The sequence below is a fragment of the Acinetobacter schindleri genome (assembly GCF_010918895.1).
In the GTDB taxonomy this organism is placed as follows: Bacteria; Pseudomonadota; Gammaproteobacteria; order Pseudomonadales; family Moraxellaceae; genus Acinetobacter; species Acinetobacter schindleri.
The window spans coordinates 2,710,437-2,941,122 of the sequence record NZ_CP044483.1; the positions used below are offsets into that span (position 1 = coordinate 2,710,437).

Consider the following 230,686-nt stretch of genomic DNA (forward strand, 5'->3'; position numbering starts at 1 on the left):
CAATCAAGTCCCTACATCTTTCAATATTTTTTAATACTCATAAAAAAGCAGACCCAAGTTGCCCAAGGTCTGCCCTTTTGTAAACTTATCAATAAAACAAAGTTATTTCACAAGTTTACGAAGATCCTGGCTGAGATCTAAATATTTATCTGCTTCAAACGCTGCATTCTTGCTGATCAGCTTTTTCAGGTGACGCATTTCTTTTGCCGCATTTACCGTAATACCGCCGACAATAACGCCATCAGTCACACCAAACATCACGAATGATGATTCAGCGCGAAGCTCTGGATTGATTTCACCGCGAACTTGCCATTCAGCAGCAGCCATGTCACCCACGAACTGGTAGTTGATGTCCAACTGATCTGTCCAGAACCATGCTGGATTTGGAGTCGGATGCTCAACGCCCATCACATGGCGCGCAAAGATGCCTGCTTGAAGGTTGGCATTTTCCCAGGTTTCTACACGACGGTGGTTACCGCAGTTACGAAGTTGAGTTGCCACATCACCCGCTGCATAAATGTCTGCATTTGAAGTCTGGCAGTTTTCATTCACTTTAATCGCGAAATCAACATCCAGGCCAGCTTCTACAGCCAATTGTGCATTTGGCACGATACCAATACCATAAACTACAGCATCAGCACGAAGCTCTTCACCACCCTCAAGGGTAATCACCACTTCTTCACCATCCAGTTTGCAATCTGCAATTTTGGTTTCCAGACGAACGTCGATCCCTGCCAAACGTTGTTGTTCAAGCAGGAATTCGCTCAGGATACGAGGTGAACAACGGCCCATCACCATAGGACCCATTTCGATCACAGTTACCTGACACTCTTTGAAACGTGCTGAAGAAGCCAGTTCCAGACCGATCACGCCACCACCAATCAGGACAATACGACGGCCTGATTGCAATACTGGAACCAGTGCTTGTGAATCTTCTAGGTTACGTAGCGTATAAACATGTTTACCCAGCGCATCGAAGTTCGGCAGACGACGAGCTGCGCCGCCTGTAGCAAGCAACAGTTTGTCATAAGCAACAACGTCACCATTTTGAAGTTCAACCGTTTTCGCTTCAGCGTTGATTTTTTTCACGCCATTGCCACGAATGGTTTCTACACCAAGTTCCGCCAGTTTTTCTTCTGACAGGATTTCAATCTTGGTCTCTTCAGGTTTTAGAATCACGTCTTTAGACAGTGGTGGACGCTCATAAGGAAGATGCGTTTCATCACCGATCAGAATGATTTTACCTTCGTATTTGTTGCCACGAAGTTCTAAAATCGCGCTTGCACCTGCCTGGCCAGCACCTACAATTACGATGGTTTCGATGTTGCTCATGTCTTTAACCTTTTAACTCTGCAGATACGATGCCGAAGCCCGCAATCCATTCACTGATTTCTTCATAACAGTGCGTTGTCATTTCGTACTCGCCCATTTCGCTTAAAGCAGCAAATGCCGCCATCCACGAACGAACTTCCTGACCACCACGGCCACCATCACGGCGGATTTCAGCTTCAGTCATGGCTTCTAGTGCAGCGAAATCAGCATTTTTGAATTTTTCAAGCAATGCGATATCCCATTCAGCATTCAGAGGAACTGCAACAGAGGTGTCGCCCGTTGCCAGTTTTTGTCCCACTGCAATGATTTTTGACTGACGCGCGTTACGTGCTTCAGGTGTCGGGTTACGACCAGCAATCAGGAACTCTTCCACTTCTGGTGGTACAGAACCCATTTGCGGAGTCGGTGGATCATGTGACAGGCCACCTGTCCCCAGAACTAGTACACGCTCATTTTCAAGGTTCAGAGATTTGATGAACTGACCTACAGCACGGCCTAAAGCGATGGTACGCTTCGTGGTTGGCATTGGTGCTGCAGCGCCATTAATGAAAATTGGAATCGTTGGATAACGATCAAGTTTGCCGTCGCACAGGAAGTGCAATGGCTGAGTCACGCCATGGTCGGCTTGCATGCGGTAAGAATACGCAACGTCCACACCTTCATCGAGTACACGACGCACTAAGCCCAGTGCTTTGTCTTCTGGTACATCAATGTGTGCATTGTCTTTACCATAGTCCCAGTCCCCTGCAGCCGTCGCGCGAATGCCCACGCAGAAGCTCGGCATCAGGTCATAGAAGAAACCATTGAAATGGTCAGGACCAAAGGTAATGATCAGGGTTGGGTCGTAAGCTTTTACTTCAGCAGACAGTTTTTCAAACGCTTCACGAACAGCCTGTTCTTTGCGTTTTTCCTGCGGTGAAGCAAATTCCATTAAAGGACTGTGCGATGCACAAATAAGTTTAACGGCCATGAGAGACTCCTTAAAAGGAAGGCAGCCTTAGAACAGGCTGCCGAAAAGTCCATTTCAGACTAGATTTTTATTCGTCAAAGAAACCGGCACGTGGCTGACGTAGACCACGAATACCCAGACCGCATTCTGCATTGATCAGAACACCAGTCAAAGGACGGTTATTTTGACGAGATGCCAAGAGCACATATGAACCAGTCATATCTTCCGGCTCAGGTAAGAAATTCAGTGGCATTCCACGTGCGATTTTCTCAGGATCACGTGCATCGAGCAGGCCAAGATTTTCCTGACCCAAAGATGCAGCACCTTTGATGTTCACATTCATACCTGATGGCGCAACGGCATTGACTCGGACTTTAGGCGCTAGTTCGTAAGCCAGTTCTTTCATAATGCCTACACCGGCATGTTTCGATGCTGTGTAAACTGGACCGCCACCTGCAGAATAAAGTGCAGAATTTGACAGTGTAAAAATGATCGAACCTTCAGATTTCACGAGCTCATCAAGTGCAGCTTTCGCGCCTAAGATCAGAGATTTGGTATTAATCCCCATAATCTCATCAAAGGCTTTTTCCAGCTGCTCACCTGAAGTATTGACGATATCTGCATAGTGATCCCAGATACCGGCATTACCCACGAAACAGTCGAGTTTACCGTAACGTTCTACAGTTGCTTTAACAGCGCGGACGTTGTCTTCATAGCTGGCCACATCACCTGCGATTGCCAGCACGCGGTCACCAAAATGTGCATTCAGTGCATCGACTTTAGACTGTGAACGTTGAAGAACGGCCACTTGTGCACCCTCTTCCAGGAAACGTTCTACCAGTGCCCAACCGAGACCTGAACCACCACCAGTGATCAGTGCAACTTCGCCTTGTAGCCAACCCATGATTACTCTCCTGCCATCTCTACGTATAACGCACCATCTTCAAGTACAACTGGGAATGTTTGAATTGGGTCAGTTGCTGGTAAGCAAAGTGCCTGACCTGTTTTCAAACAGAAGCGAGCTGCGTGAAGTGGACATTCCACTGTACCGTCGTCTTCAAGGTAGCCTTCAGACATAGAAGCATTACCGTGTGAACAGCGGTCGTTCATTGCGAAGAATTCGCCACCGTTGTTGAATACTGCAAGCGCTTCGATACCGTTTACGCCGCAATCCACTTTTAACGCTTCGCCTTCGTCTAATTCGTCAACTTGGCAAACAAAAATCTTATTCATTAGAAGAACACACTCAGGTTATGTGAGTTATAGGTAACTTGGTCAAGCGTGATCTTACGGTTGAAGATCTGGAAGCCCAGGCCGCCTTCAACTTTGCGGATCTTGTCATGACGTTTACCACAGTAAATCGTAACGTCTTTCTCTTTCTGAGTACGGTACAGTAGGTATGTCACGTACACATCGTATTCGCCTTCAACTTCAGTTGGCTCAACAATCACGTTGCTCACCATGTGAGTGGTACGTGATGGAGGCTCTTCAGCCCAAGCCATACCAGTTTCTAGACGTGCAACACGACGTTCCAGAAGATCTTTCGTATCGTTGAATACCCAGGTAGTAGGTGGTTCAACTGAACGACGACGGTCACGCGTTTGAGCGTTTGGTGTCGTACGTAGCGTGTAAGAAATATCTTCAGCTAGCGTGTCTAACCATTCGCGGAATTTCCAGTCATCAAGAAGCTTGGCTTCTTGATACAGGAACTGACTAATTTGGTGATGAAGTTCTAAACTGATTTGACTCATTTCATAAGCTCCTTCTCATATTCGTCAGCCGCAGCTTCAACGTCTTCCCATTTTTCATGAATCAATAAATCTGCCCAACGGCGGTACATACCACGTGCTGCAGTTTCAGAGAAAATATAGTTAGTGATACCCGGGATACCATCTTCACGTACTTTCTCGTTGCCTTTACCCATTTCCATAATAAGTTTGTTTTGACGCGCTTTGTAACCACGTAAAACTTTTTGGATTTCGATCCAGTTTTCAGAGTCATCTTGCTCCAGGAAGCCTGCAGGACCGAAGGCACGAGTTGCAGAACGTTCAAATGCTGCTTGTACATCTTCTGGTGCGTCCGCATCACAGATACAGAATGCCCAAACTTCAGTTTTGTTTGGACCACGTGGGTGCCATACACGAAGAGTCGCAGTACCGTTCAACCAAGACAATGTAGGGAACATGGTGTTGTGACCCGCTAAACGAAGCGCACGAGTTTCACCTAGGCGTTCTTTCACTTCTTCGTAAGTTTCACGGAAGTAGTTCGCTACTTCACCGTCAACCCATACGTTTGCATCTGGTTTCTCTGTGAAGAAGAAGCCTGAACCGTGACCACGTGAACCGTATTGGATCGCGTCTTTCGCAGTTTCCCAAACTGGACGAGCAGTTTGTGCAGCACCTAATTTCTTAGAAGATTCGTCGTCTGGTTTTGCACCAAGTACCTGAATTGCAGATGCGTGAGAGAACAACGCGTGGTATTGGTCAGATGCGAACTGTTCGGCTGCAAATTTCCAGTTACACTCGATTTCCCATTTGTGTACACCACCCACGATCACAGTACCGCCTTCACGACGATCGACAACACCGTCCAGGTACCAAGCGATATCGCCCATGTATTCTTCTAGATCTGGCGTAGTTTCATCCCAGCATCCGAAGATCAGGCCTTTGTATGATTTAACGCGGTTAACTTCTACCAGACCCCATTGCTCTTTACATGCACCATGTGGGTAAGCACGATCTTCAAGCGGAATGTCTTTTAGAGAACCGTCAATACCGTATGACCAGCCGTGGTACGGGCAAGTGAATGCACGTGTATTACCACAGTCAGCAAAGCTCACACGCATAGAACGGTGACGGCACTGGTTTAAGAATGCTTTGATTGAGCCGTCTTTTTGACGTGCCACGATGATTGGATCTTCACCCATATAGGTATTGAAGAAGTCACCGGCCTTAGGAATCTGGCTTTCATGGCAAAGGAACAACCATGTACGACCGAAGACACGTTCAAGTTCTAATTCGTAAATGTCAGGATCTGTATAGATAGATGGCGTGATACGTCCATTTTGTGCATCGACTAAAGCGTCGATTTCGCGCACATCAATTTTTCCACTCATGAAAAGCTCTCCTGTGACCAGATATGGCACAAAGTAATAGACTCAACTTTTCAACGATGATGGATTTTAGGGCGGTTTTGGGGAAATATTTTTTTTGTTTCAATTAATAGTTTTAAGCAATTATTCTAGGCGTGTATTTTTATATTAAAACACTAATCAATCCCTCCAAAGCATTTACTTTCTAAATGACAAAATAATCTTCACGACATAGTTGTTTATAGATTATACTCTTCTGAAATTATAGTAAGACATTTTTTGGATTACTCGACGGGCTGATGATATGGAATTACGACACCTCCGCTACTTCATTACTGTGGCTGAAGAACTCAACTTCAGTAAGGCAGCACTCAAACTTTACACGGCTCAGCCATCACTTAGTCAGCAAATCAAAGATTTGGAAGAAGATGTCGGTGTCAAACTGCTACACCGTACCAAGCGTAAAGTCGAACTGACCGAAGAAGGTGCTGTATTCCTAGAACAGGCCCGCCTGACGCTGGCACAAGCTGATAAGGCGATTGCCATGGCCCGTCAGGTCTCACAGGCCAAGCAGCAGATGCTGCGCATCGGTTTCGTCCCTGTCGCAGAGATGAAAATCTTCCCGTATATCTTGCCGAATCTGCGCGTGCAAAACCCTGATTTAAAAATTGAATTGCTCAGTCTGAACAATAATGAGCAAATGCGATTATTGAAGAAAGGTGAACTGGATCTAACTTTCACCCGTCACAATTTCCATAGTGATGAAATTGAAAGCCAGTTTGTGATTCGTGAGCCATTGATCTTCATTTTGCCGAAGGATCATCCTTTAGCGAAATACGACCGTATTCCAGTTAAATTACTGAATGGTATAGATTTTATTATTCCATCTGCAGAACAGTCACTCACCCTGCACAATACGATTATGGAATTTGCCAAGACCAATGGCATTGAGCTTAATATTGTGCAAAAGGCGGATAATATCCTGTTCAATATCAACTCGATTGGAATGGGTTTGGGCTGTGCCATTCTGCCAGGCTATATCGCGCCATTGACCATGAACAATACGGTGATTCGTCCCTTAGACGTTGAACTGCCTTATCTGGATCTGTATGTCAGCTACCGTAAAGATGGCAATTCGGTTGCAGTGAAGAAATTCCTTGAATTACTGACACGTGTATTCTATCTCGATATTAATCGCGATCAGTAAAAATAAGCCTTTAGCTTAATCCCGACGCGCTTACTGACAAGCTCAGAGGCGCGTTTTTTATTCCCCCAATTCAAATGTGTATTTTTTAATCAAACAGAAACATCTGTATTTAACGTTTTAATCTATATTTCAGCCAACTGCTGTATTAAAAAAATCTATCAAAATTTCCAAATTGATTATTTAATACTCAAACCACCCCCTGCTTTTACAACTTAAGTCTAATGCGATTTTAAGGGTAAGAAAAAAGGATTTAGACGCCAAAGATATTGTGCAAATTATGTTTAAATCTAAATCAGTGGTTAATGAGAATCACCCTCATTGAATGCATTTAATTTTATCTTTTTAAGTATAAAAAAAGATGGCTTCAGCCATCCTTTTTCACCGAGCTACGACTTATTTTACGCCGTGAACAGCCAGGTAGTTTTTAATGACAGTATTGAACTCATCTGCTTTTTCAACTTGAGACCAGTGGCCACATTGGCTGAAAATATGTGCATCAGCATTTGGCACGATGTTCAGGATGTCCCAAGTACGAGAAACTGGAATCACCACGTCTTGAGTACCGTGAATCAAAAGTACAGGAACAGTGATGTCTTTCATCTTTTCGAAGTCTAACGGGAATTCGAAACGGTCACGGTCACGTGCCCCTACAACATCCATCAAACGGTTTGATGCATAGTCATTTGCAGCAGAAGCAAAACGTACTTTCACCAATTCATCAGTAATCAGGTCTTTGTTCACAACGAACATAGAAAGTGTCTTTTTGATACCTTCTTCGGTCAATACTGGATTTGCATGTGCTTTCAGTGCAGCAGTCTGTTTTGCACCGCCGGTACCCATAGATACAATACCTAAAACACGCTCTGGATAATCCAGTGCCAATTGGAATGCCAACCAGCCACCTAAAGAGTTACCTACCAACCAGGTTTTTTCAATGCCAAGAGCATCTAGAGTACGGATCGCGTGATCAACCCAGGCACGGATACCATAAGCAGTGTTAGGTGCAACAACAGTTTGACCATAACCAATCGTGTCAATTGCGATACAACGTGCTTGCTCACCAATTGCAGGCAGGTTCAACCACCAGTTTGCAGCAGCAGATACGCCAGTACCAGAACCATGAAGGAATAGAATTGGTGTACCTTCACCAATTTCGTGGTAGTGAGTCAACTCACCTTCTGCAGTTTCAATCCATTTGTCTTCTAAGCCAAAGAATGGATCTGTTTTATAATCAGGGATTTGAACAGTGCTCATGTTGATTCCTCGTACAGTCTTTAGCTTGCGTGTCCATCTATTCAGAGGTCGACGGCAAGTTGACTCTTTAAAAAATGAATTTTTACAGCTTTATATTAACCGCTTAGCACAGCTCAACTGATACAAAATTACGATTGCATACTATAAAAAATATATAATTTAAGATATTGTTTTATATAATTATTTTAAAAATAATTCTTTATGAATACTCAGGCTTTAAATTTCAAATGACATAAAAAAGAGCGGTATTAGTATACCGCTCTTTTAAATTCTCAATTTTAGAATTTATAGGTATAAGTTGTTGCAATACGATGTTCCTGCAAATCAAAGCCACCTGCAATATTGTCATAGTTGGTATCGATGAACATGTATTGGAAACCTAAGCCTTTTAATTTACCTTCAGGAACAACATAATTAACAATTACATTGTTTTCATCTTCCTTACCACGCTTATTGCCAGCACCATTGTCTACGTCCCATCCTTTAAAATGACGTAAAGTTGCAGTTAAACCTTTCGCACCCAGCTCTGAGAAGTCATAGGTATAACCAAGACTCCATGATTTTTCGTCTTTACGAATAAAACTTGCTACAGACCAGTTGTCTAAATATGGTTGTGGAACCCATCCGCCCAGAGTCGGGAACATAGTGGCTCTCGTACCATGATCACCAAACATTTGCTGATAGCCCAACTGAACTGTATGAGCACCCTGATTTACTTTTAGGCCTGCAGAAACCGCCTGGCTATCGATATTGCCATAAAGTTTGTCACCAGATTCACTGTTATCAAAGTAGCGAACGTGTCCATCGAGCTTAGTCTTTTCACCGACAGTTGTTTTATAATCTGTAGCTACATAATGCTGTTTATAGATATTGGTCACATCGGCATACCAATAGCTACCAGTAAATTTAGGTGTGAATTGATGGTCGATTCCTACGATATACATACCATCATCAGTGGATAGACCTGCAGCTTCAGCTTTAGCAAAATCATTTTGCGGGAACAGCGTTAAATTTTGATATTGATTATCATAACGCGCATTAATACCATCAATATAAGCCAAGGTCAGTTTAGTGTCTTTGATATCTTTAGATTCTAACCATGCGCCACTATAGGTCGTTAGCAATTGACGAGATGGATCAAAGAACACCACTGGTGACATGGGTTGTAAGTCACCTACTTTCAATTCAGTTTGACCAACTTTTGCTTTTAAGGTTACGCCCAACTTGGCATTATCACGTTCAGTCTTCTGATCTTTGTTGCTATATGGCATGTGAATATCATTCACATTATCAGGAGATTTCAAACCTACGGCATATTGTGCTAATACATCGGCACCTACCTGAACCCCACCACCGATATCGTGATAACCAGACTTAGCATCTAGTGTTACCGCTTGCGTCCAGTTACCATAGTTTTTTTGAGATTCATTATCATAATTACGTTCTAAATAAAAATTCTTAAATTTTAATTGAACGTTACTGTCGTCAATAAAATCAGCTTGAGCAGCTGTTGTTCCTAAAGTCGCTGTTGCAGCAATGATTGCTATCCATAAATTATGACGACGCATTTTCTTTGTCCTTAACCAACATAAGAAGTAATGGCTGCATCATGCTGAACAACGTATTTATTTAAAATCCGACCACAGTATTAACTTTTTAATCCCAATTATTTTTCTGGATTTATTTGAATATATTTATCATTTCTTTAATATTTTTAAAATCTTAGATATTTTTTATTATTTTACTAAACAATGAAAATAACTCTTTGTTCTATATTTCAAATTCAATATTAAAAAATATATAAACTCTTTAAAATCTATTTTTTAATCGTTTTTACGTTTAAGGCTTTTTATAATATTTAAAAACTATAAGTTATATTTATAAAAAATATGATAGCTATTTAATTCAGGGGATTTATTTCGCAGTTCAAATATTTATGCATGACAGCATACATAAGTTATTTCTAAATTTATTTTTAATTGTGTTACTTAAATATTTTTAAATTTAAAAATAAAAAAGCGCCCTTTCGGACGCTTTTTTAAAACTTGCGTTTTAACAATTAAGCTTGAAGCTCACGTGCTTTCGCCATTGTTAATGCCAAGTCTTCGATCATGTCTTCTTGACCACCAACCGTACCACGGCGACCAAGTTCCATCAGGATTTCACGCGCAGAAACGCCATATTTCGCTTCAGCACGTTTCGCGAACAATAAGAATGAAGAGTAAACACCCGCATAACCTAAAGTTGCCGCATCACGGTCTGCACGAATTGGGTTGTGCATCATTGGAATCACCAGGTCTTCAGCAACGTCTTGTACTTTGAACAAGTCAACGCCAGTGTCCATACCCATACGGTTAGCCACAGCGATGAACAATTCAAGTGGCGTATTACCCGCACCAGCACCAAGACCCGCAGATGCCAAGTCAACACGTACCGCACCTGCTTGAACAGCAGCAACCGTATTCGATACACCCATACCTAAGTTGTGGTGACCGTGGAAACCTAGCTCGATACTTGGGTCCAAGTGTTGACGTAAGTGACCTACGCGGTCGATCACATCTTGAGGAAGCATGTAACCCGCAGAGTCAGTCACATAGATACAGTTTGCACCGTAAGACACCATCTTGTTTGCTTCTTCAAGCAATTTTTCAGGAGATGCCATGTGAGCAAGCATCAGGAAGCCCACGGTGTCCATTTCTAATTTACGAGCAGCAGTAATGTGCTGTTCAGAACAGTCAGCTTCTGTACAGTGAGTTGCAACACGAATGGTAGAAACACCAATTTCATGTGCCATTTTTAAATGGTCAACCGTACCGATACCAGGTAGAAGTAATGCAGAAACTTTTGCATTTTTCATACGTGGCACAACAGCAGAAAGGTATTCTTCGTCAGTTGCAGCAGCGAAACCGTAGTTTACTGATGAACCACCAAGACCGTCACCGTGAGTCACTTCAATTAAAGGTACGCCTGCATCATCAAGTGCTGTTGAAATGGCAATCATTTGCTCAACGGTGGTTTGATGGCGCTGCGGGTGCATACCATCACGCAAAGTCATATCATGAACAATAATCTTAGACATGTGGTTGCTCCTTAAGCTTCTTCTTTGTTGAATACGTGTTCAGCGAACATTTCTGCAGTACGTGCAGCTGCTGCTGTCATGATGTCCAGGTTACCTGCATATTTAGGTAAGAAGTCACCAAGACCTTCTACTTCTAGGAAGATAGAAACACGGTTACCGTCAAAAATAGGACCGTTTACTAATTTGTAACCTGGTACATATTTTTGAACCTCTTTAATCATTGCGTGTACTGATTCAGTGATCGCAGCTTGATCTGGTTCACCTTCAACTAAGCAGTGAACAGTGTCACGCATCATCAGTGGTGGCTCAGCCGGGTTAATAATAATGATCGCTTTACCTTGTTTCGCACCACCAACTTTCTCAATTGCGCCTGCAGTTGTACGCGTAAATTCATCAATGTTTTTACGTGTACCAGGACCCACAGATTTAGTCGATACAGTTGCAATGATTTCACCGTATTCAACAGGTTGAACGCGAGATACTGCAGCAACCATTGGAATTGTTGCCTGACCACCACAAGTCACCATGTTGACGTTTGGCACTTCGCCAGCCGCAAGCAATGCTTCAAGGTTTACTGGTGGTACGCAGAATGGACCAATCGCAGCAGGCGTCAAGTCAATCATGAGCACACCAAGTTCATTTAACTTGCGGCTGTTTTCAGCGTGAACGTAAGCAGACGTTGCATCGAATGCAATTTTGATGTCATCTTCAAGAACGTGAGGAAGAAGACCATCAACACCTTCAGCAGTAGTTTTTAAACCCATTTTCGCAGCACGCGCAAGACCTTCAGAAGTTGGGTCAATACCCACCATCCATACTGGTTCTAACCATTCGCTGCGTTGTAATTTGTAAAGCAAATCAGTACCGATGTTACCTGGACCGATCATTGCACATTTAATCTTTTTCATGAATGTACTCTCAATATTCGATTATTCAGCAGCAAAAGCAGCTGTTACTGAACCAAAGCCTTCAATCTCAACGACAAATTCGTCGCCTGCATTTGCGACAACCATTGGACCAAGCGCACCCGTTAAAATGATGTCACCTGCAAGCAATGGGCGGCCACGACGTACCATTTCGTCAGCCAACCAAACTGCGGCATTCAACGGGTTTGCAAGACATGCTTTACCTACGCCTTGAGACACCACTTCACCTGCGCGAGTCATGGTCATTTTGCAATTTACAAGGTCAAGGTTGTCGAGTTTCACAGGACGTGAACCCAATACAAAAGCCGCTGAAGATGCGTTATCTGCAACAGTGTCGATTAAACTGATTTTCCAGTTTTCGATACGGCTATCGACCACTTCGACTGCAGGAAGTGCATAGTCTGTCGCACTGATAATGTCTGCATAAGTATGTTTTTCTTTGGTTAAATCTTCTTTGATCACCAATGCGATTTCTGCTTCAACTTTAGGTTGAATCAAAAGGCCTGCAGGAATCGCTTCACCATCGCCATAGGCCATGTCGGCAAACAACATACCGAAGTCAGGCTGATCCACACCTAGTTGTGCTTGAACCACTTTAGAGGTCAGACCAATTTTACGACCGACCAGACGGCGGCCTTCAGACAATGCACGTGCTGTATTCACTTCCTGAACGGCATAGGCGATATCCACGTCAGCACTCTCGCCACCCAGTTGTGGGCGAATCGGTGTGATCGCAGTTTTTGATAATTCAGCGCTACGGAGTGCTTGAGCAACTGATTCAACGACAGCAGAATTCGACATCAATGTTTCCTTAAACTGCAAAAATGAGGTTTATGCTGGAATCCAGAACCGAGCCAGACCAAGAGCAAAAAACGTTCTGCAATTTGGAAAGTGGCGGATTCTGAAAAGAGCATAAAAATAAACAGTCTAAGAATCGGAAAATTAATGAATGAATGCCAATAGTTATTTTATTTTTCGCTATAGCTAATAGCTATAAATATTTCTTATGTTAATTCATATAAAACAATAATTTGATTATTTTTAATAGAAAAATCCCGAGTAAAATTCTCAACAATTTTGGTCGTTCAAATTGATCAAGTTTGCAGCTTTAGACTAAAAGATTAGACTAAATGCGCGAATTTAATTCAATGACAGACATTTAAACTGTATAAATTGTCTGTCATTTGATAAAACCCAGCATACTGAATTAAATCGCTTCCTTCCATTGGACTTTAGCCAATAAAAACTCATGTAAGCTGCTGACATCATTCACAATCGATAGCGGATTAAACTTTGCTAAAGTCTCTGACGTATGCACACCATAACTGACGCCCACACTTGGCATGACAATATTCAGCGCCATTTCCAGGTCATAAGAGGTATCCCCCACCATAATCGCTTCATGGGCATGTACACCAGTTTCTGCCAGAATTTCCTCTAACATTAATGGGTGAGGCTTAGAACGGGTTTCACTGGCAGCACGAGTCGCATGAAAGAGTTCCAGACTATTGGTCTGCTTTAATACACGATCCAACCCTTTACGGCTTTTACCTGTAGCGACAGCCAGTTTAATCCCTTGATCTTTTAATGCGTATAGCATCTCAGATACACCTTCAAACCAGGCATCCTCAACCGAGTTCGCGACATAATGTTCTGAATAAGCCTGCAAAATATCCGCATGCAATTCTGGCACAGCTGGGAATAATCGTTGCGCGACTTCCGGCAGACCTAAACCGATAATGCTTTTGGCATCAGCATCGGTCAGCGGTTGATTAAATTGCTGCGCGGCAAACTGTAGGCTAGCCACAATTTGACCAACTGAATCAAACAAAGTGCCATCCCAATCAAAAATGACCAGTTTTACAGGTGAGTTCATAAAGATTTCCTAGATTTGATTCAGAGAAAAGGCATTATCACCTCTCCCTAGCCCTCTCCTACAAGGAGAGGGGATTTTTCATTATCAAACCAATGCCTTCACTAAAGAACAAATACAGTCGAATAATGAATCAACTTTTGATTAAATATTGCTATTTAATTAGTACCGTTCCCTCTCCTTTTTAAAGGAGAGGGTTAGGGAGAGGATTAATTAAAAAGATAAAAATTACTCATCATCTTCCGCAGGCGTTACAACCTTATCTGCCTTCTGTGCTCTTAACTGTGCCACCAGACTCTGCATATCTTCTGGCAATGGCGCTTCAATGGTCGGATAACCCGGAATCTCCAGACGCATGGCATGCAAACATAAACGGCGTGGTTTTGGCCCACGATACTCCGTCTCATGACCATACTTTTCATCACCCACCAGCGGATGACCAATGCTTAAACCATGTACACGAATTTGATGGGTACGACCTGACAATGGCGATGCATAGACCAGTGTGGCATGCATAAAGCGTTCTGCTACATTCCACTGGGTTTTCGAATCCTTACCTTCTTTAGAAACACGGACACGACGTTCACCATTAGACAGCTCATAACGGTGTAAAGGTGCATCAATAAGTTGCTTATCCAGACTTACTTGCCCTTTCACGACTGCCGCATAAGTTTTTTTAATTTTATGTTCACGTAATAAATCTTGCAGGGTTTTAAGCACACTACGTTTTTTCGAGATCATCACCAGACCTGAAGTATCACGGTCAATACGATGAATCAGCTCCAAGTATTTTTTACCTGTTGCAGCACGCAGACCTTCGATCAGGCCATAGGCCACACCGCTACCGCCATGTACTGCAATCCCGGAAGGTTTATTGACAACTATCAAACCTTCATCTTCATAGATTACACGTGCCAACAGACCTTGAGCGACCTTGTCAGAAACCGGTGCAGCAGATTCATCTTTTTGTTCATAACGTATCGGTGCCACACGGATTTGGTCACCAATGGCCAGTTTAGTTTCTGCCTTAATTCGTTTTTTATTAACGCGAACCTGGCCTTCACGAATCAAACGATAGATGCGGCTTTTTGGTACACCTTTCAGACGGCTAAACAGGAAATTATCGATTCGCTGTCCATCTTGGTGCTCATCCACCTCAAACCACGTGACGTTTTGCCATTGTTGCGTAGAATTCATACAGTTACTATGACCTAAAAATTGATTGAAATTGATTAATAAATGACCACTTAGGCTATGCTTTACACAAGAAACATAAGCTTAGCCCATAGGCAGATGATTCAAGGTTTGATATAGTCAGCGCACGGAAACCATCGTTTGTGAGTAAAAGTTGGTGCATGACAGATTTATTTCTGTACATGATCATTCAATTAAACCCTCACATAATACGGGAAGGTCCCAAAAGAATTATGCCGACGCCGAAGGCTTATTATATCGGCAAAAAAGCAAACTGTTGCGTTTAATTGTACCTCAGGTACATAAATCAGTTTGTCTGAAAAAATATGTCGCCAACCTAGTTGGCTTTTAAACGTAAACTGATACACATCAGATTAGTCGCACCCTGAAGACGACTTCAGGCTACAGCGTTTGATGCATTGGATCTGCACAGTTTGTAAAGGTACGACGATAATTCCGTATCAAGACACTCTATCTATAAAGAAGGGATGATCTTCGAGCAATGTGACAGTGAAAGTTACTCACATCCAATGCACCGCTCGTCCGCCAGTGAAGCGTTCAGGTGACTTTAATCGTTTAAAGATTGAAGCCGTATTGCCATCATCAATACGTGAATCAAAACCAAAGCTGATCTATATCAAAATAGACGCTGGGAATAAAAGACTCAAACCACAATGAAATTCATTGCAGATTTGAGCCATTGATCCGTGATGTGTGATGTTCGCTACGTGTATAGCGATTTTTTGCTGTGTATCACTATAAGGTGTTACACCCATGAAACGTATGTTGATTAATGCAACACATGCCGAAGAGATTCGCGTTGCACTTGTCACTGGTCAGCGTCTTTACGATTTCGATTTAGAGAATCGTACCCGTGAACAAAAGAAATCTAATATCTATAAAGGTCACGTGACTCGCGTAGAACCTTCTTTAGAAGCTGTATTTGTTGAATACGGTGCGGGTCGTCAAGGTTTCTTGTCGATGCGTGAAATTGCCAATACTTACTACAAAGCAGATCCTCGCCAAACTTCGAATATCCGCGAACTGATTACTGAAGGCACTGAGCTTCTGGTTCAGGTGGAAAAAGAAGAACGTGGCAATAAAGGTGCTGCCCTTTCTACTTTCATTTCTCTTGCTGGCCGTTATCTGGTATTGATGCCGAACAATCCGAAAGGTGGTGGTATCAGCCGTCAGATTTCAGGTTCAGTCCGTGAAGAGCTGAAAGAGATGCTGGCCTCTTTAAATGTACCGCGTGGTATGAGCGTGATTGTACGTACTGCGGGGATCGGCCGCTCTCAAGAAGAATTGCAACTTGATCTTCAGCACTTGCTTGACCTTTGGGCGCAAATCCAAAGCACTGCAAGCTCTGGTCCATCACCAATGCTGGTTCATCAGGAAGCAGGCGTAGTAACTCGTGCGATCCGTGATTATTTACGTGACGACGTGGCAGAAATCCTGATTGACTCTGAACAAGCCTATAATGAAGCCTATAACTTCGTAAAAGCGGTCATGCCACGTCAGTTAGACAAGCTCAAAACCTATACTTTAAATGAGCCATTATTTGCGCACTTCGGTATCGAAAGCCAGATCCAAACGGCTTATGAGCGCGAAGTTAAACTTCCTTCAGGTGGCTCAATCGTGATTGACCAGACTGAAGCATTGGTGTCAATCGACATCAACTCGGCAAAATCGACTCGTGGTCAGGACGTTGAAGATACCGCGTTAAATACCAACCTTGAAGCTGCTGAAGAAATTGCACGCCAGTTACGTTTACGTGATATTGGTGGCTTAGTCGTGATCGACTTTATCGATATGACCAAAGACCGCAACCAGCGCATGGTTGAAGCGAAACTGCGTGAAGCAACTCAAAGCGACCGCGCACGTATCCAGTTCGGTCAATTGTCACGTTTTGGCCTGATGGAAATGAGCCGTCAACGCTTACGTCCTTCGCTTGAAGAAGCCACTGGTTATGTATGCCCACGCTGTCATGGCACAGGTATGGTACGTGACCTGCGTTCTTTATCACTTTCAATCATGCGTAAAGTGGAAGAAATTGCTCTGCGTGAACGTCATGGTGAAGTTCAGGTTGAAGTACCGGTTGAAATCGCTGCATTCTTATTGAATGAAAAGCGTCACAGCCTGGTTTACCTGGAACAGACTTCAAGTACACGTGTGACTGTATTGCCGCACCCGCACCTGGAAACGCCGCATTACGAGATTTCTTATAATCCTGAAGGTTTTGCACCGACGAGCTATGAACGTACTGAAGCAACACGTTCAAGTGAAAAAGAACTGGGTTATGAGTCTTCTGAGTGGCATTTAGAAGAAGAACAAAATGCGCATGCAGCTGCACCAGCGCCTGTACAGCAACAAAACAATGGCAGAAACAATAAACGCCGTAATAATCAACAGCAAAACCAGCAAAATCAGAACCAGAATGCACAGCAAGCGCCGGTTGCCCAACAGGCCCCTGCTCAGGTTGCTGCACCTGCTGCCAGCCCATGTGCATGGTTAGAAAACCTGTTTGTACAAAAACAGGCAGCCACTGTGGATCAATCTCGCACTGCCAATAATGCAGCTGCTGCGATTGAACAGCTGGTAAATAATGGCGCAGTCAGCCGTGGTCAGTTCGGCCAAGTTACATCACCTGTTGCACAGCAGGCGCCGCAGCATGTCCCACAACCAGCTGCTACACCAACCAGCAATGCTTACCTTGCACCATCGACTGTGGCACACAAGCCAGAGCGTGATCAGGCTGAAAAGGCTGAACGTGAAGAAAAATCACAACGCAGCCATAAAAAACAGCGCAACAACAAGCACAAAGAGCAACGCGAGCCACAACAACATGACAATGCACCACAACAAGTGCATGAAGAAGTGGTTCAGTTGTCTCGCCAGGAACAGCGTCAAGAACAGCGTGAGCAAAAGCGTAAGAACCCGCGTCATCAGCAAGAGCACAACCAAGATGCTCAAGCTGAACAGCAAAATGCTGTACCACGTCGTGACCGTCGCAACCAGCAACGTCCAGAACGCCCAAATCGTCACCGCGATCAAAGCGTACTGAATGAGCAACCGGCTGCTCCTCAAGCACCTGTTCAAGTTGAAGCTCCAGCAGCTAATGAACGTCAAGTACGCGTAGAGCTGATTGATGCACCGCGTCAGGACGTTACACCAACGGCTATGATGGTGAATGTCGATCAAGGCCAAAGTGAAATCGTAGCGCTGAACGGTACAGCACCTGTAGTGGCTACTCCGGCTGAAGAAACTGCACCTGAAAAGGCACCAGCCATAGCAACGATGGCAGCAGAACTGGAAGAGAAAACTGAAGCGGTTGATCTGACTGAAGCCCCTGCTCCAGCAGCAGCGCTTGAACAAGTAACGCCGAAAGCTGAAAAGTCTCGTGCCAGCAATGACCCACGTCAACGTCGTCGTGACCGTCGTGCGGCACAAGGTCAGCAGGCTCAGGCCGCTCAGCTTCGTCCTTCACAAGTACCGACACTTGGTCAGTACACCGTAGGCAGCCTGATCCGTCATGTGTACGGTGAAGACTGTTCAGTACTGATTGAGCAGTTCGGCCTGATGGCGACCTTCAACCGTGCACTGGACAAGTTCACGCACCAATACAATGAAACTGTTGTTGTAGCAGTGACTGCCGAGAAAAAACCGGTGACGCGTGATGTGGAAGTGAACAAGGCTCAGCCTGAACCAGAACCCGCTCCAGTACTGGATCTGACTCCACCAAAACCTGTGTCAGAAAAGCGTGTAGCTAACGATCCTCGCGAGCGTCGTCGTCTGGCAAAACTTGCTGCGGAACAGGCACTTGTACAAGCAAAACAGGCAGCTCAACCGGAAGAAAAACCGACTGAACCCGCTGCTGAAGCTCAGGCTGTGGCAGCACAACAAGCTGAGACGATTGAAGTTCTAAGAACTGACGAGCCTGTTAAACCTTTAGTTGCTGATCAACCTGAGACTGCAGTAACAGCAGCTCAAACTGAGCCAGAAGCTACAGAACAGCCTGAAAATGCACCTGTTACAGCTAAAGCACCAGTTGCTGCCGCTGAAGAAGAAGCATCAGCAGCTGAAACAAAAGCAAAAACAGTGGAAACAGAAGCGGAAAAAGCAGAGAAATCTCCTGCCCGTCCGCGTCGCCCACGTGGCCGTCCACCGAAGAAAGCCAATACTGCAACTGAGTCATAATTCGCCCAATTGCAGTAACTAAAAAAAACCTAGTCATTTCGGTGACTAGGTTTTTTTTGCTAGATTTTGTCAAATTAGGTTGATTACTCTTTAAATCAACCATTAAAACTACAACGGACAGTTATTGCATATTCAGTGCACGTATCGGATACGTAAAAGAAATAGGATTCCCATGAGCCAAACCACACAACATGATCTGATTGGTATTGCTGATGTCGCAGCCAAAATCCCCGCTTTCCTGAAAAAAGTGCCGAACTTGGTCAATGGACTTAGGCAGGCTTATTTACGTACTCCAAATACTGCTGCAGGTTTGGGTCTCGCTTTTGAAAAAGCGGTACAGCGCAACCCTGAAGGTATTGCCCTGCGTTTTGAAGACCAGAGCTTTAGTTATACAGAACTGAATGGCTGGGCCAACCAGATTGCACATTACTACCTGTCGCTAGGTGCGAAAAAAGGCGATGTCGTTGCCCTGATGGTCGAGAACCGCCCGGAAATGGTCGCCAGCGTGATTGGTCTGGCCAAGCTTGGCGTGACCATTGCCCTGCTGAATACTTCACAGGTCGGTAAAGTGCTGGCACATAGCATTAATCTGGTCAAACCGATTGCAGTCATCGTGGGTGATGAATGTCACGCCGCGGTTGCCGAGATCCGTGATGAACTGAATATCGCGGCGGACCGTTTCCACTGGTTTGCCGATCAGCCTACCCAGCAAAATTCTGGTCAGGCACCTGAAGGTTTTATCAATCTTGCTGAAGTCATTGATACTTTCCCGAAATTCAATCCATCAACAACACATAGTGTGCAAGGTAAAGATGGTCTGTTCTACATCTATACTTCCGGCACTACTGGTCTGCCGAAAGCCGTAATCTTTACCAATAGCCGCTGGACCCTTGCTTATGGCACCTATGGTCATGTGCTTAACTTGGGTACAGAGGATGTGATGTACTGCACCCTGCCACTGTATCATGCGACCGGCATGGTGGTATGCTGGTGTGGTGTGATTGCCGGTGCGGGGACGTTTGCAATTCGCCGTAAATTCTCGACCTCTTCATTCTGGAAAGATGTACAAAAATTTGATGCGTCTGCAATCGGGTATGTCGGGGAACTTTGCCGTTACCTGATGGATGCACCTTCTTCAGAGCTGGAAAAAGGTCACCGCGTCAAGAAAATGATCGGTAACGGTATGCGTCCAAATATCTGGGATAAGTTCAAAAACCGTTTCGGTATTGAAGAAGTACTTGAACTATATGCATCCAGTGAAGGCAATGTCGGTTTCAGCAATGTGTTCAATTTCGACAATACTGTCGGATTCTCCCCAACTCCGTATGCGATTGTTGAATTCGATAAAGACAAAAACGAGCCGGTACGTGATGTCAAAGGTCACTGTAAACGCGTCAAAAAAGGCACAACAGGTCTGTTGATTGGTAAAATTACCCGTCGTTCGCCATTTGATGGCTATACCGATCCGGAAAAGAATAAGTCTGTCATTATGAAAGATGTGTTCTGCAAAGGTGATGCCTATTTCAATACCGGCGACCTGGTCCGCGACATCGGTTTCCGTCATGCGCAGTTTGTCGACCGTTTGGGGGATACTTTCCGCTGGAAAGGTGAAAATGTATCGACGACCGAAGTGGAAAACATGCTGACCGAGTATGACAAGATTGTAGAGGCAGTAGTGTATGGGGTGGAAATTCCAAACACCAATGGTCGTGCCGGTATGGCAGCCATTACGCTGAAACCGGAAGCTGAACTGAACGATATCGATCTGAAAGAGATGTTGAGCTGTTTCAAGAAATGTCTGCCTGCTTATTCGGTTCCGGTATTCCTGCGTATACAGCAACAGGTCGAAACCACTGGTACTTTTAAATACCAGAAAAATAAGTTGAAAGAGCAAGCATTTGATCCAAGCAAGACTGATGAGCGTTTACTGGTGTGCTTACCGGGAGCGGATGCTTATTGCGATGTAACGCCAGAAGTTTTTACCAACATCCAGGCCTATCAATATCGCTTCTAAGTGCTGAAGTTGCCTATTTTTTGTGTATATAAATTCAATTTGTTGCATTTATAATCAAACATGGGCAACTTTGTTATTTTTTACTTGCGCTGATTTCATATCTTGCTACAATACGCTCCATCAAATGATATGGGTCGTTAGCTCAGTTGGTAGAGCAGCGGACTTTTAATCCGTTGGTCCCGCGTTCGAGTCGCGGACGACCCACCATTTATTTGACAGCCTAAGATGGGTCGTTAGCTCAGTTGGTAGAGCAGCGGACTTTTAATCCGTTGGTCCCGCGTTCGAGTCGCGGACGACCCACCATCTTATCCTTCGGGATAGCGCAATTACCAAATCTTGCGTCGTAAAAATGATCTTCATCATTTCTACTCCTCAGGGTCGTTAGCTCAGTTGGTAGAGCAGCGGACTTTTAATCCGTTGGTCCCGCGTTCGAGTCGCGGACGACCCACCATTTTTCTTCCATTCTGCGAAGATCATAATACCTGTATATTCCAATCAAGATCATCAACCGATCACGGCTTTGATTTGTCTTTTCTGAATTCTTGCTCTCTTAATTTTAAAATATGCCGGGATTATTTTAGATATATTTGTGCGTTATTAGTCCAGTTGCTAGAGCAAGAGCTTCTTAAGCTATGGGGCGTGGTTTCAAGTCCTACACAACCACCAAGCTACAGTTTTCTTTTAATCGTCTTATAATTTTTATCTATATCTGGGCTATGTCAACGCATCAGGATTTTTGTGAGTTTTCTTAGTCTCCCCTCGCCTTATTGTGGCGAAGGCAATTGATTATCAACATCTTTTACCAGTTCATAGGCTATACGTGGCAGCACGTAGTGCTGATCCATCAGCTCTTGACGATTCTCTTTCTGGGTTTTTTCAATATTCATCACCAGCTTGGTATTGTCTTTGACAGTATAATACAAAACCAGGCCCTCTTTACGGTAGACCACCAGCTCCTTACGGGTGGGATTCAATTCCCAACGGTCTTTACGATAGGTTGAATAAGGTGTCGCCATCTGGTTTTGGAAGGTAAATACCTGACCATGTTGCAAGATACTGCGATATACCAGACCATTCGGGGCAAGGGTGAGAATAAACATTGCCTTGCCATTTTTGCAGGGAGAAAAACCATCATTACAACTGACTTCCGTGTAATAGCGTCCCACGAAGTCAACCGCATAATCTGGAATAGGCTGCCCATTAAAGCCATCTTCCTCTCTGAAAGTGGCATGACCAGCAATATCAGTCAGTTTCTTCGCTTGAGTACTTTCATCTAGCGCCTGATTAGCGAGAGAAACAGCTACCCCCTCTTTATGGTGCAACTCAAGTTCAGTATCACTGATCGGTTTACCCGAATGACGCTCACAACCCACCAGCCCGAGTGTACTCAGTAATATCACACCGAGCTGATACTCCAGTCTCTTGAAAGCTTTAAACACCTTAAATTTCATTTAATTCAACCAGATTATGAACAGCCAAGCATTTTTATAAAATCAAAGGCAGGAGATTATTATTAAATTCAGGAACCTTCGCTTTCATGTTAAAGATTCCGAGAAAAATACTTAATCCCAATTTACATAAATTTACGAATAAATTGTATTTAGACACTTTAAAAATAACAACTTAGCTCCATATTTTAAAAGGAACGTCGTTGTTCTTTTATCTTAATTATTAAGGAGACCTGAATGGCCAATGTTGGTTTATATCGCTCTAACCGCTCGAACATGATTGCAGGTGTGATGGGTGGTATTGCTGAACGTTTTGGTTGGAATGCAAATTTACTGCGTCTGATTTTCGTGGTGATCTCTATAATGAGTGCCGCTTTCCCAGGTATCCTGGTTTATCTTGTACTTTGGCTGATCATGCCAAAAAAGCAAGCTATGGTTGAACATACCTCGCATCAGTCTACGGGCTATCAACGACCAATTCGTGATGTAAATAAAGATCCGCTGTAAGTTTCCTTTTTATAGAGTAAATAGTAATTCTCTTTTGCGCTGTGGCATTTCCCCTAATGTCCACAGCTTTTTTTTGCCTGCTTCAGGCGATTTAATAAATTGTTAAATTATTTCTCTAGCCTTTGCCAACCGGCTGATTTCTCTATAACTTAGTTAAAAACTCCTTGAAATGGATTCAGGATGACACAGGCTGAATGGATTGTACTGTGCTTATGTGCTGTAGCAGCACTGCTGCATGGCTTGAGTGGGTTTGGCTTCCCGATGATGAGTACTGCGGTACTATCCAGCCAATATCCATTGAGTCTGGCAGTGACCTTAGTCATTTTCCCCTGCCTGCTCCTGAATCTGTTGATGCTAAATGCTGATCCCCAGCACAGTCTGCTACAGAGCATTCGCTATTATCTCAAACATTATTGGCCATTAATTTTAAGCAGCCTGATTGGCAGTTTGTTCGGAGTCAAACTGCTGCTATGGCTGAATGAAGGCTATCTCAAACTGCTGCTAGGAACAGTAATTATATTTTATGTACTAGATCAGCTTCGCTCCAAACCTTTTCAGAGCAACCCGCATATTCTGAGTATGGTGTGTTTTGGTTTATTGGCTGGTGTGATTGGTGGAGCGACTAATGCCATGGCTCCTTTCCTGATGATGTACCTGCTTAGCAGCCAGCTCAGCAAGACCGATATCGTCATTATCAGTAACCTGAATTTTATTGTCAGCAAAGTGATCCAGTTACTTTTATTGTTCCCAATCCTGATCCAGATTAATCCACAACAACAATCCATTTTGATCGGTATTACCATTTTTGCTTTGATTGGCGTCTGGATTGGCGGAAAAATCCGTCATCGCCTGTCACAGCGGCATTTTAAACTTTTAGTCTTAGGCTTGCTGATGGTTTTAGGCATACAGGCTCTATGGCAGAGTACTGCATTATTACAACATTCAAATCATCTTTTTTTAAATTAGTATAATTTGTAATCAAACCTCTTTATGATTAGAAAGATTCTTCATAAAAATTAGCTGTATAACAACAAGGAGTGTGCGTATGACAAGTCAAAACCTTGCCACCCCCACCAACGTTATGCCCAAAGGCGTAATGAAAGGATGGATCCTGATTATCATCGCGGCCATTGTAGCCTTTATCCTGTATCAGGTTTTACCTTATGACCAGAATGCTAGCAAAGGTCTGGCTCTGCTGGCTTTTATTGGTATTTTATGGCTGACAGAAGCAATTCATATCACTATTACTGCCCTGCTGATTCCCATACTGGCAGTACTGTTAGCCATGCCGATGGCCGACGGCGATGCGCTGGTACCCATTACCACACAAGCTGCTTTAACCACCTTTGCCGATCCGGTTATTTTCCTGTTCTTTGGTGGTTTTGCACTGGCAACGGCGCTGCATATCCAAAAGCTGGACAAGAAAATTGCCATGTGGATTATTTCCTTATCAGGTGGACATTTAGGTATTTCAGTATTGGCCATTTTTGCCGTGACTGCCGCCCTGTCCATGTGGATTTCCAATACCGCTACCGCAGCCATGATGTTACCGCTGGCGCTGGGTTTACTTTCGCATCTGGATGTAGAGAAAGAACGTAAAACCTTCGTATTTATTCTGCTCGGGATTGCCTACTCCGCCAGTATTGGTGGTCTAGGTACAATTGTAGGTTCGCCACCGAATGCCATTGCTGCCAAAGCGCTGGGTTATGACTTTGCAGACTGGATGAAAATCGGTTTGCCGATGATGTTCATTATCTTGCCTGCGATGCTGATCAGTCTGTATCTGGTGCTGCGTCCCAAGCTGAATCACAAAGTGCAGTTTGTCACTGAAGATATTCCCTGGACCCGCAGCCGTATTGCCGCAATGGTGCTATTTATCTGTACTGCCCTGGCCTGGATTTTCAGTAAAAAGCTGACCGAGAATTTTGGTATCAGCCAGCCAGATACCTGGATTGCGATTCTGGCCGCATGTATGGTGGCAATTTTAGGTACCGCAACCTGGAAGCAGATTGCAGAGAACACCGACTGGGGCGTGCTCTATCTGTTTGGCGGCGGCCTGACCTTGAGTGCCATTTTAAAAGATTCAGGCAGCTCTCTGGTCTTAGGGCAAACTCTGGCAAATACCTTTGGTGATACTTCACCTTTAGTGATTATCTTTGTGGTAGCAACCTTCATCATTTTCCTGACCGAATTTACCAGTAATACCGCATCCGCTGCACTACTGGTGCCGGTCTTTGCCGCCATTGCCGATCAGATGGGAATGCCTAAAGAAATTCTGGTGATTGTGATTGGAATTGGTGCATCCTGTGCTTTCATGCTGCCTGTAGCAACACCGCCGAATGCGATTGTCTTTGGTACCGGTTATATTCAGCAGTCGGAAATGATGAAAGTTGGCTTTGTCCTCAACATCATGTGTATTTTCCTGGTATCGCTATTTATTTATTGGTTCTTTCTCTAAACATGAATGCATTAAAAAAGCACGCTACGGCGTGCTTTTTCATTTTCGAAGATAAATCTACATCCGTCCAGATCAGGCACTCAGCTTGAAATGATTTAACTCCTGATATAAAGCAGCAATCATGTCAGCACGGCTAATGATACCGACCAGCTGACCTTCGTCCAGTACCGGAATATAATTAAAGGAACGCTCAACGAAATACGGCACCAGGTCCTGAATCGGCTGGCCTGGCTGTACAGTCACCACCTTCCGGCTCATGATATGCCCGACTTCGGATTCCCAGCCACTGCGAATATCGGTGGCACGCTCAAACCATTCCACCAGCTGATACATCGCCAAAGTTCCAACCAGTTTCTTTTCCGCATTCACTACCGGTAGGCTCATCAGATTCATCTGTCGGAATTTCGCCAAGGCATGCCGGATATCATCACTTTCCTGCAAGCTGGCAACGTCTTTACTCATGATATCCTGACACAGGAATGGGCTGTCAGCACGTTCACTGGCCTTGCTCTGTGCTTCCAGAATAATTTTTTGCAGGTCATATTCACTGATATCCAGCAACTGGGTCTGTTGATCAAGTACAGCCTGAATATCCTGTGGCTGAATCGTCACTTTCTGGGTCGGGGTTGGATCTTTAGAACGGGTATTAATCTGCAGCTGTTGCGGATAAGCCTTACCCAACATCCGGTTAAATACTATCGCTACCACCATTAACAGTACCGAGTTCAGCAAGACCGGATAGAACACAAAAGCATAGCCCAGCTCATGAATGGCATTGCCGCCCAGTACCGCTGTAATCGCCACCGCCCCACTCGGTGGATGCAGAGAATCGGTGCTTAGCATCAATATAATCGCAATTGCTACGGCCAGACTAAATGCCAGGGTCAGGCTGGGAAACAGCAAAGTACAGCTCACCCCCACGATCGCGGCAATAGTATTTCCGACCACCATATTCCACGGCTGTGCCAGCGGACTGGCAGGTACGGCAAACAGTAATACCGACGAAGCACCCATCGGCGCGATATACCAGGCCTGAAAATCACCCAGTGCCCACAGGCTGATTAAAGACGACAGTGCCAGACCGATCAATGCACCTAAACCACACAGGATACGGTCTTTGACAGGAAGAATTTTAAAATTTGGCTTAAGGCTTTGCAGCCATTCTGAGGAACTATGCAACACGGTTGGCCTGAATTATTGTTTTGGGGAGTGCAGGCATTATAAAACCCTTGGCTTTAAAGATGTATTTATTTTATATCTTTTACTCATTGGTTTTTCTGCTTATGCTGAGGGTGCTCTATCTAAAAAATTATAATCAGGGCCGCGCCTAAGCGGTGTATTTCTTCTCTCAAACAAGAATAAAAACGATGCATTTTCTAATCCAGCCTTTACAGCAAACCAAAACCGGAATTGCAGTACAACTGTTGCTGGCACCCGTACTCGGTTTAGCCTCACTCTATGGCCCTTTGATGTTAATGCTGCTGATCTTGCACTTGTTATTCCTGGCTATGACTTCGAGCTCACTTCTACTCTCGATGGTGACTTTCATGCTGATCATGTACATTTTCGGACTGCTGTTCTATCTCTGTCTGATCTATATTCCTTTATGTATCAGTCTATTTGTATTACACCATCTACAGCAGTTTCATATCTTCAGTATTGTGCTGGTGGGTATTCTGGCAACGCTGATTCTGGCTTATTTCCTAAGTTCCAATGATCTGCTCAGTACTCTATTCATGATTTCCTGTTTTAGCCTGCCCTCTATCAGATTTTTTATCTTTCTCAGTCTGCGTGCGCATGGACAGGCAGTTGCATCAGGCGAATAAAAAGCGGCGCAGGCAATTCATGGATAACCTTTGCCACGCCTTCGCAAAATCCTTATAATCAAGCACAATTTTTCTCTAATTTTAAGTGGATGACCATGAGTCGCGCCATATCGCATATTGATACCTTCCAAGGCTTAATTCTTGCCTTACAAAACTACTGGGCGGAGCAAGGCTGCGTCGTGTTACAGCCTTACGACATGGAAATGGGTGCAGGAACCTTCCACACTGCAACTTTCCTTCGTGCGCTTGGGCCTGAAACTTGGAACGCCGCTTATGTTCAGCCATCACGCCGTCCCAAAGATGGTCGTTATGGTGAAAACCCAAACCGTTTGCAACACTACTACCAGTTCCAGGTGGTATTAAAGCCAAACCCGGACAATATCCAGCAGCTTTATCTGGATTCTTTAAAAGCCATCGGTATTGATCCTTTAGTTCACGACATCCGTTTTGTGGAAGATAACTGGGAATCTCCAACACTGGGTGCTTGGGGCTTAGGTTGGGAAGTTTGGCTGAACGGTATGGAAGTGACTCAGTTCACGTACTTCCAGCAAGTGGGTGGTGTTGAATGCTACCCGGTAACAGGCGAAATTACTTACGGTTTGGAACGTCTGGCAATGTACTTGCAAGGTGTTGATTCTGTTTACGATCTGGTTTGGACCAAAGGCCAGTTCGGTACTGTGACCTATGGCGATGTGTTCCATCAAAATGAAGTAGAACAATCGACTTATAACTTTGAATATGCACCAGTCGATAAGATGTTTGAACTGTTCGACTTCTATGAAGCTGAAGCAACGCGTTTAATCGAAGCGAAACTTCCACTTCCTGCCTATGAGCAAGTGGTAAAAGCATCGCATAGCTTTAACCTGCTTGATGCACGTGGCGCAATTTCTGTGACTGAACGTCAGCGTTATATCTTACGTGTACGTACATTGGCACGTTCGATTGCAACCAGCTATGTAGCAGCACGTGCTGAACTTGGTTTCCCAATGGCAGAGCCTGAGCTTCGTGATGAAGTTTTAGCGCAGTTAAAAGCACAAGTTGAAGCGGAAGCAAAAGTTGAATCTAAGGAGAGCAAATAATGTCTAAACATACAGTATTGTTCGAATTAGGCTGTGAAGAACTTCCACCAAAAAGCCTCAAAAAATTACGTGATGCCCTGCAAGCAGAAACCGTAAAAGGCTTAAAAGATGCGGGTCTTGCATTCGATTCAATCGAAGCCTATGCAGCACCACGTCGTTTAGCTTTGAAAATCGTTAACGTTGATGGCGCGCAAGCGGACACACAAAAACGTTTTGACGGCCCTGCGAAACAAGCGGCGTTTGATGCTGAAGGAAAACCAACTAAAGCTTTGGAAGGCTTTATGCGTGGTCAAGGCATTACTGTTGATCAAGTATCAACTTTCCAGGCCAGTAAAGTTGAAAAAGTGTGCTACTTAAAAGATGTCAAAGGTCAAAGCCTTGATGTGCTTTTACCGCAAATTTTACAAAATGCTTTAGACAACCTACCAATCGCAAAACGCATGCGTTCAGCGGCAAGCCGTACCGAATTCGTGCGTCCTGTAAAATGGGTGGTGTTGTTAAAAGACAACGATGTGGTTGATGCAACCATTCAAGATCACAAAGCAGGTAATGTGACCTATGGTCACCGTTTCCATGCACCTGAAGCGATTACTTTAACGCATGCTGATGAATACCTAGCGAAGTTAAAAACAGCTTACGTTGTGGCGTCTTTTGAAGAGCGTCAAGCCATCATTGATGGTCAAGTGAAAGCATTGGCTGATGAAGTAAATGCAATTGCGATTGTGCCTGCGGATCTTCGTGATGAAGTGACTGCACTGGTTGAATGGCCGGTTGCATTACGTGCCAGCTTCGAAGAACGCTTCCTTGCGGTTCCTCAAGAAGCCCTGATCACTACGATGCAGGACAACCAGAAGTATTTCTGTCTGGTGAATGCTGAAAACAAATTACAGCCTTACTTCATTACCGTTTCAAATATTGAGTCTAAAGATCCGACCCAAATTATTGAAGGTAACGAGAAAGTGGTTCGTCCACGTTTATCAGATGCTGAATTCTTCTTCCTACAAGACCAAAAACAACCGCTTGCTTCTCGTAAAGAGAAATTGGCAAACATGGTCTTCCAGGCAGAACTCGGTACGCTGTGGAACAAGTCTGAACGTATTGCAAAATTGGCTGTTGCTTTAGCGCCTATTACAGGTGCAAACCCTGCGGATGCTGAAAAAGCTGCCCTTCTTGCAAAATGTGACTTAACTTCTGAACTTGTCGGTGAATTCCCAGAACTTCAAGGTATTGCGGGGACTTACTACGCACGTCTTGAAGGCGAAAATGATGAAGTTGCCAAGTCTTTAGGTGAGCAGTATTTACCTAAATTCGCGGGTGACGTTTTACCGAAAACCAAAACGGGTACAACGATTGCCCTTGCAGACCGTTTAGATACGCTCACTGGTATTTTCGGTATTGGTCAGGCGCCTACAGGTTCTAAAGACCCGTTTGCGCTACGTCGTTCTGCGATTGGTATTCTGCGTCTGGTGACTGAAAACGAGCTTGATGTATCAATCGAAGATCTGATCAAACTTGCTTTAGCTGCGTATGGCGATGTATTGAAAGATCACGATAAGACACTAAATGATGCGGTTGCATTCTTAGAAGGTCGTTACCGTGCCAAATACGAAGACCAAGGCGTTGCGGTTGATGTGATTCAAGCGGTTCAAGCCTTGTCTCCAAAATCTCCGCTTGATTTTGACAAGCGTGTCAATGCAGTGAATCACTTCCGTGCCTTGCCTGAAGCTGCTGCACTTGCTGCTGCGAACAAACGTGTTGCAAACATTCTTGCAAAAGAAGCTGCACCTGAAGGTCAAGTTGTTGAAGCAAACCTGGTTGAAGATGCTGAAAAAGCATTATTCGCTGAACTTGCGAAAATCACGCCAGTGGTTGAGCCGTTATTTGCTGCTAAAGACTACACTGCTGCGTTGTCTGCACTTGCTGCTCTTCGTGCGCCAGTCGATGCATTCTTTGACGGTGTGATGGTGATGGCCGATGATGCTGAGCTGAAAGCAAACCGTTTACGTATGCTTGCTCAGCTTCGTGAATTGTTCACGAAAGTAGCTGATATTTCGGTGCTTCAACACTAAGTTCTGATTTAATAAAAAACCCGCTTTAGAGCGGGTTTTCTTCTTCCATCTTAAAACGAATTGAACCTGGTAATTTAGAAGCGTGATAACCTGTTCTTCTAGAAGCCACATGAATGACATTACTTACATTTTTTTCATTAGATAATGTAGAGATTTCAATCTGATTAGCTTCAGCTTGCATTCGTATATAGCCTCGCATCATTTTTTCTCTAAACGTATAGTAGCCTTTACCATATTCAAACTTGGTTAAAAGAATTTTCCCACAATTCTCTGTAGTTAAGTTCTTAATTCTACTAGAAAATTGACTGTAATTTAATTTAATAAAATCTATTTTATTCAAATCAAATCTAACTTGCTCACAGATAACATCGTACATTTTGTACATTTCTTTAAGATAATCACCTTGCCAATCTACTACTGCTGTAGCCCACATTACTTCTTCATAATCTTTATTTCTTTGCTTTAAAGCCATCTCATAAGGTTTTGAGAATTCAGCAACTGTATCTTTAATAGCTACATTAATAGCATTATAGAAATCGTCCCATTCAACCTCTGTAGCAACTTCTTCTTTTTCCCACAAAACCCATAACAGTTTTTCTAAGATTAAATGCACATAATATGGAAAACCATCTGAGACCGCTGCGATACGGATATAAATATCACGGCATATATCAATATCAAATTTATTTAAAACATTTTGAATAATTTCAAAACGGCCTTCCCAACTTAATCGTGGCAATTCAATAGTCTCTAATTGCCTAATCGCCGACTGATGAGCCCCCAGAATGTCATGTATAGTCGCCCCTACCCCCGTAAATATAATTTTTATATCAACCTCTTTGTCACCCAATTGTTTAATTAAATCAGCTAATAGAGTGATTTCATTTTTATCAGTCATTCTATCGACTTCATCAACTACAATAATTGGTCTTTCAGAATGTATTTCAGCTACTTCCTTTAAAACTTCAACACAATCACCTAAACTTTTTAATTTATTACTAAAGTCTTCTAAAGTTTCTTCATTCTTTATTAAATACGATATCCATTTAAACTTGAGTCCATACTCTTCCGAACGTTTCTTACTTTGTCCAATTCTCCGATCAAAAGCTTGCAATGCAATATTTGAAACTAAGTTTTTTATACTAGTATCAGGTGCACATGAAACATCAATAAATTCACGATCGGAACTTTGATACTGGTTTGCTGCTGTTTTCGCTAAAGAAGTTTTACCTACTCCTCTTTCACCAAAAATAAAAATATTTCTTCCTTTCGACATTAAAGCTCTTTCAATTTGAGTAAGCTCTTTCTGGCGGCCATATAAATATTCAATACTAGAAATTGGAGAAGAAGGTGATAAAGCCCTATTTAAATGCTTCCCAAATTCATATTTGTCTTTATAGTTTTTTATCGCCATACCAACCTATTTTTTTATCAAAAAATCCAATATTTATTCACTCTAAAACATTCCAAACCATAATTAAATGTTTAACTAAATAAATAATTTTAATTGTTATACAGCTTTAAGATGTATAGGCATATTCATGTATATTTCATATACTCAACTTAACAACACTCAACAAGAAAGAATCATATGAAATTTAAAGCTCTTATTTTGACTGGTCTTGCGGGTATTGCTCTTTCAGCGTGTACATCTCAACCGACTGTTCCTCAACTCCAACTGGGCGTATTACAGGAAGTACAGAATCTTGAGGTTTATCCTGAAACGACGAACAACAGCGCAAAACTGACCAAATTCATGGACAAATGCGTGATTGAATTTAGAGGTCAGCTTGAAAGCAGCCGCGTAATTGAACAATGGTCTTTTAAAGGTTTGACTCTGATTGATGCTGGTTCAGCAACTTTCCAGAGCGACAACACCAGCACTGCACAGAAATTTGACCTGCACAGCGAAACCGCTCAAAAGAACTTCCTGGCACTACGCAACCACTTTGCCAAAGAAGCAATCGAACAGTGTAACTAAGTACCCCGCCCTGTATTTACATCAAATATGGGGCAGCTTTTCTTTCAAATAATCTTCCTATCAAATTTATTCTCTACTTATTCTTGAGATCAGCCAGCTTTACTCCCTTTTTTCTCGGATCATTTAAGTGAATCGCACAGAATATTCATTGTTTTTACATTGCCGTCCATTACACTGAAAACAGAATCAAGACCGTTATCCCAATCTGCGAGGTCGATCCCTTATGACCCTGAAAAAAACGACGATGAAAAAAACCAAGATCCTCAGCACCGCATTATTAATGTGTGCGCCTATTTTTATCCAGACTGTTCAAGCCAGTGAAACGCAGCAAGATGCAAAACCGATTGTTCCTTATGGTGATAATCCCAATCTGCTGCATGTATTTGCTTATAAAACCCAACAAGGTGTAATCAATACCGCTGAAAAAGTGGGTGCTGCAGCAGAAAAAGGCATTGCCAAGATCAAGCCGGGTGTGGATCGTGCCTGGGACAATACCAAATCCACCGCAGCCACCACCATTGAAAAAGTAGACCAAGGCGCAACGCAAGTGGCTCAGCAAACCGGTCAGAAAATCCAGCAGACCAAAGATATCTGGCGCGGTAATCAGCAACAGCAAGTCCCGATTGAGCAGCAGCCTTTAAGCCAATCTTCAACAGCAACGCAAAGCATTACACCGCAGTCACCATCCAGTTCAGGTGGTGCAACCAGTTATGCAGTGGATGATCTCTAAAAAATAGGATATTAAAAAAAGCCCTTTATGGGCTTTTTTTGAGCATGAAGATATTCAAAACTTTCTTTATACTTAGTTAAAATAATGAGAAAAATAAAAATGAAAAAGGTGCTCCTCAGCTTTATAGTCGGTATTCTATTTGGTGTTTCAATCCTGTATATCGTTTTACTGGTTTCTGGTAAAAGGGTTACTTCTCCTACCGAAGTCCATAATGAATTATCCCCTGTCCCAAGCCTTTCTACTTCAAATCGGTATACTCATAAATCTGAAGGTAAAAAAATTCAGCACATTGGATATCTGGAGGAAGATGAATTTAAATCTACTGAAGGTAATGAGGCAAATCTCTATCAATTACCAGGTATGTGCAAGTTAACGATTGGTCTCTATGGTGAAACTATTTATAGCTATCGCACTGCTTATTTTCACAAAAATCACTTAATTTACATATTTGAAACCGACTATCGAACTTCTTATAGTCAATTCCCTGATAAGAATACACCTGAGTCCAAACGTATTTATCAGGAAATAGTCTTCAATCCAAATTCCCAACTTGTACAAGACGAATTTTCTAAATTATGGTCTAAATACATTAGCCCAGAAAACAAAAACAAATGCTGATCAAATTCGATCAGCATTTTTTTTGTTATGGACAAGTTTTAATTCACCTGGCGAATCGGCTGGCCTGCCTGAAAGGCTTTAACATTTTCCACCATCTGATCCACGATGCGCTGGCGGGCATCGACACTGCCCCAGGCATTATGCGGTGTAACGATCAAATTCGGAATGTCTGGATCGAGCAGAATATTGCCCTCTTTCGGCGGCTCTACTGTCAGTACATCGGTGGCAGCACCTGCGATTTTGCCTTCACGTAATGCCTGTGCCAGAGCCGCTTCATCAACAATACCGCCACGCGCACAGTTAATCAGGAAAGCACTTGATTTCATAGCTTCCAGCTCGGCACGGCTGATCAGGTTACGGGTATCTTCAGTTAGTGGGCAATGCAAACTCAGGAAATCAACCTGTGGCAATAACTCCGCGAATGGTACACGTGAGGCATCCCCCGGACGGTTGGGTAATGATCCGATCATCACATTCATACCAAACGCTTCTGCCAATTTGGCGACAGCTTTACCCAGTTCGCCATAACCCACAATGCCGAGAGTCTTACCAGACAGTTCTACAATCGGTGCATCCAGCAAACAGAATTGCGTCGCCTTTTGCCATTCGCCTTGTTGTAATTTTTGCTGATAAGGCAGGAAAGACGTCGCCAGATTCAGCATTAACATGAGAGTATGTTGGGCGACAGCGGAAGTGCCATAGGCTTGGCAGTTACACACGACAATATTGCGTGCTTTGGCTGCGGCCAGGTCGACATTATTGGTGCCAGTCGCAGAGATTAAAATCAGTTTCAGTTGAGGGCATTGCTGAATGGTTTCGGCATTTACTATGACTTTATTGGTGATGATGACATCGACATCTTGCACGCGTGGCAAAAGTTCAGCCACAGAAGTAGCAGGATATAATGTTAACTCGTCAAATACGCCATGCAGCGCCTGAAAGTCGAGATCCTGTTGATCTAGAGAAGCATAATCCAAATATACGGCTTTCACGGCCTGACCCTCAATCCTGTTAGACAATTTATCCTGTCATTTAAAACAAGTCATACAGGGTTTTCAACCGTTTTTTAGACTTTATCCTGCCTTGTTTAATCGAGTGGTTTATCCAGATGGTTACGCACAGAATGACGAATTTTATAAACAATATAAACGGTCAGAATCATCAAAAATACGATAGTTGCACTCAGGAAAATAATGGTCGGGTGTACGCTGTCTTTGGCGAATGCCAGATTGGGCAAGCCCAAAGTTAGCATTAAAAATATGGTGGCGAACTGTGTAGATTGCATAAGATGTACCCCCTTCTCACGAAAACGATCGCGTGCGGTGATGAAAAATCCATACCGCATAACTACATCTTATGCCAGCAAAACAATAAGTCAAGCCATTGTTTTTAAGTGATATTTCAAGTTAATTTGCTTCACTGCGTGTCACAAAGTGCGTATTTTTGTCACTGTCATCAACAAACGCCGCTGCACCGTATTCATCAGTTTTGAGACTTAATTCCTTATAACTGAACATATAGAAATCTGTATAACGTTTCATCAGAATTGGGTGCATTCCGACCGAAAGCGGTTCCTGTTCCTTGACCAGCTTCATCATATGACGGTCATTCATGACGACGAGATAACGTTCGTCATTCAAGCTGATGGTCAACAGGCCATTGCCGCGCGCATAAATTGGAATCAGGAATTTATGGTTCAGCGCAATCGCCTGATCGGCATAGCTTTCAATCTTGTTACTGATGACATTGAACACTAGACCATGCCCATAGATATCCAGCAGGATCTGACGGTTTTCCTGCGGCAGATTGACCTGAATGCCGAGTTTCATCAGATCATGCTGATCCACCTGTTTATTGCTGAGTAACTCACGCAAAATAGTCTGCTTCTGATTGGCATCAAAAAACTGTGAATCGAGTTGCAGGTCATTATTTTTCAGGATACGGCCCAAGGCCATCCGATGCCGTGGCAACAGGTTTTCAATCACCTTACGGTAATAGAACTTGCTGTTCTTTTTGACCCGGCGCATCTTCTGATAAAAATAGCTGGCATCAAATTCATGCAGCAGGAAGTCATTCACCAGTTCGGAGCTTGCCAACACGGCAATCGCATCATGATTGGTAAAGGCCAGATGCAATACGTGATGTGGTGGCAGGACTTCTCTGAGCTTATGATAATGCGCACGGTCCTGTGCATAGTGCGGATCATAAATAATAATGTATTCACGATCCTCACTGACATCTGCCTTCGTAATGCGCATCTCGCCATTCAGTTCCGGCTGATAGAACATGTTATAACGGGCGTCTTTCACATCTTCCGGATCAATCGAGTATTGCGGCACCATGGCTACGGCGCGCTGTACATCCAGAGCATTAGAATATTTAATTGCCGCATAGCCGCCCATTGAACCGCCATAGGCAATACGCTGCTCAAATGGTGCAATCAGTTCAGCAATCGCGTCCAGCATGGCTTGCATAGACGCTTGTGGAAACCAGGATTTATCCTTGGGCATAATCCCGAGCACATTGAATTCAAACTTTTGCAGCGACTTCTCTGCATTGATGGTGGTTCCCTTGGCACGGGTAATCAGATCCCCAAAGGAGAAGATCAGTTCTGAAGATGAACCCGGCATAAAGATTGCGCGAATGTGCTCATCTTCAAAGACGATTTGTTTTTCCATAACTTTCCCATGCCTGTAAAACGAACGCTTCCATTACAAATTCAATGGCGCAAAACGATGCAAAAATGAATATGCTATTTTATAGCGAAGACCAAGATTAAAAAGCGCAAAATATGACACAATCATTACATCCTGCTGCACAACAAGGTTTTAGTAGCGCTGCTGAGCGCTATCAGCAGGTGCGCCCAAGTTATCCTGAAGCATTAGTGCCCTGGTTACAACAGCAGCTTGGCTTACCCCATCATGCGCAATTACTTGATTTGGGTAGCGGTACCGGTAAGTTCCTGCCCCAGCTGAAATTACTCAGTTCGCATATTCTGGCGGTTGATCCTGTCGCGGAGATGTTAACGCAACTCAAGCAGGTTCATCCAGACATTCCGACCTTGCAGGCGATGAGTGACGCCCTGCCGCTGGAAAATGCCTCGATAGATGCTGTATTTTGCGCACAGTCTTTTCACTGGTTCGCCAATTTCGACAGCCTTAAGGAAATTCATCGGATTCTGAAAGATCAGGGCTATCTGGTCCTGATCTGGAACCAACGTGATGTTAATGTGGACTGGGTCAAAGCTCTGGCAGAATTTATTCTCCCCATGGAAGGCGATACGCCACGCTACCATAGTAGTCAGTGGCGCAATGTATTTCAGGATCAGCAGCTGTTTCGCCCGGTAGCAGAAACGACTTTGCAACAGCTTCATTCTGGAACTGTGGAACAGGTGGTGTCCAAACGTTTGCTCTCGACCAGCTTTATCGCTGCCCAGTCTGATGATGCACAGCAGCAACTCAAATCTCAGTTTGAACAGATCATACGAGAACATACTGGCAAGCAGCCTGATGAACAGATTGACTTCCCCTATATTACCCATGTCTATATCTTTCAAAAAATTCTAACGCCTTGATAAAACTTTAACAGGACAAAACAATGCCAAATATTCAGAATCTCAGCCGAATCACCTTGCTTACATCCACCCTGTTGCTGGTGGCGTGTAATCAGAAAGATGCGCCGAAACAGGAAGCGACTCAGCAAAATGAAGCAGCTGAAGAAGTGATGAAGGAACTGAAAACACAACCGGTGAAAGATTTTCCGCAAACAGCGGATGATCAACATGATATTGCCGTACTGGATGACTTTGAGCAGCGCCTGCAATCCTTAAATGAGGATATCGAAGCTGAAACTGAACGCATGCGTAAAGAAGGCAATCTGACTGAAGAATTTATGCAGCAACGTCAGCGTGACCATATCCAGTCTGCACTGACTTTATTAAAAAGTCTGGAACTGAAAACTGAACAGGGTCGTTATATTCAGGGACTGATTTATCAATACTGGGAACAACAGCAAAAACTGCTGGGCACAACCTCTTCAGATAAAGCGATCCAGCATGATGCCAAGGAAAGTGTAAAAGGTTTGGGACAGTATCTGCATGCTCAGGAACAGCTGGAACACTGGCGTAACCAGTATGCAAAAACTCAGGCTAAAGTCCAGTAAGACTGATCTGCTTTCTGTTAAGGACGTTCATGATATTGCGCTAAGGTATCGTGAATGTCCTCCCACTCAGCTTTAGAACCGACATAGAAATGGCAAGTCGGTTTCTGCTCAATCGGTGTATCCAGACTGCCAATACGCAGACGATAAACATCCGGCAGATCTGCTTTCACGCTATAAATCGGAGAACCACATTCGCTACAGAAATTTCGGCTCACGCCAGTCGTGGTAGTGAATGACTTGAGTAATTTCTGTCCTTGCAGCAGATGAAAATCTGCTTTAGCAATCGGACTATTGGTAGCAAAGGCAGTACCGGTAGCTTTACGGCAACGGCGGCAGTGACATTGAATAATATCACCCAGCGATCCACGAACTTCATACTGGATTCCACCGCAGAGACAGCTACCGGCATAATGATCTTGAGTCGACATATCAGCAAACCTCCTTGTGAATAATTTTCGCCCAATATAGCCTAAAAAATTACTGACTGTGAATGTCTAAAATATCTTCGCTTCAAGCAGAATCAGACAGATAAGCCGCGACACCTTCACCCGCTGCACGACCGGTTGCCATACAGGCAGTCAACAGATAACCACCGGTGGGCGCATCCCAGTCCAGCATTTCTCCACATAGGAATACATAAGGATTGGATTTAAGTTGCAAATGTTCCGTCAGCACATCACGTTTTACACCACCTGCGCAGCTAATCGCCTCTTCAATTGGACGGAATCCCTGAAGAGGAACCATCAACTGTTTAATTTGCTGTGCCAGATGTTCAGCATCCTGCCAGATATTTTTAGGCACCAGCTCTCGCACCAGTGCAGCTTTAGCGCCTTCCAGTCCTGCCTTGCGCCAGACATTGCTTAAAGACTGCTTCTTGCTGGATTGCAGTTTATGCGCCAGTTGTGCTGCGTTTTGATCGGGAAACAGGTCCAGATACAGTTGCATGGGCTGCCCACGTTTGACCTGTTCACGCAAACCACGTCCCTGTTTATAGATCAAGCCACTTTCAAGACCATAATGACTGATGACGATATCACCCATAGTCTTGTCACTGCCTTCCACCCAAGCTGCAACCCGTTTCAGTGGCTGACCAAAGATGGGCTGTATAAACCTAGACCATGGATACTCCACTCCGACATTACTGGCCTGAAAAGGCTCAATTTCTTCTGTCTTTAGCCATGCTTGCCATTGACCATCACTGCCAAGCTTTGACCAGGATACCGCGCCACAGGCGAGGATAATCGCATCAAAGAGTTCTGTTCGTAGCTCATCAGTTTTCAGATCCAATAGTTCCAATTGATTCTGTTTTAACTGGGTCACCTGATGGCGGTAATGAAACTGTACCCCCTGCTCGGCCAGACGTTTTAACCAGGCACGTAACAGCGGAGCGGCCTTCATTTCGGTTGGAAACACCCGTCCAGAAGAACCAATATAGGGTTCAATGCCCAAACCTTGCATCCACTCTTGGATCCAGACAGCATCCCAACGTTTTACCCACGGCGCCAGCCATTCAGCCTGATCATAACGCTGGATAAACTGTTCTACCGGTTCAGCATGCGAGATATTCAGGCCGGTCTTGCCTGCCATCAGAAATTTGCGCGCAGCTGAAGGCTTCTGCTCATAGACATGTACGTCATAATGCTGCTGGCTCAGCACTTCTGCTGCCATCAGCCCTGCCGGGCCAGCACCAACAATCGCAATGTGTTTATTCATGGCTTATTCCACAGGCGCAACATTTTGCCCCTGCAGAGGCTGGAAATCATCAAAGCGGGTGGTATAACCCTCAGGTTTCGTAATAATTAGCTGCTGACACAGTTCACCACGTTCCAGATACTTGATCTCAAAATGGGTACGGGCCGAATCGGATGCAATGATCTGCTTATCATAAGGCAGGTTCCATAGCTCTTTCATCTGCTGTTCAGCTTCATCAATATATTCCGGAATATTACTTGCCAACGTAATCGAACCACCTGTTTTCAGCCGTGATAGCAAAAATTCAAAGAACGGCATATTGGCCCAACGCTGTGCCGGGTTATGTGGTTCCGGGTTTGGATACAGAATAAAGAACTGCTCTACCTGGCCAGGATACAGTGCATGTACCACCCATGGCAGGGCATCAGCATGTACGGTTTTTAAATTTGGCTGGCCTTCCAATTCATGCTGCTTTTGCATGGCCAGAAATTTTTCACGGGTCCGTTCAATTGCAATCAGTTTGTGCTCTGGATGTGTCCGGGTAAATAACAAGGCATGCTTGCCCTTGCCTGCACCAATTTCGACACAAATCGGTTCAGGGCTGATGCTTTGAAAATCACGAGGGGCATGCATACGCTGCGCTTGAAATTGACGAATTGGCATAATCAGATCAAACTAATGAAAACCGCATAAGTCTAACAAGTGCGGCTATGTTTGCCTAATTGAATCCAATTTTTTGTGGAGTATTGTCCATGCCAACGACCCTGAAATGCCCACGTTGTGGTGCACTGACTACGTGGGAAGGCAATGCGTTTCGTCCCTTTTGTTCCGAACGCTGCAAGATGATTGATTTGGGTGCCTGGGCCAATGAAGACTATAAGCTGCCGACTCAAGATGCTCCGCAAGCTGATGGAGGCCGTGAAGAAGACCAGTTTTAAATGAGACTGACCAGAGGAAAGGAATTCGGATTGAATTCCTTTTTCATTTGGTGCTAGACTAGCCTAAAAACACTATATTCTTGATTAATAAAATAAAATTTAAATAACTATTCCAATAAAATAACAAAAAAAGAGGACATGCCGATGTTTATCCTCCTGCTTAAAATTTTTATGCTGTTCTTGCTCTTGCTATGCTGCGCCAGTATTGGCCTTGGACTCTGGAAACAGGACTATATCTTTATCTTGATTGGTATCCTGCTGGTTCTGGCCATCGTGATATTAAGACTGCAAATCCAGCAACTGCAACATGATCCTTTCGCTTGAAGTAAAAACCAAAATATTTGCACAGTCTGTTAGAAACTCTAGCTAAAAGAAGAATTATTTATAAGTTTTATTAAACTAAGGTCAGTATTTATCTTGAATTTATTTTTGGTCAAATGTTAAACTACGTAGACATTCTATATAGTTGATAATAAAATATTTTTTACTTTAAACAAGTAAGGAAACATAAAAAATTATAAAGAATGTCAATGACTTATATTTTGGGGATTTATAAATGTTAGTAATTATACTCAAGACTGTCATGTTCTTGTTTGTTCTACTATGCTGTCTCAGTATTGGCACGGGTATCATGCGCCATGATTATTTTTTTATTAGCATTGGTATACTCATTGCACTGGCTTTTTGGATTATTAGACTTCAGGTACATAAATTACAAAATGACCCTTTCGCTTAATATGTAATCTGTATAACCCATTAACCCACTCAAATAAAAAAGGAATCTAGAATCGATTCCTTTTTCATTTTTTAGATAGCTACTACGTGTACATTAAGCGCTTAACCTGCTTTACCTGCGACAAAAGGATTATGCTGCTTTTCAAAACCAATCGTGCTCATTGGACCATGCCCTGAGATAAACTGAGTTTCCTCAGGCAGGCTAAAGCATTCACGTTGAATTGAATCAAGTAATTGCTGATGATTGCCACGTGGGAAGTCAGTACGACCAATCGAACCCTTAAACAGCACATCCCCCGTCCACAGCAAACCATGATTGCGGTTATAAAACATGACATGACCTGGAGTATGACCCGGTGCAAAACGGACTTCAAACTCTTCGTCCCCCAGTTTCAGTATTTCACCGCCCTCCAGCCATTCAGTCACTTCTACCTTTTCCGGAATCGGGAAGCCATAACGGGCAGATACTTCCTGAATCATCTCCAACCAGAACGCATCATCCTTATGTGGACCAATCACCGGCACATTCCAGGCTTTTTTCAACGCACCCACCGCTCCAGCATGGTCTAAATGACCATGGGTCAGCCATAATGCTTTGACCGTCAGGCCGAGCGCTTCGACTTCTGCTCTCAGTTTTTCCGGCTCACCTCCGGCATCAATCAAAACTGCTTCTTTGCTGTCTGTATCCCATAAAATGGAACAGTTTTGCTGAAAGGCAGTTACAGGAACAATTTTGACTTGGAGCATAGGCTTTAAAACCTCAAAAAATTAGTGAGCGAGAGTATGAGTCAATGCATCAAGATTAGCCTGTAGCAATGAATTGAGCAATTGCAAATGATCTTCGCGGCTATTCAATGCCGGAATATAGCTATAGCGTTCACCACCATTAGCCTTGAAGGTATCCGCATTTTCCATTGCCAGTTCTTCTAGGGTTTCCAGGCAATCCGCCGAGAAAGCCGGACTCATGACCTGAATTGATTTCACCCCCTGCTTGCCCCACTCTTCAATCAAGGCATCGGTATAAGGCTTAACCCATTCCTGCTTACCAAAACGTGACTGGAAGCTAATCGCATACTGATCTTCAGATAACCCTAAAGCTTTAGCCACCAGTTTCCCGGTGATACGGCAACGGTCAGCATAGGGATCACCTTTATCGGCATAAGGCTGTGGAATACCATGAAACGACATTAACAGCTTTTCTGGCTTGCCATGAATCGCCTGATAGTCACGCACACTCTGTGCCAATGCCTGAATAAACAGCGGATGCTGATAATAATCACGAATCAGTGATAAACCCGGAAGATTACGCTGAGTCAATACCCATCTCGCGACTGCATCGTACAGCGGCGCAGTGGAAGTGGCTGAATACTGCGGGAACAAGGGCAACAGGATCACGTGATCCTGAGGTTGTGCGCTGATCTGGCTAAGAACAGTCTGAATGTTCGGATTGCCATAGGTCATGGCGGGCACCACATTCAGCTCGAATTGCGGATAACGCTGAGTCAATTCTGCTCTGACTGCTTCAACCTGTTGCAGCAGGATTTCACGCATGGGTGAATCTTTAGCCCATACTTGTGCATAAGCCTGCGCAACCCGTTTAGGACGGAAAGGTAGAATAAACAGGCGCAAAATGATCTGCCAGACCGGTTTGGGGATTTCAATGACACGCTGATCGGACAGGAACTGCTGCAGAAAAGTTCGTACTGCGGGAACGGTAGGAGCATCAGGGGTACCGAGATTTGCCAGGATAATGGTGACTTTCGGTTTAGCAAACATTCAGATCATCCGTCTTGAGGGGTCAACCCCTGTACTTTAACAGTTTTCAATAAATTTATAATATGGATTAATATACTGACTTATATTGAAAAACCCGATCCTTATCCAGTAAATTACTTTCTATCAATTTCTGGGCTTTAGCCGTGATCTGCCATAGTAAACGCTGACGGTCATCACGGCCAGTCGGTACAATCCAGTCATTTTGTCGCATCTGCATTTTCAGGCTATGCAAGGCACGAATGTTCATCTGTGCACGTGCCACGGCATGAGCACGTGGCATTTCTATACGTGCATCTTCCAGACCGGTTTCATTTAAATATTCATTCAGGCGCTTAGAGAAGAATTCTTCTGGCGTTGGATTGACAAAGGTAGATCCAAGAATTGCCAGAAGCTCAGCCCAGGTCAGTTTTTTCTGAATTTTGAGCTCTTTAAAGTTACCGTCCTGATAGGCATGCATGCGGTATTCAAAAGAAAAAATTTCATGCATGGACACTTTAGGCAAGCTCAGAAATGGATCAGGCTCACGCTTGCCTGCTTCGGCTTCCATTTGGGCAATACGCGCCTTGAGCTGATCAATTTCATCATGCAGGGCTTGGGCATTTTGGGGACGTACCCAGCCAGTCACCGGATAGCGTTCTAGCATCTGGGGCATGTTCAGGCGAACTGCCATTTCCAGATCACGCAGGCTACGATAGGTAAAGACCTGATCGACTTCATTTTGTAGCAGTTTTCGGAAGTCATTAAATTTTTCACGCAATTCCGCTTTGGCATCATGCAGGGACGGCTCACGAGAGGCAGGGTCATCATGCATAAATACAATAATTGGTTTCTGCTTGGTTACTGCATAGATATATTCAAGGTGCATATAGCCAACGCCAGAAACGGACTGTTCACCATACTGGCTTCCCAGCAGGATTACCACATAGTCACAGTCATCAATTTGACGGCGAGCAAAGGCAGTACTGAGTGGATTACGCTGTTCCAGCCCCCAGGAGAAGAAGCCCATACCCACCAGCGTTTGCGACAAGATGATACGCTCTGGCTGCATTTCCGAACCAGATGTGGATATAAAAACCTGATAACGTTTATCCAGCATTCCAAACCCTCTCCAACTACCGCGAATATGCACAGTTCACCTCGATTTCCATGAGCTGTTGCATATGCGTGCCCCACTTAAAAATATCAAATTTTAAAATAATGTAATTCACTGACTTAAAACTCAGCTTATATATTACTTACAGACCATTGAATATCGTCCAGAATCAGGTGCTGTATAATCGGTTGAACTTGTTCAGCATTTTGACCACTGACAAAAATTTCGATTCTTACACTTTCTTTACGTTCGCCTTCAAATAATAACTCATTTTTGATCAAAATACGGGCGGTTTGTCTTGCAACTGCCAATCCAGAGTCAATCAATGTCATTTTATGACCAAAAATATACTGAATTGACGATTTTAGGAAGGGGTAATGTGTACATCCAAGTACTAAATAGTCTGCACCCTGATCTACAACTGGTTGTAAAATCTTGGTTAATGTCGCTAGACACGCGGGACTCATCTGCTCGCCAGCCTCGACAAAAGGCACCAGATCCAGACAGGTAACTGGAATCACATTTACCCCTGCGGGCTCGGCAAAACGGGTCATGACATCTTTAATCAGCTGACCGCGAAAGGTTGCTGGTGTGGCAAGCACGGCCACAGTTTTGGAATGGGTCGCCAAAACTGCCGGCTTTAAAGCCGGTACCAGACCGATAATTGGAAAACGCTCGCCATAATGCGTACGCAAATAATCCAGACTAAAAGCTGAAGCAGTATTACATGCCACGACAGCAGTCTTGCAGCCCTTGCGATATAACCATTCAATTGCCTGCGCGGTGAGCTCACGAATGTCCTGATCCTCACGCGGACCATAAGGCACATTGGCAGTATCGGCATAATAGACGAAACGTTCATTCGGTAAATGGCGTGCAATTTCTAGTGCAACAGAGAGGCCTCCGATTCCTGAATCAAAAATCCCAATGGGTGCATCTGCAGTAACATCAATAATGGGATCGAGTGTGGACGAAATCGGATAAATGGCGCTCATACAGGGGCTGTTTGCTCAAATGGACAGACATGGCACAAAGCTTAAACCTCAGGTGCCTAAATGCAAGTCTAAATCACCACTTTTCAAGTTTAATACCGTGTCGCCTTCAGAATTTTCGATAAGCTCACCCATTTCTACCAGATGTAAAAAGGCAGCTCGCTGAATCAATGCATTAATACCAAAACGCACATGCACATAAGGGCGCTGTTCATCACCAAAAGTACGCATGAAAATTGGATGTTCTTTATCTACGATGATTACATCCTGCGTCGTTGTCGTCAGCTGAATATAGCTTTTTCCATCAATTTCTACCTGATCAGCCTGCCCTACAAATAAGGGCTCATCTTCGACTTCAATTTCGATCTGCTCAACCGGGGTTTTGAGATAGAATTTGCCATCTTCCTTCCATAGCACTGTTGAGAACAGGTCAATCATGGCTTGGCGTTTAATCAATTGACCTTCGTGCCACCATTCTCCATTGGCTAAAACCTTCAAATCCATTGTGCCACAATGCTTTGGCTGCCACTGATCTAAAGGGGGTATTGACCTTTTGTGACTGTCCTGTGCATCTTTTATGTATTGTGCAATATTTGTTAAATTTTTATCATCACTCATGGCTGTTTTTTTCGTCGGATGATTCGTTTCTGCTGACTTATCCATAGTAGAAGACCTTAATGACGGAAAAATAATATGTTTCAGCCAATTGGCTTAAACTGGGTTTAAAACTATACTAGCCCACAAGATGAAAGACACTAATCTTTTTGTGTCCAGGAATTATAAATACTCATGGCAGCACCCGATCATCCGATTATGGTTGCCACCGAATGTAATATGAGGAGTCCCACATGGAGCACATCGAACGTGAATCGATGGAGTTTGACGTAGTTATCGTAGGCGCAGGCCCTGCGGGTCTTTCTGCTGCGATCAAAATCCGTCAGCTTGCAATTGAAAACAACCTGAATGATCTGTCCGTTTGTGTCGTGGAAAAAGGCTCCGAAGTCGGTGCTCATATTCTTTCTGGTGCTGTACTTGAACCACGTGCCATGAACGAGCTGTTCCCGAACTGGAAAGAAGAAGGCGCACCTTTAAATGTACCAGTGACTGAAGACAAAACCTTCTTCCTGCTCTCTGATGAAAAATCACAAGAAGCTCCGCACTGGATGGTGCCTAAAACCATGCATAACGATGGCAACTATGTCATCTCACTGGGCAATGTGGTGCGCTGGTTAGGCCAAAAAGCAGAAGAACTGGAAGTCTCGATCTTCCCGGGCTTTGCTGCCTCTGAAATCCTTTACCATGAAGATGGTTCAGTCAAAGGTATCCAGACGGGTGACATGGGCATTGGTAAAGATGGCGAACCAACGCATAACTTCACTCCAGGTTACGAGCTGCACGCGAAATACACGATTTTTGCTGAAGGCTGCCGTGGCCACTTAGGTAAACGCCTGATCCAGAAATTCAACCTGGATAAAGATGCAGATCCACAACACTACGGGATCGGCATTAAAGAACTATGGGAAATTGATCCTGCCAAGCACAAACCGGGTCTGGTCATGCATGGTGCTGGCTGGCCACTCAATGAAACCGGTTCTTCAGGTGGCTGGTGGCTCTACCATGCTGAAAATAACCAGGTGACCCTGGGCATGATCGTGGATCTTTCTTATGAAAACCCGCATATGTATCCGTTCATGGAAATGCAGCGCTGGAAAACCCATCCTCTGATCAAACAGTATCTGGAAGGCGGTAAACGTATTTCTTATGGTGCGCGTGCCGTAACCAAAGGCGGTTTTAACTCTCTGCCGAAATTCACTTTCCCAGGTGGTTCTTTAATCGGTGATGATGCCGGCTTCCTGAACTTTGCCAAGATCAAAGGCTCACATACTGCGATGAAGTCAGGCATGCTCTGTGGTGAAGCGGTATTTGAAGCAATCAAGGCCGGTGTAGAGAAAGGCGGTGACCTGGCAGTTGCACGTGTAACTGAAGGCGAAGATTTCTTCGTAAAAGAGTTGACTGCTTATACAGACAAGTTCAACAACAGCTGGTTGAAAGAAGAGCTGTATAGCGCGCGTAACTTTGGCCCTGCAATGCATAAGTTTGGTCAATGGATGGGGGGTGCATTCAACTTTATCGACCAGAACGTGTTTAAAGTACCATTTACCCTGCATGACCTGGTGCCAGACTTTAAGACATTGAAAACTGTTGATGCGGTGAACTTCAAGCCGAACTATCCTAAACCAGATGGCAAGCTGACCTTTGACCGCCTGTCTTCGGTATTTGTATCGAACACGGTCCATGAAGAAAACCAGCCTGCGCATTTGAAACTGACCGATGCTTCAATTCCAGTGAACGTGAACCTGCCAAAATGGGATGAACCAGCTCAGCGCTACTGCCCGGCGGGTGTATATGAAATCATGGAAAATGATGACGGTTCTAAACGCTTCCAGATCAATGCAGCCAACTGTGTACACTGCAAGACCTGTGACATCAAAGATCCTTCTCAGAACATCACCTGGGTAACACCGGAAGGTGCTGGTGGTCCAAACTATCCAAATATGTAATCTCTCATGAGATATAAATAAACCCGCTTTCGAGCGGGTTTATTTATATAAGTTTTATAATATCCCTTTTAAAGCACTTAAGTATTTTTAGAAAATTCAATTTTATTTTTCTTTATTGGTTGCTTTTAAATACCAGATTGTTTCACCCCAATCACTTTCTAATTTTAGAAAAATATCTCCTTTTATAAAATACTGTGATTCAGACTGATTCGCGGGACTCCACCTTTTAAATAGAATTCACCTCGCTGTTGATATATCGCTGGACCTTCCCAAGCACAGAGTTTCTAATCTTTTGGAACAGTATATTCAAGATATTCACCATTACTATTCCAGCTCACCCTAATGCAAATATATCTCTCCATTCCTTACGACTTTTTAACTTATCAAAATCAGACTTTCTCATCCAAGAGATACCATTATCCAAACTTCCAGGCGCTGGATTCGACTTTCAATTTTTAACATGTTATACATTTAAACACTCATTATTATTTTTTTACTCATCATTGATATAGCCAACTGCGCACGCTGTAAGACCTGTGACATTTAAGATCCTTCACAGAATATTATGTGCGTTATACTTGATCTTGCTGATGGCCGAACTATCTAATATTTAATTTATTGAATAAAGAATTCTCATATACAGATTTTTTATTAACTTTCAAAACTAATTATTCTGAGTTTTTTCAAATTCATTATTTTCATAAGCTATTTGTTCGTGGATAGGCCCTAATTTTTTATCGACTCTTTTACCTTTCCAACTTCGTTTTGATTCATATACCGTTCGTTGTCTAAAGTAACTAAATGGCTCTGCATTATAGATGAAACCATATTTCGAATCGTGTACATAGCTTGAATAAAAATCTACTGCTTCTTGTGAAACATTTTTTTCCCAACTCTGTAATTCCCAATCATCTATATCGACTAAAAACTCATAAGCTTTAGCAAATGGATAAATAATTCTAAATACGTGTTTTATACCTGTTAAATTAGATTGATCAAATGTGGTGAAATTTTTAGCTGCTTTAACTCTTTCAACTTCAGTGGCCATATCAGCAGGACCGGTTGGTAAAGAAAATCCGGCTTCTTCTCGAGCATTTTGACTCACTGAAAGATAAGCTAGATCTTCTTTTGATTTACCTGCTGCTAAATATTGTTGCCGTTGACGATGTAAAGTTCCATAGGCACCATAATGAAGTTTCATATAATTTGTAATGTCTTTTTTTACATTACCTGTCGAGGCTCCTACTGCTTTTTGAACGGCCTCGAAAAGTTGCTGGGTTTTTTCTTCGATCTTAAACTCTTCATTAAAGATTTTAATGTCATTATTTTCTAATTCGCTATAACCAAATACTTTCACACCTGATACCGCTGCACTTTCAAGCATATGCTTTAAAGGTATACGAGCAAAATTATTACTAATTGTTTGTGAACTTGGCTCATAGCCACCACCAACATCGGAATGCATCCCAGGATAGACTATTTCTTTCCATGTTCTTGGGTTAGCCAATTTTTCATCTATATGGATAGAATCAACTGGGAAAGCGAAGCGTAATTCATTACCTGCCACTAGATGTAAGCAATTTTTTACTCTCGGATCGACCACCATGTCTCGTCCTTTAAAACTAAGTTTATTTGACATATTGGTCGCAGGCAATCCAAAAGAAGCAACCGTATCAAATATACCTAAAAACTGTATTTCCATTGGTGCAAGTTCTGCTTGACCTGAGATTTGATACTTTAGGCTCAAGTCCTCAGTTTCAGTCTTCCAAATCATTTCATTAGAAAATACCCGTGCCAGTGCAGCCCCGCGTGAGAAACCAAAGATCGATAAATTAACTTTTTTGATTAGACGATGTTCGTTGAGCTTTGCCTCCATTTTAACTATCGCTTCATTTTTTCGCGCTTCAACCTGAGGCTTTAAGGTCGCCTCGGTTTGAGCTATTTTTTGTTTGAGGATGTTTTCAAGGCTAATACTGATTTGAGACTCACCATATTTTAACCGTCTTGTACCTCCAATCCCTGTTACCCCCCCTGTAAGCTCATGGTCTTGCACTGTGGCTATTCTTTTTTCGACTTTGTTTAGCTCACCATTAAACGGAGTTCCAACTCCAGAAACATAAATAGGATGATTTAACTTCACTGGCGACTTTGTACGCTCAATTTCGAATAAACTATAAGATTGTGCATTTCGCCATAACTTTGCTGGGTTGGCGAGTTTTCCTTTATCTTGGTCTGCTTCTAAATTGTTTCCTGTCCCATCAAAAAAAACAGAAATATTAACTACATCAGCGCAATCTTGCTTGGATTGTGGATGCAGATTACTGACATCTTGATTGCTATTTTTTATTTTTTGTAATTGAGAAACCATATTCTTACCTTTTTATTTTTTTATCATTCTCATTTAATTCATCAATTAATTTCGATCTCACCTCTAATCCTTTTTTTGTAGCATCAGGCATATTCCGCCCTTCAGTCAATGTAATTTCAACCGTATCATCTGGATAAAGGTGCACTGCTAAATAGCTTTTACCTTTTAAGTCCTCCTTGGTTAAGTGTGGGACATTTTTTGCAATATGCTCTTTATAGCTATTTCCTTCCCCCCATTTGATGTATTGTGGACCTGTAATAACTGCAGATCGTTTGGTAGCTGCCCCAAATCCTCCTCCAACTTCCTCGCCATTCACTCGTACAATATAAGGTCTATATCTTGGGTCATAACCGAACGATGTTGTCGTAAGTACATAAGTTTTACTTGAGCCTGAACTACATCCCACCACACCTAAAGCCAAGCTTACTGGTAGCATCACAATTTTTTTAAATATATTCATAACATCCCCTATAATTTTTAATTTACTTAAAGAATATTCCTAACTTCACGTTGCTTTGATGATTAATTAATTGTGTTAGCATAAAGTTCATGTTTTATGATTTATTCGTTTTCTTCAACTGAACTCTCTAAGTCTTCCATCGCCTGATCCATTGTGATCATCTTATTCTTCACTTTTAATAGCACACTTTGAAGAAGGTCATCTTGTTCGAAATTATTTTTATATATCAAAGTTAGACAAATAAAATTTAAAATATCCCGAGTACCTTCCAAACCATATTCACGTGCTAATGCTATTTTTTTCACAACATATGGGTAAAGCTCCCATTCCTTAAATTCCTCAACCAAGAAAGGATTATTCAGATTTAGATAATAAATCAAATGATCAGGAAAGGTTGCTTCTACCATCATGTCTTCTTGTACTGGCGTAAATGTAAACGGATTTTGCCAATCATAAAATTTCAGAGATTCATGACCATTACCGCCGATGATTTTATGTAATTTGTCTTTTCGATCCCAATACCACCAACTGTGAATAGGCTCTAATAAAACTTTCTTCTGCTGGTCTGATAACACTTGTTGCTTAACATAAAGAGTCTGGTCTGAAATTTGACCGACTAAAGTACCAAGAATAGCTGGATCCCAAAATGCTAAATACATCTCTAATCCACCTTCAAACTGGACATTTAGAAATTGCCTCAAATGTGAATATAAACTATCAAAATCTAAAGGACTTATTATTAAGGTTAATCGAGGAGTCCCAACTACGCGTTTAGAGATATATTGCCACTCGATATTATGATTGTGCCCGAGTTGAACCAAATGAGGTGATATTTCTGCAGCTTTATTACCAGCAGCTTCTGTTAATAAATTGCGATAATGTAAATGTGAATTCTTTTTTAAAAACCAACTGTCTTGTGCTGCATCAGCCAAAGCATAAATAAAATAAGTCTTATGTTCCCCAGATGGATATTCTTCAAAAAAATAATGTAAATCAGGATGTAATAAACTTATCATCTATGAACCATCCCCTTTATTGACAAATGCCCCACGTTGACTTGCTCTTCGTGCCAGACATTCCCAACACACACTTTGTGGGAAGAATGGTAAGTTCATATTTACTTTCGTGCCAGGTACAAACTGATGCTGCCCTGCCTTCACTTCAAACTTGCCACCAGTGGTTGGCAAAATTCCTGAACTACTGATTTCAATCTGAGAACCGCCCGCGGTTAAAATGATTTTCTTGGCAGCGGTCATTTCGATCAGATCTTCAGTAGAGATAATTTTGATACCTTTACGCGCAATAGCATCTATTTCATCTCCTTGTGCCTGAATCTCGACTTTGCCTTTACCTGCATATAAGCGTGCTCCGTCTTGCGCTGCGAACAGGCTTAGTTTCTGGCTGGCATGGGCAATCAAAGATTGTTGTGTACTCAGGTTAATACTCTCTCCTGCACTTTGACTAATCTGCCCATCAGCAGATAGATGAATGTCCTGCTGGGTACTCAGCGCAATCGATTGTGGTGCCGTTAGGATCATGATTGCCTGTTTAAAGGCAGCAGCTTTTTTCTGATCCTGTTGTTCAATCTGCTCAATCAGGCTTTTTAACTTCTCAAAAATTTCCACTGGATCAGTTTGCTGATTTTTAGCCACATCACTGAGCACCTGACTCATCTGTAGAGCCGATTGAAGCTGGCTTTTCGCTGGTTCAGCTTCCATATGTGAACCCCTTGCAACCTGCTGTTTGTGGGTCGAAATCAGTAGACCTTCACCTGCCCGTATTGCCCCCCACTGGTCTGTTCTCAGCTCAAATCCCTCTCCACGCCTCTCACTTTCAGCCTGTTCTTTCGGATGGCTCAAATCACCTAGGTTAAGTTGACTCGCAGCATGGCTGCTATGCAACTGTGCACTGATCTGCCCGGTGGTATCATCAAAACGTAACTGGTTAAAACCTTCTCCTTGCACTTCTTGAGAGCGAATACCACTAAGTTTTTGGGTCTCTGGTAAGCGTCCTTTCTTGTCAAATTTTGTTGGTGAACGCTGACCTTCATGAATCCGGCCCACCACAAAAGGCCGGTCAATATTGCCATCAAAAAAGTCGATCACAACAATTTCACCAATACGTGGCAAGAAGCGCACACCATAACCTTCCCCTGCCCAAGGCGTGAGAACATCTACCCAGGCCGAGTCAGTATCACTGTCATTCGTTCCGGCTCCATTATCATGGGTATGATCGTCCGGACGGGTGAATAAAAACCGGATTTTGATGCGTCCCCATTCATCCACATAAATGTCTTCACTTTCTGGCCCTACTACTTTTGCCCGTTGCGGACAGGCTGGTGGTCGATGCAATAAAGGCTGATATTCAGGAACCAAAGGAATATTGCGACGTTGTAAGACTAAATGATTGGTCTGGCGCTCATCAGCATCTTTAACTTCTGTCAGCTGCCACTGGCTTTGCTGGATTAAAGCATTCACCTGTGCATTCAGGTCTTTGGGTAGATTATTCTGGTTATAGAATTGCTTGGAAAGAATCAGAAATTCTTTATCGGCTACCCGATGCTGGTCAATTTCTGGATGCTGATCTAGGCTGAACCAGTAACCGACTTGCGCATCACGTACAGTGGATGTTGCTAAAAACTGCTTGGCCTGCGCATCATAAAAATGTTGCAGGTTCTGGTTAACTTTCTCAATTTGCGCATTTGATGCTGACGTAGCCTGGTCTTCATGCTTGAGGTCAGTAACCCATGCCGGACTGATATGCCACGCCTGTTCCAGTCCCAGACTGGCATTATCCTGAACTTGACTATGCTGATGCCTGCTTTGTACTGAACCTGTACCTTCCTCCTGATTCAAGCGATCAGCATGCCAGCGCTGGATATGTACAGCAGTCGGCTGTAATTTTCGCTCTGCAATAAAGCTGGTCATGCTATCTGTCTGTTCGGTAGCACTAGAACGGTGGAAACGGATTACCTGGCGGCTTAGAGCCTGATATTGGCTATTATCATCAATCAATCTGAGTTTCTGTGCTGTAATCGGTGCAGAGGAATGTAGGAGCAATAGCTCAGATTCATCAATCAGCCAGTTAATACCTTCACTGCGCCATAAACGGGTTAAAAATTCATAGTCAGTTTCATTCGACTGCATACTAAAAGGACGCACATCATAAGTCTGCTGCAAACCGGATAAATCCAGATTGAGTGCAGCCGCAAATAATAGGCTTTTACTCTGCCATTCCTCAAATAATATTCTGGTAATATCGCGAACACTTTTGTCCATAAACACACGGCTATTCCGGCGTTTATGCCAAAGTGAAGTGGCATCTTCCAAAGTAAGCTTATAAAGCGTTAATGCACCATCACTTTGCCCCTGAGTTGCCCGGGTAATAATGCCTGAACTGCGAAAAAGCTGCCCCTGGTCTGTTACCTGATCTACCGCGACCTGTGTACCTATGAAGCTTTTGAGAGGAATCAGAGCATTGCTAGATAAACAAATAAGTTCAATCTTCAGCCCTTGATTGAGCACATGCTGTCCATCAATACGCTGCAGAAAGATTTCCGAATTAAGCTGTTGATTAGAAAACTGAATATGTAAAGCGCGTTTCTGTGCGCTTAATCCCAATTGTTCGAGTATTTGAGCAATAGAATTTCTGATCATTTTTATTTTTATGCTTATTTTTTCGGCATTATAATAAATTTAATTGATTAAGCCTAGCCAGTTTGGTCTGATGGATTTGCTTCAATTGTTCTCTGACCAGAGAAAATATGTTTGCTTGCTAAACAGATGGGCTTCTTTAAACTTTATCTTTCTAGAATCAGGTTGTTATTATGAAATAGGCTTCACGCCCGGAAAGTGTTGATTAATCGAAGCAGGGCAAATGATTCACTTCATCTGCCCAACACGTTATTACCCTTTCTTTACCAGATAATGAAACTCTTTATTGCCATTTTCATCCAGGCGTTCTTCCTGTAACAGTAATTCATGCCCCAAGTGCATACAGAATTTTGGAATATCCCATGAAGTCGAATTATCCGTTGCAAACACCTCAACCACATCACCTGACTTGGACTTACGAATCGCCTGATGCAGCATCATCACAGGTTCTGGACAGCGTAAACCGCGGGTATTTAGTTGCAGGCTAGGAGTAATTTCAACTTCAGACATCGGCAGGCTCAGGAGGGAAAGATCAGGTTATTTTAACATAAACATGTGTCTATACCCATGACTGGCTTTATTGCCATTTTCGTTTTAAGTAGTTGACTGCGACAGTCACGGTCGTCTTAAATAATTGCAATAGACAACTGTATTTTCTGCGGTATGATAAAATTACATTTTTTTAGATATTAAGAGTTTTTAGGAAAGATCATGCACGAGGAATCAGGCCCGTCGTGGGGTATGCGCGGCTTACGCAAATGGCTGGGAACCGCTCCCGAAACTCGCGACGAACTGCTAAAACTAGTACAAGATTCACGTCGATTTCTAGAACCCGATACTGTAGCGATGCTAGAAGGCGTACTCGACCTTCCAGCGACCAAAATTCGTGAAGTGATGACACCACGCACTTCCATGATCAGCTTACAGGAAGACGATCAACTTCTTGATATTCTGCATGTTTTGGTAGAATCAGCGCATTCACGCTTTCCCGTATTTTCATCAGATCAGCCTGATAATGTGGTGGGTATTTTGCTTGCCAAAGACTTGCTGCCTTTCCTGACCGAACCGACTTCTAAGGTGGATATCCGTGCCTTAATGCGCCAGCCACTATTCGTACCTGAAAGTGCACGTTCAGATCAGGTTTTGCGTATGCTGAAAAATACCCAGACCCATATTGCAGTCGTGATTGATGAATATGGCTCAACCTCTGGTCTGGTGACATTAGAAGATATTCTGGAAGAGATTGTTGGTGAGATTGAAGATGAACATGATATTGCTGATGAAGAAGCATTGTATATTGTTCCCGACAATGATCCGACCACAGCCAATACCTGGATTGTGCAAGCACTGACTCCAATTGAGCATTTTAACAATATGCTCGATGCCGACTTCTCTGATGATGAAGTAGAAACCATGGGTGGCCTGTTATTGCAGGAAATCGGATTGGTGAGCGATTTAGAAGGTCAGGTGATTGAGCTTGGAAATTGGATCTTTACCATTCTGGAAGCGGATGCCCGTTCTATTCACTCGATTCGGGCTGTGCGCCAATGAGGGCACATTTCGACAAGTTGTTGAAGCTGTCTGAAAGTTCTGAGCAACTTCCACTGATTTATCCACTGCTGCTGTCTTTATTTTCCGGTGCCATCTTCAGTTTTGCACTGGCGCCGTACCACTATTGGTGGTTGGCCATCCTGTCTCCGGCGCTGCTTTATGCTTGTCTGCGTAAACGCAGTGCCAAACAGGCTTTTGGTATTGGCTGGGCTTATGGCATTGGTTTATGGTTTGTTGGTGCATTCTGGTTGTATACCTCGATCCATGAATATGGTGATACCAGCTCATTCCTTAGTGTCGTGATGATTCTGATCATGGCCTTGGTCATGGGTCTATTTACCGCAGTACAGACCTTTATCTACCGTCGCTTCTTTCCGGAAACCCCTCTGACCTTTGCGCCATTGTGGGTACTGTTTGAATGGGCGAAGACTTGGGTCTTTACAGGTTTCCCATGGCTATTTGCCGGCTATGCCTTTACCGAACGTTTGCTGGATGGCTATGCGCCACTCTTCGGTGTGTTTGGCGTATCCTTCGTGGTGATCATACTGGCTTGTGCTTTGGTTGAGATTCTTAATCGTCGTGTGTTCTGGGCAATCCCATCCCTGCTGCTTTTGCTGGGTGCCTGGGGAGCTTCGCAACTGACTTTTGTGGAACAGAAAGAAGGCACTAAGCCACTCAGCGTGTCCCTGATTCAGGGTAATATTCCACAAGATTTGAAATGGTTGACTGAATATCAGGTTAAAACCCTGCTGATCTATGCCAATCTGACCAAGACCGAATGGGGTCGTGATTTGATCGTGTGGCCAGAATCTTCGATTCCGATGTTTCAGGCCGATATTCCTGATTTCCTAGATGCGATGAAAGCACAGGCAGAGAAATCCGGAAGCTCCTGGGTTACTGGTATTCCTTATTGGGATCTGAAAGAATCCCAAGCCGAAGGCACACCTAAGTATTACAACAGCATCATGGCCATCGGTGATGAAGCCAGTGGGCTATATAAAAAACAGCGCTTGGTGCCATTTGGTGAATACATCCCACTTTCCGGCGCGCTCAGCTGGGTACTTCCCGCTTTGCAAAATGATCCATCTATGAGCGGTTTTTCTCGTGGGGCAAATGATCAGCAACCGCTAAATATCAAAAATCAGCATCTGGGCTCTGCGATTTGCTATGAAGTCGCTTATCCGAATCTGACCCGTCGCAATGCCAGTCAAAGCGACTTTCTGGTAACGGTATCTAATGATGCCTGGTTTACTGGAACTGCTGGACCGCAGCAACACCTGCAAATGGTGCAAATGCGGGCCAAGGAAAATGGTCGCTGGTTTATCCGTGCGACCAATACCGGTGTAACCGCCTTTATTGATCATAATGGTCATATCGTGAAACGTGCGCCTATGGATCAAGAAGCGGTATTACGCGGTGAGTTGCCAGCAATGCAGGGTGAAACGCTGTATACGAAACTGAGTGACTGGCCTGTACTGATTCTCTCAACCCTGCTGTTATTACTTGGATGGCGTTTCCGCCCACGTAAAGTGGATGTCAGCTTTAAGTCGAGAAGATAATTTCTTAAGTTCCCTCTCCTGAGCTAATTTTAAAGCACTGCTTTTTAAATTAGCGCAAGTGAGGGTTAGGGAGAGGTAAATTTTTACCCTCTTCTCAATCCTCTCCCAGAGGGAGAGGAAGTTTTATGCAATATTTTAAAAATAAAAACCGAGGCTTATGCCCCGGTTTTTTTATTGGAAAGATAATTAAATCTGTACAGCAAGATAGGACATCATACTGGCCAATGATAGCATCGGCAGAAAACGGTAGAGCTGAACCACGCCACGCTCAAAGGATGAAATTTCTTCCTGTTTCACCTCCATGACGCTGGCTTTTAATGCCGACCAGAAGCACAAAGCTAACAAGCTGCTCATCAGACTCAGTGCAAAGAAACCTACCATGATCTGGCTGCTACCTTCCGTGCTTTGCCACAAATGCAAAACTGCTTGGCTCACCGGAAGAATGCTTAGAACCAAAAAGACAGATTTCAGCATTGTCCAATGAAACTGATTTATTTCATCTCTTATAATTAATGCTTTCATACCTATCTCCTTTGGCCGAATTTGTGCCATAGAAATCATTATGAGCTTTTTTATAGAAATGAAAAGTCTATATTTATTCATATTTTACGATAATTGTAATCGATAAACATGGGAATAATTCTTATTATGACTATCAAATAGAATGGATTATAAAATTAATTTTAAATTCATATACTTAGATTATATTTATGTGTTAAGAGTTATTATCACTTCACTTAGTATTGAGATACCCAATTAAATGAAGTGATATATTCCATAAATAAAAAATTTATAATGATTCTCAATTAAGGCTGATAATAAATATCCGCATCTGTGCCTTCACCGCCAGACTGGCCATCAGCACCAAATGAATAAAGGTCAAATGAACGTCCATCCGTACCAGGAATGACATATTGCAATTCATTATCCCAACTGTCTTTCGGATAACCGCCTTTGACATAGCCACCCGGTAACCAGTTTTTTGCAGATGCAGGTTTGTTGACTAAAGCATCTAAACCACCTTCCTGCATACTTGGATACTTACCATTATCCAGCTTGTACTGGTCCAGAGACCCGGCCACGCTTTGCAGTTTGATCACTGTAGTATCAACTTTTGCCTTCTCACCACGGCCCATCACGTTAGGTACGATCAGTGCAGCCAATACGCCCAGGATCACAATCACGACCATTACTTCGATCAGGGTAAAACCCGAAGCATGTTTGATACGCGTCATACCTGAGCCTGTTTTTAAAGAATCTGGCTGTTCATTCATCATCTCAGTCCTTTTCACTCCATGTCTCTCATTGCTTAATTTTGAAAATCTGTTTGGGCTTATAATTGGAATTCTACCCACACTTTATTTAAATCATATTATTCATATTCACAATTGGCAGCATCACCGCAATTACGATTACTAACACAATACTTGCCATCAGCACCAGCATAAGAGGTTCCAGCAAAGCCAGTAACGTCGAAATCAGTGTAGTCACTTCACGGTCCTGCATGGTCGATGCCCGGTCCAGCATCCGGTCCAGTTCACCGGAAGCTTCACCACTTCGAATCATTTGTACCATCATCGGTGGGAAATAACCACTACGCTCCAGCTGGGTCGCCAAGTTACCGCCTTCAGTCACCTTTTCTGCTGCCAGATTAACGGCATCACGAATGACCCAGTTATTGCTGACCGCCGCACCAATCTTTAAGGCATCGACCAGCGGTACCCCAGAACGGGTCAAAATGGACAGGGTACTGGCAAAGCGTGCCGCATTAATCCCACGTGATAGTTTGCCAAATAGCGGTAATTTCAAGGTCAGGCGGTCAAAAGCATAATGTCCTGCGGTGGTGCGTAGAAAACGCACCAGCAGGAAAATAGCAACGGCACTACCAGCCAACATGAAAGGCCAAGCCATCCGGACAAAGTCACTGGCTTTCATCAACGCGACCGTGATCCATGGCAAAGCATCTTTGCTCTGGTCAAAGGTTTTGACAATGTCTGGAACGACATAGGTCATCAGTCCCATCACAATGGCAAAGGACATCAGCAGCAGAATGATCGGGTAAATCATTGCACCCTGAATTTTTTTCTGCATGGCAAAGCGGTTTTCGGTATAGTCCGCCAGCTGGTCCATAATCAGGTCCAGATGTCCGGAACGTTCACCGGCAGCAATGGTTGCAATATACAGTTCCGGAAAGCGGCCGGATTGCTGCAAGCCCTGTGCCAGACTATGCCCTTCCAGCACCTTGGAACGCACCGACATCAGCAGGTTCTGTACATGCACCTTTTCGCTTTGTTTACCGACGGCGCGAATGGCTTCTTCCAGCGGAATACCGGCGGCAACCAGAACAGAGAGTTGCCGGGTCATCAGTGCCAGGTCATAAGCTGTAAGGCTTTTTTCAAACCAGCGCGGCCGGTAATGCTTGTCCTTTTGCTCGACTGGATCAACAGACACCGGAATCAAGGCTTTGTCCCGAAGTTGCTGACGGATCTGACGTGCAGAGTCCCCTTCCAGTACGCCTTTTTGCTGCTTACCCGAAGCATCAAGCGCGATAAATTGATATGCTGGCATTGTAATGCTCTAATTTTCCAAAAATTTGCCCCAACGCAGTTGCGCCAGACCATCAAAATCATTCATATTCTTAGATATAAAATATCTGCTCACTCTAACACAACTGCCTTTTTAGCACGACGAAAATTCATCAGGATGCCTCACTTGCCCATCTCAGATCACCCAGCCTCAACTCCTTCAGTTTATCGTGTTCGTGTTGCTGTTCCTGTTCATCTGTTTGACTGTTTTGATTACAGTTTAAGTGCGGCACAATATCAGCAGGCTGAGGTTGGTGCGCGCGTGGCGGTGTCTTTCGGGCGGCAGAATCTGGTTGGGGTCATTATGGAAAAGCTGCCGCCAGACACTCCGCTAGATTCCAGTTTTAAACTTAAAGAGATTACTGAATTACTGGATGACCGGGCACTCATTGATGACAAGGTACTGAATCTGCTGAACTGGTCAGCGCAGTATTACCAGTTCCCGATTGGTGAAGTGGTGCAAAGTGCCTTGCCAACCTTATTACGTCAGGGTAAGCCCTATAACCTGCTGGCCCGGAACTGGAAACTGTTAGATGACCAGGCAGAAGCCAAGGTGCGCCGTTCCGAGCGTCAGCAGGAAGCCTATAAAATTTTAAAATTGCATCCAGTCGGTACCACTGAAACTGTACTGAACCTGGCAGGGATCGAAACAGCTACCCTAAAAGCTTTAGAGAAAAAAAGAATTTGTGAATGTGTGCTGGAAGCACAGGATTTCAGCCCGCAGCCTGTTCAACTGGCACAAATGCCGCTTACAGCCAATCCGGAACAGCAGCATGCCATTCAGCAGGTGCTGAAATTTAAAAATAAATATCAGGCTTTCTTACTGGATGGTCTGACCGGCAGCGGCAAGACTGAAGTTTATTTGCAGATCATGGAAAAGGTGCTGAAACAGGGAAAACAGGTTTTAGTGCTGGTACCGGAAATTGGCCTGACGCCACAAACCATTAACCGGTTCCAGTCACGTTTCCATTGTCATATTGCCTTGTTACATTCTGGTTTAAATGACTCGAAACGTCTGCAAGCCTGGCAAGCTGCAGAAACCGGTAAAGCCTCGATTGTGCTGGGTACCCGTTCTGCCATTTATACCCCGATGCCTAATCTGGGGCTGATCATCCTGGATGAGGAACATGATCTGTCCTTTAAACAGCAGGAAGGCTTCCGTTATCATGCCCGAGATGTTGCGCTTTATCGCGGGCATTTGCAGCAATGTCCGGTGCTTCTGGGCTCTGCCACACCCAGCATCGATACGTATGCACTGGTTGCCAATGGCAAAATGCAGGTACTGGAACTTAACCAGCGTGCTGGTACAGCCTTAATGCCAAAGATTCATATTTTAGATTTAAAGGTGGCACAGAAACAGCATGGCATCAGCCTGCATCTGATTCAGGAAATACGCAAACGTCTGGAAAAAAAGGAACAGGTACTGGTGTTCCTGAACCGCCGTGGTTATGCACCCGTTTTGATTTGTGACAGCTGTGGCTGGCAGGCACAGTGTCCAAACTGTGATGCCAATTTCACTGTACACCGTCAGCCATATCAACATTTGCATTGTCACCATTGTGGCACCCTGCACCGTATGCCGGATCATTGTTCAAGCTGCAATCATACTGAACTCAAAACACTCGGCATGGGAACCGGCAAGGTCGAAGAGCAATTGAATGAACTCTTTCCCGATCATGAAGTCATTCGGGTAGATCGTGACTCTACCAGTCGGGTCGGTAGCTGGCAGAAAATCTATGACAAGATTCAGAAAAGCGAACCGGCGATTTTGCTCGGTACGCAAATGCTGGCCAAAGGTCACCATTTCCCCTATGTCACACTGGTCGCTATTTTAGATATTGATTCTGGTCTGCTCAGTGTGGACTTCCGTGCCACCGAACGCACTGCCCAACTGATTGTACAGGTGGCTGGTCGTGCCGGTCGTGGCGAGCATAAAGGTGATGTCTATCTACAGACCTTACGTCCTGATCATGCTTTGCTAAATACCTTGGTGACAGATAATTACCGGGCTTTTGCCAAACAGACCTTAGAGCAGCGTCAGATTGCCCGCATGCCACCCTATCGCTATGCAGTGATGATCCGTTGCGAATCACGTGATCAGGCATTAAATACAGAGTTCTTACAGAAACATGCTGCCTTCTTAAGGCAGTATCAGGACCTGCAACTCGAGATCTGGGGACCTATTCCCGCACCAATGGAACGCAAGGCGGGCCGTTACCAATCACATATGGTACTACTGTCTGCAGACCGTCCACGTTTGCACTATTATATCAGGGCATGGTGGCAAGCCATGCTGCAAGACAAGCCTTCCTCAATGAAGTTAAGCCTGGATGTCGATCCACAAGAGCTGAGCTAATCCTGCAAGCTGCAATACGGAAATAAGATTTAAGGTTAAACATGTCGATACTGTTGCAAATTATATTAATTCTGGTGGCAGCATTGCTGATTGTACCAATCACCCGCTATTTGAAACTGCCAGCAGTGCTGGGTTATTTATTGACAGGCCTTGTGCTCGGTTCTGAAACACTGAATCTCATTACTGATCCCCAACTTCGTTCGATGCTAATGCAAATCAGTATCCTGTCTCTGCTGTTCTGGGTAGGTTTACAACTACGGCCACAACGCTTCATCCAGATGCCTCATTCTGCCTGGATCTCAACTGCTGCACTGGTCTTGGGGTCAGGCGCCATTCTGAGCTTATGTTCTGCCATTTTTTTACAGCAAAGTCTCATCACCAGTGTCGTCATTGGGCTGGCTGGCAGCCTGTCTGCGATGACACTGAGTATTCAACATCTGATGCGACAGGAGCAGTTTGCGACTTCCCATGGTCAGCTCAGTTATATCAGTTTATTAATTCAAGCCCTGCTGCTGATTCCACTAATTGCCATTATTCCACTATTTTCCGGAGTAAGTTCGACTGAACATGGCGTGGCTTATTTTGCTGCCATTATGGCAACCTTTACCGGACTGTTCCTGTGTAACCGCTATTTGATGCAACCCCTGTATCGCTGGATTGCCAGAAGCAGCAGCCATGACCTGCATGCTTTGGTGGCAATTTTTGTAATCCTCGGCTTGTTGGTACTGATGCAGACACTGGGACTAACACTATATTTAGGGGCCTTATTTGCGGGAATTCTGCTGGCAGATTCCGATTTCAGACCACACGTCGAAAATGCCACTCAGCCTTTTCATGGCATATTGATCGGTTTGTGTTTTATCAGTATTGGCCTAGCGATTCAGCTAAGTGATGTCTTGCAGATGCTTGGACTGATTATTGGTGGCGCCGTGCTGATCATATTGAGTAAATTTGTGCTCAGCCTGGCAATTGCCCGTTATTATCAAAATAGCTGGCGTACCAGCACCTTGACCGCAGTTAGCCTGGCCCAAGGCGGTGAGTTTGCTTTTGTGTTACTCACTATTGCAGTTACCCATACCATCTTAGATATCAGCTTGTTATCGCCACTTCTGTGTATGCTGGCGCTATCCATGTTAATGACACCAGTGCTCTACTGGTTGCTCGATCAACAAATCTTACCGCGATTAAATCGCTCACATCATCTGGTCGCAGACTTTGATACCCAGGTAGAGCCTTTAGCCACTACACCGATTTTACTGATTGGTTTTGGTCGCTTTGGGCAAATCGTAGCGCGTGTACTTCATCAGCAAGATCTTAGCTTTAGTGTGATGGACAATACGGTTGAAGCAAGTGGCCTACTCAAAGATCAAGCTATTCCCTTCTTTCAGGCAGATGCAACTGAAACCACGGCTCTACAACTGGCAGATATTGCTTCCAAAGATCAGGTGATTGTCGCGATTGATGATATTGAGGATTCTTTGCTGGTCGTACGTCATTTGTGCTGGAATTACCCGGATCTAAAATTGTGGGTACGCGCGCGTGATCGCCATCATGCACATTTGCTGCATGAACTGGGTGTGGAAAATGTTTTCCGTGAAACTTATCTTTCTGCTTTAGCGCTGACACAGTCATTACTGGCAGCAACCCATCAATCTGTAGAACTCGCTGAGCAGACAATTCTACAGTTCCGTCAGTATGATGAAACTGTATTAAAAGCAGAACAGCAGGCTGAATCTGCTCCTGAGTCATTACATGCTCAACAGCACAGCAGCATGGCGGAGTTAAGCTACCTGTTCGAACAGGATCAACATCGTAAAAGTGTAATAAATCCAATACAGAAGCAACAGAATGTCAACGGCACAGGAATTGATACCATAACAGATGATCTGTCATAACTTGTGTTTTACAATAGTGTCACCATTAAAGCAGGGTTATGGAGAATTTTATGTCTGATTTACGCCAACGCTTTTTTATTGAGGATAGCCCTGTTCGTGGTGAAGTAGTGCATCTTCAAGAAGCTTTACAAACAATTTTAGCGCAGCGCGACTATGCTCCTGCCGTACAAATCCTTTTGGGCGAAATGCTCAGTGCGACTGCCCTATTGGCAAGTACGTTAAAAATCAAGGGGCGCATCAGTCTGCAGATTCAGGCTTCTGGCACATTTAAATGGGCGATGGCGGAATGTAACCATCTTGGTGAAGTGCGTGCGTTGGCTGATTATGAAGAAGATCCCCGTTTTCAGGTGGCAGAAGACAGCAGTACCGTTCTAAAAGCCCTGATCAGTCCTGTACTGTTTATCAATATTGAGCCTGAAGTCGGTGAGCGCTACCAAGGTATCGTACCACTGGATAAACATAATCTGGCGGGCTGTCTGATGCAGTACTATGATCTGTCTGCACAGATTCCAACCCGTATTGTGCTGGCAAGTGACCAGAAGCGTTCAGGTGGTCTGCTGATCCAGCTTCTACCACGTAATAGTGAAGAAGAACAACGCTATGTGGATGAAGATTTGTGGCCACGAGTGACCATGTTGACTGAAACCTTGAAAGCAGAAGAACTGGTTAGCCTGGATACCAATGAAATCCTCTATCGTTTATATAACGAAGAACAAGTTCGTTTGCCTGAAGCAGAACAGCTGAAATTCGGTTGTACCTGTTCTAAAGAACGCTGTGCCATTGCCTTGCAACAGATCGGGGTTGAATCTGTTCGTGAAACTTTAGAATTCCAGAATCCAATTGAAATGGATTGTCAGTTCTGTAACAGCCAATACACCTTTACTGCTGAAGAAGCTTTAGGTCTATTCGGTGAGCACCTCAGTTAATTACAGGTATCTTTGTTAATAAAAGCATTCAATAAGAGTGCTTTTATTTTTATAAATCCAGAGTTTTCTTTTCTATGAAGAATAAATATTTTTAATTTCAAACTTAGCATATTATTCAGCTCTACACGACAATACGGAAATACCAATACTTCGTCATACCGTATCCTTGATGAATATAAACTCAATCTCCTATTGATTAATCCTGACTTCCAAAGCTGTCTGAGCTAATTATTTAACCAGCTTTCAGTCTCTTTCCTTTTTAATCTGCTGATTCAATAAATACTCACTACGTCCCACATTCCTCAATTAATGTGATTGTTCATTAATTCAGGTTTTAATTTTTCTTGGAGATATTTGATTATTTACTGGTAATTAGTAGATTTTTCACGCTATATTAATTCCATAATATTTTTATGCCTTTAAGATTTTAGAAGCATTTTTAATACTTGGGGAATGTGTGATGATGAAATTTAAACTGTTCTGTTCCATGATTGTTGCAGCAGCAAGCACAATTAGCCTGTCAGTATCTGCCAACAATGATCCACTGCTTGGACAATGGAAAACCATTGATGACCGTACCGGTTATTCTCTGGCAGATGTCATCATCAGCAAGGATGCTAAAGATCGCTATATGGCTAAAATTGTAAATGTACGTGAGGTTCCGGGGGCGGTTCCACAACAAAACTGTACTCAATGTACCGGCTCTCTCAAGGATCAGCCTCTGGTTGGACTGACCATGCTTAAGGGTCTGAGCAGTCATCCAGAAAAGACCAATGAATTTATTAATGGCACCCTGCTCGACCCCATCTCGGGAAAACTATATCAGGCACGTGCACGTCTGAAAAATAATGGTCGACATCTGGCAATTCATAGCCGGACTGAAGGATCTCCAGTCGGGCGTAATATGACTTGGATCAAAAATTGAAAATTGCGTTGTCCAAGTTATGCGATATGACTTGGACAAGCTTCAAACATTTTCGATAAAACATGATTCTTCGTTCATTTAACCCATATTAAAACAACTTTCATCACAAAATAATAAATTGATTTATAAAGTTATTATTTATAAATTAGAGCAATAAATCTATTTTTAAAACACGATAATTTCCTAGGATGGATATGAAACAATTAGTACGCGCTTTATGTATGGGGATTTCTTTAGCAACCGTATCAGTATGCAGTTTAGCCAATGTAGATCCATTGATTGGAATATGGAAGACTGTAGATGACCAAAGTGGCTATTCACGTGCAGATGTCGAAATCCGCAAAAAACCTGATGGCACCTATGAAGGGATTATTGTCGAAACCCGGAGTCTACCAGGTGCCGAAAAACAAGTTATTTGTCATAACTGCCCTGGCAAGCTCAAAGGTAAACCGTTCATTGGCTTACCTTTTATTTGGAATTTTAAACAAAATCCAAATAAGCCAAATGAATACATCGATGGTCAAGTCTTGGATCCAATTGGGGGCAAGATCTATAAAGGTAAAGCACGTTTGAACGCTAATGGTAAACGCTTAACTCTGCGTGGTTATGTAGGCGTTTCCGTAATTGGACGCAGCGTAACTTGGATAAAACACTAATTTAGTTAGTATTTTTAAAAGCCTCCACTCGGAGGCTTTTTTATTGTCATGATTTGAAACAATAAGGTACAAATCTTCACTGTTGTAGTGCACTAAAACTCAGAATAATGGATCGAACACGGTTATTTTTTATCCATTTACTATGTTCAGATCATATACCTATATGCTCCAACGATTGCCTGACTCTTTATTAAAAGCGGGTTACGGCACAGGGATGTCCAAAAATAAAAACAAGCAATATGGTAATGCATCTGAAACTATTTTCGACCAATGTTCGGCAAAGCAGTTGCTATGGCGTGGCAGATATCAGCCACTTTTAGCTCATCACTTGCCTAACTTAAATTTAAACAGGTTTTGTACCTCCAGCAGTTTTTGCACGACTGCCACGCATATATTGAATCATGGGAAATCTGATCTCAGGCATTATCTCCAATCCTATCTATTACTACATGCCCCCGATCTGATTCACAGCAATGACTTTAGTCTGGATATTTAAGGAGCAGGCCATGACCACCATTCAATATAAAGAAAATTTTTCTCAGGGTTTTATCCCCTCAGAAATCATGGATGACCATCAATTTGATCTCAGCCATTTTGCAGAAGCATGCGGGCAAAGCCCGGAATGGGTAATGCAGCTGATGGAACATGGCATTTTACCTAACCGTAGTCGTAACACTTCCTATCATTTCATTGGTGAAGATGTTACCCGAGCACAACGGGCATACCGCTTACAACGTGATTTTGATGCATCTTTTAGTGCTGTCGCCATGATGCTGGATCTGATTGATGAAGTTCAACAGCTACGTCGTGAAGTGAAGCATCTGCACTTCAAATAACCTCCCCCTCCCTGGTCTATCTCGGCTGAAACTGAGATGGTTCGGGGATTCTTACATTATTTTTTTGAGTTTATAACTGATTATGAAAACCAGAGATTGCAATAAAAAATTAAAGTACATGTTCCCCGAATATCGCGACCTTATTACCCAGCTCCGGGATGAAAATCCGTATTTCGCTCGTATTTTTGAGGAACATGATGAACTGGATCGACAGATTGCACAGCTGGCATTAGACCCGGTAACTCTTGTCAATACAGACATCGAAGCAATCAAGCGAAAAAAATTAAAGCTAAAAGATGAGATTTACAGACTACTCAAGAATTCAGAGGCAGATCCTTTGACCTGATTCAGGATAGTTAAGACTAAAAGCAGGCAGCTCATGTTATAAGAATCCAAAAGTGATTTTAAGCATAAGCAGGAGAATTATTAGTATCCTACTTCCTGCCTCTATAAAAATGCCAGAAACCTAAGGTAGTCTAAATAATTTAGTGGATGATATTTTGTTCATAAGCGAAATAATCAATTCGGTATTGTTTAGATCACATCTCCGCTGACAGCAAATTCAATTAACTTTAATTTGCTGCCAGCGCTCTGGTCAAAATAAAATCTAAAAAGATCAAGACATAATCCTCCAGCAACATCATCGTAAGCGATGTAATTCAAATATTGACTGGATCTAACGGATTTTTCTCACTTAAATCAGCCGGTATTTTTTAATCTTATAAACTTCAAATGTAAAAAAGCCTGCATAAAGCAGGCTTTTTTCAGACTTTAAAAGTCATCTCACAATTAAGCTTGTTCAATGTCTTTCATTGTCAATTTGATACGGCCACGGTTGTCAACATCAGCAACCTGTACTTTCACTTCCTGACCTTCTTTCAATACGTCTGCAACGTTGGCAATACGTTCGTTAGAGATTTGAGAAATGTGTAGCAGACCATCAGTACCTGGCAGGATATTAACGAACGCACCGAATTCAACGATACGAATCACTTTACCTGTATAAATCGTACCTGGTTCAACTTCAGCAGTCAGCGCCTGGATTTTTGCAATCGCAGCTTGTGCAGCAGCTTTAGTTTCACCAAATACGCGTACTGTACCATTGTCTTCAATATCAATCGCAGCTTTGGTTTCTTCAGTGATTTGACGAATAGTCGCACCACCTTTACCAATGACATCACGGATTTTGTCAGGATTAATGGTAATTACCTGGAAAGTCGGTGCGTGCATAGAAATTTCTGGACGAGCACGTGAAATCACCTGGTTCATTGCATTCAGGATGTGCATACGACCTGCATACGCCTGGTTCAAAGCAACTTCCATGATTTCTTCAGTGATACCTTCGATTTTGATATCCATCTGAAGTGCAGTAATACCGTTTGCAGAACCAGCTACTTTAAAGTCCATATCACCAAGGTGATCTTCGTCACCCAGGATGTCAGAAAGAACTGCGAAACGTTCGCCTTCTTTCACAAGACCCATCGCGATACCAGCCACTGGTGCTTTAATTGGTACACCTGCATCCATAAGTGACAGAGAAGCACCACATACAGAAGCCATTGAAGATGAACCGTTCGATTCAGTGATATCAGATACGATGCGGATTACATACGGGAAGCGATCAGCTGCTGGAAGAACAGCTTGCACACCACGACGTGCCAAACGACCATGACCAATTTCACGACGTTTAGGACCAGATTCACGACCAGTTTCACCTACAGAGTATGCAGGGAAGTTGTAGTGAAGCATGAAGTTGTCAGTTTTAGTACCTGACAATGTATCAACCATCAAGGCATCACGTGTGTTACCTAAAGTTGTTGTTACCAACGCCTGAGTTTCACCACGTGTAAACAATGCTGAACCATGTGCACGGTCTAACACGCCAACTTGTACGTCAAGTGCACGCACTGTTTTTGTGTCACGACCGTCGATACGTGGCTTACCAGATAGGATGTTGTCACGTACTGTGCGGTATTTCAGATCTTCAAACAATTCGTTCAAGTCATCTGCAATACCGGTTTCGTCATTTTCAGGAACGAATTGAGCAACTGCTTCTGCTTGAATTGCATCAAGTGCCGCATAACGGTCTTGCTTAACTGCAATGGTATATGCTTCAGAGATTTTCGCTTCAAACGCTTCTTTCAGTTTTGCCTGAAGATCTTCGTTTTTAGTTGGAGCAACCCAAGTTGATTCTTTCGCGCCAGCTGCAGCAGCAAATTCTTTAATTGCTTGAATCGCGATTTGCATTTCGTCATGACCGAACAATACAGCGCCCAGCATCTGGTCTTCTGAAAGTTCTTTCGCTTCAGATTCAACCATCAATACCGCAGATTCTGTACCTGCAACCACCAGGTCAAGGTCAGACTGAGCCATTTGCTCATAGTTCGGGTTAAGAACATATTCACCGTTGATCAAACCAACACGTGCGCCACCGATTGGACCACGGAATGGTGTACCCGCAATCGCAAGTGCAGCAGAAGTACCTAACATCGCAGCGATGTCAGCTTCCATGGTCTTGTCAGAAGAGATTACAGTCGCAGTCACCTGGATTTCGTTGTAATAACCTTCTGGGAACAATGGACGGATTGGACGGTCAATCAGACGTGAAATTAAAGTTTCAGCTTCAGATGCACGGCCTTCACGCTTACCATAACCACCTGGGATACGGCCCGCAGCATATTGCTTTTCTTGGTAGTTTACGGTTAACGGGAAGAAGTCTTGACCCGCTTTAGCAGTCGGTTGAGCAACAACAGCGACCAGTACGGTTACGCCGCCCATAGTAATCACAACAGTATTGGCCTGGCGTGCAACACGACCAGTTTCAAGAACCACCTGGTGCTGACCAAACTGGAATTCTTTACGAACAATATTAAACATCGACATGTTTTATTTTTTCCTAGTTCTTGTGAACAATTATTCTAGTGGAGACCCCTAAGGTTTGGCATTCACGTCCTTTTGAACGAGTAAATGACAAAGCTTAGAAGCCGACCTCACCAGAAAGAAACACTAATTTTAAACACAAAGAAGGAGCGAAACATTCGCCCCTTCCTAGGCCTGACTAAAAAGCCAAGCTGACTTTAGTTTTCAGCTGTAAAGCACAATGCATGCAATAAACCCGAAAATAAAGCTTAAATCGAATTAACGACGTAAACCTAAAGCACCGATCAAAGCAACATAACGACCGTGGTCTTTACCATTTAGGTAGTCAAGAAGCTTACGACGTTGGTTAACCATACGGATTAGACCGCGACGGCTATGGTGGTCGTGTTTATGCTCTTTGAAGTGACCTTGTAAGTCATTGATTTGAGCAGTTAAAAGAGCTACTTGAACTTCTGGTGAACCAGTGTCGTTTTCAGCGCGAGCGAATTTAGCGATGATCTCTGCGCGATCTGCGTTTGTTAAAGCCATTCGATTTCTCCGAGATGCTTATATATCTTGATAAAAATCAAAGTAATGAGAATTCAGAACATTGACTGCCGTGCATCACTACAGCAAGTTGCATATTTTAAGGGAAATTACGTTAGATTGCAAAAATAGATCATGCGACGATAGATAGATTTAAAGAAATCCACTCAGTTCACTGGAATCAGATTGTTTATCTGCAAGATAAAGCTTGTCGAATTGGTTTAGAGATTGAACTAAAGATTATGAAAAACGCCTTATTATTTCAGTCAAATATAAAACAGCTGATCTTTCGCCTCATTGGCTAAATATACAGGTAATTTTATTTAACTATAAAAAAAAGCCCGAGAGGACTCGGGCTTCTTGTGCGCTGTAGTTTCTTCTTCTTCATTATTTTTTATTGTTTATTGTTTTTATTACGCTGCATCGCGCTTTATAGTTATTATTGTTAATAAAAACTTTCCATATTCTTACTGCAACATCCCTGTGTAGTAGATTCTGCCACAAAGCCGGGCTACTCATAGACGCATTTTTCGTATCTATATGTAAGTATTTTCTTACATTAATTAACCTAAATTGTGATTAATATTACACAAATCTCATTTTTAACCCATCTTGTTCATCTTATACAGATGATTTAGATAAATTAAATAATTTATAAAATTATGCTACCTTTCCATAAACTCAAGATATAAAAAAGCCTTGTAGTCTCTCCCAAAACTACAAGGCTTAGCGGCTGTAAGTTTCCTCTTTTTTCACCTACATCAATGTAAGTTCGCTGTCTCACGACTTTCTTATAATAATTATGCGATTATACTCAACTTTCCTTGTTGAGTTCTTTGTAGGGCCCATCTTCTCAAAAAGGGCAGTGAAGCTCTATCCGCAAATCTCCCGAATCGCTGTAAGCATATGCTTACATTAATCAGTTTCACTATCACCTGAAAAGTTATGACACTGTTCAATGATTTTTCTGCTTAAGCCACTACGACGAGTAGTTTTCAGGCTTAACGATTGTATAAATGCTTCGCGGTCTACCAATAATGTGACGGCTTTTTTTGCACGTGTAATCGCTGTGTAAATCAATTCCTTACTTAACAGGTTACTGGCTTTATGGTCCAGTACGACTGCAGTGTGCCTAAACTCTGAACCTTGGGATTTGTGAATGGTTAGAGCAAAGGCAGTTTCAATACTTTTGGGCAAGCGCGTTGCTAAAACCCATTTTTCCAGACTCGGAAAATAGACTTCAAACTGGCGCTGTCCAAGATGCTCCCGCAGGAAACAGATCCCAATATCCCCATTCGATAGTCCCAGCTGGTAATCGTTATAGGTCATCATCACCGGACGACCGATATACCAGTCGCCCTGCTTGATCTGCCCGGTTGCAGTGAGCAGGCGCTGTTCAATCTGCTGATTAAGTCGGGTCAGACCCAAAACCCCATGGCGGATTGCCGTCAGGATACGGTAATCATCAAAATGACGGATAATCTGCTCTACAAACCTATTAAAATCTTGACTGCCTCCCCCTGTTTTGAGAGCCTGTACATAGCCCTGATAACCATACATCAGCTGGTCATAATAAGGTTGAGCATCATTGAGCAATACATTTTCCGGCAGGTATTGCAGCTGTAGATGGTCAATTTCAATCTGCTCCAGATCAATGGTCTGCAGCTCGGATGCAGTTACCACTTGCTGTTCAAATTCGGTTAACAGATCCTGATCAGGATGTGCTTTCTGAATAAAATGTGCCAATGCACCAATCCGTGCACCTTCACTAAACCGTCGAGTTTTCATCAGATTGATCCGGTTATTGGCCAGGGCCGGAACCTGCTGCAAATCAGCCAATACGGTGCCAACATCGACAGAAGCCAGCTGATTCGCATCGCCCAGTAGAATCAAACGCGCCCCATCTGGCACCGCTGCCAGCAGCATCTGTGCCAGGCTCAGATCAAGCATAGAGGCTTCATCGACCACAATCACCTCATAAGGTAGTGGCTGTCGGGCGTGGAATCTTGGCTGTGCAGTTATTCCCAGACCCAAGAGTCGGTGTAAGGTCACAGGTTGTAACTGTTTTAAGGTTTCCAAGTCAAACTGGGCCAGTGCCGGACTGCTCAAGGCATTCTGCAACGCTTCCTTCATACGCTGTGCCGCTTTGCCGGTTGGTGCTGCCATGGCAATCCGGATATCCGGCAAACTTTCATTCAGCACCGCAATAATATGTGCCAGCGTATAGGTTTTCCCGGTTCCCGGGCCACCCGTAATGATACTTAAACCTTGACTGGCCACCATTTCCAGCGCTTTCTGCTGTTGCGGATCAGCAAGCAGGCTGCGATGATAGCCATTCAACTGAACAGCTTTTAACTGCTGGGATTTGATGCGAACCACATGCGCAGCGATTGCTTGTTCCATTTTCCAGTAACGGTACAGGTACAACTGCTGGTCTTGAAAAATAAAGGGTGCAATCGCATGCTGATCAGACTCACCACGGCGCACTAGATTGTGCAGCAAGGCGACTTGATCCTCTGCAGCGTCAATACAGCTGTTACCATTTTGCATAGCTTCCAGTACGGCATGCATGAGCAGCTTGGCCTCATCGCCAAAGTTAGCTGAACTGAATGGCGGCTGACATATATGCTCGATCCAGGGCATCAATGGCGAAGCCAGCTGTGATATGTGATTTTGCTCATTTTCCACACAGTTATCCTCAAACTTATCCACAGGATAATTTTCTGTTTCTATTGTATATATTTCTTAGTTTCGCCATTTTATGCTGACTTATTCACCGCATAATAGCCCAGAATATGATCCAATTTTTGGATAAATTCAACTTCAGGCTGCCAGTGATATAGCCCCTGTCCGGCCTGCCCATTCATGCCACGCAGATACAAATAGGTCGCTCCACCCAGATGCTGCCGGATGTCATAACCCTGCAAATTAGCGCTTAAATAGCGGTGCATGGCGACCAGATACAGGGCAGCCTGCAACCAGTAACTGGAATGCGTCATGCTGTCATGAATTGCTTCCGGCAGATAATCCTGCTGATTGGCACCGAGATAGTTACTCTTATAATCAGCGATGTGATAGCGCTGACCATCAAAATATACCAGGTCAATTGCCCCGGTCAGGTAACGTGCCGATTTGGCCTCATTAAAGTCCGGCATGATCAGGCCATAATCCGCAAACAGCTGCTGAATCTGGCGAATCTGTAACGGGGCATCATTCAAAGCCAGATAAAACGGGAATTCCGACAAAAAGCTGTGCTGATCCAGCTGGCTTAAACGAAACTCGCTCTGAATCGGTGTGTTCAGGATTTCCCCGACCCAATCATGCATTAGATTCAGCAGAATATCTTCGGATAATTCTTCAAAGAATAGATCCGCTGACTGCTGCATTAGTCCAGTCACATCAAGATTTTCATGCGTGCTTGCTTTAGGCAGCTGCCCCATTTCCTGCTCAAACTGCTGAATAAAGGCATCATCATCCAGTTCCAGAAAATAACGCTCAAACTGCGTCATAAACTGTAGAAAATGAGTGACATCTAAAGATGGCTGCTGGAAAAAGCTGTGCCATGTATGGCGATAGGCAACACTTTGGTCATGCAAGCGGATACCGGTCAACAGTTTGTAGTTGACGCTGGCCATAACATGCAAAATAGCCTCAGCTAGCGCTCCTGCTTTTAAGCTGGCATTACTGGCTACCCGTTTAAACAGAGTATTCAGGTTAATCGTGGCCTGCAGATAATACTGCTGGAAGGCCTGCTGCAGTAGCTCTAGAATCTGAAAATCCTGCTGGAACCGGTCTTTCAATTCCATCCAGATATGTGGCGCGGTATTCTTGAAACGACGGCGGATTTCCAGATTCCAGTAACTGCTATCCTGAAAATCCAGATGCTCGAAAATACTGTGCAAGAAAGTTCCGGCCACAGTACCTTTAGGAAAATTCAGCTTGATCCAGTCCAATGGCTGTTGCAGCACTTCTGCTTCTGTCTGCAGATGGATTTCATCGGCAGCACTTTCTGGGTGTTCATATAAACTAACCAGATCATCTTGCAGTACGGTTACATGCAGCTGATGTCTCGATAAAGCGGTGAAGCTGGTTTTGGTCCGTGGATAGAACTGCTGTTCCGGTAAAGGATGAGCAACTAATTCCAGTGCTGTTTTCATCCGTTCTACCGCAATACGCGGTGGCGCTGCTGTTAAGGTATTTTCCATACAGCTGAGCGGGTGCTGGAAGACCTGCTCACCCTGCCCACGCCAGTAGGCCAGACACGAATCTGATTGACCACTCTGATCCTGCAGCATGGCGTAAACCCGATGGCTGGCACGCGTTAGCGCCACATACCAGAGACGGTGATTCTCTGCAGCATTCCGTGCTGCATTCTGCAGCTGTGCCTGTTCATGCAGATCCTCACGATTTACCGCAATCACTCGTGACTGATTCAGAATATCGTCCTGCTCATGACCGGCCAGCGAGAAGTTAAGGTTACCTTTGTTGACGTCAAACGGCGCATCAGCGCCCATCAGGAATACGATTTTGAATTCAAGACCTTTGGAGGCATGGATTGTCAGCAACTGTACGCCACGATCGCCAGAGAGCTTGCGCTCTTTTTCGCTGTCCTTGCCAGAAGGAGACTGTAGCTGGCGCAGATACCAGTGATACAGTTTCTGTGCACCCTGATAATATTCGCTTTGCTGCGACAGGATTTCGGTCAGATGACGCAGATTGACCACAACCCGCTCATTATCAATGCTCTGGCTCGATACCAGATTAGTCCAGACATCAAACAGGTTCAGGGCATAGTTCCAAGCACTCAGGAAGCCCTTGTCGAACCACATTTCCCGGATCACCTCAAAATCGGCAATAAAAGTACTTAGGCCAACTGGCTGCTGTTGCAGCTCCAGCAGCTTTTTCAGGTCAAAGCCGAGCAGACGGGTCACTAAAGCACGACGAACCTTGGCCTCATTAAACGGGTCCATGATCGCGGTCAGCACCGCGGCGACATCCTGTGCCACGTTGCTGGCAAAGACACTCTGTTTTGATTCCTTATAACAGGCAATCCCCATGCGTTGCAGACGCTGCTTGACCTGTTCCAGCGCATAATGTCCAAAGGACAGTACAGCAATATCATCCTCAGTTAGAGGAGCAGAACTGTCCTGCTGCTGGAAATATAGTTGTTGCTGTGCAGCTTGGTTCAGTAATTCGCGGATTTTCCAGGCCACCTGATCGGCTTCATGCTCCTGCTCACCCAGCTGCATCCAGCGTAATGGATAAGGATTAGCTTGTGCGGAATCAATCAGGTCCGGATGGGGACGACTACCGGCTTGAATCAAACTATAATTAACGCTTTCACCAAAATCCATCTGCCGCTGAAACAGGGCATCAACCACTTCCACCAAAGCTTTGACCGAGCGGTGGTTCTGGGTCAGGGTATATTCATAGCCCTGCTTTAAATGGACATCAGCATGTGCCTTGTTATAGGTCAGCATGTCGCCGCCACGGAAACCATAAATTGCCTGTTTTGGATCACCGACCATGATCATACAGCCGAGCTGTACCCGCGCAGCATCCCGCCAGATTCGTGCCAGCAGATCGTCCTGATTCTGGTTAGTGTCCTGAAATTCATCTACCAGAATTAAGGGATAACGAGACTGCACAAACTGGGCAAAACGGCGCCCCTGCTCACCTTGCAAGGCTTCAGTCAGGGTACGGATCTGTTGCGAGAAGGTAGTCTCTCCCTGCTTCTGTAAAGTCTGCGGCAGACGATGCTGCACGCTGCGAATCAGGTGATATTCCAGATAAGCCGTGAGCTGTTTGAATTTCTCATCCAGTGCCTGTTTCACATTGCACAGTGCTTCGATGGCACAAATCAGCGGATGGCTGAGGAAATACTGCTGCTCTTCTTCGCTACAGCTTTTAGTAAAACGCTGCTTGCCTGGCTGAAAATCAGTTTTATTACGCAGCAGATAACATAACTTCAGCACCAGCTTGCACAGCTCAGGATCAAAGAAGCACATACCCTTCTGTTCACTCAGCTGTACCGTCCAATCAGAAAAATTGCTGCAGATTTCCGACAGTTTTGCATGAAAGTTTTTATGAAAATGTTTTGGGGTTTCGGTGCAGTAAGTCTGCATCTTGAGCAGCTCTGCCGGACTGATATTGACCAGCTGCTCAATACAGGCATCCAGTTCACCCAAATCCCATTCTACCTGGCGGACTGACTGGAAGTGATTGGCGCTAAAATTGAGTGCATCACGTACCAGTCCCACATAGTGCTCAGGGGATTTGAGCTGGTTCTGTAAATACATCTGGTTAATGACATACTGCGGCTGCTGCTGGATCCATTCCCGTAGTACATCATGAATCAGCTGCTGAATATACAGGTCCTGATCTTCAGTCAGTTCAGCACGTTCAATCCGACCACTTTCAAAGGCAAATTCACGCAGCAGCTTCTGGCTAAAACTGTCCAGCGTGCCGACAAACAGTTCATCCAGTTGGTTTAGTACCAATCCCAGACGACGGCGAGCGTAGTCCATACGACTGCCATAATCTTGCAGCACTTTCTGCAACAACGGATCGGATTCCTGCCCGATCTGCTGGGCCATTTCTACCGAATTAAGATGCTGATAGCGCTGGATATAACGCAAAGTTTCTTCCACACGTGCGCGTACCCGGCTTTTCAGTTCAGCTGTTGCCTTACGGGTAAATGTGGTCGCAATGACCTGATGTGGATAGTATTTATCCAGAAAAATCCGTACCATCAGGCTGGACAGGGTATAGGTTTTGCCGGTTCCTGCAGAAGCCTCGATCCAGTGCAGACCAGTAAAGGCCATGTCCTGAATTGGATTGGTTGAAATTTTATGCTGCTGTTGAGGGGCCATGGTCATTTATTTTACCCACTCTAAATGTTGTTGAATCGGAGCATACAAGTCATAGGCAAATTTTAGCAGACTATGCTGCAACGCCTGCTCTGGATCCTGATCCTGCAAAATGAATTGCCAGTCCTGATGCAGTACACAGGACTCATCCGAACTCAACGGGCGGGTACTTTCATAAGTGTTGTTCCAGGCCGCCAAAAGCTTATCCAGATCACCAATAATCATTTGACCCTGCTCATTGATTTCCCATTGCCAGTCTTTTTTCAGAATGAGCTCAGCCGGTAACACTACCGGTTGCTGCTGACCTGCTTCCCAGGCCTTAAACCAGTGAGCCAAATATTCTTTAGCCTGAGAAGATGTCACCTTGCAGAATTTTACGGTCTTGTTACTGAACAGCACAATTCGTTCCAGCTCTGCGCTATAACTATCATCATTTAAATAGGCCAGCCAAAGCAGATATTCCAGCCAGACATGCGCGCGACGGCGCTCCGAGGCTGAAGCGGACTGCATGCTCAGCCAGTACGATGCATTTGGCTGCTGCGGCACAGTAATCTGCAACATCAGATCAGATGAATAACGATAGTTTTGCTGCGTGGTACGAGTAATCTGTTTATCCAGTTGCTGTAAGCGCTGCTGCAGCAATTCCTGTTCCTGCTGGGTACTCAGCCAGGTTGCTTCCTGGGTTTTTCCGACTGGCAGACGATCCAGCATCAACCGGGTATCTATTTCCTGTTCCTGCTGCTGCAGAAAATCCCGTACCTGATATTGCTGCAATTTATCCAGCAATAATGGTTCCTGTGCCGCGGGCAAGTCTTTATATTTCACGCTAGAAATGCCAACACTTTTCAGGAACAGACGTGCCGGGAAGATCATGTCCCGAATCCATTCATCGCCATGCAGAATCCGAATCTGTTCTTGCTGTACTGGCGGACAATGGGTATTAATCCAGCTGCGACGCTGCCCTTCAGCCTTACAAAGAAAAGAAGCTACATTATGCCACTGATCCTGAAAACGTGGGGTACGCAATGTACTAAAACCAACTGGATCAAAAGGCTGTAGAGGATGCACATGATAAAGCTGCTGGATATGCGCCGCGACTGGCAAGCCATTCATCTCGGTCATCACATCGACATCTGCATCTGGATGCTCGGACTGGCAGATCAGGGCAATATGCTGGATCAATTCCTGTAATGACGTGGATGGATCACGCACTTCGCCATCATTCACATCAAAGCCGTTGTAGAATAACCACAGATTTTCCTGTGCTAACAGCAAGGCATCCAGAAATGCGCCCTGATCATCATCCAGACGGGAGCGATCACCGAGCTGCGGCTTGAGAATGCTCATCAAGTCAAACGGTAGCTGCTGATTTCGGCTCGGGAATTTGCCCGTATCCAGATTCAGCATCACCACCAGCTTATAAGGCAGCGGGCGAATCTGGCCAATCTGGCTAAAAGTAATTTGTCCGGTCGGTTCGGCCTGATCCAGCTGCATGTCCAGACTATTCTGTATTTCTTCCAAGACATAAGGCAATGGTAAGCTCAATGCCACCAGTTCCTGATTCGCATTTGGATCATCCTGATCATGATAATCGGCCAGCGTCAGCATACGCATCTGCTTTTCAATGATTTCTGCTACGGTTTTTAGCGACTCAACCCCATTGCTGCGGAATTCATTCACATCCCGATTTAGATATTCCAGCCAGGTTTTTACCGGTGTACGCTGTCCCTGCTCATGCGCATTCAGCCAGCTGCGACGTTCATTGAAATCCTCATAAATCTGGATCAGGATAACAATCAGCGGAAAATCACTGCTGAGCACTTTGGCATAACTGAGGGTATCTTCAAACAGCTGATGTTCTGGCACCGCCATGCCCAGTACCAAGCGATCCAGAGCAAAGCGGAAGCTAAAGCGGTAATCTTCATCACCTTCATATAAATGCTGCTGTAAATGCTGCTGATCTAAGCCACGCTTAAAGCCGGCATCACTGAGCAGCTGGATGATGCGTTCCACTTGTGCATAGTCCAATGCATAGTACTGCTGAGTCGCACTTAAACTCAGCCAGTCGGCAAAATCTTCAATGCTAAAACGGCGATGCATCAACTGTATGCGGCCCAGCACGGCACGCCAGGCATTGCTGACATCCAGACGGGATACCCCGGATATCTGGATCGGCAGATAAATATTGTTTTTGCGCAGACGGGACTGGCTGCCTTCTCGTTCACGTGGTGGTGGTGCAAAGACACTACGAATCGCCGGTTCCAGTTCTTTCAGGTTTGGACTCAATACCAGGATGTCACTGGGCTGACGCGGTACTTCTTCCGTGCCTTGAGCCAGCCAGTGAATGATCTGTTCGCGCAGTACTTCCAGTTGGCGTAATGAAGAATGACAGACATGGATCTGTACCGAGCTATCCTCCGGCTTCAAGGGATAAGTATGCCGCTCCGGTTCTACCAGATACAGAATATCCGACTGGATTTTTGCCAGCAGATGGTCCTGATAGTCATCCACAAAGGCATCCGCCCAATGTCCTTCCTCACCCGAAGACAGTTTGGATAATAGAGAAAAGTGATCCCGTGCCTGCTTACCAAAACGGGTCAGTAAAGGATGACGTGATTCACGGTCTTCAGCATTAAAGTTCAGCTGGAACTTTTTCCAGAATGCAGCAATTTCCTCATCACTCGGCTTGCCTCCACGCGACTGTTCGTATTTGCGGATAAAGCGTTCCTGTACACCCAGGTCATAGCGCGCCTTCCAGCTCGGATCGACACTATCCGCCCAGTATTCCTGTGACGGGTTAAAATGGAAAATATAAATCTCGATGTACTGACCCAGACGGCGCAAGAAATCCAGCTGAGCTGGTGGCAATTCCAGCATGCTAAATACCACCACCTGAGATGGCAGCTGCTTTAAAGCCTGCGCTCGGGTTTCCGGATTTTCAATGCGTTCCCAGTACAGCTTTTCAATTTCCAGGATTTTGGCATAGTCATCCTGAAATACGTTCTGCCACAGCCAGCGCTGCCAGGCTTCCAGTTCCCGTGCCTGAATTTTGACGAAATCTGCTACCGGAATTTCCTGACCATTTTCATCTTTGGGGATATATAGCATCTGCTCTATTTCTAAAGGCAGATTCTGTCCCCAGTTGTTCAGCCAGTTGGTCGGGCAACTACATTGTTGCGGCGGACAATTGCGTGCGCAATAGCCGCGATAATTCATATAGTGGCTAAACAGGCGCGATACCTGTTCACAGACCCAGTACAGCATGCTTTGTTTTTTGAGCAGGCGCTCATTCGGCTGTTCCAGACGGTCAGCGCTGTCATAAATCCGCTTTACAATCGAATACAGCGGATGCTGGGATTTGAGTGGAATTTCATCTGCCAAAATGGTCTTGCGCAGCGCCTGAAAGGCTCGCCATTTAATGATGATACGTGGAATATTGGCTTCACGGACTTGCTCCAGCTCTTTCTGGCTGTTTAGCACCCATTGATAAGAAGTCCATTGAAAAGCACGAATTCGGTGGTGAAATTGTGTATTGGCACTGATGCCCTTTTTCTCGGCAATTTTCTGGGTGAGCCAAGCTTCAACTGCGGGCGAAGGCACAATGAAATGCTGCGGCTCAAGCACCTGAAAAGCAGTTCTTTTCTGCTGACTCGTAACCAGCAGCATGCTATCCAAAAGCACATCAATTTTCTGACTTTGAATAACATGAATAGCCATGAATTCCCCAAATTAAAAGAAAGCAGCACTACAAAACAATAAAGATTATTTACTATACACCCTGTTCTGTCTATGTCACTTTTAATCTACACTTAAGTAGAAAAATTTCTTTTAAAAAAGCATCTTATGGATACTTTTTTAGAAAAACAACAACAGGAAGCTTTAGGTAATCGCCCATGAAATTAGACAAATTTCCCGATCAAATTGATCCAAGTTTAAATCTAGAACAGATCCGTGAAGAATGCCTGGAGCTGATTAAGAAGCGTGCCTATATGTCTGCAGGTGCAGCCGTGATTCCGGTACCGTTTCTTGATGTCTTGATTGACGTCGGCATCCTGTCACAGCTGATTCCTGAAATCAATGCCCGATTCGGCTTGGCACCAGAGCAGGTCAGCGTATTTGATCCAAAAACCAAACAGGTTCAATGGGATGAATTACGTAAACGCGGCGTACAATTTTCTGGTTTTGTAGTGGCACGTACGGCGGTAAAAAAATCCATCAATAATGTTGCCGCAAAATATATCACCAAGCAAGTGACCAAATTTATCCCGCTCGGTGGTCAGTTAATTGCTGCAAGTTTAGGCTACTTCGTAATGAAAAAAGTTGCCGAGGCACATGTGGAAGACTCTTATAAACTAGCCAAAAATATCCAGCAAAAACAGCAAGCTAAAACAGTATAATTTTGATTTAGAATCATCTTATTTAAACGCAGCTTGGTCGTATTAACTTACGCCAAGCTGTTTCAGTATAGTCTTCAAGATTTGTAAACGCGCGCTATCTTTATCATCGGTAGCAATCACATGCCATGGCGCCTGATCGGTGCTGGTATGCTCAAACATATCTGCCGCTGCCTGCAAATAATCCTCCCAGCGTTCACGGTTACGCCAGTCTTCATCAGTGATCTTGAAACGCTTATGCGGCGTCTGTTCACGCGCCTTAAAACGTTCAGCCTGTTCGTCCTTGGAAATCGCTAGCCAGAACTTGATAATCACGGTTTGCGCCTTAATCAGGTCATTTTCAAACCGGTTAATTTCTGAATAAGATGCCTGCCATTGCGCAGGACTAATCAGTTCTTCAATCCGTTCTACCAGTACCCGTCCATACCAGGACCGGTCAAAAATCGTAATCTTGTCTTCCGGCTGTAACCTGGTCCAGAAACGCCACAGATAAGGACGGCGCAATTCATATTTTTCCGGTGCACCAATGGTATGAATTTCATATTCGCGTGGATCAAGCTTTTTTACCAGCCGCTTGATTGCTCCCCCCTTACCGGCTGCATCCATCCCCTCGAATACGATCACCACATTACGTTGATCCATACGCATTGCGCTAGCCACCTTGCGGGTCAGTTTCTTGAGTTCGTCCTTATAGGTATTCTGATCCACCGGCTCCCGCGAAGGCTGCAGCAATGCTTCAGGAATAGACGCCGGGGACCATGTCTTACTTCCTTTAGCAGGATGATCCGGACAGTGTTTCAAGGCCGCAAGAATAGTCTGGGCAAACTGCTGGTCACGCAGGGTTTCATCTTCACCATCAATGATGATCCAGTCCTCGGTAAAACGCTGACGCAAACGCTGGATCGCGTCATATTGCTTACGACTGCGCCAATCCAGACCGTGTAAACGATGCCAATGCATCTCACTTGGATCAATATCATCTAAACGCTTTTGCAAAGACTTCCAGGGCAGATCAAACCAGATCTTGATCACATCAACATGGTTATTTTTCAGATCCTGCTCAAAGGCACGCATCTGTTCAACATAATGATCAAACATGCTTTCATCTATAGGATTCGCTACATGCATGGCGGTACTTAGCAAATCTGTATACCAGTTACCAAACAACACCATGATCTGTCCTTCAGCCGGGATAAAGCGTGCATAAGGCTGCCAGAAAGTCTGTCTTTCATTCAGGGGCCGTGGCTGGTCTGCTTTTACCCGCAAATAACGCGGGTCAACCCATTCCCGTAATTGCTTAACCGCTTCACCTTTGCCGGCCAGCTCAATTCCATTGACCAGTACGACTAAACTTTTAGCATTCTTCTGTCCGCGTGTATCTTTCAGGGCATATTGCGCATCGATAAGCTGTAACGATAATTCATTTTCTTCAATCAATTGAAATTGTTGCTGTTCTGTAGACATAACCTGTTCTGTTTTTCTTGTTCCTGAATACAGTATAGACAGGCTTCTTGCCTGGTGAATAGCGATCGCTACGATTTTTAAACGATCTTTTTTGTCGAACTTTTCAACAAATTGACTTCAAATCCTGTGCAACCGGTCAATTTGTCATAGCGCGCCATCCTAACTCGTTCTAAGATTCCCACATCCATAACCATATTTGAACTTCCCATGTCCAAACTTGCGGTTTTAGACGATCTTCTGGAACGTTATTATCAGCTGAACTATCACAAGCAACCGGAACTGCAACAACGTCTGCAAGATGTCCAGCTCTGGCAAAAAGAGCGTATGCAACGCACTCATGCCAAGCAGTTTGCAGAAAAGCAAAATGTGCTGATGTCAGAATATTTCCTGAACCGTCTTTATGGTGGACCGGACTTCGATGCGCTGGCAGAACAGATTGCCCGCTTGACGCGCTATGCGCATAAGGCGGAAAAGCTGATCCCGGATAATGCGATCAAGACCGGCACTCACGGAGTAGAGCTGGCCATTCTTGCGGTACAGCTTGATGAGCAGGTGGCACAACAGTTATTGGAAGATTATCATCCAGCCGAATCACTGACTGATGAAATTATGCGTCTAACCTATTTAAAGCTGGATCAAGGCCAGGATCGCCTTAGACAGCTAGCCATGCTGGATCAGCTCGGTACTCATCTGGATAAATATATGCGGTCGTTCATTGTGCAGGCAGCATTTAAAATGTGTAAAGGTGCCGCAGAAAAATACCGTTTTGAAGTCATGTATGAGTTTATGCAGGATGGATTCCTAGCGATGAAACCACTTAAGTCCGCAGAAAAGTTTGTACGTGAATTTACGGCAACTGAGCGTAATATCATTGATCGCGTGCATGCTGGTGATCCTCAGCCTTTCCGTTAATTCCCGACAGCTTAAAAAATCTGAAAATATCACCTCAGGATAAGGCTGGCATCTGCTTGCCTTATTCTCTTAACCCAATTAACCAGCTATTTTTAAATCGTAGTGATTTCATCGATACAAAAAAAATCAGGTCTCAATAAATAGACAAAATAATGGTTCCAAAGCCCTAATCGTATCAATCAATCCGTTATAGTCTCTAATAAAGTTATAAAAATTATGCAAAATTTATAGAAATTAATCTGTTTATGGTCAACGCACTTGATCGGCTTACGTGTTATCTAAGCCTCCGTATATCTTGATTCTTTATAGATGTACCCATGTCAATGAATTTTAGGAAAAATGTAATGGGGTACAAACAGTTATCTATTCGCGGCACTGTACAAATAAACCTGAGACCTTCAATAAGCAGTTATAAAATTGATGCTCAAGATATACAGATTGAAAGCCATAAGTCTTTGGATGTTTACGGTCAGGCGATGCTTGTTCATGATCTGAAATGCAAGTTAAAGATCGGCTATTTCCATATTGTGATTACTACAGATAAACAACGGATTATCTCTGTTGAACGTGGGGATTATGCACTCGGAGATGGTCTTTATTATGAGCTGGATCAACTGTCCATTCGCTATGGTAAAAACCAGTTCATCCATAAACTGGACGAATCTTAAAAATTCTGGATACAAAATGAAAAACCCCGGCATCCTGCCAGGGTTTTTCGTATTGGTTCGCTTGGTATAACTCCTGTCGTACCTTACTTTCCTTGTATTTATCTATTTTTATTCTTAGAGGGAACATCCTGTTCCTGATGAACTTATCATATGAAATTTCTACCACTATAAAATAGTCGCTAAAAACCTGAATCAATGTAAGCAAAAACCTACAAAGAATTGAGTAGGTTTTGACTCGCCATTTAATTAAGCTATGGTGCACCGCATCAGCAGGAAGATATAAAAATTCAGAACGTATATCATGACTTTTTATCATCAATTAAGATCGATTTTTCGGCTGAGATTTCAGCTAAAGACGCATTTTTCTGTATATTATTCATAACAATTGCATGATGATTGCTGTATAACATCTTAGAATCTGTCATTATGCAGTCCATGCACGCATGCAAGATTAACCCCATTGATCTGTTAGGAGTGACTCCAATGTCCAATGAAAATACTACGCCTACCCCTACAGCTGAGTCGGCACAACAAACAGACAAAGTGAGCCCATTCTTAACTGCACCGTTACCACAAGGTGCGCCACAAGGTCAGCAACAGTCTCTAGAACAACGTCTGACTGATACACCTGTCACAGGTAGCATACCGAAATATAACCTGCCACGTGGGGCGAATACCGGTAATGTCGGTCCAACCACTCACTTCGGCTATCAGACTGTCAGCAGTGAAGAAAAAGCACAAAAAGTCGCGGAAGTATTCCATTCTGTCGCCAGCAAATACGACATCATGAATGATCTGATGTCTTTTGGTATTCACCGTCTATGGAAACGTTTTGCCATTAACATGTCAGGCGTGCGCCGTGGTCAGCATGTGCTGGATATCGCCGGTGGTACGGGTGACCTGGCCAAAGTATTCAGCCGTGAAGTTGGTCCAACCGGTCATGTAGTATTATCTGACATCAACGAATCCATGCTAAATGTGGGTCGTGATCGCTTGATTGATGCGGGCTGTACCAATGTTGATTTCGTACTTGCCAATGCCGAAACTTTAGAGCCATTTGCAGATAACAGTTTTGACCTGTTAACCATTTCATTTGGTCTACGTAACGTCACTGATAAAGATGCTGCACTTGCTTCGATGTACCGTGTGCTTAAGCCAGGTGGCCGTCTGCTTGTTTTAGAATTTTCTAAACCAGTCTTTGAGCCATTCTCGAAACTGTATGATCTGTATTCATTCACAGCATTGCCAATCATGGGTAAAATCATTGCCAATGATTCTGAAAGCTATAAATATCTGGCAGAATCGATTCGTATGCACCCAGATCAGCGCACCCTAAAAGGCATGATGGAAAATGCCGGCTTCCAGAACTGTGACTACCATAACCTGACGGGTGGTATCGTTGCTGTTCACCGTGGTTTTAAACTTTAAGGTTCCCATTCATGTGGTCAATTCTGGCACTTGGTGTCGTTGAACGTGTGATTCACCATTTCATTGATCTGGATGCGATTACCCGCATCCAGTTAAATGCATTGGCTGGCAAAATGCTACGTGTAGTAATTGCCTCACCACAGCTTTCTGTAGATGTATTCTTTGATGATGGCAAGGTTCGCCTGGAGCCAACAGCCACTGGGCATACTGAAGCTGCTTCGATCTTTGAACAGCGGCCTTATGAAGCCAACAGCTCACAGAGTTCTGAAGCCACTGCGACTTTACAAGTCGATAATGTCATTGACCTGCTAAAACTGCTGCTTTCAGATGAAATAGGCAATATTCCGCTGCAAGGTGACTATAAATTATTGCAGGAAATCCAGCGCATTATGCAACAGGCTGAACCTGATCTGGCGGCTCATTTAAGCCCATGGATTGGACCAACCCTTGCGCATGAAATTGGCAAATTGCAACTGGCACCCAAACATCTCAAGCGCAGTCTGCAAAGCGGTCTGTTCTTTATGGAAGATACGCTTAAAGAAGACAGCGGTCTATTTGCTGCACGCTGGCAAATGGATGATTTACAGCAAGATACGCGTATACTCAATCAAAATATTGATCGTGTAGAAGCTAAGATTGGTCAGCTTCAGACACAGATTGAAAACCAACAAGATTCAACTCAAAACTAGGTACACCACTTTATGATTCCGCATGTTTCACGTTTGCTCGAACTCTGGCGCATTGCCGCGCATTATCGACTCGATACGTTGTTTCCTGCGGAAGAACTCCCAGAAAAAAGCCGTCATATCCTGTCCCTGATTCGTATGCATCCGGCTGCATGGTCCAGCCGAGAGCGTAAAAATCCTCTCAAGCTCAAAGAGGCTTTAGAGGAAATGGGGCCACTGGCGATTAAACTGGGCCAATTGCTATCTACGCGTCGTGACCTGATTCCACCTGAAATACTGCAACAACTGGTCTTGCTACAGGATCGCGTCAAGCCATTTGACAATGACGTAGCTAAAATGCGTATTCAGGAATCGCTGAAAGCCGATGTAAACACCCTGTTCGCCCGTTTTGATGCTCAGCCACTTGCTGCTGCATCAATTGCACAGGTGCATACTGCTGCTCTGCATGATGGCCGTGAAGTGGTAGTGAAAGTGACCCGCCCGAATATCCGTAATCAGATTTTGCAGGATTTCGAAATCCTGAGCTGGCTGGGCGATTTTCTGGAAAAACGTCTGGAAGCAGCGCGTGCCTTACATTTGACTGAAATTATTCAGGATTATCGTCAGATCATTCTGAATGAGCTGGACCTGACGCTGGAAGCGGATAATACCCGCCGGATGCGTCATTATTTCACCGGCTCCAGCATGATGTATGTGCCTGAAGTCTACATGGACAGCAAAGATGTACTGGTCGCAGAACGGATTACCGGTGTACCGATTTCGGATATTGCCACCTTTGATGAACTGGGTATGGATCGTGCTGACCTGGCACGCAAAGGCCTCACCATCTTCTTTACCCAAGTATTCCGGGACAACTTCTTCCATGCCGACATGCATCCAGGCAATGTCTTTGTAGAAACCATTAATCCGTCCAATCCGCGCTTTATCGCACTGGACTGTGCGATTATGGGCGAGCTATCCAAACATGATCAGATGACTGTGGCGCGCATGCTGCTGGCGGTCATGAACAGCGACTTCATGCAGCTGATCCAGATTGTGCATCAGGCTGGCTGGATTCCACCGGGTACCGATCAGGATGCCCTGGCCCGCGAAATGCGCCGTACTGTGGGTCCAATGGTTTCAAAACCAATGCATGAGCTGGACTTTGCTGGCATTCTGATTCAGGTCATGGACATTGCCCGTCGCTTTCATCTGGAAATTCCACCGCAACTGATGTTGTTATTGAAAACCTTGGTCCATGTGGAAGGCCTAGGCACTGACCTATATCCGGAACTGGATATCTGGAGTCTGGCCAAACCGATCCTGACTGACTGGATCAAGGCACAGATGAATCCGCAGAAAAATCTAAAAGAATTGGGACAGAAAATCCCTGATTTGCTTTTAGGGGCGCAGGATTTACCAACTTTAATGATTGACAGCCTGAACGGTTTAAAAAACCAGTCAGCTTGGCATGCCAAACAATTGAATGAATTACAAAGCATGCGTTTGCAAATGGAACATCAACAAAAACGTAGCTGGATGTTCGGCAGTTTAATGGCGATTCTGCTTGCGATTGCGATTATTTCACCTTGGTTTGTGTCTATCCTTTTGATTATATTGGCAAGTATTTTAGCCGTATGGCGGATAATTAAATAATTAATTGTATTTGAATAAGTCCATTTTTAAATGGGCTTATTTTTTGCTTTATCAATATATAAATTATTTAATAGTTATTTTGTAAAAGATATTTAATAACTGTAGATTTAATTAATTATTTTATTTATTTTTTAAGCTATTATTAGATAGATAACGCATAACTCATAAACAAAGGTTTGGGAATTAGGGAATAACTATGAATAATCGTGTGTTTAAATTAACAACGTTAGCAATAGCAACTTCATTATTGGCAGCTTGTGGTGGAGGTGGTGGTGGCTCATCGAAGCCCGGTTTTAACTCCAAAGAAATTTCTGGTGTTGCTGTAGACTTTTATTTGGCGGGAGCAGATGTAGATTTCACTAATTCTAACTGTGAAGCGGCTTACCCAGATTTAAAAACAGATGAGAACGGTAAATTTACTTTTAACACTACACCAAATTGCCAGGAAACCGGTTTCATTATTACAGGTGGGATTGATACTGTTACCAAACTTCCATTTGCTGGTCAATTAAAAGTTAAAGAAATTAATTATCAAGCAGCATCAACAACCGAAATTGTTGCAAGTCCTCTAACTACTTTGCAAGCAGAACTTCCAGCAGCAGATTTTGAACAAGTTCTCACCAACTTAGGCTTTAGCGTGAATGAAGACGTAACCACATTTGATCCGGTTACTGATGGTTCTAATGAACAATTAGCAGCAGTATTTGTGTTACAACAAATTTTAACTCAGCTTGAAGATTCTGGTTTAACCATTACTGAGGCAGTTCAAGCAGTGCAAGCAGCTGCAGAGGATACGCAGCTTCTTACTAATGCAGGATTAAATCCAGTTGCTGTAACAGTTATATTTAATACAGCTGCAGACTTTACATCTAACAATGAAGTCAAAGAAGCATTACAGATGAATCAAGAAAAAGTAGAAGCCTTGGCAATTACTATTAATACAGCAGTGAATTCAGCAGGGAATTCCAATCTAGAAGAGTATTTAAATAACTCTCCTGCTATTATCGAAGATATCCAAGATAATATTGCATCAGCTAGTTATAATGATTTGAGCTTTGCTGGTTATAGTATTCAAGAAATTACTAATTCTCAATCTGGTTCCCCTCTTTCAATCGATAAGAATTCTATCGACTCTTTAGCTAAAGTGAAATTTACTTTAAATAATCGAGTAACAGCTACAGACTCGATTAAATTAGGTTTCAAGGCAAATGCTGCAATTGGTCAAAATGGTCAGCTTGAAACTTTAACGGCTTACATTAGCGATGTAAAAGTTTCTTTTAATAATAGTACTACTATTAGTAATATTACTATTCCAGCAGGCGCGATCATTGAAATTGAAACTACTTTGGCAAATTCACCTAAGGGTACATTTGAAGTTGCGCGAGATACTGAATTTACAGGTGATTCAATTTCTCTGGCAGAGATTGTTAATAGCTTCCAAATTTTACGTCAACCATATAATGACTATAAGAATTTGATTGTTACAAGTAACCAAATTAATGCTGATATAACAGTATTTGTAGCTCCTACCCTGTATCCAGTATCTGCAGCTTTAGGATTAAATCTAGCCCCATTTGGCATTGAAAACAAACCTGAAACTGTCTTTAGTGGTATTAGCACTACAGGTTATTTTGTAACTCAATAATCAGAAATTAAAAAGCCAGTGATTGATCACTGGCTTTTCTCTCATTTCTTATTCGGTAAATAAAGTTGAAAAATCAATCATTACTTTTTATTTTTGCAGTATTTACTATTTCTTATACTTATGCTGCACCCGATGATTTATTTTTACAAGCTACTCCTGCTAAAAATAAACTGACGACGAATGCCAGCTTAGATATAGTCAATGACACTGTGGACTTTTTGGACTTAAGAGAAAGTGAAGGTGTAAAAGGTGATTCAGGAGACTATCTTGGGGGACATATCAGTGCACAGTATCAACTTCATTCTGAGTGGGCTATAAATGCTGATTACTGGCGTCGAGAAATTGAGTTCGGAAAAGATACCAATAAGTTAAATTCTGGAGCTTTGGGCCTTACTTACTTTCCAGCAAGTCTATCTACAGATCGCTCTAATCTTGCTTTTAAATTGTCTTTTTGGGGCAACCAGGCGGATGAAGTCGCAAAAACCTCTCCAACTAATATAAATGGTCGTACAATTAATGAGGTAATGGTTTCTAATCCTCGTGATACCCAACTTCAGCTTGATACTATTTATACACATAAAATTGACTTCATGAATCAAGTGAATATATTTGGTTCTTTAGGTTATAGCAAAGTTAAAGTTGATGAACTGGATTTAATGGTTCACTTGACCGGGAATAACCGGGACTGTAAAGCCAATATTAATATTGACTCGAATAATCAGTTAACTGCTACACCTATTGGTCGATGTCTTATCGATGGTCTCATTGTACGGGATATTGATATTGGAAATTATGCTGACCAATTTGATCTCGATGTTAAAAAAGACCTCAACTACGACAGTTACTATGCTTCTCTAGGTGGCTCATGGAATTGGCGCTATCGCCAATTCGAAAGCCAGCTCGCTTATCAATACCAACGTTTATGGCGCAAGGATATTGATGACCGAATCAGCAAGTTTGGAAACTCACCGATCAAGGACAACCATACTTTTGGTGCCAAGTTTAGTTATGATTTTACTCCAAAGCTGACAGGCTATCTGCAAGGTCAACTGTTCCAAAACAACCTCGTTGGTTATGTACCTTTTCTTTATAATGGTGTCACAGCATCTCGTTTAGATAAACGCTATGGACTGGCATCTATCGGGATCCAATACCACGGTTTCTAGTTCCAAAAAGCCTGATTTATTCAGGCTTTTTTTATTTGCTGAATGTCATATGACTCTAAAGTCACCTTAGGGCATATCTTGCCATTGGGCTCAAAGGCATATCGCTTAAAATAAGCCCTCACTGGTCGAATATGGGTTAAACCTCTATGCAGATTTTACAAAAACATGCCCCTGCCCTGAAAATCCGTGCCGGGCATCTGGCACGTGATCTCATTCTGAAAGAAGGTTTACAACCCGAACAGGTGGATATTGTTCCTGGGGCTGCAGGGGGCCCGAAAGGTATTGGTATTCAGGGGTTGGATCAGGCAATTTTTGGTGATTTTTTCCCACGCGCTCCTCAGCGTAGAATCCTGGTGGGTTCTTCTATTGGCAGCTGGCGTTTTGCCAGTATTGCTGCTCATGGTGCTAAACAGGGAACCGAACGCCTAGCTGAACTGTATACCAACCTTTATTTCCATAAGAAAATGACACGTTTGGAAGTGAGCGAAGTCTGCCGCGGTATGTTATTCGACCTGGTCCAAGGCAAAGAGACTGAGTTAGTTAATCATCCAGATTATCATCTGACCGTGTTGTCGATTAAAGCCCAACACATTTTCCAGAGTGACAAGGCCTTACCTTTACTGGCTTCTGTAACCGGAATTATCGGGACGACCGCACTTGCACGCAAGCATAGCCGGCATTTTATGCAACGGGTCATCAGCCAACCGAATATTGGTGAACAGTTTAAAATCGCTGAAGATGGATTTACCACGCATTATCATGCCCTGACTGAACAGAGTGTCCTGTCCTGGCTAATGGCTTCAGCATCTATTCCGGGGGTGATGGCGGCAGTAAATAATATTCCGGATGCACCGCAAGGTTATTATCGTGATGGTGGTTTAATTGACTATCACATTGACCTGCCCTTCCAGAGCAAAGGCATTGTACTGTATCCGCATTTTACTGACAGCATTACGCCAGGCTGGTTTGACAAGTTATTTAAACGCACCTCAAATCCGGAAAATCAGGCACGAACTTTGCTCATATCTCCATCGCCAGAATATTTGCAAAGTTTACCTTTAGGCCGTTTGCCAGACCGTAAAGATTTTACGCTAAAAGGCTTGGATCAAACCCAGCGGATTCAGCTCTGGAAGCAATGTATTGCTGAAAGTCAGCGTCTGGGCGATGAATTTCTGGAGCTGGTCGAGAAACAAAATTTCGCCGACCTGATGCAAGCCTTGTAATTGGGCGCAGCTGCCCGATTATTTGTATAATTGCCTTAATTTTTTGAGCTGTTGAGATTTATGCAGAAGTTTTTAGTGGTCCTGCAATATGCCTGTATTGCCTTTGGTCTTTATCTGATCTATAGCGTTGGCATGTCGCTATATACCCAGCAATTTGAGCTGATGGAACTGGTGGCCGATATTGGTACGATTCTGATCTGTATCGACTTGGGGGTGTTTTTATATACCAGTAAAGGTAAGTCTGGAATTAGCATGGAAGAATATGCAAAACGACTGGAACAGCCACCGTCGAAACTGGTTTATGTGACACGAAAACTGGGGCATCTGGGTATTTTGCTGATCATCACCAGCTGGATTGTTCCGATGATCAATTCATAAAAATCAGACATAAAAAAAACCTCCCATTTGGGAGATTTTTTATTAGTAATTAAAGATTACTTCGAACCTTTAATCCCGGCTTGCAATAACAATGCCCCTAAACCACCAATTTTATTTTCCTGTGGCTTAGCCGCTTGAGGTTTCTTGCCATGCGGGCGGTCACCTTGCGGACGCGCATGCTGTGGACGTTTGCCTTGTGGCTTGCGCTCACCACGTTGCTCATTGTCACGACGTGGTTGACGTGGCGCTTTCACTGGGGCTGTCGAACCTTCAGGACGCATCGACAGATTGACACGGTTACGTTCAACATCGACGTTCAGTACACGAACTTGTACGATTTGACCTGGTTTCACCACTTTATGCGGATCAGCCACAAATTCATTCGCTAGTTCAGAAATATGTACCAAACCGTCCTGATGTACACCAACATCCACGAAAGCACCGAAGTTAGTCACATTGGTAACTACACCTTCCAGCTGCATGCCTTCAGTCAATTGAGCCACTTCAGTAATATCATCACGGAATTTTGCGGTACGGAATTCTGGACGCGGGTCACGGCCTGGTTTTTCCAGTTCAGCCAAAACGTCCTGAACGGTTGGCAGTCCGAATTTGTCATCGACAAACTCTTCAGCATTGACCTGGCGAATGATTTCAGTATTACCAATGATGTCTTTTACAGTCGTTGCTTTCGCTTCAACAATTTTAGATACCAGTGGATAAGACTCTGGGTGAACTGCAGACGCATCTAGTGGCTCTGAACCTTGCTGGATACGCAAGAAACCCGCTGCCTGTTCAAAAGTGCGTTCGCCTAGGCGTGGCACTTTTTTCAGGTCCTGACGGTTGTCAAAACGGCCATTTTCTTTACGGAAGTCCACGATTTGCTGCGCGATTGATTTGTTCAGACCTGCGATATAACCTAGGATCGCAGCAGATGCAGTATTTACATCCACACCGACCGAGTTCACACAGTCTTCAACTACGGCTTCAAGGGTTTTTGCCAGACCGGTCTGGTTCACATCATGCTGGTACTGACCTACACCAATGGACTTAGGATCGATTTTCACCAGTTCTGCTAATGGATCTTGCAGACGGCGTGCAATTGATACTGCACCACGGATCGATACATCCAGTTCAGGCAATTCCTGAGAAGCCAATTCAGAAGCAGAATAAACAGAAGCACCCGCTTCTGAAACAGAAACACGAGTCAATTTCAGGTCGCTATTTGCAGCCATCATTTCAGCAACCAATGCTTCAGTTTCACGGCTTGCCGTACCATTACCGATTGCAATCAGGTCAACATTGAATTCGCGGCAAAGACGTGCCAATTCAGTCTGTGAACCTTCTTTATCATCTTTCGGTGCAAATGGGTAAATGGTGCTATGTGCCAATACATCACCTGATTCATTCACCACTGCCAGTTTTACGCCAGTACGGATACCAGGATCTACGCCCAGTGTCGTACGTGCGCCTGCAGGCGCAGAAAGCAGTAAATGACGCAGGTTTTCAGCAAAGACCTGCATTGCTTCAGCTTCAGCAGCCAGACGTTTTTCAGTCAATAATGAATGTTCGATCGTTGGACGAACTTTACCTAACCAGAACAGTTTCGCAGTCTGTTTTAGGAAATCCTGACGAGACTGGGGCTGAATGGCATCCAGATTATATTCTGTTTCAATACGTGCCAATGGAGCATCGTCTTCGCCATCCACTTTCAGGCCCAGGACATTTTCCTGACGGCCACGCAGCATTGCCAACAAACGATGCGAAGGAACTTTGTTCAGGTTTTCAGAGAAATCGAAGTAATCACGGAATTTCTTGCCAACTTCTTTTTTCTCATCAGAAGCAACCAAACTTTTTAAAATGGCAGTTTTTGCAAATGTCGCTTTCAGCTCAGTGGTCAGCGCAATGTTCTGTGCCCAGTCATCGATCAGGATGTGCTGGATCGCATCCAACTGGCTTTCTTGATCTGGATAATCTTCATGGCTAAAGCCCGCAAGTGCTTCGGCAGGATCAACCGCTTCAGCAAAGATTTTCTCTGTAATCGGACCAAGACCAGCTTCTTTGGCTTTGAATGATTTACTGGTACGTTTTGGACGGTACGGCGCGTAAATTTCTTCTAATGCATTTTTGGTTTCTGCCGCATTTACACGCGCCAATAAATCATCAGATAATTTATCTTGTTCTTTGAGTGATTCAATCACCTTTTCACGGCGCTCATACAAATCACGCAAGTATGATAAACGCGTATCGAGCTGGCGTAGTTGCGTATCGTCTAAGCCCTGCGTTACTTCTTTACGGTAACGTGCAATAAATGGAACACTGGCACCTTCATCAATAAGTTTGATGGCAGCTTCTACTTGAGTTGGACGTACGGCAAGTTCTTTTGCCAACTGCTGAACTAAGTCAGTCATCGTGTTTGATCCCACAAGGATAAGTACTAAATGGCATGATTATAAAGACCAGGCCTATAAAATCCACAATTGTTTTTACTAATTTATCTTTATGAATTATGACAGTGTTGTTCAATATTTGAAGAATGACGTTTAGATCCAGGCGATACCTGCCTCATATTTGCGAAACTTTTATCATTTGCCTGTATATATTTGGTATCCATCCCTTGATTTTAACTGCAATTTTTGTTGCTTTAGAGCATAGTCAATCGCTATAAATGAATCGTATACTCAAGACATCTATTAGTTTTTGTTTAAGACGACAATAAAGAATAAAGGAGCACCTTATGAGTTTAGTTGTACCCGCTGAAAAAACCGATGCAGTACATACCGAAACCGATCGGGTAGAACGCATTCTGGTTGTCGATGACGATGTCCGTTTACGTACCTTGCTGCAACGCTTTTTAGAAGATAAGGGTTTTGTGGTCAAGACTGCGCATGATGCTACTCAAATGGACCGACTGCTACAGCGAGAACTGTTTTCTCTGATCGTGCTCGACTTTATGCTCCCTGTTGAGGATGGTCTGAGTATCTGTCGTCGTTTACGCCAGTCCAATATCGATACACCAATCATCATGCTGACAGCACGTGGTAGCGACTCGGACCGTATCGCAGGACTTGAAGCCGGTGCGGATGACTATCTACCTAAACCATTTAATCCAAATGAGTTATTAGCACGTATCCGTGCCATATTACGTCGTCAGGTGCGTGAAGTACCAGGTGCGCCAAGCCAGCAAATGGAAGTGGTCAGCTTTGGCCCATGGTCACTTGATCTTTCTACCCGTACCTTAACGCGTGAAGGTCAGGTGGTAACCCTCACGACAGGTGAATTTGCTGTATTAAAAGCCTTAGTACAGCATCCACGTGAACCGTTAACACGTGACAAGCTGATGAATCTGGCACGTGGCCGTGAATGGGGTGCGATGGAACGTTCAATTGACGTTCAGGTATCACGCTTACGTCGTCTGGTAGAGGAAAATCCGGCTCGTGCGCGTTATATCCAGACCGTATGGGGCGTGGGTTATGTCTTTGTTCCAGATGGTGCTGAGTAATTTTTTCGTATCAGAAAAATAAGATAAATTGTCTGTATATATCTTTCTGATTTTGAATTAAGTGACAAATTCATTCGCAACTGTTTGAGGCAGGAGGTATCCATCTCTAATGTTTCTGCGACACCTTGATGACGTAATGCATTTTGACGAGTTTTGCGAATGAAAAATGGTTTTGCCTACTTTTGCCAAAACAAAAGTAGGTCGAACCGAAGGTTTCAAGCCTCATCTAAATTCCAAATGGTTTAACTTGGATGTGATATGCATTACTTCGTAAGAGGATGAGGTGATTTTTGAGTAAACCTCTCCCTGAGGAGCATGCTCCGCAGGTCTCCTATAAGGAGAGGGAACTTTCTTTATAGTAATTAAAAAATTATTTATGAAAGAATTCTAATCATTTGCTGAAGTCATAACACAGGATTGTGCAGTGAAACTCGATCCCATCGACCCACAAGAATTTACTGATTTTGTCCATTACTCGGAAAAGAAACGTACCCGTATGGAACGTTTTCTCGATAAAATCAAGCCACGTTCAGCTGCGATGCGAACCGCGGTACTTGTGGTTTTTGTAGTTCTGTTCAGTCTGGTGATGTCGATCTGGTTTTTCTGGCGAACTCTCTATTTGCCGGAAATTCAGCAACATGCCCGCTATCTCGCTGTTGAACTGGAAATCCTGAATAATCCTAGCCTGCGCCTGTATCACCATGATCAGGAAGTAGATATCGATGATTATTTAAAAAGCCGTATCGGGATTGAGTACATTACCGACCCTGCACAGTATCCCAATATTCGTGAAAAAGTGATTGCCGAATTTTTTACCAGTAAAATTGAGGAAAAGCTGGCAAAAGAATTACGTATTGACCGGGCAACTGTATATTTCCAGTTTAAGCCGAGTCCACAGATCTGGATTCAAACGCCTGAAATGAATGGTCATTGGGTTCGTGAACCTTTAAAAACCTATGCTAACTATAGCCCTGAACTAATTTTTGGCTGGTTGCTGGGTACGCCATTGATTGCAGGCATTATTATTCTGACTTTGGTCCGTCAGCTGAATCGTCCACTACGTCGCTTACAGGAAGCTGCGAATAACTATAGTGCAACTGGTTCTGCACCCTATCTGGATACCAATCATGGGCCACTTGAAATCCGTCAAGTAAACAATGCCTTTAACCATATGATCTACACGCTAGAACAGACCGAGCGTGAACGCCGGATTATGCTCGCTGGTATTTCACATGATTTGCGCACGCCTCTGACCCGTATCCGCCTGAGTGCCGAGATGATGCCAGACGAAGATTTCCTCAAAGAAGGTCTGATTTATGATGTCGAAGACATGGATGCAATTTTAAATCAGTTTATTTCCTTTATGCGCGATGGTTCCGATGAAGAGCCACAGGAAACCAATGTCAATACCCTACTACAAGAACTGGTTACCCAGTTTAAGCCGCTTGATATCCGCTTTACGCCTCAGGAATTACCGCTGATCCAAGCCCGCAGTATGTCGCTTAAGCGATTGATTGGTAACTTGATTAATAACTCAAAACGCTATGGTGCCGAACCAGTCGAACTCTCTGCCCAGATTGAACAGGATCGACTGTTGATCAAAGTGGCCGATCATGGTGAAGGCATTCCAGAGGATCAAATTGAAGATCTCATGCAACCTTTTGTACGAGGTAATTCGGCTCGTACTGTTCAGGGTAGTGGCTTGGGACTCGCCATTGTAAAACGGATTGTTGATATTCACTCTGGTGAACTATACATTCATAATCGACCTGAAGGTGGATTGGAAGCCATCATTTCACTACCAATTCATCAAGCGGAACCAGAACAGACTGCGACCCCGACCACGCTCGACAAAATCCGACAAAGTATTACTGGTCACTTTTAAGAATAGATTAATATTTATACATTTGATTTTTAGGATTTAATTTCTTATTTATATAAATAATATATTATTCAATATGTTAAAAATCATCATTTATTTTTATACCACTATTTGGCTAAAAAATTAGACCTTAGCCTAACACCTATGCAAAATACTTTTTTTGATCGGTACAATCCGTATCAGTATTCAGGAATTTAAGAGAGTTCAAATGTCTTTAGACCGTATCCGTTTAGCATCCCTACACAATAAGGTAATGAGTGCAGAACAGGCAGCTCAGTTCATCGAAGATGGCATGACTGTAGGTATGAGTGGCTTCACTCGTGCAGGTGAAGCAAAAGCGGTTCCACTGGCTCTGGTACAGCAGGCAAAAGCGAACCCATTAAAGATCACCCTCATCACTGGGGCTTCTCTAGGAAATGACTTGGACAAGCAATTAACAGAAGCTGGTGTATTGGCACGTCGTTTACCATTCCAGGTGGACAACACCCTGCGTAAAGCAATCAACAAGGGTGAAGTGATGTTCATCGATCAGCATTTGTCTGAAACTGTTGAACAGATGCGTAACCAGCAGCTGAAAAAACCAGATGTAGCAGTGATTGAAGCGGTTGCGATTACTGAAGACGGCGGCATTATTCCTACAACTTCAGTTGGTAATTCTGCAAGCTTTGCAATTTTTGCAGAAAAAGTGATTGTAGAAATCAATACAAACTTAAGCCCAGCTTTTGAAGGCTTACACGACATCTATATCCCGACCTATCGTCCAACACGTCAAGCGATTCCATTGACTAAAGTAGATGAGCGTATCGGTACACATGCAATCAACATCGATCCGGCGAAAATTGTCGGTATCGTAATTAATAGTGAATACCACGATTCTCCATCTACAGTAACAGCTCCGGATGATGAGACTCAATCTATCGCAAATCACCTGATTGCTTTCTTCGAAAAAGAAGTAGCAGCAGAACGTTTACCGAAAAACTTAGGCCCACTTCAGGCCGGTATCGGTTCAATTGCAAATGCCGTATTGACTGGTCTGAAAGAGTCTAATTTTGAAGACCTGATCATGTACTCAGAAGTACTGCAAGACTGTACTTTCGAATTGATTGATGCGGGTAAAATGAAATTTGCTTCAGGCTCATCAATTACTCTTTCTGCAAAATACGGCGAGAAAGTATTTAACAATCTTGAGCAATACAAAGATAAACTTGTATTACGTCCGCAAGAAATTTCTAACCATCCTGAATTGGTACGTCGTTTAGGTATCATCGGTATTAACACTGCACTTGAGTTTGATATCTACGGTAACGTGAACTCTACTCACGTATGTGGTAGCAAAATGATGAACGGTATCGGCGGTTCAGGTGACTTCGCGCGTAATGCGCACATTGCGATCTTCGTAACCAAGTCAATTGCCAAAGGCGGTGACATCTCATCTGTTGTTCCAATGGCATCTCATGTTGACCATACTGGCCATGACGTAGATGTGCTTGTAACTGAACAGGGTCTGGCAGATCTTCGTGGTTTAGCGCCACGTGAGCGTGCTCGTGCTATCATCGACAACTGTGTACACCCAATGTACAAAGATGCATTAAATGACTACTTTGATCGTGCATGTGTACGTGGTGGTCAGACACCTCACCTTCTAAATGAAGCGTTGAGCTGGCATGCAAACTTTGAAGAAACTGGTTCGATGTTAGCCTCTGTAAAAGAAGCTAAATCTGCATAATTGAGTTGATAAAAAAACGCCCTTCGGGGCGTTTTTTTATCGGCAAAACTTAATTAAACTTGATTTGATCACCAAGGGTTTTTCCGACTTCTGAGAGACCGTGAATACTTAAAGAACATTCAATCACACCAATCGATATTACATCCTGATTGATCTGTAAGGTTAACTGCCCTTTTTCATTAAACTGAAATACACTATTAAATAATCTCAAACTCTCCTGATTACTCTGTGCAGCTACTGGGAAACCCTGCGGCGTCATTCTTTGCAATGTATCAGCCCGATATAAATCTGTTTTTGTTTGAAATGAACGATCCTGTCCTGACACCAGCGCAAGTAAATCATCATCCAAATGTTCAAGACCAGATGAATCAAAAAAACTTGCAATCGCTGGAAGCTGTATCCCTGCCATTAACATAGCGCATGTATAGCTACAGACCCTATTCATAGCACTGCCTCCTAAATTTCAGCAATATCAAAATAACATGCTAATTTATAATAAGATCAACCACTTATCATTATTTTCTGAAATATCCCCAACAGATCTATGCTATTCATTGAACTATTTCACAAAAAACATGAATATTCAGACGAATAACCAAAGACAAGTTAATTAATAAAGAATGTCTAAAATTTAAAATTCTTTAATCTTCTCCCTAGTTCTTTCGACCTATTCAACCTTTAAATTCTGGCTATATGCCCTCATACTTCTCCTAATAGAAATATTTAGGAAATTTCATGCGCGTAGATATCTGGTCGGATGTGGTCTGCCCTTTTTGTTATATCGGTAAAAAACGTTTAGAAGCTGCTGCAGAACAGGCAGGTGTAGAACTTGAAGTTCACTGGCATAGTTTCCAACTTGATCCTGAAGCACCCGTACGTCAGGAAATTTCTAATTCTGAACGACTTGCGCAGAAATATGGCCGTACTGTGGCAGAAGTCGAAGAAATGCAACGTAATATTGCCGAGATGGCCAAGGCAGAAGGTATTGAGTTTAACTGGGAAGGTGCCAACTCAGGCAATACCTTTAATGCTCACCGTATTATCCATCTTGCCCAGAGCAAAGGTTTAGGTAACGAAGCTGAGGAAGCTTTCTTCTATAGTTATATGACCCAAGGTCTAGCCATTGGAGAGCGTGAAACCTTAGAAGACGTAGCAGCCCGTATAGGCCTGAATCCTGTTGAAGTCGATGACGTGCTGAATTCAGAAGAATATGCCGATTTCGTTAAATTCGATCAGGAAATTGCACGCGACCAGTTGAAAGTTACAGGTGTTCCGTTCTTTGTATTTGACCAGCGTATTGCCTTGGCGGGTGCCCAACCCAAGGAAGTATTTGTACAGGTTCTAGAAAAAGCGCTAGAGCCACCGCAGGCTGCTGCAGACCAATGTACTGATGATCAATGTGATCTGCCTAAATCTGAATAAGATAAGACACATAAAAAAATCCCCATTTCAAATGGGGATTTTTTTATTCTGTATTTATTCGACCAGAAAACTGATTTTAAGATTGACCCGATATTCAGTAATTTTATTGTCTTTGATGACAACTTTTTGTTCATTAATCCAGGCACCCTGAACATTCTTGACGGTTTCGGTGACCTTAGCAATGCCAGTCTGAATCGCATCCTCAAAGCTCTTATTGCTACTCGAATTAACTTCAACAACTTTTGCAATCGCCATGATGTAACTCTCTTTTTATGGTGAGTGAAGCGTCATCATAGTGGATTTAAATCCTGAGCAAACGTTCCTTAAACATCGGACAGCAAATCCTTACATGTGTTTTACAATACCGTGTTCACCTCAGTCTAATCAGCATGGCATCACCTTTTAAATCTTTCATATAAAAATCTTTATTCTTATTTAAATTATTATTTTTTAAATAAGCCTTATAAAGAATGAGTTTTCTTGAAATTAGAGTAAAAGTTCTAATTTATTGTTTTTTATAAATAAAATTTTATTATTTTTTATAAAATTGCCGAATCAATCATTTTTTAATACTGCCGCTTTGGTATCATTTTCACACAAATAAGGTTCTATTTTCTCCCAGTTCAATATATTGAACATCAGCTTATAAAGGTCATATTATGAACGCAATTAAATTTGTTCTGGCTGCAACGGTAATGGCACTTTCAGTAACTGCAACTGCGCAAATTGTCTACACACCTGACTTTCCAGCAAAAAAAGCGGCTGCAGTTGAAACTGTTGCGGCGGATACTGCTGAAACTGTAAAAGAAGCTTAATTTTCTAGCTTCTTTCTTAAAAAAAACAGGCTGAAATATTCAGCCTGTTTTTTATTTTTGCAGTACGACATCACAGAAAACGATTAAATTTATATTCAAGCTTATTTCAATTACCTAAATATTTTGATCCATGATTCATCCAGGTGATCTTCGACACCATTCCAAATTTTACCGCGCTTTATTTCTAGAAAATAATTGATAAAAAATAACATTTTTATATTTTTCCTCCATATAATCAAAAAATGATCATTTTTTATATGTGACAAGTTTTGCCATGAATGAATTGCAAGCTTTAGTGCAAGGTCAAATTTCGCCACAGGCGATTCCGATTGATCATCTGTTGCAGTTAGCCGAACGTTATACTGACCCTAACTCAACTGAATATAAACTGATTGAACTGGCTGCCAATATCATTCTGGCCAAAAGCCTGGATAAAGCACTTAAATATTTATAATAGATGACGATGATGAATGCTCTTGAAAAAGTACGCCTGATTAAAGAACTGCATGAATTAGGACATGATCTGGATCATCGTAGTCTCAGCTTATATGAAGTAGTCCGCTCTAAAAAACGTGTGCAAGAAATTTTCCAGCAGTGCAATGAGCCTGTTTTCAAGAAACAGCTGCTGGCATTCAAAACCCGTCTTCAACCTGAACTTTCTGCACAGGAATTTGCTCGAGAAACCCATTATTACCATAGCTTCCGTGGTTTTTTTCTCAATGCAGATCATCTAAAGGAAGCCCTGTATGCTCACCCGCTTTCAGGTTGGGCTTTCTTGCATGATCCTAAACGTGGCTGGCAAATCTGGCTGATCCCAGCACCTCAACGTACTGCATTGATCAGTGAATGGAACCTTGATATAGAGCAGAGCTTTAGCTGGCTGTTACACCAGCAACAGCTTTCTTCATGTTTGAAAAGTGATCATGAATTACAAGCTACTGCAACCCCATTGTCTTTAGAGATGGTTGAAGAAAAGCTTCCTGAATCGTCTATAAATACTTATATCTCCAAACATGAGATTTGGGCGAATCCTCAAGTTTTGCCCGTTCAACAAAAAGCTTCAAATGTGCTTCAGACAATCGTACCTCTAGCAGAATTAGATTTAAGTCATTCAGAGCCAGACGAACCACAAGTAGAGAATAAGGAAAGCGTCGCAGTACCCGATATTCCAGCGACTCTAGAATTTCAGGATTTATTATTTCAGGTTTCTGATGTTAGCTTGGTCGAAATAGGTAATCATCATCTTTTTGAATTAAGTCTGGCTTCTGATTCATCCCTGCAACATCTCAAAATGGCTTGGCATCATCAGGAACATATAGACTGGAACTCTCAACCAGTTTACCTCGCTGAGCAGATAGATAGCACGGGGCGCTTTAGCCACTATTGTATGCTATTAGGCACAAGTGAATGGCAGCAAGCCATACAGTTAATGCAGTTCTGGAGACAACAACAGAATTATCATATTGCTGCTATTAAAACGATTAGCGCTGTTGAATTAGGTACTAAATTCTTGCAGCTTGATTCGCTCTATCAAACTTATTCAGAACAGGCCCGATTGATCTGGCAACAAAAGGATTATTTCCCATTTATTCCTCTGCATCAGATTACCACCAAAAAATTTATTCTATTTGATGAGCAGCCAGCCAACTTTCATACTCCCCTTCTGTTACTACAGGAACGTCAAAAATTGCGTGTGATTCATGGGGAACAACGTCTCAAGCTGTCTTCCACGGAACAGATGTACCCGTGCTTGATTCTGAAACGTGATCAGCAAATTAACTGGCAGCTGATCCACCAGATTCTGCTGGAGATTAAAGAGCCTGTGGCGGTAGCAGAACTTTATGCAAGCATCCTGGATAAAGCTTTGGAAAAATTGATGTAATTTTGTAGTTCTGGTTGCTTTTATTAGGTGCAATTCTGCAAACTTATTCTTGAAATATAAAGAAAAAGAGCAAGAATAGCCCTATGAAAAAAAGCCGGATTTTGCCCGCATCTTTCTTACTGATCAGTTTAACAAGTGTTAGCCCGATACTTTGGGCCGGGCTTGATCAATCTTCTGATACAAGTCAAACAGCCGAGGCTGATGAGCAGGAAGCAGAGCCTTCCAAAAGCTTTAGTTTCCTTGACTATATTCCGCGATTCATAGATAGCACACCTACCTTTTTACCGGAGCAGTCGAGTGAACCCATCGTTCCCAGTACCCATGAGACTGAGGAAAATACCTGGGTAGATCGAAAACAAAAAGGGATTCGTCACTGGACTAACCGTACTGCAAATAAAATTGACAACTGGTTTGGTGACCCTGATGAAAATGAACCTGCACGTGCGACCCTGAGAGTGATCGTGGATAATAGCTGGAACAAATATGATGAATATGAAGTCAAACCCCGTATTCGCGGCAGAATCAAGCTTCCCACATTAGAACGTAAACTCAGTGTAGTCTTTGGTGATGACAGCCTCGATAATGAACTGAATGGCAATGTCGCAATTACCAATGAGAATCCAGGCAATGCGCCTGACAGACGGCTGGACCGTAGCCGGACACGAGAAAATAACAGCTCTCTCGCATTGCGCTGGTCGGAACTTTCTAAAAAACTTCCTTTTGAAACTGATCTGGATCTGGGGATACGTTCTGGCGATGATATCTATGTCCGTGTAAAAGCAAGTCGAGATTGGGCACTACATAATGACTTCTCATTTCATGCCGAACAGATCTATCGTTACGGGATTGATAGTGAAAACTATCTGCGAACCAACCTGGAATTAACCCATGCGCGCCCTAATCAACCTTTTCTCTCCAACCAGTTCAGCCTAATCTATGCAGATGAACAGGATGATGATTTACGCTGGAATAATTACAGCTTTCGACAGCACCAGTTCTTTAATGCTCATCGCTTCAGTTACGGCCTCTATACTGGAGGTTATATGAATGACAACGATCTACGCCTGAATACTTGGGGACCCTATGCCTCTTGGCGTCAGCCTTTTCTTCGTGAATGGTTCTTTGTGCAGACTGATGTCAATTATTTAAATGACCATCGTGAGGATCGGAGTCATTACCTAGGTGCCGCAGTCCGTCTGGAGGCCATCTTCTAAAATCAATAGTGCTATATATGCAAAAAGCCCATAAAAGATGGGCTTTTAAAACCAGTAAAGCTTTCATTCATTAAATCTTCCCAAACACAATACGGTCCTTACACATGATACGTTCAGTTTGCCAAGATAACTGACCCAAGCTGGCTTGATTAAAGACTATATGATTACTCCGCTGTACACACTCAACCTATAAATCATTAATTTTCATATATTTATAGTAAATTATACGATCCGTACGCACCACTTTTTAGTACTAGTTCGCCATCGTGAGCTGGCTCATGGAGATCAGTAAGGTAGTTAACAGACTTATGACGATACTGATTTTATGATTTATATCTCCATTAACTTAATAATCACTACTATTGATTATTTAATACAATATTATGTTTTTATTTGATGATAGATGCTTCAGATCAAACCTCCTTTATCATCAAAAAATTCCAGTAAATAATCATAAAAAACCCTTCTAGTAGAAGGGTTTTTCAAGTTTAAAATTTAAGCTAATAACAGACTGTTAATACGCTTTACATATTCAGCCGGATTCTCTGGTAAACCACCTTCTGCAATCACCGCCTGATCAAAGATAACATTGGCCAGGTCATCAAACTGGGTAGTGCCTTCCAGTTTTTTCACTAATGGATGTTCAGGGTTGATCTCTAAAATCGGTTTCATATCCGGTACAGGCTGGCCCGCATCTTTCAGCATACGGATCAATTGTGGTGATAACTCCCCTTCTCCTGTCACCAGACAGGCTGGTGAATCTACCAGACGAGTTGTTACACGCACTTCCTTGGTTTTATCCTTCAAGGAATCCGTCAGTTTATCGACTACAGGCTTAAACTGCTCAGCAGCTGCTTCAAGCGCTTTCTTCTCTTCAGCATCTTGCAGATCACCGAGATCTACTGCACCCTTAGATACATTCTGCAACGGCGTACCATCAAACTCATGCACAAAGTTCATTGCCCATTCATCTACGCGCTCAGACATGAGGAGAACTTCAATGCCTTTTTTCTTGAACAGTTCCAGCTGAGGAGAATTTTTCGCTGCATTCAGACTGTCAGCCGTTACATAATAAATAGCCTTTTGACCTTCCTTCATGCGAGCTTTATAGTCTGCCAATGAAGTACTGATTTCATCATTGGTTGAGGTCGCATAACGCATTAATTTCAGGATACGCTCACGGTTAATAAAATCTTCACCCAAACCTTCTTTCAGCACAGCACCAAATTCACGGTAGAAAGTTTTGAAGTTTTCCTGATCTTTTTCATCTTCGGACTTGGCCAGATTATCCAGCATGGTCAGGATACGACGGGTATTGCCTTCACGAATCGTTTTGACGTCACGGCTTTCCTGTAGTAATTCGCGGCTTACATTTAATGGTAAATCTGCACTATCCACCACACCTTGTACAAAGCGCAGATAGTTTGGAATCAGGTTATCCGCGTCATCCATAATGAAGACACGTTTCACATACAGCTTGATCCCTGCTTTGGCATCACGGGTGAAAATATCCTGTGGAGCCTTGCTTGGTACATAAAGCAGTTGGGTGTATTCCGTGCTACCTTCAACACGGTTATGCGCCCAAGCCAATGGTGCAGCAAAGTCATGAGTCAGGTTCTTATAAAACTCGACATACTGTTCTTCAGTAATCTCAGATTTATTCCGAGTCCATAAAGCACTGGCAGAGTTGATCGCTTCCCACTCGTCCGTCTTCACATATTGACCACCTTTTGGTGTTTCACCCTCTGCAGCTTCTTCTTCCTGCCAGACTTCTTTCTGCATCTGGATTGGCAGGCTGATATGGTCAGAATATTTATTAATAATCTGCTTCACTTTATAGCTTTGCAGATAATCCAGAGCATCTTCACGCAAATGCAGGATAATGTCCGTACCACGGCCATCTTTAGTAATCTGTTCAACTTCGAAATCACCTGTACCACCACTGATCCAGCGTACGCCTTCAGACTTGTCCGCACCTGCACGACGGGACTCTACAGTGATCTTGTCAGCGACAATAAAGCCTGAATAGAAACCGACACCAAACTGACCGATCAACTGGGCATCGGCTTTTTGATCCCCGGTCAGTTTTGACATAAAGTCTTTGGTACCTGATTTGGCAATTGTCCCCAGGTTATCAATAGCTTCTTGCTGGCTTAAGCCAATGCCATTATCAGAAATAGTAATCGTTTTATTGTTTTGATCGAGGCTGACACGAACGCGAAGGTCAGGATCATTTTCATAATATTCAGGATGGTTGATCCCTTCAAAACGTAATTTGTCACACGCATCTGAAGCATTAGAAATTAATTCACGCAGGAAAATTTCAGGATTTGAATAAAGCGAATGGGTCACGAGGTGCAGTAACTGCGCTACCTCAGCCTGGAAACTGTGTTTTTGTACGCTTAAATCGCTCATGAATCACTCCTATTATTTTAGATACAGATGTTAACTGTTGCCTATATGAATGGAGTGAGTTCAATAATTTTCAATAGCCTTAAAATAATTTTTTCGCAAAAAATATTTTTATGGCTTTCATTTTTATCAGTTTAATTGATGGGATGGATAAGACTTAATAAGGTCCCATCTTATAGATACGATCAAAATGCAGATCCAGCTGCTGCTGACGCATATTATAGACCTGACTCAAGCAGGATACAGATTCCTGACAGCGGTCACGAAATTGTAGCCATTTCACCTGATCGCGTTGAATCACCGAACGTGTTCCCATCGGCACCATACGGCGCAAGATGTTATAGCTGGTACTCATTTTGACATCAGCGTCATTCAGCAAACGATGTTCACAAATTGTTTTCTCAGTCGCGGTTGTCGCTTTCTGACAATTAAAACTGGCAGCATAACTCTGTGAAATAAACAGCGTGCTGAAGATCAAAAGACTCTTCGACAAAAAACTCATGCTTTGATCTTCCTTATTATTAAGCCGTATTCAATTAATATTTACTTTATTCGTTTTAATATATTTGAGTATTGCCAATCTGCTCAATTTCAATACGTTATAAATCGTTGTTATTTTGAAAAAAAGCCCCATTCAGGATGAGGCTTTTGGAAAAAATGAACCAAAAAATTGGAGCTTAGAATTTATAGCTATAACCGATGGTGTACACCATTGGATCGATATCTAAATTGAAGCTTTCTAGACCTTCAATTTGAACTTCTGGGCTGATTTGTGCATAACGTGCATCAAAGAATACGCCCCAGTTTTTGGCATCTGCAGGCTGGAAGTTAAAACCAATCTGGCCGGCAAAACCAAAATCTTCTTTTACTTTAATATCCGCATCAGCTAAGGCATTTTTACCACGCTCATCCCAAGCCACAAATGCGGTAGCACCGACACCAATGTACGGTGTAAAACCGGTATTGTTTTTAAAATGGTATTTTGCCGTCAGCGTTGGTGGTAAATGTTTAATACGTACCACATCTGTACCCGCTAACTGAACATCATGGTTAATTGGTGCAGCTAAAAGCAGTTCTGTCGAAATATTGTCATTAAAGAAATATTCAACTGACGGGGTAAATGCATATTCATGATCTGCCTCAACTGTTGCGCCGCCGAGATTATAATCGCCTGTAGGTGCTACAACCGAACCGCCCAGCTTGACTTGCCATTGGCCTGCCATCGCAGAAGCAGAAAGACCCATTAATGCAACGAGTGTAATTTGCTTTAACATTTTAATACCCCACTGGAAGATTATTTATTCAAAAATTAAACATTAATTAATAATAAACACGTTAGAAATTAATAAGCAATACTTATCCGATATAATAATTTTATATTATTTTCAAACTATTGATTATTAAATTAATTTATTTTAACCAACCACACAACTTGGTTTTAAATACCAACCTGCTTTATCAAGATTAAATAATAATATTCAGATTAAAATACTCAGGTTTATTTTAAACGCTCTATAATATATATTTTAAATACATCTATTATTAAATTATCAGAATGATTATAAGATTTATTATAAATACATCTATGATTCAAAAAAAATCCCGGGATTTTATTCCCGGGATATTTCAGGTTAAAGCACCATGGCGGCAATCCAGCCAAAAATCATCAGCGGGATATTAAAGTGAATAAAGGTTGGAACCACACTGTCCTTCATATGGTCATGCTGACCATCCATATTCAGACCGGATGTTGGACCTAGAGTTGAATCTGATGCTGGAGAACCGGCATCGCCCAAAGCAGCCGCAGTCCCGATGATCGCAATCGTTGCTGCAGGACTAAAACCAAATTGAATACAGAGCGGTACATAAATAATCGCCAGAATCGGAATGGTAGAGAATGATGAACCGATACCCAGAGTAATCAGCAGACCAATCAACAACATTAAAAAGGCGGCAAGTGCCTGGCTATTACCAATCCAGTCAACCGACGCTTCAACCAGCGCAGGAACCTGTCCTGTTGCCTCAATCACGGCAGCAAAACCTTGCGCGGCAATCATGATAAAGCCAACCAGGGCCATCATACGCATACCGGTGATGATCACATCATCTGCTTCTTTCCATTTAAAAATTCCGGCACAACTCAAGATTGCGACACCGACCAGACCGGCAAGAATCATGGAATCTGAATAGAGCTGTACCACAAGAGTTGCAATCACCGCGATCGCTGCCATCCAGATGGTCAGTTTGGCAATTTGCGGTTTCGCTGATTTTTGTTCTACACCCAGTTCAGCAGAGATACTTTGCTGCTGTTCCACATGGATATCTTTATAGAGACGCGGCTTACGGTAGCTGATAAACATGGCCACCAGCAAACCCACGAACATACCTGAGACCGGAATCGCCATCGCAGCGGGAATCTGGTCATAAGTAATCTCAAAGCCATAAGGTTTACCAAAGGTATTGATGTTATGGCCCAGAATATCATTCAGGAAGATGGCACCAAAACCGACTGGAACCAGCATATATGTTCCCACCAGACCAAAGGTCAGCAGACAGGCCACCAAACGGCGATCCAGCTTCAGATGGTTAAATACCAGCAATAATGGTGGAATCAGAACCGGAATAAAGGCAATGTGTACCGGAATCACGTTTTGTGAGAAAACGGCAGCCAATGCCACTGTACAGAAGATCAGATATTTAACCTTGTTCTGTGCCTTTTCTGATGCCTCACCTTTTAAGGTGGTAATCATTTTATAGGCCAGCAAGTCAGGCAAACCGGAACGTGCCAAGGCCAAAGCAAAAGCACCCAGGATGCCATAAGCCAAGGCAATTTTAGCGCCGCCGCCCAGACCATTGTTAAATGCATCTAAAGTTCCCTGGAGGCCAAGACCTGCCAGCAAACCACCCGTAACAGCACCAATGACCAGGGCAAAAACCACAGGTACACGTGCCAATGAGAGTCCAAACATGACTCCAATAGCAGCAAGAATTGCGAACATAATGAATTGGGAATGAGAGAAAGGGAGGTATTTTATCAGAAAATGCGAATAAAAATTCCCCTACATTTTTATCAATCCAAATCCATTTTTGTGACTGGATTAAGCATGCTGCTGAGTAAACTCACGGATAGACTCTGCAATAAGTTTTGGCTGGCTTAAGATTGCCCAATGATTGGCATCTAGCTCTACCCTGGAAAAGGTTTGCACCCATTTTGGCATTTCATCAACTAGTTGCGGACTGACGAAATTATCCCGCTTTAGCACAATGGCCTGTACCGGACAGATGGCATAGCGTTCACGAGGTTTAAGCAACCGTGGAATAAAATTGGCCCGATACAGCCCAACGCCATATTTTCCATCTTTGACAATATTCTGGTTCAATGGCAGTCCTTCTTTGCCTTCCAGTTCCCGAATAATTTTGCCCCAGCGCTCGGGATTGAAAAAATTCCATGCAGTTGGTGCCAGCCAAGGCAATTGAAACATGGCGATATACCAGGACTTGCTTAATTGTTTAAAAAATTTTGATCGGTTTTGCTTGAACTGATTCCGCATCCAGAAGGCGGCATGATCCAGACAGGGACCTGAAATCGTGGTAAAGGAAAGAATACGGCCTTCGAATCTTGGGTCAGTTACCGATTCCCAAGACTGAATCGAACCCCAGTCATGGGCGACCAAATGAAAAGATTGTCCTGGAAGAACGGCATTCACCACTTCCTCCAGATCCATACTCAGACGCTCCAGACGATAATCACGGATATATTTGGGAATGGATGAATCCCCTGCGCCACGTACATCATAAGTAACGATAAAATAATCCGGCAGATAGACAATTACATTTTTCCAGACCTCCTGATGATCCGGATAGCCATGCACCAAAACCAAAGCAGGCTTGCTGATATCACCAAAAGTTCTTACTGCAAGACGCTGCTGATCACTGGTTGCCACCCATTGAGTTTGTGTTTCCATCTGGTCTTCCTTTATTGTTATTGACCGTTTATTTTATAACTCGGCATGATTTATCAATGCCATCACAATTTTGTTGTTCTAGTATGCATAGCTATACAAGAAAAAAGAATGTCAGTATGAGCCTATTACGTAAAATTCAAAGTCTGCCTTTGGTCACTAAATTTATCTTAAACCGCTATGCACCCTATCGTGGAGCGGGTATCGAAATTGATGAACTGGATTATGCCAATTATCATATTCGCGTGAAAATGCCACTGACTCGTAAAAACCAGAATATTGTCGGCGTACATTTTGGGGGTAGCCTGTATTCCATGGTCGATCCCTTCTACATGCTGCTCCTGATGCATCATCTGGGACCAAAATATATTGTCTGGGATAAAGAAGCGACCATCCAGTTCCTCTCTCCAGGCCGCGGAACCGTGTATGCAGACATACGCATTGATGCTGAAGAAGTGAAAACTATTATGAATTTGGCGGCTGATCATGCTCCTGTCTATCGTAACTATCAGGTCGATATTTATGATGATTCAGGTGTGCGTATTGCAGAGGTAAAAAAGACCATATATATCCGTCGTAAAAAACCTAAGGCTCTCTTTAAAAATAAATAGAAATTGGATCAACAAAATAAAAGCGCCTGTAAAGGCGCTTTTATATATTAATACCAGATAGGGCTGTGATTAACGTCGTTGCTCAATCGCCGCGCCTGCACCACCGCCGATCGCACCACCGATTGCTGCACCAGCGTTACCACCAAAAATACTCTTACCAACGGCTGAGCCCACAGCGCCGCCTACACCACTGTAGGTTGCATTGCGGTTAGAGCCGCCTTGAGTCTTACTTCCGACAGCGGCACCGGCACCACCGCCAATAGCAGAACCCCAGCCACCGCCGACACTATTACCCACACCACCACCGACTGCGCCACCGAGTGCTGCAGCACCTACACGTTGATCACGGGCAGACATATTTTCACAACCTGCTAACATAAAGGTTGAAACTGTCACCGCAGCCACTACGCCAATTAACTTTTTCATGATCCAGCTCCCTGTTCGATTCCTCTGTCTTATGAGTTAAGAGTAACCGGAATTTAAGGAGCGATTTATAACAAGATGTTAAATCTTGAAACTCCCCTACGCTATTTTGTAAATAGCACATGAAATTGGATCTTTTAATTTTATTCCGCAGTATCTACCATGAGCAAATCACGAGAGGTTGCACCATCTTCAGTTATCACGGTATGCGTTACCTCGGTTTTATCCGTACCAGTATGTTGCTGCAATTGTAGAGTACGTTTTACAGGTTCAGCCTGATCTTTTTTAAACTCGATCCCTTCAGCATCAATAGTTCTGGTTTGCTGGAGGATTTCACCGTCCTGCTTCAATGTCGTATTGAATTCAATTTTAGAGGTGGGAACAATCACACCCCCCTTTTGAATCACTGGAATTGACAGTTTTTTATCCGAGAACTGCCCCAGAGTGTCATCAAATACCACTTCTTTAGCAACAATATCCTTGCCTTTATTGGTGATTTCCAGAATCGTGGCTTCAACATGACGTACAGGTTGTTGTCCTTCTACCCGACGCAGCACTTCAGTTTTTAGTACAGGAACCACAGCTTTATCTTCAACCATAATGGTATTGGGCATGGGCGCTGCAAATGAAACAGTTGAGACTACGAATAATGTGGTAACCGCTAATTTTTTACTTATAGAACGCATTTTTCCCTCTCAATAAAAAATAAGCACCGAGCTTAACAAGCGGCGCTTGTACTACAGATCATCGGTATGGATTAGGATTAATAAGTAGCAATGATCAGTGCCTAAATAGATGTAAAGCTTGTTTTACTTTATTGAGTAACAGCTTCTGATGTTGCAACGTCATCTGTTTCTAATGGTGCCGCATCCAAAGGTTGAGCTTCTTCATTTGCAGCTGCTTGATCTACAACTTCAGTTTCATTCGCGGCTGTAGTATCGCCAGGTGCTGTATTTTCTGCTTGATCTTTAGAACACGCTGTCAAACCGAGTGCTAACAGTAGTACAACTGAGATTACTAAATTTTTCATCTTATTGTTCCCATTTTAAGTTTATGTTTTCCTCAGAAATACTGGCATATTTTAGGGTCTGATTTCAAATCATTGGTAAGCGTCCGCTGAACACACCTTCTGAATTCATCCTATAAGCCTTAATTTAGTCCCCACTTAGAAACAAGTGGGGACTTAAATTTATGACTACAAATCATCAGACATCCATCGCATCTCTTGCGAAAAAACGAAGAACATACAGTGCTGAATTTAAACAGCAGATCGTTCAGGCTTGTAAAGCACCGGACGTTTCAATTGCTTCAGTCGCTTTGCAACATGGATTGAATACAAATCTTGTATCCAAATGGATTCGCTTAATTGATGCTAAGCCAGGGAGTGATCGCTCACCACTACCGAATAAACCTGCATTTATTGCCTTATCTTGCTCTGCACCATTAGATCCTACTCCTACTGACATGTTAAAAGTTCAAATTACTTTACCCCACTCAAAAGCAGAAATTGGCTTGAAATGGCAAGTATCAGAAATACCTGCCTTGGCAGAATTACTCAAGGTGCTGGCAACATGATCCGTATCGATGAAATCTGGCTTTCTACCCAACCTCTGGATATGCGAGCAGGGATGGATACTGTCATGGCTCAGGTGGTGAGAGCCTTTGGCTACATTAAACCGCATTGTGCTTACCTGTTCTGTAATAAACGTGGCCATCGCATGAAAGTGCTGGTACATGATGGACTGGGCATCTGGCTGTGTGCCCGGCGTTTGGAACAGGGAAAATTCCACTGGGCTAAAGTTCACCAGGGTGAAAGCGTAGCTCTCAACCCGGAACAGTTACAGGCATTAATCCAGGGTTTGCCTTGGCAGCGCATTGGACGACAGCAGGTGGTCACGATGCTCTAAACCAAGCTCGGCTATTCTGCCATCCTCCAAACGTTCTATTTCATTCTTCTCATGACCTCAGGCATACTGCGGTCATGAATACGCTGCCAGATTTAAGCCAACTGACCCATGAACAACTGCTGGAATTCACCCGGCAGTTGGCGATGCAGCATCAACAACTCGCAGAAGATAAACAACAATTAGATGCTCAAGTTCAACATCTGGAAGTATCAAATCAACAATTAGATGCCAAAGTTCAACATCTTGAAGTCACCAATCAGCAATTAGATTCTAAAGTTCAGCATCTTTCTATTCTCAATCAAAAATACGAGCATGAACTGGCGCTGTTTAAACAGCATAAATTCGGCAGTAAAAACGAACATCTCACCGCAAAACAAATCCATCTGTGGGATGAGGCGGTCGAAGAAGATATCGCAGCCGTTGATCTGGAATTAGAACGATTAAATGCAGATAAAACCGATGCAGCGACAGAGAAAGCCACAGTCAACAAACCTAAACGTCGACCACTGCCAGATCATCTACACACCATCCGTATTGAGCATGAACCTGCATCAACCCAATGTGCTTGTGGCTGCCAACTTCGTCGTATCGGCGAAGATGTCAGTGAAAAACTGCATTTCAGACCGGCACAGTTCTATAAGGAACAGCATGTGCGTGGCAAATGGGTCTGTGATCAGTGTGACACCCTGACTCAGCAAGCGATGCCCGCCTATGTGATTGATAAAGGCATTGCTTCACCTGAACTGCTCAGCCATGTTTTGGTATCGAAATATGCCGATCATTTGCCGCTGTACCGTCAACGTCTGATCTATCAGCGGGCGGGAATCGAACTTTCTAGATCAACTTTATCTGACTGGATAGGTCGCTGCGGTGTAGAACTGGAACCTCTGGCCAATGCCTTAAAAGAGGTGGTACTACAACAGCAGGTGCTGCATGCAGATGAAACACCGGTCACCATCATGCGGATGGGTGAGAATGATAAAAAACCGAAGAAAGGTTATGTCTGGGCCTATGCCACTACACAGTACAATCCAGTTCAGGCGGTGATCTATGACTTTCAGGATAGTCGTTCAGGTCAGCATGCTGAAGCGTTCCTGAAAGACTGGCAGGGCCATCTGGTCTGTGATGATTACAGCGGTTATAAAGCACGCTTTAAATCAGGTCAGGTCATTGAGGTGGGCTGCATGGCCCATGCACGTCGTAAATTCCATGAACTGCATGTAACTGGGAAAAGTCAGGTCGCTGAACAGGCCTTAGTGCTGATTCAGAAACTGTATGCGATAGAAGCAGAACTCAGGAAAAAGACCGATGGTACAGCGGAAGACCGCCGCGAATACCGACAACAGCATAGTCAACCAGTGATGCAACAACTATATGAATGGCTCAACCAACATCATCTGACAGTGCCATCGAGTTCTCCTACCGCCAAGGCGATCAATTACACTCTGAAGCGTTGGCCAGCCTTAAGCCGCTATCTGGATGATGGCAATCTACCGATTTGCAATAACTGGGTGGAAAACCAGATGCGCCCCTGGGCGTTGGGACGTAAGAACTGGTTATTTGCAGGTTCGCTGCGCAGCGGTCAGCGAGCAGCCAATATTATGACATTAATCCAGTCAGCAAAGCTGAATGGGCTGGATCCCTATGCCTATTTAAGTGATGTGCTGAAAAGGTTGCCGACACATAAAGTGACTCAGATTGAAGAATTGCTACCACACCGCTGGAAACCTGAACCGAATTAAAAAATAGGCATGGGGTTCAGCGGACGCTTACAATCATTGTTTAAAGTCGCTGACTTGACAACATCCAGCAATAAAAAAAGCCACCCGAAGGTGGCTTTTTCTGATTTAAAGTGTCTGATTACAGACCGTTAAACTCATCATTAAATGCTTGGCTAAGCGCTTGGTCTACATCAGAGAAGTCATTGTGCAGTTCAAATTCTGCAGCTTCTGCTTCTTGACGACGACGCTCCAAGTGGTAAGCCAGACCTGTACCCGCTGGGATCAGACGACCTACAACTACGTTTTCTTTCAGACCGCGTAGATCATCTTCTTTACCTGTTACAGCCGCTTCAGTTAACACACGAGTTGTTTCCTGGAACGATGCAGCAGAGATGAACGAGTCAGTAGAAAGTGACGCTTTGGTAATACCCATCAATTGACGTTCAAACTTCGCAGGGAACTTGTTCTGAGCAAGCAATGCTTGGTTCTCTTGAGCAACGCGGATGTAATCCACCTGTTCGCCTTTAATGAAGCTAGAATCACCACCATCAGTGATTTCAACTTTACGCAACATTTGACGTACGATCACTTCGATGTGCTTATCGTTGATTTTTACACCTTGCAGACGGTAAACGTCCTGAACTTCGTTCACGATGTAATTGGTCAACGCCACTTCACCTTTCAGACGTAAGATGTCATGCGGGTTCTGTGGACCATCAGAAATCGTTTCACCACGGTTCACATGTTCGCCTTCGAACACGTTAATGGTACGCCATTTCGGAATCAGTTCTTCGTAGATCTCTGAACCATCATCCGGCGTAATTACCAGACGGTTCTTACCTTTGGTCTCTTTACCGAAGCTTACGATACCAGACACTTCTGCAAGGATCGCATGTTCTTTCGGCTTACGTGCTTCGAACAAGTCCGCTACACGCGGCAGACCACCGGTAATATCACGCGTACGTGAAGATTCTTGTGGTACACGACCAATTACATCACCGACACCAATTGTTTCGCCATCACGGACAGAAAGAATTGTGTTTTGTGGCAAGAAGTAGAACTGTTCGCCGCCATCTACTGTGTCAAGCACAACAGCAGGACGTAAATCTTTACCAGAAGCAGGACGCGCTGTAACAGGCAAGATCTCAACAGTCGTCATACCAGTTGCATCATCAGTTTTCGATGTTGCAGTTACACCATCAGCAATCTGGCTGAAGCGAACTTTACCAGCTACTTCTGTTACCAGTGGATGTGTATGCGGATCCCAAGTCGCTACGATACCGCCCGCTTCTACAGCTTCGCCATCTTTCAGCAAGATAGATGCACCATAAGGGATCTTGTAACGTTCGCGCTCACGACCTAGATCATCTGCAATACCGATTTCACCTGAACGTGAAGTTGATACCAAGTGACCTTTCGCGTGTTGTACAGTTTTCACATTGTGGAAACGTACAGTACCTTTGTTACGAACTTGTACGCTGTTAGCAGCAGAAGTCCGGCTCGCAGCACCACCCACGTGGAACGTACGCATGGTTAACTGTGTACCTGGCTCACCAATTGATTGAGCAGCCATTACACCCACAGATTCACCAGGGTTCACTTGATGACCACGTGCCAAGTCACGACCGTAACATTTCGCACATACACCGAAAGTAGAGGCACAGTTTACAACTGAACGTACTTTGATTTCGTCAATACCCGCGTTTTCAATAAACGTAGCCAGTTTCTCGTCAATTAACGTGTTACGAGGAAGAAGAACTTCGTCTGTACCCACTTTCTTAACGTCTTCAGCAACGACACGACCCAGTACTCGAGTACCCAGGTTCTCGATCACGTCACCGCCTTGAATGAACGGCGTCATCACAAGACCATCATAAGTACCACAATCTGGCTCAGTAATGACCAAGTCTTGCGCAACGTCTACCAGACGACGAGTCAGGTAACCAGAGTTCGCTGTTTTCAGTGCTGTATCGGCCAAACCTTTACGCGCACCGTGTGTTGAAATGAAGTACTGAAGTACTGTCAGACCTTCACGGAAGTTCGCTTTAATTGGCGTTTCAATGATCGAGCCATCCGGCTTCGCCATCAGACCACGCATACCTGCCAACTGACGAATCTGAGCTGCGGAACCACGGGCACCAGAGTCAGACATCATGTAAATACTGTTGAATGATTTCTGTTTCTCATCTTCACCCTGTTTGTTCTTAACAGTCGTGTAAGACAAGTTGTCCATCATCGCTTTAGCAACCTGGTCATTGGTACGCGCCCAAATATCGACCACTTTGTTATAACGTTCGCCGGCAGTTACGAAGCCTTGTTCGAACTGTTGTTCGATTTCACGAACTTCAGCTTCCGCTTTACCAATAATTGCTTGTTTTTGCGGTGGAATCAGCATGTCTTCCATACCGACAGATACACCTGAACGCGTCGCTTGACGGAAGCCCAAGTACATCAATTGGTCAGCGAAGATAACAGTATCTTTCAGACCCAATTTACGGTAGCAAGAGTTAATTAACTTCGAGATATTTTTCTTAGTCATCTCAACGTTAATTTGCTGGAAATCCATACCTTCAGGTACAACTTCCCAAAGTAGGCAGCGACCAGGCGTCGTATCTACAATAATGGTTTGCTGTTCACGGTTACCATCTTCGTCGATCACAGTCTGGTGTACACGTGCTTTAACGCGAGCGTGTAGATCAACCTGACCTGTTGCCAGTGCACGGTTTACTTCGTGAGTATCCGCGAACACCATGCCTTCACCTTTGGCATTGATTGCATCACGCGTGATGTAATACAAGCCCAAGACCACGTCCTGAGACGGTACGATGATTGGCTCACCGTTCGCTGGAGACAGAATGTTGTTCGTCGACATCATTAACGCACGAGCTTCAAGCTGAGCTTCAAGTGTTAATGGTACGTGTACCGCCATTTGGTCACCATCGAAGTCGGCGTTAAACGCAGCACATACGAGTGGGTGTAGACGGATCGCTTTACCTTCGATCAGGATCGGTTCAAATGCTTGAAGACCCAAACGGTGAAGGGTTGGCGCACGGTTCAACATCACTGGATGTTGACGAATCACGTGAGCAAGAACGTCCCAAACTTCCGGGGTTTCGCGCTCAACCATTTTCTTCGCAGCTTTAATGGTGGTTGCTTGACCAGAGGCCTGTAGTTTCGCGAAAATGAATGGCTTGAACAGTTCAAGTGCCATTTTCTTCGGAAGACCACATTGGTGCAAACGCAGGTTTGGACCAACAGTAATTACCGAACGACCAGAGTAGTCAACACGCTTACCAAGTAAGTTTTGACGGAAACGACCTTGCTTACCTTTGATCATGTCTGCCAAAGATTTAAGCGGACGCTTGTTCGAACCGGTAATTGCACGACCACGACGACCGTTATCCAGCAATGCATCTACAGACTCTTGTAACATACGTTTTTCGTTACGTACGATGATGTCTGGCGCTGCAAGGTCAAGAAGACGCTTCAAACGGTTGTTACGGTTGATCACACGACGATAAAGATCGTTCAGGTCAGAAGTCGCGAAACGACCACCTTCAAGTGGTACAAGCGGACGGAGGTCTGGTGGAAGAACTGGAAGTACAGTTAACACCATCCATTCTGGCTTGTTGTTCGAATCGTTGAATGCTTCCATCAACTTCAAACGCTTAGACGCTTTTTTCAGCTTGGTTTCTGAAGTTGTAACAGGAATTTCTTCACGAAGACGTGCAATTTCAGCTTCAAGATCGATGTCTTTCAACAAGTCTTGAACCGCTTCAGCACCCATTTTCGCTGTGAATTCATCACCGTGTTCTTCTAAGGCATTGAAGTATTCTTCATCATTTAGAAGTTGGTATTTCTCAAATGGAGTCATACCCGGATCGGTAACTACATAAGATTCGAAATACAATACACGTTCAATATCACGTAGCGTCATGTCTAATAATAGACCGATACGGCTAGGCAATGATTTCAAGAACCAGATGTGTGCAACTGGAGATGCCAGCTCGATGTGACCCATACGTTCACGACGAACTTTCGCAGTTGTTACTTCAACGCCACATTTTTCACAAATGACGCCTTTGTATTTCATACGCTTGTATTTACCACACAAGCATTCGTAATCTTTCACTGGACCAAAGATTTTGGCACAGAACAAACCATCACGTTCAGGCTTGAACGTACGATAGTTAATGGTTTCTGGCTTTTTAACTTCACCGTGAGACCATGACTTAATCATTTCTGGTGACGCAAGACCAATACGGATGCGGTCAAACTCTACTGGAGCATGACCGTCTGAATCCGTCTTTTTGCGCATGATATCGAGCAAGTCTTTCAATTTTTTTCTCCGTGTGTTGTGGAGATTTTCACTCAACAACTGGGTCACAAATATTGTTTTTTAACTGAATTTTAATCCCCCTCAGTCCCCCTTTGTTAAGGGGGAAGCCCTCTTTATCAAAGAGGGGTTTGGGGAGATTAAATGGAACTAATTAGTCACCATTTTTCAGTTCAATGTTGATACCTAAAGAACGGATCTCTTTGGTCAATACGTTGAACGATTCAGGCATGCCCGGGTCCATATAATGGTTGCCATCTACAATGTTCTTGTAGATACGGGTACGGCCTTCAACGTCATCCGATTTCACAGTCAGCATTTCTTGTAGCGTATATGCTGCACCGTAAGCTTCTAGTGCCCAGACTTCCATCTCACCGAAACGCTGACCACCGAATTGTGCTTTACCACCCAACGGCTGTTGCGTAACTAGAGAGTAAGAACCAGTTGAACGCGCATGCATCTTGTCATCAACCAAGTGGTTCAGTTTCAGCATGTACATGTAACCGACAGTTACCGGACGATCGAAACGCTCACCAGTACGACCATCATATAATACGGTCTGACCAGTACTAGACAGGCCTGCAAGTTGTAACAACTCTTTGATCTGACCTTCTTCAGCACCATCGAATACAGGAGTAGCCAAAGGTACACCAGCACGCAAGTTGCCAGAAAGTTTCAAGATTTCTTCATCAGTCAAGCTATCAAGATCTTCTTGTTCGCCACCAACTTTGTTGTAAATCTTGTCCAGGAAATCACGAAGCTCAAGTACAGTACGTTGCTCTTTCATCATCTTGTCGATTTGATCGCCAAGACCTTTCGCCGCCATACCCAAGTGAGTTTCGAGAATCTGACCCACGTTCATACGCGATGGTACGCCAAGCGGGTTCAATACGATATCAACAGGTACACCGTTGGCATCATGTGGCATGTCTTCTACCGGCAAGATGTTTGATACAACACCTTTGTTACCGTGACGACCCGCCATCTTATCACCCGGTTGGATGCGACGTTTTACAGCAAGATAAACTTTAACTACTTTCAATACGCCAGTCGTCAGTTCATCGCCTGTAGAAAGTTTGCGTTTTTTCTCAGCAAATTTCTCGTCAATTTCGAAGCTCTTCTCTTTCAAGAACACTTGAATTTGAGTTAAACGTTCAGCAATTGCTTCATCAACTGGTTGAATTTCAAGAAGATCAACAAGCTCTAAACCAGACAACACGTCTTCAGACAGTTTGTCGCCACGTTTAGTTGTACCGCCACCATTCGACTCTTGGCCGTTAAGTAGACGGATTACACGTTCACGTGCAGCTTCTTCAAAGATTTTGAATTCTTCTTTCAAGTCTTTACGGTAAGCATCAAGTTGAGCTTTTTCAATTGCTTGAGCACGTTCGTCTTTTTCAAGACCGTCACGTGTAAACACTTGAACGTCAATCACAGTACCTTTTGTACCTGATGGAACGCGTAAAGATGAGTCTTTTACGTCAGCCGCTTTTTCACCGAAGATTGCACGTAGCAATTTTTCTTCTGGAGTAAGCTGTGTTTCACCTTTAGGGGTTACTTTACCTACCAGGATGTCCCCAGCAGTTACTTCAGCACCGATGTAAACAATACCTGACTCGTCCAGTTTAGACAGAGCAGCTTCACCTACGTTCGGAATATCAGCAGTGATTTCTTCCGCACCCAGTTTGGTATCACGTGCAACACATGACAATTCCTGGATATGAATAGACGTTAAACGGTCTTCCTGAAGTACACGCTCAGATAACAAGATCGAGTCTTCGTAGTTGTAACCATTCCAGGTCATAAACGCAACGCGCATGTTTTGACCCAATGCCAGCTCACCGCCATCTGTTGATGGACCATCAGCCAGTACATCACCACGACCTACTTTATCGCCCAGGTTCACAAGAACTTTCTGGTTGATACAAGTGTTCTGGTTCGAACGGGTGTATTTGATCAGGTTGTAGATATCTACACCTGCTTCACCTGCGATCATTTCGTCTTCGTTGACACGAATCACGACACGAGAAGCGTCTACATATTCGATACGACCACCACGCTGAGCGATCACACATACACCTGAGTCATGTGCTACGTTCGCTTCCATACCGGTACCAACAAGCGGCTTGTCAGCAATCAACGTCGGAACTGCCTGACGTTGCATGTTCGAACCCATTAATGCACGGTTGGCATCATCGTGTTCTAGGAATGGAATCAGTGATGCTGCTACAGATACGACCTGCTGAGCAGATACATCCATATGCGTTACTTTTTCAGGAGGAATACGTACGAAGTCACCTTGATGACGAACAGATACAAACTCTTCTGTTAAGTTACCGTCTTTATCCATTGCAGAATCGGCCTGTGCAATCACAGTGCCTACTTCTTCAATCGCAGACAGGTATTCAACTTCATCTGTTACACGACCATCAACAACCTTACGGTATGGAGTTTCTAAGAAACCGAAATTGTTACATTTCGCATAAACAGAAAGCGAGTTCATCAAACCAATGTTTGGACCTTCAGGCGTTTCAATTGGACATACACGACCGTAGTGAGTTTGGTGTACGTCACGTACCTCAAAGCCCGCACGTTCACGTGTCAAACCACCAGGACCAAGCGCCGATACCTTACGTTTGTGCGTAATCTCAGACAATGGGTTGTTTTGGTCCATGAACTGAGATAATTGGCTTGAACCAAAGAATTCTTTGATTGCAGCAGCCACTGGTTTCGCATTGATCAAATCTTGCGGAGATAAGTTATCTGTTTCAGCCTGTGATAGACGTTCTTTAACCGCACGTTCTACACGAACCAGACCCACACGGAATTGGTTTTCAGTCATTTCACCTACTGAACGCACGCGACGGTTACCCAAGTGGTCGATATCGTCGACTTCACCTTTACCGTTACGGATTTCAACCAATGTTTTGAGTACATCAGTGATATCTTCGTTCGACAAAATTCCTTCAACTTCACGAGACTTCTGATCCGTACCCACTTCGTAAGGACGACCCAAACGACGGTTAAACTTCATACGACCGACTGGAGAAAGGTCATAACGTTCTGAAGAGAAGAACAAGTTGTTGAATAAGTTTTCAGCAGCTTCTTTTGTTGGTGGTTCGCCCGGACGCATCACTTTGTAGATTTCTACCAATGCTTCTTCACGATTGCTCGTTGTATCTGCACGTAGAGAATCTGCAACAAATGAACCGCGGTCGATATCATTGGTGAACAGAATATTGAACTGCTTCACGCCGCCTTCTGCAATTTTCACCATGATTTCATGGCTTAATACAGTATTGGCTGCAATCACATCACCATCTTTTAATGGGATGTCTTCAGCAGTGATACGCTCATACAGGTACTCATCTGGCACTGCAAGTTTTTCAAGACCTGAAGCTTCCATTTGACGTACATGACGCGCATTGATACGTTTACCTTGCTCAACAATTGCCTTGCCATCCTTGTCCAGGATGTCAAATTGTGCCATTTCGCCACGCAGACGTTCAGGCACCAGGTCAATCTGGTAGCTACCCATGTCAAGATACACAGGTACTTTCTCGTAGAACATGTCGAGAATGTTTTCGTTGCTATAACCCAAGGCACGAAGCACCACAGTCGCAAGCAATTTACGACGACGGTCAATACGTACATAGACCAGGTCTTTGGCATCGAATTCAAAGTCTAACCATGAACCACGGTAAGGAATAATACGCGCTGAATAAAGGACTTTACCACTTGAGTGAGTCTTGCCTTTATCGTGGTCAAAGAATACGCCTGGTGAACGGTGTAATTGTGACACGATCACACGCTCGGTACCGTTAATTACAAAGGTACCGTTATCCGTCATCAATGGCATTTCGCCCATATAGACTTCTTGTTCACGTACATCTTTAATTGACTTCGTTTCACGATCTTTCAGGATCAAACGAATTTTTACACGCATTGGTGCTGCATAAGTTGAGCCACGAAGAATACATTCGCGTACATCAAACTCAGGCTTACCAAGACTATACTCAACAAATTCTAAAGCAGCATTGCCAGAATAACTTTCAATAGGAAAAACTGAACGAAATGCGGCTTGGAGACCGATATCTTCGCGGTTTTTTGGTGATTTGCCATCTTGTAAGAATGTTCTGTACGAGTCGACTTGAATCGCGAGCAAGTACGGAGCATCCATGACGCTAGGCAATTTACCAAAATTCTTACGGATCCGTTTCTTTTCGGTATATGAGTATGCCATCTGGAGTCCTCGGAAAGTGTAAACCAAGCCCGCCTGCAGAACGGGCTCAGAAGGAATTACGCTGGCCGATATGGCCACCACTCTTTACAAATGCTGCAATTTTTAGTGGTATTAAAACGCTTATCAATATTTTTTAATGAAAAATATTGGTAAACGTTTGTTCATTATGTTTATTTTCAATTTGTATGAATTTCTATCATGCAAACAAAAATCGAGCCGATTATTGTAACGCAAAAAGGCTGATGACCCAAGAGCCATCAGCCAATTTTTGGAGCCGATTATAAAAAAACCGGCTCCCTTAAGAAATTACTTAAGAGTAACTGTAGCACCAGCTTCTTCAAGTTTCTTCTTAAGCTCTTCGCCTTCTTCTTTAGAAACGCCTTCTTTAAGAACTGCAGGAGCGCCTTCAACCATGTCTTTAGCTTCTTTCAAGCCAAGGCCAGTCGCTTCACGAACTGCTTTAATTACAGCAACTTTGTTCGCGCCGAAAGAAGTCAATTCAACATTGAATTCAGTTTGTTCTTCAGCAGCAGCAGCAGCTGGACCAGCAGCAACAGCTACAGCAGCAGCAGATACATTGAATTTCTCTTCGAAAGCAGAGATAAGTTCAACAAGTTCAAGAACAGTTTTTTCAGCAACTGCGTTTAGGATTTCTTCGTTTGTTAAAGCCATGAGATTAACTCCAAATGGGTATTGAATGATGTGTGTTTAAGTTTGAGCTTAAGCAGCTTCTGACTCGTTTTTCTCTTGAAGCGCTGTAAGTAAGCGGCCCAATTTCGAAATAGGAGCTTGAAGAACGTTTGCAAGCATAGTAAGCGCTTTCTCTTGGTTCGGAAGATTCGCGATTACGCTAACTTCTGCACCTTGATAAAGTTTGCCATCAAATGCAGCAGCTTTAAGTTCAAATGCTTTATTAGTTTTAGCGAATTCTTCGAACAAACGTGCAGCAGCACCCATGTCGTCTTCAGAATTCGAGAAAGCTAAGATTGTTGGGCCAACAAGGTTGTCGTTCAAGATATTGAATTGAGTATCTTGAAGAGCACGTTTAGCCAAAGTGTTACGAACGATACGTGTAGTAACACCAAGTTTACGCGCTTCAACACGTAGAGTAGTTAACTGCTCTACAGTCAAACCTTGGTAGTCAGCAACAACAGCAGCAAATGCAGTAGAAGCAACTTCAGCTACTTCAGCTACGATCTGTTTTTTGCCTTCGATAAGAAGAGCCATTGTAAAACCTCCTAACGGTGATTTATGTACTTACGCGAAGTACACTCCCAATTCGCAAGACCATCACTGGACTCACACGCGGAGGATGAACAAATCACACCACCGCGTCTACGCAGGCTGGGCTATTAAGAGAGAAGCATAAAACTCCCCTCGCCCGCGGTCTTTGACGCTGATAAATTTTCATTTATCAATTCAAAGTTTGCCTAAGTTTGCAAAATACGACGGAGCGTTTCTTGCGTAAGTTTTAAAGCAGCGCTTTAAAACTTACTCAGGGCTTTAAAATTCTGTAATAAGTCGAGACTTATTTAGAAACGTTTGCTACATCAACGATCAAACCAGGACCCATAGTAGAGCTCAAAGTGATCTTTTGGATGTAAATACCTTTAGAAGTAGCAGGTTTTGCTTTCTTAAGGTCAGCTACAAGAGCTTCAACGTTTTGACGAACAGCTTCAGCAGAGAAACCTACTTGACCGATCGCAGCGTGGATGATACCCGCTTTATCTACACGGTAACGTGCTTGACCAGCTTTTGCATTTTTAACTGCAGTAGCAACGTCAGGAGTTACAGTACCCACTTTAGGGTTTGGCATTAAGCCACGTGGACCAAGAATCGTACCAAGTTTACCTACAACGCGCATTGCATCTGGAGCAGCAATAACTACGTCGAAATCAAGGTTACCCGCTTGGATGCTTTCAGCAAGATCGTCGAAACCAACAACGTCTGCGCCTTCAGCTTTAGCAGCTTCAGCAGCAGCGCCTTGAGCGAATACAGCTACACGTACAGTTTTACCAGTACCTGCAGGAAGAGTAGTCGCGCCACGAACAACCTGATCAGATTTACGAGGGTCAACACCTAGATTAACAGCGATATCCAAAGATTCTTTGAATTTCGCAGCTGGAAGGTTAGTAAGAACTTCTACAGCTTCTTCTAAAGTGTAAACTTTTTGCGCTTCAATAGCAGCAGCAATGGCTTTTTGACGTTTAGTTAACTTTGCCATGTCTTATAGCTCCACTTCCAAGCCCATAGAACGTGCAGAACCAGCGATGGTACGAACACGTGCGTCTAAATCAGCACCAGTAAGATCTGGTTCTTTAGTAGTCGCAATTTCTTCTAGCTGAGCACGAGTCAACTTACCAACTTTAGTTTTGTTAGGTACAGCTGAACCTTTTTGGATACCAGCAGCTTTCTTAAGAAGAATCGCAGCAGGTGGAGTTTTCATGATGAAAGTGAACGACTTGTCGTTGTACACAGTGATCACGACTGGGATTGGCAGACCAGCTTCAAGCTTTTGAGTAGCAGCGTTGAATTCTTTACAGAATGCCATGATGTTAACACCACGTTGACCCAGTGCAGGACCAATAGGTGGAGATGGATTCGCTTTACCAGCTGGAACTTGCAGCTTGATATAGCCGTCAATCTTCTTAGCCATTTCAAATTACCTCTGGGTGCAAACGCCGCTAGGCTCCCCAATGATTCTACGTAACGATAACCGTTACAACAACAATGCCCGATCCTTTAACAAATCGGGCGTTTTCAACCAATACCGATTAGATTGTTTTTTCGACTTGGCGAAATTCCAATTCAACCTGAGTTGGTCGGTTAAATACGTTGATTGTCAGCGTTAAGCGTGACTTTTCGTACTGAACCTCTTCCACCACACCTTTAAAGTCTGTGAATGGACCGTCAATTACGAGTAATTCTTCGCCTGGTTCAAACATCGTCTTAGGACGAGGTGCTTCACCAGTATTACGTACACGCGCAAGAATCGCATCAGCTTCTTTTTGCGTAATTGGTGCCGGCTTTTCTGCCGTACCCCCAATGAAACCTAATACTTTTGGACATTCTTTAACAATGTGCCAGGTTTCATCGTTCATTTCCATTTCGACCAATACATAGCCTGGGAAGAACTTACGCTCTGATTTACGTTTCTTGCCATCCTTCATTTCCACTACTTCTTCAGTAGGGACCAGGACTTCACCAAAGCTATCGGCAACAGCGCTACGCTGGATTCGATCATTAAGCGAACGCATCACTTGTTTTTCATAACCAGAATAGGCATGAATAATGTACCAACGTTTCATAGCTCTCTTACCCGATAATAAACTTCATTAACCAGCCTAATACGTAATCAAAACACCATAAAACAACAGCTGCAATGACAACAACAACAAGAACATGCCATGAGGTGGTCATGGTCTCTTGTTTAGTAGGCCAGGTCACTCGACGGAGCTCAATTCGTGCGTCTTTCAGCAGTCGAACAAAGCCTTTGCCTTGATGGGTGGCGTATAATAAACCTAAAGCGCCCACGATACAAGCCAAAATCACCCCAACACGAACCCAAATATCATTCGCTGGTGCCCAGTACGCTGGCAAATATTGATTTACCATCATTGCACCCACCAATAAAATCAAGGCGATAACCCATAGAACAATGTCCAATGGAGAACCGGTTTTTACATCTACAGCAGGATTATTTCTTTGGGGAATTGCCGCGCCGCTTATTGCGTCACGTGATTTATCATTCGACATTTTTGTACTCGTCGTAGGTTTCGCGACTTATTATATGACCAGATTTGCCGACATCAAGCGTCTTTCAAGAAAAAATGATGGCAGGTCAGGAGGGACTCGAACCCCCAACATTCGGTTTTGGAGACCGACGCTCTACCAATTGAACTACTGACCTTCAAAAAGACAGACTGGAGCCGGGGCTCCAGTCAATATCTTATACTATATTATGCAGTAACGCGAGATACTACACCAGCACCAACTGTACGACCACCTTCACGGATCGCGAAGCGCAAGCCTGCATCCATTGCGATTGGGTGGATCAGCTCTACTGACATCTCAACGTTGTCACCAGGCATAACCATTTCAACGCCTTCTTTAAGCGCGATCGCACCAGTTACGTCAGTTGTACGGAAGTAGAACTGTGGACGGTAACCGTTAAGGAATGGAGTATGACGACCACCTTCTTCTTTAGAAAGTACGTATACTTCTGCGTCGAATTTAGTGTGCGGCTTGATTGTACCTGGTTTAGCAAGTACTTGACCACGTTGAACGTCTTCACGCTTAGTACCACGAAGAAGAACACCACAGTTCTCGCCCGCACGACCTTCGTCAAGAAGTTTACGGAACATTTCAACGCCAGTTACAGTTGTTGTTTGTGTATCACGGATACCAACGATTTCAACTGACTCACCAACTTTAACAATACCAGTCTCAACACGGCCAGTTACTACTGTACCACGACCTGAGATTGAGAATACGTCTTCGATTGGCATCAAGAATGCTTGGTCGATTGCACGTTCTGGTTCTGGGATGTAAGAGTCAAGCGCTTCAACAAGAGCTTCAACTGCAGCTTCACCATATTGACCAGCGTCGCCGTTAAGCGCAAGAAGAGCTGAACCACGGATAACTGGAGTGTCATCACCTGGGAAGTCATAAGTAGAAAGAAGTTCACGAACTTCCATTTCAACTAGCTCAAGAAGCTCTTCGTCGTCTACAAGGTCGCATTTGTTCAAGAATACAACGATGTAAGGTACACCTACCTGACGAGAAAGCAGGATGTGTTCACGAGTTTGTGGCATTGGACCATCAGTCGCAGCACATACAAGGATCGCGCCGTCCATCTGAGCAGCACCAGTAATCATGTTTTTAACATAATCGGCGTGGCCCGGGCAGTCTACGTGAGCGTAGTGACGAGTTGGAGAATCGTATTCTACGTGAGAAGTGTTAATGGTAATACCACGTGCTTTTTCTTCTGGTGCAGAGTCAATTGCAGCGTAGTCTTTCGCTTCACCACCGAATTTCTTCGCACATACAGTTGCAATCGCAGCTGTTAAAGTTGTTTTACCATGGTCAACGTGACCAATTGTGCCCACGTTAACGTGTGGCTTATTACGTTCAAACTTAGCCTTAGCCATGTTCATCTTCCTCGTTTACGTCGAACACAATTCTGAGTAAAACTCAGCTCCGACATATCGCCTAAAAAAATCAAACGCCCAATACTTGAAAAGCAGACTAAATAGCCTGCTTTTGGAATCTTTTGCAACAATGTTGCGATAAACTGTAATCTGGAGCTCTTATCGAGATTTGAACTCGAGACCTCTCCCTTACCAAGGGAGTGCTCTACCACTGAGCTATAAGAGCAAATATTAGTACTTCAATGGAGCGGGAGACGAGGGTCGAACTCGCGACATGTAGCTTGGAAGGCTACCGCTCTACCAACTGAGCTACTCCCGCACGATGTTGGTACAAACCACTTATTGAAGTCTTAAAATTGGTGGTGAGGGAAGGATTCGAACCTTCGAAACTTTCGTAGCGGAGTTACAGTCCGCCCCCTTTGACCGCTCGGGAACCTCACCATTTTTTACACTTACATCAGTGCTGTTCTTTACTCTACACTAGAAACTCTCTAAGATGGTGCCGGCACACGGATTCGAACTGTGGACCTACTGATTACAAGTCAGTTGCTCTACCAACTGAGCTATGCCGGCGTTTCTTAGTGTTTCGTACGTTTCGTATCGGAACGGTGTGCAGTTTAGCAAAACTCAGAAACCATGCAAGTGTTTTTTTCAAAAAAAACGTCAAAAACTCATAAAATCAAACCATTTGATGATAATTCAACCGCTTTGATCACTGCGCGAGCTTTTATTTGGGTTTCATTCCACTCAGATTCAGGATTTGAGTCAGCAACCAGCCCTGCTCCGGCCTGAACATAGACCTTATTTTCACGAATGACACAGGTACGAATCGCAATCGACATGTCCATTTCGCCGTGCCAGCCTAAATAACCAACAGCACCACCGAAAATTCCACGTTTTACCGGCTCAACTTCGTCAATAATTTCCATGGCACGAATTTTTGGTGCACCAGAAAGCGTGCCTGCCGGGAATGTTGCTTTAAAAACATCCAATGCATCTACATCATCACGCACTTCACCTTGTACATTCGAGACAATGTGCATGACATGCGAATAACGTTCGATCACCATTTGATCAGTCACTTGCACTTTACCGATTTTTGACACCCGACCAACATCATTTCGGCCCAGATCAATCAGCATTAAATGCTCGGCAATCTCTTTTTCATCAGAAAGCAGATCTTTTTCTAATGCCAGATCTTCTTCTTTGGTCTTGCCACGCGGACGAGTCCCTGCCAGGGGACGCACAGTAGCAATCCCATTTTCCAAACGAGATAAAATCTCAGGTGAAGAACCGACAATATGGAAAGGTGTTTTGTTTTCTAAGGTCTGCCCTTGCACCAAGAACAGGTAGGGTGATGGGTTAAGGTGGCGTAACGCACGATAGACCTGTAGAGGCTCTCCATCAAAATCAGAGACCATACGGTGACCGGGTACTACCTGCATGACATCACCAGCACGGATGTACTCTTTCACTTTTTCAATAGAAGCAAGGAAGTTATCATGCCCGGTTAATGACTCAAAATGCGGTGGAGTATGTTTTTCTGCTTTCAGACTGATTGGTGTTGCCAGAATATTTTCCAATTCATTTAATTTTTCATGTGCTTTTTCATATGCATTAGCATCATTCGTATCGGCATGCACAATCAAAAACAAGGTATCTTTGAGGTTATCAAATACGATCACTGTTTTAGACAGCATCATCCAGATATCTGGCAAACCTACTGGATCGGCTTCAGGGACATTATTCAGCTTTGGCTCGATATAACGTACCGAGTCATAGCCAAAGTAACCGACCAGACCACCAGTAAAACTTGGTAAAGCAGGTAAGTCTGCTTGAGTCGGCACTTTAAACTGCGCCTGAAAGTCGCGAATGTATTGGAAGGGGTCTGAACAGTGCTGCTTTGCAATCGAGCCATCGGCATGTTGTACCGTCAGTTCACCTGCGTTACAGGAGAACACGGTAGATTCACCCAAACCGATGATTGAATAACGCGCCCAGTTCTCCCCCCCCTCAACCGATTCAAACAGATAAGCCTGTTGATGCTGTTTAAGGCGAGCAAAAATAGAAAGGGGCGTATCAGTATCGGCCAAGCGCTGACGGTAAACGGGAATCAGGTTATAGCCTTGCGCAGCAAGTTGCTGGAATTGTGCTTGAGTGGTCATTCGGTTTTTCTCTTTAAATTAGGGTTACTCAGTGTGTAAATAGAATTGGACTGAGCGACGCCATCGAAAAACCTTAGAACTATTCATTTTAATTCCCTAATACCCTAATTAAGCCAGCAGTTCACGTAGATCATCCACAATCTCCTGAGGATGGCTGTCTGCTATATTCTCACCATGATTATAGCCATAGCTGACTACAATACAATCTATACCGGCACGGCGTGCAGCTTCGACATCATTCACCGAGTCGCCAATCATCAGCACCTGCTCTTTGCTGACAGCATAATGCTCGACACAATGCAGCAATTGACGCGGATCCGGCTTACGCTCGGTAAAACGGTCACCACCAATAGTGTCATCAAAATACTTCGCCATATCCAAAATATCTAAAATACTGCGTGCAGGCTGTTCGGGCTTATTGGTCACACAAATGAGCTTTTTACCTTGTGCTTTACCCCATTGTAGAAATTCAATAATGCCCGGAAATGGTACGGTATCGACACATGGATCAGCATTGTAGACTTCCAGGAAAGTATTTAGTAATTCCTGATGCTGTGCTGGATCCAAACTTCCAGTCAGGTGCAGTAGTACGCTTTCACAAAACTTCGAACTACCTTTGCCAATCCAGACTCGTACCTGTTCTTCAGTCACAAAAGGCAGTTGCAGCACATTTAAGCTCATATTCATGGCACGATACAGGTCAGAAGCCGAATCCACCAAGGTGCCATCCAGATCAAATAAAATCAGCTCACGTTTATCCAGTTGTGCTATAGACATTTCCACTCTCTTTATCTTTATTCATCACGCAGCCACAAAAAAGGCATGCGATTGCATGCCTTGATTGTAACCAATACTTGGCTTATTTAAAGAATAGCCAAGCCATAATTGCTAAAATCACAATAACAATTAAAGAAATCAAACCGACTGAAGCATTTTTTTGCTGTTCCTTCGCTTCTTCTACACGAGAAATCGGTTGCTCAACAGGAATTGGTGTTGGTTCAGGTTTAACCGCAGATAAATCTATACCTTCAGGAATTGGCGCCGGTTTTGGAATACCGACATTGGTTGGCATACCATCACGAGTCAACTGGACTTCAGCATCACGTTCTTTTAGCTCTGGCATACCCTGATCATTCATCTGATGGGCAGCAGTCTTCTCAGCAGCCTCTTCAATAATACGTTCAGCTGTCTGTTCTAGTTCAGGTTCGACGATGACTTCTTGTGCTGGCTCAAGCACAGAAAATTTCAGGCTAGCAAACTGTACGATATCACCCTGTTTCAGCAATGCTTCTGAATCAATGCGCATATCATTGACAAAAGTACCATTTGAAGAACCCAGGTCTTGTACCCACAGTGCATCTTCCTTCAGCAAAAAGGCAGCATGCTTACGCGAGATTTCTGCAGCCTGCAACACAATATCTGCTGCCTGATGACGACCCACCAGCATGTCACGGTCAATGCTAATTTCCTGTCCTGTCAGATCGCCAGTAATGGCTTGAATTTTCCAAGTCATAACATCCACTTCTCTTTTATTCTGTTACGTTGATCATAACATGCTGTTTGCAACCACCGCACCTCTAGCTTTTCGGACGCAACGTCGTGGTTGTCACTGTATTTCGGGTTTTTTCTACATTTTGTACTGGTTGCACAGATTGCTGTTGCACTACAGGTTCAATTGCAACTGGCGTAGTGACTACTGCCACCGGCTGTGAGGCTACAGGTGCAGTTGGTACAGTTTGGTAATTCGACCCTAGGGGTGTTTTAGAAACAGGGAGACGTTGTTGATATACATCATCCAGGTTTTCTGGCAGTTTGGCAAAATTACCATCCGAATCTAGTGCCAATTGCAAGCTATACAGCTGACTATAGCGCTGCTGGGAAATTTTACGTACTTCATTTTTATCCCCCACAATCGTTGGGTGAATAAAAATCAGCAGGTTACGCTTCTGATTGGATTTACCTTCCGAGCGGAATAAACGCCCTAAACCAGGGATTGCACCCAAACCCGGTACCGCCTGACGACCGTAGCTGGTGTTATCTGAAATCAGACCACCGAGCACAATGGTTTGACCATGTTCAGCCAGAATTGAAGTTTTGATCGCACGTTTACTAGTGACCAGATCTGATGCCTGCCCCTTATCACGTGCAACTGCAGAAACCTCCTGCTCGACTTCCAGACGTACGGTTCCATTTTCACCAATATGCGGAATGACTTTTAATGTCACACCCACATCTTTACGCTCAATGGTGGTATAGGGATTGGCAACACCTGCCGCACCCGTAGAAACTGAACCTGTTACAAATGGAACGTTTTCACCCACTACGATATAGGCTTCTTCATTGTCCATGGTCACAATCGATGGCGTAGACAATAGATTCGACTTCGTGGTTTCTTTGAGTGCCTGAATCAGTGCACCATAGAGCTTTCGAGAACCATCACTGCCTTCACGATAATCACCTATCACGAGTGAGGTCCCTGTACCAATTGCACTGCCTGCCCCTGCCGCACCACCGGTCAGATAGCCGGCAGCAATATTTTTCAGGCTGGCACCAAAGTTATCAAAGTTAATCAGACCAATACCGCTACTCAGATCACCAAGTGCCCATTGCACACCCAGCTGGTCAGCATCCGTACCTTCCACTTCCATAATCGCAGCTTCAATTAACACCTGCTGACGACGCGTATCCAGCTGATTAATCGCTGACTCGATTTCGCGCATCAGTTGTGGATCAGCCTTCACTACCAATGAATTCTGGGTCGCATCAGCAATAATACTGACACCATTGGCATTAAAACTGGTAATTCCTTGCTGGTTATTTCCTAATCCTGAATTTAACTGAATCCCGGAAGTGGAAGCTTCCTGAGACATATTGGATGCAGAGCTGTTATTGCCCAATGTATTCAGCGAAGTTCCTGCGGAGCTGTTCTCTGAAGAAGAGCTCGAACGCCCCTGAGCCTGCCCAGAAACCAGTCCTTGTAAAATTTCAGCCAGGTTTTTGGCACTGGCATATTTCAGGCGAAAGACTTTTAGCCCCCCTAAACGATCCGCTGCAGGCACATCCAGCGTTTCAATAATCTGGCGAATACGCTTACGGGTTGCAGTATCGCCTTTGATGATAATCCGATTGGTCCGCTGATCTGCCATGACCCGCACACGTGAGCCTTTGAGATCCTTGGCAGAACCTGTAGCTGTCATGGACTCAATCAGGCCAATCATTTCCTCAGCCTGACTCGACTGTAAGGTAATGGCTTCCAGATCATTCTGACCGGTACCATCCAAGTTACGCACAATCGTTTCCAGCTGGTAAATATTGCTAGCGCGATCGGAAACAATCAGGGCATTGGTTCCCGGTACAGCTGCCAGATGGGCGAACTGCGGCATTAGTGGGCGTAGTGCTGGAATCAGGTCATTCGGATTGGTATTTTCCAGCCAGATTACCCGTGTCACAATCTGGTCACCAGTCGCACGGTTACGGGCATCATACGGAATACCGGAGTTCTTGACGTTATTGTCTGGCACCAGTTTGATGGTATTCCCGGATGGGATCGCCACGACACCATTAACATTCAAAACCCCAAGAAACAGATCATAGACTTCAGCCCGGTTTAATGCCCGGTTTGAAATGACTGTGACATTGCCGCGTACCCTTGGATCAACGGCAAAATTTTTCCCCGTAATATCGGCTACTTCATTAATAAAAGCAGCCAGGTCTGCATCACGCAGATTGATTTTCCAGGTCTGCGCATAAGTTGCGGTACTGACCATAGCCACCAGAGGTGCGGCAACACAAAGCGCCCATGCTGATCGATTATTATTAAATAAAGCCATAAACCTAAATGCTTCCCAACCCTATATGTGATGACACATCACTTTAAATCCTGTTGAATGGTCATCACCTGATCACCACGTTTAATTTCAAGTTTTACCTGGCCCTGCTGTCGTGCCTGTTCCAGTAACTGCACTTCAGATTGTCCTGCAGTGACGGTTTGACCATTCAGGGATACAATCCGGTCGCCGGGTCTGAGACCGAGACGGTTACGCAGCACTGCCGGAGTTCGCGAAGTGACTTCATAACCCCCTTCACCTGCAGAAACTCCCATATTTTCCAGATACTGTTCGCGGTTTTCATTCATCTGCTGAATCGCGCGACCAATCTCATTCTGCGGTGAAGCAGGCTCATTTGTTGGCTGATTCGCTGATCCACCCCAATTTGAGGATGACGATGAACGCCCACTTTTCTGCTCATTACTCTGCCAAGGCTGATTTAAGCCATTTTCCAAGCCCTTAAAGAAAACTTCCTTACTCGCACCATTTTGCTGACGAATAATCACCCGATCCCAGTACACTTCAGCCAGCTCATAGCCGCTATTACCCAAGCTCTCGCCAACACGATAGCGATCGACCTGATCATTCAGCTTCAATACTGCTGAAGACAAATAGCTTGGACTGGCAACCATCACCCCTTGTAACAGAATATTGGAGACTTCCGCACTTGCCGCACTTTTTCCAGTTTCCTGAAATAAGGCGAAAGAGCTGATATTCGGAATCCGTGACTGCTGTGAGCCCAACTCTACACGTTCTACTTGCAGGGCTTGAGGCGGTGCAACGACCAGCCAGAATAGGGCTGCCAGTTTCCAGCACAGATACAGAATCAGTAAAACTAAAAGTGCGGGTGCTGCTTTATTAAACGTCTGTAGATCCAGCTGTTTAAATTTATCTATATTGATGGCCATCAGTTTAGGCCTCCCATCAACGGCTGACGGGTGCTGATGACATAAGTGTCCAGTCCAGCTTTACCTTCATAGGAAGGAACATTCAGTAACATACGCTGTGTCAGTTGCACATTCAGCATCAGATCGGGATCAAGTTCAATATTCAGCATTTTCTGATCACGACTATCGCGAACATCCAGCAATAATTTACCTGACTCATCTGCCAGCTTCCCGGCAAGAACAGGAACACTCATCCGCTCTTGACGCTGTGCAAAGGTATAGATCAATTCTCCCCCGGTCCAATTCAACTGACCACTCACATCACTAAAGCCATTTTGTTTCTTATATTTAAAATCGAGCTGCTTAAATTGAATTGCATTGGTTGGCCATTGCCAGTCTGCCAGATTTTTCAAGGTTTCTGGTGCGACCTGTCCTTCCAGATTCCTGGCGACTAACGTTTTGGTCAGACCGTAAGCCATTACACCGGCAAGTTTAGTATTGCCGCTATGTACTTCCACATTTGCCCCGAGACGCAATAATAGCAAATCCAATGGACGGACCTGCCAGTTGAGGCTGCCACGCAATTGACCTTTCTTCCAGTCAGCACTCCCCTGCCAGATATTGCCACTGACGTTATGCAGTACCTGATTATTTTTATAAAATTTTGAAATCAGCCAGGCAGCCGGCACCTGCAAAACCACAAAAATAAAAAAGGCGACTATGGCAAGAATTAACCATTTGAAAGTTTTCGGTTTACTGCTCATCCCACCCCAACCAATCCATCAATTTCAGTTCCTGGTTATGATTCTTTTCTTAATATAAGTACATTATGCATACTTTTTTCACCACGCCAATTGATGGGCATAAAAAAACCAAGCAATGATGCTTGGTTAAAGATATATAGATCATTTCCATGACTGACCTATGACAACATTCACAGTCAAATCTTTAGATCAGAAAATCTTCCAGCTTGGCACCTTGTTCCAGTTCTGCAACCAGCCAGCGTGGCTGTTTACCACGACCTGTCCAGGTTTCTTCCGGATTTGCTTTACTGCGGTAACGTGGTTCTACAGTCTTGCGAGATGATTTCTTGCGCTTAGAGGCACCGAACTCGAGCAACTGTTCAATGCTCATACCTACTTTTTCTGCAATGCTTAATACCTGATTATAAGCATCTTCGATTTCCTGGTCTTTTTTAGACGCAATTAATGCTTCAGCTTCAGCTTGTAAACGCTTTAACTCTTCAACTGATAAATTCGTAATGTCTGGCATCACTCTCTCCATAAAAATAATATTATTCGTTTTATAAATAACTTTTTCATAATATTTAGATTAAATAAAATATTCAATAAAAAAATTTGAACGGATAACAACAAATAATAAAATTAATTACAAAATTAAATAATTTTCTCGTATTTTAAACTGTATGTTCAACCGTATTTTCTAAATTTCTTATTATTTGCTGTACATCTTCAGGAATTGGCATTTTTTGCATGCTATTTTTATTTATACAAACTAGAACCGCTTCAGAAATTGCCACTATACTTTGCTGCTGCTCACTCCATAATAAATAACTCATACGAAATGAGGTAGTGCCTATATCTTCAATACGCACACCGATTTTAAGTTGATCCGGATAAACCACCGGCTTTAAATAGCGACATTGATTCGTAGCCACAACAGTTAATAATGGACCAACCAGTATATTTAATCGATCCAGATAAGCCAGTCGGGCACTTTCAATATAACGATAATACACCGCATTATTAACATGACCAAAGGCATCCATATCACCCCAAGCCACGCGTTGCTCAAAAATCACTGGATACTGCGCAAGTGATTCCATATATTATCCCCTATATTCTTGTATCAATAAAATTGGCATTTGATTCAAACACCTGATTCAGTTGTTGTTGTAACTCATCCTGCCCCTGCAAGGCAGATTTAATGCGCAGATAACTCATACGCACATCATCTGGATAGAGTGCAAGCAGTTGCTGGGCTTCCTCTACTCGACCCGCAGCTTGCAGTACATGCCATTTGGCAAATGTTAAGACCGGCACTGCTGTATATTTTTCTTCCCACAATGAAATTTGCTGGTTAATAATTTCATAATCAGGATTTTGTCGAAGTAATTGTTGCTGAAACCATAAATAAAATACGTCCTGATTAAATTGCTGTTCCAATAAATGCACTGCTAGCGCTTCATGCTCGGCGCTCATTTCAGGCATTTTAAATAACAATTTCAGCCACAGTAGTTTGACCGTATAGTCACGTTTAAATATTTCTTCGCTTAAGTCGATATAGCGCTGTTGCAAGTATTTTAAATCTTCCTGATCCGCCTGTTCAAAAGCCAGTAATAATTGTTCTAGCCAAAGTGTTTTAGTATTTTGCTCTAAATGACCATATTGAGTTGATCTTAAATACAGCCAGGGAAACTTTAAGGCAAATTGCCCCCATAATTTGGTTAATCTCTGCTCATAAGCTGATTTAACTTTAAACAGCCACGGGGATAATTCATGCTGATTTAAGAATTCAAGATGGGTTAATGCCTGCTGACCATCCTGTTGCGATAAGTACACTTCAATACGCTGTAATTCAGCCAGTTCAAATGCCATTGGATTGGACTGATTTAAAGATTTCAAAGCCTCATCAAAATCCTGCTGTCCCCAAGACAAACGTGCATGAATAATATCTTTTAATAATCCAGACTGGGCAAAAGACTGCTGAATAAAATCACGTTGATCCTGTGAGGCATTGAGCAGCCACACCACTGCCAGTTGTTCATAAGGATGTAAATGATGAAAACTGAAAACGCGCTGTTTTTTGCGCTGCTCGCGATTCAGATAACGCGTAACCGCATACCACAGCATATGCATGACAAAGCTGATCGTAACCAGTAGCGCTGCCAGTATCCATACACTGGTCTGTACCTGCCAGTTACGCCAGTACAGATAGACATACCCTGGTCCGTGACCGTAACTGAGTAGACTTAAAGCCGCAATACCGAGCAGACTGACAAATAAATAGGCAAGCAGAATCTGTTTCATAAGCGCTCAGCTCATTAAGGTACGGGCATTCAGAGGAGGAACCGGTGTCAGCGGTATGGTGCGGATCTGTTCCAGCTGTTTAACCCATTGCTGGCTTTTGGCATCCGGTAATTGTTTGAGGACTTCAGCCACGGCACCAAGCGATTGTTGGAAAGGAATTTGTTGACTTTGCTGTAGCGCATTTTGTGCCATCAATAGACGTAATTGCGCCTCTTTCAACACTAGCCCTCGCTGCATTAACACCGTACTTGGCTGCTGCACAGCTTCAATTTGAATCAGATTGCGCCAGAAGGAACCAGACTCTGCCGGGGTGGCACTGTGCTGGGCTTTTAACTCCTTGGCAATTTCAGTATCCATTTGATTCAGTAAATCCCGGATTTTATTCTGCTGTACCAGACGACTATTGATGAACTGTTGCAGCATTACCTGATCTTTACTGAGTACACGCTCCAAACCGTCTAGCAAAGCTGGTGCAAGCGTATAATTCGGCAAATCCAGTTGCAGTTGACTGAGTTTTTCCAATGCTGTGCTGTATTGCTGCTGCTGCAAAGCGAACTCAATCAGGCTGAGTTGCTGACGAACCAGTTCGGCATCATGCGATTCAGGTGCAGTAGCTACCTGTGAGTTGGATACAGCTGGTGCATCCTGGCGCTGTTCAGTTACCTGGCGTTTAAGTGCAACCACCTTGTCATTCAAACTGGCATTTTGCTGCTGCAATAGAGTAAAGCTGGAGCTGAGTTCTGTATGGGCCTGGCGCAAACTGAACAGGTCATAACTGATTTTGACCATCCAGGCGAATGCCACAATGAACAGCACGATTAAAATTTTCTTCATGAGTTCCCCAGTACTCGCTTCATCTCCCGTACGATCACATCGCTGCTCAGGCTCTCAAGTTGTACATACTCAAATGCTGCAGCATGATGTTGACGGTATTCCCCTAAAATAGCAGCCAAACGTGGGCCTAAAACCAAATAAATTCCCTTGCTGATCAGGGAGATGTCCTGCTGCATTAGCTGCACCCAGTTTAACCAGCTGGCTTCACTACTCATCAGAACCATATAATGGCGATTGTCCTGCAATCGAGGCAAAAGCGCAGCTATGGTCTGTTGTGACTGAACCGGACACTGACGTTGATATAGTACAAAATTTAGTACCTCAACACCCTGCTGACGCAAATGGTCCATCATAAATAATCGACCGCCCTCACCTCGCCAAAAGGCTACAACAGCATCTTTTTCAAGACCATCCAGGATCGGTAATTGTAGCATTCCTTCAGAGGTTTCAACCTCAGGCACATGACTTTGAATGCCATATTGTAGCAATGCCTGTTCAGTGCTTCGCCCTACAGCAATCCACTGTATATGGGCCAATGTAGCCAGTTCAATGCCTGCCTGCGCCAGATATTGCATGCCAATCTGCACCGCAGTCGGACTCACCACCACAATGACTTGAGCACGATTCAACTGCTGATACAAGCTATCCAATTCTGCTGAATAAGGCTGTGCAACCAGTTCCAGTAAAGGTAGCTCTACCACAGGAATTTGTGCTGCCTGTAACTGCTGTGTGAGTCGGACAGCACGATCCTGAGGGCGAGTATTAATAAACAGCATGAATCTTATGAATATAGTGCTTTAAGCAAATCGCCTGCACCTTGGGCCAGTAAATTCTGTGCCAGAGCCACACCGAGCTGCTCCGCCTGATTTACATCACCCTGTAATTCTGATTTTAATAAAGTGGCACCATCCACGCTACCCACACGGCCTTCGATGGCAATTTTACCATTCTGTAAAGTTGCATAACCTGCAATCGGCACCTGACAACCACCTTCCAGATAGGCATTAAATGCGCGTTCAGCACGGACACAGGCATCAGTCTCCGCATGTAAGAGTGGCAGGATTAGATCAAGTACGGCCTGATCACGATCACGACATTCAAGACCAAGCGCACCCTGGCCCACAGCTGGCAAACTGACTGCAGGCTTAAGCGTATGACGAATACGATCTATCAGTCCTAGACGTTTTAAACCGGCACTGGCAAGAATAATAGCATCGTAATTGCCCGCATCGAGTTTCGACAGACGTGTGCCGACATTACCTCGCAGATCAATGATCTCAAGGTCCGGACGTGCCTTTAAAATCTGGCTCTTACGACGCAGACTGGATGTGCCTACTTTAGCGCCCTGTGGCAACTCGTCAAAGCTTGTATAGCTATTAGATACAAAAGCATCCAATGGATCTTCACGTTCGCAGATCACTGCAAGACTTAAACCTTCAGGCAGTGCCATGGGTACATCTTTCATGGAATGCACGGCCAAGTCTGCACGACCATCCAGTAATGCAGCCTCAAGTTCTTTAACAAACAGGCCCTTGCCACCAATTTTTGCCAATGGGGTATCAAGAATTTTATCACCCTGTGTCACAAACGTGACCAACTCGACCTGAAGATCGGCATGCAGTTCCTGCAGACGTGCACGGATATGCTCCGCTTGCCATAGTGCAAGAGGACTTTGTCGAGTTGCAATTTTTAGGGTCTTCATAAATTTCAAATACAGTGAATGAGAACAATAGTCTAAACTTAACCTGATCACTTTAAAATGCAAGTGAATTTATGCAAGTTTCAACTGCAACCCGATCCCATACGCTTCAGAGCTTATGAATGCGTTCACGTAAAAATGGTAAATGGCGCCGACTTACTGCAAGTCTTTCATCCAGCTCACGGCAACGTACCTGATACTGCCCTGAACTGACCACTTCCAGTCCATCCAGATAGTTTACAGACACCAGCGCATTGCGGTGGATCCTGATAAAATTCTGGCCAAATTCCTGTTCCAAGTCCTTTAATGTTTCATCGATCAGGACACTGCCATTTTTATGCCGTACCGTGACATATTTCTGATCAGCCAGGAAATAGTAAATATTTTCCACAGGGACAAGCTCCACCCCGCGATAAGTCTTTGCCGCAATCTGATGGCGGCTGATATTGAGTTCTTCCATATTTTCTTTTTGTTTTAGTTGGCTCATCTGAGCTTGGGTAAGTTTGGTTAAATGCTCGAATACCTGTGCTAACTCCTGTTGCATCACTGGTTTGAGCAAGTAGCCTTCTGCATTCGACTTGAATGCATCAAGCGCATGGTTGTCATAGGCCGTACAAAAAACAATTGCCGGCATTGGGTCAAGCTGGCGCAGATGTTGTGCGCAACGCAGACCGTCCATTTCGGGCATTTGAATATCTAATAGAATGACATCGGGCTCGTGCTGATGGGCCAGATCAAGGGCTTGCTGACCATGGGTTGCGGTTGCAACCACAGTATGGCCGAGCTGGCTGACCAGGCGTGCCAAACGCTCTATGGCAAGAGGCTCATCATCACAGATCAGGATGTCCATTTATCCTCCTTCAGTTAACGGCATGTCATTGTTGTTAAGTTAACTGCATTTTATTGTTATTTATACTGATATTGCACAACCGTCGTAAAAATTCCCTTGCCGGCATAGGTTCTAAAGGTCACTGTCGGGCCATAATAGGCCTTCAAACGCTGTCGAACATTTTCAATTGCAATACCATTTCCCCGCTTTAATGCTGCATGATCCTGTGAATATGGGTTTGTTATAATAATATTAATTTGATTTTGCAGGATTTCAATCAATACGCTTATCGTACTCTTTGTTAGAATTTTTTCAACTCCATGGAAAATACTATTTTCTAATAGGGGTTGTAAAGTCAGTAATGGAATTTGGACGTATGAGTATAAGTCTTTGTTTTCTAATTTCCATTCAACCTGCAAACGATCACCGAGTCGGATTTGCTCAATCTCCAGATAACGTTGGCACAAATCAATTTCTTCTTGCAAGCTGACCAGCTTTAATTCCTGAAAGCTGGCACGAAACAGTCGGGACAGATTAAGCAGCATATGTTCCGCTTTATCAGGATCAATGCTGATCAGGCTGATAGCACTATTTAAACTATTAAATAAAAAATGTGGTTGAATCCGGGCCTGCATGGCCTGAATCCGTGAATTTAACTCGCTATGGCGTTGACGTGTCCATTGCTCCCTTAAGTAAAGATAACGAAAACAGAAAGTTCCGAGCAAAATTCCAAAACTCAGGTGCATTCCGACCTGCTTAAAAGCAATTTCAGATGTAAGATCATGCAGATGAAAATTTATCCCAAAATGTATCAGAATGTTTAAACTAACTGTCGTTACCAGCACGATAGCCTGTAATAACAAGAATCCGGTAATCAATGCAGATTTGATCCCCATACGATCAAAATACTGGTGAAACAGTTCTACACAAGCCGCAAATGATAGCAACACCCAGTTAATATAGAGGATGTATTGCAGCAAGTGCATAAAATTGAGCGCTTGCCAAGACTGGGCTTCTGCCAGACTCAGTACCAAAGCCAAAACATTACCGCCAACAAACAGTTCCAGCAGATAACGCCAATTGCCAATCTGGCCAAAAAAATAAGAAGATTGTTGCTGCCCCATCGGATCTGTAACAGATTGAGCAGATGGGACTTCGGCAACAGCCGTTGAATTTGCTATACTCTTTTTCGTTCTACTGCTTTTAATCTTATTGAGCCGACATGACCACATCTTCTAATTCCTCAAATCCATCACAAGCCCAGACTTCGGGTATGTGGGGCGGTCGTTTCTCTGAAGCGACTGATGCTTTTGTTGCTGAATTTACAGCATCTGTACAATTTGACCAACGTTTTTATAAACAAGATATTGCGGGTTCAATTGCGCATGCAACCATGCTTGCAAAAGTGGGCGTGCTGACTGAACAAGAACGTGATGATATCATTGAAGGCCTGACTGCGATTAAGGCGGATATTGAAGCAGGTAATTTCGAATGGCGCATTGACCTTGAAGATGTGCATATGAACATTGAGTCACGTCTGACTCAGCGTATCGGCATTACAGGTAAAAAATTACATACTGGCCGTAGCCGTAATGACCAGGTGGCAACAGACATCCGCCTTTATGTCCGTGATGAAATTGATGCCATCCTAAAATTATTAGAGAAATTACAAAAAGGCATTTTGAGCTTGGCGGCGAAAAATACCAATACCATCATGCCAGGTTTTACTCACCTGCAAACGGCACAGCCTGTGACTTTTGGTCACCACTTGATGGCTTGGTTTGAAATGCTGGTCCGAGACTCTGAGCGTCTGATTGACTGCCGTAAACGCGTTAACCGTATGCCATTGGGTTCTGCTGCTTTAGCAGGCACCACTTATCCAATCGACCGTACTTATACAGCTGAACTGCTAGGTTTTGAAGCAGTAGCTGAAAACTCATTAGATGCTGTTTCTGATCGTGACTTCGGCATCGAATTCAATGCAGCAGCATCTTTAATCATGATGCACCTGTCTCGCATGTCTGAAGAAATGATTCTGTGGACATCTGCACAGTTCAAGTTTGTGAATATTCCGGACCGCTTCTGTACTGGTTCATCGATCATGCCACAGAAGAAAAACCCAGACGTGCCTGAGCTGATCCGTGGTAAGACTGGCCGTGTGTATGGCGACTTGATGAGCTTGTTGACTCTAATGAAAGGTCAGCCATTAGCCTACAATAAAGACAATCAGGAAGACAAAGAACCATTATTTGATGCGATCGATACCGTTCGTGGTTCATTGATGGCATTTGCAGATATGATTCCTGCACTGGTTCCAAATATCGAAATCATGCGTGAGGCAGCGCTTCGTGGTTTCTCGACTGCAACTGACCTTGCAGATTACCTGGTGAAAAATGGCGTTGCTTTCCGTGATGCACATGAGATTGTGGGTAAAGCCGTTGCACTTGGTGTTCAGGAAGGTAAAGACTTGTCTGAACTCACCCTTGAACAGCTACAGCAATTCTCTGACCTGATCCAGGCAGATGTATTTGAAAAAGCGTTAACTTTAGAAGCATCTGTAAATGCGCGTAACCACATTGGTGGTACTGCACCTGTACAAGTCGCAGCAGCAATCGAACGCGCTTATGCACGTCTGGAAAAACTTTACGCTTAATTGCGCTATCTTAAATTCGGAGTATTGATATGTCTCGACAAGTATTTTGCCGTAAGTATCAAAAAGAAATGGAAGGCTTAGACTTTGCACCATTCCCAGGTGCAAAGGGTCAGGAACTGTTTGATACTGTATCTAAACAGGCTTGGCAGGAATGGCTGAAGCATCAAACTACGCTGATCAATGAAAAGCGTTTAAACGTGTTTGAAGCGGATGCGAAAAAGTTCCTTGAAGAACAACGTGAGAAGTTTTTCAATAATGATGAATCATTGGAAAAAGCTGAAGGGCTAAAGCCTGAGGCGTGATCAAGCGGAGCACTGCTCTGCCACGCCGCAAGACAAGCAGCTATGCTGCGCGTAGGCTTTAATCTAAAAGAATCCCCAACTTGGGGATTCTTTTTTATGCACTGCTCTAAAAATTACTCAAGACAAGCGAAGCGCGTAGTTTCAAATGTCAAGAAGGAGTCTAAGAAGACTCCTTCTTTATATACTATACCGCCACGTTGCAAGACAAACAGCTATGCTGCGCGTAAGCTTCAATCTAAAAAAATCTCCATCATTAGACAGACTTTTTATACGACGCTCAACATGCTGAAAGACAGGAACCGTCCCTCAAGTGAAATCCGAAAAAGGTTTTCTTAAAGCATTTTTTTAATTTTCTCACCCACCTTTCTCTTGATTGCAGAAATGTACCGTAAATAAGCAAATAAAATCCCTAGAATTCCCTTCATCTAGTTATCTATTTTCTAATCAATAGATCATATCCTTCCTCTTTTCCTAAACTTCTCAGAACAACAGCTTGCATCAGTTTTAAGATCAATTTTTTTCAATATTATTTATTTTAGAGATTAAATTTATTGTAAATATGAAGTTTTACTAATCAATTAAGTTTAAAAATGCTGAATTTACTTATCCGATTTAAAGAATTTAATTATGAGTCTTATTAGATTTAAACCCTTCATTCATTCCAAAATAATAGATTGTAAACGGCAGATACATGCCACTATAGAAATGCAACATTACACTACAAGAATGTACATGAATTAAAAAATGGATTTCCTATAATAGCAATTAAGAGGATGGCAACATCTTTGTATAATAGCGATAAATATCCCCGATTTTATCCCAGTTCTTCCCCCAAAGGCTGGGTATTTTTTTGCCTACAAATTACTATACCCCATAAAAAAAGCCCCAGTGACTGGGGCTTGATTCAATATTCGATTAAGGCTGTTTCAGGTAGGGCCAAGCCGCTTTCAGGTAGATAAACATCGACCATAAGGTGAGCACAACTGCAGTATAGAGCAATGCATAAGCCAGCATATCTAGCGGCTGCCAGTTAAGCAGAAATACGGTAATTGCGATCATCTGGAAGGCGGTCTTGTATTTGCCGACTGTAGACACCGCCACACTGGTTCGCGCACCCAGTTCAGCCATCCATTCACGTAAAGCTGATACCGTAATTTCCCGCGAGATAATCACAATTGCAGCAAAGGCCATGGAGATCGAAGGCTGCCATTGCACCAGTACAATCAGTGCAGCTGCAACCATCAGCTTGTCTGCCACCGGATCCAGGAATCGACCAAAAGCCGAAGTCTGATTCAATGTTCTCGCCAGATAGCCATCAAACCAGTCCGTTACCGCCGCAACCACAAAAATTGCAGTCAACAGCATATGACGCGTCATATCCGGATTGCTTTCATCAATCCCCATCGCCGGCGGCCAATAGGCCACCAATAGAAAGACTGGAATCAGGACAATACGTGCCAAGGTCAAGATGTTTGGAATATTCAGGATACGACCTGTAGTCATAGACACCGCCAATTGTTCCCCTCATGTACGATGAAAATGCACACTTTTATTGAGGTTTGATCCATCGTTAATAGGCTTCACTTTATACGAATTGGCCAGCAGTGTCACTAGGCAAACACTGTCACTGTCTGTCTGGCAATCGCAATCAGGCGATTTTCAGCATCCCACAGATAGGCATGTTCTGTCGCGTAGCCATCTGCTGCATGATCAGTAAATACTTTATATTTAAACCAATCATTCAACTGATGTTGTACTGGATGCACATAGGTCACCGTCCAGTTGAGGCTGCTGGCTGGTGCAATCTGCTTAAACATCGGCAATACACCGGGTGGCCAGATATCAAAAATTGCCATCAGGTCAGCAACTTCAAATTTGCGGTTTGCATGTCTTTCCGGATCAAAACGGCACCATCCGCCAAAATCAGGATGATCACTCCCCGTGCATGGCAAATTCACTTCAGCCCAACGAACCTCAAACTGCTGGTAACATTCCGGCATACCTACGTTTGGAGGAATGCTAAACAGGCTTTCTGGAGCTGGATAATCCGGAGCAGATGCCTCCTGATGTACTTGAATAGTCGAGTCACGTGCTACACCAAAACTGGCTAACAAGATACTCTGCACTGCATCATCCTGCCACAGGCGAACTTCAACCGTAGTGACGGATTTACCCTCACGCAGAATTTCTGCAGTTAACCTGACTGGCCGTTGCTGGACCGGCCCCACAAAAGTTACGCTGGTGCTTAAAAGATGTTTCGCCGGGTCATTAATGCTCAGCACCGCTTTTTGCATCATCATCGCCGCAGCCAGACCACCATACAGGGTCCGTCCTTGTAACCATCCTGCTGGAAGATCAACCCATTCCTCAACAGCAATCGCTGCATACACCTGTTCCAGTGTCATTGTGCATCCCTGTGGTTCATTTTAGTTCTGATATCATTCAATAAATTTAAATTGATGTGAATGCTCAATGACTTCTCCGTCACTGAGCACTTTGGCAAATGATTTAATTTGGATTTTTATTCATGCAGTACTTTATAAATAGTACGAGCCATGACTTCACCTAAGCCTGGTACTAACATCAAGTCTTTCTCTGAAGCCTTCAACACACCTTGAATGCCACCAAAATGGGTCAGCAGGTCACGACGGCGTTTTGGACCCAGACCGGGAATCACTTCCAGAACTGAAGAGCCTCGTTTCTTGTCGCGTTTGGCACGGTGTTTGGTGATTGCAAAGCGGTGTGCTTCATCCCGTACCTGTTGAATCAGATGCAGGGCTTTATGATCTTCGGGAAGTTGAATCTTGGTGCCATCAGTAAAATGTAAAGTTTCTAAGCCTGGTTTACGTCCCTCACCTTTGGATACACCCACCATAAAAGCGTCCAGACCAAGATCCTGCATGACTTCCATTGCCATATGCAGCTGTCCCTTACCCCCATCAATCAGTAACAGGTCGGGCAACATGTGCTTTTTATAACGTCGGGTCAACGCCTGACGCATTGCAGCATAGTCATCGCCTTCGGTAATGTCGTTAATCGAGAACTGGCGATAATCCCGCTTACGCGCACCGCCACTATCAAACACCACACAGGATGCGACCGTTTCCTCCCCCATGGTATGTGAGATATCAAAACACTCAATCCGATCCACAGGATGTCCCACCACCTGCTCAAGCTGATGGAAACGCTCATTCAGTTCAAAGTGATTCGCCAGTTTCGATTTAATCCCTTGCAGCACATTCATTTGTGCCAGTTCCAGCCATTCGGCACGGGTTTCGCGGACCTTGGACTTGATCTGGATTTTTTTATCAAAATGCTGGGCCAATGCCTGTTCCAGCTCGTTACGATCAGTCACTTCTACATTGACGATCAGTTCTGCTGGAATTTCATCCGCAACCTGGAAATAGAAGTTGGCAATAAAATCACTCAACATCTGACTGAGATCATCGCTCTGGATATCCGGGAAATAGCTTTTACCTCCCAGCATTTTACCATTACGCACATGCATGATCTGTACGCAGGTCACGCCGGCCTGATGGGCAATCGCCAGAATATCGGCTTCACCTTTGACCTTGTAGATCGCTTGATTAGCTTGAACATCACGTAACAGAGCCATACGGTCCCGATAAAATACAGCCTTTTCAAATTCGAGCTGTTCGGCAGCAGCTTCCATTTTGGCAATCAGCTGCTGATTCAGTTCCTTGGTATCGCCTTGCAAGAAGCGAATCGAGTTGTTGACATCTTCCTGATAGTCTTCAGGTGAAATCAGTCCGACACAGGGGCCTGAGCAACGCTTGATCTGGTATTGCAGGCAGGGGCGCTTACGCTGTGCAAAATAGCTGTTTTCACACTGGCGCACATTAAACAGTTTCTGTAAAACGATCAGGGTATCCTTAGCATTGTAAGCACTTGGATAAGGTCCAAAAAACTTGCCCGGTTGATGTTTGCCCTTGCCTCGACCTGCTGCAATCCGTGGATAAGGTTTATCACTAGACACAAAGATATAGACATAGGATTTATCATCGCGCAGCATGATGTTATACGGTGGACGATGCAGCTTGATCAGGTTTTGCTCTAACAGTAATGCTTCTGTTTCAGAACGCACCACCAAAGTCTGAATATCATAAATCCGCGCCACCAATGCTTGGGTTTTCGGATGTTCAAGGGTCTTGACGAAATAACTGGATACGCGGTTTTTCAGGTTTTTTGCCTTGCCCACATACAGCAATTCGCCATCCTTACCATACATCCGGTATACCCCCGGAAGTGTGGTCATATTCGCCAGGATTTTTTCAATATGGGGACGCGCGTTCTCGTTCACCTGCAACCTATTTTTCACATGCAATATGCAGATAATGTGATGCTCATTGCCTGATTTTCAAGCGCGGTGACAAAATTACCATCAAGCCTGCCCACAAGCGAAGTTTATAAGTATGCAATCCCGGTTAATTTATAGGCTCACCGTTATACTGTGATTGCTAAAAGCTATAAATTTCAACTGATATCTTTGTTATGCTCGACGGGTTCGTTTTTGAGATTCCCCAAGATGACCACGCAGCATTCCGGTTTCCATATCGTCCAGCCTGGCACCTCCACGCATAGTGCTTCGGAACGTGACCGCCTGATTGGTAAGCCACGCTTTCACTTTGAACCCAAGGCGGTCATGGATCTGCTCCGGGAACGGATTATTGGGCAGGATGCTGCGCTGAATGAAATCGAAAAGATGCTACATGTGGTCAAGGCTGATTTTTCCAGCCCGGATCGTCCCCTGTCCGTGACCTTGATGCTTGGCCCAACCGGAGTAGGTAAAACCGAGACTGTGCGCCTGATTGCCGAGGCTATCTATGGACGTCCAGATGCGTTTTGCCGTATCGACATGAATACGCTGGCGCAAGAACATTATGCCGCAGCGCTAACAGGTGCGCCTCCGGGGTATGTCGGCTCAAAAGAAGGTCATAGCCTGTTCAATGAAACTGCGATTGCAGGTAGTCATACCCGTCCGGGCATTATGCTATTTGATGAATTAGAAAAGGCTTCAACCGAAGTCATTCGAGGTTTAATGAACGTGCTGGATACAGGTCGTTTAACCCTCACAGCAGGTACCAAAACCATCGATTTTCGTAACTGTATGATCTTTATGACCAGTAATGTTGGCGCTCAAGCTGCCCAGCAATATTTGGAAAAGCTCAGTTATTTACCGCAGCAGGTTCAGAATCTGTGCCTGAAAAAAGTACCGACACAGCGCATTATTGAAAAGGTCATGCAGCGTAAGTTTGATCCTGAATTTTTGAACAGGATTGATCGTACCCTGCATTATCAGGCTGTACAGAATGATGCTCTGCCACGACTGGTTGAGATTGAGCTGGAAAAACTCAATCAGCGATTACAGCATCAGAAGCGAACTGTGATCCTAACCGATACAGCCAAGGCCTATTTCTATCAAGGGCATGATATTCGTTACGGCGCACGTCATCTGGGTCGCAAGATGCGTACTGAACTAGAACCAGTTTTAGCGGTATATTTTTTAGATCAGCCTGAACAGTCTACGCTGAAGCTAGATTGCATTGAAGGTAATTTGGTGATTCAGACCGAATAGTTCGAACACAGAATGAGCGCTTAAGATGCCTGCTGGTTCTGTACCGCATTAATAAATGCCATCTGGTCTTTGGGTGAGATCAGCACAAATTTATTGGTTCCATCTTCACGATAATCCACGCGTAAACGCTTCAGGGACAAAGCGGGCGCAACAGATGAATAGTCAGTTGGAGTGACCGCCTGAATAGCAGCTACGGGAATCTGCCAGCTAAACCACATACTTTTGACGATCAATTGATCTGCAGTAAGCTGATATCGGGTATTCAGCACAGGCCACCAGATCATTACAATGGTCAGTATATAAACTGCGGTATGCAATGGATATTGCTGCATGGTGCCTTTGGCTGACATTACCAGCAGTAACTGCACCAATAGTCCGGTCATACACACCAGAAAGGCCACCAGCCACCAGTCTTTTTTGGAACGAAATACCTGCATGTGTGCTCCCCCATTCTTAAAGCTATTGTAAATCTAAAAATAGGATCTACCAGCAAAATTACTTAACTCATCAGATATTTTAAAAGTGATACAGCATGCAGTAGCAATCATGAATTGCCGTATTGATTACTGTTATTTCCCTTTCATTTTGTATTGTTTCTTGACCGCATACATCTTGTCATCGGCACAGCGGATCAGGCTGGCGCTATCCAGATAGCCGCTATTGGCATCGGCCTGATGAATCCCGATACTAAGACTGACCGGCATAGTCAGTTGGCTCAAGGTCTGCTCTACGCGTGGAATAAAGCTTTGCAAGGCATCTGCCTCGGTACAGTTCGGCAATACCACTAGAAACTCATCACCGCCATAGCGGAAACAGTAGTCTTCATCCCGGGCAATCTGCTTTAAGGTACTCGCTACTGCCTGAATCACCTGATCACCATAGACATGGCCATATTGGTCGTTTAACAGTTTAAAGTCGTTGATATCAATAAATACCACGGTCACAGGCGCATGCTGTTGCCGTGCACGATAAAGTAATTCATTTAACATCGAGGTCAGGCTACGCACATTATAAAGCCCTGTCAGTGGATCCAGCCGGGACAGGGTTTCCATTTCCTGTGCATGCACACCAAGTGCCATGGCATATTCCTGCAGTTTGTGATGGGAGCTATTCACTTCTTTGACCAGGCTCCAAATATAGGTTTCGACCACCAAGGTAATATCAAAGGTATACAGTTTTTCCAGGGTGTCCTGCACCTGCCGCGCCAGGGCTGCATCCGCCACATACTGTTCCACCAGTTTAAAGATGCCTAATTTAATCTGATGCAAGGCAGCTAGATACAGACGCGGCTCTACCCCAATACGTTTATGTACCAATCCGATACGCAAGCGGTTATTGACATAGACACTGTCATAGCAACCAGAAAACAGATCCAGAATATATTGATGCTGGGCGACCTTGAGGCGTTTAAGCGTATCGACATCACCAATCAGATTATTAATTTCAGGTACAGAGGTTTGATAGTCATAAAATTCGGCCACAGTGTCCTGCAAGCCTGGCTCTATCAGTTCACGCACAGTCGCCAGTGCTGCCAGGGCTTCTTCGGTCAGTCCAAGTAATTGCTTGCGTCGCTGGATGTCGGGCAATGAAATCTGCATCTGCTGCATCAGCGTCTGATCTGTCAATTTCATGCAGTGATCTTCTTATTATTGTTCTAGGTTTTTACTTATTTTCACCCATTCTAAGCCCGGTCGATTCACAATCCCAGCCAGCTTATCGGCAAACTACCACCTCACAACCAAACTGCAACAAAGCTGGACTTGGAGCGCGATTTTAATCAGGCTGCAAAACAGCAACAAAGAAATTCTCTGCCCTAAATTGACTTTTTTGACAGTAAAACGATTTTTTCAAAGACTTGAAAAGCCTTGCTATCACCCAATATAAATGGAGTTCTCATTAAAAAATTGTGAACTGAAACAAAATCTTCAGTTCATTGTGCTTGATAAGAGCCATACTGGAATGCATAACAGCCAAAACAGTTCAGGCAAAAATAGATGACCCTTGCGTCACGGCTTGATACAACTTGTTATGTTCTTTTTGGATATAGTTATCGTAAGATTGGCGAAGCATAAATATGCGCAGGAATCGCGCATAGGCTCTTCACAACATCAACTTAGAAGTCCTCCAAAATAAAGGAGATCAGGCATGATCCACGCTGGCAATGCCATTACCGTCCAAATGCTTTCGGACGGAATTGCAGAATTCCGCTTTGACTTACAAGGTGAGTCGGTCAACAAATTTAACCGTGCAACAATTGAAGATTTTAAAGCTGCAATTGACGCGGTAAAAGCAAACGCTGACATCAAAGGTTTAATCGTCACTTCAGCGAAGTCAACCTTCATCGTAGGTGCAGACATTACTGAGTTCGGTGCGAACTTCGCGCAAGGCGAACAGGCAATTGTAGAATGGGCACTGCCTGTTCATGACATCTTCAACTCTTTTGAAGATTTAGACATTCCTAAAGTTGCTGCAATCAATGGTCAAGCATTGGGTGGCGGTTTTGAAATGTGTCTGGTGTGTGACTACCGTGTGATGTCAGAAGCAGCTGCTGTTGGCCTGCCTGAAATCAAACTGGGGATCTTCCCGGGCTTCGGTGGTACTGTTCGTTTAAGCCGTGTGATCGGTATCGACAATGCAGTTGAATGGATGGCAATGGCCAATCCGAAGAAACCTGCTGCTGCACTGAAAGACGGTGCTGTGGATGCTGTGGTTGCTGCGGACAAACTGCAAGACGCTGCAATTGATCTGGTTAAACAAGCGATTGCGGGTCGTCTAGACTGGAAAGCAAAACGCCAGGAAAAACTAGATCCTGTTAAGTTGAACATGCTTGAGCAAATGATGGCGTTCAATACAGCCAAAGGTGCGGTTCTTGCAAAAGCAAATCCTGCTCAGTACCCGGCACCAAAATTGATGCTTGATTCACTACAGGCAGGTGCAAGCCTTCCACGTAATGAAGCATTAAAAGCAGAAGCACAAGGCTTTGCCAAAGCTGCAGTAACACCGCAAGCAGGTGCGTTGATTGGTCTATTCATCAACGATCAAGTGGTGAAGAAAACTTCCAAGAAATATGAGAAAGGTGCACACCCTGTGAACCAAGCGGCTGTATTAGGCGCAGGTATCATGGGTGGTGGTATTGCTTACCAAGCGGCAAGCAAAGGCACACCAATCATCATGAAAGACATTGGTAATCCACAACTTGCTTTAGGTATGAAAGAAGCAAACGGCTTACTGACCAAACAAGTTGAACGCAAGAAAATGAAGCCTGCACAAATGGGTGAAACTCTTGCGCGCATCCGCCCAACTTTAAGCTATGACGAGTTTAAAGAAGTGGACATCGTGATTGAAGCGGTGACTGAAAATCCAAAAGTGAAAGGTATCGTACTGAAAGAAACTGAAGCGAAAGTTCGTGAAAACACGATCATTGCTTCGAATACTTCTACGATTTCAATCACGCGTCTGGCTGAAAACCTGGAGCGTCCTGAAAACTTCGTGGGTATGCACTTCTTTAACCCAGTGCACATGATGCCATTGGTAGAAGTGATCCGTGGTTCGAAGACTTCTGACGAAGCGATTGCAACCACTGTGGTACTTGCTCAGAAAATGGGTAAAACACCAATCGTGGTGAATGACTGCCCGGGCTTCTTGGTGAACCGTGTATTGTTCCCTTACTTCGGTGCGTTTGACCTTCTACTGAAAGATGGTGCTGACTTCCAGCAAATCGACAAGGTGATGGAAAAATTCGGCTGGCCTATGGGTCCTGCTTACCTCATGGACGTTGTGGGTATCGATACTGGTGTTCACGGTGCAGAAGTAATGGCAGAAGGTTTCCCTGACCGTATGAAGCCTGACTACAAAGGTTCAATCCAGGTGATGTACGAAAACAAACGTCTTGGTCAAAAGAATGACGTTGGTTTCTACAAATACGAATTGGACCGTAAAGGCAAGAAAGCCAAAGTGGTTGATCCAACTGCATACGAACTTGTGGCTTCTGTTGCAACTGCGGAAAAACGCGAATTTGATGCTCAGGAAATCATTGACCGTATGATGCTTGCTTTCTGTAACGAAACTGTTCGTTGCCTGGAAGACAACATTGTAGCAACACCTGCTGAAGCAGATATGGCAATGATCATGGGTGTAGGTTTCCCTCCATTCCGTGGCGGTCCATGCCGTTATATCGACCAGACTGGTGTTGCTGAATACGTTGCGCTTTGCGACAAGTACGCACACTTAGGTAAGGCTTATGAAGCGCCACAAATGTTGCGTGACATGGCTGCTAACAACAAAAAATTCTACGGTTAAGGAGCAACGTGAATGGCTACTTTAAATCCACGTGACGTTGTCATCGTTGATGGCGTACGTTCAGCAATGGGTAAAACCAAAAATGGTATGTTCCGCAATGTACGTGCTGACAGCCTTTCTGCTGAACTTGTACGTGCGCTTGTTGCTCGTAACCAGTTCGATGTCAACGAAGTTGAAGACGTAATCTGGGGCTGTGTAAACCAGACTCTAGAACAAGGTATGAACATCGGTCGTAACATCGCGTTACTGGCAGATCTTCCTAAGACTGTTGCAGGTCAAACGGTTAACCGTCTGTGTGGTTCGTCTATGCAGGCAATCCATACTGCTGCGGCACAAATCATGACTGGTCAAGGTGATGTTTTCATCATTGGTGGTGTTGAGCATATGGGTCACGTAGGTATGATGCACGGCATCGACCTGAACCCTGAAGCGTCTAAGCACTATGCTAAAGCGTCTAACATGATGGGCTTAACCGCTGAAATGCTCGGTCGTATGAACGGCATTACCCGTGAAGAACAAGATGCATTTGGTGTTGAATCTCACCGCCGTGCTTGGGCTGCGACTCAGGAAGGTCGCTTCAAGAACGAAATCATCGGTATTGAAGGTCATGACGCGAACGGCTTTAAACAGCTTTGCGACATCGACGAAGTAATTCGTCCTGATGCAAACCTTGAAGCGTTCAAAGCATTGCGTCCAGTATTCGATCCGAAAGGCGGTTCTGTGACTGCTGCGACTTCTTCAGCGTTGTCTGATGGTGCGTCTGCAATGTTATTGATGTCTGCTGAACGTGCGCAAGCTTTAGGTCTTAAGCCACGTGCTGTAATTCGCTCTATGGCGGTTGCAGGCTGTGATGCTGCGATCATGGGCTTTGGTCCGGTTCCGGCAACACAAAAAGCCCTTAAACGCGCTGGTCTTGCAATTTCTGATATTCAAACATTTGAATTGAACGAGGCATTTGCTGCACAAGGTCTGTCTGTTCTTAAAGGCTTAGGCATTTATGACAAGCAAGACATCGTGAACCATAACGGTGGCGCGATTGCATTGGGTCACCCATTGGGTTGTTCTGGTGCGCGTATTACCACTACGTTGTTGAACGTGATGGAACAACAAGATACACAAATCGGCCTTGCGACCATGTGTATCGGCCTAGGTCAAGGTATCGCAACGATCATCGAGCGTGTTTAATCTTTAAATACGTGACCAAAAAGAACCCCGCTTTTGCGGGGTTTTTTGTAACAAATATTTTCAGAATGTTGAATGGGTTATTTTATAGCCTACTTTTGTGTTATAAAAAAGACATTGTTATTTTTTTAGTTGAGTATACCTTTGAATTGCGATGACTTTTTTCCAATTGATCCAATAGAATGTAAAATCTTCACACAAGAAGAGGCCGAAAATAAACTTATAGAATTAGGTTTTCCTCCTAGCCATATTTTTATAAGCTCCCTCGAAATTGCTGATAATAATTTCGAACTCCGTTTGAAGATCAACGATACTAGATTTATTGCTCGATATGGTGATTTTAAACAAGAAATAGGAACACAAATTTTAAGTCAAGGTGATTGGCAAATTAGAACTATTAATAGTCAAAGCTGCTTAGTATCTGACAAATTCAAAAAAATTATATTAATTGCAGCAGGCAATGATCATATAGGGCATATACAAGGCCATATTAATACAAGTACGTTCAAAGGTACTAAAACCAAAGATAAAATACTTAATAACATATTAAATTATGCAGATAGTTCAATTTATCAAACATGGTTATTACTATACCCTTCTCGCCTTAATGCAGAGTACTTTAAAGAAGAACGAAATCTAAAAATAGAATTAGTTCATTTTGTAGGCTGTACTAGTAAAATTATAGGCGGAATCGAAAAATATAAACCTGAATATGCAACCTGCCGAATTATACTTGAAGGTCATCCAGATACTCCACTAAAACTAAATTCGCATAAACCTGAAGAAGAAAATTCAGGTAAAATTACTGAAGACGATTTTAGTATTTCATTGAAAACTGGTTAAAGGATATGCATCTCGTAGATCAAAAAAGCTTTGTATCAGCTAATGTTGATCGTCATAGAATACGATTGGCAAAAGACCTACGTCGACTTTCAATTAAAGAATTTTCCAATTTACTGGAATGTTCTGATTCAAAAGCCAAGAAAATTTTGAACGATGAGGCACATGACATTAGCTTGAACGACTTAGAAAATATTTCCTCCAAGCTAGATGTGCCTATTTCTTTTTTTTACAATCATGATTCACTTTTACCAGTTGATCGTGGTCAAATTTTTTATCGTTCGATGGCAAGAATTAAAGCGGAATATCGTACGTCTAACGAAGCATATACCTTACTAGCTAAGAAAATTAATTATTACTTTGAGACGAAACTTTCTCTCCCAAAGTTTACGATGCCCGAAATAGAAGTATATGATTATGATCGATCTGATATTGTTCAAAATGTTGCAAATAACTTACGTGCTAGTTGGGGACTAGGTGTTCAACCTATCCAAAATATTGTCGCTCTAATGGAATTGAAAGGCATAAGAATTTTTAGGTTGCCTTTTAATAATAAAGAAGTCGATGCATTATCATTTTATGATGAACAAACTGGCACGCCCTTTGTTTTTTTAAGTGATGGCAAGTCTAATGAAAGACAGAGATTCGATGCTGCACACGAATTGGGTCACATCATTTTACACAAAGATGATAAAGCTGAGAAAATTCTAAATAGAACTATAGAAGCTGAAGCTGATAACTTTGCTTCTGAGTTTTTAATGCCTAAAAAAAGCTTTGAGGCAATGCGCCCAAAATACACCAGTATCCAATCAATGATCGAATATAAACAAGTTTGGCGCACCTCTCTAAAAGCTGTGAATTATCGTTTTCATAAACTAAATTTAATATCTGATTGGATTTATAAAAGTAATTCAATAAATATTAATAGCTTAGGTTATCATATAAACGAACCTAATCCGACTTACCAAGATCAGTCCTTAATTTTTCAAAAAATCTTAAAAGTTTTATCATCTGATACAAGTTTTTCTAGCAATAAGATGCTTGATGAAATTGGTATTTCAAAGCAAGATTTCAATGACCTGACATTTAATTCATTAGAAAAATTTGAAGCATCCAAACCTAGACAAAAACTTTATGTTGTTGGTTAAAGCTCTTCGGAGCTTTTTTATTCTCAAATAAGTGTTATCCCTTTGTAATTTTAGTTTACTATTCAACCAATAAAATCCTATTTATGAAGCACTTAAATTTTATAAATGTATGATCAAGCCTCTTTTTTCCTATTTCCTTAAAAGGGTTTATATGAACATGCTTAAAACAATGATCGCGACTGCAATCGTAGCGACTTCTGCATCTGCAATGGCAGCTGAAGCTCCAGCAACGACTAAAACAGTAGCAGTACAAACCATTGCTCAACAAGCAGCTATACCTGTACAAGCGAAAGTTGAAGCGGCTCAAGCAACTGCAACAAATGCAAAACAAGCAGCAGAAACAAAAGTTGAATCAGTAAAAACTGAAAATGCGGTAAAAGCAGATACAGCAAAAGCAGCAGCTGAAGAAAAAGTTGCAGCAGTAAAAACAGAAGCTGTCGTAAAAACTACAGAAGCAAAAGAAACTGCAATGGCTAACGCAGCAGAAGTAAAAACTGAAGCAGCTCAACAAGTAGAAGCTGCAAAAGCTGCACCTGCTGAAGCAGCAGTAAAAGCTGAGAAAAAAGGCTGGTTCTCTTGGTTTAAAAAAGCAGCTTAATCCTGCAATTTAAACTGCAAAGGGATGTCATCTGACATCCCTTTTTATTATCGTCTATTTTTAAATACGGCCTGCGACTAAGTAATCAGCCTGTATTTTCAAATATTAAAAAAATTAAGCTGAGACCTTCTGCGCCAGCATCGTGGCAAAATGTTGTTTGATGCGGTTACCCTGCTCATCCCTGCGATATAGCTCACCAACATCCTCATTGTATTTAATCAGCTTCCAGTCTTTATAAAAGGCTCTTAATTCACCTTGCTTAAAGGCAAAAGGAAAATCTGGCTGGGCTGGAATGTCATCAGTATCCATGGCACAGACAATCAGGTTATAGCCATTAATTTTGGTCGCCTGCTGCATTTGAGTAATCAGTGCTGGAACGGTTTTAGCTTGCAGGAACATCATCACCACAGTGCAGCAGATAAAATCATAACTGCCAGAAATGCTTGGATCTGCATTCAAATCCCGCTGTGCAATATGAATCTGCTGAATATCTTCAGCATCAACAATTTTCTGAAATTTTTCCAGACTCTGGGATTTCACATCCCAAGCATCGACCTCATAGCCCATCTGGTTTAAATACAGCGAATTCCGTCCTTCTCCGCAGCCGACATCCAGTGCGCGACCACCGCTTAAATAAGGCGTTGCTGCCAGGATCTCGGAATGTGTTGGGGAAATCGCGTATTTCTTATGAAAATAATCCTGTGGTATACAGTAAAACTTTAGCTGACATTCTACATCTGCACTGGCAGAGACAATTTTGTGCCATACCTCAGGCTCAATAAGTGGCGGTTGCTGCTCTGGAGTAAACACATGCTCGGATTGCACCTCGCCTGCTTGGTCCAGCATGGCAAAATGTACCTTACCTTTTAAGACGGTCAGTTTGGCCCAAGTACCCGCCTTGGTATTATGCGGACGCTGAAAGCCCTGAGGAATCTGTTCCTGTGTCCAGATTGGCATTTCCTTATAACAGACTAAGTCCTGAGTCATGCAGCATTGCTCCTGTTATCGCACCATTTTATTCAACTGATAATTTCCTGTTTATCTATAGCATGCTTCTGTTTTTGGCACCATGCTCAGGATGATTTACGGCTAAATGACTCTTTCAGGCTACAAAGCTTCTTCGACAATTTTCTGATTTTTGGTCTTAATTTGCTGCATCTGTTTATTGAGGTTTTCAATATCTTTATACAATGCGATAAAGGGCTGCACCGCTTTTTCATCATGGAACATAAACATGCGGTTGCGTTTTTCCCACTTATATTTTTTTAACAAGGCAAATAGCTGATCAGCCTTGGCCAGACTCTGCTTTTCAATTGCAAAGATGGCATAGGCATCACTTTCCTGCTGGGTTGATTTCAGGTTCTGTGCCAACTGCTGACGATAACGCTGCTTGATATCGAGCCGCTTGACCTGTTCAATCTGGCTTTCTTCACGGCGCTGAATGGTCTGCTCATAGCTCTGCACAATCTGATGCACCTGCTTGAGCATGGTCTCAGTTTCTTTATAACCTTGAGCCTGATCTTTCTCCAGACGATCAATATCCAGAAAATGCTCCCAGTTCGCTGCTTTCAGATCTCGCAAATACTGATTACGTTCTTCAGCGCGGTCTCGCATCTGTCCCAGTACATATTCCGCCATGACCGCATAATCACCATCCAGACGGTCTTCTTCAATGTCTAACTGAATCGGCTTGCTCCAGTCCTGTGCCTGTTCAAAGATTTCAGCTGTCTTTTCATTCAGAACAGTTTCATATTCGATCAGCTCGGCTTCTTCCTGCTGTTGCGCAGTGTATTGATAAAATAGCCATGCAAAGACAACAAGTGTCGCACCAGCCAGGACCATAAAGACACGCGGCATGCACATGCTCCCCTGCTGCAAGTTATGTATAGGTTTCCTTTTAACCAATATGCTGATTTTTTAGACACAAATCAATTGTTCTATACAAAAACTCTATGCAGGGACATAGTTCATCCTACGAGGAAATTTCATTAAAATTCCTGTTTAAGCCAGCTCTGAATCGTTTAATCCTGCCTAGCAACCGTTGGTAGCACACCATTCATTAATCAGCGTTCGGTCAATATTATTCGGATTGAACTGCTCCCGAGCCGCCTGAACTGAAGTGGCATCGCGGTTAATACCAAATGGCACCAGCATCAGATAAATACCGTCACGTGGATCAGGAGAACGCAAACCATCGGCAATGGCCTGCACATACTGTTGCAGCCCTGGTGGCAGGTTATCCAGTCGTGCCGGATTGGTGGTAGGCAGAATCTCGATATCACCAGCGAAGTCAGCATTAACCGTATAGTCTTGCAGTTCGCGTTCAATCTTCATCATTCGCATCTTTAAGGCCTGTTTCTGGCTGGATTGTTCTTGCAGGGGAAGCATGAACTCGGTTTCTTCACGCAGTTCACGATCTGCCATCACAGTCAGTGTCGGCAAGGTAACGGAATCGGGTGCAGCATGTGCATTAACCAGACGCAGTGCAGTAAACAGACTCAGTAGCATCAGAAAAGTTGTGTCGAGGGGACGCATAAGGAAAACCTCCGCATCGTCATTTCAGTGGGAGAAACCTTATTCTTGCTTGAACTTATGTAAAGGTGCTGAGTATTACTGTGAGCGTTGATAGACGGTCAATACAGCATGATTACTGGTGTTCAATGTAAACGGTTTTTATGCAGATTGCTTTTGAATAAAAGATAAATCTCTCGAAAATCCCAGATATAAAAAATCCCCGACTAACGAGGATTAAAAGACTTAAGATTAGATTACTTGCTTTGAGCTTAAGGAATAGCAGGGGAAAGTTTATTGAAATAATCCTGCATACCGAGTTTGATCGTACTCGGATTAATTTGCAGTTGAAAACGATATTCAGCAGATTGACTATTGCTACGATCAATCCCCAGCGGCTGTAGCATGATATTTAAACCCTGAGTTGGATCACTGGATTGCAGGCCTTGGGCAATACTCATGACATATTGCTGCAGCATTGGAGAAACCGAATTAAAGTCAGGCTGGTTCTGCGGCTGAAAATCCAGATTTTCGATCACCTGTGCATTCAGTACAAAATTCTGGGCTTCCTTGGAACTGCGCATCACCTGATGTTGTAAGGCACGCTGAGTCTTTTCTTCCTGAACAAAAGGAACATAACCAGTTTCATTACTCAGTTCAGGTTCCGCCATTACGGTTAAGGTCGGCAGCGTTACCGCTACTTTATCATCGTCAGCTAGTGCTCCCATGCTGAATGCGCTCAGCATGATTCCAAATGCAGACATTTTCATAATATTCACTGGCTTGCCTCCCCGTAGTTCTCTATCACTCAAGTTGTATAACTGCAGATGTCATAAACTATTTTTAATATTCTTATCTATTAGATTACATGGATTATTTGGACAACTCATGCCTGCTCGGATGAATGGCATCTCAGGAAAATGATCTCGAAACCTAAAAGCGTATGACGCTCACAGTTTCAAAGCCGAGTAATCAAGAAAGATTATTTTCTGTTGAATGACAAAATGACAAACGAAAAAAAACCTCAAACATGGTTTGAGGTTTTTTGAATATGGTGGCGAGACCCAGGATCGAACTGGGGACACACGGATTTTCAATCCGTTGCTCTACCTACTGAGCTATCACGCCGATGCGGTGTATTAAGCCGTATCTGCACACATTAGTCAATCGAAATTAGAAAAAAAATGATTGAATGTGTAAAATTTGACCCAAAAAAAATCCCTGATGGGATCAGGGATTGAAAACTTTAAATCGTTTGGAATATGGTGGCGAGACCCAGGATCGAACTGGGGACACACGGATTTTCAATCCGTTGCTCTACCTACTGAGCTATCACGCCGATGACGCGTATTAAACCGTTTCAGCCCAATGCCGTCAAGCATGAAAAGTATAATTTTTATCAATCGTCTACTTTTGCAGCAGATTTAATTATCACTTGCTTAATTTTTAATTAAAACGGCCTAAATTATTCATTTTCAGTCAAAAATTTGCATAAAAAAGCAGCCCTAAGGCTGCCTTTATACAGGAAAAGTTTAAATTTTTTCGATATGCGCCAGACAGCGATGAATCGCGCCACAACCAGGTTCAAACACCTTCACACCTTTTTCTTCTTCCATTCGGCAGGCTTCACTAACCAGCCTTTCTGCAACTCCACGTCCACGATTGGCCGGATGTACAACGACATACTCCAGCAGGCGGGTTTCACCTTGACCCGTGCACCAGATCGCACCAATAATACGGGTATTAAATTCTGCAGTATAAAGTACGGTATACTGTTGCAGGTTTTGCTCTAGTTGTTCCATGGCATCGGCCCCATCACTAAACTCCGGGCTGGTGTCATACAGTCGCTCAAGCTGGCTGCGCACTTCATCATTTTCCAAAGAAGTATAGGCATGTACGGTTATAGGCATTGATAAACCCTCCTGAGCAATCTAATATGCGGTGACGTCGTCACGGCGAAAATATTTTCTACATCAATCATTTTGACGTATTTGAGGAACGTGTCTATGACAGATCGTATCAGTGAAGTGGTAAGAAATACCAACGAAACCAAAATTCGAGTTCGCTTGAATCTCGATGGGTCTGGTCAAGGCACTTTAAATACTGGTATTCCATTTTTAGATCATATGATTGATCAAATCAAGCGACATGGTCTGTTTGATATTGATATTCATTGTGACGGCGACCTGGAAATTGACGATCACCATACTGTAGAAGACTGTGGTATTACCCTGGGTCAAGCCTTTGCACAAGCATTGGGTGACAAGAAAGGTTTACGCCGTTATGGTCACTTCTATGCCCCGCTGGATGAGTCTTTGAGCCGTGTCGTAGTTGATCTGTCTGGCCGTCCGGGTCTGTTTATGGATATTCCATTTACCCGTGCCATGATTGGCCGTTTTGATGTAGACCTGTTCTCTGAATTCTTCCAGGGCTTTGTAAATCACTCGCTGATGACTTTACATATTGACAACCTAAAAGGTAAAAACAGTCACCATCAGATTGAAAGCGTATTTAAGGCGTTTGCCCGTGCATTGCGTATGGCATGTGAAGTTGATCCACGTGCTGCCAATACTGTTGCTTCAACCAAAGGTACCCTGTAATGACCCGTATTGCCCTTCTTGACTATGGCATGGGAAATCTTCACTCCGCTGCCAAAGCATTAGAACATGTCGGTGCTACAGTAGATGTGACCAATGATCCGAAGCTGATTGCTCAGGCAGATAAGATTGTTTTCCCGGGTGTAGGCGCAATGCGTGATTGTATGCACGGTATGCATAAAGCGGGTATTGATGATGTGGTACGTCATGCGGTGTTCAATAAGCCGGTACTGGCAATTTGTGTCGGTATGCAGGCGCTGATGCAACGTTCTGAAGAAAATGGCGGTGCAGATGCACTGGGTATTTTTGAAGGTGAAGTGAAACGCTTCCCGGATGTAGAAGGTTTAAAAGTACCGCATATGGGCTGGAACCAGGTGCATCAGGCTGATTCAGGTCATCCAATGTGGAAAGACATTGAGCAGGATGCACGTTTCTATTTCGTACACAGCTTCTATGTAGAGCCGAAAGATCCAAGCATCGTGGCTGCGACATGTGACTATGGTTTAGAGTTCTGTACGACGATTCACAAGGAAAACTTGTTCGCAACACAATTCCACCCGGAAAAAAGCCATACCGCAGGTTTACAACTGCTGAAAAACTTCGTGGAATGGAATATCTAATCCTATCAATGTTTAAAAAAACCCGCTTAAAGCGGGTTTTTTATTGCTCAATATTTAATCTTTTATTTTTTAATAAATTACTATATCATTCATTTACTTATAAAAATCTTAATGATAAAAACAAGGAAATAACAATGAGTAATTTAAATGATTCTGCTTTAAATGCAGGGGGACGTTTTGGGCGTCGTTCATATCTGGCCTGGAATATGCTAATGGGCTTTTGTTTAATGCTTGTCGGTATTTTAGCTGCTGTCATTCTACCAGGCGCAAATCCATTTCTGAGTCCAGATGGCTCCTTGCCTATGCTATCACTGGTAGTCATGGGATTAATTTATATTGCAGTAATTTATTTCAGTATCATCTTTTTAATTCGTCGCCTGCATGACCGAAACCATAGCGGCTGGCTGTCTTTGCTGATGCTGGTACCTATCGCCAATATTTTATTTGCCTTGTATGCTCTGTTTGCTCCGGGTAACCGCAATCACAACCAGTTTGGACACCCCCGTACCACACGTGGCTGGGAAAATGTACTGGCGATTCTTTATATTCTGCTGATTGTTTTGGGGATTGTAGCAGCGATGGCTGTTCCCTCTTATCAGGACTATGTCAATCGTGCAAAACAGGCAACTTTGCAACAGCAATAAGTTTAATCCAGTCAACTCAACTCAGAAGCCAGATCTAAAAATGGGCCTGGCTTTTCATTTTGATTTAAAAATAATTTTCTTAAAAGCGCTTTAGACTGAATTGAAAAAGTCTTAAGCTGCATCTTCATACACGGACCCACTCAGACTCGTCATGGATGCCCTTCATTCTCCAATTTTACCCACCAAAGAAGAGATCGCCACACTTCCAAGATTTCAAAATATCTCCTTTGAAAAAATTATTGTGATTCAGAATCTTCAACAGGCAGAAGTAATACGTGAAGAACTTGAACAGGTACAAGTCTTTGGCTTTGACTCAGAATCCAAGCCCATATTTAAAGCCGGTGAACAGTCTACAGGACCGCATTTGATTCAGTTAGCTACCCGAGAAAGGGCGTATTTATTTCAAATGAATACGGAACTATGGCATTTTTTACAGCCGATATTTGCCAATCCCAATCAGATGAAAGCTGGCTTTGGCTTAAAAAATGACAAGCATCTGTTCCGTAAAAAAGGTATTGAATTGAATGGGGTACTGGAGCTATCCAAATGCTTTGGCAGTTTTGGGTTCAAACAGGCTGTTGGGGTCAGGAATGCGATGGCACTCCTGTTCCAGGTCAATTTCCCAAAGTCCAAAAAGATCAGTACCTCTAACTGGGCAGCACGGAAACTCAGTCAGGCTCAAATTGAATACGCAGCCGCGGATGCTTATGCCTGCATTTTGATTCTAGAAGAACTTTGGCAACGGAAACTCCTAAGCCGAGAATTGAAACTTTCCTAAAGAAAATAATCATTGCTTCTGGATATTTATTAACACTAATACTTGAGAAATTAAGCGCTGATCGATTGTAAGATTATGTAAACCATATAACGCACCAAAATTTAGCAAATGAATAATCACTTTTCTAAAAACCTGAGTAAACTACTCAACTTTTTTACTATTCTTTTAATCGAACATTAAGCTAAACAATAAAAGTGCACAAAAATAACACTACTCATCTTTTAGAAGCACCAAAATAACCAATATAAATCATTGTTTTTAATTACATTTTTTCACAAAATATAAAATTAATATCAATCCTTTGATAAACATGAATTTTCCATAACATTTTCCTGACTTATGATCAAAATTATGGTTCTAGGCTCTATAAATTTGGCAAATTTTTGCTAAAACATGATGTGCATAACAATTCTCCATCGTTAAGTAGTTCAAATTTCTAGAGGGTAAAAATCATGGCAAGTTTATTGGGCGGCGGTAAGTTCAATGGGGTATTCACACTGGCAGTGCAAGGTATTAGCAAAGCCGTAGGCTTCCTGACTAAGGCTGTTATTACCTTAGTTGATGAAGTGGTTGAAACAGTCAGTACCCTGACGGCACCTTTGACGGACGCACTGACACAATTACCTGTAGTTGGCGATACGTTAAAAACTGTCCTGGATACCAGTACAGGACTTTTAGCAGATGTGAGTCAAGGCGTGCATGCCGTATCAGACCAGCTATTACAGGGAGATTTATCTGGTGGTATAGACACGCTGCTAAATGGAACTACAGACCTGGTCGGTCAAACTTTAGATGGCGTCTCTGATATCTTAGATAGCGTTTTAGATACTACGGCGCCGCTGACTGCTCCACTGCTTTCTTTGCCAGTCATCGGTGATGTGGTTGCATCAGTCGGGCAGACTACTTCTAACCTGAGTGGACTGGTTTCAGAAACGGGTGATTATGTCGCTGGCATTCAGCCACTAGATCTGGTGAATGATGTACTCAGTAATCCGGTAGCGAGTGTGGGTGGTGTCCTGCAAGATGTCTCAGGCACTGTCGATGCACTGCTGGATGACCTTGCCCCGATTACTGATACTGCAGCGGATCTGCCAGTTATCGGCGGTATCGTTACAACGGTAGGCGCCACAGCAGGTGCAGTCAATGACGGTCTTTATGACCTGGGTACTCAGCTTGGTAAAGTAGGTCCACTGGATCTGGAACTTCAACTCGCATATGTTTAATTGAATTTCATCCATGCTGAATGATCAGCCTGATCAGATATAAAAATAACAATGAGCTGTACTCACTCACTCCAACCTGTCCATGACAGGTTTTTTTCATATGCGAGATTCAGTATTTAGATTTATAAATCCGCCGTTTATTTGTTAAGATGGCAGCCATTCAAATTCAATCGACGATTAGGCCAGGAGCGAAAGCATGCTGATCATCCCTGCAATTGACCTGAAAGATGGCAAATGTGTCCGTTTAAAACAAGGTCGTATGGAAGACGATACTGTATTTTCTGATGATCCAGTGGCTACTGCGCAGCATTGGGTAAATGAAGGTGCGCGTCGTCTCCATCTGGTTGATCTGAACGGTGCTTTTGCAGGTACTCCGATTCATAAGCCAGTCGTAGAAGCGATTGCTAAAGCACAACCAAACTTACCGATTCAAATCGGTGGTGGTATTCGTTCACTGGAAACCATTGAGCATTACCTAGATGCAGGTGTGTCTTATGTAATCATTGGTACAAAAGCAGTGAAAGAGCCTGAGTTTGTTGAAGAGGCATGTAGACAGTTCGCTGGTCATATCATTGTTGGTATTGACGCCATGAATGGCATGGTCGCAACGGATGGTTGGGCCAATGTGACTGACGTGAAAGCGACTGATCTGGCTAAACGTTTCGCCGATGCAGGCGTGTCCAGCATTGTCTATACCGACATCGCACGTGACGGCATGATGCAAGGTGTGAACATTGAGCAAACTGTGAACCTGGCAACTTACTCAGGTCTTCCAGTGATTGCTTCTGGTGGTGTCACTAATATCGATGACGTTCATGGCTTAAAAGGCCAACCAGGCATTCTTGGCGCAATTACTGGTCGTGCGATCTATGAAGGCACTTTAAATCTTCGTGAAGCACAAGCGGTTTTAGACGCTTAATCTGAAAGATTGATGTTGCTGTAAAAGAGGTCTTCGGGCCTCTTTTCGTTTTTATCTGAATACTGATCTCCCATGTCTACCTTATCCTCTGAATCCTCAATATGGAAAGCGAAGCTCCCTCAGCTTTCTCTGATTTTAATTACCATCATTTGGGGTACAACCTTTGTGGTGGTGAAATACGGACTGACCTTTGCCAGTCCCGTGCTATTTGTGGCCTTGCGTTTTATGGCTGCTGCTATTGCCGTGACACTCATTTCCTGGAAATATCTCAAAGGCATGTCTGCTTTTGAAGTTTTTGCTGGTGCGGTCATCGGATTGCTCATTGCACTGGGCTATGGTACGCAAACAGTTGGACTACAAACGATTAGCAGTAGTGAATCGGCTTTTTTAACCGCACTGTATGTGCCTCTTGTGCCTATCTTGCTATGGCTGCTGTTTCGTAAAAAACCACATGTCATGACATGGATTGGGGCAGCCCTCGCCTTTTTAGGTCTGGTCTTCTTAACAGGAAATGGCTTTGGTGCGATTCAACTGAGTTTTGGACAGCTACTGACGATTTTGGGTTCGATTGCAATTGCACTTGAAATCATCTTTATAAGTTACTTTGCACCGAAGGTAAATACGCGCCGCGTGACCGTGTTACAGCTGATTTTCGCATCACTGTTCTGCTTTATTATGGCAGCAATGCTCGGCGAACCTCAGCTACCGGAGTTCCATCCTCACCTTGCCATCATTTTAGTTGGCCTCGGTATAGCCAGCGCAGTGATTCAACTCGTCATGAACTGGGCACAAGAAATGGTTGATCCTTCTCAGGCTGCCATCATCTATGCTGGTGAACCGATCTGGGCCAGTCTGTTTGGCCGACTCGCTGGAGAACGTTTACCTGCTCTGGCTTTATTGGGCGGATTAATGGTGGTACTGGGTGTAATTGCCAGTGAATGGAAACCGAAGTTTTTAAGAACAGAAAAAAGAGAAGAGTTGAAGGAAGATCTTTCTTAATTTTCCCTCACCCTAACCCTCTATGAATCTCCCTAAATCCCTCTTTAAAAAGGGGGATTTTTTTATATTTATATTGAATTTTAGAAAAATACCATTTTGCCCGGATTGACCAAAGCACTAAAATTATAGGCCGTTTTCGCCATTGGAATCACCACCGGTGCAAGTACTCGACCAAATAGGATATCTTGATGCTGGATACTGGTTAACATATTAAAGTCATCGGCTTTGCCACAGAAGTCATCTGCAATCACTTTACCAATACCCACAGTTTGCGCCACGCCATGACCACTCCAACCTTGTACTGCATAGATTGGAAATTTATCACCAAACTTGCGGCTGTCGGCTGTGCCATTCATGGTCAGATCAGTTGTACCACTCCAGACAAAATCAAGTTCGACCTGTTTTAACTGCGGAAAGACATGCTGAATAGTGCCCACTTCATTCGGATATTCTGCTGCCAAAAATCATAGAGCTATAAAAAAGAGCAGCGATATGCTGCTCTTTCCAGATCCCAATTTGATTTATCGATACATCGGCAGATTATCATTCAAACGCATAATCCCGCGAATTGCACGATACACAATCCAGATCCAGGCCAAGCCAATCACAATCAGGCAGAAAGTGGTGGCACCAAATGCTACACCTGCAAACAGATCCGGATCTTCACCGGTAAAGAACAGGAAGAAAAATGGAACAAAGGCAACGATATTCCAGATCAGATACCACCAGAAGGTGCGGATCTGCCAGGTAAAATGGCTCTCGAAAATTGTGCCGCGAACCGAGCTGCGTTTCACATAGTTAATCACCAGCGCAATGACAGCAAGCAGGCCACCGGTAAAGATCGCCACAATATAAAGAATAAGAGTCAGTGTGCGGTTAGGGTCCTTGTCAATCGAATAGTTCATACCCTCTCCTTTTTATCAATTTCCCTTAAATATTTAAGCCGTTTAAAGGGGAAATAAGCCATAGAATCAAAATGATGTTAAAGGCTATGGTACAAAAATAAATCTGACGGAATGGTTGTTTTTGTGTTTTATGTCTCAGTTTTTGTTGGGCCAGCCAAGCTGCCGGCCAACCTCCAAGAAAAGCCACCAGATGTAGCGCATTTTCAGGAATACGGCGATTACCGAGTTGGGCTGCTTCCTTGTCTTGGGCGTAGAGCCAGTAACTCAATATATTCATTAAACTAATCAGCAACACTACCATCCCGCTCAACAGGCCACTGAAACTGAGTACCACAAGCGCCAGAATATATCCCACACAGAGGATTTGCATCGGCTGCAAATTTTCTTTTTTATTATTTATGCTAGTTTTCTGTTTAGCCGTCAACGCCTTGATTTGGGCAGCTTTGAGATAAGTCACCTGCTGAGCACGATAACGGCCTTGATCATCCAGAATCACGGCATAATCTAGGGCACAACCCACAATCGGGCGCGGACCAGGGCGCGCAAAATCCTTAATGTGTAGAAAAACACGTTCCTTGCCAGCATCATTCGGCTGAATAAAACCATAGCCTTTTTCATCAAACCATTCCACCAAACGCCCTTGATCACGCATATTGTTGTTCCTGTTGGTTAAGCGGTGACAAACTTAAGTCGTTCGATCAACATATTACGCATTTCTTCCGGATTCTTTTGCAGGATATCGTTTCCGGTACGGCCTTGAGCCGCATTTTTCTGTGCCACTTGTAAACGCATCATCCAGAAACGACCGGCTGCCATCGCCAGGTAAAGCTGCAGACAGGCTTTTTCATCCTCAGTCAAGGGACGGATACTTTCATAAGCCTTTAGAAAAGCAACTGCACGTTCTTCATTCAAGGTCACTGCGGGATAATCTGTACAGAAGTCATTTAAGGTAATGGCAATATCAAACAGCAGCTCATCTTTATTCAGTTCATAAAAATCCAGAATGCCATTGAGCTGATCTCCCTCAAACAGGGTATTGTCACGGAACAGATCTGAGTGAATAAAACCACGTGGGCGATCAGTATAAACGGCTGTCAATGCCTCATACAGGCCGAGCAACTTACCCAACAGGACTTTATCAGCAGCATTCAGGGTTGGCTTGATCTCCTGTGCCACAGCGTACCAGTAGGCATGATCACGTACGAATTCGCGTTCCAGTTTAAAATCTTTTAGTGCTACATGCATTTTTGCCTGCGCAATGGCAATGGCTTCGGCCTGAGCCTTGGTCGCTGGCATAGGATGTTCGCCCAGCATCCGTGGCGCGATCTGGGCTGGCTTTCCTTTAATGCTATGAATGGCCTTGCCTGAATGTGATAATGGTACAGGCACAGCCACCCCTGCCTGTCCCAGATGCTTAAGTACGGGAACCAGTTCACCAGCAGCCTGTTCATCCATGTCCTCGAACACAGTCAATACATATTGCTGGTCTTCACAGACCAGAAAGTAGTTGGTGTTCTGGATACCTCCTTGAATGGGAATCAGATCAATCGCCTTGAGACCATAAGGCGCTGCAAAATCCTGAACTTCCTTTAAAGTCAAAGTGGTATAAACCGACATAGAAAACCTGCGAAAAAACTTACATATTTTTGCTAGAATACCGTTTCCATCTGCCAAGGTGTAGCGCTTGCGTGGGTGAGTTTCATAATCGGCTGTAATAATTGGAAAAATTTATGCTAGCTAAACGTATTATTCCTTGCCTCGACGTTGATAATGGTCGTGTGGTCAAGGGTGTTCAGTTCCTTGATATTCGTGATGCGGGCGACCCGGTCGAAGTGGCGCGTCGCTATAATGAACAAGGTGCCGATGAAATTACTTTCCTTGATATTACCGCTACACATCATGGACGTGACACGACTTATCGTACTGTAGAGCGTATGGCCGAATCTGTATTCGTACCGTTAACTGTAGGTGGTGGTGTCCGTAAAGTTGAAGATATCCGTTTATTGTTAAATGCTGGCGCGGATAAAGTCAGCATTAACTCAGCAGCTATTTATAATCCTGAATTCGTCCAGGAGGCTTCTCAGCGTTTTGGTGCACAATGTATCGTGGTGGCTATTGATGCCAAGAAAACCGGCGAGAATAAATGGGAAATCTTTACTCACGGTGGCCGCAAGGAAACGGGTATTGATGCGATTGAATGGGCCGTGAAAATGGCGGACTACGGCGCCGGTGAACTGTTAGTGACCTCAATGGATGCTGATGGTACCAAAGCGGGCTATGACCTGGCACTCATGCGTACCATTAATGACCGCGTTAACATTCCAACAATTGCTTCTGGTGGTGTCGGTAACCTGCAACATCTGGCGGACGGGATTTTAAAAGGGGGCGCAGATGCTGTACTTGCAGCCTCAATCTTCCACTTCGGCCAGCATACCATTCCAGAAGCAAAAGCCTATCTGGCAGCGCAAGGCATTGAAATGCGTCTTTAATTCTTTTTAGAGACAAGATCTGAAAAAGGCATGTTAATCATGCCTTTTTTATTACTTGAAAATTTAAGCACATGAATTAGGGACAAAAAAAAGGAGTCTTGCGACTCCCTATAAAACCAAGAATAGACTACAGCGCTTGGTGTCAACATAACCAGTAAAATCTAACCATAACTCAAGTATTCATAACAACCTGTCAGCGTTAGGCTATATCGCTGACAGGTGTAAATATAGGTCAAAAAACACCCCGAATATTGACAATTTAAGCAGGATTTATTGACAAATCACGACAAAAATAGCGTGCAAATGCATTTTATTTCCTTATCTAAAACTTCTAGGTTTCTTTTAAGGATTTAAGGCTCTATTTTTCTCAACCCATTTGGCTGGAAAGATCTGCTGAATACTGCTGCTCAGGGCTTGAGAAACCGGTTTGGGTAGATAGATGCCGAGTGGATTTTGTTCCTGTAATTCAGGCGATGAAATCACCCGTGTCCCCATAACGTAGTCGAACCATGGTCGGGTCACACACCAGTTGGCATCCTGATTACTATTCATATGATGGTCATAATGCCAGGGAATTTTTCGCTTGGCCCATTCTGGTTCCAGATGTGCCCGACGATGCACATAATAATAATTGCAGGCACTATAAAGCACTGCGAGCGACATTCCTTTTGAAACCGGATAAAAGACCAGGCCAAATACACTGGCAACAACAACCAGAGATCCAATTTCATTACGGGTACGCCAGTTCTGCCAGCCTTCTACATAGCCATGATCAGAGAATGCTGTCTTACGCACTTCCCGATGATGCTCCCAGTGTGAACGCATGCTCTGCGGTACTGGACTGTAGCGAGCCTGACCTTTGCGAGGTATACCATGCAGAATATATTTATGCACAAACCATTCAAAACCATTGGCAATTACCAGTCCTGCCAGAAAACCTTTTAGCATTGTCTGTCCCTCCTTTTTATTTACTATAGGTGAGCTAAAAGGCTAGATATTGACCACAAAATTCAATATGATTGACAAAACACGACAAAAAGAATTAAAAAATGCACAGCATACAGGACGATGCAGGCACGGTTTATGGAGGTCTGGGACATTTGTTGCTGGAGTTCTATCTATCCAAACAACTCCCCATTCCAGAAAAACTACTCGCTATACAGGACGTTGAACGCTTTGAATTTGTCATCTGGCGTGAGTTGCTCATGCAATTACAGCAAAAGTTGCAGACTCCTGCCTTAGGCCTGGAAATTGCTAATTTTGTACAACCCCGACATCTCGGCATTATTGCCTATCTGGCGCTGTCCTGTGAAACCTTGGGCGAAGCCATGATGCGCTATCATGACTATCATCGTCTGGTCTATGACGGCAGTCCTTTAGAAGTCCGTGTCGAAAATGACTACCTGTCAATTGCCTGGGTCGATGTTCCTCTAAATCTGGCGACTCAATTGACAGATGAAGTCGCCATGGCATTGATGCTGAAATTTGTACGTTCGCTGATGGCTACCGATGATATTCACTTACATGAAGTTCATTTCCGTCAGCCGACCAACAAGTATCTCAATCTGTATGAACAGTACTTCCGTTGCAAGGTCCGTTTTGATCAGCCAAAGAGTGTGATTTTTATGCATGTTTCTGAACTGGCAAAACCATTACGTCAAGGTGACCAGACGCTACAGAAGCTGTTAAAACAACAGGCAGAAGCCTTATTGGAAAAACTGCCGAATACTTCACAGATAGATCATCGGATTCAGCAGGCGATCCTGACCGGACTGCAAAAAAACATGTTTCAGATTGAGCATATTGCCCGTCAGTTACACTGGTCGGTTCGGCAGTTACAGCGTCATTTGCAAAAACAGGGCAAGACCTATCAGCAGCGAATGCAGGAAATCCGTTTTATGCTAGCCCAGCAATATTTGACCGATGAAAATCTAAGCCTGCACGAGATTTCCCTGTTATTGGGTTATTCAGAACAAAGTGCCTTCCAGCGTGCCTTTAAGCAGTGGACCCGTCAGACGCCGCAACAGTGGCGCTCAGACTATCTGAAAAACAAAACACAGGAGAAATTTTTAGATTACCCGATGCAGGCCAATCTCAATACCCAATATCAAATTTAGATTTTTGAGTAAAAATAATAAAAATAATTCAAGAGAAATAAACTTTTAAACCTGAATAAAAAAAGCTCATAGTAATCCTGAGCTTTTTCTGTTTCGCATGGAAGAGTCATGAAATTTTAAAAAATGACCCATTATAAAAATGGATTATCAATTTCCTGAGCGTCATCACGCTGGATCTTGTCAGGCAGATCCGGAGTATTTTCCAGTTGCTGCACCACATCATTGAGCAGCGCCTGCAAGGCCTTGGCTGCTTTCAGCCCGGCCTGATCCTTGGTTAACTGCAAGTTTCCATAGAGGCTGACACAGTCCACATCATTTTCAATGGTCAGGTCATGAATCGCATGTGATTCGGTGCCGTTTTCATAAGGTTTAAACATTTTTTTCTGTCGCTTCCTTGTTGTTTTCTAATTGTACCGGACAGATTTATGCTACCTGAATCCTGTCTGGCACAACAGAATTATTTCAAAAGCTGCAAAATGAACTGTAGCACTGCTTCCAGCAACTGCTTGATCAATGCACCTTGCGGATCATTATTGTCTGCTGCGTCACTAGTAGAACCCTCAGATGTTGAAGTATTCCCGCTCACAGACGTACGACCTCCACCAGAACGTTTGAATTCCTCTTGTAATGCTTCCAAGTCACTTTTGGATACATCTTCGGCGCACTGGCTTTCTGCATCCCAGTTGGCATAGGTGATCGGCTTATTGGCCTTCACCTCGCTGGCTTTCAGAGGCAGCTTATAGGTATTACGTTTCTGTTCTTCAGTCAGTTGCGGGAAGATGTTGATATTAACCAGTTCCTCCAAGGCACAGACGCTGATGATCTGGACTTTTGGTGCCGGATTTTTCAGGTTGTTATCCACATAATACACCCCGGCTGCACCAGTTTTCGGCATATATACCGCTTTATAGGTCGCATTCGGTACGATTACACCTTTGCCAATCGTCTCCAGCTTTTTCGCGCTATAAACCGGTCCCGTAACCACATAGACATCCTGTTTCTGTTTGGTCACCACCGCACGAGTGGCTTCTTCCAGTTCACGCCACGCCTGCTGATTGTTCTTCGGGGCTTGCGGTACCATGTTGGCTAAGGAGAAACTGTCAAACTGTGCCTGCTTGGTTGGCATATCGGCATTTGGTGCCATATGTCCACGGTCATAGCCAGTACCGCGGTAATCTGCCAGAGTTGCACGATGCGCCGAACTGACACGTTCTTCCTCATGAAAGCTGTCTTCACGCGGAATCTTTTGACTCAGGCGAGATGGCGTCAATAGTTCTGCCACCCATAATGGTGTTTTGGAGACACCAGAATACATGACATTAAAGCCGTTAAAGCAGAGTGCATAGCTGTTCTTTTTTAAGCTGTCCTTCATTAAGTAAGGTGGCACATCCCGGTAAAACTGATCCAGACAGGCAGAATTTGATGGTGAAGACAGCGATACCCACTGGCTGATTTTTTCTTGACCAAAGGCAATCGCAAAACTACCCGATGCCACCACACCTAGGATAATTTTTACAGTATTTTCGTTAAGGAACTGAAAGACAGGATTTTTTTTGGTACGTTGCTTCTTGGCCATGATTACAGCTACTTTAGAACATCTACAGCGGGTGTTGCCGAGCTTAACAAGCCCTGTAAGCCGTGTATATCATGACATTTCTAATCGCTTAACAAATAAGCAATATGTAAATAAACATCCATTAAGTATGTAACAGCCTGTCGGTTTTTTACGGATACTTGAACTAGATTTCAACCCATTTATGTAGCTTTCCTTGCTGCCCACTCTTTAATTATGCAATTGTAAGAAACTCTAATTCCTCGAAGAAATATACGAAGGAGCATTGTGATGTTATCGCTGAAGAAAAACTCCCATACTTGCAAAACTCATTATTCAAAATTACTGGCTCTAGGTGTATTTACCAGTGTAATGAGCCTCAGTGCATTGGCTGAACCACGGGTAAAGCCGGGCGAAACATTAGAAAGCCTGTCCAAGGCACGAATTAGCACCACTGTAAACGGTCAGAATGCTTCTCTGGAAAATCTGGTTAATTCTGGTCAGATTCGTTTAGTGCAGCCAAGTCAGGCACCTGCTATGCAAAGTAATCCGTCATCTGGCATGCAATCTGGTCAGCCGGGTATGTCTCAGGCTCCGGGTATGATGCGCCATTCTCAAGATCCTGCCATGATGCGACAAGGTGCAACTCCAGACATGCAGCAGCCCAACGATCCCCGTACTCTGCCTGAGATGCAGCAAGATTCCCCGATGACACCAGCAGGCTCTACTGCTCCAGGTGTAACTACTCCATAACGGGTCTGAAACAGATATTAAAAAACCAGAGCTGAACTCTGGTTTTTTTCATTTTGAGTATTGTTGCTAGATTTCGATCTGGCTACCAAGTTCCACCACCCGGTTAGTTGGAATCTGATAGAAATCACTCACCGGACTGGTATTACGTTGCATTGAAATAAACAGTTTTTCACGCCATGGTGACATGCCTTCTCCGATTGCATGAATTACCCTGTCACGAGAGATAAAGAAACTGATCTGCATCAGATCATAGTCAAAGCCCCATTCCGTGTAGGCTTGCTTGACCGCCCGTGGAATATCAGGCTGATCCTTGAAACCGAAATAGGCATAAATCCGGTAAAAATGCTCATTCAGCTTTTCAACTTCTACCCGATCGTCCTCTCCCACAAAGGGAATATCCCGGGTAATCACCGTAACCATGATATTACGTTGATGCAGTACCTTGTTATGCTTGATGTTATGCAGCATGGCATGTGGTACAACATCCGGAGTTCCGGTCAGGAAAATGGCATCACCCGGCACAAACTGAGTCCCGCCACCGGTAGAAACACTTTTGATAAATAGCTCAATTGGCAAGGTATTTTGCTGCATACGTTTGAGTAACAGTTCGCGGCCATCCTTCCAAGTCATGAGTATCGTAAACAATACTGCTCCAAGCATGATTGGCACCCAGCCACCCGAATAGATTTTCAGTGAAGTAGATGCGACAAAAATCAGATCGAGCGCCAGAAAAGGAGCCGCGAATAATAGTACTTTCCAGATTGGCCAGCGCCAGAAACCATAAGCCAAAATAGAGATCAAGATCGTGCCACAGAGCATGGTCATGGTTACTGCCACCCCATAGGCGCTGGCAAGTCTCGCACTGTTCTCAAATAACAAAATCAGAATCACGACCGAAATAAACAGCATCCAGTTAATAAATGGCAGATAAATCTGGCCACGTTCTTCAGCTGAAGTGTGTTTCACGCTCAAACGTGGTAAATAACGTAGCTGAATTGCCTGATTGACCATCGAGAATACCCCGGTAATCACGGCTTGTGAGGCAATGACCGCAGCAGCCGTTGCCAAACCAATCATTGGATACAGGCTCCATTCCGGCAGCAGCATATAGAATGGATTAGCCAAAGCTTCTGGACTACGTAGCAGAAGCGCACCCTGCCCTGCATAATTGAGTAACAGACATGGCAAGACAATAATGAACCAGGCCAGACGAATTGGCAGGCGACCAAAATGTCCCATATCTGCATAAATCGCTTCGCCTCCGGTCATGGTCAGAATCACTGCACCCATGGTCAGGAAAGCCACATAAGGTTGATCTACCACAAAATGATAAGCCCAATAAGGGTTAATCATATGCAGGACTGTCGGCGTCTGGATGATGCTCCATAAACCAAAGCCACCAATCGACAGGAACCACAGTAAAGTCAGTGGACCAAAAAATTTACCCATGGTCCCGGTGCCATGACGCTGTACCAGAAACAGGCCGGCAATGATTCCGATGGATAAAGGCTCCAGCCATTTATTAAACACTGGCGTAGCAATACTCAATCCTTCAATGGCAGAGAGTACAGAAATCGCAGGTGTAATAATCCCATCACCAAAGAACAATGAAGCACCAATAAAGCCTAAAGCAATCAGGTAAATCTTTTTCTTATCCGAGATTAGTGTAGTTCGCAGGTTGAGGGCCAGCAGTGACATGATGCCGCCCTCACCATTGTTGTCAGCACGCATGATGATAGTGACGTATTTAAAACTCACCGTCAGCATGATGCACCAGAAGATCAGGGAGAGAATGCCCAGTACCGAGGCTTCGCTGATAGCAAGATGCGAGGTCAGGAAACATTGGCGCAGTGCATAAAGAGGACTGGTACCAATATCACCAAAAACGACCCCAAGCGCAGCCAGCGTAATGACTGGTAAAGCTGCTTTTTGTGCAGTACTTTGCATATATTGTCTTCGTTTTAGAAAGCATTTTTGCGAATCATAGCACTGCCTCCAAACTTTTTCTGCAAATCAATTGTTTCAAGCTTGGCAGACTGGTTTTTTTTCTATATCATCCACCGCCATGGTGAGGTGTCCGAGTGGCTGAAGGAGCACGCCTGGAAAGTGTGTATACGTTTATAGCGTATCGAGGGTTCGAATCCCTCTCTCACCGCCATATTTTACGGAACTGCAATCTTTAGCAGTAAATAAAGGCTTAAATCTAAAGGGTTTAAGCCTTTTTTGTTGTCTATAATTAAATATCATGCTGCAATTTCACTATTGGCTATTCCTCAACGCCTTCATTTTTTAGCTTTTAGAAAAGAAAAAATATTTAATCAGATTCTTTAATTTTTATGGCTTAATCAAGGAAAATTCATTAAGTTGTTGGCTAAATTCCATTTTTAGAAGTTACAGCAATTTTAATTTTATGAATCATTATCAAGCTTGTAATATTCTGCCAATTGTTTGAAAAGTGATCTAATATAAAATATGTAATCAGAAGCTCGCTGTAGTTTCTTTTCCAATTTAATACCTCCTTCCTTATGATGGAGGTATTTTTTTATTTAAAAAAAATCAGTTCTTATACAGTGGTGAATTCTCTTATACTCTTATTATTCAGCCCCGGATAACAACTAGAAAAGACGATGAAAAAACTAACCTTTACCACCCTGCTCGTTATGTTTGTTATTGCTGGTTGCCAAAAGCAGCCTGAGCAGGCAGAAGCCGCAATGTCGACAGATAAAAACTCTGTAGATGTCATTCAGTTTGAACAGGCAGATCAGAAAATCAGTGGTTTTCTGGACCAGTTAGATAACCCGGCTACGCCTATGGAACTTCGCAAGAAAATCATCTGCAAAGAGTATCCTGAGGTGTATTTCAAAGAATATGTACCTGCCTTTATAAAAATTGCGCCAGAAAACACAAAAGAACAGTTAGCACAGGATCTGAAGCTGGCACTGGATTTTTATAAGAAGAAGGACAATGTCGTTTGCTAATGCTTGCCTTTTGATTAATGAACAAATGAATTGCCCTCTTTTCCCTATATATACTTCATGAAAGTTATACAAAAAATTCAGTTACTGAATTCTAACTTGGCATAAAAATAGCTTAATTTTATTGTCATCATCGCTATGTTATGTTGCTCTTAGCGGGCACATAAAAGGAGAACAAAAACCAGTAGATCTAACCAACCACGCCATTGATCTTGATTCAAACTAAAAGCTAAAAGATAGACACACTGCTATTCGGGAGCGAACATGAATAACAGCGCAAACTATGCCAAACAGATCAAAAATGCTAAACGTGGCGGTTACACTCCGACCATTGCCAAAGACGTCAACAAACACAAGATTCAAAAAGCCCTCAGACTCATCGAACAGTGGAGAAGCCTCGCTCAAGAACTCAAACCTCAAATGCAGTTTGATATGGCCTTTACCTTGGAGGAATGTGCTCAGGATCTGGACCGTATCCTAAAAAGCCGATAAACCTAGTTTTTATTCATCTCTGAAACCAGTTTAAATTTTCCACCCTCGCCCACACTTTCGCATGTGGGCGATTTTCATGAAGCCAACTGATGTATTTCAAGTTTTGCAGCTTTTCGTATCATGCAGAATTCAATCAAACTTAAAATTTCACCAAAGCATTTAAACGGTTATTTTTTGGCTTGCATCACCCCGAAAAATCTGTAGAATGCACACCACAATGCCGGCATAGCTCAGTTGGTAGAGCAACTGACTTGTAATCAGTAGGTCCACAGTTCGAATCCGTGTGCCGGCACCATTTTCTTAGCCTCGCTTTTTTAGTGAGGCTTTGATGTTTCTGGAGTCTGCATTTTCTTCGGGCTTGATCTTTTCAGTCACTGTTCTAGTGCTTTGCTTTTGCGCTGATCTGCACATACCGCACTACACCTTCTTCAAAAAGCTTTCGGCATAGTTTTGCGGTTATCTGAATTTTAAATTCATCTAATCTGGACGTCTTTACAGACTGAACCATTTTTTTTGAATTTAAATCCTGCTGTACATACCTGGCAAAACCGGCAAATACTGATTCTGACAGATCTTCAACCTGAACATCTGTGAATTCAAACTGATCCAGACATTCATATAGCGTACCGAGCGGCATCAAATCACTTAAATTGACATCTGCTGATTTCAGCAAAAGCTGGTATTTACGCTTTTGAAATGAATTTAAAGTTTTCCAGCGCTCAGACAAAACTAGATGATGAAAACCGATTCGCGCTTTTGAATTCAAAACTGGGACTATCTGTTCCAACAAGCTTGGTACGCTATTGTGATAAGCCGCATCCAGACACAGCACAGCGTCAAATTTATGTGGGAAATGGATATCTTTTAGTCGAAGAAAAGAAGCATGATAAATTGCATTCAGTTCAGGTAAATGCTGCTGAATCTTGGTAACACAAGTTTTCTGTAGCTCTACGCCTGCTAGGTATTGCACCTGATAGTGCTGCTGCCAATGCAGCAAACTGGCACCCTGGCCGCAGCCAAGATCCAGTAATTTATCTTTTGAATTTAAATGAATAGTTGCAGCCAGATGATCAGCCAAAGCCTGACAAGCAGCAACATAGTCTTGCTGCCCTATCTGCCAGTAACCAAGATTGCTCCAGGGCAATAGCGAAGTATCTCCAAGCAATGCTGCATTGATAGCATATTTATGCTCGGGTAGACGCTGCCGAAAGGCCTGGAACAGTTTCATGCTTAATAACCGAGTTGTGGTGCAACCTCAATATTCGGTTTTAATCCCTCGAATGGCAATGGTGCACCAAAGATTTCTGCAATCTTCATCGCTGAAGTAACTGCAGATTCCAGAATTGGCAAGCCATCACATGACCATGAACCACAATAGAATACCTTACGGCCCTGATCCAGATGACGTTGCTGTAATTCCTTGTTCAAGGCTACAGTATGCGCATCAACCACTGCGCGGGTCAGTGTCACAGAAGAAATAATTTTCTTAGGATCGATATCAGTCACCGGACGCCAGGTCTGGAATACCGGAGATTTACCTACTAATGTTGGTTCAACCGCATTGAGCCATACCGTGAACTGCTGACGGGTAAACTTGCGGTCCATCATATAGCTTAGTACTGCCCAGTCTTTACGTTTCGGCGGCATCACGCTGGTATCGGTATGAATCACCAATTGCCCCTGCTCAAACTGGAATTTTTTTAATAATTCAATATCTGTTGCAAACTGGCCTTTATCAAGAAATTCCTCGATCTTGTTGGTGGGTGTAGCAACGATGACACGGTCAAATAACTTGGAATAACCCGCCGCATTTTCTACACGGACCTGATCACCCTGCTGTTGTACCAGCGTAGTTGCTGCACCACTGACAATGTCGATGCCTTCAATCAGTTTATCCACCAAGGCTGGTGTACCGCCCTGCATACGTAATAATGCATCGCCATCTGTCAGTTGACGTAGGAAAATCAATAAGGGCTTGGCTGGCCATTCACCAATGGTTTTTGGGTTACAGGTACAGATGGTATACAGTACCGGCATCACCGCACCATGCCAGAATACTTCTTCAATATCATTGCGATTAATAAATTCTGCCAGGCTGATATCCTGATTTTTAGATTTAAAGAATTTGTTCAACGCTGTTTTTAGTTGTAATAAACCTTTAACCAGACGCCAGCCATACTGCTGAAGACCTTTACGGTTATTGATAATCGGAAAGTTACCAATCCGGCTACGCGAAGTCGTCAGCCAGGTTTCAGTCCGGTCCTCAAATAACCAGCTGCACGCCATATAAGTGCGTACCGGATAGGTCTTGATCCCCAGATGAGTCGCAAGACTTAGCGTATTTTTCCACAAGTACGGATTCATCACACGCAAAGGAGCATCGACCAATCCACCTTCAAACTCGAGGCTGTGACTGTCCATGCCGCGCCCTTGCAGCGCTTCAAAAATAGTGATGTGATGTCCTGCATCCTGAAGAATTCTGGCTGTAGCCAGTCCGGCCATGCCACTACCAATTACTGCGATATCCAAACTGATCATCCGTCATTGAGAAACTTTTAGAAATTATGTACCAAGCCTGCCGTAATTAGGCTATTAAAATCTTCCAGATTGCATTTTTTTCAGATGGACTAAAGCGCTTGAAAATTCATAATTTTTTACATTTTCAATATAAAAAGTTAACACTGTTTAAATTTATGCTTTTATTAATATTTTTTGTATTTTTATAAAAATTCCCCTTTAAAAACAATACATTTAAATTAACCAATTTTTTAACTTTCGTTTTACAAAAGATACAAGAAGCGCTATAATTTTCTGCATAATAAAATGCTAACTTCATCGCCCTCCACAGTGTTGAAGTTATTTAAAAAATCTTATAATCAGAAGAACTTACAGCGCATAACTATTTAAAAGCCTCTGCACTGCAGAGGCTTCTTTGTTTCTGGACTGACATTTTTATTCAGCAGCTACCGGAATTTCTCCAAATTTACCCTGATTAAAATCCTGGAAGGCCTGGACAATTTCTTCCTTGGTATTCATCACAAAAGGACCATAACCTTGAATGGATTCCTTCAAGGGTTTACCGGTCAAGACTACGAATTTGCTGTCCTGATAAGCCTGAATCTGGATTATAGGATCGCTATCCTGAGCAAATATCACAATAGAACTGTCCAGAACTTTCTGGCCAGCATTCACTACCAGCTCTCCACTCAATAGCACCAGCAAAGCATTATGACCGGCAGGTATCTGCAGCATCGTTTCATAATCTGCTTTGAGTTCACCATCCCAGACATTGACCGGACTAAAGGTATGCGCCGGACCATGATGCCCATCAAGTTCACCAGCGATGACCCGAATATGCCCTGCACCTTCATCCATTTCAATCCGGGGAATATCAGTTGCAGTCAGTGCCTGATAACGCGGTGTAGTCATTTTGTCTTTGGCAGGTAAATTCACCCACAGCTGGACCATTTCAAACAGACCACCATTCCGGGCAAAGTCTGGAGAATGGAATTCTTCATGCACCACGCCTGCACCTGCAGTCATCCACTGTACATCACCTGCCTGAATCGTACCGCCACCACCGCCAGAATCCTTATGCGTTACTCCACCCTGATAGGCGATTGTCACGGTTTCAAAACCACGGTGTGGATGTGAACCGACACCCTGCTGCACTGTAGTCGGATCAAAATGATACGGCGCTGCATAATCCAGCAACAGGAATGGACTGATGACCTGACCAAGACGGTCATAAGAAAACAGATTTTTGACCGGAAATCCATCACCGACCCAATGCATGTGCTGATTACGGTAAACACCTATGACTTTTTTCATCTTTTTACTCCTATCTGAATAGGATGAACATGCAGTCATTGTATGCGTTGCGGATAACTATCGATACTAGGCCAATGAAATGCAGTATCCCGAATATAAGACAATACTGGTGTCAGTACTGGTACCCTACAACTGGTTTATACCTTATGTAAAAGCCAGCGTCTGGTGATGGAAAAACTGATTGAGCATCTGGTTGAAAGCTTGCTTGCCGCAGCCGAAAGTCATCAAGACTATATGATTTAATTGTCCTTTCATTTTCAAATGACCATAAAAAAATCCAGCGCTGAAGGCTGGATTTTTTAGATTTGATAAAGATTTATTGAATTAGATTTTACCTACCAGGTCAATTGAAGGAGCAAGAGTCGCTTCGCCTTCTTTCCATTTTGCAGGACATACTTCACCTGGATGAGCATGTACGTACTGAGCTGCTTTTACTTTACGAAGCAGTTCCTGCGCGTCACGACCGATACCACCTGCGTTGATTTCAATGATCTGGATTTTACCGTCTGGATCGATCACGAAAGTACCACGATCCGCCAGACCTTCAGCTTCGATCAGCACTTCAAAGTTTTTCGCCAGAGTCCAGGTTGGATCGCCAATCATTGGATACTGGATTTTACCAATCACGTCAGACGTGTCATGCCAAGCTTTATGGGTGAAATGCGTATCCGTAGATACACCATAGATTTCTACACCCAGTTTCTGGAATTCAGCATATTGATCAGCAAGATCGCCTAATTCTGTTGGACAAACAAAAGTGAAGTCAGCAGGATAAAAGAATACAACAGACCATTTGCCTTTCATGTCCTGCTCAGATACTTCAACAAATTGACCATTGTGGTAAGCAGTTGCGTTAAATGGCTTAACTTCAGTATTGATTAAACTCATGTGATTTTTCCTATCAGTTCGCGGGAATTCATTCGATGAACTAAGAATACGCAAAAACTAATAATAGATAAAACCGTAACTTTTTATAAAAACTATCGGTTTTTTAGATTCATAAATTCTATTAATTTTTTACTTATTATCTTTTATTCCAATTTAACTCCTGACCTCTACCGAGAAAAATGCTGTAAAGAATCCCAAACTGACTGCGCCAAAGCAGATGCATGTTTTTGCGGAGAATCCTTGACTCGACCTGCCAGCCAGGCACGGCAATAGCTTTCTGTCGCGCCAATTACTAAAGAGGTCAGTAAAGCAGGTGGTACAGCTTGCAGACAAGCGGCATCTGACTGCTGGGCCAGCCATTTCTTTAAATCCTGATTGCGCTGGCTGGTACGCTGTTCCAGATCCTGACGCAGTTCTGAGGTATGTACCACATGATGGGCCGCATAGAGAAAACGGGCAAAGTCTGGATAACTGATGACCCAATCAATATAACTTCGGATAATGGCATGAATACCCTGTTCAGCACTTTTCGCTTGGGATAAGGCATCTAAACGTCGGCTGGACTGATCCTTTAAAGCGGCTAGATACAGCGCAGCTACGATCCCATCCTTGTGATGAAAATGATGATAAATTGCGCCAACACTGGTTTCTGCTCGATCCCGAATCATTTCAATTGTCGTTGCAGCTATGCCACTTTGTAAAAATTCCTGTAGCGCACAATTCAGAATTTGACGCTTTAAGGCCAAGCGTCCGCCTGGATAACTCCCTTCCAATACATCCATACCTTGCATTCTCCTTAATGTGCTCGGCACCGTTAATCATTAACTTGTCTATTTTAAACACTTTTCTTGTGAGTCCTGCAAATACAGAATATTATTCTGTATGAGGATCTTATTATTATTCACCTCTTACGCAGGATCGCGATCATGGGCCAGGCTCTAAAAATATGGAAAACCTTTCACAAAAAACCAGGTGGTAAATACATATTTTCCAGATTACTTTGCATAAAAATACCTTATTTCAGCAGTATTTCCCCATTGCTCGAAACGCTTGCTCCGTATTATTGCGAAGTGAGCATGAAAAAACATGCGGCTGTACTCAATCATCTAGATACAATCCATGCGATTGCCATATGCAATCTGGCTGAACTGGCAGCAGGTACCATGACCGATGCCAGCGTCCCCAAAACCCATTCCTGGATTCTAAAAGGTATGCAGGTCGAATATCTTAAAAAAGCAACGACCGATTTAAGAGCCATTGCCACACCTGCAAAGTTAAATGTTGAATGGCATGAAATTGCTGAATACCAGGTTAATGTTGAGGTTCTGGATATGGCACAAGAAACCGTATGCCGTGCCCTCATCACAATGTGGGTATCTCCTAAAAAGAAGAAAACAAATAAACGTGTTTAAAAAAACCCGTCGGATGACGGGCTTTTAAGGATGCTTTTCTGCTTTAAATTTTAATCAAAACGGTAAGTCATCATCCAGGTCTGCTGCAGGCGCTGCAACTGGAGCTGGTGCAGATTTTGGCGCAAAACCGCTTGGGTTGTTATTGCCATAGCCATTGCCACCCGCAGGTGCATTATTGAAGCCACCTTGCTGTGGTGCATTATAACCTTGTTGACCAGCATTGTTATTGCCATAGCCGCCCTGGTTATTGTTGAAACGTGGCTGTGCAAAACCGCCATTGTCTGACTGTTCACCTTGAGGACGGCCAGAATCCAGCATTTGCATCTGCTCACCACGGATTTCTGTGGTGTAACGCTCTTGACCACTTTGGTCTGTCCACTGACGGGTACGTAGTGAACCTTCGATATAGACTTTAGAACCTTTACGTAGATACTGCTGTGCAATTTCACCTAAACGGTTATGCAGCACAATGCGGTGCCATTCTGTTTGCTCTTTACGCTCACCAGTGTTCTTATCCGTCCACGAATCACTGGTCGCGATAGAGAATTGAGTGAGAGAACCCCCATTCGGGAAAGTTTTTGTTTCAGGATCTCGACCTAAAGTACCTACTAAAATAACCTTATTTACACCACGCATGAGACCTATACTTCCTATTTGTTTCTATATTTTACTTTATAAGAGTTATGCTTAAATGGCTACCTCTTTACCCAACAAGTGCGTTAATTGTTGTCGCGCAGTATCATTAATCTGCTGTTTATCAACCTTGACGTAGGCCACTTGCTGTTCAGGCATCACCACGACTTCTTCAATACCATGAATAGATAAAAGCTGTGAAGTCCATTCATCTGTTTGTCGATTTTCAGGCAGGCTTAAAACCAGGGACGAAAGATAGCGCGGCTGAGCCAGACCAAAACTGATGAGCAGCCAAATTATAGCAACCGCAGTCAGAATACTCCAACCCATGGAAGTGTCATTCAGCAACAAAAGTTGTCCGCCTAGCGTACCGCCAAAGAAGGCACCGAGGAACTGACTGCTGGCATTCACGCCCATCGCTGTTGCCTTGGACTGAATTGGCGCAACCTTGGATAACCACGATGGTAATAAGGCTTCCATTACATTGAAGGCAATAAAGAAGATCCCTAAACCAGTGAGCAGGATATATTTCGATTCAAAGCCAAAAATCAGTACCAATAGGCCAACGATAATTCCCGCAATTGCAGTCAGGAAAATACCACGCATTTTGCGGTATTTTTCCGCCAGAATAATGCTTGGAAAAGCAAAGAACAGACTAATTACGAGTAAGGGCAGATATACCCAGCCATGACTGTCCAAAGGAATATTAGCGAACTCGATCAGCTGCGAAGGCACATAGATAAACATTGCCGTGAGTAACAGATGCAGGCTGAACACCGAAACATGCAAACGATTCAGGTCGCCCATTTTTAGGACTTGTTTCAGCTGGATCAGATACCCCTGCTGAAAATTACGATGATGACGGGTCACTTTTGGCACCATCAGCAGCATCGCAATTGCCGCCAGCCCCATCACGGTAGTCACCCAGAACAGCCCAGAAATCCCCACCAGACCCGTTAACCAAGGGCCTAAGGTAAATGCCACCACAAAAGATAAGCCGATACTCATGCCCATGGTTGCCATGGCTTTCATGCGGTTTTCTTCACGGGTCACATCGGCAAGCAATGCCATGACCACCGCCGAAACCGCACCGCCGCCCGCAATGGCACGCCCAATAATCACTCCATAGATTGTGTCCGACATGGCGGCAATTGCACCACCCAGAGCGAATAGCAATAACCCGATGACCACCAGCGGTTTGCGACTAAAACGGTCTGCAATCAGGCTAAACGGAATCTGTAAAATGGCCTGAGTCAGACCATAAACCCCCACTGCCAGGCCAATTAGCGCCGGCGTAGCATATTCATATGACTGTCCTGCAACCGAAAATACAGGGATAATCATAAACAACCCCAGCATGCGCAGTGCAAAAATGCTGCTAAGCGCAAAGGTTGAGCGACGTTCTAGGGCATTCATCATAAATTATGGCAGTTCAATTGATGGATCTTCAGGCGAAGATTATAGGACATTCGGCCGGGATGGATGCAGGAATTTTATTTGAAATAAAGATGATGCTGATCTAAAAAATAAAAAAGCGCAGCCGGAGCTACGCTTTTGCATCAGGATCACAGGCCTTAGTGATGTAAAGCCTGACGTTTCTTGTACTGAATCGAGGCAATCACGGCCCAGACAATAAAGGCCACCCCGATCAGGCCGGTCACCAATTCTGGTACATGCAGGCCGGTTCCGCTGGCAATCATAATGAAAGCCAAGGCGCCAATCGCGTAATGCGCACCATGTTCCAGATAGATATAGGCATCCAGCGTGCCTTTTTCCACCAGATAAATCGTCATTGAACGGACAAAGATCGCACCGATTGCCAGACCCAGCATGATGATTACCACGTCCGAGGTAATTGCAAAGGCACCGATCACGCCATCAAAACTGAATGAGGCATCCAGGACTTCCAGATACAGGAATCCTCCAATACCAGCTTTCACCACGCCAGTAGGTGCGCCATTTTCATCATGACGAACTGCATTGCCATTTTCATCCACTTCAGGTTCACCACCGAGCATATGACTCAGCACCTGCACCCCGATATAAATCACGATGCCCCAGATTCCCGCCATGGTCACGACCAGACGCTTGGCTTCATCGACATTGGCTGCCATGATTAACAAGGCCACTAGGGCAATAAAGACCGACATCGCCGGAACACTGGCCAGGTTGGATAAACGGCGTTCTACTCGTCTGAACCAGTGGGTATCCTTTTCTTCATCCAGGAAGAAATTCAGGAATACCATCAACAGGAAGGCACCACCAAAGGCTGCAATTTCAGGATGATGCGCCATCAAACGCGCTGAATATTCTTTTGGATCATTCAGGGCCAGACGTACCACTTCCATAAAGCCCAAGTCTGCAGTCACTGCAACAATGACCACCGGGAAGATCAGACGCATCCCGAAAACTGCAATCAGAATACCCACTGTCAGGAATAGCATTTTCCAGAAATGATCCCAGCCACGCAGGACAGATGCATTGACAACCGCGTTATCAAAGGACAACGACACTTCCATAATCGCCAGAATGGCGGTAATGGTCAGTGCTGTGAACATGGTTTGCAGGCCCGCTTCCGGACCATGGGTATAACCCCAATAAGCAGACAAACCAAGGCACACGATCGAAAATGCGATTGAGAAACCAAAATGTTTCAACATACAAATCGACCTTAGATAAATTTCATTGAGTGTATTTCTTTAATTGTAGGGAAATACCAAGACTAAAACTTGTCTCAATTATGAAACTTTTGCTGCATAAACCAAAGCACTTCCTGAACCATTTTTGCGTATTTTCTGCTTTTCAAATCTGTCGATCTTTTCAACGGGTCGATCTTTGCTATAGTGCTGCATGCTTTGACTTCAACTGCTCAGGATTTCAGTATGAGTTTCTCTCAAGACGTATGGCAACGTAACCTCGAACTTTATCAAAAGACCTTGGCACTGCCTTTTAACCAGCAGCTGGCACAGGGCACATTGAACCGTGATGCCTTCAGTCATTATGTGATTCAGGATGCGCATTATTTGCTGGCCTATGGCCGTGCACTGGCAGTCTGTGCCGCCAAAGCCTTTGAGGCTGATGATGTGATCCAGTTTAGTGAAGCGGCTAAAATTGCGATTGTGGTCGAGCGCAGCCTGCATAATGGCTTTATGCAGGATTTCGGTATCAGCAAAGCCCAGTTCGAAAATACGCCGTTGACGCTGGCCTGCCATCACTATACTTCCTATTTGCAGGCAACTGCCTGGGCCGAAAGCTATCCGGTGGTGCTGGCAGCCCTGCTGCCATGTTTCTGGATTTATGCAGAAGTCGGCAAGGATATTGTCGATAAGGCCGCAGCCAATAATCCTTATCAGGCCTGGATTGATACTTACGCCGGGGAAGATTTCCATACTGCTGTACGCAATGTGATTGCAACTGTGGATCGCGTAGCAGCGCGTGTCGATGCCGACACCCTGGAAAAAATGCATACAGCCTATACCCATGCAGCGCGTCTGGAATGGTTGTTCTGGGACAGCGCATTTGAGCAACGCCAGTGGCCTGGTCTGGATTGATACAAGCTGAATTCAGCCCTGTTCAATACGGGGCTTTTTATTTTTTCTACAAAATTCTAAATAATACAAAATAATTTTAATTTTTATCTTGGATCGATGCTCTGCAATTCTACGCACTCTGTGTTTTTTTACAGAGCTTAAATCATGTTCAAATGCTTTTATTAAAAGCAGGGCCAAAATTTTAATCGGAAAAAATACCTCGTACATTTTTAACTTATTGCTTTGGTACTGATCTTTTGACCAATCACCGACATAACTTGACGTTTAAAATACTTTTATTTGCACTTGAACATTTTTCATCCGGTATCATATAAGGGTTTTTGATGAATATTCTAGGATCATTGCATGAGCCAAAGCCACATCCGTATTCGAGGCGCACGTACCCATAACCTTAAAAATGTGAACCTTGATATACCACGCGACAAGTTTGTGGTGATTACGGGACTGTCTGGTTCAGGTAAGTCCTCACTGGCATTCGATACCTTGTATGCCGAAGGTCAGCGCCGTTATGTCGAGTCATTGTCTGCCTATGCACGCCAGTTCCTGTCCCAGATGGAAAAACCGGAAGTCGATTCGATAGAAGGCTTAAGTCCGGCCATTGCGATCGAGCAGAAGTCGACCAGCCACAACCCGCGTTCAACCGTGGGGACTATTACTGAAATTTATGACTATCTGCGTCTGCTGTATGCTCGCGTCGGTACACCTTATTGTCCAGAACATGACCTGCCGATGGTCGCGCAAACCGTGAGTGAAATGGTGGATGCGGTAAAAGGCTTGGAAGAAGGTACTGGCCTGATGCTGTTGGCGCCTGTCGTACGTGAACGTAAGGGGGAATATTCCGCATTATTTGAACAGTTACAGAGCCAGGGTTTTATACGCGCCCGCGTGGATGGCGAGATCATGGAAATTGATCCTCCGCCAGAACTGGATAAAAAGAAAAAACATACCATTGAAGTGGTGGTTGACCGCTTTAAAGTGCGTGATGATCTGGGTAACCGTATTGCCGAAAGCTTTGAAACTGCACTTCGTCTGGGTGGCGATATTGCCATTGTCTCGCGGATGAAAGGCGAACGACCAGATCGTGTTTTCTCAGCCAAACATTCCTGCCCGAAATGTGATCGTGCGGTGGCAGAACTGGAACCACGTCTGTTCTCGTTCAATAATCCATTTGGTGCCTGCCCGGTTTGTGATGGCCTCGGTACGCGTAGCCATTTTAGTGCAGATAAACTGATTCCAAATCCTGAACTGAGTATCAGTCAAGGCGCAATCCGGGGTTGGGACCGTCAGCGTCCATATTATTACAGCATGATCGAAAAGGTCGCCAATCACTTTGGCTATTCGCTGGATACGCCGTGGAATCAGCTCGAAGCCGATGTTAAAAAGAAATTCCTCTATGGTACCGGTCGTGAAAAGATTGACCTGAGTTATATTGACGAACGCGGTCGCCGTCATAATCGTGTGATTGCTTTCGAAGGTGTACTGCCGCATTTGGAACGCCGTTATCGTGAAACTGAAAGCAATTATGTTCGTGATGATCTGGCACAGTACTTGTCCAATGCCGCCTGTGATGCCTGCGATGGTTCACGTCTGAATGAAATTTCACGTAATGTCAAAATTCTGGACAAGACCATTGCTGACATTACCCGCATGTCGATTGGTGACGCCGAAAGCTACTATCAAGGTTTGAATCTTGAAGGTGCCCGCGGTGAAATTGCCGATAAGATTTTTAAGGAAATCCGTGAGCGTCTGCACTTCCTGGTGTCTGTTGGTTTAAATTACCTGAGTCTGTCCCGTTCAGCTGAAACTTTATCTGGTGGTGAAGCACAACGTATCCGTCTGGCTTCTCAGATCGGTGCCGGTCTGATGGGTGTCATGTATGTGCTGGATGAACCCTCGATTGGCCTGCACCAGCGTGATAACGACCGTCTGCTACAAACCTTGGTACGTCTGCGTGATCTTGGTAATACGGTATTGGTCGTTGAACATGATGAAGATGCGATTCGTGCCGCCGATCATATTATTGATATTGGTCCAGGTGCCGGCGTACATGGCGGTCATGTGATTGCTGAAGGAACCTATCAGGAACTTGCTGAACATGAAGATTCCCTGACTGGTAAATATCTGTCTGGCAAGCTGAAAATTGAAGTGCCAAAAAAACGGACCCAACCACCAAAACCGGAAGAACAGATCAGGCTGATGGGTGCAGCAGGCCATAACCTGAAAAATGTCGACCTGACTATTCCATTAGGGATGATGACCTGTGTCACGGGTGTATCAGGTTCAGGTAAATCGACGTTAATTAACCGCACCTTGTTGCCACTAGCAGCAACACAGCTCAATGGTGCGACCACTCAAACCTCAGAGAAATTTGATTCGATCGATGGTCTGCAATTCCTGGATAAAGTTGTAGATATTGATCAGAGTCCGATTGGACGTACACCACGTTCCAACCCAGCGACTTATACCGGTCTGTTTACTCCGATTCGTGAACTGTTTTCACAAACACAGGAAGCCAAGGCACGTGGTTATGCAGCCGGCCGTTTCTCGTTTAACGTGAAAGGTGGTCGCTGTGAGGCCTGCGAAGGCGACGGTATGATCAAGGTGGCAATGCACTTCCTGCCGGATATGTATGTGCCGTGTGATGCCTGTCATGGCAAGCGCTATAACCGTGAAACGCTGGAAGTAAACTACAAAGGCAAGAACATTTCTGATGTACTGGAGATGACTGTTGAAGATGCCATGCATTTCTTCGATGCCATTCCAGTGATTCACCGTCGCTTGGAAACCTTGCATCAGGTTGGCTTAGGTTATATCCGTCTGGGTCAGTCTGCGACAACACTTTCTGGTGGTGAAGCACAGCGGGTGAAACTGGCACGTGAACTGGCCAAACGTGATACCGGCCAAACCCTGTATATTCTGGATGAACCGACGACTGGCCTGCATTTCCATGATATTGCCAAATTGCTAGATATCCTGCATCAGCTCCGTGACAAGGGCAATACCATTGTGGTGATTGAGCATAACCTGGATGTGATTAAGACTGCGGACTGGATCGTGGACTTAGGTCCTGAAGGTGGTTCAGGTGGTGGTATGATTATCGCGGAAGGTACGCCTGAAGAAGTGGCAAAGAGTAAGACTTCGCATACCGCGCGGTTCTTAAAGCCGTTATTGAAATAAGGAATCTCCCCTAGCCCCTCTTTTTAAAAGAGGGTTAGGGCGGATTCTAAAGAATTAGATTTTGCTAAAACGGTGATTTATTCATCGTTTTTTCATTTTAAAAACATGGATATATAAATTAAAAGACATTAAAAATATATGAACTAAACCTCAGCCACTGCATTACGTCCTTGACCTTTAGCCACAAACAAAGCCTTATCCGCTTTGGTAAACAGGCTGATCCAGGACTGCGCACCTATCGCCACCCCCACACTGACCGAGACCTGAATCTGATCACCATTTTCACTTAAAATATAAGCATCCTCTACTTCGCTTCGAATCTTATCGGCAATCTTACGGGCATTATCGAAGTCAATATTTTCAATCAGAACCAGAAACTCATCCCCGCCATAACGTACCAGTAAATCAGAAGTACGGACATTGTCCTTCAGGCACTGCGCCACAAACTGAATGACTTCATCTCCGATAATGTGTCCATGCTGATCGTTCACCTGCTTAAAGTGATCAATATCAATAATCATCAAACACGTCTGACTAAACTGTGAAGGATGTGATTCCAGAAAACGAGTGTATTCCTCCAAGGCGAACCGATTCGCCAGTCCGGTTAAAGGATCGGAATGAGCAATATTTTTAAGCCTAAATTCTAAGGCATCACGTTGCTGCAACATCTGTTGCAACCTTTGAATGGCAGTAAATAAGGATTCAGATTTAGTATGGGCATTCGATGATAAAGCTTTGGTATCACCATTTTCCGAAAGCGTAAACAGAATTTGACGCGCTTCTATCAGCGGCTGAAATACACTTTTACGTGCAAAAATCATCGTTGCAATTGCTGCTCCTAAAGACACAAATGAAAGTAAAACTGTCCAGAGCAATTGCTGCAAATGAGAAGATTTTTCCCGCTCTGCAACCTGATTACTGTACTCAAGCAAATAGCTTTGCAGGTCAACAACGGTAGCAAATTTATCAACCATCGCATTGGTGAGTTCTGTTCCTGTCAAATGATAAGGAACCTGCTGAATGCTCTCTTCCACCAGACTTGAAACGATTGGTAAGCCTTTTTGAATAAATACCGTATCGACAGCATTATGCAACCGGTTGAATTCTTCAGTCTTGTCCTCTTCCGGCTGCAATGTGCCGATTAAATCCCAAAGATAATGGATCCGATATTGGAGTTGCATGGCACGGGTCAGGTTTGCCGCAGGAATCGGTTGGTCGAAAGTCACATAAGCCATGATTATAGAGGCGGCACGCCCTGCCTGATCCCTCAAGTCAGATAAAAATAAAATCTGAGAAATAAAATTATTTTGTGAGGTAGAGGTGGTATTAGAAGCAATTACTACTCCTTTTAGGATAGTGCGACAACTGTCCCAGGCCTTAAACATTGCAGCAATCGCCTGATCAAGTGCTTGAGCATTACGCTGTTCCCAAGGAATTTTTGCATAGCTATCGATGTGTAAACGTCCCTGCTCCAGACTTGGTCGAACCGCACTTTCCAAACGTTGACTTAAATGCGGGAAGCCCACTTGCTGTAATACTTTTGCTGTATGCTCGAACTGCTGATCTACTTCTTTACGGTAAATTTCGAGTTCTTGTTGTCGTTGGTGAATTTCTTCAGGCGTACTGGAAAGGACTTTATTGGCAGGGGCTCTTTCCTTGGAAATTTTATTGGCCAGAATGGCAACTTCTTGCAAGGCATGTAATTCGTCAGAAGTACGCACAGCCTTAAGGTAACTTTGAGTGCTATTCACAATGAGAGGAATGCAAATGAACAGCAGACATAGAATAATGACAGACATTGCGCAATAAAGATGTTTACTGATTTGTTCAGAGCGCAGAGTATTCATTGTCTTAGCGTACGCCCTCAGACTAATAATAAAGTATTTGATTTATGTTAATTATTATACAAAAAATCCATTTCTTCAGAAAGAAAAAAATTCTTTATATTAAATGCTTTTATATAACTTTACTGAACTCAAAAGTCATATAGATCTTAATTTATGTTCTTATATTTAAAGTAAAAATTTTTAATTTCAGCAAATAACCAGCAGATGTATCAAATAGTTTCAAAAAAAATTGAAATTCGTATTGTTTACTGTTTACACATGCAACAATTAAGTGCATAATGCACCGCATTAGGGCGAATTAAATTTTTCCTCAGCAGATATTTTAATTTACCCGCAAATTTTGGCTAAAAAACCCCAATTTTCATTGAAAATTGGGGTTTTTTTTACCTATTTCATTTTTTATATAATATCTCACTAAAGGTAATGCACCATTATGGTGCTTTCATTTCTTTTAAAATATACTTTGATTTGTTTAATATTTATACTTATTGATTAGTCTTTATCCCCCTTCACTCATCTCTACTTAAGTTTCAGGCAAAAAAAAAGCCCAACCTTGGGGAAAGCTGGGCCGATAAAACACAAAATTCGTGGAGAATCAGGTCAAATAAAGAATTTAAGTAAATACATCATCTAACTTGATGAATTAATTATCGTAACTTTCATGTAAAATGTAAAGCATATTAAATTAGTTGGATTTGATATTTGTGTGTTTTTTACACAAAATCAGATTTAATTTAAATAAAAAATAAATTTAATAAATTAGAAAAGAATTATTGAATCAATTAAATAAGTGATCTAGGCATTCTTAATCATTTATATGGAGAGATTTAATCCTGTAGAATTGGTTTTTCCTATCCTTATGCACATTTGAATTAAATTAAACAATAGACTCCTCATTATAAATGTGAATTTTCACGTGTTTTATATTGTTTCTTTATCTTTAGGTAATTATTTGTTCTATCAGTATTTTTTTAAGACTAAGCAGTTGAATAATAAATTCACAATCTTTACAAAAACACAACAATTAGAAAATTCATATTTATATGATTTTAAAAGGTTTATTGACTTAATAAATTGTTACAATACAATTACCCCTGTTTTACCTCCCTTTTGAAAAACGGTAATAATCATGAAAAAACTAGGTTTAGCCACTGCTTTATTATTAGCGATGACCGGTGCTCAAGCGTATCAATTTGAAGTTCAAGGTCAAGCAGAACACATTGACAATACTGCCAATGACAAAGACTTTGCTGGTGCTGTTCAAGGTACTTACTACCTAAAAGATGTTGATGCTTCTAAAGGCCCTTTAGCTGAAGCAGCATTCCTAAACCAAGCTTCTAATGTTTCTGCGGCTTATAGCTACGGTGAAGATGGACAAGAATTTGGTGACCGTGCCGTATACCACACTTATGGTGTGAAAGGTGAAGCCTACATTCCAACTAAACTTGTTCCAGCATATGCAAGCGCTTCTTATAGCCATACTATTATTGACAATAAAGCTGGTGAAAAAGATGACAATGGTGACCGTTATGCATTAGAAGTGGGTGTATTACCTATTCCTAATTTCCTGGTTGCTGTAGGTTATACAAGTGTTGCTGACCAAGCTTCTCTTGATGCTTTCAATATCGTTTCTAATGGTGTTGCTAAAGCTGCTCTTGAGACTATGACTATCAATGAAGATCAAGATGCAATTACTGCACGTACTAAATACGTAGGTGCAATCGATGGTACAAATATGTCGATCGGTTTTGAATCTGGTTTAGTTTACGGTGAAGACACTGCTTATAACCTAGGTACAACGCTTTACCTCAACCCTAAACTAAGTGTTGGCGTTTCTTATATGGAATCTAGCTATGCAGGTTCTCCAGATAAAGCTTTAGGTGCGAACGTAAACTACTTCGTTACTCCAGCAGTATCTGTAGGTGCTAGCTACGTTAATGCTAACTACGAAACTAAAAATGCTAATCTGGATCAAGATGTTGCAACAGATACCCAAACTGTGGGCTTGAATGCTAAATTCCGTTTCTAATTTCTGATTAGATTCTGAATATAGAAAAAGGACACTTTATGTGTCCTTTTTTTCTTGCTCTGATTTTCTATGCGGTAAATGAGAAATATATTGCAGCCCCACCAGTCGAGAGACAATCAGTGCCAGATACATCACGCCAAAGAACATCTGGATCATGGCGAGCATTCTGGCAAATGGACTCACTGGCATGGTATCCGCCAATCCTGTCGCGGACTGCACACTAAAACTCAAGAACAGCAAATCTAACCAAGGCTGATAAGCTTGTAGATCTGGATCAGCAAAACTATAGGGAACCAATAACTGACAGATACTATAAAGAAAAGCGAAACCCCAAGCCATCAAAGTAAAGGCTGCGCCTGCCGCAAATAATTCATCTTTGGTCAGGTAACGGTCATGAAACATATAACGCAATAAACCATAGGATGCACTAAAATAAGCACATGCTTCAAAGGCATGGGCGGTAATTAAGACCCAGACTTGTTTCATCCCGAATAAAACCAATGATGAAAAAAATAGCGCACCAACAACGAAACTTAATCCCAATAAGGTAAATACGGGAGTTTGACGAATGACCCGGGCGATCACCAGTAAAACCAATACGCCTAGTACCCAAGTTGCAGCCCGATAAGGTGCGTATTCATAGCTCAGTACTGACAGGATCAGAATGATGAATTGCAGACAAAGCAGCCATGCGGAAGGCAGGCGCTTAAAGGTCGTCCAGCACATTAACAAAGCTTGCTTCATCTAATCCTTCTTCTTCATGACACTACAATCTGCAGTTTTATTGTTATCTGCTCAAACTTAACATGTAATCATGTCATATGCAGAGCAGTGCTTTGTATCAAAATGATGTATTCATTTAAAAATATAAATCGTTAAATCACATCTAATTTTTTAGTTTATTAATATAGGTTTTTACTTCATCCTTTTAAGAGCTAATCATCTATACTTTTATTAAAGAATAAATGAATTTTTTATAAAGGCTCTTCCATAAATCATTTTTTAATCATTAAAAAGAAACTCCCTCATCCTAACCTTCTCCCAGAGGGAGAAGGAACTTTCAAAATTCATTAAATATGAAGATGATGATCACTTTTTGACTTATGAAAGATATCTATTATTTATAAATAAGTTAAGGGATTATATCGTTATAAAATTTTAAGATAAACCGAATAAAAAAGGACACAATATGCATCCTTTTTTATTCGGTTTATTAGGTTAATTAAGCGACAGCACCACTTAGCGCACCCTGCTCAAGAAGTGTAGATGCCGTTCATACTGATCCAAAATATCCTGCAAAAGATCTTCCCGGGTCCATTCCATCACATCATAGTTTTGCCCACCTTCATTGAGGAAGACTTCAGCCTGAAAATATTGTCCTGCATCTTCATCCTGAGAGGGCATAAAACTTGGCGGTAAGATCTGGCGTGCAACCACTGCATAAACGAAATTCGCTTCATCCTGATGATCTACTCGTAAACAAAGTCCCTGCTCTATTTCATCAATGATGACGGCATGATGACGGCGTTGAAACTCTTTCTGAATACTTAAAAATGCCTGTCTGACTTCCGACTGGATATACGCTGTCACTTCCTGTTCATTATGAGCATAATGCATGATGAGTCCCAAACGCTGCTGCCAGCTACGCGGATTATGAATTGCTCGTGGTGTAATTCGGGCTTCTTGTAATGCATGCATTTTGGTGACTTCTAGCCGCAGTGCTTTGATCAGCCCCCAACTAATCACCAACATGATCAAGGTAAAAGGCAAAGCACTCAACATGGTGGCCGATTGCAGTGCAGCCAGGCCACCTGCATATAACAGCACAATTGCCAGTAAAGCCATGATCACTGTCCAGAACAGACGCTGCCAGGTCGGAGACTGATCAGATTTCGCAGTCAGATAATCGGTAACCAGTGCACCAGAGTCCGCCGAAGTGACGAAAAATAACATCACCAAGAATGTGGCGACTACACTCATCACTGCCGAGAAAGGCATCCCCTGCAGAAATTCAAATAGTGCCACAGATGAGTCACGCTGTACTGCCTGCATCAGGTTAATATTCGCTTCATGCAAAATGCTGTAAAGCGCAGCATTGCCCATAAAGCCCATCCAGATCAGGGTAAAGCCGGTTGGAATCAGTAAAACACCCACGATAAATTCGCGAACGGTTCGACCTCGAGATACCCGGGCAATGAACATCCCGACAAATGGTGACCAGGAAATCCACCAGGCCCAGTACATAATGGTCCATCCGCCAATCCAGCCATTAGGCTGATAGGCATACAGATTAAAGGTCATACTGAATAGACCAGACACATACTGTCCGACGTTTTGAATAGTCGTTTGCAGCAGATAAATAGTCGGTCCTGCCAGAAAGACAAAAAGTAATAGTCCCAAAGCCAAAACCAGATTCAGTTCGGATAGGCGCTTAATCCCTTTATCCAGACCAAAAAATACCGAGAGTGAAGCCATCGCACTGACAATAATAATCAGGATGACTTGTACTCCAGTACTTTGCTCAATGCCAAACAGATAGTTCAGACCAGAATTGATCTGTGTTACTCCGAAACCCAAAGTGGTGGCGACACCAAATACGGTTCCAATCGTTGCGAAGATATCGACACCATCCCCGATCGGGCCGTAAATTCGCTTGCCAATTAAAGGATAAAGTGCAGATCGTATTTTCAAGGGCAGCTGATGCCGATAGGCAAAATAAGCCAAGGATAATCCGACCAGTGTATAGATCGCCCAGGCATGGAGTCCCCAGTGAAAGAAGGTCACACGCATGGCCTGCTGTGCCGCCTGAATAGTTTCAGGTTCACCCGATGGCGGAGTGACATAGTGCATTACCGGTTCAGCAACACCGAAGAACATCAGCCCAATGCCCATGCCAGCCGTGAACAGCATGGCAAACCAGGAGGCATTGTTATAATCCGGCGTGCTATGGTCCGGACCAAGCTTAATCTTGCCCATGTCCGATAATGCAACAAAAATCAGCAGAATCAGAAAAATTGCAACAGAGAGTACATAGAACCAGCTAAAAGAGGTCGTCACCCACTGGTTCAGTTGCTGCGTCATCAGTTCAAACGAATTAGGTGCCAGGACCACCATTAAAAGAAATAGTCCAATGATGATGACAGTTGTTAAAAACACACGAGGATTCACATTGGAATACCAGGATGTGGTTCTGGAAGACATATCCACTCCATTTTTGCTTTTTATTAATCAGACCAAATCGGTCCCACATACATTACTCAAAAAGAAAACTTGAATAAAAAAATGTATTTCGATCACATATCGAAACCTAAGCAATATGATAAGTTATTGTTCTTATTCGCTTGGTTGTACTCCTGTGTCCTTCTCGTAACATGTCATAGAAAAGACTTGATCTTCTATTTTTGCCAAAATCTAAAAATCCAGCTATGCATTAAAGGAACAAAAAAATGAATTTCTTTATGAGCATTGGTATATGCAGGCAATAAAAAAGTCCCTTGCGGGACTTTTTATAGGTGATCGAATCATCTTAGTGATCAGAGGCACCTGAGATACCAATACCTGTTTGTGAACGTACAAACTGTGCATCGAATGCTTTGCGTTCCGCTTGTGCTTGTGCAGAGTTATCTGTCACAGAGAACAACCAGCAGAAGAAAAATGATAAAGGCATCGCAAATAATGCAGGACCATTGTATGGATTAATTGGTGTATCAGAAATACCCAATGTATCTACCCAAACTGCTTTAGACAGTACGATCAGTACCACCGCAGTCACCAGACCAACGATACCACCAATCACCGCACCACGAGTGGTCAAGCCTTTCCAGAACATCGACAGAACCAGTACCGGGAAGTTGGCACATGCAGCCACAGAGAATGCTAGACCGACCATGAAGGCAACGTTTTGCTTCTCGAACAGGATACCCAAAATCATGGCAAAGATTGCAAGACCTAAAGTCGCAATTTTAGACATACGCAGTTCAGATTCAGGTGTGGTTTGACCTTTCTTAAATACGTTAGCATACAAGTCGTGTGAGATTGCTGAAGCGCCAGACAATGTCAAACCAGCAACTACCGCAAGAATTGTTGCGAATGCTACTGCCGAGATGAAGCCCATGAACAAGTCACCGCCAACAGCATCAGACAAGTGAACTGCAGCCATGTTGTTACCACCAACCAGCTCTAGTTTGCCAGTGATGGCCATTTTTGCAATATCCAGGAATTGCGGGTTATTCGATACATAGAGAATCGCACCGAAACCGATGATGAAGGTTAACAGGTAGAAATAACCAATAAAGCCTGTCGCCACGACCACCGATTTACGTGCTTCTTTGGCATCTTTTACTGTGAAGAAACGCATCAGGATATGTGGCAGACCTGCTGTACCAAACATCAAGGCAAGACCAAGAGAGATTGCATCAACCGGGTTAGACGCCAAGCTACCAGGACCCATGATTTTGGTTGCATCAGCCAAGCTCAGATCATGCACTTTTGAATAGACACCAATCGCCTGTTCAAACATATTGGTAAAACTGAAGCCCACGCCTTTCATCACCATGAAAGCCATGAAGGTCGCACCAGATAACAGCATTACGGCCTTGATGATCTGTACCCAAGTCGTTGCCAGCATGCCACCGAACATCACGTAAGCCATCATCAGTAAACCGACAATAACAACTGCAATATTATAGTTCAGACCGAATAGAAGCTTGATCAGCTGACCTGCACCCACCATTTGTGCAATCAGGTAGAACGCTACTACAACCAAGGAGCTTAATGCAGCCAAAGTACGTACCGGTTTTTCCTGTAAGCGGAAAGAGACTACATCTGACAGGTTATATTTACCCAGGTTACGCAGACGTTCTGCTACCAGGAACAATACGATCGGCCAACCCACCATGAAGCCCAGGGAATACAGCAAGCCATCGAAACCAGATAGGAATACCATTGCGGAAATACCCAGGAAGGATGCTGCTGACATATAGTCACCGGCAATTGCCAGACCATTCTGGAAACCAGAGATCCCGCCCCCCGCAGTATAGAAATCTTTGGTATTGGTGGTTTGCTTTGCAGCCCACTTGGTAATAAAAAGTGTTGCCCCGACGAAAATCACGAACATGATAATCGCGTGCCAATTCGTGGCTTGTTGTTCAGCTGCACCTAAATCAGGTCCTGCAACTGCCATACCAGACATCAATAATGTTGATGCCGCAAGTGCTTTAAATGAATTCCATTTCATCTTAGTGCAGCCCTTTTTCATGAGTGATTGCTTCAACTTCGCGCATTGCTTCTTCGTTCAGTTGATCAAGTTTGTTATTGGCAATGTAGGAATAAACAGCACATAAAACAAAAGACAATACGATAATGCCAAGTCCTAATGGAATCCCCCATGTCGTCACACCACCTGAGACTGAACTCATTAAAAATTCTTTGTTATAGCCGACCAACAGCATGAAGCCGACATAAACGAATAACATGATTGCCGTAAGTGCCCAGCTAAGACGACTTTTTTTAGCGACCATTTCCTTGAATTTGGGATTTTGTAGAATCTGTTCTACTTGTCTCTCATCCATAAATATTCTCCTTACTATGCCCAATCTTAGGCATCCATTTTTTAATTCGAATTATCACCTGTACAAATTAACAAGCTTCATAGGTGGTTGTAATTTAGACTTTGGTCGTTAAAAAATCAGCAATTTGAACGCCTGCGTTCATGATGCTGTATCATAGCCGCATGCTCAGTACACTTCAGGCAATATGAACAGTTGGCTCATCATAGGGGTGCTCACCCTCTATATCGCATTACTCTTTGTTTGTGCATTTTTCGGGGAGAAACACGCCAGTCGTCTCAGCACTCGTGGACGCATGCTATTGTTTAGCTTAACTTTAGGTGTCTACTGTTCTTCCTGGACCTTTTATGGAGCAACAGGTGCTGCAGTACGTGAAGGGATTATTTTCCTACCCATCTACCTCGGCCCACTGCTTTTTGTCGCGATTGGTTATGACATCTGGCGCCGGTTGGGACGAGTACGTCAGCACCATGCCATTTCCTCAATCGCAGATTTTGTCGCGGCACGTTATGGTAAAAGTGGACCACTGGCTTCACTGGTCACCATTCTGGCAGTCATTGCGATTATTCCCTATCTAGCCTTGCAGTTGCGTGCGATTGCCCTGAGTGCATCCGTGATTCTGGAGCCTTCAGCGGGAATCGCCAGCACTACCAATAGTGTACTGTTCCTAACCGGAGTTCTGGCTATTCTGGCCATGATTTTCGGTACGCGACAGATTGCCAATACCGAACAGCATGGCGGTCTGATGCTGGCAGTCGCCTTTGAATCTTTCGTTAAGCTGTTTGCATTACTGGCAGTTGCTGGTTTCTTCATGTTTGCTGCACCAGAAAATTTGTCGCAGATTACGGGTGATATCAAAACCACCTTCCATGAAGTGCAGCTGTTTGGCGTACCAGAAAGTTTCTGGGTACAAACCCTACTCGCGGCATTGGCGATTATCTGTTTGCCGCGTCAGTTCCACGTGGCCGTGGTCGAACTACGCGATGAAAAGCATATCCGTGGCGCCCGCCGCTGGTTTGCAGTTTATCTAATTCTGACTACCATCGCGATCATTCCAATTGCCAGTTGGGCACTACATGCGGCACCACATTATCTGGCGATTCCAGACGTAGCAGTCCTGTCTTTGCCTCTAAGCTATAATCAGGACTGGCTGACGCTATTAGCCTTCCTCGGAGGATTTTCGGCATCCACCGGGATGTTATTGGTGTCTTCCGTTGCCCTATCGATCATGCTGAGTAATGACTTGATCATGCCGGCGCTGTGGCGTTTTAACCTGATTTCACGCCATGACAAACGTCTGCCACTGGTACTGAAATTTACCCGACGCATCTCTATCTTAGCTGTAATGCTGATGGGCTTCCTGTTCTTCAACTTCTTTAATGATATTGATCAGCTTTCTATCTTCGGGCTGCTGGCCTTTAGTGCGGTGGCACAGTTTGCCCCTGCCCTGATTGGTGGTCTGTACTGGCGGGGTGGCAGTAAACAGGGTGTCTATGCCGGCTTGCTGACCGGTTTTGCTTTGTGGGCTTATACCTTACTGTTCCCGACCATTCTGCGTAGCCTGCCCGAAACATATCAGCAGTTTAGCCACGACTTTCTCAATTATGGTCCACTGGCGCTCAACTGGCTTCGCCCTGAAGCATTACTGGGTTTTGAATCCTTTGATTCCCTGACTCATGGTGTAGTGTGGTCACTCGGTCTCAATTTACTGCTTTACATTTGGGTGTCACGCATCTTCCGTCCAAGTGTGGCAGAGCAGATTCAGGCGGAAAGTTTCTTCTACTATGAAACCAAACCCCTGCCTTCACAGAGCCCAACTACTGAAGTGAGCTATTCCCATCAGGATGTGGCCCGTTTAAAAGTCGGTGACCTGATTACGCTGGCCAAACGCATTACCGGTGAAGAACCCACCACGCGTGCATTCAAGCAGTTCTGTACCCAGAATAATGTCGAGCTGAATGAAAATAGCAGTGCCAATGGCATGTGGTGGCGCTTTACCGAGCAATATCTGGCTGGCACGATCGGTGCTGCCTCAGCGCGTACCTTATTGACCACTGCGATGGTAAATAACGGTCTGGCTCTTGGTCAGGTTGCCAACATTCTTGACCAAGCTTCCCAGTGGCAACGCTTTAACCAGAACCTGATCATGACCATGATTGACCATATGACCCAAGGTGTCAGTGTCGTCGATGAAAACATGTGTCTGGTGGCCTGGAACAACCAGTATCTGAAGCTGTTTGATTATCCAAAAGATATTGTCTATGTTGGCTGCCCGATCGCTGACCTGATTCGTTATAACGCCGAGCGCGGTGAATGTGGGCCGGGTTCGGTCGAAGAACATGTGCGTAAACGGATTCACTGGATGCAGGTCGGTAGTGCACATGAATTCGAGCGGATCCGTAAAGATGGCCGCGTGATTCAGATGCGTGGCAATCCGATTGAAGGCGGTGGTTTTGTTACGACCTTTGCGGATATTACCGCCTTCCGTGAAAATGAAGCCGTACTGGAAGCACGTGTGCGTGATCGTACCCAGCAGCTTGCGGATGCCTTGTCCGAACAGCAACTGGCTCGTGAACAGGCAGACAAGGCGAATATGTCCAAAAGCCGCTTTATTGCAGCAGCCAGTCATGACCTGTTACAGCCGATGCATGCAGCACGTCTGTTCAGTACGGCACTGGAACAAAGTGTGCAAAGCGAAGAAGATCGCAAGACCTTACAGCAGCTGGACCGTGCCTTGTATGGTGCAGAAAGCATGCTTTCTGCCCTGCTGGATATTGCCCGTCTGGAAGGTGGAACGATTCAGCCGAAGCGTCAAGCCTATCCATTGCATGATCTGCTCAGTGATCTGGAATTGCAATTCAAGTCGATTGCAGCACAGCGTGGCATCAAATTCAGTGTGCATGATGCACAGTTCTGGATTGATACTGATCCACAATGGATTCGCCGGATTATCCAGAACTTTGTCAGCAATGCGCTCCGTTATACCGCCAGCGGCAAAGTGATTGTGGGTGTACTGCGTTCCAGCAGCAAACCGAATCATATCCGTATTGGCGTATGGGATACCGGACCGGGTATTGCCGAAGAACAGCGGATCAAGCTGTTCCAGGAATTTGAGCGCTGTGGTCATACCTCTCCGTGGGGTGAACAAGGTTTGGGGCTGGGTCTGGCGATTGTGCAGCGTATGACCAGCATGCTGGACTATCCGGTACACGTCTACTCTGAATATGGCAAAGGCTCCTGCTTCATGATTGAAGTACCGCTCACTGAGGCACCAAAAGTCGTGGCGGCTCCAGTGCAGGCAGTACCGTTGAAGTCCAAAGCCTTTAAAGTGCTGTGTCTGGACAATGATGAAACCATTCTGGAAGGCATGTCGACCTTGCTGACCAAATGGGGATATCAGGTATTTAAAGCTACAGAGCCTGAACAGGCACAGGAGATGATTGAACAGGAAAATATTCAGGTCTGGCTGGTGGATCAGCATTTGAATCATGACCAACGCGGTCTGGACTTTATCGTAGATAATCGTAAGCCAAATGTACCGGTTGCCTTGATCACTGCGGATTCTGATCCTGAACTGCCACAACAGCTTAAGGAACTGAATATTGTGCTGCTGAAAAAACCACTGAAACCTGCTTCATTACGTTCATGGCTATCGGGTTTAAAAATCTCGGACAGTTAAGTGGTTATGGTTTCGATAAGTGCCTGTTTTACCGTTTAAAGCAGGCACTTTTTATATTAAATGTCACAAAAAATTTCAATATTTGCATGATTTTTAAGCGCATGTGCCAAAAATATCAGAATCAGGCTAAAAATCCTTACATCAATTGACCAAAAACATCATTTTAAAAATCGCTATGGCAAAACTTCACCATTCCTGACGCGAACCTGTGTGTACTTGGTTACAATATTGTAAGTTATTATTTTATATAAACTAATATAGGATTAACTTGATTGTTTGAACTTTAGTCGTATTTTTTCATGCCCCTATTTCGCTCTAAAAATATGACTTAGAAACGATCAGTATCTATTCATGCCTATATTCCTCATCCGCATGTCAGCTGATCATTTATTACTGCATAAAGGATGACTAATCATGAGCTTAGACACTACAACTGAGATCAATCAGAGCCGACAGTTTCATCGTCAATACGGTGCCAATGCCATTCTGCCGGCAATCGACTGGAATAATCTGTTTAAATACAGCAAACTTGATCCTGCTCAAATTGAAGCGCTAGAAACCCTGTATCAATCTGCAGTTCCTCTCGCCCTACAGGTATTTGAAGAGCTGCACTTTGATGTGTTTGAGCCTTTTGCCTATAAACCGCAAGGTCTGGGGCTGTTCGAGCGTCTGGCAGAGCAGGAATCGAAGCTGATTCAGTCTCTGGAAACCGAAGCTGCAGATTTAAGTGAAGATACCCGTCATCAGATCTGGAGCATGTTATTGCGCGGTGGTGCGGTACTGGTATTTAAAGCATGGCTGGCTAAGGTTAAAACTGGCGATGACCAGCTGGACACCTCACAGTTTGATGAACTTTCTGAACTGCTCTTTATTAAAACCTCACCAATTGAGCTGGCAGAGCGCCTACGTGTCGATCCAAATTCAGAACAGGATCATATCTTTCTGATGTATGGCAATGATGTTTACCTGGATCGGTTTAACAGCCTGGAAACGGCTGCGCTGTTTGTCGATCTGGGTGTGTATGATGCAGCTTTTCTAAGTCTGCGTGACGACCGTGTTGCTGAATACCTGATGTCAAAAGGCTATGTGACTCAAGAACAGATTGATGAACTGCAATGTGCCTTGAACCCGCTGTTCTGTGCTGACCTTACGCCAAAACAGGACTGTATTGCCTAAAAGCAGATATTCAGGCCATAAAAAAAGACCTCTGCGGAGGTCTTTTTTTGGTGCTTCGAAAAGCTTAAATTTTCTTTTCTTCAATATTCAGCGCATTGATCGCCAAGACAGCCTGGGTACGGTTCTGTACGCCAAGCTTACGGAAGATCGCCGTCACGTGGGCTTTAATGGTTGCTTCCGATACATCCAGTTCATAAGCAATCTGCTTGTTCAGCAAACCTTCTGCCACCATCATCAATACGCGGAACTGTTGTGGGGTCAAAGACTGAATACGTTCAGCCAGTGCAGTTTCATCAGCCGCACGCGGATCGAAGTTCATATTGGCGGGCAGATTTGGCGGTAACCAGATTTCGCCTTCCAGTACTTCACGAATCGCTTCACCAATATGGCTTGGATGTGCTGATTTTGGAATATAACCCATCGCACCATGTGCAATTGCGCGTTGAATGATGCTAACTTCTTCGTGAGCCGATACCACAATAATTGGAAGCGAAGGATATTGGGCACGGACATGCACCAATGCAGAAAAGCCGGAAGCACCCGGTAAATTCAGATCCAGCAGCACAAGATCAGGTTCAGGACCATTTTCCAGGCGTTCATAAAATTCATTGACTGCTGCAGTTTCATGAATTTGTGCTTGCGGTAAGCTATAACGAACGGCTTGAATTAAAGCATGACGAAACAGTGGATGATCATCAACGATTAAAATATTCATAGGACGTGAGAGAGATCTTGTGCACGGTAGCTTATATTCTACCTGTAGTCGGTAGGTCAGCGATATGCAAGACTGTACAATTTTTAAAAATAATATCCAGTTTCGTTACATAAACTCTAGAATATCGGTATTTCACTAATTATTTAATTCTCATCATTTTTTTGTATATGCATTATTAGCTGACTAGAATTCTTATTCTTATTCAATATAAGTCAAAATATCAATGTATTAGTTGCGATTGGCTTTCCAAAAAGCAAATATTTTAGTTATATCTCAAATTTAGATAACTTTTCAGCTTTTCCTTATTTTACACCCATGAGCGCATTTTGGATTAATAGGCTCATTCCGAGACTAACCCGTTTTTAGGTTCCAAAATGTCAAATCAAGATCTACAAAAGCCGCTCAATATCGTTGCCGTTTCTGGCGGTTTAAATCATCCTTCTAAAACTGAAGCGTTGGTACAAGCGATTATTGATGAGCTGGGTGAAGCCACACCTATCAATGTACATTTCATTAAATTCAGTGAAATTGGTCAGTTACTGGGTGGCGCAATCTACCGTAACCAGTTACCGCAACGCGTTCAGGATGATTTGGCAGCTGTAGAAGCAGCGGATGCACTGATCGTCGGTACTCCAGTTTACCGTGCCTCTTTCACTGGCCTGTTCAAACACTTCTTTGACTTTGTAGAGCAAACGGCACTGGTGGATGTTCCTGTCCTGTTAGCAGCATCCGGTGGCAGTGACCGTCATGCACTGGTACTTGAACATCAATTACGTCCATTATTCAGCTTCTTTCAGGCACAAACATTACCAATTGGTGTGTACGCAACGGATCGTGACTTCACACCTGAATATACGATTCACAGCGAACTGCTTCGCGCACGTATTACACTGGCTGTCGCACGTGCATTACCAATCCTGGAATGGGCACCCGCCAAAGGTCAACGTGCTGAAGTGATTAAAGAAAAGTCTCAACAAGCCAACCAGAACCTGGGCATCAATAAACAGATCGAACAGGAAGAAGTGCTGCCTTCAGCAGCAGTGCCTAGCCTGGATGCAGCAGAGTCCCGCTTACACAGCAAAAAAGCTCCAAAAACTCAAGTTGCTTAACGAAGAACTTCTTTAGAGGGTGAGAAGGATGTCAAATAATAAACATATTACTTTTGCATATTGGGTTCCAAATGTGAGCGGTGGGCTGGTGGTGAGTAACATCGAGCAGCGTACCGACTGGAGCTATGACTATAATGTACGTCTGGCACAGACAGCGGAAAAGGCTGGTTTTGACTATGCCCTGACCCAGATCCGTTTTACTGCAGGCTATAACGCAGAAAATCAGCATGAATCAGTCAGTTTTAGCCACGGTATTCTGGCAAAGACTGAACGTTTGAAAGTCATCGCTGCGATTCTACCGGGTCCATGGAAGCCAGCACTAGCAGCTAAACAGCTGGCAACCATCGATCACCTGACCAATGGCCGTATTGCAATTAATGTCGTAAGTGGCTGGTTCCGCGGTGAGTTTGATGCGATTGGTGAAGAATGGCCGGAGCATGACCAGCGCTATGCGCGTTCAGAAGAGTTTATTCGCAGTTTGAAAGGTGTGTGGACTCAAGATCATTTCAGTTTTGATGGCAAGTATTACCAGTTTAATGACTATAGCTTGAGTCCAAAGCCGGTACAGAAACCGCATATTGAAATTTTCCAGGGGGGCAGCTCCCGCGCTGCACGCGATATGGCTTCGCGTGTATCCGACTGGTACTTTACCAATGGCAACACACCTGAAGAACTGAAAAAACAGATTGATGATATCCGGGAAAAGGCCAAAGCCAACAATCATCAGGTGAAAATCGGTGTGAATGCCTTCGTTATTGCGCGCGATACTGAGGAAGAAGCACAAGCAGTACTGCAGGAAATCGTTGCCAAGGCCAATGTCCAGGCAGTGAGATCTTTTAGTGATGCAACGCGGGAAGCAGGTGCAGCAACCGCAGAAGGTGAAGGTAACTGGGCCAAGTCTACTTTTGAAGATCTGGTTCAATACAATGACGGCTTCCGTACCAACCTGATTGGTACACCGCAGCAAATTGCTGAACGCATCATCGAACTGAAAAAAGTCGGTGTGGACCTAATTCTGTCTGGCTTCCTGCACTTTATTGAAGAATTTGAATATTTTGGCCAAAAGGTCTTGCCTTTGGTCCGTGAACTTGAAGCACAACAGGCAACAGCTGTGCAACAAGAAGACGCTGAGCTCGTATAAGTATTCTAACAAATCTCAGCGCTTTCCATTCACTCCCCTAAGGCTCGGCTTAGGGGATTTTTTTATCTGGGCAGAAAACCAGGCAGTACAGTACAACGCTAGCCGGATTCTGTATTCCTCCCTACAATGTGATGCAATTGCAAGAATAGATGTTTTAACTATGTATACCGGTATTGTCCAAGGCCTGGAAAAGGTCGTCGAAATTCGCAAAGGCGATGGCTTTATTACGATCATTGTCAGTGATCAGCAAGGTTTCTTTGCAGATGTGTTTATTGGTGCCAGTGTCGCAGTAAATGGTGTATGCCTGACCGTGACCACGATTGACCGTGAACAGCAACAGATTCATTTTGATATTTCTAATGTCACGCTTGAACTCACCACCTTAAAATCGCTTAAAGTCGGTGATGAAGTGAATATTGAACGTTCAGCAAAAGTGGGTGCGGAAAATGGCGGTCATAATCTGTACGGACACATTGAAGGCACAGCTCAAGTCACTCAGATCGAGCGTCGCGGTGAAACCTTGCATATCGACCTGCAGATTCCAGCTGGCAATATCAAATACTTTTTCCTAAAAGGTTTTATCGGACTGAATGGCTGCAGCCTAACGGTGAACTATGTTGATCGTGTCAAAAGTGAGATTTCGATTGACCTAATTCCAGAAACCCTACGCCTAACGACCTGGAAATCTGTTCAGGTTGGTGATGAAGTGAATTATGAAATTGACCAGATGACCCGAACTCTGGTAGATACGCTGGAAAATATCCATCTCGCCAAAGGCTAATACCTTCAGAGCTGATAGTGACAAACTTCAGCTCCTATCACGTTAATATTTCTCTACTATTTCTGTTTGATCAGATTATCTAGAATGCATGGCATCTTATTGGTTTAGAAAACTGTCATGCATCTGATCTGGTTCCGGAATGACTTACGCCTTCATGACCACGCTGCCTTATGGCATGCAGCACAAAGCAGGCAATGTCTGGCGCTGGTCATCCTGTCACCTGAACAATGGCAACTGCATCAGGATGCACCGATCAAGATCGACTTCTATCTGCGCCGGCTAAAAATCCTGAAACAGCAGCTAGAAGCATTGAATATCCCTCTTCTGATTTTAAATATTCCGCTCTGGAAAGATATTTCAGAGCAGCTTTTGGCACTGTGCCAGCAATTTCAGATCAGCACCGTGCACTGCAATATCGAAACCGGGCTTAATGAGCAGCAGCGTGATCAGGCTGTCGAGCAACTGTTGCAACAGCATCAGATTAGTTGTGAATACTATGAAGATCGCACCCTGTTTCCTTTAGGTTCGATCCGCAATCAGAGCCAGCAGCCTTATCAGGTGTTTAGTGCATTTAAAAAGAAATGCTATGAACGGCTGCTTATCGATGTGCCTTCCTGTTATCCAGATATTGAAGCACAGCCTAAGTTACAACTCGATCTTTCTCAGTTTAATTTGAATTTCGATAAATTTTCTGTGGCTTATCGGCCAGAAACAGCCAACCCGTATTGGCCAGTTGAAGATAAACACGCCTTTGAATTACTGAATGAATTTATCGCAGACCGGCTAAAGGATTATAAAACCGATCGGGATTTTCCAGCGATCGATGGTACCAGCCAGTTATCGCCGTATTTAAATATCGGTATTCTTTCAATCCGGAAGTGTGTGCAGGCTTTATTCACCTTTTCTCAAGGTTATTTCCAGCTTGAAGATGTCGGTCAGCAGACCTGGCTGGATGAACTGCTCTGGCGTGAATTTTACCAGCATACCCTGCACGATTTTCCTAAAGTGTCTAGACATCAGCCATTTAAGGAAAATACCAAGGCGATAGAATGGCGTGATGCTCCAGAAGATTTAGCGGCCTGGCAGCAAGGCCGGACGGGGATTCCGATTGTTGATGCCGGTATGCGCCAGCTACTGGCAACTGGCTGGATGCATAACCGGGTACGCATGATTACCGCGATGTTCCTGAGCAAAAATCTGCTGATCGACTGGCGGCTGGGCGAAGCCTGGTTTATGCAACATCTGATTGATGGTGACCTAGCTGCTAACAATGGCGGCTGGCAATGGTGTGCCTCGACCGGCATGGATGCAGCACCTTATTTCCGGATTTTTAATCCGGTGAATCAGTCACAGCGTTTCGATCCCAACGGCGACTATATCCGTGAATGGGTTCCAGAACTGGCACATCTGGATGCTAAAACCATTCATGAACCTTATGCCAAAAATCCAGATTTAGGGTTGGATTATCCAAAACCGATTGTCGATTTAAAACAGTCCCGCATCCGGGCAATTGAGGCCTTTAAGAATCTGTAATCAAATTTTGAGTTAAATCATAAAAGAATACTTGCATGAAAGAGGTGGCATGAATGCCACCCTTTCCCCTCTTTGCACTGTAGGTTAAAACAGTATTTAAACTGGCTCAGGACGTCATGTATGGGAAACAAAGAGCTTTAGCCTTGCGGAATATCTCAACATTTTGAAAGTCCTCATGACCCATCAAAAACAGGGTACTGCCAAACTGATCTTTAAGAATAAAAACTTGGATCAGGCACGTTACCAGTCAGTACCCATTCACCTATTTCCTGATATTTATAATCCACCGGATCATGCAGGGTCTGGGTGCGTACATTGCGCCAGAAACGGTCCAGATTTAGCTTGGCAGTCGTTGCCCGTGCGCCCATGACCTGGAAAATATTCTGAGTGATATACAGTGAAGTATTGGTTGCGGCAATTTTTGCTGTGGCAATCGCAATAGATACTTCACCACGCTGTTCAGCTGTTAGATCAGGGCCAACATTCCAAGCCTTTTGCAAAGTCTGAATGGCTTTGTTTGCCAATAGACGTACACCTTCTAGCTGTACATAAAAATCGGCAAAATGCTTCTGGGTAAAGGGATCATTGACTGCATTTTCAACCAGTGATTTCGACCAGGCTTTTTGTGTCTGTACCGTTTGCTTGGCTACTTCGAAGGCCCCTTCCGCTACACCGAGGAACATATGCACAAAAATCAGCTGGGCAATCAATGGACGTAGGCTAGAATATGGTGTGCTCAATGGCCCTGGATTCAATAACAGCTCATCTTTATGAATTTTCACCTGTTCAAAATGACTGGTCCCACTGTCGGTTTGACGCTGGCCCATATTGTTCCAGTCACCCAGGAAGCTGACGCCTTCACGCTGGGTTGGAATTACGCCAATCAGTAGTTGGTCCTCTTCGTTATAACCTGAACAGAGCAGGATGTCTGAGTCGATTGAACCTGAACAGAAGCTCTTGTCTCCATGAAAGATATATTCTTGGTCAGAAGTTTTACTAACTTTCGTACGGCGATCCAGCGGGTTTAAGGTATTGCCCCAGAATAGGTTTTCACGTGCAGTCTGTTCAAACCATAAGCCATATTGTTCCGGCTGTGAGAACAGCTGTACCGTCGCAATCAATAAATGATGAAAGCCATAAACATGTGCCAGTGAACTGTCTACGCATGCAATTGCCTGAATGGTCTGAAAAATTGTCTGCCAGTCTGCACCCTTCCCGCCATATTGCTTTGGAATAGACAACCCGAGCAAGCCACTGTCACGAATCAGGTCGCGTTGCTGCTTGGGATTGCCCCCCTGTTTATCACGTTCAGCTGCGCTCAGGGCAAACTGATCTGCCAGAGACTGAGCAATATCAAGCGGAGATTGATCCAGGTATTGTTGTCGCACATTCATTCTTTTGTACTCATTTTAGCTATCTACAGCATGCCAGAAGCTTAACAGATCAAACTCGGAGTCCATATCCGAAAGCATGCAGAGCTTATCAGTGATATAAAAATACCGGCTAAAGAAAGCCGGTATTCTCTTGATTTTATAAAAATTTAAGCGGTTCTTTGCACTTCGGCAATCAGGTTATCCACCACCTGTGGTTCGGCTAAAGTTGAAGTATCACCTAAGCTATCCAGCTCATTCGCTGCAATTTTTCTCAAGATCCGGCGCATGATTTTACCAGAGCGGGTTTTCGGTAATGCCGGCGCCCAGTGCAGTGCATCTGGCGTCGCGACTGGTCCAAGAATCTTGCGCACCCAGGCCACCAGTTCAGCACGCAGTTCTTCCGTACTCTCGGTTCCTGCCTGCAGAGTCACGAAAGCACAGATACCCTGACCTTTAATATCATGCGGCATACCCACGACTGCAGCTTCAGCTACAGACTCATGTGCCACCAACGCACTTTCAATTTCAGCTGTTCCCAGACGATGACCGGATACATTCAGCACGTCATCGACACGACCAGTAATCCAGTAATAGCCATCTTCATCCCGACGCGCACCATCACCCGTGAAATAGGTCCCCGGATAAGTCGAGAAATAAGCCTCGATAAAGCGTTCCGGATCACCCCAGATGGTGCGCATCTGACCTGGCCAGGAATCCTTGATCACCAGATTACCTTCCACGGCACCTTCCATCTCTTTGCCTTCAGCATCAACAATCGCTGGCTGCACACCAAAGAATGGCCGGGTTGCAGAGCCCGGTTTCAGATCGGTCGCACCCGGTAATGGGGTAATCATGAAACCACCGGTTTCGGTTTGCCACCAGGTATCCACGATCGGACAGCGACTTTCACCTACCACACTGTAGTACCAGTTCCAGGCTTCCGGATTAATCGGTTCCCCGACTGAACCAAGCAGGCGCAGGCTGCTGCGGTCACTTTCACGCACAAAGGCATCCCCTTCACGCATCATGGCGCGAATCGCAGTGGGTGCGGTGTAGAGAATAGTGACATTGTGTTTGTCCACGATATGCCCGGTGCGTGCCCAGCTTGGATATTGCGGAACCCCTTCAAACATGACTGTGGTGGTACCGTTCGACAATGGACCATACAGTACATAGGAATGACCCGTAATCCAGCCCACATCAGCGGTACACCAGAACACGTCATCCTGCTTGATGTCGAAAACTTCACGAAAGCTGGAGTTCACATACGTCAGATAACCACCGGTGGTATGCAGTACCCCTTTTGGCTTGCCTGTTGAGCCTGATGTATACAGAATAAACAGAGGATCTTCTGCATTCATGGGTTCCGGTGGGCAGATCTCATTGACCGTCATGATTTCCATGTGATACCACAGATCCCGACCTTCTTTCATTTCGATCGGATTACCCGTGCGATGCACCACCATGACATGCTCTACTGATTCAGTACCAGCAATTTTCAGGGCTTCATCCACATTGGCTTTCAGTGGAATGGGCTTGCCGCCACGCATACCAGAGTCAGCCGTGATGACCATTTTCGCCTGACTGTCCTCAATACGGCTAGCCAGCGAGTCTGGCGAGAAACCGCCAAATACCACGCAATGTACTGCGCCAATACGGGCGCAGGCCAGCATGGCAATCGCAGCTTCAGAGACCATTGGCATGTACAGCACCACACGGTCACCTTTCTTGATGCCGTTCTTTTTCAGGACATTGGCAAAGCGGCAGGTTTCATCATACAGCTCATGAAAAGAGATAATCTTGTGACGGGATGGATGATCCCCTTCCCAGATAATTGCCGGCTTATAAGGATGCTCTTTTAGATGGCGATCCAGACAGTTGGCACTGACATTCAGCTGACCATCAGCAAACCATTCGATCTTGAAATTATCTTTATCGAAACTGGTGTCTTTAACTTTGGTAAATGGCTTGATCCAGTCAAGGCGCTGGGCTTGCTCGGCCCAAAACTCATCCGGTTCTTCAATAGAGCGCTGATAGCGTTCGAAATATTCAGCCTCGGTGGTCCGTGCGGTTTTTTTAAATTCTGCTGGTACAGGATAGATCTCTTTCATTATTTACTTCCTTGATCTTATTCCCTCTCATCACGAGAGGTTCATGCCACGTTATTGATTGTTTTTTATGCATAGCTCAGTATGAACGGCTTATCTCAAATTGGACAATCATGCTTTGGTCGTATTCTGATCAATCCATTTAAAACATAGGTTTACAGGTGAATCCAATACATTCCTGTCTAGTTTTCGTATCTCACCATTCCGTTTAATCTTATAATGGTGTTGAATTTTTATACTTTCTTACAGGCAAACATGTTTGCCTGTTTTCAATTACTTGAACTGGCTCAGCCCATGAACTCTAAAGATACTTCGCCATTCTTCTCCCGCTCTCCGGCACCTTCCAATGATAATCCGCTATCTCTTGAAGGGCGCTTTGGCCGGCTCAGCTTTATTGGCTGGTACGCTTTCCTGCATATCATTTTTTTCTTTGCTTCGATTGCCCTCAGTCTGGTCAGTGGTATTTTCAGCCTGACCACCTTGTCTCTAGATAATCGGCAGTTTGTTGATGCGCTGACTGGTCTGGCTGGCTTGGGCTATCTGCTGTTAGTTGTGTTCTATCTATATTTCTATATTGTGGTAGTAGCACGCCGCCTGCATGACCTGAATAAATCTGGCTGGCTGATGCTGCTGATGCTAGTGCCGGTGGTTAATATTTTATTTATTTTCTATCTGCTGCTGGCAAGAGGCACAGCAGGACATAACCGCTTTGGTGCACCGCGACCAACTGCAGTCTGGGAAAAAATACTGGCCTGGCTGATGATACTATTGACCGTGTTAAGTCTATTTGCTGCTAGCAGCATGGTATCCTTTATGATGGGAAGTGGTGAGCTGGAAAGTCCACAGGAAGTGATCCAGCAAGGGACAGAATATTTTTAAGCTTATGTTAAATTTTGCTACCACCCGCAAGGGCTATGCAACTTTCTATTAAGTTCAATGTAAAAATCAGGCAAAATAATGCGATTTTTTTATAATCGGGATACTCGTGGCTGAAAAAGACAATGCTCTAAGCCAAGTGACTGAAGGGACCACTGAGCTGTTGCATCAAGCAACTGAAAAAACTGCTCAGACCGTCATTGAGCACACGGCTAAATATAATGATGCGTATTCAACCGTCGATAAATTTGTTGAGGCGTTTTGGGAGCGCCTGCCTTATATCTGTATCGCACTGGTAGTTTTCAGTATCTTTTACCTACTTTCGAAACTGTTCAAGTTTTTTGTACGTAAAGCGATTGGTGAACGAAGTTACAGTAAACAGAACCTGGTATTGGTACTTAACCGTGTCGGTACATCTGCAATTCTTTTTATTGGCTTCCTGATTGCCATGGTCATTGCCATTCCAGGCTTTACACCCGGGCAGCTGATGAGTGCCTTGGGGATTGGTTCGGTGGCGATCGGTTTCGCTTTCAAGGATATTTTTCAGAACCTGTTGTCCGGCGTGCTGATTCTGCTCGGTGAACCGTTTAAAATTGGCGATGATATTATTGTCTCAGGCATGGAAGGCACGGTAGAAGATATCCAGATCCGTGCAACTTTCCTGCGCTCACCCGATGGCCGCCGTATTGTGATTCCAAATGCAACGGTTTATACCAGTGCCGTGACAGTAAATACGGCTTATCCGCGCCGCCGCTGTCAGTTTGTGGTTGGTATTGGCTATGAAGATGATGTGCAGAAAGCCAAGAGTATCATTATGGCAATTCTGGACAAGGATCAGTTGATCCTCAGCCAGCCCGCTTTTAATGTCAATGTGACTCAACTGGCTGACTTCTCAATTAATCTGACGGTAACCTGGTGGGTCGATACCCAGGAAAATTCGACAGGTAATTCAATCAGTACCGTTCAGGAACATGTGATTGAAGCCTTCGCGGAACATGGCATTTCAATTCCTTACCCTGTACAGGAAGTAAAAGTGTACCGTGGTGAAAATACTGAAGATGATTCAGGCCGTGCCAAACAGTCGACCTAAGACATAAGGGATTACTGTTTCAGTACGGATAATACGGTTGCCAAGGCTCACAGCCTGGCAGCCGTTTTTTATAAGCAGATCTATTTCATAAGGAATAAAACCGCCTTCTGGTCCAATCACCACCGTACAAGGATGCTCAATTGCAAAAGGCATTTTGCTTTCAGCATAAGGATGCGCCACATAAGCCGGGCAATCTGTGCGAATCAAGGTCGGTAGTACATCTTCTACAAAGGGTTTAAAACGTTTATAGAGTTCAATTTTCGGCGCAATCGTATCCCCGGCCTGTTCCAGTCCCAGCTCTATATAATGATCTAACTGTTGTAAAAATGGGGTTTGCCAATAGCTTTTATCCACTCGATAGCTATGCAGCAAAATGATCTTCTCTACCCCAAGTGTCGCCGCATCCATAATTAAACGACGCAACACTTTCGGACGTGGTAAAGCCACAATCAGCGTCACTGGCAACTTCGCAGGCACAGCTTCTTCTTTTAAGGGTTTGAGACGAACTGTTTTTTCTGTAATTTCGATAATTTCCGTAAGATACCGTTTGCCTTCACGGATACCCACTTTAAGCGTATCACCGACTTGAATATCCAGATGCTGTTGCAAATGTTCCAGCTGCCGCTTGGAACTAATCGACCACAGTTCAGATTCAGTTTGACGAGGATCAAGCAGGACGATGTTCATAACTAAAAACCAATCAAAAGATTTAATTCAGTAACGCATTGTCTGCACGACAATCATCAGCACAACAATGAGTCATATAGGAATCACAACTCAATATAGGAATAACAACTCACCATTGGCATTCGTGACAGGTGACATGGATGTCACCCGTTTGATTGGGGTATATGGATGTATCCTCAATCAAACAAAAGATTTTTGCTACTTTTCATCTCTGAAAAGTAGGTCATCTCTACAATTAAACTTTTAGTAGTAAACCGATATATGCGAGTGTGGTGGAGTTTTACAAATACTGATCTATTACTGCAATATGCTTGGCAAGCGAACCCTGATTCTGCTGCATAATCTTTTGTGCTGCGGTATTTAAACTTTCTGCCTTGAATGAATCATTGAGAATCTTCAGCAAAGTTGTAGCTGCCTGCTGAACATTCTCTACCACTTCTACAGCTTGAGCTTCAACAAACTCATCGACAATGGTCTGGAAGTTAAAATAATTCTTACCCAGAATCGTAGGTACATTTAGTGCAATCGACTCCAGAATATTATGTCCACCACCTGGCTCATTTAAAGAACCACCGACATAGCAGACTTGGCTAAGTGCATACCACAGCCACATCTCACCCATTGAATCTGCCAGATAAATCTGGGTATCCGCTTCAATTTTCTGTTCCAAACTACGGCGTTGGGTAGTTAAGTTGAGAGCCTGTGCAGCCTGAAACACGTCATCAAAACGTTCCGGATGACGTGGCACTACAATACACAGTAAGTTTGGATCAGTATCTAGAGCTGCTTTTAATTCGGCCATCAGCTGCTGTTCTTCCGGTGCATGGGTACTGGCTAAGGTAATGATCTTACGGCCTGATAAATTCCATTCCCTTTTTAACTCGCTCGCGCGCTCGATAAACTGCTGTGGTGCCGTGATATCAAACTTGATATTGCCTAAAACCTGGGTTTTTTTAGTTTCGATGCCTAAATCAATATAACGTTGTTGGGTTGCAAGATCTTGAGCCAATAGCTGCTGCATTGCGTTCAGCATGCTACGGGTTAGCCCTTTGACCTTGCCATAACCTTGAGCTGATTTTTCTGAAAGACGGGCATTCAGCAACAGACAGGGCACCTTATAATTCTTTGCCTGATCAATGAGATTTGGCCAGAGCTCAGTTTCCATTAATAGCAATAATTTCGGCTGATATTTCTGATAAAAATCCCGAATTAGATGTTTCTGATCGGCAGGCAAATAAACGGCCTGAAATAAATTTAAATAGGGTTCTTTAAGAAAAAGAGATTTAGCGCGTGCCTGACCTGTTTTAGTGGTATTGGTCACCAGCACCGGATGGCCTGATTTTAAATAATATTCAATCAGTGGCTGTGCCGCATTGGTTTCTCCAACCGAAACCACATGAAACCAGATGGCATGTTTGTTTTTGGGGGTCTGAAACGGACCAAAACGCTCAAGTAATTCCTGTTGTAGTTGTTCAGGACTTTCTGCACGCTTGCGAATACGTGACTGATATAAAGGCTTGATCAGTGTCAGTGCCGCGTTGTACCAAAAAGGAGTAGCCAAATGTTGCCCCGAAATTGAGTGAATCGGCAAAATATAACAGAGCCACATCGACATGTTAACCGATGTGGCTCATTTTCAGATTATTCTATTGTGCTTAAAACTTTTACTTCTGCCAAAGTCGGGTAATCAATATAACCCTCAGTCGCCTGACTGCCGATCATATTTTCCAGTTTTAGCTCGTTCAGCGGTGCATCTTGCAACAGACGCTCGTATAGGTCCGGATTGGCAATATAGGCCTTACCAAAAGAGACCGCATCTGCTTTACCTGAGGCTAAAAGTTCAATAGCATCCTCACGGCTCAAGCGCATGTTGGCAATATACGGCACGCCACCTGAACGCTGTTTCATATATTCAGAAATACTGTCTTCAGCCAGATATTCACGAGTAAAGAAAAACGCGATTTGACGTTTGCCCAGCTGCTCCATGGCATAACCAAATGTTTCACGTGGATCATCATCACCCATGTCATGCTCATCACCACGTGGTGCCAGATGCACACCAACACGATCCGCGCCCCAGACTTCGATCAAGGCATCCACCACTTCCAGCAGGAAACGAGTCCGGTTTTCAACAGAACCACCGTATTCATCTTCACGCTTGTTGGTCTTGGTTTGCAGGAACTGGTCAATCAGATAACCATTGGCGCCATGCAACTCTACCCCATCAAAACCGGCGTCTTTGGCACGAATTGCAGCCTGCTTATATTGCTCGATAATGGCATGAATTTCTGAGATTTCCAGCGGACGTGGAAGAACATAAGGGCGCTTAGGACGTAATAGGCTGACGTGACCGGCCTGTTGTACTGAACTCGCCGATACCGGTGTTTCACCATTTAACAGCTCTGGATCAGAAACACGCCCCACATGCCATAGTTGGGCAACGATTAAACCACCCTTCTCATGTACAGCATTGGTTACCAGTTTCCAGCCTTCGACCTGTGCATCTGTAAATAGCCCAGGTGTATTGCGGTAACCATTAGCTTCTTCAGAAATAACTGTCGCTTCAGAAATAATCAGGCCTGCACTTGCACGTTGGGCATAGTACTCAGCCATCATCGCGGTTGGGACACGCTCATCGGTTGCACGACTACGGGTTAAAGGCGCCATGATGACACGGTTTTTTAATTCAAGCGCACCCAGTTTCAGGGGGGTATTTAATTCAGCCATACTGACTCCGACCTCCAGATATGTTTTAGAGGTGTTGTTGTAGATGTTCGATGTACTGCTGAATCAAAGCTTCGTTGCGGGAGAAATATGACCATTGCCCATGTTTGGTGGCGGTAATTAATCCCGCCTGCTGTAACACGGACAAATGATTGGACATGGTGGACTGCGAAACTTGCCCTAATTTTTCAATCTGGCCCGCACAAACACCACGCTGAAAGCCGCCACATTCTTCGGCAGACAGAAACTGCTCTGGTGTTTTTAACCATTCCAGAATTTGCCGGCGTGTGGGATTTGCCAGTGCTTTAAAGATCAGATCAAAGTCCATAGTCACATCACATAGTCGTGCGCAACAAAGCTGATTGCAGCATTTATCCCATTATATCGTATTTTTTCGATTTATATATCGAATATTTTAGATATAAGAGTCACAAACTGTATCTGCTTTGCTACGCAGAGAGTTAAAAGGTCTGCTTACAGGCCTTGTTTCAAGCTTGCTTCAATAAATTTATCCAGATCACCATCCAGAACTGCACCTGTATTTGAATTTTCAACACCAGTACGTAAGTCTTTGATACGTGAGTCATCCAGTACATAAGAACGGATCTGGCTACCCCAACCAATGTCAGACTTCGAGTCTTCTAATGCTTGAGCAGCTTCATTACGTTTGCTCATTTCCAGTTCATAGAGTTTCGCACGTAACTGTTTCCAGGCATGGTCACGGTTGGCATGTTGTGAACGCTGGTTCTGACAGGCCACCACAATACCGGTTGGAATATGGGTCAGACGTACCGCAGAGTCAGTTTTGTTAATATGCTGACCACCGGCACCCGAGGCACGGTAAGTATCGGTACGGACATCTGAAGGATTGATTTCAATCTCAATATTGTCATCTACTTCAGGCGATACAAACACTGCAGAGAATGAGGTATGACGGCGGTTACCCGAGTCGAATGGTGATTTACGTACTAGACGGTGTACACCTGATTCGGTACGTAACCAGCCATAGGCATACTCACCTTCTACACGGATCGTAGCAGACTTGATCCCGGCTACATCACCGTCAGACTCTTCCATCACTTCTGCTTTAAAACCATGACGTTCAATCCAGCGCATGTACATACGCAGCAGCATCGATGCCCAGTCTTGTGCTTCCGTACCACCTGAACCTGCCTGAATTTCCACATAGCATGGATTCGGATCCATCGGATTACTGAACATACGACGGAATTCAAGCTTTGCCAGCTCTTCTTCTGCTGTTGTCAATTCTGCCTGAACATCTTCAAGCATGGCTTCTTCATCGGCTTCTACAGCCAGATCAAGCATGGCTTGTGCATCTTCAAGCTGACTCGCCAGACCATCCAGTACATTCAGTACATTCTCAAGCTCGCCTTTTTCTTTGGCCATAGCCTGCGCACGGTTCTGATCATTCCAGATGGCTGGATCTTCTAATTCACGGAGAACCTCTTCCAAACGCTCTTTTTTCAGATCGTAGTCAAAGATACCCCCGTAGTGTTTGACCACGTTCGTTCAAGTCTTTTAGCTGGAGTAGATAAGGATTAATTTCCACGTGAATTTCTCTCAATCAATAAGGCATAAATTTTTAGCAGGCAATTATATCACAGTCCTTTCCCGCAGTTTGAACAGGACATCTGTATGATTTCTGCCTGCCATAAATATTTATTTCAATAATTCAACTCAATCAATTTAGCAGTGTTGATTCATCTTCATATAGAGAGAAAATGCATTCAAAATGAATTTTATTAACGAAAAACTTCTAATTTTTTAAAACTCAACCAGTCTTTTTAATCATAAATTTTCTGATTATTTATTAATCAAAATCTCTAAAATTCACAATCTTTACATAGTTTTAATAAAACAAAACATTGTTTTTTTTATTTATATTTCAATGAATTAAAATCATAAAATTACACAAAATTACTGAATTGACATTAATGTAACTTTCCCTTGATTGACGATCTGTCGATTTGGGCTAGACTGAAACTGTAACAAAAAATGTATTAAATCCCAGCCAAAATTTCAGAGGGGAGTATCCGCATGAAAAAATTAGCAATCGCTTCAGCACTAATTTCAGCCGTAGCTTTTACGGGTACCGCAGCACATGCTTATCAAGCAGAAATTGGTGCATCAGCAGGCTTAACAGATCCGGACAACGGTAGTTCAAGCGGCTCTTTCGGTGTAGATGGCACTTACTACTTTAATCCTGTACAAACGCGTAATTCACCATTAGCCGAAGCTGCTTTCCTTGATCGTGCAAGTAATGTGAAAGCTGAATACCAATATGATGAAATAGGTGATGCTGAAGCACATCGTTACGGTGTCGGTGCAGAATACTTTGTACCGAATTCAGACTTCTATCTAGGTGGTAAGGTGAGTGGTCATGACTTGCAAGACAATGATGACTTCGATAATGACCTAACGACTTATGCTGCAGAAGTGGGTTACCTTCCAGCACCAGGCTTATTGATTGCTGCTGGTGTGAAAGGATGGGATAACGACCGTGATGACGGTGTAGATCCAACACTTCGTGCAAAATATGTGACTACCTTAAGCAACGGTAAAGACATTAACCTTGAAGCTGGTGCCGCTTTTGGTGATCTTGATGAGTATAACCTGAAAGCTGACTACTTTATCGATAAAACTCTAAGCGTTGGTGCTGACTATCAGAACAATGACCTTATCGACCGTAGTGAATTTGGTGTGAGTGCACGTAAATTCATCAACCAGCAAGTTAGCCTTGAAGGCCGTGTAGGCTTTGGTGAAGCAGGTAATAATGACTACAACAAATTTGGTGTAGCTGCAAAATACCGCTTCTAATCTAAGTTAGACATAGCTTTAATAAAAAAGCCCTTCTTCGGAGGGGCTTTTTAATGCACCAAAATAAGACCAATGGTCTTGACCATAAGAATAAAAAACATACAATTTGTTACAAGTATAAAATTTTAAGTTTTATCAATAACAACCGAGACTTTTACATGTTAAAAAAAATTGTACTTGTAACTGCCCTGCTGGGTACATTTGGTTTGAGCCATGCTTATCAGACTGAAGTAGGTGGCACTATTGAGATCCTAGACCGCGACCAAGGTGGTTCAGATGTAGGTTTTTCGATTGATGGCACTCATTACTTCAGCCCAGTTCAAATCAAAAATTACCCTTTAAACGAAGCTGCATTCTTAAATCGCGCGAGCAATATAAATGGTGCTTTAAGTTATGTAGATGACTCAGAGATTTTTGGGATTCAAGCAGGTATTGAATACTTTGTTCCAAATTCAGATTTTTACTTGAGTGGTAGTCTTTCTCATTTTGATAATGATTTTGGGGATTTAACCAGTTATAGCGCTGAAGCAGGCTACTTACCAGTTCCTGGTTTATTAGTTGCTTTAGGACTTATCGGCATTTCTGAAGATGATGCAGATGATGAAATTGATCCAACGTTACGTGCGAAATATGTAACTCAAGTTGGAACTTATGATATGAATTTTGAAGCTGGTGCGAGTTTCGGTGAAATCGATGCGTATAATCTGGGAGCTGATTTATATCTAGATAAAACCTTTAGTGTAGGTATTGGATATACTGATTCTGACTTAGAAGGTACTGACGTATTTAGTATACGTGCTAAAAAATTCTTTTCTCAGCAATTTAGTTTAGAAGGTGGTATTACTTTTGGTGACAGTGCCGACATCTTCGGTATACGTGGTGCCTATCGCTTCTAATTAAATATTACAGAGTATAAAAAACCGCTCTTTTGAGCGGTTTTTTTATTTACTGTTCCAGATGTGCAATCCGCATCTGCAAACTGACATTGCCATTGAAGACATTTTTGTCCAGTTCATAGACCAGACGTACATTGTCCTGCATTGGGTCAAACTGATATTTGCTGGCTGCATTAAAGGCAATCGCATCCACCACTTGTCCATTTTCCAGCGCCACTCGCAGCTTCAGATGTACCTCTTTAAGCCAGCGATAATCCAATACTTTAAATATGCCTTCAAATATAGGTTGTGGAAATTTCTGTCCCCATGGGCTCAGATTATGCAGAAGATCTACTGTATCAATCTGAAATGCAGAGGCTGGCAGCTCACCATCAGTCCATAACGTTGCAGTAAACAGACTTTCATCCATACTGCCAATTAACTTTTCAAAGGTCTGCTTAAATTCAGCAAAATGTACTTTTTTAATGGTCAGTCCTGCTGCTGCTGCATGCCCACCAAAGTGACTGACAATATGTGGATTTTGTTCAGCCACCCGCTCAATCGCATCACGGATATGAATCCCCTCAATTGAACGTGCAGAACCCTTGATATGAATGCCATCTTCATCTGCAGCAAAAACAATACTTGGACGATGGAACTGTTCTTTTAAACGTCCAGCGACAATTCCAATCACGCCTTGATGCCAATGCTGTTCAAACATGATTAGGGCAGCCGGCAGCTCTATTTCATCCAGCTGGATTTTTTCCAGTTCAGCCAGCGCCTCCTGCTTGATCTTGCCTTCGACCTGACGGCGCTCGACATTGAGCTGATTCAGCTGTTCTGCGAGTGGATAAGCAGTTGCCAGATCTTTAGCGAGCAGACATTCAATCCCGATATCCATGGTTTCCATACGTCCAGCCGCATTAATGCGCGGACCGAGTACAAAACCGAGATCTTGGGCTTTTAAAGTTGCTGCATCCCGCCCTGCGATTTCCAGCAGTGCACTAATCCCTGGACGGCATAAGTGCTGCTGTATCCGTTTTAGTCCAGCGTCAACCAAAATACGGTTGTTATAGTCCAGGCTAGCTACATCTGCATAGGTTCCCAGTGCCACCAGATCCAGATAGTTGGTGATTACTGTAGAAGACTTACCAAGCTTCTTACGATGGGTAGATAGATTGGCTAATACATAGAAAGCCACGCCTACCCCAGCCAGTGCCTTGCTTGGGAATTCACAACCAAGCTGATTTGGATTGACCACTGCTTCAGCAGCAGGTGTCGGTTTGGTGGTAAGATGATGATCAGTGATAATCACTTGCATACCATGATCTTGTGCCTGTTTCACCCCGTCATGACTGGAAATCCCATTATCCACAGTAATGAGCAGATCAGGGGTAAAACTGGCAAATGCCAGATCAGCAATTGCCGGCGTTAAGCCATAGCCATATTTAAAACGGTCTGGGACCAGATAATCAACATCCGCTCCCATATCACGCAGTGCCAGCAGCATTAATGCCGTACTGGTGGCACCATCGGCATCATAATCACCGACAATCACGATTTTCTGACCTGCATCAATCGCTGCATCGATCAGCTGAATGGCTTCCGGCAAGCCTTTCATGCTCGGTGCCAACAGATGCTTGAGTTTCAGCTCCAGCTCCTGCTGCGATTCCACTCCACGGCGTGCCAGAATCTCTGCAATAAAAGACGGTACGTCCTGAAAAGATTCAGGACGGGTCAGTAAAGGGCGCTGCTTGATTTCAAGTTTTGGCATTTATGGCATCAGTCGCTGCAATGTCCAGGCATCGTCATTCTTGGTATAACTCAGACGATCATGCAAACGATTTGGACGTCCTTGCCAGAATTCATAATAATCAGGTACTAAACGGTAACCACCCCAGAATTCTGGCTTATCAAGCTGTTCCTGGTTTGCCATCGTATCATGGTAGTCCCAGAAACGCTGCTGCAGTTCATCGCGACTGGCAATCACACCACTCTGGGGCGTACTAACATGCGCAGCAATCTGACTGTCACGTGGACGCTTATGATAATAATCTGTGGATTCTTCTTTGGAGATTTTAACTACACGCCCAGAAACACGGATTTGTCGTTCCTGCTCCTGCCAGTAAAATAGCAGCTCAGCATAAGGATTTACCTCAAGGTCCATCCCTTTCTGGCTATCATAATTGGTATAGAAAGCATAACCATCTGGAGTCGCCCCACGCAGCAAGACTGTGCGTACATGCGGACGACCTTGCGCATTTGCCGTAGCCAGTGACATGGCATAAGGCTCATGCAATTGCGCTGCCAGGGCATGGTTAAACCAGAACAAAAACTGTTCATGTGGATCCAGTTTAACCTGATCCTCAAGCAGCTCGCCTTTCTGATAATTCAGACGTAGTTCACTCAGATCTTTAATTAAATCAGTCATTCCATCTCTCTATAATCAGTCAGCAAGTTTAGGCAGCATTGGCACGTACAGCATCTGCCAATGAATGGGCCAGTGTAGTGACTTCATCCAGGTCTTCGCCTTCCACCATAACACGAATAACCGGCTCAGTACCTGACTTACGAATCAGCAAGCGGCCACGGCCTTTCAGCTGTTGTTCTGCTTTTTCAAATTCAGCAGCAAGCGCAGGGACGGCGTACGGATCAAACATGGCGTCCAGACGCACATTGACCAATACGTTCGGTAACAAGCGGAAATCAGCTACCAGTTCATGCAGGGCTTTCTTCTGCTCAACCATCACTGTCAATACTTGTAGCGCAGCAATAATGGCATCACCCGTGGTGCTCTTGTCTAGTGTCAGGATATGACCGGATGGCTCACCGCCAGTGACCCAGCCCTTTTGCTCCAGACCTTGTAATACATAACGGTCACCCACCTTGGCACGCAAGAATGGGACTTGGGCTTTTTCTAGAGCCAGTTCCAGCG

The 230,686-nt window shown here is 43.8% G+C and carries 198 protein-coding genes, 12 tRNA genes and 1 pseudogene (1 of these 211 running past the window's edge); 87 read left to right on the forward strand and 124 right to left on the reverse strand.

Translation table 11 applies throughout. The annotated features are described in order from the left end of the window. Nucleotides 1-102: 102 nt before the first annotated feature. From hcaD to hcaE, 6 genes are all read right to left on the reverse strand, one after another. Nucleotides 103-1,332: a 3-phenylpropionate/cinnamic acid dioxygenase ferredoxin--NAD(+) reductase subunit gene (hcaD, locus tag FSC11_RS12965; protein ID WP_034704704.1), complete on the reverse strand. Its 1,230-nt coding sequence runs from the start codon at nt 1,330-1,332 to the stop codon at nt 103-105. Nucleotides 1,333-1,336: 4 nt separating this feature from the next. Further along, nucleotides 1,337-2,302 (reverse strand): 3-carboxyethylcatechol 2,3-dioxygenase, encoded by a 966-nt coding sequence (locus tag FSC11_RS12970; protein ID WP_163167315.1) that lies wholly within the window; start codon nt 2,300-2,302, stop codon nt 1,337-1,339. Nucleotides 2,303-2,369: 67 nt separating this feature from the next. Then, complete coding sequence (gene hcaB / locus FSC11_RS12975; protein WP_004781818.1) at nt 2,370-3,185, reverse strand: 3-phenylpropionate-dihydrodiol/cinnamic acid-dihydrodiol dehydrogenase; 816 nt, start codon at nt 3,183-3,185, stop codon at nt 2,370-2,372. 2 nt (nt 3,186-3,187) lie between these two features. Beyond that, nucleotides 3,188-3,514 (reverse strand): 3-phenylpropionate/cinnamic acid dioxygenase ferredoxin subunit, encoded by a 327-nt coding sequence (hcaC, locus tag FSC11_RS12980; RefSeq protein WP_004781817.1) that lies wholly within the window; start codon nt 3,512-3,514, stop codon nt 3,188-3,190. Then, nucleotides 3,514-4,032 carry a 3-phenylpropionate/cinnamic acid dioxygenase subunit beta gene (hcaF, locus tag FSC11_RS12985; protein WP_004781816.1) on the reverse strand — a complete coding sequence of 173 codons (519 nt, stop codon included), beginning with the start codon at nt 4,030-4,032 and terminating at the stop codon, nt 3,514-3,516. The genes hcaC and hcaF overlap by 1 nt, the downstream gene beginning before the upstream one ends. Then, on the reverse strand, nt 4,029-5,396 hold the full coding sequence (gene hcaE / locus FSC11_RS12990) for a 3-phenylpropionate/cinnamic acid dioxygenase subunit alpha (RefSeq protein ID WP_004781815.1): 1,368 nt from the start codon (nt 5,394-5,396) through the stop codon (nt 4,029-4,031). Before hcaE ends, hcaF begins: the two co-directional genes overlap by 4 nt. A gap of 280 nt (nt 5,397-5,676) precedes the next feature. Here hcaE and hcaR point away from each other — a divergent pair, with 280 nt between their 5' ends. Next, nucleotides 5,677-6,579, forward strand: coding sequence for a DNA-binding transcriptional regulator HcaR (gene hcaR / locus FSC11_RS12995; RefSeq protein WP_163167317.1), 903 nt, complete (start codon nt 5,677-5,679; stop codon nt 6,577-6,579). A gap of 393 nt (nt 6,580-6,972) precedes the next feature. Here hcaR and FSC11_RS13000 read toward each other — a convergent pair whose 3' ends face one another. The 7 genes from FSC11_RS13000 to FSC11_RS13030 form a co-directional block, all read right to left on the reverse strand. Continuing rightward, nucleotides 6,973-7,833 carry an alpha/beta fold hydrolase gene (locus FSC11_RS13000; RefSeq protein ID WP_004813371.1) on the reverse strand — a complete coding sequence of 287 codons (861 nt, stop codon included), beginning with the start codon at nt 7,831-7,833 and terminating at the stop codon, nt 6,973-6,975. A gap of 278 nt (nt 7,834-8,111) precedes the next feature. Next, nucleotides 8,112-9,401, reverse strand: coding sequence for an OprD family outer membrane porin (locus FSC11_RS13005; RefSeq protein ID WP_163167319.1), 1,290 nt, complete (start codon nt 9,399-9,401; stop codon nt 8,112-8,114). Nucleotides 9,402-9,892: 491 nt separating this feature from the next. Next, the gene (dmpG, locus tag FSC11_RS13010) at nt 9,893-10,912 is read right to left on the reverse strand and encodes a 4-hydroxy-2-oxovalerate aldolase (protein ID WP_004813375.1); all 1,020 of its coding nucleotides are present in this window, start codon (nt 10,910-10,912) and stop codon (nt 9,893-9,895) included. Between the two features lie 11 nt (nt 10,913-10,923). Further along, nucleotides 10,924-11,820, reverse strand: a complete 897-nt coding sequence (locus tag FSC11_RS13015; protein ID WP_004729408.1) for an acetaldehyde dehydrogenase (acetylating) — start codon at nt 11,818-11,820, stop codon at nt 10,924-10,926. 21 nt (nt 11,821-11,841) lie between these two features. Then, a complete protein-coding gene (locus tag FSC11_RS13020; RefSeq protein WP_163167321.1) occupies nt 11,842-12,639 on the reverse strand; it encodes a 2-keto-4-pentenoate hydratase in 798 nt (265 codons plus the stop codon). Between the two features lie 406 nt (nt 12,640-13,045). Beyond that, the gene (locus FSC11_RS13025; RefSeq protein WP_163167323.1) at nt 13,046-13,714 is read right to left on the reverse strand and encodes an HAD-IA family hydrolase; all 669 of its coding nucleotides are present in this window, start codon (nt 13,712-13,714) and stop codon (nt 13,046-13,048) included. 225 nt (nt 13,715-13,939) lie between these two features. Further along, nucleotides 13,940-14,908 carry an RluA family pseudouridine synthase gene (locus FSC11_RS13030; RefSeq protein ID WP_163167325.1) on the reverse strand — a complete coding sequence of 323 codons (969 nt, stop codon included), beginning with the start codon at nt 14,906-14,908 and terminating at the stop codon, nt 13,940-13,942. 771 nt (nt 14,909-15,679) lie between these two features. On the opposite strand from FSC11_RS13030, the gene FSC11_RS13035 reads away from it, so the two are divergent. The 5 genes from FSC11_RS13035 (at nt 15,680) to FSC11_RS13055 (ending at nt 21,567) form a co-directional block, all read left to right on the forward strand. Further along, nucleotides 15,680-19,102 carry an Rne/Rng family ribonuclease gene (locus tag FSC11_RS13035; protein WP_163167327.1) on the forward strand — a complete coding sequence of 1,141 codons (3,423 nt, stop codon included), beginning with the start codon at nt 15,680-15,682 and terminating at the stop codon, nt 19,100-19,102. A 172-nt stretch (nt 19,103-19,274) separates the two neighbouring features. Further along, nucleotides 19,275-21,116, forward strand: coding sequence for a long-chain-acyl-CoA synthetase (locus tag FSC11_RS13040; protein WP_163167330.1), 1,842 nt, complete (start codon nt 19,275-19,277; stop codon nt 21,114-21,116). A gap of 131 nt (nt 21,117-21,247) precedes the next feature. Then, a tRNA-Lys gene (locus FSC11_RS13045) sits at nt 21,248-21,323 on the forward strand. A gap of 20 nt (nt 21,324-21,343) precedes the next feature. Further along, nucleotides 21,344-21,419 (forward strand) — tRNA-Lys (locus tag FSC11_RS13050). Between the two features lie 72 nt (nt 21,420-21,491). Continuing rightward, nucleotides 21,492-21,567, forward strand: a tRNA-Lys gene (locus tag FSC11_RS13055). Nucleotides 21,568-21,880: 313 nt separating this feature from the next. On the opposite strand, the gene FSC11_RS13060 is transcribed toward FSC11_RS13055, so the two are convergent. Next, nucleotides 21,881-22,567 (reverse strand): hypothetical protein, encoded by a 687-nt coding sequence (locus tag FSC11_RS13060; protein WP_163167332.1) that lies wholly within the window; start codon nt 22,565-22,567, stop codon nt 21,881-21,883. 234 nt (nt 22,568-22,801) lie between these two features. Here FSC11_RS13060 and FSC11_RS13065 point away from each other — a divergent pair, with 234 nt between their 5' ends. The 3 genes from FSC11_RS13065 (at nt 22,802) to FSC11_RS13075 (ending at nt 25,529) form a co-directional block, all read left to right on the forward strand. Continuing rightward, nucleotides 22,802-23,071: a PspC domain-containing protein gene (locus tag FSC11_RS13065; protein WP_163167334.1), complete on the forward strand. Its 270-nt coding sequence runs from the start codon at nt 22,802-22,804 to the stop codon at nt 23,069-23,071. A gap of 180 nt (nt 23,072-23,251) precedes the next feature. Next, on the forward strand, nt 23,252-24,037 hold the full coding sequence (locus tag FSC11_RS13070; protein WP_163167336.1) for a sulfite exporter TauE/SafE family protein: 786 nt from the start codon (nt 23,252-23,254) through the stop codon (nt 24,035-24,037). 79 nt (nt 24,038-24,116) lie between these two features. Next, entirely contained in the window at nt 24,117-25,529 is a 1,413-nt protein-coding gene (locus tag FSC11_RS13075; protein ID WP_004890394.1) for an SLC13 family permease, read from the forward strand. Between the two features lie 72 nt (nt 25,530-25,601). Here the strand turns inward: FSC11_RS13075 and FSC11_RS13080 are convergent, their stop codons facing one another. Next, nucleotides 25,602-26,711 (reverse strand): HPP family protein, encoded by a 1,110-nt coding sequence (locus tag FSC11_RS13080; RefSeq protein ID WP_004890397.1) that lies wholly within the window; start codon nt 26,709-26,711, stop codon nt 25,602-25,604. Nucleotides 26,712-26,896: 185 nt separating this feature from the next. On the opposite strand from FSC11_RS13080, the gene FSC11_RS13085 reads away from it, so the two are divergent. The 3 genes from FSC11_RS13085 (at nt 26,897) to glyS (ending at nt 30,503) form a co-directional block, all read left to right on the forward strand. Continuing rightward, nucleotides 26,897-27,355, forward strand: a complete 459-nt coding sequence (locus FSC11_RS13085) for a hypothetical protein (RefSeq protein ID WP_163167338.1) — start codon at nt 26,897-26,899, stop codon at nt 27,353-27,355. Nucleotides 27,356-27,450: 95 nt separating this feature from the next. Then, entirely contained in the window at nt 27,451-28,434 is a 984-nt protein-coding gene (gene glyQ / locus FSC11_RS13090; protein WP_076754854.1) for a glycine--tRNA ligase subunit alpha, read from the forward strand. Beyond that, entirely contained in the window at nt 28,434-30,503 is a 2,070-nt protein-coding gene (gene glyS, locus FSC11_RS13095; protein ID WP_163167340.1) for a glycine--tRNA ligase subunit beta, read from the forward strand. The genes glyQ and glyS overlap by 1 nt, the downstream gene beginning before the upstream one ends. A 25-nt stretch (nt 30,504-30,528) precedes the next feature. Here the strand turns inward: glyS and FSC11_RS13100 are convergent, their stop codons facing one another. Further along, the gene (locus FSC11_RS13100; RefSeq protein WP_163167342.1) at nt 30,529-31,917 is read right to left on the reverse strand and encodes an AAA family ATPase; all 1,389 of its coding nucleotides are present in this window, start codon (nt 31,915-31,917) and stop codon (nt 30,529-30,531) included. A gap of 177 nt (nt 31,918-32,094) precedes the next feature. On the opposite strand from FSC11_RS13100, the gene FSC11_RS13105 reads away from it, so the two are divergent. The 3 genes from FSC11_RS13105 to FSC11_RS13115 all read left to right on the forward strand — a co-directional run bounded on the left by FSC11_RS13105 (nt 32,095) and on the right by FSC11_RS13115 (nt 33,832). Next, nucleotides 32,095-32,484 (forward strand): hypothetical protein, encoded by a 390-nt coding sequence (locus FSC11_RS13105; RefSeq protein WP_163167344.1) that lies wholly within the window; start codon nt 32,095-32,097, stop codon nt 32,482-32,484. A 223-nt stretch (nt 32,485-32,707) separates the two neighbouring features. Then, a complete protein-coding gene (locus FSC11_RS13110) occupies nt 32,708-33,214 on the forward strand; it encodes a hypothetical protein (protein WP_163167346.1) in 507 nt (168 codons plus the stop codon). A 99-nt stretch (nt 33,215-33,313) separates the two neighbouring features. After that, nucleotides 33,314-33,832 (forward strand): hypothetical protein, encoded by a 519-nt coding sequence (locus FSC11_RS13115; RefSeq protein WP_103800674.1) that lies wholly within the window; start codon nt 33,314-33,316, stop codon nt 33,830-33,832. A 38-nt stretch (nt 33,833-33,870) separates the two neighbouring features. On the opposite strand, the gene FSC11_RS13120 is transcribed toward FSC11_RS13115, so the two are convergent. From FSC11_RS13120 to FSC11_RS13130, 3 genes are all read right to left on the reverse strand, one after another. Then, nucleotides 33,871-34,824, reverse strand: a complete 954-nt coding sequence (locus tag FSC11_RS13120) for a 2-hydroxyacid dehydrogenase (protein WP_103800675.1) — start codon at nt 34,822-34,824, stop codon at nt 33,871-33,873. A gap of 95 nt (nt 34,825-34,919) precedes the next feature. Next, the gene (locus tag FSC11_RS13125) at nt 34,920-35,117 is read right to left on the reverse strand and encodes a hypothetical protein (RefSeq protein WP_004813413.1); all 198 of its coding nucleotides are present in this window, start codon (nt 35,115-35,117) and stop codon (nt 34,920-34,922) included. A 121-nt stretch (nt 35,118-35,238) separates the two neighbouring features. Next, nucleotides 35,239-36,510: a hypothetical protein gene (locus FSC11_RS13130; protein ID WP_004813415.1), complete on the reverse strand. Its 1,272-nt coding sequence runs from the start codon at nt 36,508-36,510 to the stop codon at nt 35,239-35,241. A gap of 113 nt (nt 36,511-36,623) precedes the next feature. On the opposite strand from FSC11_RS13130, the gene FSC11_RS13135 reads away from it, so the two are divergent. Together FSC11_RS13135 and FSC11_RS13140 are read left to right on the forward strand one after the other, a co-directional pair. After that, entirely contained in the window at nt 36,624-37,406 is a 783-nt protein-coding gene (locus tag FSC11_RS13135; protein WP_163167348.1) for a class I SAM-dependent methyltransferase, read from the forward strand. A 23-nt stretch (nt 37,407-37,429) separates the two neighbouring features. Next, entirely contained in the window at nt 37,430-37,993 is a 564-nt protein-coding gene (locus tag FSC11_RS13140; RefSeq protein ID WP_163167350.1) for a hypothetical protein, read from the forward strand. A gap of 17 nt (nt 37,994-38,010) precedes the next feature. Here the strand turns inward: FSC11_RS13140 and FSC11_RS13145 are convergent, their stop codons facing one another. The 3 genes from FSC11_RS13145 to FSC11_RS13155 form a co-directional block, all read right to left on the reverse strand. Further along, entirely contained in the window at nt 38,011-38,421 is a 411-nt protein-coding gene (locus tag FSC11_RS13145) for a GFA family protein (RefSeq protein WP_004890423.1), read from the reverse strand. 82 nt (nt 38,422-38,503) lie between these two features. Continuing rightward, the gene (locus FSC11_RS13150; protein WP_163167352.1) at nt 38,504-39,706 is read right to left on the reverse strand and encodes a TIGR03862 family flavoprotein; all 1,203 of its coding nucleotides are present in this window, start codon (nt 39,704-39,706) and stop codon (nt 38,504-38,506) included. 3 nt (nt 39,707-39,709) lie between these two features. Beyond that, complete coding sequence (locus tag FSC11_RS13155) at nt 39,710-40,354, reverse strand: class I SAM-dependent methyltransferase (protein WP_171521750.1); 645 nt, start codon at nt 40,352-40,354, stop codon at nt 39,710-39,712. A gap of 83 nt (nt 40,355-40,437) precedes the next feature. On the opposite strand from FSC11_RS13155, the gene FSC11_RS13160 reads away from it, so the two are divergent. Continuing rightward, nucleotides 40,438-40,623: a DNA gyrase inhibitor YacG gene (locus tag FSC11_RS13160; protein ID WP_004890428.1), complete on the forward strand. Its 186-nt coding sequence runs from the start codon at nt 40,438-40,440 to the stop codon at nt 40,621-40,623. Nucleotides 40,624-40,767: 144 nt separating this feature from the next. Next, a complete protein-coding gene (locus tag FSC11_RS13165) occupies nt 40,768-40,947 on the forward strand; it encodes a hypothetical protein (RefSeq protein WP_004890431.1) in 180 nt (59 codons plus the stop codon). A 513-nt stretch (nt 40,948-41,460) separates the two neighbouring features. Here FSC11_RS13165 and FSC11_RS13175 read toward each other — a convergent pair. From FSC11_RS13175 to FSC11_RS13195, 5 genes are all read right to left on the reverse strand, one after another. Continuing rightward, nucleotides 41,461-42,105: an MBL fold metallo-hydrolase gene (locus tag FSC11_RS13175; protein ID WP_103800679.1), complete on the reverse strand. Its 645-nt coding sequence runs from the start codon at nt 42,103-42,105 to the stop codon at nt 41,461-41,463. Nucleotides 42,106-42,126: 21 nt separating this feature from the next. Next, nucleotides 42,127-43,134 (reverse strand): ferrochelatase, encoded by a 1,008-nt coding sequence (gene hemH / locus FSC11_RS13180; protein ID WP_004813436.1) that lies wholly within the window; start codon nt 43,132-43,134, stop codon nt 42,127-42,129. Between the two features lie 67 nt (nt 43,135-43,201). Further along, nucleotides 43,202-44,230 carry a DUF4062 domain-containing protein gene (locus FSC11_RS13185; protein ID WP_004813438.1) on the reverse strand — a complete coding sequence of 343 codons (1,029 nt, stop codon included), beginning with the start codon at nt 44,228-44,230 and terminating at the stop codon, nt 43,202-43,204. Nucleotides 44,231-44,358: 128 nt separating this feature from the next. Then, complete coding sequence (gene murI, locus FSC11_RS13190) at nt 44,359-45,222, reverse strand: glutamate racemase (RefSeq protein ID WP_008303930.1); 864 nt, start codon at nt 45,220-45,222, stop codon at nt 44,359-44,361. 48 nt (nt 45,223-45,270) lie between these two features. Beyond that, complete coding sequence (locus FSC11_RS13195) at nt 45,271-45,882, reverse strand: DUF1285 domain-containing protein (protein ID WP_163167356.1); 612 nt, start codon at nt 45,880-45,882, stop codon at nt 45,271-45,273. Between the two features lie 185 nt (nt 45,883-46,067). On the opposite strand from FSC11_RS13195, the gene FSC11_RS13200 reads away from it, so the two are divergent. Beyond that, nucleotides 46,068-47,780, forward strand: a complete 1,713-nt coding sequence (locus tag FSC11_RS13200; protein ID WP_004890452.1) for an electron transfer flavoprotein-ubiquinone oxidoreductase — start codon at nt 46,068-46,070, stop codon at nt 47,778-47,780. A gap of 664 nt (nt 47,781-48,444) precedes the next feature. On the opposite strand, the gene FSC11_RS13205 is transcribed toward FSC11_RS13200, so the two are convergent. The 5 genes from FSC11_RS13205 to tusA form a co-directional block, all read right to left on the reverse strand. After that, nucleotides 48,445-50,148, reverse strand: a complete 1,704-nt coding sequence (locus FSC11_RS13205; protein ID WP_163167358.1) for a T6SS phospholipase effector Tle1-like catalytic domain-containing protein — start codon at nt 50,146-50,148, stop codon at nt 48,445-48,447. 4 nt (nt 50,149-50,152) lie between these two features. Further along, on the reverse strand, nt 50,153-50,608 hold the full coding sequence (locus FSC11_RS13210) for a hypothetical protein (RefSeq protein WP_163167360.1): 456 nt from the start codon (nt 50,606-50,608) through the stop codon (nt 50,153-50,155). A gap of 101 nt (nt 50,609-50,709) precedes the next feature. Beyond that, nucleotides 50,710-51,624: a DUF4123 domain-containing protein gene (locus FSC11_RS13215; protein WP_163167362.1), complete on the reverse strand. Its 915-nt coding sequence runs from the start codon at nt 51,622-51,624 to the stop codon at nt 50,710-50,712. Next, nucleotides 51,625-54,264: a type VI secretion system Vgr family protein gene (locus FSC11_RS13220; protein ID WP_163167364.1), complete on the reverse strand. Its 2,640-nt coding sequence runs from the start codon at nt 54,262-54,264 to the stop codon at nt 51,625-51,627. A gap of 249 nt (nt 54,265-54,513) precedes the next feature. Beyond that, nucleotides 54,514-54,771, reverse strand: a complete 258-nt coding sequence (gene tusA, locus FSC11_RS13225) for a sulfurtransferase TusA (protein WP_163167366.1) — start codon at nt 54,769-54,771, stop codon at nt 54,514-54,516. A 201-nt stretch (nt 54,772-54,972) separates the two neighbouring features. Here tusA and FSC11_RS13230 point away from each other — a divergent pair, with 201 nt between their 5' ends. Further along, nucleotides 54,973-55,812 carry an HlyC/CorC family transporter gene (locus tag FSC11_RS13230; protein ID WP_004813460.1) on the forward strand — a complete coding sequence of 280 codons (840 nt, stop codon included), beginning with the start codon at nt 54,973-54,975 and terminating at the stop codon, nt 55,810-55,812. Further along, nucleotides 55,809-57,371: an apolipoprotein N-acyltransferase gene (gene lnt, locus FSC11_RS13235; RefSeq protein WP_071320704.1), complete on the forward strand. Its 1,563-nt coding sequence runs from the start codon at nt 55,809-55,811 to the stop codon at nt 57,369-57,371. The genes FSC11_RS13230 and lnt overlap by 4 nt, the downstream gene beginning before the upstream one ends. Before the next feature lie 186 nt (nt 57,372-57,557). Here lnt and FSC11_RS13240 read toward each other — a convergent pair whose 3' ends face one another. The 3 genes from FSC11_RS13240 to gspF form a co-directional block, all read right to left on the reverse strand. Beyond that, nucleotides 57,558-57,893, reverse strand: a complete 336-nt coding sequence (locus FSC11_RS13240) for a hypothetical protein (RefSeq protein WP_004890469.1) — start codon at nt 57,891-57,893, stop codon at nt 57,558-57,560. Nucleotides 57,894-58,177: 284 nt separating this feature from the next. Then, on the reverse strand, nt 58,178-58,645 hold the full coding sequence (gene gspG, locus FSC11_RS13245; protein ID WP_227499334.1) for a type II secretion system major pseudopilin GspG: 468 nt from the start codon (nt 58,643-58,645) through the stop codon (nt 58,178-58,180). A gap of 88 nt (nt 58,646-58,733) precedes the next feature. Beyond that, the gene (gene gspF, locus FSC11_RS13250; protein WP_163167368.1) at nt 58,734-59,939 is read right to left on the reverse strand and encodes a type II secretion system inner membrane protein GspF; all 1,206 of its coding nucleotides are present in this window, start codon (nt 59,937-59,939) and stop codon (nt 58,734-58,736) included. A gap of 135 nt (nt 59,940-60,074) precedes the next feature. Between gspF and FSC11_RS13255 the strand changes: the two genes are divergently transcribed. From FSC11_RS13255 to FSC11_RS13285, 7 genes are all read left to right on the forward strand, one after another. After that, nucleotides 60,075-62,312: a primosomal protein N' gene (locus FSC11_RS13255; RefSeq protein ID WP_163167370.1), complete on the forward strand. Its 2,238-nt coding sequence runs from the start codon at nt 60,075-60,077 to the stop codon at nt 62,310-62,312. A 41-nt stretch (nt 62,313-62,353) separates the two neighbouring features. Further along, nucleotides 62,354-64,207, forward strand: a complete 1,854-nt coding sequence (locus FSC11_RS13260) for a cation:proton antiporter domain-containing protein (protein WP_163167372.1) — start codon at nt 62,354-62,356, stop codon at nt 64,205-64,207. A 50-nt stretch (nt 64,208-64,257) separates the two neighbouring features. After that, nucleotides 64,258-65,133, forward strand: a complete 876-nt coding sequence (hslO, locus tag FSC11_RS13265) for an Hsp33 family molecular chaperone HslO (protein ID WP_163167374.1) — start codon at nt 64,258-64,260, stop codon at nt 65,131-65,133. Between the two features lie 460 nt (nt 65,134-65,593). After that, nucleotides 65,594-66,058, forward strand: a complete 465-nt coding sequence (locus FSC11_RS13270; RefSeq protein ID WP_163167376.1) for a DUF2147 domain-containing protein — start codon at nt 65,594-65,596, stop codon at nt 66,056-66,058. Between the two features lie 194 nt (nt 66,059-66,252). Next, complete coding sequence (locus FSC11_RS13275; RefSeq protein ID WP_004813478.1) at nt 66,253-66,714, forward strand: DUF2147 domain-containing protein; 462 nt, start codon at nt 66,253-66,255, stop codon at nt 66,712-66,714. 506 nt (nt 66,715-67,220) lie between these two features. Continuing rightward, a complete protein-coding gene (locus FSC11_RS13280; RefSeq protein ID WP_008303908.1) occupies nt 67,221-67,550 on the forward strand; it encodes a chaperone modulator CbpM in 330 nt (109 codons plus the stop codon). A gap of 82 nt (nt 67,551-67,632) precedes the next feature. After that, nucleotides 67,633-67,896, forward strand: a complete 264-nt coding sequence (locus FSC11_RS13285) for an HP1242/YdcH family protein (RefSeq protein ID WP_103800581.1) — start codon at nt 67,633-67,635, stop codon at nt 67,894-67,896. Between the two features lie 443 nt (nt 67,897-68,339). On the opposite strand, the gene pnp is transcribed toward FSC11_RS13285, so the two are convergent. The 5 genes from pnp to FSC11_RS13310 form a co-directional block, all read right to left on the reverse strand. Continuing rightward, nucleotides 68,340-70,427 carry a polyribonucleotide nucleotidyltransferase gene (gene pnp, locus FSC11_RS13290; protein WP_171063225.1) on the reverse strand — a complete coding sequence of 696 codons (2,088 nt, stop codon included), beginning with the start codon at nt 70,425-70,427 and terminating at the stop codon, nt 68,340-68,342. Nucleotides 70,428-70,688: 261 nt separating this feature from the next. Further along, nucleotides 70,689-70,958 carry a 30S ribosomal protein S15 gene (gene rpsO, locus FSC11_RS13295; protein WP_004637724.1) on the reverse strand — a complete coding sequence of 90 codons (270 nt, stop codon included), beginning with the start codon at nt 70,956-70,958 and terminating at the stop codon, nt 70,689-70,691. 912 nt (nt 70,959-71,870) lie between these two features. Further along, entirely contained in the window at nt 71,871-73,643 is a 1,773-nt protein-coding gene (recD, locus tag FSC11_RS13300; protein WP_163167378.1) for an exodeoxyribonuclease V subunit alpha, read from the reverse strand. Between the two features lie 71 nt (nt 73,644-73,714). Then, complete coding sequence (locus FSC11_RS13305) at nt 73,715-77,833, reverse strand: UvrD-helicase domain-containing protein (RefSeq protein WP_163167380.1); 4,119 nt, start codon at nt 77,831-77,833, stop codon at nt 73,715-73,717. After that, the gene (locus FSC11_RS13310) at nt 77,834-81,541 is read right to left on the reverse strand and encodes an exodeoxyribonuclease V subunit gamma (RefSeq protein ID WP_163167382.1); all 3,708 of its coding nucleotides are present in this window, start codon (nt 81,539-81,541) and stop codon (nt 77,834-77,836) included. 176 nt (nt 81,542-81,717) lie between these two features. Between FSC11_RS13310 and FSC11_RS13315 the strand changes: the two genes are divergently transcribed. Further along, nucleotides 81,718-82,221: a hypothetical protein gene (locus FSC11_RS13315; RefSeq protein WP_004890494.1), complete on the forward strand. Its 504-nt coding sequence runs from the start codon at nt 81,718-81,720 to the stop codon at nt 82,219-82,221. A gap of 42 nt (nt 82,222-82,263) precedes the next feature. Here FSC11_RS13315 and pap read toward each other — a convergent pair whose 3' ends face one another. Then, nucleotides 82,264-83,682, reverse strand: coding sequence for a polyphosphate:AMP phosphotransferase (pap, locus tag FSC11_RS13320; RefSeq protein ID WP_163167384.1), 1,419 nt, complete (start codon nt 83,680-83,682; stop codon nt 82,264-82,266). Nucleotides 83,683-83,889: 207 nt separating this feature from the next. Here pap and FSC11_RS13325 point away from each other — a divergent pair, with 207 nt between their 5' ends. The 9 genes from FSC11_RS13325 (at nt 83,890) to FSC11_RS13365 (ending at nt 93,423) form a co-directional block, all read left to right on the forward strand. After that, the gene (locus tag FSC11_RS13325) at nt 83,890-84,594 is read left to right on the forward strand and encodes a DUF8198 family protein (protein ID WP_048881195.1); all 705 of its coding nucleotides are present in this window, start codon (nt 83,890-83,892) and stop codon (nt 84,592-84,594) included. A 344-nt stretch (nt 84,595-84,938) separates the two neighbouring features. Then, nucleotides 84,939-85,262, forward strand: a complete 324-nt coding sequence (locus tag FSC11_RS13330) for a hypothetical protein (RefSeq protein ID WP_076752956.1) — start codon at nt 84,939-84,941, stop codon at nt 85,260-85,262. Nucleotides 85,263-85,745: 483 nt separating this feature from the next. Further along, nucleotides 85,746-86,690 carry a bifunctional demethylmenaquinone methyltransferase/2-methoxy-6-polyprenyl-1,4-benzoquinol methylase UbiE gene (ubiE, locus tag FSC11_RS13335; protein WP_004890506.1) on the forward strand — a complete coding sequence of 315 codons (945 nt, stop codon included), beginning with the start codon at nt 85,746-85,748 and terminating at the stop codon, nt 86,688-86,690. A gap of 11 nt (nt 86,691-86,701) precedes the next feature. Then, nucleotides 86,702-87,379, forward strand: coding sequence for a ubiquinone biosynthesis accessory factor UbiJ (locus tag FSC11_RS13340; RefSeq protein WP_163167386.1), 678 nt, complete (start codon nt 86,702-86,704; stop codon nt 87,377-87,379). Nucleotides 87,380-87,391: 12 nt separating this feature from the next. Continuing rightward, nucleotides 87,392-89,011 carry an ABC1 kinase family protein gene (locus FSC11_RS13345; protein WP_163167388.1) on the forward strand — a complete coding sequence of 540 codons (1,620 nt, stop codon included), beginning with the start codon at nt 87,392-87,394 and terminating at the stop codon, nt 89,009-89,011. Between the two features lie 196 nt (nt 89,012-89,207). Next, a complete protein-coding gene (locus FSC11_RS13350; RefSeq protein WP_163167390.1) occupies nt 89,208-90,656 on the forward strand; it encodes a hypothetical protein in 1,449 nt (482 codons plus the stop codon). Nucleotides 90,657-90,721: 65 nt separating this feature from the next. Further along, nucleotides 90,722-91,822, forward strand: coding sequence for a hypothetical protein (locus FSC11_RS13355; RefSeq protein WP_163167392.1), 1,101 nt, complete (start codon nt 90,722-90,724; stop codon nt 91,820-91,822). A gap of 146 nt (nt 91,823-91,968) precedes the next feature. Next, nucleotides 91,969-93,045 (forward strand): patatin-like phospholipase family protein, encoded by a 1,077-nt coding sequence (locus FSC11_RS13360; RefSeq protein ID WP_163167394.1) that lies wholly within the window; start codon nt 91,969-91,971, stop codon nt 93,043-93,045. A 60-nt stretch (nt 93,046-93,105) separates the two neighbouring features. Next, nucleotides 93,106-93,423 carry a hypothetical protein gene (locus FSC11_RS13365; RefSeq protein ID WP_004890522.1) on the forward strand — a complete coding sequence of 106 codons (318 nt, stop codon included), beginning with the start codon at nt 93,106-93,108 and terminating at the stop codon, nt 93,421-93,423. Between the two features lie 56 nt (nt 93,424-93,479). On the opposite strand, the gene FSC11_RS13370 is transcribed toward FSC11_RS13365, so the two are convergent. Next, nucleotides 93,480-95,831: a Tex family protein gene (locus FSC11_RS13370; RefSeq protein WP_163167396.1), complete on the reverse strand. Its 2,352-nt coding sequence runs from the start codon at nt 95,829-95,831 to the stop codon at nt 93,480-93,482. A gap of 326 nt (nt 95,832-96,157) precedes the next feature. Here FSC11_RS13370 and ompR point away from each other — a divergent pair, with 326 nt between their 5' ends. The 3 genes from ompR to FSC11_RS13385 all read left to right on the forward strand — a co-directional run bounded on the left by ompR (nt 96,158) and on the right by FSC11_RS13385 (nt 100,530). Beyond that, nucleotides 96,158-96,922, forward strand: a complete 765-nt coding sequence (gene ompR, locus FSC11_RS13375; protein WP_004890528.1) for an osmolarity response regulator transcription factor OmpR — start codon at nt 96,158-96,160, stop codon at nt 96,920-96,922. 424 nt (nt 96,923-97,346) lie between these two features. Next, the gene (locus tag FSC11_RS13380) at nt 97,347-98,807 is read left to right on the forward strand and encodes an ATP-binding protein (protein ID WP_163167397.1); all 1,461 of its coding nucleotides are present in this window, start codon (nt 97,347-97,349) and stop codon (nt 98,805-98,807) included. Between the two features lie 205 nt (nt 98,808-99,012). Further along, nucleotides 99,013-100,530 carry an acetyl-CoA hydrolase/transferase family protein gene (locus FSC11_RS13385; RefSeq protein ID WP_071320690.1) on the forward strand — a complete coding sequence of 506 codons (1,518 nt, stop codon included), beginning with the start codon at nt 99,013-99,015 and terminating at the stop codon, nt 100,528-100,530. A 49-nt stretch (nt 100,531-100,579) separates the two neighbouring features. On the opposite strand, the gene FSC11_RS13390 is transcribed toward FSC11_RS13385, so the two are convergent. Beyond that, complete coding sequence (locus FSC11_RS13390) at nt 100,580-100,939, reverse strand: hypothetical protein (RefSeq protein ID WP_227590986.1); 360 nt, start codon at nt 100,937-100,939, stop codon at nt 100,580-100,582. Between the two features lie 326 nt (nt 100,940-101,265). Here FSC11_RS13390 and FSC11_RS13395 point away from each other — a divergent pair, with 326 nt between their 5' ends. Beyond that, nucleotides 101,266-101,952, forward strand: a complete 687-nt coding sequence (locus FSC11_RS13395; protein ID WP_163167402.1) for a DsbA family oxidoreductase — start codon at nt 101,266-101,268, stop codon at nt 101,950-101,952. A gap of 54 nt (nt 101,953-102,006) precedes the next feature. Here FSC11_RS13395 and FSC11_RS13400 read toward each other — a convergent pair whose 3' ends face one another. Then, the gene (locus tag FSC11_RS13400) at nt 102,007-102,207 is read right to left on the reverse strand and encodes a dodecin family protein (RefSeq protein ID WP_004813529.1); all 201 of its coding nucleotides are present in this window, start codon (nt 102,205-102,207) and stop codon (nt 102,007-102,009) included. Nucleotides 102,208-102,611: 404 nt separating this feature from the next. Here FSC11_RS13400 and FSC11_RS16150 point away from each other — a divergent pair, with 404 nt between their 5' ends. The 4 genes from FSC11_RS16150 to FSC11_RS13415 all read left to right on the forward strand — a co-directional run bounded on the left by FSC11_RS16150 (nt 102,612) and on the right by FSC11_RS13415 (nt 105,863). Continuing rightward, a complete protein-coding gene (locus FSC11_RS16150; protein ID WP_004890542.1) occupies nt 102,612-102,767 on the forward strand; it encodes a hypothetical protein in 156 nt (51 codons plus the stop codon). A gap of 274 nt (nt 102,768-103,041) precedes the next feature. Next, nucleotides 103,042-103,221 (forward strand): hypothetical protein, encoded by a 180-nt coding sequence (locus FSC11_RS13405; RefSeq protein ID WP_004813533.1) that lies wholly within the window; start codon nt 103,042-103,044, stop codon nt 103,219-103,221. Between the two features lie 9 nt (nt 103,222-103,230). After that, complete coding sequence (locus FSC11_RS13410) at nt 103,231-104,649, forward strand: hypothetical protein (protein WP_227590987.1); 1,419 nt, start codon at nt 103,231-103,233, stop codon at nt 104,647-104,649. 83 nt (nt 104,650-104,732) lie between these two features. Further along, entirely contained in the window at nt 104,733-105,863 is a 1,131-nt protein-coding gene (locus FSC11_RS13415; RefSeq protein WP_163167406.1) for a hypothetical protein, read from the forward strand. Between the two features lie 495 nt (nt 105,864-106,358). Here the strand turns inward: FSC11_RS13415 and htpG are convergent, their stop codons facing one another. The 5 genes from htpG to FSC11_RS13440 all read right to left on the reverse strand — a co-directional run bounded on the left by htpG (nt 106,359) and on the right by FSC11_RS13440 (nt 112,240). Continuing rightward, a complete protein-coding gene (htpG, locus tag FSC11_RS13420) occupies nt 106,359-108,278 on the reverse strand; it encodes a molecular chaperone HtpG (RefSeq protein ID WP_163167408.1) in 1,920 nt (639 codons plus the stop codon). A gap of 154 nt (nt 108,279-108,432) precedes the next feature. Further along, nucleotides 108,433-108,777, reverse strand: a complete 345-nt coding sequence (locus FSC11_RS13425) for a lysozyme inhibitor LprI family protein (protein WP_034170983.1) — start codon at nt 108,775-108,777, stop codon at nt 108,433-108,435. Between the two features lie 175 nt (nt 108,778-108,952). Beyond that, nucleotides 108,953-109,549, reverse strand: a complete 597-nt coding sequence (locus FSC11_RS13430; RefSeq protein WP_163167410.1) for an OmpW/AlkL family protein — start codon at nt 109,547-109,549, stop codon at nt 108,953-108,955. A gap of 357 nt (nt 109,550-109,906) precedes the next feature. Further along, entirely contained in the window at nt 109,907-111,274 is a 1,368-nt protein-coding gene (locus FSC11_RS13435) for a Na+/H+ antiporter family protein (protein ID WP_163167412.1), read from the reverse strand. Between the two features lie 99 nt (nt 111,275-111,373). Further along, nucleotides 111,374-112,240, reverse strand: a complete 867-nt coding sequence (locus FSC11_RS13440; protein WP_163167414.1) for an alpha/beta fold hydrolase — start codon at nt 112,238-112,240, stop codon at nt 111,374-111,376. A gap of 116 nt (nt 112,241-112,356) precedes the next feature. Here FSC11_RS13440 and FSC11_RS13445 point away from each other — a divergent pair, with 116 nt between their 5' ends. Next, nucleotides 112,357-112,848, forward strand: a complete 492-nt coding sequence (locus FSC11_RS13445) for a DUF4442 domain-containing protein (protein ID WP_205681844.1) — start codon at nt 112,357-112,359, stop codon at nt 112,846-112,848. A 69-nt stretch (nt 112,849-112,917) separates the two neighbouring features. On the opposite strand, the gene FSC11_RS13450 is transcribed toward FSC11_RS13445, so the two are convergent. From FSC11_RS13450 to FSC11_RS13460, 3 genes are all read right to left on the reverse strand, one after another. Continuing rightward, nucleotides 112,918-113,274, reverse strand: coding sequence for a hypothetical protein (locus FSC11_RS13450; protein ID WP_004813553.1), 357 nt, complete (start codon nt 113,272-113,274; stop codon nt 112,918-112,920). 140 nt (nt 113,275-113,414) lie between these two features. Further along, nucleotides 113,415-113,957, reverse strand: coding sequence for a hypothetical protein (locus tag FSC11_RS13455; RefSeq protein ID WP_004890567.1), 543 nt, complete (start codon nt 113,955-113,957; stop codon nt 113,415-113,417). Nucleotides 113,958-114,085: 128 nt separating this feature from the next. Continuing rightward, entirely contained in the window at nt 114,086-114,301 is a 216-nt protein-coding gene (locus FSC11_RS13460; protein WP_004890570.1) for a hypothetical protein, read from the reverse strand. 161 nt (nt 114,302-114,462) lie between these two features. Here FSC11_RS13460 and tnpA point away from each other — a divergent pair, with 161 nt between their 5' ends. The 3 genes from tnpA (at nt 114,463) to tnpC (ending at nt 116,920) form a co-directional block, all read left to right on the forward strand. Next, complete coding sequence (tnpA, locus tag FSC11_RS13465; protein WP_004828545.1) at nt 114,463-114,846, forward strand: IS66-like element accessory protein TnpA; 384 nt, start codon at nt 114,463-114,465, stop codon at nt 114,844-114,846. Beyond that, entirely contained in the window at nt 114,843-115,178 is a 336-nt protein-coding gene (gene tnpB, locus FSC11_RS13470; protein ID WP_004828548.1) for an IS66 family insertion sequence element accessory protein TnpB, read from the forward strand. Before tnpA ends, tnpB begins: the two co-directional genes overlap by 4 nt. A gap of 74 nt (nt 115,179-115,252) precedes the next feature. Further along, on the forward strand, nt 115,253-116,920 hold the full coding sequence (gene tnpC, locus FSC11_RS13475) for an IS66 family transposase (protein WP_163167416.1): 1,668 nt from the start codon (nt 115,253-115,255) through the stop codon (nt 116,918-116,920). Between the two features lie 118 nt (nt 116,921-117,038). Here the strand turns inward: tnpC and rpoC are convergent, their stop codons facing one another. From rpoC to FSC11_RS13615, 28 genes are all read right to left on the reverse strand, one after another. Then, nucleotides 117,039-121,238 carry a DNA-directed RNA polymerase subunit beta' gene (rpoC, locus tag FSC11_RS13480; protein ID WP_163167419.1) on the reverse strand — a complete coding sequence of 1,400 codons (4,200 nt, stop codon included), beginning with the start codon at nt 121,236-121,238 and terminating at the stop codon, nt 117,039-117,041. A 151-nt stretch (nt 121,239-121,389) separates the two neighbouring features. Then, nucleotides 121,390-125,478 (reverse strand): DNA-directed RNA polymerase subunit beta, encoded by a 4,089-nt coding sequence (gene rpoB / locus FSC11_RS13485; protein ID WP_163167420.1) that lies wholly within the window; start codon nt 125,476-125,478, stop codon nt 121,390-121,392. A 306-nt stretch (nt 125,479-125,784) separates the two neighbouring features. Further along, a complete protein-coding gene (gene rplL / locus FSC11_RS13490; protein WP_004278611.1) occupies nt 125,785-126,150 on the reverse strand; it encodes a 50S ribosomal protein L7/L12 in 366 nt (121 codons plus the stop codon). 48 nt (nt 126,151-126,198) lie between these two features. Continuing rightward, nucleotides 126,199-126,705, reverse strand: coding sequence for a 50S ribosomal protein L10 (gene rplJ, locus FSC11_RS13495; RefSeq protein WP_004278612.1), 507 nt, complete (start codon nt 126,703-126,705; stop codon nt 126,199-126,201). A gap of 301 nt (nt 126,706-127,006) precedes the next feature. Further along, complete coding sequence (gene rplA, locus FSC11_RS13500) at nt 127,007-127,702, reverse strand: 50S ribosomal protein L1 (protein WP_163167422.1); 696 nt, start codon at nt 127,700-127,702, stop codon at nt 127,007-127,009. Nucleotides 127,703-127,705: 3 nt separating this feature from the next. Further along, complete coding sequence (rplK, locus tag FSC11_RS13505) at nt 127,706-128,134, reverse strand: 50S ribosomal protein L11 (RefSeq protein ID WP_004813566.1); 429 nt, start codon at nt 128,132-128,134, stop codon at nt 127,706-127,708. 118 nt (nt 128,135-128,252) lie between these two features. After that, nucleotides 128,253-128,786, reverse strand: a complete 534-nt coding sequence (nusG, locus tag FSC11_RS13510) for a transcription termination/antitermination protein NusG (RefSeq protein WP_004813568.1) — start codon at nt 128,784-128,786, stop codon at nt 128,253-128,255. A 7-nt stretch (nt 128,787-128,793) separates the two neighbouring features. After that, nucleotides 128,794-129,234: a preprotein translocase subunit SecE gene (secE, locus tag FSC11_RS13515; RefSeq protein ID WP_163167424.1), complete on the reverse strand. Its 441-nt coding sequence runs from the start codon at nt 129,232-129,234 to the stop codon at nt 128,794-128,796. 78 nt (nt 129,235-129,312) lie between these two features. Then, nucleotides 129,313-129,388: transfer RNA gene (locus tag FSC11_RS13520), tRNA-Trp, on the reverse strand. A 49-nt stretch (nt 129,389-129,437) separates the two neighbouring features. Continuing rightward, entirely contained in the window at nt 129,438-130,628 is a 1,191-nt protein-coding gene (gene tuf, locus FSC11_RS13525) for an elongation factor Tu (RefSeq protein WP_004811166.1), read from the reverse strand. Between the two features lie 151 nt (nt 130,629-130,779). Further along, a tRNA-Thr gene (locus tag FSC11_RS13530) sits at nt 130,780-130,854 on the reverse strand. Between the two features lie 17 nt (nt 130,855-130,871). Then, nucleotides 130,872-130,947, reverse strand: a tRNA-Gly gene (locus tag FSC11_RS13535). A 38-nt stretch (nt 130,948-130,985) separates the two neighbouring features. Next, nucleotides 130,986-131,069 (reverse strand) — tRNA-Tyr (locus tag FSC11_RS13540). 56 nt (nt 131,070-131,125) lie between these two features. Then, a tRNA-Thr gene (locus FSC11_RS13545) sits at nt 131,126-131,201 on the reverse strand. Between the two features lie 98 nt (nt 131,202-131,299). After that, the gene (gene trpE / locus FSC11_RS13550; protein ID WP_004813574.1) at nt 131,300-132,793 is read right to left on the reverse strand and encodes an anthranilate synthase component I; all 1,494 of its coding nucleotides are present in this window, start codon (nt 132,791-132,793) and stop codon (nt 131,300-131,302) included. 108 nt (nt 132,794-132,901) lie between these two features. Next, on the reverse strand, nt 132,902-133,570 hold the full coding sequence (locus FSC11_RS13555) for a phosphoglycolate phosphatase (RefSeq protein WP_004813576.1): 669 nt from the start codon (nt 133,568-133,570) through the stop codon (nt 132,902-132,904). 82 nt (nt 133,571-133,652) lie between these two features. Beyond that, nucleotides 133,653-134,306 (reverse strand): FHA domain-containing protein, encoded by a 654-nt coding sequence (locus FSC11_RS13560; RefSeq protein WP_163167426.1) that lies wholly within the window; start codon nt 134,304-134,306, stop codon nt 133,653-133,655. A gap of 64 nt (nt 134,307-134,370) precedes the next feature. Beyond that, the gene (gspD, locus tag FSC11_RS13565; RefSeq protein WP_163167428.1) at nt 134,371-136,623 is read right to left on the reverse strand and encodes a type II secretion system secretin GspD; all 2,253 of its coding nucleotides are present in this window, start codon (nt 136,621-136,623) and stop codon (nt 134,371-134,373) included. Nucleotides 136,624-136,661: 38 nt separating this feature from the next. Continuing rightward, nucleotides 136,662-137,528 (reverse strand): type II secretion system protein N, encoded by an 867-nt coding sequence (locus tag FSC11_RS13570; protein WP_163167430.1) that lies wholly within the window; start codon nt 137,526-137,528, stop codon nt 136,662-136,664. Beyond that, the gene (gene gspN, locus FSC11_RS13575; RefSeq protein WP_004890585.1) at nt 137,528-138,271 is read right to left on the reverse strand and encodes a type II secretion system protein N; all 744 of its coding nucleotides are present in this window, start codon (nt 138,269-138,271) and stop codon (nt 137,528-137,530) included. The genes FSC11_RS13570 and gspN overlap by 1 nt, the downstream gene beginning before the upstream one ends. Before the next feature lie 184 nt (nt 138,272-138,455). After that, on the reverse strand, nt 138,456-138,782 hold the full coding sequence (locus FSC11_RS13580) for an H-NS histone family protein (RefSeq protein ID WP_026056799.1): 327 nt from the start codon (nt 138,780-138,782) through the stop codon (nt 138,456-138,458). Between the two features lie 142 nt (nt 138,783-138,924). Beyond that, nucleotides 138,925-139,353 carry an acyl-CoA thioesterase gene (locus FSC11_RS13585; RefSeq protein WP_163167432.1) on the reverse strand — a complete coding sequence of 143 codons (429 nt, stop codon included), beginning with the start codon at nt 139,351-139,353 and terminating at the stop codon, nt 138,925-138,927. A gap of 10 nt (nt 139,354-139,363) precedes the next feature. Next, the gene (locus FSC11_RS13590) at nt 139,364-140,557 is read right to left on the reverse strand and encodes a heme biosynthesis protein HemY (protein ID WP_163167434.1); all 1,194 of its coding nucleotides are present in this window, start codon (nt 140,555-140,557) and stop codon (nt 139,364-139,366) included. Between the two features lie 6 nt (nt 140,558-140,563). Further along, nucleotides 140,564-141,391, reverse strand: coding sequence for a hypothetical protein (locus tag FSC11_RS13595; protein ID WP_163167437.1), 828 nt, complete (start codon nt 141,389-141,391; stop codon nt 140,564-140,566). Next, a complete protein-coding gene (locus FSC11_RS13600; RefSeq protein ID WP_163167439.1) occupies nt 141,388-142,167 on the reverse strand; it encodes a uroporphyrinogen-III synthase in 780 nt (259 codons plus the stop codon). The genes FSC11_RS13595 and FSC11_RS13600 overlap by 4 nt, the downstream gene beginning before the upstream one ends. Nucleotides 142,168-142,172: 5 nt before the next feature. After that, nucleotides 142,173-143,093: a hydroxymethylbilane synthase gene (gene hemC, locus FSC11_RS13605; protein WP_163167441.1), complete on the reverse strand. Its 921-nt coding sequence runs from the start codon at nt 143,091-143,093 to the stop codon at nt 142,173-142,175. A gap of 106 nt (nt 143,094-143,199) precedes the next feature. Beyond that, nucleotides 143,200-143,940, reverse strand: a complete 741-nt coding sequence (locus FSC11_RS13610) for a LytR/AlgR family response regulator transcription factor (RefSeq protein ID WP_004813599.1) — start codon at nt 143,938-143,940, stop codon at nt 143,200-143,202. A 56-nt stretch (nt 143,941-143,996) separates the two neighbouring features. After that, the gene (locus FSC11_RS13615; RefSeq protein ID WP_163167443.1) at nt 143,997-145,151 is read right to left on the reverse strand and encodes a sensor histidine kinase; all 1,155 of its coding nucleotides are present in this window, start codon (nt 145,149-145,151) and stop codon (nt 143,997-143,999) included. Between FSC11_RS13615 and argH the strand changes: the two genes are divergently transcribed. Together argH and FSC11_RS13625 are read left to right on the forward strand one after the other, a co-directional pair. Next, on the forward strand, nt 145,142-146,572 hold the full coding sequence (gene argH, locus FSC11_RS13620) for an argininosuccinate lyase (protein WP_008302470.1): 1,431 nt from the start codon (nt 145,142-145,144) through the stop codon (nt 146,570-146,572). The genes FSC11_RS13615 and argH overlap by 10 nt on opposite strands. 29 nt (nt 146,573-146,601) lie before the next feature. After that, nucleotides 146,602-146,874 (forward strand): oxidative damage protection protein, encoded by a 273-nt coding sequence (locus FSC11_RS13625; RefSeq protein WP_004813605.1) that lies wholly within the window; start codon nt 146,602-146,604, stop codon nt 146,872-146,874. Between the two features lie 915 nt (nt 146,875-147,789). Here FSC11_RS13625 and pgsA read toward each other — a convergent pair. The 3 genes from pgsA to uvrC form a co-directional block, all read right to left on the reverse strand. Next, nucleotides 147,790-148,377 (reverse strand): CDP-diacylglycerol--glycerol-3-phosphate 3-phosphatidyltransferase, encoded by a 588-nt coding sequence (gene pgsA, locus FSC11_RS13630; RefSeq protein ID WP_008302472.1) that lies wholly within the window; start codon nt 148,375-148,377, stop codon nt 147,790-147,792. Between the two features lie 107 nt (nt 148,378-148,484). After that, nucleotides 148,485-149,279 carry an acyl-CoA thioesterase gene (locus FSC11_RS13635; protein ID WP_004813608.1) on the reverse strand — a complete coding sequence of 265 codons (795 nt, stop codon included), beginning with the start codon at nt 149,277-149,279 and terminating at the stop codon, nt 148,485-148,487. A gap of 116 nt (nt 149,280-149,395) precedes the next feature. Further along, on the reverse strand, nt 149,396-151,195 hold the full coding sequence (gene uvrC, locus FSC11_RS13640; protein ID WP_111810754.1) for an excinuclease ABC subunit UvrC: 1,800 nt from the start codon (nt 151,193-151,195) through the stop codon (nt 149,396-149,398). A 225-nt stretch (nt 151,196-151,420) separates the two neighbouring features. On the opposite strand from uvrC, the gene FSC11_RS13645 reads away from it, so the two are divergent. Further along, a complete protein-coding gene (locus tag FSC11_RS13645) occupies nt 151,421-152,470 on the forward strand; it encodes an AAA family ATPase (protein ID WP_163167445.1) in 1,050 nt (349 codons plus the stop codon). 20 nt (nt 152,471-152,490) lie between these two features. Here FSC11_RS13645 and FSC11_RS13650 read toward each other — a convergent pair whose 3' ends face one another. Together FSC11_RS13650 and FSC11_RS13655 are read right to left on the reverse strand one after the other, a co-directional pair. Continuing rightward, entirely contained in the window at nt 152,491-152,907 is a 417-nt protein-coding gene (locus tag FSC11_RS13650) for a PH domain-containing protein (RefSeq protein WP_004813613.1), read from the reverse strand. A gap of 132 nt (nt 152,908-153,039) precedes the next feature. Then, nucleotides 153,040-154,101 carry a diguanylate cyclase domain-containing protein gene (locus FSC11_RS13655; protein WP_163167448.1) on the reverse strand — a complete coding sequence of 354 codons (1,062 nt, stop codon included), beginning with the start codon at nt 154,099-154,101 and terminating at the stop codon, nt 153,040-153,042. 514 nt (nt 154,102-154,615) lie between these two features. Here FSC11_RS13655 and fadB point away from each other — a divergent pair. From fadB to FSC11_RS13680, 5 genes are all read left to right on the forward strand, one after another. Continuing rightward, a complete protein-coding gene (gene fadB, locus FSC11_RS13660; protein WP_163167450.1) occupies nt 154,616-156,769 on the forward strand; it encodes a fatty acid oxidation complex subunit alpha FadB in 2,154 nt (717 codons plus the stop codon). A gap of 12 nt (nt 156,770-156,781) precedes the next feature. Then, nucleotides 156,782-157,954, forward strand: coding sequence for an acetyl-CoA C-acyltransferase FadA (gene fadA / locus FSC11_RS13665; RefSeq protein WP_163167452.1), 1,173 nt, complete (start codon nt 156,782-156,784; stop codon nt 157,952-157,954). Between the two features lie 141 nt (nt 157,955-158,095). Beyond that, complete coding sequence (locus FSC11_RS13670) at nt 158,096-158,794, forward strand: hypothetical protein (RefSeq protein WP_163167455.1); 699 nt, start codon at nt 158,096-158,098, stop codon at nt 158,792-158,794. 5 nt (nt 158,795-158,799) lie between these two features. Then, a complete protein-coding gene (locus FSC11_RS13675; RefSeq protein ID WP_163167457.1) occupies nt 158,800-159,939 on the forward strand; it encodes an ImmA/IrrE family metallo-endopeptidase in 1,140 nt (379 codons plus the stop codon). A 151-nt stretch (nt 159,940-160,090) separates the two neighbouring features. After that, the gene (locus FSC11_RS13680; RefSeq protein WP_163167459.1) at nt 160,091-160,537 is read left to right on the forward strand and encodes a hypothetical protein; all 447 of its coding nucleotides are present in this window, start codon (nt 160,091-160,093) and stop codon (nt 160,535-160,537) included. Between the two features lie 114 nt (nt 160,538-160,651). On the opposite strand, the gene tehB is transcribed toward FSC11_RS13680, so the two are convergent. The 7 genes from tehB to FSC11_RS13715 form a co-directional block, all read right to left on the reverse strand. Then, nucleotides 160,652-161,524, reverse strand: coding sequence for an SAM-dependent methyltransferase TehB (gene tehB, locus FSC11_RS13685; RefSeq protein ID WP_163167461.1), 873 nt, complete (start codon nt 161,522-161,524; stop codon nt 160,652-160,654). A gap of 120 nt (nt 161,525-161,644) precedes the next feature. Beyond that, a complete protein-coding gene (locus FSC11_RS13690) occupies nt 161,645-162,394 on the reverse strand; it encodes a hypothetical protein (protein WP_163167463.1) in 750 nt (249 codons plus the stop codon). A 174-nt stretch (nt 162,395-162,568) separates the two neighbouring features. Further along, complete coding sequence (locus FSC11_RS13695; RefSeq protein ID WP_004813633.1) at nt 162,569-163,072, reverse strand: hypothetical protein; 504 nt, start codon at nt 163,070-163,072, stop codon at nt 162,569-162,571. Between the two features lie 248 nt (nt 163,073-163,320). After that, nucleotides 163,321-163,818, reverse strand: a complete 498-nt coding sequence (locus tag FSC11_RS13700) for a hypothetical protein (RefSeq protein ID WP_227591026.1) — start codon at nt 163,816-163,818, stop codon at nt 163,321-163,323. A gap of 282 nt (nt 163,819-164,100) precedes the next feature. Continuing rightward, nucleotides 164,101-164,176 (reverse strand) — tRNA-Phe (locus FSC11_RS13705). 135 nt (nt 164,177-164,311) lie between these two features. Beyond that, a tRNA-Phe gene (locus FSC11_RS13710) sits at nt 164,312-164,387 on the reverse strand. A gap of 193 nt (nt 164,388-164,580) precedes the next feature. Then, nucleotides 164,581-164,958: a GNAT family N-acetyltransferase gene (locus FSC11_RS13715; protein ID WP_004813635.1), complete on the reverse strand. Its 378-nt coding sequence runs from the start codon at nt 164,956-164,958 to the stop codon at nt 164,581-164,583. A 96-nt stretch (nt 164,959-165,054) separates the two neighbouring features. Between FSC11_RS13715 and hisB the strand changes: the two genes are divergently transcribed. From hisB to FSC11_RS13750, 7 genes are all read left to right on the forward strand, one after another. Next, nucleotides 165,055-165,648, forward strand: a complete 594-nt coding sequence (gene hisB / locus FSC11_RS13720; RefSeq protein ID WP_004813636.1) for an imidazoleglycerol-phosphate dehydratase HisB — start codon at nt 165,055-165,057, stop codon at nt 165,646-165,648. Then, the gene (gene hisH / locus FSC11_RS13725) at nt 165,648-166,265 is read left to right on the forward strand and encodes an imidazole glycerol phosphate synthase subunit HisH (protein WP_163167467.1); all 618 of its coding nucleotides are present in this window, start codon (nt 165,648-165,650) and stop codon (nt 166,263-166,265) included. The genes hisB and hisH overlap by 1 nt, the downstream gene beginning before the upstream one ends. Nucleotides 166,266-166,399: 134 nt before the next feature. Next, nucleotides 166,400-166,909 (forward strand): DUF805 domain-containing protein, encoded by a 510-nt coding sequence (locus FSC11_RS13730; RefSeq protein WP_071320859.1) that lies wholly within the window; start codon nt 166,400-166,402, stop codon nt 166,907-166,909. A 151-nt stretch (nt 166,910-167,060) separates the two neighbouring features. Beyond that, nucleotides 167,061-167,687, forward strand: coding sequence for a 3'-5' exonuclease (locus tag FSC11_RS13735; RefSeq protein WP_163167469.1), 627 nt, complete (start codon nt 167,061-167,063; stop codon nt 167,685-167,687). Between the two features lie 452 nt (nt 167,688-168,139). Further along, nucleotides 168,140-168,910: a hypothetical protein gene (locus tag FSC11_RS13740; RefSeq protein ID WP_163167471.1), complete on the forward strand. Its 771-nt coding sequence runs from the start codon at nt 168,140-168,142 to the stop codon at nt 168,908-168,910. Nucleotides 168,911-169,106: 196 nt separating this feature from the next. Beyond that, nucleotides 169,107-169,829, forward strand: a complete 723-nt coding sequence (gene hisA / locus FSC11_RS13745) for a 1-(5-phosphoribosyl)-5-[(5-phosphoribosylamino)methylideneamino]imidazole-4-carboxamide isomerase (protein WP_005220674.1) — start codon at nt 169,107-169,109, stop codon at nt 169,827-169,829. Between the two features lie 72 nt (nt 169,830-169,901). After that, nucleotides 169,902-170,828 (forward strand): DMT family transporter, encoded by a 927-nt coding sequence (locus tag FSC11_RS13750; protein WP_163167473.1) that lies wholly within the window; start codon nt 169,902-169,904, stop codon nt 170,826-170,828. A gap of 80 nt (nt 170,829-170,908) precedes the next feature. Here the strand turns inward: FSC11_RS13750 and FSC11_RS13755 are convergent. The 4 genes and pseudogenes from FSC11_RS13755 to FSC11_RS13770 form a co-directional block, all read right to left on the reverse strand. Beyond that, a pseudogene (locus tag FSC11_RS13755) lies at nt 170,909-171,256 on the reverse strand (FAD-binding oxidoreductase); the annotation flags it as partial. Nucleotides 171,257-171,349: 93 nt separating this feature from the next. After that, complete coding sequence (locus tag FSC11_RS13760) at nt 171,350-171,733, reverse strand: DUF4870 family protein (protein WP_163167478.1); 384 nt, start codon at nt 171,731-171,733, stop codon at nt 171,350-171,352. Between the two features lie 25 nt (nt 171,734-171,758). Further along, nucleotides 171,759-172,385, reverse strand: coding sequence for a DUF1294 domain-containing protein (locus FSC11_RS13765; RefSeq protein WP_163167480.1), 627 nt, complete (start codon nt 172,383-172,385; stop codon nt 171,759-171,761). A gap of 17 nt (nt 172,386-172,402) precedes the next feature. Continuing rightward, complete coding sequence (locus FSC11_RS13770) at nt 172,403-173,350, reverse strand: homoserine kinase (RefSeq protein WP_163167482.1); 948 nt, start codon at nt 173,348-173,350, stop codon at nt 172,403-172,405. A 113-nt stretch (nt 173,351-173,463) separates the two neighbouring features. On the opposite strand from FSC11_RS13770, the gene hisF reads away from it, so the two are divergent. Further along, on the forward strand, nt 173,464-174,222 hold the full coding sequence (hisF, locus tag FSC11_RS13775; protein ID WP_004813648.1) for an imidazole glycerol phosphate synthase subunit HisF: 759 nt from the start codon (nt 173,464-173,466) through the stop codon (nt 174,220-174,222). Between the two features lie 342 nt (nt 174,223-174,564). On the opposite strand, the gene FSC11_RS13780 is transcribed toward hisF, so the two are convergent. Next, the gene (locus FSC11_RS13780; protein ID WP_163167484.1) at nt 174,565-175,170 is read right to left on the reverse strand and encodes a sterol desaturase family protein; all 606 of its coding nucleotides are present in this window, start codon (nt 175,168-175,170) and stop codon (nt 174,565-174,567) included. Between the two features lie 101 nt (nt 175,171-175,271). On the opposite strand from FSC11_RS13780, the gene FSC11_RS13785 reads away from it, so the two are divergent. Then, nucleotides 175,272-176,339, forward strand: a complete 1,068-nt coding sequence (locus FSC11_RS13785) for an AraC family transcriptional regulator (protein ID WP_103800187.1) — start codon at nt 175,272-175,274, stop codon at nt 176,337-176,339. A 131-nt stretch (nt 176,340-176,470) separates the two neighbouring features. Here the strand turns inward: FSC11_RS13785 and FSC11_RS13790 are convergent, their stop codons facing one another. Both FSC11_RS13790 and FSC11_RS13795 read right to left on the reverse strand, forming a co-directional pair. After that, on the reverse strand, nt 176,471-176,716 hold the full coding sequence (locus tag FSC11_RS13790; RefSeq protein ID WP_004813651.1) for a hypothetical protein: 246 nt from the start codon (nt 176,714-176,716) through the stop codon (nt 176,471-176,473). A gap of 80 nt (nt 176,717-176,796) precedes the next feature. Next, entirely contained in the window at nt 176,797-177,915 is a 1,119-nt protein-coding gene (locus FSC11_RS13795; protein ID WP_076752921.1) for a DNA/RNA non-specific endonuclease, read from the reverse strand. A gap of 267 nt (nt 177,916-178,182) precedes the next feature. Between FSC11_RS13795 and FSC11_RS13800 the strand changes: the two genes are divergently transcribed. Next, on the forward strand, nt 178,183-178,644 hold the full coding sequence (locus FSC11_RS13800) for a hypothetical protein (protein WP_163167486.1): 462 nt from the start codon (nt 178,183-178,185) through the stop codon (nt 178,642-178,644). Between the two features lie 66 nt (nt 178,645-178,710). Here the strand turns inward: FSC11_RS13800 and FSC11_RS13805 are convergent, their stop codons facing one another. After that, the gene (locus FSC11_RS13805; RefSeq protein ID WP_163167488.1) at nt 178,711-180,591 is read right to left on the reverse strand and encodes a potassium transporter Kup; all 1,881 of its coding nucleotides are present in this window, start codon (nt 180,589-180,591) and stop codon (nt 178,711-178,713) included. A gap of 120 nt (nt 180,592-180,711) precedes the next feature. Between FSC11_RS13805 and FSC11_RS13810 the strand changes: the two genes are divergently transcribed. The 4 genes from FSC11_RS13810 to FSC11_RS13825 all read left to right on the forward strand — a co-directional run bounded on the left by FSC11_RS13810 (nt 180,712) and on the right by FSC11_RS13825 (nt 182,406). Further along, nucleotides 180,712-180,802: transfer RNA gene (locus FSC11_RS13810), tRNA-Ser, on the forward strand. 469 nt (nt 180,803-181,271) lie between these two features. Continuing rightward, entirely contained in the window at nt 181,272-181,622 is a 351-nt protein-coding gene (locus FSC11_RS13815; RefSeq protein WP_163167490.1) for a hypothetical protein, read from the forward strand. 261 nt (nt 181,623-181,883) lie between these two features. Then, a complete protein-coding gene (locus tag FSC11_RS13820; protein ID WP_004813658.1) occupies nt 181,884-182,111 on the forward strand; it encodes a hypothetical protein in 228 nt (75 codons plus the stop codon). 219 nt (nt 182,112-182,330) lie between these two features. Then, a tRNA-Thr gene (locus FSC11_RS13825) sits at nt 182,331-182,406 on the forward strand. 84 nt (nt 182,407-182,490) lie between these two features. On the opposite strand, the gene FSC11_RS13830 is transcribed toward FSC11_RS13825, so the two are convergent. The 5 genes from FSC11_RS13830 to FSC11_RS13850 form a co-directional block, all read right to left on the reverse strand. Beyond that, on the reverse strand, nt 182,491-183,339 hold the full coding sequence (locus FSC11_RS13830; protein WP_163167492.1) for an SAM-dependent methyltransferase: 849 nt from the start codon (nt 183,337-183,339) through the stop codon (nt 182,491-182,493). Nucleotides 183,340-183,341: 2 nt separating this feature from the next. Next, nucleotides 183,342-184,649 carry an FAD-dependent oxidoreductase gene (locus FSC11_RS13835; protein ID WP_163167494.1) on the reverse strand — a complete coding sequence of 436 codons (1,308 nt, stop codon included), beginning with the start codon at nt 184,647-184,649 and terminating at the stop codon, nt 183,342-183,344. Between the two features lie 414 nt (nt 184,650-185,063). Further along, entirely contained in the window at nt 185,064-185,942 is an 879-nt protein-coding gene (locus FSC11_RS13840; protein ID WP_163167496.1) for a pirin family protein, read from the reverse strand. 324 nt (nt 185,943-186,266) lie between these two features. After that, a complete protein-coding gene (ahpC, locus tag FSC11_RS13845) occupies nt 186,267-186,830 on the reverse strand; it encodes an alkyl hydroperoxide reductase subunit C (protein WP_048882204.1) in 564 nt (187 codons plus the stop codon). 167 nt (nt 186,831-186,997) lie between these two features. Continuing rightward, complete coding sequence (locus FSC11_RS13850) at nt 186,998-187,612, reverse strand: TetR/AcrR family transcriptional regulator (protein WP_163167498.1); 615 nt, start codon at nt 187,610-187,612, stop codon at nt 186,998-187,000. 144 nt (nt 187,613-187,756) lie between these two features. On the opposite strand from FSC11_RS13850, the gene FSC11_RS13855 reads away from it, so the two are divergent. Then, the gene (locus FSC11_RS13855; protein WP_163167500.1) at nt 187,757-188,242 is read left to right on the forward strand and encodes a hotdog fold domain-containing protein; all 486 of its coding nucleotides are present in this window, start codon (nt 187,757-187,759) and stop codon (nt 188,240-188,242) included. A 54-nt stretch (nt 188,243-188,296) separates the two neighbouring features. On the opposite strand, the gene ssb is transcribed toward FSC11_RS13855, so the two are convergent. The 3 genes from ssb to FSC11_RS13870 form a co-directional block, all read right to left on the reverse strand. Then, entirely contained in the window at nt 188,297-188,878 is a 582-nt protein-coding gene (ssb, locus tag FSC11_RS13860; RefSeq protein WP_071320869.1) for a single-stranded DNA-binding protein, read from the reverse strand. A 51-nt stretch (nt 188,879-188,929) separates the two neighbouring features. Continuing rightward, the gene (locus FSC11_RS13865; protein WP_103800195.1) at nt 188,930-190,294 is read right to left on the reverse strand and encodes an MFS transporter; all 1,365 of its coding nucleotides are present in this window, start codon (nt 190,292-190,294) and stop codon (nt 188,930-188,932) included. Nucleotides 190,295-190,449: 155 nt separating this feature from the next. Then, a complete protein-coding gene (locus tag FSC11_RS13870) occupies nt 190,450-191,535 on the reverse strand; it encodes a DUF475 domain-containing protein (protein WP_163167502.1) in 1,086 nt (361 codons plus the stop codon). Nucleotides 191,536-191,757: 222 nt separating this feature from the next. Between FSC11_RS13870 and tenA the strand changes: the two genes are divergently transcribed. Together tenA and uvrA are read left to right on the forward strand one after the other, a co-directional pair. Continuing rightward, nucleotides 191,758-192,426, forward strand: coding sequence for a thiaminase II (tenA, locus tag FSC11_RS13875; protein WP_048882199.1), 669 nt, complete (start codon nt 191,758-191,760; stop codon nt 192,424-192,426). Between the two features lie 345 nt (nt 192,427-192,771). After that, nucleotides 192,772-195,603 (forward strand): excinuclease ABC subunit UvrA, encoded by a 2,832-nt coding sequence (gene uvrA / locus FSC11_RS13880; RefSeq protein ID WP_163167504.1) that lies wholly within the window; start codon nt 192,772-192,774, stop codon nt 195,601-195,603. A 143-nt stretch (nt 195,604-195,746) separates the two neighbouring features. On the opposite strand, the gene FSC11_RS13885 is transcribed toward uvrA, so the two are convergent. Then, nucleotides 195,747-197,450 (reverse strand): GGDEF domain-containing protein, encoded by a 1,704-nt coding sequence (locus FSC11_RS13885; RefSeq protein ID WP_005220620.1) that lies wholly within the window; start codon nt 197,448-197,450, stop codon nt 195,747-195,749. Between the two features lie 1,129 nt (nt 197,451-198,579). Between FSC11_RS13885 and omp33-36 the strand changes: the two genes are divergently transcribed. After that, complete coding sequence (gene omp33-36 / locus FSC11_RS13890) at nt 198,580-199,479, forward strand: porin Omp33-36 (RefSeq protein ID WP_163167506.1); 900 nt, start codon at nt 198,580-198,582, stop codon at nt 199,477-199,479. Nucleotides 199,480-199,515: 36 nt separating this feature from the next. Here omp33-36 and FSC11_RS13895 read toward each other — a convergent pair whose 3' ends face one another. From FSC11_RS13895 to FSC11_RS13910, 4 genes are all read right to left on the reverse strand, one after another. Then, nucleotides 199,516-200,223: an ion channel gene (locus FSC11_RS13895; RefSeq protein ID WP_004813684.1), complete on the reverse strand. Its 708-nt coding sequence runs from the start codon at nt 200,221-200,223 to the stop codon at nt 199,516-199,518. A 495-nt stretch (nt 200,224-200,718) separates the two neighbouring features. Then, nucleotides 200,719-202,680, reverse strand: coding sequence for a BCCT family transporter (locus FSC11_RS13900; RefSeq protein ID WP_005220617.1), 1,962 nt, complete (start codon nt 202,678-202,680; stop codon nt 200,719-200,721). A gap of 325 nt (nt 202,681-203,005) precedes the next feature. Continuing rightward, nucleotides 203,006-204,715, reverse strand: coding sequence for a cation acetate symporter (locus FSC11_RS13905; protein ID WP_163167508.1), 1,710 nt, complete (start codon nt 204,713-204,715; stop codon nt 203,006-203,008). A gap of 1 nt (nt 204,716) precedes the next feature. Beyond that, nucleotides 204,717-205,049, reverse strand: a complete 333-nt coding sequence (locus FSC11_RS13910; protein WP_163167510.1) for a DUF485 domain-containing protein — start codon at nt 205,047-205,049, stop codon at nt 204,717-204,719. Between the two features lie 184 nt (nt 205,050-205,233). Between FSC11_RS13910 and FSC11_RS13915 the strand changes: the two genes are divergently transcribed. Both FSC11_RS13915 and FSC11_RS13920 read left to right on the forward strand, forming a co-directional pair. Then, nucleotides 205,234-208,725, forward strand: a complete 3,492-nt coding sequence (locus FSC11_RS13915; protein ID WP_048882193.1) for a hybrid sensor histidine kinase/response regulator — start codon at nt 205,234-205,236, stop codon at nt 208,723-208,725. Between the two features lie 414 nt (nt 208,726-209,139). Further along, on the forward strand, nt 209,140-209,901 hold the full coding sequence (locus tag FSC11_RS13920; RefSeq protein ID WP_163167513.1) for a hypothetical protein: 762 nt from the start codon (nt 209,140-209,142) through the stop codon (nt 209,899-209,901). 64 nt (nt 209,902-209,965) lie between these two features. Here FSC11_RS13920 and FSC11_RS13925 read toward each other — a convergent pair whose 3' ends face one another. Further along, on the reverse strand, nt 209,966-210,616 hold the full coding sequence (locus FSC11_RS13925; RefSeq protein ID WP_004813697.1) for a response regulator: 651 nt from the start codon (nt 210,614-210,616) through the stop codon (nt 209,966-209,968). Nucleotides 210,617-210,990: 374 nt separating this feature from the next. Here FSC11_RS13925 and msuE point away from each other — a divergent pair, with 374 nt between their 5' ends. From msuE to phrB, 4 genes are all read left to right on the forward strand, one after another. Next, on the forward strand, nt 210,991-211,725 hold the full coding sequence (gene msuE, locus FSC11_RS13930; protein ID WP_004890705.1) for an FMN reductase: 735 nt from the start codon (nt 210,991-210,993) through the stop codon (nt 211,723-211,725). Between the two features lie 28 nt (nt 211,726-211,753). Further along, nucleotides 211,754-212,866: a dimethylsulfone monooxygenase SfnG gene (gene sfnG / locus FSC11_RS13935; RefSeq protein WP_163167515.1), complete on the forward strand. Its 1,113-nt coding sequence runs from the start codon at nt 211,754-211,756 to the stop codon at nt 212,864-212,866. Between the two features lie 160 nt (nt 212,867-213,026). Then, nucleotides 213,027-213,647, forward strand: a complete 621-nt coding sequence (locus FSC11_RS13940) for a riboflavin synthase subunit alpha (protein WP_163167517.1) — start codon at nt 213,027-213,029, stop codon at nt 213,645-213,647. 117 nt (nt 213,648-213,764) lie between these two features. Further along, a complete protein-coding gene (gene phrB, locus FSC11_RS13945; RefSeq protein ID WP_163167519.1) occupies nt 213,765-215,180 on the forward strand; it encodes a deoxyribodipyrimidine photo-lyase in 1,416 nt (471 codons plus the stop codon). A 212-nt stretch (nt 215,181-215,392) separates the two neighbouring features. On the opposite strand, the gene FSC11_RS13950 is transcribed toward phrB, so the two are convergent. Continuing rightward, complete coding sequence (locus FSC11_RS13950) at nt 215,393-216,574, reverse strand: acyl-CoA dehydrogenase family protein (RefSeq protein WP_163167521.1); 1,182 nt, start codon at nt 216,572-216,574, stop codon at nt 215,393-215,395. 146 nt (nt 216,575-216,720) lie between these two features. Beyond that, entirely contained in the window at nt 216,721-218,664 is a 1,944-nt protein-coding gene (gene acs / locus FSC11_RS13955; protein WP_005220600.1) for an acetate--CoA ligase, read from the reverse strand. A 252-nt stretch (nt 218,665-218,916) separates the two neighbouring features. On the opposite strand from acs, the gene FSC11_RS13960 reads away from it, so the two are divergent. After that, nucleotides 218,917-219,540 (forward strand): DUF805 domain-containing protein, encoded by a 624-nt coding sequence (locus tag FSC11_RS13960; protein ID WP_005220597.1) that lies wholly within the window; start codon nt 218,917-218,919, stop codon nt 219,538-219,540. Between the two features lie 106 nt (nt 219,541-219,646). Beyond that, nucleotides 219,647-220,627 carry a mechanosensitive ion channel family protein gene (locus FSC11_RS13965; RefSeq protein WP_163167523.1) on the forward strand — a complete coding sequence of 327 codons (981 nt, stop codon included), beginning with the start codon at nt 219,647-219,649 and terminating at the stop codon, nt 220,625-220,627. Here the strand turns inward: FSC11_RS13965 and FSC11_RS13970 are convergent. The 5 genes from FSC11_RS13970 to prfB all read right to left on the reverse strand — a co-directional run bounded on the left by FSC11_RS13970 (nt 220,601) and on the right by prfB (nt 225,608). Continuing rightward, nucleotides 220,601-221,314, reverse strand: coding sequence for a 16S rRNA (uracil(1498)-N(3))-methyltransferase (locus tag FSC11_RS13970; RefSeq protein ID WP_163167525.1), 714 nt, complete (start codon nt 221,312-221,314; stop codon nt 220,601-220,603). The two genes, FSC11_RS13965 and FSC11_RS13970, sit on opposite strands and share 27 nt — an antisense overlap. Before the next feature lie 280 nt (nt 221,315-221,594). Beyond that, complete coding sequence (locus tag FSC11_RS13975) at nt 221,595-222,875, reverse strand: 3-deoxy-D-manno-octulosonic acid transferase (RefSeq protein ID WP_171521719.1); 1,281 nt, start codon at nt 222,873-222,875, stop codon at nt 221,595-221,597. 80 nt (nt 222,876-222,955) lie between these two features. After that, complete coding sequence (locus FSC11_RS13980) at nt 222,956-224,041, reverse strand: alkene reductase (RefSeq protein WP_163167529.1); 1,086 nt, start codon at nt 224,039-224,041, stop codon at nt 222,956-222,958. Nucleotides 224,042-224,066: 25 nt separating this feature from the next. After that, nucleotides 224,067-224,366 (reverse strand): ArsR/SmtB family transcription factor, encoded by a 300-nt coding sequence (locus FSC11_RS13985; RefSeq protein ID WP_005180779.1) that lies wholly within the window; start codon nt 224,364-224,366, stop codon nt 224,067-224,069. Between the two features lie 146 nt (nt 224,367-224,512). Further along, nucleotides 224,513-225,608, reverse strand: a protein-coding gene (gene prfB / locus FSC11_RS13990; protein ID WP_108675737.1) for a peptide chain release factor 2 whose coding sequence is annotated in 2 segments (ribosomal slippage) — nt 224,513-225,535 and nt 225,537-225,608 — 1,095 coding nt in all. Because the reading frame shifts where the segments join, the coding sequence is not laid out codon by codon here. A 488-nt stretch (nt 225,609-226,096) separates the two neighbouring features. Between prfB and FSC11_RS13995 the strand changes: the two genes are divergently transcribed. Both FSC11_RS13995 and FSC11_RS14000 read left to right on the forward strand, forming a co-directional pair. Further along, complete coding sequence (locus FSC11_RS13995; protein WP_004813724.1) at nt 226,097-226,876, forward strand: putative porin; 780 nt, start codon at nt 226,097-226,099, stop codon at nt 226,874-226,876. A 158-nt stretch (nt 226,877-227,034) separates the two neighbouring features. After that, nucleotides 227,035-227,772 carry a putative porin gene (locus FSC11_RS14000; RefSeq protein ID WP_163167802.1) on the forward strand — a complete coding sequence of 246 codons (738 nt, stop codon included), beginning with the start codon at nt 227,035-227,037 and terminating at the stop codon, nt 227,770-227,772. Nucleotides 227,773-227,821: 49 nt separating this feature from the next. Here the strand turns inward: FSC11_RS14000 and recJ are convergent, their stop codons facing one another. The 3 genes in view from recJ to glmM are tightly spaced (at most 28 nt apart) and all read right to left on the reverse strand, a layout consistent with a single transcriptional unit that may run on beyond the window. Beyond that, nucleotides 227,822-229,525: a single-stranded-DNA-specific exonuclease RecJ gene (gene recJ / locus FSC11_RS14005; protein WP_163167531.1), complete on the reverse strand. Its 1,704-nt coding sequence runs from the start codon at nt 229,523-229,525 to the stop codon at nt 227,822-227,824. Then, a complete protein-coding gene (gene pdxH, locus FSC11_RS14010) occupies nt 229,526-230,182 on the reverse strand; it encodes a pyridoxamine 5'-phosphate oxidase (protein ID WP_005220579.1) in 657 nt (218 codons plus the stop codon). A gap of 28 nt (nt 230,183-230,210) precedes the next feature. Further along, on the reverse strand, nt 230,211-230,686 hold the final stretch of the coding sequence (glmM, locus tag FSC11_RS14015; RefSeq protein ID WP_163167533.1) for a phosphoglucosamine mutase. 856 nt of this gene lie beyond the right edge of the window; 476 of the gene's 1,332 nt are visible here — the last part of the coding sequence; the start codon falls outside the window, past its right edge; the stop codon is at nt 230,211-230,213.

Excerpts from the sequence above, each read along its gene's own strand:
- FSC11_RS13905 (WP_163167508.1), bottom strand. The coding sequence starts at position 204,715 with ATGAAATGGAATTCATTTAAAGCACTTGCGGCATCAACATTATTGATG.
- FSC11_RS13635 (WP_004813608.1), bottom strand. The coding sequence starts at position 149,279 with ATGACACTGGAACAGGTGTATGCAGCGATTGCTGTTGAGGAATGGGTT.
- FSC11_RS13415 (WP_163167406.1), top strand. The coding sequence starts at position 104,733 with ATGAAAAAAAGCCGGATTTTGCCCGCATCTTTCTTACTGATCAGTTTA.
- FSC11_RS13400 (WP_004813529.1), bottom strand. The coding sequence starts at position 102,207 with ATGGCGATTGCAAAAGTTGTTGAAGTTAATTCGAGTAGCAATAAGAGC.
- pdxH (WP_005220579.1), bottom strand. The coding sequence starts at position 230,182 with ATGACTGATTTAATTAAAGATCTGAGTGAACTACGTCTGAATTATCAG.
- FSC11_RS13625 (WP_004813605.1), top strand. The coding sequence starts at position 146,602 with ATGTCTCGACAAGTATTTTGCCGTAAGTATCAAAAAGAAATGGAAGGC.
- fadB (WP_163167450.1), top strand. The coding sequence starts at position 154,616 with ATGATCCACGCTGGCAATGCCATTACCGTCCAAATGCTTTCGGACGGA.
- FSC11_RS13085 (WP_163167338.1), top strand. The coding sequence starts at position 26,897 with ATGCATTTTCTAATCCAGCCTTTACAGCAAACCAAAACCGGAATTGCA.
- FSC11_RS13715 (WP_004813635.1), bottom strand. The coding sequence starts at position 164,958 with ATGCCTATAACCGTACATGCCTATACTTCTTTGGAAAATGATGAAGTG.
- FSC11_RS13035 (WP_163167327.1), top strand. The coding sequence starts at position 15,680 with ATGAAACGTATGTTGATTAATGCAACACATGCCGAAGAGATTCGCGTT.
- ahpC (WP_048882204.1), bottom strand. The coding sequence starts at position 186,830 with ATGAGTTTAATCAATACTGAAGTTAAGCCATTTAACGCAACTGCTTAC.
- FSC11_RS13345 (WP_163167388.1), top strand. The coding sequence starts at position 87,392 with ATGATTCCGCATGTTTCACGTTTGCTCGAACTCTGGCGCATTGCCGCG.
- FSC11_RS13310 (WP_163167382.1), bottom strand. The coding sequence starts at position 81,541 with ATGGCTATTCATGTTATTCAAAGTCAGAAAATTGATGTGCTTTTGGAT.
- hisA (WP_005220674.1), top strand. The coding sequence starts at position 169,107 with ATGCTGATCATCCCTGCAATTGACCTGAAAGATGGCAAATGTGTCCGT.
- FSC11_RS13655 (WP_163167448.1), bottom strand. The coding sequence starts at position 154,101 with ATGAAATTGACAGATCAGACGCTGATGCAGCAGATGCAGATTTCATTG.
- FSC11_RS13255 (WP_163167370.1), top strand. The coding sequence starts at position 60,075 with ATGCCTCACTTGCCCATCTCAGATCACCCAGCCTCAACTCCTTCAGTT.
- hemH (WP_004813436.1), bottom strand. The coding sequence starts at position 43,134 with ATGTTTGCTAAACCGAAAGTCACCATTATCCTGGCAAATCTCGGTACC.
- rplL (WP_004278611.1), bottom strand. The coding sequence starts at position 126,150 with ATGGCTTTAACAAACGAAGAAATCCTAAACGCAGTTGCTGAAAAAACT.
- FSC11_RS13430 (WP_163167410.1), bottom strand. The coding sequence starts at position 109,549 with ATGTTAAAGCAAATTACACTCGTTGCATTAATGGGTCTTTCTGCTTCT.
- FSC11_RS13835 (WP_163167494.1), bottom strand. The coding sequence starts at position 184,649 with ATGATCAGTTTGGATATCGCAGTAATTGGTAGTGGCATGGCCGGACTG.
- gspN (WP_004890585.1), bottom strand. The coding sequence starts at position 138,271 with ATGAGCAGTAAACCGAAAACTTTCAAATGGTTAATTCTTGCCATAGTC.
- FSC11_RS13555 (WP_004813576.1), bottom strand. The coding sequence starts at position 133,570 with ATGTCTATAGCACAACTGGATAAACGTGAGCTGATTTTATTTGATCTG.
- FSC11_RS13110 (WP_163167346.1), top strand. The coding sequence starts at position 32,708 with ATGACCCTGAAAAAAACGACGATGAAAAAAACCAAGATCCTCAGCACC.
- hcaR (WP_163167317.1), top strand. The coding sequence starts at position 5,677 with ATGGAATTACGACACCTCCGCTACTTCATTACTGTGGCTGAAGAACTC.
- FSC11_RS13830 (WP_163167492.1), bottom strand. The coding sequence starts at position 183,339 with ATGAAACTGTTCCAGGCCTTTCGGCAGCGTCTACCCGAGCATAAATAT.
- FSC11_RS13150 (WP_163167352.1), bottom strand. The coding sequence starts at position 39,706 with ATGAATAAACACATTGCGATTGTTGGTGCTGGCCCGGCAGGGCTGATG.
- pnp (WP_171063225.1), bottom strand. The coding sequence starts at position 70,427 with ATGTTTAATATTGTTCGTAAAGAATTCCAGTTTGGTCAGCACCAGGTG.
- FSC11_RS13425 (WP_034170983.1), bottom strand. The coding sequence starts at position 108,777 with ATGAGTTTTTTGTCGAAGAGTCTTTTGATCTTCAGCACGCTGTTTATT.
- omp33-36 (WP_163167506.1), top strand. The coding sequence starts at position 198,580 with ATGAAAAAACTAGGTTTAGCCACTGCTTTATTATTAGCGATGACCGGT.
- FSC11_RS13030 (WP_163167325.1), bottom strand. The coding sequence starts at position 14,908 with ATGAATTCTACGCAACAATGGCAAAACGTCACGTGGTTTGAGGTGGAT.
- FSC11_RS13865 (WP_103800195.1), bottom strand. The coding sequence starts at position 190,294 with ATGATGAATGCCCTAGAACGTCGCTCAACCTTTGCGCTTAGCAGCATT.
- murI (WP_008303930.1), bottom strand. The coding sequence starts at position 45,222 with ATGAGCGCCATTTATCCGATTTCGTCCACACTCGATCCCATTATTGAT.
- FSC11_RS13615 (WP_163167443.1), bottom strand. The coding sequence starts at position 145,151 with ATGTGGTCATGTCGGCTCAATAAGATTAAAAGCAGTAGAACGAAAAAG.
- FSC11_RS13790 (WP_004813651.1), bottom strand. The coding sequence starts at position 176,716 with ATGTTTAAACCTTATGAAAACGGCACCGAATCACATGCGATTCATGAC.
- rplJ (WP_004278612.1), bottom strand. The coding sequence starts at position 126,705 with ATGGCTCTTCTTATCGAAGGCAAAAAACAGATCGTAGCTGAAGTAGCT.
- FSC11_RS13365 (WP_004890522.1), top strand. The coding sequence starts at position 93,106 with ATGCAGAAGTTTTTAGTGGTCCTGCAATATGCCTGTATTGCCTTTGGT.
- pgsA (WP_008302472.1), bottom strand. The coding sequence starts at position 148,377 with ATGACTACAGGTCGTATCCTGAATATTCCAAACATCTTGACCTTGGCA.
- FSC11_RS13805 (WP_163167488.1), bottom strand. The coding sequence starts at position 180,591 with ATGCAAAGTACTGCACAAAAAGCAGCTTTACCAGTCATTACGCTGGCT.
- pap (WP_163167384.1), bottom strand. The coding sequence starts at position 83,682 with ATGTCTACAGAACAGCAACAATTTCAATTGATTGAAGAAAATGAATTA.
- FSC11_RS13570 (WP_163167430.1), bottom strand. The coding sequence starts at position 137,528 with ATGGCCATCAATATAGATAAATTTAAACAGCTGGATCTACAGACGTTT.
- htpG (WP_163167408.1), bottom strand. The coding sequence starts at position 108,278 with ATGAGCGATTTAAGCGTACAAAAACACAGTTTCCAGGCTGAGGTAGCG.
- ssb (WP_071320869.1), bottom strand. The coding sequence starts at position 188,878 with ATGCGTGGTGTAAATAAGGTTATTTTAGTAGGTACTTTAGGTCGAGAT.
- hisF (WP_004813648.1), top strand. The coding sequence starts at position 173,464 with ATGCTAGCTAAACGTATTATTCCTTGCCTCGACGTTGATAATGGTCGT.
- FSC11_RS13925 (WP_004813697.1), bottom strand. The coding sequence starts at position 210,616 with ATGAATATTTTAATCGTTGATGATCATCCACTGTTTCGTCATGCTTTA.
- recJ (WP_163167531.1), bottom strand. The coding sequence starts at position 229,525 with ATGCCAAAACTTGAAATCAAGCAGCGCCCTTTACTGACCCGTCCTGAA.
- tnpC (WP_163167416.1), top strand. The coding sequence starts at position 115,253 with ATGAATACGCTGCCAGATTTAAGCCAACTGACCCATGAACAACTGCTG.
- argH (WP_008302470.1), top strand. The coding sequence starts at position 145,142 with ATGACCACATCTTCTAATTCCTCAAATCCATCACAAGCCCAGACTTCG.
- hcaC (WP_004781817.1), bottom strand. The coding sequence starts at position 3,514 with ATGAATAAGATTTTTGTTTGCCAAGTTGACGAATTAGACGAAGGCGAA.
- tuf (WP_004811166.1), bottom strand. The coding sequence starts at position 130,628 with ATGGCTAAGGCTAAGTTTGAACGTAATAAGCCACACGTTAACGTGGGC.
- trpE (WP_004813574.1), bottom strand. The coding sequence starts at position 132,793 with ATGACCACTCAAGCACAATTCCAGCAACTTGCTGCGCAAGGCTATAAC.
- FSC11_RS13445 (WP_205681844.1), top strand. The coding sequence starts at position 112,357 with ATGAGCCTATTACGTAAAATTCAAAGTCTGCCTTTGGTCACTAAATTT.
- FSC11_RS16150 (WP_004890542.1), top strand. The coding sequence starts at position 102,612 with ATGAACGCAATTAAATTTGTTCTGGCTGCAACGGTAATGGCACTTTCA.
- rplK (WP_004813566.1), bottom strand. The coding sequence starts at position 128,134 with ATGGCTAAGAAGATTGACGGCTATATCAAGCTGCAAGTTCCAGCTGGT.
- FSC11_RS13950 (WP_163167521.1), bottom strand. The coding sequence starts at position 216,574 with ATGAATGTGCGACAACAATACCTGGATCAATCTCCGCTTGATATTGCT.
- FSC11_RS12970 (WP_163167315.1), bottom strand. The coding sequence starts at position 2,302 with ATGGCCGTTAAACTTATTTGTGCATCGCACAGTCCTTTAATGGAATTT.
- gspF (WP_163167368.1), bottom strand. The coding sequence starts at position 59,939 with ATGCCAGCATATCAATTTATCGCGCTTGATGCTTCGGGTAAGCAGCAA.
- FSC11_RS13185 (WP_004813438.1), bottom strand. The coding sequence starts at position 44,230 with ATGCTGGATAAACGTTATCAGGTTTTTATATCCACATCTGGTTCGGAA.
- lnt (WP_071320704.1), top strand. The coding sequence starts at position 55,809 with ATGAGGGCACATTTCGACAAGTTGTTGAAGCTGTCTGAAAGTTCTGAG.
- FSC11_RS13325 (WP_048881195.1), top strand. The coding sequence starts at position 83,890 with ATGTCCAAACTTGCGGTTTTAGACGATCTTCTGGAACGTTATTATCAG.
- FSC11_RS13385 (WP_071320690.1), top strand. The coding sequence starts at position 99,013 with ATGTCTTTAGACCGTATCCGTTTAGCATCCCTACACAATAAGGTAATG.
- FSC11_RS13695 (WP_004813633.1), bottom strand. The coding sequence starts at position 163,072 with ATGCGTCCCCTCGACACAACTTTTCTGATGCTACTGAGTCTGTTTACT.
- FSC11_RS13985 (WP_005180779.1), bottom strand. The coding sequence starts at position 224,366 with ATGGACTTTGATCTGATCTTTAAAGCACTGGCAAATCCCACACGCCGG.
- FSC11_RS13015 (WP_004729408.1), bottom strand. The coding sequence starts at position 11,820 with ATGAAAAAGATTAAATGTGCAATGATCGGTCCAGGTAACATCGGTACT.
- glyQ (WP_076754854.1), top strand. The coding sequence starts at position 27,451 with ATGAGTCGCGCCATATCGCATATTGATACCTTCCAAGGCTTAATTCTT.
- FSC11_RS13690 (WP_163167463.1), bottom strand. The coding sequence starts at position 162,394 with ATGCCGCGTGTCTTTATGGTCCTGGCTGGTGCGACACTTGTTGTCTTT.
- FSC11_RS13435 (WP_163167412.1), bottom strand. The coding sequence starts at position 111,274 with ATGTTCGCAATTCTTGCTGCTATTGGAGTCATGTTTGGACTCTCATTG.
- FSC11_RS13105 (WP_163167344.1), top strand. The coding sequence starts at position 32,095 with ATGAAATTTAAAGCTCTTATTTTGACTGGTCTTGCGGGTATTGCTCTT.
- FSC11_RS13750 (WP_163167473.1), top strand. The coding sequence starts at position 169,902 with ATGTCTACCTTATCCTCTGAATCCTCAATATGGAAAGCGAAGCTCCCT.
- FSC11_RS13160 (WP_004890428.1), top strand. The coding sequence starts at position 40,438 with ATGCCAACGACCCTGAAATGCCCACGTTGTGGTGCACTGACTACGTGG.
- phrB (WP_163167519.1), top strand. The coding sequence starts at position 213,765 with ATGCATCTGATCTGGTTCCGGAATGACTTACGCCTTCATGACCACGCT.
- gspD (WP_163167428.1), bottom strand. The coding sequence starts at position 136,623 with ATGGCTTTATTTAATAATAATCGATCAGCATGGGCGCTTTGTGTTGCC.
- FSC11_RS13760 (WP_163167478.1), bottom strand. The coding sequence starts at position 171,733 with ATGAACTATTCGATTGACAAGGACCCTAACCGCACACTGACTCTTATT.
- FSC11_RS13585 (WP_163167432.1), bottom strand. The coding sequence starts at position 139,353 with ATGGAATCACTTGCGCAGTATCCAGTGATTTTTGAGCAACGCGTGGCT.
- FSC11_RS13680 (WP_163167459.1), top strand. The coding sequence starts at position 160,091 with ATGAACATGCTTAAAACAATGATCGCGACTGCAATCGTAGCGACTTCT.
- FSC11_RS13780 (WP_163167484.1), bottom strand. The coding sequence starts at position 175,170 with ATGCTAAAAGGTTTTCTGGCAGGACTGGTAATTGCCAATGGTTTTGAA.
- nusG (WP_004813568.1), bottom strand. The coding sequence starts at position 128,786 with ATGAAACGTTGGTACATTATTCATGCCTATTCTGGTTATGAAAAACAA.
- FSC11_RS13595 (WP_163167437.1), bottom strand. The coding sequence starts at position 141,391 with ATGAAGAAAATTTTAATCGTGCTGTTCATTGTGGCATTCGCCTGGATG.
- FSC11_RS13125 (WP_004813413.1), bottom strand. The coding sequence starts at position 35,117 with ATGCAATCTACACAGTTCGCCACCATATTTTTAATGCTAACTTTGGGC.
- FSC11_RS13280 (WP_008303908.1), top strand. The coding sequence starts at position 67,221 with ATGACCACCATTCAATATAAAGAAAATTTTTCTCAGGGTTTTATCCCC.
- FSC11_RS13995 (WP_004813724.1), top strand. The coding sequence starts at position 226,097 with ATGAAAAAATTAGCAATCGCTTCAGCACTAATTTCAGCCGTAGCTTTT.
- FSC11_RS13165 (WP_004890431.1), top strand. The coding sequence starts at position 40,768 with ATGTTTATCCTCCTGCTTAAAATTTTTATGCTGTTCTTGCTCTTGCTA.
- FSC11_RS13075 (WP_004890394.1), top strand. The coding sequence starts at position 24,117 with ATGACAAGTCAAAACCTTGCCACCCCCACCAACGTTATGCCCAAAGGC.
- FSC11_RS13390 (WP_227590986.1), bottom strand. The coding sequence starts at position 100,939 with ATGGCAGGGATACAGCTTCCAGCGATTGCAAGTTTTTTTGATTCATCT.
- FSC11_RS13980 (WP_163167529.1), bottom strand. The coding sequence starts at position 224,041 with ATGGCTGAATTAAATACCCCCCTGAAACTGGGTGCGCTTGAATTAAAA.
- hcaD (WP_034704704.1), bottom strand. The coding sequence starts at position 1,332 with ATGAGCAACATCGAAACCATCGTAATTGTAGGTGCTGGCCAGGCAGGT.
- FSC11_RS13405 (WP_004813533.1), top strand. The coding sequence starts at position 103,042 with ATGAATGAATTGCAAGCTTTAGTGCAAGGTCAAATTTCGCCACAGGCG.
- FSC11_RS13340 (WP_163167386.1), top strand. The coding sequence starts at position 86,702 with ATGTGGTCAATTCTGGCACTTGGTGTCGTTGAACGTGTGATTCACCAT.
- FSC11_RS13650 (WP_004813613.1), bottom strand. The coding sequence starts at position 152,907 with ATGCAGGTATTTCGTTCCAAAAAAGACTGGTGGCTGGTGGCCTTTCTG.
- FSC11_RS13145 (WP_004890423.1), bottom strand. The coding sequence starts at position 38,421 with ATGTCGACTCAAGATCATTATGCCGGTAGCTGTCTCTGCGGTGGAATC.
- sfnG (WP_163167515.1), top strand. The coding sequence starts at position 211,754 with ATGTCAAATAATAAACATATTACTTTTGCATATTGGGTTCCAAATGTG.
- FSC11_RS13795 (WP_076752921.1), bottom strand. The coding sequence starts at position 177,915 with ATGGCCAAGAAGCAACGTACCAAAAAAAATCCTGTCTTTCAGTTCCTT.
- FSC11_RS13305 (WP_163167380.1), bottom strand. The coding sequence starts at position 77,833 with ATGACCATGGCCCCTCAACAGCAGCATAAAATTTCAACCAATCCAATT.
- hcaE (WP_004781815.1), bottom strand. The coding sequence starts at position 5,396 with ATGAGTGGAAAAATTGATGTGCGCGAAATCGACGCTTTAGTCGATGCA.
- FSC11_RS13060 (WP_163167332.1), bottom strand. The coding sequence starts at position 22,567 with ATGAAATTTAAGGTGTTTAAAGCTTTCAAGAGACTGGAGTATCAGCTC.
- dmpG (WP_004813375.1), bottom strand. The coding sequence starts at position 10,912 with ATGTCTAAGATTATTGTTCATGATATGACTTTGCGTGATGGTATGCAC.
- FSC11_RS13370 (WP_163167396.1), bottom strand. The coding sequence starts at position 95,831 with ATGACTGACTTAGTTCAGCAGTTGGCAAAAGAACTTGCCGTACGTCCA.
- FSC11_RS13940 (WP_163167517.1), top strand. The coding sequence starts at position 213,027 with ATGTATACCGGTATTGTCCAAGGCCTGGAAAAGGTCGTCGAAATTCGC.
- gspG (WP_227499334.1), bottom strand. The coding sequence starts at position 58,645 with ATGAATGAACAGCCAGATTCTTTAAAAACAGGCTCAGGTATGACGCGT.
- FSC11_RS13070 (WP_163167336.1), top strand. The coding sequence starts at position 23,252 with ATGACACAGGCTGAATGGATTGTACTGTGCTTATGTGCTGTAGCAGCA.
- hisB (WP_004813636.1), top strand. The coding sequence starts at position 165,055 with ATGACAGATCGTATCAGTGAAGTGGTAAGAAATACCAACGAAACCAAA.
- FSC11_RS13140 (WP_163167350.1), top strand. The coding sequence starts at position 37,430 with ATGCCAAATATTCAGAATCTCAGCCGAATCACCTTGCTTACATCCACC.
- FSC11_RS13000 (WP_004813371.1), bottom strand. The coding sequence starts at position 7,833 with ATGAGCACTGTTCAAATCCCTGATTATAAAACAGATCCATTCTTTGGC.
- FSC11_RS13410 (WP_227590987.1), top strand. The coding sequence starts at position 103,231 with ATGATGAATGCTCTTGAAAAAGTACGCCTGATTAAAGAACTGCATGAA.
- FSC11_RS13920 (WP_163167513.1), top strand. The coding sequence starts at position 209,140 with ATGAGCTTAGACACTACAACTGAGATCAATCAGAGCCGACAGTTTCAT.
- FSC11_RS13740 (WP_163167471.1), top strand. The coding sequence starts at position 168,140 with ATGGCAAGTTTATTGGGCGGCGGTAAGTTCAATGGGGTATTCACACTG.
- uvrA (WP_163167504.1), top strand. The coding sequence starts at position 192,772 with ATGAGCCAAAGCCACATCCGTATTCGAGGCGCACGTACCCATAACCTT.
- hslO (WP_163167374.1), top strand. The coding sequence starts at position 64,258 with ATGTCTGATTTACGCCAACGCTTTTTTATTGAGGATAGCCCTGTTCGT.
- tnpB (WP_004828548.1), top strand. The coding sequence starts at position 114,843 with ATGATCCGTATCGATGAAATCTGGCTTTCTACCCAACCTCTGGATATG.
- msuE (WP_004890705.1), top strand. The coding sequence starts at position 210,991 with ATGTCAAATCAAGATCTACAAAAGCCGCTCAATATCGTTGCCGTTTCT.
- tehB (WP_163167461.1), bottom strand. The coding sequence starts at position 161,524 with ATGACTCAGGACTTAGTCTGTTATAAGGAAATGCCAATCTGGACACAG.
- FSC11_RS13135 (WP_163167348.1), top strand. The coding sequence starts at position 36,624 with ATGACACAATCATTACATCCTGCTGCACAACAAGGTTTTAGTAGCGCT.
- FSC11_RS13040 (WP_163167330.1), top strand. The coding sequence starts at position 19,275 with ATGAGCCAAACCACACAACATGATCTGATTGGTATTGCTGATGTCGCA.
- FSC11_RS13100 (WP_163167342.1), bottom strand. The coding sequence starts at position 31,917 with ATGGCGATAAAAAACTATAAAGACAAATATGAATTTGGGAAGCATTTA.
- FSC11_RS13870 (WP_163167502.1), bottom strand. The coding sequence starts at position 191,535 with ATGTTGAAACATTTTGGTTTCTCAATCGCATTTTCGATCGTGTGCCTT.
- FSC11_RS13735 (WP_163167469.1), top strand. The coding sequence starts at position 167,061 with ATGGATGCCCTTCATTCTCCAATTTTACCCACCAAAGAAGAGATCGCC.
- tusA (WP_163167366.1), bottom strand. The coding sequence starts at position 54,771 with ATGTCTGAAGTTGAAATTACTCCTAGCCTGCAACTAAATACCCGCGGT.
- FSC11_RS13175 (WP_103800679.1), bottom strand. The coding sequence starts at position 42,105 with ATGCTCCAAGTCAAAATTGTTCCTGTAACTGCCTTTCAGCAAAACTGT.
- rpoB (WP_163167420.1), bottom strand. The coding sequence starts at position 125,478 with ATGGCATACTCATATACCGAAAAGAAACGGATCCGTAAGAATTTTGGT.
- FSC11_RS13395 (WP_163167402.1), top strand. The coding sequence starts at position 101,266 with ATGCGCGTAGATATCTGGTCGGATGTGGTCTGCCCTTTTTGTTATATC.
- FSC11_RS13270 (WP_163167376.1), top strand. The coding sequence starts at position 65,594 with ATGATGAAATTTAAACTGTTCTGTTCCATGATTGTTGCAGCAGCAAGC.
- FSC11_RS13450 (WP_004813553.1), bottom strand. The coding sequence starts at position 113,274 with ATGAAAAAGTTAATTGGCGTAGTGGCTGCGGTGACAGTTTCAACCTTT.
- FSC11_RS14000 (WP_163167802.1), top strand. The coding sequence starts at position 227,035 with ATGTTAAAAAAAATTGTACTTGTAACTGCCCTGCTGGGTACATTTGGT.
- FSC11_RS13800 (WP_163167486.1), top strand. The coding sequence starts at position 178,183 with ATGTTATCGCTGAAGAAAAACTCCCATACTTGCAAAACTCATTATTCA.
- FSC11_RS13210 (WP_163167360.1), bottom strand. The coding sequence starts at position 50,608 with ATGAATATATTTAAAAAAATTGTGATGCTACCAGTAAGCTTGGCTTTA.
- acs (WP_005220600.1), bottom strand. The coding sequence starts at position 218,664 with ATGAAAGAGATCTATCCTGTACCAGCAGAATTTAAAAAAACCGCACGG.
- FSC11_RS13840 (WP_163167496.1), bottom strand. The coding sequence starts at position 185,942 with ATGAAAAAAGTCATAGGTGTTTACCGTAATCAGCACATGCATTGGGTC.
- FSC11_RS13440 (WP_163167414.1), bottom strand. The coding sequence starts at position 112,240 with ATGGAAACACAAACTCAATGGGTGGCAACCAGTGATCAGCAGCGTCTT.
- FSC11_RS13675 (WP_163167457.1), top strand. The coding sequence starts at position 158,800 with ATGCATCTCGTAGATCAAAAAAGCTTTGTATCAGCTAATGTTGATCGT.
- FSC11_RS13005 (WP_163167319.1), bottom strand. The coding sequence starts at position 9,401 with ATGCGTCGTCATAATTTATGGATAGCAATCATTGCTGCAACAGCGACT.
- FSC11_RS13260 (WP_163167372.1), top strand. The coding sequence starts at position 62,354 with ATGTCGATACTGTTGCAAATTATATTAATTCTGGTGGCAGCATTGCTG.
- ompR (WP_004890528.1), top strand. The coding sequence starts at position 96,158 with ATGAGTTTAGTTGTACCCGCTGAAAAAACCGATGCAGTACATACCGAA.
- FSC11_RS13360 (WP_163167394.1), top strand. The coding sequence starts at position 91,969 with ATGCAGATTTTACAAAAACATGCCCCTGCCCTGAAAATCCGTGCCGGG.
- FSC11_RS13230 (WP_004813460.1), top strand. The coding sequence starts at position 54,973 with ATGCACGAGGAATCAGGCCCGTCGTGGGGTATGCGCGGCTTACGCAAA.
- tenA (WP_048882199.1), top strand. The coding sequence starts at position 191,758 with ATGAGTTTCTCTCAAGACGTATGGCAACGTAACCTCGAACTTTATCAA.
- FSC11_RS13330 (WP_076752956.1), top strand. The coding sequence starts at position 84,939 with ATGGGGTACAAACAGTTATCTATTCGCGGCACTGTACAAATAAACCTG.
- FSC11_RS13785 (WP_103800187.1), top strand. The coding sequence starts at position 175,272 with ATGCACAGCATACAGGACGATGCAGGCACGGTTTATGGAGGTCTGGGA.
- ubiE (WP_004890506.1), top strand. The coding sequence starts at position 85,746 with ATGTCCAATGAAAATACTACGCCTACCCCTACAGCTGAGTCGGCACAA.
- FSC11_RS13885 (WP_005220620.1), bottom strand. The coding sequence starts at position 197,450 with ATGAATACTCTGCGCTCTGAACAAATCAGTAAACATCTTTATTGCGCA.
- glyS (WP_163167340.1), top strand. The coding sequence starts at position 28,434 with ATGTCTAAACATACAGTATTGTTCGAATTAGGCTGTGAAGAACTTCCA.
- FSC11_RS13020 (WP_163167321.1), bottom strand. The coding sequence starts at position 12,639 with ATGTCGAATTCTGCTGTCGTTGAATCAGTTGCTCAAGCACTCCGTAGC.
- FSC11_RS13770 (WP_163167482.1), bottom strand. The coding sequence starts at position 173,350 with ATGTCGGTTTATACCACTTTGACTTTAAAGGAAGTTCAGGATTTTGCA.
- FSC11_RS13895 (WP_004813684.1), bottom strand. The coding sequence starts at position 200,223 with ATGAAGCAAGCTTTGTTAATGTGCTGGACGACCTTTAAGCGCCTGCCT.
- FSC11_RS13275 (WP_004813478.1), top strand. The coding sequence starts at position 66,253 with ATGAAACAATTAGTACGCGCTTTATGTATGGGGATTTCTTTAGCAACC.
- FSC11_RS13285 (WP_103800581.1), top strand. The coding sequence starts at position 67,633 with ATGAAAACCAGAGATTGCAATAAAAAATTAAAGTACATGTTCCCCGAA.
- FSC11_RS13855 (WP_163167500.1), top strand. The coding sequence starts at position 187,757 with ATGGGCCAGGCTCTAAAAATATGGAAAACCTTTCACAAAAAACCAGGT.
- fadA (WP_163167452.1), top strand. The coding sequence starts at position 156,782 with ATGGCTACTTTAAATCCACGTGACGTTGTCATCGTTGATGGCGTACGT.
- FSC11_RS13590 (WP_163167434.1), bottom strand. The coding sequence starts at position 140,557 with ATGAAACAGATTCTGCTTGCCTATTTATTTGTCAGTCTGCTCGGTATT.
- FSC11_RS13960 (WP_005220597.1), top strand. The coding sequence starts at position 218,917 with ATGTTTGCCTGTTTTCAATTACTTGAACTGGCTCAGCCCATGAACTCT.
- FSC11_RS13205 (WP_163167358.1), bottom strand. The coding sequence starts at position 50,148 with ATGGTTTCTCAATTACAAAAAATAAAAAATAGCAATCAAGATGTCAGT.
- FSC11_RS13350 (WP_163167390.1), top strand. The coding sequence starts at position 89,208 with ATGAATAATCGTGTGTTTAAATTAACAACGTTAGCAATAGCAACTTCA.
- rpsO (WP_004637724.1), bottom strand. The coding sequence starts at position 70,958 with ATGGCTTTAACAAACGCAGATCGCGCAGAGATCATCGCTAAATTCGCT.
- FSC11_RS13970 (WP_163167525.1), bottom strand. The coding sequence starts at position 221,314 with ATGAACATCGTCCTGCTTGATCCTCGTCAAACTGAATCTGAACTGTGG.
- FSC11_RS13130 (WP_004813415.1), bottom strand. The coding sequence starts at position 36,510 with ATGGAAAAACAAATCGTCTTTGAAGATGAGCACATTCGCGCAATCTTT.
- FSC11_RS13240 (WP_004890469.1), bottom strand. The coding sequence starts at position 57,893 with ATGAAAGCATTAATTATAAGAGATGAAATAAATCAGTTTCATTGGACA.
- FSC11_RS13600 (WP_163167439.1), bottom strand. The coding sequence starts at position 142,167 with ATGCTGTTTATTAATACTCGCCCTCAGGATCGTGCTGTCCGACTCACA.
- FSC11_RS13700 (WP_227591026.1), bottom strand. The coding sequence starts at position 163,818 with ATGAAAATGTCTGCATTTGGAATCATGCTGAGCGCATTCAGCATGGGA.
- FSC11_RS13850 (WP_163167498.1), bottom strand. The coding sequence starts at position 187,612 with ATGGATGTATTGGAAGGGAGTTATCCAGGCGGACGCTTGGCCTTAAAG.
- rplA (WP_163167422.1), bottom strand. The coding sequence starts at position 127,702 with ATGGCAAAGTTAACTAAACGTCAAAAAGCCATTGCTGCTGCTATTGAA.
- FSC11_RS13730 (WP_071320859.1), top strand. The coding sequence starts at position 166,400 with ATGAGTAATTTAAATGATTCTGCTTTAAATGCAGGGGGACGTTTTGGG.
- hisH (WP_163167467.1), top strand. The coding sequence starts at position 165,648 with ATGACCCGTATTGCCCTTCTTGACTATGGCATGGGAAATCTTCACTCC.
- secE (WP_163167424.1), bottom strand. The coding sequence starts at position 129,234 with ATGTCGAATGATAAATCACGTGACGCAATAAGCGGCGCGGCAATTCCC.
- FSC11_RS13815 (WP_163167490.1), top strand. The coding sequence starts at position 181,272 with ATGAAAAAACTAACCTTTACCACCCTGCTCGTTATGTTTGTTATTGCT.
- FSC11_RS13065 (WP_163167334.1), top strand. The coding sequence starts at position 22,802 with ATGGCCAATGTTGGTTTATATCGCTCTAACCGCTCGAACATGATTGCA.
- FSC11_RS13560 (WP_163167426.1), bottom strand. The coding sequence starts at position 134,306 with ATGACTTGGAAAATTCAAGCCATTACTGGCGATCTGACAGGACAGGAA.
- hcaB (WP_004781818.1), bottom strand. The coding sequence starts at position 3,185 with ATGGGTTGGCTACAAGGCGAAGTTGCACTGATCACTGGTGGTGGTTCA.
- tnpA (WP_004828545.1), top strand. The coding sequence starts at position 114,463 with ATGACTACAAATCATCAGACATCCATCGCATCTCTTGCGAAAAAACGA.
- FSC11_RS13610 (WP_004813599.1), bottom strand. The coding sequence starts at position 143,940 with ATGGACATCCTGATCTGTGATGATGAGCCTCTTGCCATAGAGCGTTTG.
- FSC11_RS13025 (WP_163167323.1), bottom strand. The coding sequence starts at position 13,714 with ATGAACTCACCTGTAAAACTGGTCATTTTTGATTGGGATGGCACTTTG.
- FSC11_RS13195 (WP_163167356.1), bottom strand. The coding sequence starts at position 45,882 with ATGGATAAGTCAGCAGAAACGAATCATCCGACGAAAAAAACAGCCATG.
- FSC11_RS13765 (WP_163167480.1), bottom strand. The coding sequence starts at position 172,385 with ATGCGTGATCAAGGGCGTTTGGTGGAATGGTTTGATGAAAAAGGCTAT.
- FSC11_RS13220 (WP_163167364.1), bottom strand. The coding sequence starts at position 54,264 with ATGATCAGAAATTCTATTGCTCAAATACTCGAACAATTGGGATTAAGC.
- FSC11_RS13200 (WP_004890452.1), top strand. The coding sequence starts at position 46,068 with ATGGAGCACATCGAACGTGAATCGATGGAGTTTGACGTAGTTATCGTA.
- FSC11_RS13910 (WP_163167510.1), bottom strand. The coding sequence starts at position 205,049 with ATGGATGAGAGACAAGTAGAACAGATTCTACAAAATCCCAAATTCAAG.
- FSC11_RS13915 (WP_048882193.1), top strand. The coding sequence starts at position 205,234 with ATGAACAGTTGGCTCATCATAGGGGTGCTCACCCTCTATATCGCATTA.
- FSC11_RS13820 (WP_004813658.1), top strand. The coding sequence starts at position 181,884 with ATGAATAACAGCGCAAACTATGCCAAACAGATCAAAAATGCTAAACGT.
- FSC11_RS13115 (WP_103800674.1), top strand. The coding sequence starts at position 33,314 with ATGAAAAAGGTGCTCCTCAGCTTTATAGTCGGTATTCTATTTGGTGTT.
- FSC11_RS13315 (WP_004890494.1), top strand. The coding sequence starts at position 81,718 with ATGAAATTAGACAAATTTCCCGATCAAATTGATCCAAGTTTAAATCTA.
- FSC11_RS13215 (WP_163167362.1), bottom strand. The coding sequence starts at position 51,624 with ATGATAAGTTTATTACATCCTGATTTACATTATTTTTTTGAAGAATAT.
- FSC11_RS13900 (WP_005220617.1), bottom strand. The coding sequence starts at position 202,680 with ATGTCTTCCAGAACCACATCCTGGTATTCCAATGTGAATCCTCGTGTG.
- FSC11_RS13645 (WP_163167445.1), top strand. The coding sequence starts at position 151,421 with ATGACCACGCAGCATTCCGGTTTCCATATCGTCCAGCCTGGCACCTCC.
- FSC11_RS13455 (WP_004890567.1), bottom strand. The coding sequence starts at position 113,957 with ATGCGTTCTATAAGTAAAAAATTAGCGGTTACCACATTATTCGTAGTC.
- hemC (WP_163167441.1), bottom strand. The coding sequence starts at position 143,093 with ATGAAGACCCTAAAAATTGCAACTCGACAAAGTCCTCTTGCACTATGG.
- FSC11_RS13460 (WP_004890570.1), bottom strand. The coding sequence starts at position 114,301 with ATGAAAAATTTAGTAATCTCAGTTGTACTACTGTTAGCACTCGGTTTG.
- hcaF (WP_004781816.1), bottom strand. The coding sequence starts at position 4,032 with ATGAGTCAAATCAGTTTAGAACTTCATCACCAAATTAGTCAGTTCCTG.